At 69.5% G+C, this 224872-nt stretch carries 206 protein-coding genes, 6 pseudogenes and 1 riboswitch; of the genes and pseudogenes, 120 read left to right on the top strand and 92 right to left on the bottom strand.

Going from position 1 to position 224872, the window contains the following annotated elements:
• The first annotated feature begins 1118 nt into the window (after nucleotides 1-1118).
• Nucleotides 1119-3758: a TonB-dependent receptor gene (locus tag BLU84_RS05275; RefSeq protein WP_074863721.1), complete on the top strand. Its 2640-nt coding sequence runs from the start codon at nucleotides 1119-1121 to the stop codon at nucleotides 3756-3758.
• Between the two features lie 140 nt (nucleotides 3759-3898).
• Here BLU84_RS05275 and BLU84_RS05270 read toward each other — a convergent pair whose 3' ends face one another.
• Nucleotides 3899-5863, bottom strand: a complete 1965-nt coding sequence (locus BLU84_RS05270; RefSeq protein ID WP_074863719.1) for a CshA/CshB family fibrillar adhesin-related protein — start codon at nucleotides 5861-5863, stop codon at nucleotides 3899-3901.
• 852 nt (nucleotides 5864-6715) lie between these two features.
• Between BLU84_RS05270 and BLU84_RS26145 the strand changes: the two genes are divergently transcribed.
• Nucleotides 6716-7528: a DUF4349 domain-containing protein gene (locus tag BLU84_RS26145; RefSeq protein WP_074863716.1), complete on the top strand. Its 813-nt coding sequence runs from the start codon at nucleotides 6716-6718 to the stop codon at nucleotides 7526-7528.
• 62 nt (nucleotides 7529-7590) lie between these two features.
• Here BLU84_RS26145 and BLU84_RS05260 read toward each other — a convergent pair whose 3' ends face one another.
• Entirely contained in the window at nucleotides 7591-7887 is a 297-nt protein-coding gene (locus tag BLU84_RS05260) for a hypothetical protein (protein WP_074863712.1), read from the bottom strand.
• A gap of 150 nt (nucleotides 7888-8037) precedes the next feature.
• Between BLU84_RS05260 and speG the strand changes: the two genes are divergently transcribed.
• Nucleotides 8038-8601, top strand: a complete 564-nt coding sequence (speG, locus tag BLU84_RS05255) for a spermidine N1-acetyltransferase (RefSeq protein ID WP_074863710.1) — start codon at nucleotides 8038-8040, stop codon at nucleotides 8599-8601.
• 121 nt (nucleotides 8602-8722) lie between these two features.
• Here speG and BLU84_RS05250 read toward each other — a convergent pair whose 3' ends face one another.
• The gene (locus tag BLU84_RS05250) at nucleotides 8723-9661 is read right to left on the bottom strand and encodes a peptidylprolyl isomerase (RefSeq protein WP_083382339.1); all 939 of its coding nucleotides are present in this window, start codon (nucleotides 9659-9661) and stop codon (nucleotides 8723-8725) included.
• 21 nt (nucleotides 9662-9682) lie between these two features.
• Nucleotides 9683-10147, bottom strand: a complete 465-nt coding sequence (locus BLU84_RS05245) for a DUF1579 family protein (RefSeq protein WP_074863708.1) — start codon at nucleotides 10145-10147, stop codon at nucleotides 9683-9685.
• A gap of 190 nt (nucleotides 10148-10337) precedes the next feature.
• Here BLU84_RS05245 and BLU84_RS05240 point away from each other — a divergent pair, with 190 nt between their 5' ends.
• Together BLU84_RS05240 and BLU84_RS05235 are read left to right on the top strand one after the other, a co-directional pair.
• On the top strand, nucleotides 10338-10703 hold the full coding sequence (locus BLU84_RS05240; RefSeq protein ID WP_074863706.1) for a PadR family transcriptional regulator: 366 nt from the start codon (nucleotides 10338-10340) through the stop codon (nucleotides 10701-10703).
• Nucleotides 10700-11713, top strand: a complete 1014-nt coding sequence (locus BLU84_RS05235) for a sensor domain-containing protein (RefSeq protein ID WP_233431075.1) — start codon at nucleotides 10700-10702, stop codon at nucleotides 11711-11713. The genes BLU84_RS05240 and BLU84_RS05235 overlap by 4 nt, the downstream gene beginning before the upstream one ends.
• Nucleotides 11714-11965: 252 nt before the next feature.
• Here BLU84_RS05235 and BLU84_RS05230 read toward each other — a convergent pair whose 3' ends face one another.
• Nucleotides 11966-13210, bottom strand: a complete 1245-nt coding sequence (locus tag BLU84_RS05230; protein ID WP_074864622.1) for a polyhydroxyalkanoate depolymerase — start codon at nucleotides 13208-13210, stop codon at nucleotides 11966-11968.
• A gap of 402 nt (nucleotides 13211-13612) precedes the next feature.
• Nucleotides 13613-14221: a class I SAM-dependent DNA methyltransferase gene (locus BLU84_RS05225; RefSeq protein WP_074863704.1), complete on the bottom strand. Its 609-nt coding sequence runs from the start codon at nucleotides 14219-14221 to the stop codon at nucleotides 13613-13615.
• A gap of 281 nt (nucleotides 14222-14502) precedes the next feature.
• On the opposite strand from BLU84_RS05225, the gene BLU84_RS05220 reads away from it, so the two are divergent.
• Complete coding sequence (locus tag BLU84_RS05220) at nucleotides 14503-14955, top strand: CopD family protein (protein ID WP_074863702.1); 453 nt, start codon at nucleotides 14503-14505, stop codon at nucleotides 14953-14955.
• 124 nt (nucleotides 14956-15079) lie between these two features.
• Here BLU84_RS05220 and BLU84_RS27060 read toward each other — a convergent pair whose 3' ends face one another.
• Complete coding sequence (locus BLU84_RS27060) at nucleotides 15080-15235, bottom strand: hypothetical protein (RefSeq protein ID WP_170849095.1); 156 nt, start codon at nucleotides 15233-15235, stop codon at nucleotides 15080-15082.
• A gap of 946 nt (nucleotides 15236-16181) precedes the next feature.
• On the opposite strand from BLU84_RS27060, the gene BLU84_RS05215 reads away from it, so the two are divergent.
• Complete coding sequence (locus BLU84_RS05215) at nucleotides 16182-18323, top strand: tripartite tricarboxylate transporter substrate-binding protein (protein ID WP_074863700.1); 2142 nt, start codon at nucleotides 16182-16184, stop codon at nucleotides 18321-18323.
• 173 nt (nucleotides 18324-18496) lie between these two features.
• A complete protein-coding gene (locus tag BLU84_RS05210; protein ID WP_074863698.1) occupies nucleotides 18497-18781 on the top strand; it encodes a hypothetical protein in 285 nt (94 codons plus the stop codon).
• A gap of 137 nt (nucleotides 18782-18918) precedes the next feature.
• Here the strand turns inward: BLU84_RS05210 and BLU84_RS05205 are convergent, their stop codons facing one another.
• On the bottom strand, nucleotides 18919-20625 hold the full coding sequence (locus tag BLU84_RS05205) for an alkaline phosphatase (RefSeq protein WP_074863696.1): 1707 nt from the start codon (nucleotides 20623-20625) through the stop codon (nucleotides 18919-18921).
• Nucleotides 20626-20987: 362 nt separating this feature from the next.
• On the opposite strand from BLU84_RS05205, the gene BLU84_RS05200 reads away from it, so the two are divergent.
• The 4 genes from BLU84_RS05200 (at nucleotide 20988) to BLU84_RS05185 (ending at nucleotide 24328) form a co-directional block, all read left to right on the top strand.
• On the top strand, nucleotides 20988-21416 hold the full coding sequence (locus BLU84_RS05200; protein ID WP_074863694.1) for an ArsR/SmtB family transcription factor: 429 nt from the start codon (nucleotides 20988-20990) through the stop codon (nucleotides 21414-21416).
• Nucleotides 21417-21608: 192 nt separating this feature from the next.
• On the top strand, nucleotides 21609-22934 hold the full coding sequence (locus BLU84_RS05195) for a dicarboxylate/amino acid:cation symporter (protein ID WP_074863692.1): 1326 nt from the start codon (nucleotides 21609-21611) through the stop codon (nucleotides 22932-22934).
• Nucleotides 22935-22985: 51 nt separating this feature from the next.
• Nucleotides 22986-23693 (top strand): hypothetical protein, encoded by a 708-nt coding sequence (locus BLU84_RS05190; RefSeq protein ID WP_139174693.1) that lies wholly within the window; start codon nucleotides 22986-22988, stop codon nucleotides 23691-23693.
• Between the two features lie 80 nt (nucleotides 23694-23773).
• The gene (locus BLU84_RS05185) at nucleotides 23774-24328 is read left to right on the top strand and encodes a hypothetical protein (protein ID WP_074863688.1); all 555 of its coding nucleotides are present in this window, start codon (nucleotides 23774-23776) and stop codon (nucleotides 24326-24328) included.
• Between the two features lie 148 nt (nucleotides 24329-24476).
• On the opposite strand, the gene BLU84_RS05180 is transcribed toward BLU84_RS05185, so the two are convergent.
• Complete coding sequence (locus tag BLU84_RS05180) at nucleotides 24477-24965, bottom strand: NUDIX hydrolase (protein ID WP_074863686.1); 489 nt, start codon at nucleotides 24963-24965, stop codon at nucleotides 24477-24479.
• Nucleotides 24966-25151: 186 nt separating this feature from the next.
• On the opposite strand from BLU84_RS05180, the gene BLU84_RS05175 reads away from it, so the two are divergent.
• Nucleotides 25152-26555, top strand: a complete 1404-nt coding sequence (locus tag BLU84_RS05175) for a M16 family metallopeptidase (RefSeq protein WP_074863684.1) — start codon at nucleotides 25152-25154, stop codon at nucleotides 26553-26555.
• A gap of 13 nt (nucleotides 26556-26568) precedes the next feature.
• The gene (locus tag BLU84_RS05170; protein WP_074863682.1) at nucleotides 26569-27990 is read left to right on the top strand and encodes a M16 family metallopeptidase; all 1422 of its coding nucleotides are present in this window, start codon (nucleotides 26569-26571) and stop codon (nucleotides 27988-27990) included.
• A 216-nt stretch (nucleotides 27991-28206) separates the two neighbouring features.
• Here the strand turns inward: BLU84_RS05170 and BLU84_RS05165 are convergent, their stop codons facing one another.
• The gene (locus BLU84_RS05165; RefSeq protein ID WP_139174691.1) at nucleotides 28207-28614 is read right to left on the bottom strand and encodes a hypothetical protein; all 408 of its coding nucleotides are present in this window, start codon (nucleotides 28612-28614) and stop codon (nucleotides 28207-28209) included.
• Nucleotides 28615-28786: 172 nt separating this feature from the next.
• On the opposite strand from BLU84_RS05165, the gene BLU84_RS05160 reads away from it, so the two are divergent.
• Together BLU84_RS05160 and BLU84_RS05155 are read left to right on the top strand one after the other, a co-directional pair.
• On the top strand, nucleotides 28787-29398 hold the full coding sequence (locus BLU84_RS05160; protein WP_074863677.1) for an NADPH-dependent FMN reductase: 612 nt from the start codon (nucleotides 28787-28789) through the stop codon (nucleotides 29396-29398).
• The gene (locus BLU84_RS05155) at nucleotides 29395-29892 is read left to right on the top strand and encodes an acyl-CoA thioesterase (protein WP_074863675.1); all 498 of its coding nucleotides are present in this window, start codon (nucleotides 29395-29397) and stop codon (nucleotides 29890-29892) included. Before BLU84_RS05160 ends, BLU84_RS05155 begins: the two co-directional genes overlap by 4 nt.
• Before the next feature lie 448 nt (nucleotides 29893-30340).
• Here the strand turns inward: BLU84_RS05155 and BLU84_RS05150 are convergent, their stop codons facing one another.
• Both BLU84_RS05150 and BLU84_RS05145 read right to left on the bottom strand, forming a co-directional pair.
• Nucleotides 30341-31087, bottom strand: coding sequence for a C40 family peptidase (locus BLU84_RS05150; protein WP_083382336.1), 747 nt, complete (start codon nucleotides 31085-31087; stop codon nucleotides 30341-30343).
• Between the two features lie 154 nt (nucleotides 31088-31241).
• The gene (locus tag BLU84_RS05145) at nucleotides 31242-31817 is read right to left on the bottom strand and encodes a C40 family peptidase (RefSeq protein ID WP_139174689.1); all 576 of its coding nucleotides are present in this window, start codon (nucleotides 31815-31817) and stop codon (nucleotides 31242-31244) included.
• 134 nt (nucleotides 31818-31951) lie between these two features.
• On the opposite strand from BLU84_RS05145, the gene BLU84_RS05140 reads away from it, so the two are divergent.
• The 3 genes from BLU84_RS05140 (at nucleotide 31952) to BLU84_RS05130 (ending at nucleotide 34344) form a co-directional block, all read left to right on the top strand.
• A complete protein-coding gene (locus BLU84_RS05140) occupies nucleotides 31952-32431 on the top strand; it encodes an FKBP-type peptidyl-prolyl cis-trans isomerase (protein ID WP_074863673.1) in 480 nt (159 codons plus the stop codon).
• 381 nt (nucleotides 32432-32812) lie between these two features.
• On the top strand, nucleotides 32813-33010 hold the full coding sequence (locus tag BLU84_RS05135) for a hypothetical protein (RefSeq protein WP_074863671.1): 198 nt from the start codon (nucleotides 32813-32815) through the stop codon (nucleotides 33008-33010).
• 92 nt (nucleotides 33011-33102) lie between these two features.
• Entirely contained in the window at nucleotides 33103-34344 is a 1242-nt protein-coding gene (locus BLU84_RS05130) for a DUF418 domain-containing protein (RefSeq protein ID WP_074863669.1), read from the top strand.
• A gap of 135 nt (nucleotides 34345-34479) precedes the next feature.
• Here BLU84_RS05130 and BLU84_RS05125 read toward each other — a convergent pair whose 3' ends face one another.
• From BLU84_RS05125 to BLU84_RS26140, 3 genes are all read right to left on the bottom strand, one after another.
• Entirely contained in the window at nucleotides 34480-36282 is a 1803-nt protein-coding gene (locus BLU84_RS05125; protein ID WP_083382334.1) for a M4 family metallopeptidase, read from the bottom strand.
• Nucleotides 36283-36664: 382 nt separating this feature from the next.
• Entirely contained in the window at nucleotides 36665-38491 is a 1827-nt protein-coding gene (locus BLU84_RS05120) for a M4 family metallopeptidase (protein WP_083382333.1), read from the bottom strand.
• A 248-nt stretch (nucleotides 38492-38739) separates the two neighbouring features.
• On the bottom strand, nucleotides 38740-39078 hold the full coding sequence (locus tag BLU84_RS26140) for a hypothetical protein (protein WP_139174688.1): 339 nt from the start codon (nucleotides 39076-39078) through the stop codon (nucleotides 38740-38742).
• Here BLU84_RS26140 and BLU84_RS05115 point away from each other — a divergent pair.
• The 5 genes from BLU84_RS05115 to BLU84_RS05095 all read left to right on the top strand — a co-directional run bounded on the left by BLU84_RS05115 (nucleotide 39077) and on the right by BLU84_RS05095 (nucleotide 46235).
• A complete protein-coding gene (locus tag BLU84_RS05115; protein WP_074864612.1) occupies nucleotides 39077-40387 on the top strand; it encodes an NAD(P)/FAD-dependent oxidoreductase in 1311 nt (436 codons plus the stop codon). The genes BLU84_RS26140 and BLU84_RS05115 overlap by 2 nt on opposite strands.
• Nucleotides 40384-41757, top strand: coding sequence for a glutathione-disulfide reductase (gorA, locus tag BLU84_RS05110; RefSeq protein ID WP_074863667.1), 1374 nt, complete (start codon nucleotides 40384-40386; stop codon nucleotides 41755-41757). The genes BLU84_RS05115 and gorA overlap by 4 nt, the downstream gene beginning before the upstream one ends.
• An 86-nt stretch (nucleotides 41758-41843) precedes the next feature.
• A complete protein-coding gene (locus BLU84_RS05105; RefSeq protein WP_170849094.1) occupies nucleotides 41844-44012 on the top strand; it encodes a S9 family peptidase in 2169 nt (722 codons plus the stop codon).
• A gap of 115 nt (nucleotides 44013-44127) precedes the next feature.
• Nucleotides 44128-44937, top strand: coding sequence for an N-formylglutamate deformylase (gene hutG, locus BLU84_RS05100; RefSeq protein WP_074863663.1), 810 nt, complete (start codon nucleotides 44128-44130; stop codon nucleotides 44935-44937).
• Nucleotides 44934-46235 (top strand): winged helix-turn-helix domain-containing protein, encoded by a 1302-nt coding sequence (locus BLU84_RS05095; protein ID WP_083382332.1) that lies wholly within the window; start codon nucleotides 44934-44936, stop codon nucleotides 46233-46235. The genes hutG and BLU84_RS05095 overlap by 4 nt, the downstream gene beginning before the upstream one ends.
• Before the next feature lie 59 nt (nucleotides 46236-46294).
• Here BLU84_RS05095 and BLU84_RS05090 read toward each other — a convergent pair whose 3' ends face one another.
• From BLU84_RS05090 to parE, 3 genes are all read right to left on the bottom strand, one after another.
• Complete coding sequence (locus tag BLU84_RS05090; protein ID WP_074863661.1) at nucleotides 46295-46873, bottom strand: hypothetical protein; 579 nt, start codon at nucleotides 46871-46873, stop codon at nucleotides 46295-46297.
• 94 nt (nucleotides 46874-46967) lie between these two features.
• A complete protein-coding gene (locus tag BLU84_RS05085) occupies nucleotides 46968-47339 on the bottom strand; it encodes a hypothetical protein (protein ID WP_074863659.1) in 372 nt (123 codons plus the stop codon).
• Nucleotides 47340-47716: 377 nt separating this feature from the next.
• Nucleotides 47717-49636: a DNA topoisomerase IV subunit B gene (gene parE, locus BLU84_RS05080; protein WP_074863657.1), complete on the bottom strand. Its 1920-nt coding sequence runs from the start codon at nucleotides 49634-49636 to the stop codon at nucleotides 47717-47719.
• A gap of 420 nt (nucleotides 49637-50056) precedes the next feature.
• Between parE and BLU84_RS05075 the strand changes: the two genes are divergently transcribed.
• The 17 genes and pseudogenes from BLU84_RS05075 (at nucleotide 50057) to BLU84_RS05000 (ending at nucleotide 62279) form a co-directional block, all read left to right on the top strand.
• Nucleotides 50057-50467: a globin family protein gene (locus BLU84_RS05075; RefSeq protein WP_074863655.1), complete on the top strand. Its 411-nt coding sequence runs from the start codon at nucleotides 50057-50059 to the stop codon at nucleotides 50465-50467.
• A 229-nt stretch (nucleotides 50468-50696) separates the two neighbouring features.
• Complete coding sequence (locus BLU84_RS05070; protein ID WP_074863653.1) at nucleotides 50697-50924, top strand: hypothetical protein; 228 nt, start codon at nucleotides 50697-50699, stop codon at nucleotides 50922-50924.
• A gap of 342 nt (nucleotides 50925-51266) precedes the next feature.
• Nucleotides 51267-51695, top strand: a complete 429-nt coding sequence (locus tag BLU84_RS05065; RefSeq protein WP_139174686.1) for a hypothetical protein — start codon at nucleotides 51267-51269, stop codon at nucleotides 51693-51695.
• A 49-nt stretch (nucleotides 51696-51744) separates the two neighbouring features.
• Nucleotides 51745-52470, top strand: coding sequence for a phosphodiester glycosidase family protein (locus BLU84_RS05060; RefSeq protein ID WP_074863647.1), 726 nt, complete (start codon nucleotides 51745-51747; stop codon nucleotides 52468-52470).
• A gap of 74 nt (nucleotides 52471-52544) precedes the next feature.
• A complete protein-coding gene (locus BLU84_RS05055) occupies nucleotides 52545-53054 on the top strand; it encodes a hypothetical protein (protein ID WP_074863645.1) in 510 nt (169 codons plus the stop codon).
• Nucleotides 53055-53079: 25 nt separating this feature from the next.
• Nucleotides 53080-53469, top strand: a complete 390-nt coding sequence (locus tag BLU84_RS05050) for a DUF488 domain-containing protein (protein ID WP_074863644.1) — start codon at nucleotides 53080-53082, stop codon at nucleotides 53467-53469.
• A 56-nt stretch (nucleotides 53470-53525) separates the two neighbouring features.
• A complete protein-coding gene (locus tag BLU84_RS05045; RefSeq protein WP_074863642.1) occupies nucleotides 53526-54152 on the top strand; it encodes a hypothetical protein in 627 nt (208 codons plus the stop codon).
• Between the two features lie 222 nt (nucleotides 54153-54374).
• On the top strand, nucleotides 54375-56033 hold the full coding sequence (pyrG, locus tag BLU84_RS05040; protein WP_074863640.1) for a CTP synthase: 1659 nt from the start codon (nucleotides 54375-54377) through the stop codon (nucleotides 56031-56033).
• Complete coding sequence (locus BLU84_RS26135; RefSeq protein ID WP_139174684.1) at nucleotides 56030-56341, top strand: hypothetical protein; 312 nt, start codon at nucleotides 56030-56032, stop codon at nucleotides 56339-56341. Before pyrG ends, BLU84_RS26135 begins: the two co-directional genes overlap by 4 nt.
• Nucleotides 56342-56434: 93 nt before the next feature.
• On the top strand, nucleotides 56435-57268 hold the full coding sequence (gene kdsA / locus BLU84_RS05035) for a 3-deoxy-8-phosphooctulonate synthase (protein ID WP_074863638.1): 834 nt from the start codon (nucleotides 56435-56437) through the stop codon (nucleotides 57266-57268).
• Between the two features lie 117 nt (nucleotides 57269-57385).
• Nucleotides 57386-57631 (top strand): Pathogenicity locus, encoded by a 246-nt coding sequence (locus BLU84_RS05030; RefSeq protein ID WP_074863635.1) that lies wholly within the window; start codon nucleotides 57386-57388, stop codon nucleotides 57629-57631.
• A 10-nt stretch (nucleotides 57632-57641) separates the two neighbouring features.
• Nucleotides 57642-58928 carry a phosphopyruvate hydratase gene (gene eno, locus BLU84_RS05025; protein WP_074863634.1) on the top strand — a complete coding sequence of 429 codons (1287 nt, stop codon included), beginning with the start codon at nucleotides 57642-57644 and terminating at the stop codon, nucleotides 58926-58928.
• 43 nt (nucleotides 58929-58971) lie between these two features.
• Nucleotides 58972-59315 (top strand): annotated as a pseudogene (gene ftsB, locus BLU84_RS05020) (cell division protein FtsB); the annotation flags it as partial.
• A 148-nt stretch (nucleotides 59316-59463) separates the two neighbouring features.
• The gene (gene ispD / locus BLU84_RS05015; protein ID WP_074863630.1) at nucleotides 59464-60144 is read left to right on the top strand and encodes a 2-C-methyl-D-erythritol 4-phosphate cytidylyltransferase; all 681 of its coding nucleotides are present in this window, start codon (nucleotides 59464-59466) and stop codon (nucleotides 60142-60144) included.
• Between the two features lie 118 nt (nucleotides 60145-60262).
• On the top strand, nucleotides 60263-60742 hold the full coding sequence (gene ispF, locus BLU84_RS05010; protein ID WP_074863628.1) for a 2-C-methyl-D-erythritol 2,4-cyclodiphosphate synthase: 480 nt from the start codon (nucleotides 60263-60265) through the stop codon (nucleotides 60740-60742).
• Entirely contained in the window at nucleotides 60739-61803 is a 1065-nt protein-coding gene (gene truD / locus BLU84_RS05005) for a tRNA pseudouridine(13) synthase TruD (protein WP_074863626.1), read from the top strand. Before ispF ends, truD begins: the two co-directional genes overlap by 4 nt.
• A gap of 215 nt (nucleotides 61804-62018) precedes the next feature.
• Nucleotides 62019-62279, top strand: a complete 261-nt coding sequence (locus BLU84_RS05000; RefSeq protein ID WP_074863624.1) for a hypothetical protein — start codon at nucleotides 62019-62021, stop codon at nucleotides 62277-62279.
• A gap of 27 nt (nucleotides 62280-62306) precedes the next feature.
• On the opposite strand, the gene BLU84_RS04995 is transcribed toward BLU84_RS05000, so the two are convergent.
• Together BLU84_RS04995 and BLU84_RS28000 are read right to left on the bottom strand one after the other, a co-directional pair.
• Nucleotides 62307-62885: a Smr/MutS family protein gene (locus tag BLU84_RS04995; RefSeq protein ID WP_074863622.1), complete on the bottom strand. Its 579-nt coding sequence runs from the start codon at nucleotides 62883-62885 to the stop codon at nucleotides 62307-62309.
• Between the two features lie 447 nt (nucleotides 62886-63332).
• Nucleotides 63333-64073: a helix-turn-helix transcriptional regulator gene (locus BLU84_RS28000; protein WP_074863621.1), complete on the bottom strand. Its 741-nt coding sequence runs from the start codon at nucleotides 64071-64073 to the stop codon at nucleotides 63333-63335.
• 165 nt (nucleotides 64074-64238) lie between these two features.
• Between BLU84_RS28000 and surE the strand changes: the two genes are divergently transcribed.
• From surE to BLU84_RS04960, 6 genes are all read left to right on the top strand, one after another.
• Nucleotides 64239-65033 carry a 5'/3'-nucleotidase SurE gene (gene surE, locus BLU84_RS04985; RefSeq protein WP_074863619.1) on the top strand — a complete coding sequence of 265 codons (795 nt, stop codon included), beginning with the start codon at nucleotides 64239-64241 and terminating at the stop codon, nucleotides 65031-65033.
• Nucleotides 65030-65710, top strand: coding sequence for a protein-L-isoaspartate(D-aspartate) O-methyltransferase (locus tag BLU84_RS04980; RefSeq protein ID WP_074863617.1), 681 nt, complete (start codon nucleotides 65030-65032; stop codon nucleotides 65708-65710). The genes surE and BLU84_RS04980 overlap by 4 nt, the downstream gene beginning before the upstream one ends.
• A gap of 64 nt (nucleotides 65711-65774) precedes the next feature.
• Complete coding sequence (locus BLU84_RS04975; protein ID WP_074864608.1) at nucleotides 65775-66386, top strand: YqaA family protein; 612 nt, start codon at nucleotides 65775-65777, stop codon at nucleotides 66384-66386.
• Nucleotides 66387-66471: 85 nt separating this feature from the next.
• Complete coding sequence (locus tag BLU84_RS04970) at nucleotides 66472-67260, top strand: peptidoglycan DD-metalloendopeptidase family protein (RefSeq protein WP_074863615.1); 789 nt, start codon at nucleotides 66472-66474, stop codon at nucleotides 67258-67260.
• Nucleotides 67261-67302: 42 nt separating this feature from the next.
• Nucleotides 67303-67611: a hypothetical protein gene (locus BLU84_RS04965; RefSeq protein WP_139174680.1), complete on the top strand. Its 309-nt coding sequence runs from the start codon at nucleotides 67303-67305 to the stop codon at nucleotides 67609-67611.
• An 83-nt stretch (nucleotides 67612-67694) separates the two neighbouring features.
• Complete coding sequence (locus BLU84_RS04960) at nucleotides 67695-68339, top strand: hypothetical protein (protein ID WP_139174678.1); 645 nt, start codon at nucleotides 67695-67697, stop codon at nucleotides 68337-68339.
• Between the two features lie 108 nt (nucleotides 68340-68447).
• Here the strand turns inward: BLU84_RS04960 and BLU84_RS04955 are convergent, their stop codons facing one another.
• From BLU84_RS04955 to yhbY, 3 genes are all read right to left on the bottom strand, one after another.
• Nucleotides 68448-69035, bottom strand: a complete 588-nt coding sequence (locus tag BLU84_RS04955) for a hypothetical protein (RefSeq protein ID WP_074863610.1) — start codon at nucleotides 69033-69035, stop codon at nucleotides 68448-68450.
• 181 nt (nucleotides 69036-69216) lie between these two features.
• Nucleotides 69217-69591: an Mth938-like domain-containing protein gene (locus tag BLU84_RS04950; protein WP_074863609.1), complete on the bottom strand. Its 375-nt coding sequence runs from the start codon at nucleotides 69589-69591 to the stop codon at nucleotides 69217-69219.
• A gap of 91 nt (nucleotides 69592-69682) precedes the next feature.
• Nucleotides 69683-69988 (bottom strand): ribosome assembly RNA-binding protein YhbY, encoded by a 306-nt coding sequence (gene yhbY / locus BLU84_RS04945; protein WP_074863607.1) that lies wholly within the window; start codon nucleotides 69986-69988, stop codon nucleotides 69683-69685.
• Nucleotides 69989-70070: 82 nt separating this feature from the next.
• Here yhbY and rlmE point away from each other — a divergent pair, with 82 nt between their 5' ends.
• The 11 genes from rlmE (at nucleotide 70071) to BLU84_RS04890 (ending at nucleotide 84763) form a co-directional block, all read left to right on the top strand.
• A complete protein-coding gene (gene rlmE / locus BLU84_RS04940) occupies nucleotides 70071-70718 on the top strand; it encodes a 23S rRNA (uridine(2552)-2'-O)-methyltransferase RlmE (RefSeq protein WP_074863606.1) in 648 nt (215 codons plus the stop codon).
• 173 nt (nucleotides 70719-70891) lie between these two features.
• Nucleotides 70892-72790: an ATP-dependent zinc metalloprotease FtsH gene (gene ftsH / locus BLU84_RS04935; RefSeq protein WP_074863604.1), complete on the top strand. Its 1899-nt coding sequence runs from the start codon at nucleotides 70892-70894 to the stop codon at nucleotides 72788-72790.
• A 307-nt stretch (nucleotides 72791-73097) separates the two neighbouring features.
• Nucleotides 73098-73997 (top strand): dihydropteroate synthase, encoded by a 900-nt coding sequence (gene folP / locus BLU84_RS04930; RefSeq protein ID WP_074863602.1) that lies wholly within the window; start codon nucleotides 73098-73100, stop codon nucleotides 73995-73997.
• 1156 nt (nucleotides 73998-75153) lie between these two features.
• Nucleotides 75154-76143, top strand: coding sequence for a tRNA (adenosine(37)-N6)-dimethylallyltransferase MiaA (gene miaA, locus BLU84_RS04925; RefSeq protein WP_074863600.1), 990 nt, complete (start codon nucleotides 75154-75156; stop codon nucleotides 76141-76143).
• Nucleotides 76144-76344: 201 nt separating this feature from the next.
• Nucleotides 76345-76617: an RNA chaperone Hfq gene (gene hfq, locus BLU84_RS04920; RefSeq protein WP_057946835.1), complete on the top strand. Its 273-nt coding sequence runs from the start codon at nucleotides 76345-76347 to the stop codon at nucleotides 76615-76617.
• 96 nt (nucleotides 76618-76713) lie between these two features.
• A complete protein-coding gene (gene hflX / locus BLU84_RS04915; protein WP_074863598.1) occupies nucleotides 76714-78048 on the top strand; it encodes a ribosome rescue GTPase HflX in 1335 nt (444 codons plus the stop codon).
• Nucleotides 78049-78207: 159 nt separating this feature from the next.
• A complete protein-coding gene (gene hflK / locus BLU84_RS04910) occupies nucleotides 78208-79329 on the top strand; it encodes an FtsH protease activity modulator HflK (protein ID WP_074863596.1) in 1122 nt (373 codons plus the stop codon).
• Nucleotides 79326-80189, top strand: a complete 864-nt coding sequence (gene hflC / locus BLU84_RS04905; RefSeq protein WP_074863594.1) for a protease modulator HflC — start codon at nucleotides 79326-79328, stop codon at nucleotides 80187-80189. Before hflK ends, hflC begins: the two co-directional genes overlap by 4 nt.
• Before the next feature lie 9 nt (nucleotides 80190-80198).
• The gene (locus BLU84_RS04900) at nucleotides 80199-80390 is read left to right on the top strand and encodes a DUF2065 domain-containing protein (RefSeq protein ID WP_074863592.1); all 192 of its coding nucleotides are present in this window, start codon (nucleotides 80199-80201) and stop codon (nucleotides 80388-80390) included.
• Nucleotides 80391-81063: 673 nt separating this feature from the next.
• Nucleotides 81064-82788, top strand: coding sequence for a hypothetical protein (locus BLU84_RS04895; RefSeq protein WP_074863590.1), 1725 nt, complete (start codon nucleotides 81064-81066; stop codon nucleotides 82786-82788).
• Between the two features lie 682 nt (nucleotides 82789-83470).
• Nucleotides 83471-84763 carry an adenylosuccinate synthase gene (locus BLU84_RS04890; protein WP_074863588.1) on the top strand — a complete coding sequence of 431 codons (1293 nt, stop codon included), beginning with the start codon at nucleotides 83471-83473 and terminating at the stop codon, nucleotides 84761-84763.
• 92 nt (nucleotides 84764-84855) lie between these two features.
• On the opposite strand, the gene BLU84_RS04885 is transcribed toward BLU84_RS04890, so the two are convergent.
• Nucleotides 84856-85833: an XVIPCD domain-containing protein gene (locus BLU84_RS04885; protein ID WP_074863585.1), complete on the bottom strand. Its 978-nt coding sequence runs from the start codon at nucleotides 85831-85833 to the stop codon at nucleotides 84856-84858.
• 29 nt (nucleotides 85834-85862) lie between these two features.
• Nucleotides 85863-86315, bottom strand: coding sequence for a hypothetical protein (locus BLU84_RS04880; RefSeq protein WP_139174676.1), 453 nt, complete (start codon nucleotides 86313-86315; stop codon nucleotides 85863-85865).
• 217 nt (nucleotides 86316-86532) lie between these two features.
• Between BLU84_RS04880 and BLU84_RS04875 the strand changes: the two genes are divergently transcribed.
• The 4 genes from BLU84_RS04875 (at nucleotide 86533) to BLU84_RS04860 (ending at nucleotide 91795) form a co-directional block, all read left to right on the top strand.
• A complete protein-coding gene (locus tag BLU84_RS04875) occupies nucleotides 86533-87333 on the top strand; it encodes an NAD(P)H-dependent oxidoreductase (protein WP_074863581.1) in 801 nt (266 codons plus the stop codon).
• 235 nt (nucleotides 87334-87568) lie between these two features.
• Nucleotides 87569-89473, top strand: a complete 1905-nt coding sequence (locus tag BLU84_RS04870; RefSeq protein WP_083382331.1) for a DUF11 domain-containing protein — start codon at nucleotides 87569-87571, stop codon at nucleotides 89471-89473.
• Between the two features lie 344 nt (nucleotides 89474-89817).
• A complete protein-coding gene (locus BLU84_RS04865; RefSeq protein ID WP_074863577.1) occupies nucleotides 89818-90498 on the top strand; it encodes an ankyrin repeat domain-containing protein in 681 nt (226 codons plus the stop codon).
• A gap of 91 nt (nucleotides 90499-90589) precedes the next feature.
• The gene (locus BLU84_RS04860) at nucleotides 90590-91795 is read left to right on the top strand and encodes a Tle-like phospholipase domain-containing protein (protein WP_074863575.1); all 1206 of its coding nucleotides are present in this window, start codon (nucleotides 90590-90592) and stop codon (nucleotides 91793-91795) included.
• A gap of 74 nt (nucleotides 91796-91869) precedes the next feature.
• Here the strand turns inward: BLU84_RS04860 and BLU84_RS04855 are convergent, their stop codons facing one another.
• Complete coding sequence (locus BLU84_RS04855) at nucleotides 91870-92334, bottom strand: carboxymuconolactone decarboxylase family protein (RefSeq protein WP_211664506.1); 465 nt, start codon at nucleotides 92332-92334, stop codon at nucleotides 91870-91872.
• A gap of 127 nt (nucleotides 92335-92461) precedes the next feature.
• A complete protein-coding gene (locus tag BLU84_RS04850; RefSeq protein WP_074863573.1) occupies nucleotides 92462-93304 on the bottom strand; it encodes a type 1 glutamine amidotransferase domain-containing protein in 843 nt (280 codons plus the stop codon).
• Between the two features lie 106 nt (nucleotides 93305-93410).
• On the opposite strand from BLU84_RS04850, the gene BLU84_RS04845 reads away from it, so the two are divergent.
• A complete protein-coding gene (locus tag BLU84_RS04845) occupies nucleotides 93411-94310 on the top strand; it encodes a LysR family transcriptional regulator (protein WP_074863572.1) in 900 nt (299 codons plus the stop codon).
• A gap of 464 nt (nucleotides 94311-94774) precedes the next feature.
• Nucleotides 94775-95485, top strand: coding sequence for a MipA/OmpV family protein (locus tag BLU84_RS04840; RefSeq protein ID WP_170849093.1), 711 nt, complete (start codon nucleotides 94775-94777; stop codon nucleotides 95483-95485).
• Nucleotides 95486-95719: 234 nt separating this feature from the next.
• Here BLU84_RS04840 and BLU84_RS04835 read toward each other — a convergent pair whose 3' ends face one another.
• On the bottom strand, nucleotides 95720-97087 hold the full coding sequence (locus BLU84_RS04835; protein WP_074863569.1) for a DUF2252 domain-containing protein: 1368 nt from the start codon (nucleotides 97085-97087) through the stop codon (nucleotides 95720-95722).
• Nucleotides 97088-97257: 170 nt separating this feature from the next.
• On the opposite strand from BLU84_RS04835, the gene BLU84_RS04830 reads away from it, so the two are divergent.
• Nucleotides 97258-98274, top strand: a complete 1017-nt coding sequence (locus tag BLU84_RS04830; RefSeq protein ID WP_074863566.1) for a M28 family peptidase — start codon at nucleotides 97258-97260, stop codon at nucleotides 98272-98274.
• Between the two features lie 46 nt (nucleotides 98275-98320).
• Entirely contained in the window at nucleotides 98321-98770 is a 450-nt protein-coding gene (locus tag BLU84_RS04825) for a hypothetical protein (protein ID WP_074863564.1), read from the top strand.
• A gap of 93 nt (nucleotides 98771-98863) precedes the next feature.
• Here the strand turns inward: BLU84_RS04825 and BLU84_RS04820 are convergent, their stop codons facing one another.
• Nucleotides 98864-99397: a hypothetical protein gene (locus tag BLU84_RS04820; RefSeq protein WP_074863562.1), complete on the bottom strand. Its 534-nt coding sequence runs from the start codon at nucleotides 99395-99397 to the stop codon at nucleotides 98864-98866.
• Nucleotides 99398-99666: 269 nt separating this feature from the next.
• Here BLU84_RS04820 and BLU84_RS04815 point away from each other — a divergent pair, with 269 nt between their 5' ends.
• Nucleotides 99667-100521 (top strand): class I SAM-dependent methyltransferase, encoded by an 855-nt coding sequence (locus BLU84_RS04815; RefSeq protein ID WP_074863560.1) that lies wholly within the window; start codon nucleotides 99667-99669, stop codon nucleotides 100519-100521.
• Nucleotides 100522-100530: 9 nt separating this feature from the next.
• On the opposite strand, the gene BLU84_RS26130 is transcribed toward BLU84_RS04815, so the two are convergent.
• Nucleotides 100531-100854 carry a hypothetical protein gene (locus tag BLU84_RS26130; protein WP_170849092.1) on the bottom strand — a complete coding sequence of 108 codons (324 nt, stop codon included), beginning with the start codon at nucleotides 100852-100854 and terminating at the stop codon, nucleotides 100531-100533.
• 194 nt (nucleotides 100855-101048) lie between these two features.
• Here BLU84_RS26130 and BLU84_RS04810 point away from each other — a divergent pair, with 194 nt between their 5' ends.
• The 5 genes from BLU84_RS04810 to BLU84_RS04795 all read left to right on the top strand — a co-directional run bounded on the left by BLU84_RS04810 (nucleotide 101049) and on the right by BLU84_RS04795 (nucleotide 103669).
• The gene (locus BLU84_RS04810) at nucleotides 101049-101477 is read left to right on the top strand and encodes a GFA family protein (protein WP_074863558.1); all 429 of its coding nucleotides are present in this window, start codon (nucleotides 101049-101051) and stop codon (nucleotides 101475-101477) included.
• A gap of 82 nt (nucleotides 101478-101559) precedes the next feature.
• Nucleotides 101560-102102, top strand: coding sequence for a hypothetical protein (locus BLU84_RS04805; RefSeq protein ID WP_074863556.1), 543 nt, complete (start codon nucleotides 101560-101562; stop codon nucleotides 102100-102102).
• Nucleotides 102103-102360: 258 nt separating this feature from the next.
• Nucleotides 102361-102696, top strand: a complete 336-nt coding sequence (locus tag BLU84_RS26125) for a hypothetical protein (protein ID WP_139174672.1) — start codon at nucleotides 102361-102363, stop codon at nucleotides 102694-102696.
• A gap of 155 nt (nucleotides 102697-102851) precedes the next feature.
• Complete coding sequence (locus BLU84_RS04800) at nucleotides 102852-103196, top strand: hypothetical protein (protein WP_074863553.1); 345 nt, start codon at nucleotides 102852-102854, stop codon at nucleotides 103194-103196.
• Nucleotides 103197-103249: 53 nt separating this feature from the next.
• Nucleotides 103250-103669, top strand: a complete 420-nt coding sequence (locus BLU84_RS04795; RefSeq protein ID WP_074863551.1) for a hypothetical protein — start codon at nucleotides 103250-103252, stop codon at nucleotides 103667-103669.
• A 39-nt stretch (nucleotides 103670-103708) separates the two neighbouring features.
• Here BLU84_RS04795 and BLU84_RS04790 read toward each other — a convergent pair whose 3' ends face one another.
• From BLU84_RS04790 to BLU84_RS04755, 9 genes are all read right to left on the bottom strand, one after another.
• Complete coding sequence (locus BLU84_RS04790; protein WP_074863549.1) at nucleotides 103709-104089, bottom strand: hypothetical protein; 381 nt, start codon at nucleotides 104087-104089, stop codon at nucleotides 103709-103711.
• 226 nt (nucleotides 104090-104315) lie between these two features.
• Nucleotides 104316-105131 (bottom strand): LytR/AlgR family response regulator transcription factor, encoded by an 816-nt coding sequence (locus BLU84_RS04785; RefSeq protein ID WP_074863547.1) that lies wholly within the window; start codon nucleotides 105129-105131, stop codon nucleotides 104316-104318.
• Nucleotides 105124-106383, bottom strand: a complete 1260-nt coding sequence (locus BLU84_RS04780) for a histidine kinase (protein WP_074863545.1) — start codon at nucleotides 106381-106383, stop codon at nucleotides 105124-105126. The genes BLU84_RS04785 and BLU84_RS04780 overlap by 8 nt, the downstream gene beginning before the upstream one ends.
• 303 nt (nucleotides 106384-106686) lie before the next feature.
• Nucleotides 106687-107238, bottom strand: coding sequence for a hypothetical protein (locus tag BLU84_RS04775; RefSeq protein WP_074863543.1), 552 nt, complete (start codon nucleotides 107236-107238; stop codon nucleotides 106687-106689).
• Nucleotides 107238-107546 (bottom strand): hypothetical protein, encoded by a 309-nt coding sequence (locus BLU84_RS26120; protein ID WP_139174670.1) that lies wholly within the window; start codon nucleotides 107544-107546, stop codon nucleotides 107238-107240. Before BLU84_RS26120 ends, BLU84_RS04775 begins: the two co-directional genes overlap by 1 nt.
• Nucleotides 107547-107584: 38 nt before the next feature.
• Complete coding sequence (locus tag BLU84_RS04770; protein ID WP_083382330.1) at nucleotides 107585-108082, bottom strand: DUF4189 domain-containing protein; 498 nt, start codon at nucleotides 108080-108082, stop codon at nucleotides 107585-107587.
• The gene (locus tag BLU84_RS04765) at nucleotides 108079-109290 is read right to left on the bottom strand and encodes a TrbL/VirB6 family protein (protein ID WP_083382329.1); all 1212 of its coding nucleotides are present in this window, start codon (nucleotides 109288-109290) and stop codon (nucleotides 108079-108081) included. The genes BLU84_RS04770 and BLU84_RS04765 overlap by 4 nt, the downstream gene beginning before the upstream one ends.
• A 15-nt stretch (nucleotides 109291-109305) precedes the next feature.
• Nucleotides 109306-110175: a hypothetical protein gene (locus BLU84_RS04760; protein WP_139174668.1), complete on the bottom strand. Its 870-nt coding sequence runs from the start codon at nucleotides 110173-110175 to the stop codon at nucleotides 109306-109308.
• Nucleotides 110176-110521: 346 nt separating this feature from the next.
• On the bottom strand, nucleotides 110522-111538 hold the full coding sequence (locus BLU84_RS04755; RefSeq protein WP_074863536.1) for a sensor domain-containing diguanylate cyclase: 1017 nt from the start codon (nucleotides 111536-111538) through the stop codon (nucleotides 110522-110524).
• Nucleotides 111539-111825: 287 nt separating this feature from the next.
• Here BLU84_RS04755 and BLU84_RS04750 point away from each other — a divergent pair, with 287 nt between their 5' ends.
• The 4 genes from BLU84_RS04750 to BLU84_RS04730 all read left to right on the top strand — a co-directional run bounded on the left by BLU84_RS04750 (nucleotide 111826) and on the right by BLU84_RS04730 (nucleotide 119576).
• A complete protein-coding gene (locus tag BLU84_RS04750; RefSeq protein ID WP_074863534.1) occupies nucleotides 111826-112083 on the top strand; it encodes a hypothetical protein in 258 nt (85 codons plus the stop codon).
• Nucleotides 112084-112870: 787 nt separating this feature from the next.
• Nucleotides 112871-115687: an RHS repeat domain-containing protein gene (locus tag BLU84_RS25420; RefSeq protein WP_139174666.1), complete on the top strand. Its 2817-nt coding sequence runs from the start codon at nucleotides 112871-112873 to the stop codon at nucleotides 115685-115687.
• Nucleotides 115688-115776: 89 nt separating this feature from the next.
• On the top strand, nucleotides 115777-119298 hold the full coding sequence (locus BLU84_RS04735; protein WP_170849091.1) for an RHS repeat domain-containing protein: 3522 nt from the start codon (nucleotides 115777-115779) through the stop codon (nucleotides 119296-119298).
• Complete coding sequence (locus BLU84_RS04730; protein WP_074863525.1) at nucleotides 119295-119576, top strand: hypothetical protein; 282 nt, start codon at nucleotides 119295-119297, stop codon at nucleotides 119574-119576. The genes BLU84_RS04735 and BLU84_RS04730 overlap by 4 nt, the downstream gene beginning before the upstream one ends.
• Before the next feature lie 336 nt (nucleotides 119577-119912).
• Here the strand turns inward: BLU84_RS04730 and gcvP are convergent, their stop codons facing one another.
• A complete protein-coding gene (gcvP, locus tag BLU84_RS04725; protein ID WP_074863522.1) occupies nucleotides 119913-122771 on the bottom strand; it encodes an aminomethyl-transferring glycine dehydrogenase in 2859 nt (952 codons plus the stop codon).
• A gap of 210 nt (nucleotides 122772-122981) precedes the next feature.
• A riboswitch (glycine riboswitch) is annotated at nucleotides 122982-123080 on the bottom strand.
• A gap of 234 nt (nucleotides 123081-123314) precedes the next feature.
• Between gcvP and BLU84_RS04720 the strand changes: the two genes are divergently transcribed.
• The 3 genes from BLU84_RS04720 (at nucleotide 123315) to BLU84_RS04710 (ending at nucleotide 126275) form a co-directional block, all read left to right on the top strand.
• Nucleotides 123315-123770, top strand: coding sequence for a VOC family protein (locus BLU84_RS04720; RefSeq protein WP_074863520.1), 456 nt, complete (start codon nucleotides 123315-123317; stop codon nucleotides 123768-123770).
• Nucleotides 123767-125035 carry a multidrug effflux MFS transporter gene (locus BLU84_RS04715; protein WP_074863518.1) on the top strand — a complete coding sequence of 423 codons (1269 nt, stop codon included), beginning with the start codon at nucleotides 123767-123769 and terminating at the stop codon, nucleotides 125033-125035. Before BLU84_RS04720 ends, BLU84_RS04715 begins: the two co-directional genes overlap by 4 nt.
• Before the next feature lie 325 nt (nucleotides 125036-125360).
• Nucleotides 125361-126275, top strand: coding sequence for a siderophore-interacting protein (locus BLU84_RS04710; RefSeq protein WP_074863515.1), 915 nt, complete (start codon nucleotides 125361-125363; stop codon nucleotides 126273-126275).
• Between the two features lie 757 nt (nucleotides 126276-127032).
• Here the strand turns inward: BLU84_RS04710 and BLU84_RS04705 are convergent.
• Nucleotides 127033-129123: a phosphocholine-specific phospholipase C gene (locus BLU84_RS04705; protein ID WP_074863513.1), complete on the bottom strand. Its 2091-nt coding sequence runs from the start codon at nucleotides 129121-129123 to the stop codon at nucleotides 127033-127035.
• 214 nt (nucleotides 129124-129337) lie between these two features.
• Here BLU84_RS04705 and BLU84_RS04700 point away from each other — a divergent pair, with 214 nt between their 5' ends.
• The 5 genes and pseudogenes from BLU84_RS04700 to BLU84_RS28245 all read left to right on the top strand — a co-directional run.
• Nucleotides 129338-130018, top strand: a complete 681-nt coding sequence (locus BLU84_RS04700) for a vWA domain-containing protein (protein ID WP_074863511.1) — start codon at nucleotides 129338-129340, stop codon at nucleotides 130016-130018.
• An 11-nt stretch (nucleotides 130019-130029) separates the two neighbouring features.
• Nucleotides 130030-130788, top strand: a complete 759-nt coding sequence (locus BLU84_RS04695) for a PP2C family serine/threonine-protein phosphatase (RefSeq protein WP_074863509.1) — start codon at nucleotides 130030-130032, stop codon at nucleotides 130786-130788.
• Nucleotides 130789-130799: 11 nt separating this feature from the next.
• Nucleotides 130800-132302 carry a hypothetical protein gene (locus tag BLU84_RS04690; protein WP_074863507.1) on the top strand — a complete coding sequence of 501 codons (1503 nt, stop codon included), beginning with the start codon at nucleotides 130800-130802 and terminating at the stop codon, nucleotides 132300-132302.
• Entirely contained in the window at nucleotides 132299-132652 is a 354-nt protein-coding gene (locus tag BLU84_RS04685) for a hypothetical protein (RefSeq protein WP_139174664.1), read from the top strand. Before BLU84_RS04690 ends, BLU84_RS04685 begins: the two co-directional genes overlap by 4 nt.
• A 6-nt stretch (nucleotides 132653-132658) precedes the next feature.
• Nucleotides 132659-132709 (top strand): annotated as a pseudogene (locus tag BLU84_RS28245) (DUF6053 domain-containing protein); the annotation flags it as partial.
• A gap of 491 nt (nucleotides 132710-133200) precedes the next feature.
• On the opposite strand, the gene BLU84_RS04680 reads toward BLU84_RS28245, so the two are convergent.
• A complete protein-coding gene (locus BLU84_RS04680) occupies nucleotides 133201-134631 on the bottom strand; it encodes a hypothetical protein (RefSeq protein WP_074863503.1) in 1431 nt (476 codons plus the stop codon).
• 485 nt (nucleotides 134632-135116) lie between these two features.
• On the opposite strand from BLU84_RS04680, the gene BLU84_RS04675 reads away from it, so the two are divergent.
• Nucleotides 135117-135500, top strand: a complete 384-nt coding sequence (locus tag BLU84_RS04675; protein WP_074863500.1) for a hypothetical protein — start codon at nucleotides 135117-135119, stop codon at nucleotides 135498-135500.
• A gap of 134 nt (nucleotides 135501-135634) precedes the next feature.
• A complete protein-coding gene (locus BLU84_RS04670) occupies nucleotides 135635-136018 on the top strand; it encodes a ribonuclease domain-containing protein (protein WP_074863498.1) in 384 nt (127 codons plus the stop codon).
• 103 nt (nucleotides 136019-136121) lie between these two features.
• On the opposite strand, the gene BLU84_RS04665 is transcribed toward BLU84_RS04670, so the two are convergent.
• The 5 genes from BLU84_RS04665 to BLU84_RS04645 form a co-directional block, all read right to left on the bottom strand.
• Entirely contained in the window at nucleotides 136122-136640 is a 519-nt protein-coding gene (locus BLU84_RS04665; RefSeq protein ID WP_233431074.1) for a hypothetical protein, read from the bottom strand.
• Between the two features lie 16 nt (nucleotides 136641-136656).
• Nucleotides 136657-139980 carry an nSTAND1 domain-containing NTPase gene (locus tag BLU84_RS04660; protein WP_074863496.1) on the bottom strand — a complete coding sequence of 1108 codons (3324 nt, stop codon included), beginning with the start codon at nucleotides 139978-139980 and terminating at the stop codon, nucleotides 136657-136659.
• A 452-nt stretch (nucleotides 139981-140432) separates the two neighbouring features.
• Nucleotides 140433-140654, bottom strand: coding sequence for a hypothetical protein (locus BLU84_RS04655; protein WP_074863494.1), 222 nt, complete (start codon nucleotides 140652-140654; stop codon nucleotides 140433-140435).
• A 177-nt stretch (nucleotides 140655-140831) separates the two neighbouring features.
• Nucleotides 140832-141482, bottom strand: a complete 651-nt coding sequence (locus BLU84_RS04650; protein ID WP_074863492.1) for a peroxiredoxin family protein — start codon at nucleotides 141480-141482, stop codon at nucleotides 140832-140834.
• A 324-nt stretch (nucleotides 141483-141806) separates the two neighbouring features.
• Nucleotides 141807-142706 (bottom strand): DMT family transporter, encoded by a 900-nt coding sequence (locus BLU84_RS04645; RefSeq protein WP_074863490.1) that lies wholly within the window; start codon nucleotides 142704-142706, stop codon nucleotides 141807-141809.
• Between the two features lie 108 nt (nucleotides 142707-142814).
• Between BLU84_RS04645 and BLU84_RS04640 the strand changes: the two genes are divergently transcribed.
• Nucleotides 142815-143597 carry a helix-turn-helix domain-containing protein gene (locus tag BLU84_RS04640; protein ID WP_074863488.1) on the top strand — a complete coding sequence of 261 codons (783 nt, stop codon included), beginning with the start codon at nucleotides 142815-142817 and terminating at the stop codon, nucleotides 143595-143597.
• Nucleotides 143598-143791: 194 nt separating this feature from the next.
• Here BLU84_RS04640 and BLU84_RS04635 read toward each other — a convergent pair whose 3' ends face one another.
• Both BLU84_RS04635 and BLU84_RS04630 read right to left on the bottom strand, forming a co-directional pair.
• The gene (locus BLU84_RS04635; protein WP_074863486.1) at nucleotides 143792-145321 is read right to left on the bottom strand and encodes an amidohydrolase family protein; all 1530 of its coding nucleotides are present in this window, start codon (nucleotides 145319-145321) and stop codon (nucleotides 143792-143794) included.
• Nucleotides 145322-145599: 278 nt separating this feature from the next.
• A complete protein-coding gene (locus tag BLU84_RS04630) occupies nucleotides 145600-147636 on the bottom strand; it encodes a M2 family metallopeptidase (RefSeq protein WP_074863485.1) in 2037 nt (678 codons plus the stop codon).
• Nucleotides 147637-148153: 517 nt separating this feature from the next.
• Here BLU84_RS04630 and BLU84_RS04625 point away from each other — a divergent pair.
• Complete coding sequence (locus BLU84_RS04625) at nucleotides 148154-148534, top strand: hypothetical protein (RefSeq protein ID WP_074863482.1); 381 nt, start codon at nucleotides 148154-148156, stop codon at nucleotides 148532-148534.
• A gap of 232 nt (nucleotides 148535-148766) precedes the next feature.
• On the opposite strand, the pseudogene BLU84_RS28240 reads toward BLU84_RS04625, so the two are convergent.
• From BLU84_RS28240 to BLU84_RS04600, 6 genes and pseudogenes are all read right to left on the bottom strand, one after another.
• A pseudogene (locus BLU84_RS28240) lies at nucleotides 148767-148904 on the bottom strand (DUF6053 domain-containing protein); the annotation flags it as partial.
• A gap of 149 nt (nucleotides 148905-149053) precedes the next feature.
• The gene (locus tag BLU84_RS04620) at nucleotides 149054-149527 is read right to left on the bottom strand and encodes a hypothetical protein (protein ID WP_074863481.1); all 474 of its coding nucleotides are present in this window, start codon (nucleotides 149525-149527) and stop codon (nucleotides 149054-149056) included.
• A gap of 153 nt (nucleotides 149528-149680) precedes the next feature.
• Complete coding sequence (minE, locus tag BLU84_RS04615) at nucleotides 149681-149953, bottom strand: cell division topological specificity factor MinE (RefSeq protein WP_074863478.1); 273 nt, start codon at nucleotides 149951-149953, stop codon at nucleotides 149681-149683.
• Nucleotides 149954-149957: 4 nt separating this feature from the next.
• Nucleotides 149958-150767 (bottom strand): septum site-determining protein MinD, encoded by an 810-nt coding sequence (minD, locus tag BLU84_RS04610; RefSeq protein WP_074863476.1) that lies wholly within the window; start codon nucleotides 150765-150767, stop codon nucleotides 149958-149960.
• 25 nt (nucleotides 150768-150792) lie between these two features.
• The gene (gene minC / locus BLU84_RS04605) at nucleotides 150793-151593 is read right to left on the bottom strand and encodes a septum site-determining protein MinC (RefSeq protein WP_074864603.1); all 801 of its coding nucleotides are present in this window, start codon (nucleotides 151591-151593) and stop codon (nucleotides 150793-150795) included.
• The gene (locus tag BLU84_RS04600) at nucleotides 151590-152204 is read right to left on the bottom strand and encodes a GNAT family N-acetyltransferase (RefSeq protein WP_074863474.1); all 615 of its coding nucleotides are present in this window, start codon (nucleotides 152202-152204) and stop codon (nucleotides 151590-151592) included. The genes minC and BLU84_RS04600 overlap by 4 nt, the downstream gene beginning before the upstream one ends.
• A 144-nt stretch (nucleotides 152205-152348) precedes the next feature.
• Between BLU84_RS04600 and BLU84_RS04595 the strand changes: the two genes are divergently transcribed.
• The 5 genes from BLU84_RS04595 (at nucleotide 152349) to BLU84_RS04575 (ending at nucleotide 157435) form a co-directional block, all read left to right on the top strand.
• The gene (locus BLU84_RS04595) at nucleotides 152349-153551 is read left to right on the top strand and encodes a sensor histidine kinase (RefSeq protein ID WP_074863472.1); all 1203 of its coding nucleotides are present in this window, start codon (nucleotides 152349-152351) and stop codon (nucleotides 153549-153551) included.
• Nucleotides 153548-154201 (top strand): response regulator, encoded by a 654-nt coding sequence (locus tag BLU84_RS04590; protein ID WP_074863470.1) that lies wholly within the window; start codon nucleotides 153548-153550, stop codon nucleotides 154199-154201. Before BLU84_RS04595 ends, BLU84_RS04590 begins: the two co-directional genes overlap by 4 nt.
• Before the next feature lie 777 nt (nucleotides 154202-154978).
• Complete coding sequence (locus BLU84_RS04585; protein WP_074863468.1) at nucleotides 154979-156064, top strand: polyketide cyclase; 1086 nt, start codon at nucleotides 154979-154981, stop codon at nucleotides 156062-156064.
• 293 nt (nucleotides 156065-156357) lie between these two features.
• On the top strand, nucleotides 156358-156744 hold the full coding sequence (locus BLU84_RS04580; protein ID WP_074863466.1) for a DUF423 domain-containing protein: 387 nt from the start codon (nucleotides 156358-156360) through the stop codon (nucleotides 156742-156744).
• A gap of 1 nt (nucleotide 156745) precedes the next feature.
• Nucleotides 156746-157435 carry a DNA-3-methyladenine glycosylase family protein gene (locus BLU84_RS04575; RefSeq protein ID WP_074863464.1) on the top strand — a complete coding sequence of 230 codons (690 nt, stop codon included), beginning with the start codon at nucleotides 156746-156748 and terminating at the stop codon, nucleotides 157433-157435.
• 327 nt (nucleotides 157436-157762) lie between these two features.
• Here BLU84_RS04575 and BLU84_RS04570 read toward each other — a convergent pair whose 3' ends face one another.
• The 7 genes from BLU84_RS04570 to BLU84_RS04540 form a co-directional block, all read right to left on the bottom strand.
• Entirely contained in the window at nucleotides 157763-158464 is a 702-nt protein-coding gene (locus tag BLU84_RS04570; protein WP_074863462.1) for a class I SAM-dependent methyltransferase, read from the bottom strand.
• Between the two features lie 158 nt (nucleotides 158465-158622).
• Nucleotides 158623-159426, bottom strand: coding sequence for a M15 family metallopeptidase (locus BLU84_RS04565; protein WP_074863460.1), 804 nt, complete (start codon nucleotides 159424-159426; stop codon nucleotides 158623-158625).
• A gap of 171 nt (nucleotides 159427-159597) precedes the next feature.
• A complete protein-coding gene (locus BLU84_RS04560; protein WP_074863458.1) occupies nucleotides 159598-159777 on the bottom strand; it encodes a DUF4177 domain-containing protein in 180 nt (59 codons plus the stop codon).
• Nucleotides 159774-159962, bottom strand: coding sequence for a type II toxin-antitoxin system antitoxin (locus BLU84_RS04555; protein ID WP_074863456.1), 189 nt, complete (start codon nucleotides 159960-159962; stop codon nucleotides 159774-159776). The genes BLU84_RS04560 and BLU84_RS04555 overlap by 4 nt, the downstream gene beginning before the upstream one ends.
• Nucleotides 159959-160330 carry a hypothetical protein gene (locus tag BLU84_RS04550; protein WP_074863454.1) on the bottom strand — a complete coding sequence of 124 codons (372 nt, stop codon included), beginning with the start codon at nucleotides 160328-160330 and terminating at the stop codon, nucleotides 159959-159961. Before BLU84_RS04550 ends, BLU84_RS04555 begins: the two co-directional genes overlap by 4 nt.
• 10 nt (nucleotides 160331-160340) lie before the next feature.
• Entirely contained in the window at nucleotides 160341-161204 is an 864-nt protein-coding gene (locus tag BLU84_RS04545) for an SPFH domain-containing protein (RefSeq protein ID WP_074863452.1), read from the bottom strand.
• Between the two features lie 425 nt (nucleotides 161205-161629).
• On the bottom strand, nucleotides 161630-162625 hold the full coding sequence (locus tag BLU84_RS04540) for a hypothetical protein (RefSeq protein WP_139174662.1): 996 nt from the start codon (nucleotides 162623-162625) through the stop codon (nucleotides 161630-161632).
• Between the two features lie 113 nt (nucleotides 162626-162738).
• On the opposite strand from BLU84_RS04540, the gene purT reads away from it, so the two are divergent.
• From purT to BLU84_RS04525, 4 genes are all read left to right on the top strand, one after another.
• Nucleotides 162739-163938, top strand: coding sequence for a formate-dependent phosphoribosylglycinamide formyltransferase (gene purT, locus BLU84_RS04535; RefSeq protein ID WP_074863449.1), 1200 nt, complete (start codon nucleotides 162739-162741; stop codon nucleotides 163936-163938).
• 40 nt (nucleotides 163939-163978) lie between these two features.
• Complete coding sequence (locus tag BLU84_RS04530; RefSeq protein ID WP_074863447.1) at nucleotides 163979-164374, top strand: hypothetical protein; 396 nt, start codon at nucleotides 163979-163981, stop codon at nucleotides 164372-164374.
• Between the two features lie 421 nt (nucleotides 164375-164795).
• Nucleotides 164796-165371, top strand: coding sequence for a hypothetical protein (locus BLU84_RS26115; RefSeq protein ID WP_139174660.1), 576 nt, complete (start codon nucleotides 164796-164798; stop codon nucleotides 165369-165371).
• Nucleotides 165368-166339, top strand: a complete 972-nt coding sequence (locus BLU84_RS04525; protein WP_139174658.1) for a hypothetical protein — start codon at nucleotides 165368-165370, stop codon at nucleotides 166337-166339. The genes BLU84_RS26115 and BLU84_RS04525 overlap by 4 nt, the downstream gene beginning before the upstream one ends.
• Nucleotides 166340-166432: 93 nt before the next feature.
• Here BLU84_RS04525 and BLU84_RS04520 read toward each other — a convergent pair whose 3' ends face one another.
• The 3 genes from BLU84_RS04520 to BLU84_RS04510 all read right to left on the bottom strand — a co-directional run bounded on the left by BLU84_RS04520 (nucleotide 166433) and on the right by BLU84_RS04510 (nucleotide 169172).
• Nucleotides 166433-167668 carry an endonuclease/exonuclease/phosphatase family protein gene (locus BLU84_RS04520; RefSeq protein ID WP_074863444.1) on the bottom strand — a complete coding sequence of 412 codons (1236 nt, stop codon included), beginning with the start codon at nucleotides 167666-167668 and terminating at the stop codon, nucleotides 166433-166435.
• 194 nt (nucleotides 167669-167862) lie between these two features.
• Nucleotides 167863-168312: a hypothetical protein gene (locus BLU84_RS04515; protein ID WP_170849090.1), complete on the bottom strand. Its 450-nt coding sequence runs from the start codon at nucleotides 168310-168312 to the stop codon at nucleotides 167863-167865.
• Between the two features lie 125 nt (nucleotides 168313-168437).
• Entirely contained in the window at nucleotides 168438-169172 is a 735-nt protein-coding gene (locus tag BLU84_RS04510) for an arginyltransferase (RefSeq protein ID WP_074863442.1), read from the bottom strand.
• A 193-nt stretch (nucleotides 169173-169365) separates the two neighbouring features.
• On the opposite strand from BLU84_RS04510, the gene BLU84_RS04505 reads away from it, so the two are divergent.
• On the top strand, nucleotides 169366-170010 hold the full coding sequence (locus BLU84_RS04505) for an EF-hand domain-containing protein (protein WP_074863440.1): 645 nt from the start codon (nucleotides 169366-169368) through the stop codon (nucleotides 170008-170010).
• A gap of 125 nt (nucleotides 170011-170135) precedes the next feature.
• Here BLU84_RS04505 and BLU84_RS04500 read toward each other — a convergent pair whose 3' ends face one another.
• Nucleotides 170136-171395, bottom strand: coding sequence for an RNA polymerase sigma factor (locus tag BLU84_RS04500; RefSeq protein WP_074863439.1), 1260 nt, complete (start codon nucleotides 171393-171395; stop codon nucleotides 170136-170138).
• A gap of 180 nt (nucleotides 171396-171575) precedes the next feature.
• On the opposite strand from BLU84_RS04500, the gene BLU84_RS28235 reads away from it, so the two are divergent.
• A complete protein-coding gene (locus tag BLU84_RS28235) occupies nucleotides 171576-172112 on the top strand; it encodes a DUF6053 domain-containing protein (protein WP_425479324.1) in 537 nt (178 codons plus the stop codon).
• Here the strand turns inward: BLU84_RS28235 and BLU84_RS04495 are convergent.
• The 3 genes from BLU84_RS04495 to BLU84_RS04485 all read right to left on the bottom strand — a co-directional run bounded on the left by BLU84_RS04495 (nucleotide 172007) and on the right by BLU84_RS04485 (nucleotide 174458).
• On the bottom strand, nucleotides 172007-172855 hold the full coding sequence (locus BLU84_RS04495; protein ID WP_074863437.1) for a hypothetical protein: 849 nt from the start codon (nucleotides 172853-172855) through the stop codon (nucleotides 172007-172009). The two genes, BLU84_RS28235 and BLU84_RS04495, sit on opposite strands and share 106 nt — an antisense overlap.
• Nucleotide 172856: 1 nt before the next feature.
• Nucleotides 172857-173756, bottom strand: a complete 900-nt coding sequence (gene tesB, locus BLU84_RS04490; protein WP_074863435.1) for an acyl-CoA thioesterase II — start codon at nucleotides 173754-173756, stop codon at nucleotides 172857-172859.
• Between the two features lie 138 nt (nucleotides 173757-173894).
• Nucleotides 173895-174458 carry an N-acetylmuramoyl-L-alanine amidase gene (locus BLU84_RS04485; RefSeq protein WP_074863434.1) on the bottom strand — a complete coding sequence of 188 codons (564 nt, stop codon included), beginning with the start codon at nucleotides 174456-174458 and terminating at the stop codon, nucleotides 173895-173897.
• 231 nt (nucleotides 174459-174689) lie between these two features.
• Between BLU84_RS04485 and BLU84_RS04480 the strand changes: the two genes are divergently transcribed.
• The 4 genes and pseudogenes from BLU84_RS04480 to BLU84_RS04460 all read left to right on the top strand — a co-directional run bounded on the left by BLU84_RS04480 (nucleotide 174690) and on the right by BLU84_RS04460 (nucleotide 179374).
• Complete coding sequence (locus BLU84_RS04480; protein ID WP_074863432.1) at nucleotides 174690-175229, top strand: alpha/beta hydrolase; 540 nt, start codon at nucleotides 174690-174692, stop codon at nucleotides 175227-175229.
• A gap of 2 nt (nucleotides 175230-175231) precedes the next feature.
• Nucleotides 175232-177610, top strand: a pseudogene (gene rlmKL, locus BLU84_RS25415) (bifunctional 23S rRNA (guanine(2069)-N(7))-methyltransferase RlmK/23S rRNA (guanine(2445)-N(2))-methyltransferase RlmL); the annotation flags it as partial.
• Between the two features lie 73 nt (nucleotides 177611-177683).
• Nucleotides 177684-178283: a class I SAM-dependent methyltransferase gene (locus BLU84_RS04465; protein WP_074863431.1), complete on the top strand. Its 600-nt coding sequence runs from the start codon at nucleotides 177684-177686 to the stop codon at nucleotides 178281-178283.
• A 233-nt stretch (nucleotides 178284-178516) separates the two neighbouring features.
• Nucleotides 178517-179374: a pirin family protein gene (locus BLU84_RS04460; RefSeq protein ID WP_074863429.1), complete on the top strand. Its 858-nt coding sequence runs from the start codon at nucleotides 178517-178519 to the stop codon at nucleotides 179372-179374.
• Nucleotides 179375-180553: 1179 nt separating this feature from the next.
• Here the strand turns inward: BLU84_RS04460 and aqpZ are convergent.
• The 7 genes from aqpZ to mfd all read right to left on the bottom strand — a co-directional run bounded on the left by aqpZ (nucleotide 180554) and on the right by mfd (nucleotide 188931).
• Complete coding sequence (aqpZ, locus tag BLU84_RS04455; protein ID WP_074863427.1) at nucleotides 180554-181267, bottom strand: aquaporin Z; 714 nt, start codon at nucleotides 181265-181267, stop codon at nucleotides 180554-180556.
• Between the two features lie 244 nt (nucleotides 181268-181511).
• Nucleotides 181512-181982 (bottom strand): hypothetical protein, encoded by a 471-nt coding sequence (locus BLU84_RS04450; protein ID WP_139174656.1) that lies wholly within the window; start codon nucleotides 181980-181982, stop codon nucleotides 181512-181514.
• Nucleotides 181983-182108: 126 nt separating this feature from the next.
• A complete protein-coding gene (locus tag BLU84_RS04445) occupies nucleotides 182109-182969 on the bottom strand; it encodes a pirin family protein (protein ID WP_074863422.1) in 861 nt (286 codons plus the stop codon).
• Nucleotides 182970-183135: 166 nt separating this feature from the next.
• A complete protein-coding gene (locus BLU84_RS04440) occupies nucleotides 183136-183522 on the bottom strand; it encodes a hypothetical protein (protein ID WP_074863420.1) in 387 nt (128 codons plus the stop codon).
• Between the two features lie 344 nt (nucleotides 183523-183866).
• Nucleotides 183867-184391 carry a SixA phosphatase family protein gene (locus tag BLU84_RS04435; protein WP_074863418.1) on the bottom strand — a complete coding sequence of 175 codons (525 nt, stop codon included), beginning with the start codon at nucleotides 184389-184391 and terminating at the stop codon, nucleotides 183867-183869.
• A 277-nt stretch (nucleotides 184392-184668) separates the two neighbouring features.
• Nucleotides 184669-185154 (bottom strand): GlcG/HbpS family heme-binding protein, encoded by a 486-nt coding sequence (locus BLU84_RS04430; RefSeq protein WP_074863417.1) that lies wholly within the window; start codon nucleotides 185152-185154, stop codon nucleotides 184669-184671.
• A 300-nt stretch (nucleotides 185155-185454) separates the two neighbouring features.
• Complete coding sequence (gene mfd / locus BLU84_RS04425; protein WP_074863415.1) at nucleotides 185455-188931, bottom strand: transcription-repair coupling factor; 3477 nt, start codon at nucleotides 188929-188931, stop codon at nucleotides 185455-185457.
• A 223-nt stretch (nucleotides 188932-189154) separates the two neighbouring features.
• Between mfd and BLU84_RS04420 the strand changes: the two genes are divergently transcribed.
• Nucleotides 189155-189439, top strand: coding sequence for a hypothetical protein (locus BLU84_RS04420; RefSeq protein ID WP_139174654.1), 285 nt, complete (start codon nucleotides 189155-189157; stop codon nucleotides 189437-189439).
• Nucleotides 189436-189687: a hypothetical protein gene (locus tag BLU84_RS04415; RefSeq protein ID WP_074863410.1), complete on the top strand. Its 252-nt coding sequence runs from the start codon at nucleotides 189436-189438 to the stop codon at nucleotides 189685-189687. The genes BLU84_RS04420 and BLU84_RS04415 overlap by 4 nt, the downstream gene beginning before the upstream one ends.
• An 80-nt stretch (nucleotides 189688-189767) precedes the next feature.
• Here BLU84_RS04415 and BLU84_RS04410 read toward each other — a convergent pair whose 3' ends face one another.
• The gene (locus BLU84_RS04410) at nucleotides 189768-190343 is read right to left on the bottom strand and encodes a GNAT family N-acetyltransferase (protein ID WP_074864600.1); all 576 of its coding nucleotides are present in this window, start codon (nucleotides 190341-190343) and stop codon (nucleotides 189768-189770) included.
• A gap of 901 nt (nucleotides 190344-191244) precedes the next feature.
• Between BLU84_RS04410 and BLU84_RS04405 the strand changes: the two genes are divergently transcribed.
• The 3 genes from BLU84_RS04405 (at nucleotide 191245) to BLU84_RS04395 (ending at nucleotide 193872) form a co-directional block, all read left to right on the top strand.
• Nucleotides 191245-192159, top strand: a complete 915-nt coding sequence (locus BLU84_RS04405; RefSeq protein WP_074863408.1) for a cation diffusion facilitator family transporter — start codon at nucleotides 191245-191247, stop codon at nucleotides 192157-192159.
• Between the two features lie 98 nt (nucleotides 192160-192257).
• On the top strand, nucleotides 192258-193262 hold the full coding sequence (locus BLU84_RS04400; RefSeq protein ID WP_074863406.1) for a YwqG family protein: 1005 nt from the start codon (nucleotides 192258-192260) through the stop codon (nucleotides 193260-193262).
• Nucleotides 193263-193380: 118 nt separating this feature from the next.
• On the top strand, nucleotides 193381-193872 hold the full coding sequence (locus BLU84_RS04395; protein ID WP_074863405.1) for a GNAT family N-acetyltransferase: 492 nt from the start codon (nucleotides 193381-193383) through the stop codon (nucleotides 193870-193872).
• A gap of 67 nt (nucleotides 193873-193939) precedes the next feature.
• On the opposite strand, the gene BLU84_RS04390 is transcribed toward BLU84_RS04395, so the two are convergent.
• On the bottom strand, nucleotides 193940-194134 hold the full coding sequence (locus BLU84_RS04390) for a hypothetical protein (protein WP_074863403.1): 195 nt from the start codon (nucleotides 194132-194134) through the stop codon (nucleotides 193940-193942).
• Between the two features lie 268 nt (nucleotides 194135-194402).
• Nucleotides 194403-195263, bottom strand: a complete 861-nt coding sequence (locus BLU84_RS04385) for a 23S rRNA (adenine(2030)-N(6))-methyltransferase RlmJ (RefSeq protein WP_074863401.1) — start codon at nucleotides 195261-195263, stop codon at nucleotides 194403-194405.
• A gap of 170 nt (nucleotides 195264-195433) precedes the next feature.
• Between BLU84_RS04385 and creB the strand changes: the two genes are divergently transcribed.
• The gene (creB, locus tag BLU84_RS04380) at nucleotides 195434-196114 is read left to right on the top strand and encodes a two-component system response regulator CreB (protein WP_074863399.1); all 681 of its coding nucleotides are present in this window, start codon (nucleotides 195434-195436) and stop codon (nucleotides 196112-196114) included.
• Between the two features lie 25 nt (nucleotides 196115-196139).
• A complete protein-coding gene (gene creC, locus BLU84_RS04375) occupies nucleotides 196140-197582 on the top strand; it encodes a two-component system sensor histidine kinase CreC (RefSeq protein WP_074863398.1) in 1443 nt (480 codons plus the stop codon).
• Nucleotides 197583-197627: 45 nt separating this feature from the next.
• Here creC and BLU84_RS04370 read toward each other — a convergent pair whose 3' ends face one another.
• Entirely contained in the window at nucleotides 197628-199658 is a 2031-nt protein-coding gene (locus tag BLU84_RS04370; protein WP_074863396.1) for a DUF4034 domain-containing protein, read from the bottom strand.
• 34 nt (nucleotides 199659-199692) lie between these two features.
• Nucleotides 199693-201615 (bottom strand): DUF1266 domain-containing protein, encoded by a 1923-nt coding sequence (locus tag BLU84_RS04365; protein WP_074863394.1) that lies wholly within the window; start codon nucleotides 201613-201615, stop codon nucleotides 199693-199695.
• A 241-nt stretch (nucleotides 201616-201856) separates the two neighbouring features.
• Between BLU84_RS04365 and creD the strand changes: the two are divergent.
• From creD to BLU84_RS04350, 3 genes and pseudogenes are all read left to right on the top strand, one after another.
• A pseudogene (creD, locus tag BLU84_RS04360) lies at nucleotides 201857-203227 on the top strand (cell envelope integrity protein CreD); the annotation flags it as partial.
• Between the two features lie 219 nt (nucleotides 203228-203446).
• The gene (locus BLU84_RS04355; RefSeq protein WP_139174652.1) at nucleotides 203447-204043 is read left to right on the top strand and encodes a GNAT family N-acetyltransferase; all 597 of its coding nucleotides are present in this window, start codon (nucleotides 203447-203449) and stop codon (nucleotides 204041-204043) included.
• Complete coding sequence (locus tag BLU84_RS04350) at nucleotides 204040-204933, top strand: carbon-nitrogen hydrolase family protein (RefSeq protein WP_074863388.1); 894 nt, start codon at nucleotides 204040-204042, stop codon at nucleotides 204931-204933. The genes BLU84_RS04355 and BLU84_RS04350 overlap by 4 nt, the downstream gene beginning before the upstream one ends.
• A gap of 119 nt (nucleotides 204934-205052) precedes the next feature.
• Here BLU84_RS04350 and BLU84_RS04345 read toward each other — a convergent pair whose 3' ends face one another.
• Together BLU84_RS04345 and BLU84_RS04340 are read right to left on the bottom strand one after the other, a co-directional pair.
• Nucleotides 205053-205604 carry a phosphatase PAP2 family protein gene (locus tag BLU84_RS04345; RefSeq protein ID WP_074863386.1) on the bottom strand — a complete coding sequence of 184 codons (552 nt, stop codon included), beginning with the start codon at nucleotides 205602-205604 and terminating at the stop codon, nucleotides 205053-205055.
• Nucleotides 205601-206791, bottom strand: a complete 1191-nt coding sequence (locus BLU84_RS04340; RefSeq protein WP_074863384.1) for a glycosyltransferase family 4 protein — start codon at nucleotides 206789-206791, stop codon at nucleotides 205601-205603. The genes BLU84_RS04345 and BLU84_RS04340 overlap by 4 nt, the downstream gene beginning before the upstream one ends.
• A 290-nt stretch (nucleotides 206792-207081) precedes the next feature.
• Between BLU84_RS04340 and BLU84_RS04335 the strand changes: the two genes are divergently transcribed.
• Together BLU84_RS04335 and mdoH are read left to right on the top strand one after the other, a co-directional pair.
• Entirely contained in the window at nucleotides 207082-208629 is a 1548-nt protein-coding gene (locus tag BLU84_RS04335) for an OpgD/OpgG family glucan biosynthesis protein (RefSeq protein ID WP_074863381.1), read from the top strand.
• Nucleotides 208626-210563, top strand: coding sequence for a glucans biosynthesis glucosyltransferase MdoH (mdoH, locus tag BLU84_RS04330; protein WP_074863379.1), 1938 nt, complete (start codon nucleotides 208626-208628; stop codon nucleotides 210561-210563). Before BLU84_RS04335 ends, mdoH begins: the two co-directional genes overlap by 4 nt.
• A 70-nt stretch (nucleotides 210564-210633) precedes the next feature.
• On the opposite strand, the gene BLU84_RS04325 is transcribed toward mdoH, so the two are convergent.
• Both BLU84_RS04325 and BLU84_RS04320 read right to left on the bottom strand, forming a co-directional pair.
• Nucleotides 210634-210987 carry a YkgJ family cysteine cluster protein gene (locus BLU84_RS04325; RefSeq protein WP_074863377.1) on the bottom strand — a complete coding sequence of 118 codons (354 nt, stop codon included), beginning with the start codon at nucleotides 210985-210987 and terminating at the stop codon, nucleotides 210634-210636.
• A gap of 64 nt (nucleotides 210988-211051) precedes the next feature.
• Nucleotides 211052-211261: pseudogene (locus BLU84_RS04320) on the bottom strand (alkylphosphonate utilization protein); the annotation flags it as partial.
• A gap of 316 nt (nucleotides 211262-211577) precedes the next feature.
• On the opposite strand from BLU84_RS04320, the gene BLU84_RS04315 reads away from it, so the two are divergent.
• The gene (locus BLU84_RS04315; RefSeq protein ID WP_074863375.1) at nucleotides 211578-211835 is read left to right on the top strand and encodes a helix-turn-helix domain-containing protein; all 258 of its coding nucleotides are present in this window, start codon (nucleotides 211578-211580) and stop codon (nucleotides 211833-211835) included.
• Between the two features lie 37 nt (nucleotides 211836-211872).
• Here BLU84_RS04315 and BLU84_RS04310 read toward each other — a convergent pair whose 3' ends face one another.
• A complete protein-coding gene (locus BLU84_RS04310; protein ID WP_074863373.1) occupies nucleotides 211873-212541 on the bottom strand; it encodes a YoaK family protein in 669 nt (222 codons plus the stop codon).
• A 399-nt stretch (nucleotides 212542-212940) separates the two neighbouring features.
• Between BLU84_RS04310 and BLU84_RS04305 the strand changes: the two genes are divergently transcribed.
• Nucleotides 212941-214653, top strand: a complete 1713-nt coding sequence (locus BLU84_RS04305; protein WP_074863371.1) for an AMP-binding protein — start codon at nucleotides 212941-212943, stop codon at nucleotides 214651-214653.
• Between the two features lie 69 nt (nucleotides 214654-214722).
• On the opposite strand, the gene BLU84_RS04300 is transcribed toward BLU84_RS04305, so the two are convergent.
• The 6 genes from BLU84_RS04300 to BLU84_RS04275 all read right to left on the bottom strand — a co-directional run bounded on the left by BLU84_RS04300 (nucleotide 214723) and on the right by BLU84_RS04275 (nucleotide 223232).
• Entirely contained in the window at nucleotides 214723-215169 is a 447-nt protein-coding gene (locus BLU84_RS04300; RefSeq protein WP_074863369.1) for a hypothetical protein, read from the bottom strand.
• 77 nt (nucleotides 215170-215246) lie between these two features.
• Entirely contained in the window at nucleotides 215247-216776 is a 1530-nt protein-coding gene (gene ppx, locus BLU84_RS04295; RefSeq protein ID WP_074863366.1) for an exopolyphosphatase, read from the bottom strand.
• Between the two features lie 15 nt (nucleotides 216777-216791).
• A complete protein-coding gene (ppk1, locus tag BLU84_RS04290) occupies nucleotides 216792-218879 on the bottom strand; it encodes a polyphosphate kinase 1 (RefSeq protein ID WP_074863364.1) in 2088 nt (695 codons plus the stop codon).
• A 36-nt stretch (nucleotides 218880-218915) separates the two neighbouring features.
• Complete coding sequence (phoR, locus tag BLU84_RS04285) at nucleotides 218916-220277, bottom strand: phosphate regulon sensor histidine kinase PhoR (protein ID WP_074863361.1); 1362 nt, start codon at nucleotides 220275-220277, stop codon at nucleotides 218916-218918.
• Between the two features lie 9 nt (nucleotides 220278-220286).
• Complete coding sequence (gene phoB / locus BLU84_RS04280) at nucleotides 220287-220994, bottom strand: phosphate regulon transcriptional regulator PhoB (protein WP_057946945.1); 708 nt, start codon at nucleotides 220992-220994, stop codon at nucleotides 220287-220289.
• Between the two features lie 534 nt (nucleotides 220995-221528).
• On the bottom strand, nucleotides 221529-223232 hold the full coding sequence (locus BLU84_RS04275) for a M48 family metalloprotease (protein WP_083382319.1): 1704 nt from the start codon (nucleotides 223230-223232) through the stop codon (nucleotides 221529-221531).
• A gap of 238 nt (nucleotides 223233-223470) precedes the next feature.
• On the opposite strand from BLU84_RS04275, the gene grxC reads away from it, so the two are divergent.
• From grxC to BLU84_RS04260, 3 genes are all read left to right on the top strand, one after another.
• Nucleotides 223471-223752: a glutaredoxin 3 gene (gene grxC / locus BLU84_RS04270; protein ID WP_074863359.1), complete on the top strand. Its 282-nt coding sequence runs from the start codon at nucleotides 223471-223473 to the stop codon at nucleotides 223750-223752.
• Nucleotides 223749-224150 (top strand): carboxymuconolactone decarboxylase family protein, encoded by a 402-nt coding sequence (locus BLU84_RS04265; protein WP_074863356.1) that lies wholly within the window; start codon nucleotides 223749-223751, stop codon nucleotides 224148-224150. The genes grxC and BLU84_RS04265 overlap by 4 nt, the downstream gene beginning before the upstream one ends.
• A 353-nt stretch (nucleotides 224151-224503) precedes the next feature.
• Nucleotides 224504-224872, top strand: a 369-nt coding sequence (locus BLU84_RS04260) for an isocitrate/isopropylmalate family dehydrogenase (protein WP_233431072.1), incomplete at its 3' end; no start/stop codon positions are given.

The following is a 224872-nucleotide window of genomic DNA, read 5'->3' as shown; positions in this document are numbered from 1 at the left end:
ATCGGCGGGCCGGCGCGGCCGCGATGCGGCGTGATCGGCGCGGCGCGGGGCTCGCGCCGGCGGCTTTGCCGAGGCGGCGGCGTCGCGGTCAATGCAGCCGGCAGGACGGGCAAAGCGAGGTGGCCGCGGGCGCCCCCTGTAGGAGCGTAGCGGGTCGCGACTGCGACAGTCGTGGGCCGGCGATGGCGGGAGGTCTATGCGCGCGATCCGCGTTCGGCCTGGCCCATGGGCGTGGTGCCCCAATGCGGTCGGGCGGATCCCGAGCGGTCGCCGCTGGCGCCGGCATGCGGGGTTCGCGGTCGCGACTTGCGTCGCTCCTACAGTCGCTCCTACAGGGGCTGCGGGTGAGTTTTTGCGCAGTTGTCGTGTCGGCGGTTGGATTTCGGGGGCTCGGCGGGGGCGGGTTTCATAACCATCGGTCATGGCCTCATGCGGCTGGGGTGGGATGCCGGGGCGCACGGCGACCACGGTCGCCGCGGGGATCGCCTTGTACGGCGGGCGTTGCGGCTGAACAGGGCGGGGTGCGGCGAATCCCCGCGAATCGGGGAAAAAGGCCCGGCGCCGCCGATCGTGCTGTCGGTGTCGTTGACATCGCTTTATCGCGATGCAACATAAACCCCGTCGCCGGCACGCGCCGCGACCTTCCTTCGCAACCGAACTCTCCGCCGTGAACGCATTCCGTCCGACCGTCCTGCCGTCCGCCAACCGCCGCTTCGCGGGTGGGTGTCGCATGGCGATGTGTCGGCGCTGAGACCGCCGCGCTTTCGCGCCCGCCGCTCAAGTTTTCGTTCGCACGTTCCGTTTGCACAGGTCGACTCGCCATGCCGCTGCGCATCTCCGCACGCCGTCCCCGCTGTCCTGCCGCCGTAGCGCGAATGCGCGCGTGGTGTAGCGGGCGGGTGAGGCCGCTGCGCTGAGCGCAGCCACCGGCCGAGCCTGCCGAACGTTTCCAAACCGGCCCGCGCGACGGGCGACCTGCGGCTGAGGCCGCACTCGTCTCTCTCCCCTCCCAACGACCGCGCTGCGCTCGCCGCAGCGATGGCGGCCGCACGCCGTCGCGGGCCGGCTTTTTTTCTTCGTTTTCGCTTCGCCTCTCCCACGTCTTGCAGGAATCGCTCATGTCCCGTTCCATCCGTCTTCCCGAAGCGCGCTACCGACGTCTGTCGCTGGCGCTCGCCCTCAGCCTGGCCGCGCCGCTGGCGCAGGCCGCCGACGCGGCCGATGCGGCCGGCCCCGGCGTCACCCTGGACGCGGTGCAGGTCACCGGCACCAACCTCAAGCGCAGCGACGAAGCCGGGGTCAACCCGGTGCTGGTGATCGACCGCGCGCAGATCGAGAAGAGCGGCAAGGTCACCGTCTCCGACCTGCTGCGCAGCCTCACCGTCAACAGCGGCAACAGCTTCAACGAGCAGTACACCGGCAGCTTCGCCAACGGTTCGGCCGGCGTCTCGCTGCGCGGGCTGAGCCAGAAGAACACCCTGGTGCTGGTCAACGGCTACCGCGTGGCGTCCTACGGTTTCGCCCAGAGCACCCAGGACAATTTCGTCGATCTCAACGCGCTGCCGCTGGGCGCGATCGAACGCGTGGAGATCCTCAAGGACGGCGCCTCGGCGCTGTACGGCTCCGACGCCATCGCCGGCGTGGTCAACCTGATCCTGCGCCGCAAGATCGAAGGCGTCGAACTCGACGCGTCCTATGGCGCCGCCACCGAAGGCGGCATCGACCAGCACAGCATCGGCCTGCGCGCCGGCCACGGCGATCCGAACCAGGACGGCTACAGCCTGCGTTTCAGCCTGGACGTGTTCCAGCGCGGCCAGCTCAACGCCGACGAGCGCGACCTGACCAAGAGCGGCGACTACCGCGGCCAGCCCGGCGGACGCCTGGCCGGTTGGTCGACCCAGGGCGGCGCGTTCCTGAGCAACCCGCGCGCGCCGGTCGCCTTCGCCTGCCAGCCGGGCACCCAGTCGCGGCCGTACAGCGATTTCGGCAGCCCGCTGCCGGGCAACGCCTGCGCCTTCAACACCCAGCCGTTCCGCACCCTGATCCCGGACGTGGAGCGCTACCAGGCGATGGTCGCCGGCGACGTGCGCTTGAGCGACAACGTCCAGGGCTTCGCCGAGATCCTCTACAGCACCAGCCACAACGGCGCCTATTTCAGCGCGCCGATGACGGTCGGCGCGGGCCTGCGCGCTTACGACCGCAGCACCGGCCGTCTGGTCGACATCCCGGCGGTGTTGCCGGTCGGCCATCCGAACAATCCCAATGCGGTGCCGACCCCGTTCGAGTATTCCTTCCTCGACCTGGGCGCGCGCTACAAGATCAACAAGTCGCAGTTCTCGCGCGCCCTGGTCGGCTTGCGCGGCAACGGCGAAGTGTGGGACTGGGAAGTCGCCGCCAGCCATTCGGAAAGCCGCCAGCGCGAGTACGTGCGCAACTTCCTCAACCGCTACGCGTTCGAGCAGGTGCTGGCCGACGGCAGCTACGACTTCCTCAACCCCTCGCGCACGCCCGGCGCGCTCGACGCGCTACGCCTGTCCACGCGCCGCCCGGGCACGTATCGCTTGAGCACGCTCAGCGGCAAGATTTCCGGCTTCCCGTTCCAGTGGCGCGCCGGCGATGTCGGCGTGGCCGCGGGCGTGGAGTTCCGCGACGAAGCCCAGGACGCGCGCACCAGCCCGCAGGTGCTGTCGGGCACCGAGCTGCGCCCGGCGATCAACCTGATCGACGGCGACCGCCGCGTCGCCGCCGCGTTCTTCGAACTCAGCCTCAAGCCGTGGGAACAGGTGGAAGTGCAGTTGGCCGGCCGCGGCGACCACTACAGCGACTTCGGCAGCGCGTTCTCGCCCAAGCTCGGCGTGCGCTGGCAGCTGGGCGACGATTTCCTGCTGCGCTTCAACGCCTCGCGCGGCTTCCGCGCGCCGTCGCTGCCGGAGATCGCGCAGAGCACCACGATCAGCTACGGCTCGGTGATCGATCCGTTCGACCCGGTCCAGCCCGGCGCCTCGCGCGGCGTGACCATCCTGCGCGCCGGCAATCCGGATCTGAAGGCCGAACGCTCCAGCAACATCAACCTCGGCCTGCTGTGGGCGCCGGACTCCGACACCAGCCTGGGCATCGATCTGTACCGGATTCGCCAGGACGACCTGATCGCGCCGGACAACGTGCAGTTCGTCGTCTCCAACCCGACCGCCAACCCCGGCCGCATCACCCGCGACGCCCAGGGCCGCCTGCAACTGGTGGAGAACCGCTACGCCAACCAGGGCACCCTGACCACCACCGGCTTCGACGTGGAAGGGCGCAAGGTCTGGCATGCCGGCGACGACACCTGGACCCTGGACGGCACCTGGACCCGCCTGCTGAGCTTCGAGCAGCCGCTGGTGGCCGGGCAGGACAAGCGCGACGGCGCCGGCAGCAACCTGTTCGGCGCGCTGCCCAAGTGGCGCGGCATCACCTCGCTGGCCTGGGGCCACGGCGACTGGAACGCGCAGCTGTCGTGGCGCTACATCGGCGGCTACAAGCAGGACGTGGTCGATGCGCGCAGCAATCCGGGCCTGCGCAGCAAGGTCGACGATTACCACCAGTTCGACCTGTACGTCGGCTACGAGGGCCTGCGCGACACCACGCTGTACGCCTCGGTGCAGAACCTCGCCGACAAGGCGCCGCCGTTCGACCCGGCCGGCGGCGCGCTGCCGTACGACTTCACCCAGTACGACGCGCTCGGCCGCTTCGTGACCGTGGGGGTGAAGTACAAGTTCTGAGCGGCGGACGGCGCGCGCCGCGTGCTAGCGGATACGCGAAGAAACGATGCGCGAACGGGCGGGGGCTGCGGCTCCCGCCCGTTTTCGTTGTAGCGCTCTCGTTCTTGTGTGCGGATGCTGCCGCCGCCGCGCGCCCGCGCTCACTGCACCTGGCAAGGCACCTGCAAGGTCAGGTAATTCTGCGGCGGCGTGGCGGCGCTGGCGGCGATGCGCGGAATGGTCAGGCCGGCGCCGGTCAGGTCGGCGACCGTGGCCGCGCCCGGGCAGGCCGCATCGCCCACGCTGGTGCAGCTCACCGCGCCGGTACAGGTCAGGCCCGCTTGCGGCGCGTCGCGCACGATCGCGTCGGCGACATCGTCCGGGCCGCGGTTCCAGACCGAGAGCGTGTAGGTCGTCGCGCCCACGCTCACGGCATCGTCGGCGGCGTCGCTCGGCGTGCGGATATCGAAGGCGGCGGCGTTGCTCTTGGCCACCGCCAGGTCCACGGTCGGCGCCCAGGTGTTGGTGAAGGTGCAGGTCAGCTCGTCGTCGAGCACCGGCGTGACCGCGAACGACGCGCCGCTGCCGCTCGGCGTCTGCCCGCCGGGCAGCGCGTTGCTGCACTGGTAGGCGCTCTGGTAGCGGCCGAGCGCGGTCGCCGGGGTGGTGACCGCGGCCGTTTCGGACAAGGTGTGGGCGATGCCGATGGTGGCCGGATCCAACACCGCCGCGTCCGAGGTGATCGCGGTGCCGGCGCCGGTGGTGGTGCGGGTCGTCGCAGTACCGCCGGCCGGCGCGATCGACAGCACGAACTGGTCGTTGAGGTTGCGCCGGCCGGTGGCGCCGAGCGCCTTCTGCAGCGAAATCGTCGCGCCGACCAGGACGATCGGATGGTCCTCCACCTCGCCGCCGCTGGCGACGCCGAACGGCGAGGTCAGCTGGCTGGCGGTGTTGCCGATGCGCAGGCGCAGGAAGCTGGGGCCGTCGGCCAATCCCGACGCGGTGGGCTGGGTCCAGGTCACGCTGGCGCTGGTGCCGGCGCAGGCCGCCGCCGCCGAGCGCTCGTTCGGGTCGAGAAAATCGCCGTCGCGGTTGAAGTCGATATAGCCGTAGACCGTCGCCGCCGCGCCGCCTGAGCAGGGCACCGCGAGCGTATGCGTGCCGCCCGCGCGCAGGCGCAGGTTGGGCAGGCTGGCGAACGCGTCTTCGTCGTCGCTGCCGTTGCCGTCGTCGCCGCTGGCGTTGGCGTTGGCCAGCGAGACGGTTTCGGTATCGACTCGCGCGCCCAGCCGGATCAGCGGTGGGGAGAGTTGTGCCAGCGCATTGGTCGAGTAGTTCCAGTTCGCGCCGCTGGGCACGCCGCCGGTGAAGCGGAAGTCCGGCAGGTGGTGCGGGTCGCCGTAGCTCTCCGGCGCGTCGCCGCCGTCGGCGACGAACACCATCACGCCCAAAGCGATCGCTGAGCTGCCGCCGCCTTTGAGGCTGATGTCGGCCGAGGTCGCGCCGTCGAGAAAGCCGATCGCCATCGGGCCGGACGGGCACAGAGGATTGGAGCCGTTCATCGTCATGGTCGAACCGGCGACGGTTACGGTGCCGTTGGTGGTGCAGCCGCTGGTGCGGAACGTCTCGAGGATGCGGAAGGTGCCGGCGCCGTTGAGCGTCGCAGCGACGAATTCGCCCTGGCCGGTCCAGGATTGTTCTGCGTCGGCGAACACCAAGCCGTCGATGGGGAAGCTGGGATCGGCATTGCTGTTGGTCGGGCCGAACGTCGCCGAGCAGGAGAACCTGGCCGTAGCCGTCGATCCCCCAACGCGTGTGGCCAAGCCGACCGTCAAGGTATTGGCCGTGCCGGTGCCGCCGATGTTGTAGAGATCGTCGAGGCCGTCGCCGCTGAAGCTGCCGGGACGATAAGCTGAAAATGCCGGGCTGGCGCCGGTGCCGGTGATGTTGGACAGGCTGCAGGTCATGCGCAGGAACTGGTCGTCCACGCGCGTGGAGTTGGTGATGGTCGCGCCGGTCTGCGCAATGTTGGCTCCGCTGGCGCCCCAGCGGAACCACAGAATGTTGTTGCGATAAGCGCCGCTGCCGCCGGTGGCGAACTGCGCCTGCGCCGCCGGCGCCAGCATCAGCGCGGCGGCGAAAACGGCGAGCCAGCCGAGGCGGCGAAAGGGCGCAGGCGCTGTGCGCGACGGCTGGCCTGGGGGACGTTGCGGCGGTCGTGGTGTGCCGCAGCGGTCTTTCTTGTTCGCATCCATGTGTTGGCCGTTGTGTCTTTGTATGTCGTCGGCTGGGTGCAAGTCATGCCGCGGGTGCGCCTTCGTCGATTGCGGCCTGCCGTTGGACGTGCCTGCACGTTGGGCGGAACCCGGACATCGCGAACAGGACTCGCAGGCGCATCGCAGCGATTACGGTGCCTGCGCGCGCAGTCGAGTCGTGGCTTGCAGCGCGGATATTCCTCCACGCTGCACTTCGTTGGCAATGCGTAATTTCAAGAGCACTACGAATAGTGTTTTTTATGTGTTTTATAGGCGTTTTATTTACTTAGAATTTATCGCCTGATGGAGTTTTCTGCGCGATTCCGCGCGTCTCGATGTGCTGATTCTCACGTTGTCGGTGCGTGCACGGACGTCGCACGGTGCGGGTTTTCGCTTTCGCTGTGGCGAGTGCGAGCGGGGTCGGCCGCCGCGTGCGATCGCTGTGGGCAACAGCGGCGGTGTCGCTCGGACTCGATGCGCACCCGGCCAGGTTGGCCGCGCGGCCTCGGCGCAAGCGGGATGTCGGCATGGAGGGTGGTGTTGCGTTCGAACCCCGTTGCGCCGCCCGGGACGTTGCCAGTTCGGCGGGCCGGGGAATGCGCAGATTCCGCGCCGCAATGGCATAGTGCCGCCAGCCAAGACGGCGAGGGAGAGGCAACAATGGAGAAACCGCACATGGGTAAGGGAACACAGGGCGAGCGAGCGCGCAGGACGGGATCGGCGATGCGCTGGCTGTTGCTGGCGGCGCTGGCCGTCGCGGCGCTGGGCTGCAGCAGCAAGCACGCGCCGGAAGCGGCGGCGTCGGCCGCGGACGAGGCGGCCGCGCCGGACGCAGGCGGCGGTTCGGCCAAGGCCGACCTCGGCGTGTTGCTGGCCTACGAGCACCGCGTGCGCGTGCGCCTGTCCGGCGAGCAGATCGCCGGCCGCACCAAAGCCGTGCAGGACGCCTGCAGCGGCGGAAAATTCGGCGCCTGCGTGGTGCTGGGCATGAATCAGAGCGGCGGCGACGCGCCGTCGGCGAGCCTGCAGGTGCGGATCGTGCCGCAGGGCGTGGAGCCGCTGATCGCGCTGGCCGGGCAGGGCGACCAGATCGCCGAGCGCGGCATCCAGGCCGAGGATCTGGCCGTGGCCGTGCGCGACAACACGATGCGCCAGGACCGCCTGCGCCGCGAGCACGCGCGCCTGCTCGAGTTCCAGGAGCGGCGCGACTTGAAGATGGCCGACGTGCTGACCCTGTCCGAGCGCATCGCCGAGATCGAATCGCAGCTGCAGGCCGCCGAGCAGGAGGCCGCGCAACAGCAGCGCCGGATCTCGACCCAGCTGATCACCTTCGAATTCGCCACCACCGCCGCGCAGGAAAGCAGCAGCGAGATCGGCCAGGCGCTGAAGGAATTCGGCGGCATCGTCGCTTCGGTGGTCGCGTTCCTGATCCGCGCGTTCGCGGTGTTGCTGCCGCTGGGCCTGGTCGGCGGGTTCTGCCTGTGGGTGGTGCTGAAGCTGTGGCGCGCGCGCCGTCGGCGCAAGGCCGCGGGCTGATCGATTCCGCTCTCGGGGCTCGTCCGTCGAGGGCGAGCCCCCTTGAGGACGAGCGCCCGGCCTCAGCGTTCCTCTTCGGTCTCGAACTCGACCAGCACGTCCAGATCGAACGCCAACGCTTCCACCGCTTCGCGCACTTTGTTGGCGGTGGAGGCATTGGGCGCGTCGATTTCCAGTTCGTGCACGCCCGGGCCGCTGTCGTCGGGCAGGCCGGCGGAGCTGGAATCGGCATCGTCCATGTGCGGCATCAGATCGGCGACTTCCTCGACGTGTTCGATGCCGTCGAGGCTGTTGAGCAGGTTGCCGATCGCGCGCGCGTCGTCGTCGTTGCCGGTGATGCGCAATCGAAGCAGGGGCATGGCGGACACCTGGGATCGCGAGGGAGTCTGGAGGCTAGGCAGCGGCCGGCTAAGACTGCGTGAACATCGCGCATACGCGATCCGCGCGCATCGTCACACGCCGTCGCGCGGCGTCACACGCGCTGCATCGCGACGGAGTAGGGTAGCGGCATGACCAGCGTGCCCGTCGAAGACCCCGCTCCCCCGCCCGCCGGCAACGGCGTGACCCTGCGTCCGCTGGAGCGCGGCGATCTGCACTTCATCCACATGCTCAACAACAACCGCAGCGTGATGGGTTATTGGTTCGAGGAACCGTACGAGTCGTTCGTCGAACTCGAAGAGCTTTACCGCAAGCACATCCACGACCAGTCCGAGCGCCGCTTCATCGTCCAGGACAGCGCGATGGAGCGGATCGGACTGGTCGAGCTGGTCGAGATCGACCACCTGCATCGGCGCGGAGAGTTCCTGATCATGATCTCGCCGGAGCACCAGCGCCGCGGCTATGCGCGGCTGGCGACGCGGCTGGCGATCAACTACGCGTTCCGGGTGTTGAATCTGTACAAGCTGTATTTGCTGGTGGACGTGGACAACACCCGCGCGATCCGGATTTACGAAGACGCCGGATTTCAGCGCGAAGGGGTTCTGGTCGACGAGTTCTTCACCGACGGGCGCTATCACGACGTGGTGCGGATGTGCTTGTTCCAGCATCAGGTGCTGGGCCGGGTCGGGAACTAGCCCCGCCTTTTCCTTCTCCCGCTGGCGGGAGAAGGTGCCCCGCAGGGGCGGATGAGGGCACGCGGCTGGCTTGCCCTCACCCCAACCCCTCTCCCGCAAACGGGAGAGGGGCTTCGACGCCTCAGCCCTTCTTCTCCCGCACCGGCAGCGGCACGTTGCACACGTTGATGTGCCCGGCCGGCTGCAGATACCAATCGTCGCGGCGGTTGCGCCGCGATTCCACCAGCTCGGCGAACAGCGGCGTGTCGGTGCGCAGCACTTCGAGCGGGGGGCGCTGCGCTTGCGGTACGTCGGCGGCGAGTCGGATCGAAACGATCGGCGCGCGCTCGGACGGCTTCTCGTAGAAGCCCAGCGCGCCGGTGCCGCGCGGCAGCACCGACAGCAGTTCCATGCCCTGCACGACCCGGCCGACGGTGGTGATGTTGCGGTCCAGGTGGCGCGGCGATTGGCCGATCACCACGTACAGCTCGCTGCCGTTGCTGGAATCGGGGGCCATGTCGCGGCCGGCGCCGACGGTGCCGTAGCAGTGGGTCAGCCAGCTCGAACCGGCGGCGGAATCGCGCGCCGCCGGGAAACCGTCGACGAAGCCGGCCTGCTTGGCCCAGCCGTCGGCGTCGGGCAGCACGGTCATCTTCAGCCCGGCGCTCTTGCGCGCGAACTCGGCCGGCAGCTTGGCCTTGGCGCCCGCGCCGAGCGGCTTGCGCTTGGCCGCGTCTTCTTCCGGGTCGCCCCACTGCACCACGTAGTTGTCCTGCGAACGGTTGACGCTCAGGCCGTTCCAGTAACCGCTGTGGGCCAGCGCGCGGATGTTGGCGACGTGCTCGGGCGCGAACTGCGGCGCCAGCTCGATCACCACCCGGCCGCGCTCGAGTTCCAGGTAGATCGTGTTGTGCGGATCCAACTCGCGCCAGTCGCCGGGCTGGCTGGCGTCGAGCACCTGCTGCATGGTGCGGCCCTTGGCCGGCGCGGCGGGCGCGGCCGCGTGCGCCGCGCCGGCGGCGAGCGCCAGCGACAGGGCCAGCAGGGCGGTGCGCGAGGGGTTCATCGTGTTCGCAGTCATGGGCGTCCTTGGGGTCGTGGCTCAGGCTTGGCGCGCGTAGTCGCCGCGGATGAATTCGGCGAAGTCGTCCTGGCCGGGAAAGCGATTTTCGATCGCGAAGCGGTAAGTATCGCCGCGCAACTCGTAGCGCGAGCGCGCTTCGCCGCGCGGCGTGCGCCGTTCGAAGCGCAGCACCTCGCCGTCCCAGCGGCCGCGCGCGGGCTCGGCCGGGAAGCCCATCGAGTCGAACCACCACCACAGCACGTCGGAGGTGTCGGGTTCGACCAGAAACACGCCGTGGCCGCGGAACACCACCTGGCCGTCCTTCTCCTGCTCGTAGTCCTGCAGCAGGGCGACACCGTCCAGGCCGACGCGGAAGCGGCTGCGGCCGTGGGCCGGGCCGCCGGCGCCCCAGGGCGAGGGCTGGGCCAGCTCAGCGCCGGCCCAGTCGCCGGCGAGGCGGTGCAGGCGGGCGAGCTGGGCGGGGTCGGGGCGGGGCGGTTGCATGGCGGCTCCGGTGGCGGGTCAGGGGCTGGGCTAGCTAGAAGGTAGCGGATAGGAGCTAGGAGTTAGCGACCGCACTTCGCCTCGCACTACCTCCTAGCTCCTATCCGCTCTCTCCTAGTTACTACCGGCACATTCGCTATAGCGAACTTCGCAATAGCATGATCTCAAGACTAGCCCAGGGGCCCCGCCCGTGACCGACCTCGACAGCCATCTGCGCAAGTTCCAGAAGGAGCTCAGCACCGGAACCGTGTCGCTGGCGCTGCTGGCGGTGCTGGGCGCGGCGGACGAGCCGATGTACGGCTACCAGATCGCCAAGCGCCTGGAGCGCGAGGGCGAGGGCGTGCTCAGCGGCAAGCAGAGCGCGCTGTACCCGGTGCTGCGCAACCTCGGTGCGGCCGGGCTGCTGGACAGCCACGTCGAGCCGTCGGTGACCGGCCCGCCGCGGCGCTACTACCGCATCACCGACAGCGGCCGGGCGGTTCTGCGCGAATGGGCGCAGGCCTGGCGCGCGACCCGCAACTCCGTCGATTCCGTCCTGCAGGGGCTCGATCCATGAACGCCATCACCGGCACCGCCCACACCCCGACCTCCGCCGACCTGGTCCCGGCCGGGCCCGACCGCGCCGACCCCGCGCACGCCGCGGCCAGTGCTGCCGTCGACCTGCCGCGCTCGATCCCCGAGTACCTGCAGCGCCTGCGCCAGGCGCTGCGCGGCGCCGACCCGGCGCTGGTCCAGGACGCGCTGTACGACGCCGAGGAGTACCTGCGCGCGGAGCTGGCCGAAAACCCCGGCAAGAGCGAGGCCGAGGTGATCGCCAGCGTCGCCGGCAGCTACGGCGCGCCCGACGAGGTGGCCGAGATCTACCGCGACACCGAAGTCAAAGTGCAGACCGCGCTGCGCCCGCCCAAGCCGGCGCCGCGGCGCTCGTGGCTGGGCCGCTTCTTCGGCGTGGCGCTGGAGCCGCGCAGCTACGGCGCGCTGTTCTACATGCTGCTGTCGCTGGCCACCGGCACGTTCTACTTCACCTGGGTCAGCACCGGCCTGTCGCTCTCGCTGGGGCTGCTGATCCTGATCATCGGCGTGCCGCTGCTGATCCTGTTCCTGGCCTCGGTGCGGGTGCTGGCGCTGGTGGAGGGGCGGCTGGTGGAGGTCATGCTCGGCGAGCGCATGCCGCGCCGGCCGCTGTACACCGACCGCGAACGGCCGTGGCTGGAGCGGATCAAGGACGTGTTCACCGATCCGCGCACCTGGGGCACGCTGCTGTATCAGTTGCTGATGCTGCCGCTGGGCACGGCCTACTTCACCATCGCGGTGACGGCGCTGGCGGTGTCGCTGTCGTTCGTGGCGGTGCCGTTGGCGGTGTGGTTCGGGTTCTTCGACGGCAACATCTGCATCGACGGCGGCTGTTCCTACGCCGGCGACCTAGGCGTGCTGCCCGGCGTGGTGCTGTGGCCGCTGTCGCTGCTGATCGGCATCGTGCTGCTGTTCGCGACATTGCACCTGGCGCGCGGCATCGGCTACCTGCATGCGCAACTGGCCAAGGCGTTGCTGGTGCGTTGGGGCTGAGCGCCGCCGACGGGCATCGAGAACAAGGCCGGCGCCCACGCCGGCCTTGTTCGTTTTCGCGATAGCGCCCTGTAGGAGCGGCGCGAGCCGCGACTGCGACAACGCAACTGCGCCGAAACTTTCGTCGTGACCGCGTTGTCGCAGTCGCGGCTCGCGCCGCTCCTACAGGTAGCGGCCGGGGCATCGACGCGAGCGGCAAGAAAAAAGCCCGGCGCGGGGCCGGGCTTTCGGAGCGTGCGTCGCGATGCGAACTCAGTCGGCGTAGCGAGCGATGAACTCGCGCACCTGCGGATACACCTGCTCGCGCCAGCGTCGGCCGCTGAAGATGCCGTAATGGCCGGCGCCGTCGACGGTGATGTGCTCGCGCTGGGATTCGGCCACGCCGGTGCACAGGGTGTGCGCGGCTCGGGTCTGGCCCTGGCCGGAGATGTCGTCGAGCTCGCCTTCGATGGTCAGCAGCGCGGTGTTCTTGATCGCGCCCGGGTTCACCCGCTCGCCGGCCACGTCCCACAGGCCGCGCGGCAGCAGGTGCTGCTGGAACACGACTTCGATGGTGTCCAGGTAGTACTCGGCCGGCATGTCGAGCACGGCGTTGTATTCGTCGTAGAAGCGGCGGTGCGACTGCGCGTCTTCCAGGTCGCCCTTGAGCAGGTCCTGGTAGAAATCCCAGTGCGACTGGAAATGCCGCTCCGGGTTCATCGCCACGAAACCGCTGTGCTGCAGGAAGCCCGGGTACACGCGGCGGCCGCGGCCGGGGAAATTGGCCGGGACGTGGTGGATCAGATTGCTCTCGAACCACCACAGCGGCTTGTGCTCGGCCAGGTCGTTGACCTTGGTCGGGCTCTCGCGGGTGTCGATCGGGCCGCCCATCATCACCAGCGACCGCGGCGTGGGTTCGCCGCGCGCGGCCATCAGCGACACCGCCGCCAGCACCGGCACGGTCGGCTGGCAGACGCTGATCACGTGCACGGTGTCGGCACCGATCTGGCGGATGAAGTCCTGGATGTAGGCGACGTAGTCGTCGAGGGTGAAGGCGCCTTCCTCGGCCGGCACCATGCGCGCGTCGATCCAGTCGGTGATGTAGACCTTGTGGTCGCGCAGCAGGGTGCGCACGGTGTCGCGCAGCAAGGTGGCGTGGTGGCCCGACAGCGGCGCGACCACCAGCACCGGCGGGTCGTCCTTGAGCTCGGCGATGTTGCCGGCGTCGTCGGCGTAGCGCTTGAAGCGCAGCAGCCGGCAGAACGGTTTGCGCGCCATCTCGCGTTCGATCACCGGATAGGCGTTGCCGTCGATCTGGATCGAGTGGATGCCGAACTCGGGCTTCTCGTAATCCTTGCCGATGCGGTAGAGCAGCTCGCAGCCCGCGGCCACGCGCGAGGCGCCGGGCAGGGTGGACAGCCAACTGCCGGGCGCGGCGAACATCTTGGCGCCGGCATCGGCCCAGTAGGTCATCGGGGCCATCCAGGCGCGGCCGAGTTCGTGCATCTGATAGAGCAGCATTCGGGTCGGACTCTCTGTGGCGGGCAGGGCTGGCGCGGGAGCGTAAACGCTTCCGGGACGTGCGGTTTGCTGCGGCGCAGCATAGCGGATTGGGATGGCGGTCGCGTGAAGCGGGGGATTCCGGTCGCGATCGGGGCTGAGACTTGCCCGGGGCGTGGCTTGCGGCGCGACCGGCTACTCCGCGGTCGCAGCTTGCGCAGCTCCTACAGTCGGGATCGAAGCCGCGGCCACTCCCTGTACCACCGCGCTTGCGGCGCGAGCGGCAGCTCCGCGGTCGCAGCTTGCGCAGCTCCTACAGTCGGGATCGAAGCCGCGGCCACTCCCTGTAGGAGCGGCGCGAGCCGCGACCGCGCCACCGCGCTTGCGACGCGAGCGGCCTCGCGCGGCGTCGTTCGGCAATCAGCCGGCGGTCTCCAGCGCCGCCGTCCCTCCGGCCAACGCCGGCCCCAGCCACAGGTGCGAACCCAGCGCCTGCAAGCCATGCGCGGCGAAGCGCTCGCGGTAGAACTTGGCCGGCCGGCGCTTGAAGCCGTCGGTGTCGCCTTCGATGCCGTCCTCGCGGGTGAAGGTCTCCAGGAACGCCACACCGCCGCACAGGTCGGCCAGGCCGGACAGGCCGCGGTCGAGCTCGCGCGTGTCCAGGTAATGCATGACGTCGCTGCAGATCAGCAGGTCGGCCGGCGCGCACGGGCGCAGGAATTCGAAATCGCCGAAGCGGGCCAGGTGCAGGTTGCGGGTGCGACCGAAGCGCGCAACCGCGTACTGGCTGGCGTCGAATCCCAGATACTGCGCGCGCGGACGCAGCTTCAGCAGCGGCGCGCGCCACGGGCCTTCGCCGCAGCCGATGTCGAGCACGCTGCGGATCGGGCGTTCGAGGTGGTACTCGGCGGCGGCCACGGCCAGGGCGACCTTGCGCGCCAGGCGCGCGGCGCCGCCGATGGCCTCGTCCTTCAGGGCGGGGTCGCGGTACCAGCGTTGGAAGTAGTCGCGGTCGTACTGTTTGCTCATGCGGAGTCGGGCCGGTCGGTGCAGCGCCGCGGCGGCGCCGGCGGATGCGGCGGCCGGGCGCTGGGGTTGCGTGGAGCGTGGCATGCTAACGCGCCCGGGGCCGCAAGGCCCGCGCGCAGCGGGCGCGGCCGCCGACCCGCTGGAAACAAGCGCAGCCGCATCGGTCCGCCCGCATTGCGCGAGCCCCTCGGGCCCGCTGGAAACGCACCAAGCCTCGCATCGGCGCGCAACGCCTGCGGGGCCGCCCACACCGCCACCTGTTCCGTACCGGGAAGCCTGCGATGAACGCCTATCTGTGGACCAAGACCTTCCATATCGTGTTCGTGATCGCCTGGATGGCCTCGGTCTTCTACCTGCCGCGGATCCTGGTCAACCTCGCCGAGGCCCAGGGCGAACCGGCGGTGCGCGCGCGGCTGCTGCTGATGGGCCGCAAGCTCTACCGCTTCGGCCACGTCATGTTCGGCCTGGCCTTCGTCTGCGGCCTGCTGATGTGGCAGGGCTACCGCGTGTTCGGCGACGGCCTGCCGCAGATGTTCGCCGTCGGCGGCTGGCTGCACGTCAAGCTGACCTTGGTCGCGGTGCTGCTGGCCTACTACATCTTCACCGGCCGCTGGCTCAAAGGCCTGGACAAGGGCCGCGCGCTGCCGTCCTCGCGCACGTTGCGCTGGTTCAACGAACTGCCGCTGGTGGCCCTGATCGCGATCGTTTGGCTGGTGCTGGCCAAGCCGTTCTGATTTCGCCGAAGCGGCGAAGCTGCGCGCGCGATCCGCAGCTTCCTGTAGGAGCGGCGCGAGCCGCGACCGCGGGGTAGCCGGTTGCCTCGTCAGCGCGGTGTCGCGGTCGCGACTCGCGTCGCTCCTACAGCGGCTTCGTCGCATCGCGCACCGGCTTTGCCGGTGCTGTCGCTTCGCCCGCCGCAACGATTTCCACAGCGCCTGTGGACAAACATGCGGACAGACGCCGTGGAATCGGGTTCCACGCCTTGCGCCGCAAGGCTTTCGCGAAATTGGTCATTTTTTGTCCAGGCGCTGGATAAGCGCGCCGACTTGGCTCTGCACGGCAGTTTCACGCGTTCCACGCCGGCGCGTTCCCAGGTTTCGCAGCCTGCGCGACGCCGCTGCGCTATCCACACGCGCTGTGGACAAACATGCGGACAGTTGCCGTGGAATCGGGTTTCACGCCTTATGCGGCGGGGCTTTCGCGAGTTTGGCTATTTTTTGTCCAGGCTGGGGAAAGGCTGGAAATCCAGCGTGGATCGCATCGCGCCCGGCCGCGCATGCGCTCGGCCGCGGGTTTTTCAGCACTGCGCTATCCACATCGCCTGTGGACAAACTTGCGGACACTCTGCGTTGAATCGGGTTTCACGCCTTATGCGACAAGGCCTGCGCAAGTTTGGCTAAATTTTAGCCAGCCGCCGAAACCGGCGAAAATCGCGACGGCTTGACGCCACCACGCTCATCGCCTAGCCCGGGCTTCGCAGGCAGGCCGCGAGCGCGCGGCTATCCACACACGCTGTGGACAAGGTTGCGGACAGCGGCTGTGGAATCGGGTTCCACGCCTTGCGCTGCAAGGGTTTCGGCGGTTTGGACAAAAAATGTCCAGCGGTGGAAATCGCAGCGGGCATCGTGGACGCGCCGTAAGTCGCAGGTTCCGGGCGCGCTTGGGCCCGATCGCTACCCGCATCGCCGTGGGCGAACGTGCGGAAGCGAGCCCCGACGGAGTGGCTGATTTTTGTCCAGGGCTGAGCGAGCGCGGGGCGGAAAGCTCACGGCCGAAACCGAAGCCGGGGGCGGGTGGACCGCGGCCTTCGCCGGAACGACGGCAGGCAGGGAAACCCGAGCACCCCCGCGGCCCGGCTGTCTTTCTCCGGCGCCAGCGCCTACGCTGCCGTCGAGGCACGATGCCGTTTTGCGCTTACGCTGGAAGCGCTAGAAGTTCGTCAAGGAGGATGCGCCATCCCATGAAGCGCCTGCATCTGTTCGCCGTCCTGCTGTGGTTCGGCGCCGTCTTCCCGCCGGCCCAGGCCGCGGCGCCGAGCTACGACGATCTGCGCGCCGATCCCGACGCGCTGCCCATGCAGCCGGTGTGGCAGCTTCGGCCGGTGGACCCGGACGCGCCGCCGTGGGAGGACGTCTTCGCCTTCACCCTCGGGATGGCGCCGGAATTGGTGGCGCGGTCGCGCTGGTTGAGCCTCAATCCCGGCGACAACGCCGAGCGCTCGCCGGCGCTGTTCGACACGCTCGAGGGCCGCGCGCTGTTCCTCGCGCCGACGGCGCGCAGCTTCTGCGACGGTCGCTGGCGGGTCGTGCGGCTGGAGCGGATCGGCATCAACGCCGCGCTGCAGCCCGAGCTCAAGGTGTGGCTGGTCGAGCGCGGGCCCGATGGCGCGCAACGCACCACCCAGGCCTACGGGCGCGTCGATGCCCAGGGCCGATGGGCCGTGCCGCCCAAGACCTGCGCGGGCGAAGACACGGTATCGACCGACGCGCCGGCTGCGCTGTCCTACCCGATGGCCGGCGAACCCGCGCCCACCGAGTCCGGCCTGCAGGTGGAAACGGTGCTGGGGCAGCCCGGCTTGCGCGATGCGCAGGGGCACTGGCGCACGCCCGCGCCGGTGCGCGACATCGCCACGGCGCAATGGATGCGCGGCCGCCAGGAGCCGGTTCCTGCCGGCTCCACCGCGCTGGGCCTCATCGACGCGCAGGGACGCACGGTGATCCCCTTCCTCTTCTCCGAACTGCCCGACGCGGCCGGGCCGCGCCGCATCCGCCTGTGCACCGCCGCCGGCCAGGACCGGCGGCTCAGCGCCGACACGCCGCGCGCCTGCCGCTGGCAACGCCTGCGCGGCGGCGCGGCCGGCACGCCCCCGCGGCCGGTCCAGGACCCGGACAGCGGCCGCTGGGGCTACCAGGACGCGAGCGGCCGCTGGGCGATCGCGCCGCAGTTCCAGCAGGCGCGCGCATTCCGGCATGGCTATGCGGTGGTCTCGGGGCCGTATCCGCAGCAGTGGCGCCCGCCCGGTTGGCAGGACAGCCGCCCGATCCTGCGCAGCATCCAGCGCTCGGGCCGGCACTGGGTGGCCGAAGCGATGGTGCGCAACGCGTCCACGGGCGGACAGTGGGCGCTGCGCTACGGCGTGTTGAACGATGCCGGGCAATGGCTCGCGCCGATGCCGGAGTACGTGTTCCACATCGCCGTGCTGGTTCCGCCGGGCGGCCGCAGCGGCTACTACGCCGAACTGCTGGCCCAGCATCTGCCCAGGCTGCTCGGGCGCGAGGTGCAGGTCGACTACGTGCCCCAGGCGACGCAGGACGACTACCGCCGACTGATGACGCAGGGCGGAACGGCGACGGCCCTGCTGGCCGCGCTGCGGCTGCCGCGCGGAGGCATCGCCGGCGTGCACAAGGGCCCGGACATCGACCAACTGATGCATGCCCTGCGCCCGGTCGCCCTGCTGGCGTCGCAGCCGCAGGTGTTGGCGATCGACAGCGCGCAGGCCGATGCGTTGGGCATCGGCGACATCGACGATCTGCTCGACTACGCGCGCGCCCATCCTGGCGCGCTGCGCATCGCGACCGGCGACGACGGTTGGACCGGGCACCTCGCCTTCGGTCAGTTCCGCGCGTTGAGCGGCGTCGATGTGCAGCGCGTGGTGGTCGCGGGCATGTACCCCGACTCGGACGTCATCACCAAGCAGCACGCGGCGCAGTTGCTGTTCGCGCCGGTGAACGGCGTGGCGACGGCGGTGCGGCGCGGCCAGCTGCGGGTGCTGGGAACCGCGGCCGAGCCGGCGCATCCGCAGCGCTTCGATGGCGCGGTGTGGCCTACGCTGGCATCCAATGCCGCACTGGCCGGCTTCACCGCCTACGACCGGTTCAGCCTGTGGGCGCCGGAAAATTCGCAGGCCGCGTCCAACCGCAAGCTGCAGGAAGCGGTGGCCCAGGTGCTGGCCCTGCCGTCGGTGCAAAAGCAATTGCAAGACCTTCAGGTCGTGGCCGGCGGCGGTTCGCCGGAGCAATTGCTGGCGCTGGAAAACGAAGAGCGCCGGCGCTGGGAGCGCGCGCTTTCGCTCCCGGCGCCGGCTGCGCCGCCGTCGCCCTGACCGGTGCGCAGGCCGCGCTTGCGGCGCGCCTGCGCAGTCGATACCGCCGCCGCGCAACCCGTCGTCGCTCGCCGCGGCCAGGCGCGTGCCGTCGGGCGAAGCGCCTACACTGCGCGTCTCGCCGCTCGCGCAGGGCGAAACCGACACCACGGCCGGCCAGACGAGAACAAGGGATGTTCACCCGGAAGCAAGAGAAATGGGCGATGGTCGTCGTTCTCGCGTTCCTGGCGCTCGCGCTGTACGTCGCGGCCGGGGTGTCCGTGTTCGGCGCTGCGGACCGCAGCGACGATTTCCGCGCCGGCTGGATCGCGGCGATATCGATGGCGCTGTGCTACCAGACCGGCTATCGGAACATTCTGCGGAACGCGGGGCCGCTGGTTTTCGTGGTCGTGTTCCTGCTGCCCACAGTGCTGCAACTGATCGGCGTGGCGATCCGGTTGGTCAGACTCTATTCCTGATCCCGACGCGCGATCCGCGTGCGTCGGCGAGCGCAGCTCTCGGCTGCGGCCGCGGTGCGCGGGCGAAAAAACGGCGACCCGCGCACGGGCCGCCGTCCGGTTCGCCGCGCCGGCCCGCAGGCCGGCGCCGTCGCGCCTCAGCGCGCGCTCTTGAAGTCCTCGGGCTTGGGCAGGGTCACCGGGATCTGGTGGCCGTCGCAATCGCCCTTGGCGCACAGCGAGGCGCGCAGCTTGGGCATGGACTGGAGCAGGAAGTGGTAGATGGTGTTCTGCTCGACGCTGCCGCGCACCGCCGCGCTGCCGGGGCCGCGCGCCCAGATGCCGACGTCGTCGCCGCCGTGGGTCTCGCTGCTGGTCGGCACCAGCGCTTCCTGCATGTAGTCGGGGGCTTCGGTGTTGACCTTGGTCAAATCCGGACGGCCTTTCTCGATCTCCATCGTGCCGCTGACGGTGTGCGGGAAAGTGTGCGGGCCTTCGGGCTGCTGCGCGCTGGCGCCGGTGTAGCCCGGGCCGTTGCTGTAGTTGAGCGTGGTGTAGGGCTTGCCGAGCGCGTCGCGGGCGTAGTCGTTCGGGTCGCCGTCCTCGCCGCTGGTGCCGCGCACCTTGCCCAGCATCGGGTTGCCGCGGGTCGGGTAGCCGACGAAGCTCAGGGTGTGCGAGTGGTCGGCGGTGACCAGGATCAGGGTGTCGTCGGCCGAGGTCGCCTGGTTGGCGGCGTCGACCGCTTCGCTCAGGGCGATGGTGTCGGTCAGCGCGCGATACGCGTTGCCCATGTGGTGGGCGTGGTCGATGCGGCCGCCTTCGACCAGCAGCACGTAGCCGTTGGGATTGCGCTTGAGCCGCTCGATCGCGGCCAGGGTCATCTCCTTCAGCGAAGGCTCGCCGGCGCCGTCCTGCGGGCGGTCGTGCTCGAACTGCATGTGGTCGGGCTCGAACAGGCCGAACAGCGGCTGGTCCTTGGGCGCCGCTACCAGTTGCTTGGCGTTCCACACATACGCGCCGCCCGGATGGCGTTGCTTCCAGGTGGCGATGAGGTCGCGGCCGTCCAGGCGCTGGCCGACCTTGTCGTCGTACTCGGGGTCGCGCTGTTCCACCGTCATGAAGTTGGCGCGGCCGCCGCCGAGCAATACGTCCGGGCCGGTGCCGTAGGGGCTTTCGATCATCTGCCGGGCGATGTCGAGGCAGCCCTCGGCCTTGGCCTTCTCCGGCAGGTCCATGTCGTTTTCCCAGTTGCGGTCGGCCGAGTGGCTGAAGGTCGCGCCCGGGGTGGCGTGGGTGACGCGGGTGGTGGTGACCACGCCGGTGGCCAGGCCGCTGCCGGCGGCGAGTTCCCACAGGGTCAGCATCGGCGCCTTGAGCGCTTCGCTGCAGTCGCCGCGCGAGCCCTTCTGGCCGATGCTGAGCACGCCGGCGCGGGTCTTCACGCCGGTGGCCATGGCGCTCATGGTGCCGGCCGAGTCGGGGGTCTGCGAATCGGTGTTGTAGGTCTTGCTCAGCGCGGTGGAGGGGAAGCGCTCCCAGCTCAGCCGGTTCTCTTCGCCCGGCGCGCCCTTGAGCTGGCCGGCGAGGATGCGCGCGGCGGCGACCGTGGTCAGGCTCATGCCGTCGCCGACGAACAGGATCACGTTCTTGGCCTTGGCCTGCGGCGCGCCGCGCTGCGCGGCCTGGGCGGCGCCGTCGCGGTACCACCAGGCCGGGGTCTCTTCCTGCGGGTGCTTGATCGTCGGCACGTCGATGACGACGCCGGCCGTGGGCGCGTCGGCGCGGGTGGCCGGCGCGGCGGCCGCGCAGGCGGTCAGCAGGGCGGGAACGAGGAGGACGGAGGCGGAACGCAGCTTGGACATGGGCGGGCCGGGCGGTGGACGGACAAGCCCGCGATTATGCCCGGGGTGCGTGACGGCGGAAGGTCCGCGGCGCAGGCGGGGTTTGCGGAGTGTGGCTGGCGGTGGGGGCGGAATTTGCGGGGTTCGCGGTCGTTCGCGGTTTCGCGGTCGCGGCTCGCGCCGCTCCTACAGCGGCTACGGATACCGCATGGGCTACCTGTAGGAGCGGCGCAAGCCGCGACCGCGAATCCACGACAGCGACGAAACCCGAGGTCGCTCCAAGCCCATCACCAGCGAAGGCCCTGGCGCCTCGGGACACAGATTCCGATTTTCGGAACTACGGATCATTGGCGCGCGCCCCGCGCTTGTAGCAAGCTGTGAGCATGAGACCCCTGCATCACCCCGCCACCGCCGATATCGAGCTGACCTCGGTGCTGTACGCGCTGGCCGACCCGGTGCGCCTGAGCCTGGTGCGCGGTCTGAGCCGCGACAAACCGGTGTCGTGCATCCGCGTGAGCGAGGAAAAGCAGCTGGCGCTGCCGCGGGCGACGCTGTCGCGGCATTTCGACGTATTGCGCTCGGCCGGGCTGGTGCACACCGTCAAGTCCGGAACGCAGTATCTCAACACCCTGCGCTGCGACGACCTGGAGCAGCGCTTCCCGGGCCTGCTGCGCGCGATCCTGTTCGCCGAAACCGGCGCGGCGGCGCCCGCCGAAGCCGCCAAACCCGCGCCGCGCGCGGCTTCGCGGCCGGCCGCGGCGTCCAAGCGCACGGCCGCGGCGCCGGCGCGCACGGGGCGCGCGCGCTCGTGAGCGCGGCCGCGGCCTGGTGCGATTTTGCCGATGCCGCTCACAGTCATGACGTTTGGTTGCGCGCTTATGCACTTGGATCAGCCGGCGCGCGGGCCAAGCTGTTTATCGTGTCGTCCCTTGTGCCGTCCTGCGGGCCCGTCCTGCGCTGACGACACGCCCGTCCCCGCCACCTTTCGACCTCGGTAGCCCGCGATGACCGCTTTGTTCTCCGCCTGGTTCCGCATTCCCTTTTGGCAGCGCGTGGTCGGCGGCTTCGTCCTCGGCGCGCTGGCGGGCTGGGCGTTCGGGCCGGCGGCGGAGACCTGGTTCGGCCCGCTCGGCGATCTCTACGTCACCCTGATCAAGATGATCGCGGTGCCGCTGGTGTTCTTCGCGGTGATCAACGCGGTCGCCTCGCTTCACGGGCAGAAATCCATCGCCGCGCTCGGCGGCCGCACCTTCTTGTGGTTCGCGATCACCGCGGTGCTGGCGGTGGCGGTGGGCCTGGCGGTCGGCACGATCCTGCAGCCCGGCGCCGGCGTGATCGGCCTGGCGATGGACTCGGACTACAAGCCGCGCGACGTGCCCAGCGTGACCAAGGTGCTGCTCGACGTGGTGCCGAGCAATCCGTTCTACGCCCTGACCGGCATCGGCACGACCAAGAACGCCGCCGGCGAGACCGTGCTGGCGGTCGGCAAGGGGTCGATCCTGCCGGTGATCTTCTTCGCCGGCCTGCTCGGCTTCGCCATGGTCAAGCTCGGCGAGAAGGTCGCAGGCCTCCGCAAGCTGGTCGGCGAGGCCAGCGAGCTGATGATCCAGGTCACCCGCTTCGTCCTGGAAGTCACCCCGATCGGCACCTTCGGCCTGATCGCCGCGCTGGTCGGCGCCTACGGCTTCGAGAAGCTGCTGCCGCTGGGCAACTTCGTGCTGGCCTTGTACGTGGCCTGTGCGCTGCACATCGTGGTGGTCTACAGCGCGCTGCTGCTGGCGCACGGGCTCAACCCGCTGAAGTTCTTCCGCGGCGCCGCGCCGGGCATGCAGGTGGCGTTCGTGAGCTCGTCGAGCTTCGCCGCGATGCCGGTGGCGATGCGCTCGATCACCCACAACCTCGGCGTCAACAAGGATTACGCGGCGTTCGCATCGCCCTTGGGCGCGAGCATCAAGATGGACGGCTGCGGCGCGATCTATCCGGCGCTGTGCGCGGTGTTCATCGCCCAATACACCGGCACGCCGCTGACCGCCGATCAATATTTCATCGTCCTGATCGCCTCGGTGCTCGGCAGCTTCGGCACCGCCGGCGTTCCGGGCACGGCGGTGATCATGGCCACCGTGGTGCTCAGCGCCGCCGGCCTGCCGCTGGAGACCATCGGCTATCTGTACGCCATCGACCGCGTGCTCGACATGATGCGGACCATGACCAACGTCACCGGGCAGATGCTGGTGCCGGTGCTGGTGGCCAAGGAAACCGGCTTGCTCGACCGCGAGATCTACGAGGCGGCGCCGACCGATGTCGGGATCGAGGAAAACGCAAAGGGCTGATGCGCACGCCGGCGCCAAGCGCCGTGCAGGCCGACACAGGGAGGTGGGGCGATGGAAACCGCTGTCGTTGCGATGACGTCGGAAGAACGCGAGCGTCTGCGGCCGATGAGCGACGCCTGCGAGCGCGTCGAACCCGCCGGCGTCGGCGAGTGGCTGTTGCATGTCGCCGTCGCGGCGATCTACGTGTCGTTCGCGCTGATCCTGGCCTGGATCGTCACCCACATCGTCCGAGACGTCGCCGGCGCGCCCGGGTGGGGCGCGGGCTTCTGGCGCGCGGCGCCCTGGCTCGGCGCGGCCGCGGTGGCGCTGGGCGCGATCGCGGTGCGCCGGGCGTTTGCGCGCGATGCGCGAGCCAACCTGTCGCGAGCCCTCGGCCCGTATCGCGCCGACGCCGAGGCCGCGCTGGTGCGCGAGGAGCGCTACCGCGTGCTGGAGTGCCGCGCGGTGCGCGAGCCGGACGAAGGCGGCCGCATCTATCTGCTGCGCACGCACGACGGGCGCTGCCTGGTCGTGTTCGATCATGCGAGCTTCGACTTGGCCGAAAGCGGCGCGGACCCGGCGGCCAGCCCGTTGCGGCCGGCGCGCGAAGCCATCCTGCGCTGGGCGCCGCAATCGGAACTGCTGCTCGGCCTGCGTTTCGAGGGCGAGCCTTTCGCCCCTTGCGAGCTCGAACCGCTCGATCATCCGGTGCCCGACTGGAGCCACGACGCCCGGCTGTGGGAGCACGACTGGGCCGAGGTCGAGCGGCGTTTGCGTTAGCGCTTGCTGCGGGTTCCGCCGCGATTGGCGGCCGGCCGGCGATCGGCCATGATCGCCGCAGTCATCCAGGAGGACGCCGCATGCCGAACGGACTGTCGTTGTTCGCGCCGGCCGTTTGCGCGCTGGCGCTCGCCGCCTGCGCCAGCGCGCCGCGCCCAGTTGCGATGCCAGCGCCCACCGGCGCCGTCGGCGTGCGTTCCATCGACAAACGCCTCGTCGCCGCCGAGCGCCTGGCCCTGGCCGCCAACGAAACCTTCCAGATGCCGCTGGCCGAAGCCGGCAACGCCGCGCCGGAGTATCCGCAGGCCTTGCTGGCGCAGCGCCTGCCGCCGCAGACGGTGTGCCTCAGCGTCGCCATCGGCGCCGACGGCGCGGTCGCCGGCAGCCGCGCGCTGGCGGCGGGCGAGGGCTGCCCCGCGCAGACACCGGCGGATCCGCGTTTGCTCGACGCCGCGCGCGCCGCGGTCGCGCGCTGGCGCTTCGATCCGGCGTTCCGCTGCGTCTATCCCGGCGCCAAGCCGGCCGACGAGCAGGGCTGCGTTAGCGGCCGCGAGGAAGCGGTCGCGGTCAGCCTCGCCTACAGTTTCGTATTCGAACAGAAAGAAGGTCGCGGCACGGTGCGGATGGGGGATTGAGGCGCAAGGGCGGGCCGAAGAGCGTCGGGCCTGAAGGCCCTCCCACAACCGCATCGCCGCATGGATGAGCGGCTGCGCAGTTGTGGGAGGGCCTTCAGGCCCGACGCCTTTCGACCCGATCAGGCAGCCGCGCTACGCACAAAGCCGCTCACACCCGCGAATACGTCCACGACACCATCCGCCCCTCGCGGTACGGCATCACCCCGTGGAACGGCCGCGGGTCGCGGTCGAACACCAGCGGCAGGAACTCGCGGTCGCCTTCCCACATCGGCAGCTCGTGCAGGCGGTCGATGTCGACCCACTTCAGCGTGCCTTCGGGATTGCTCGCATACGCCTCGCCTTCGAAGGCGTCGATCACGAACACGAAGCCCAGCCAGTCCTCGCCGCGTTTGCCGAAGCCGGGCCAGCTGATGGTGCCGCGCAACTGCAGCGAGGTGCATTCGATCCCGGCTTCCTCGCGGATCTCGCGGCGCATGCCGGCCAGCACGTCCTCGTCGGGTTCGAGCTTGCCGCCCAGGCCGTTGTACTTGCCGAGCTGGTGGTCGTCGGGGCGGGCGTTGCGATGGACCATCAGGACCTGGCGGCCATCGGGCGAAATCACGTAGCCCAGGGTGGCCACGATGGGGGTGTACGGCATCGGCGGATCGGCGCGCGGGGAAGGGCAGGCGCACAGTGTGGGCGATCGCGCCGGCAACGGCCAGCGGCGCCGGCATCCCCACGTGACTTCCGACCCGCACCGTCGGCGCCGCGGCTCGGTTAATGTGCGCAGGACTGCGCCCGCGCCGCGCCGGCGCGGACCATTACGACAGGACAGGGAGCCCTCATGCGCAAGCCTCACCTTTGCGTGCTGCTCGCCGGCCTGACCACGCTCGCCTCCGCCGCGTTCGCGACCTCCGCGTCCGCCGCCGAGAGCGATCGCTGGCAGTTGCCGGTGGCGGTCAAGAAACTCGACAACGGACTGACCGTGGTCGTATCGCCCGACCACAGCTCGCCGACCGTCGGCGTCAGCGTGGTCTATCACGTCGGCATGCGGCTGGAGCCGAAGAACCGCACCGGCTTCGCCCATCTGTTCGAGCACCTGATGTTCCAGGGCACGCCGAAGGCGCCCAAGGGCGTGTTCGATCAGGTCATCTCCGGCGGCGGCGGCCGCAACAACGGCTCGACCCGGCCGGACTACACCAACTACATCGAAGTCGCGCCGGTGTCCGCGCTGGAACGCATCCTGTGGCTGGAAGCCGACCGCATGAAGACCCTGGACTTCAACCCGGCCACGCTGAAGAACCAGCAGGACGTGGTCAAGGAAGAGATCCGGGTCAACGTCAAGAACAAGCCCTATGGCGGCTTCATGTGGCTCGACATCGGCCAGCATGCGTTCCAGAAGTGGGAGAACAACCACGACGGCTACGGCAGCTTCCAGGACCTGGAGAGCGCCAGCCTCGCCGACGTGCAGTCGTTCCACCGCGACTACTACGGCCCCAACAACGCGGTGCTCGGCATCGCCGGCGACATCTCGCCGGAAGAAGCCTTCGCCCTGGCCGACAAGTACTTCGGCGCGGTCGCCGGGCGGCCGACGCCGGCGCCGGCCGACTATAGCGAAGGCCTCAACAGCGCCGAGAAGCGCATCAGCCAGACCGACGCGCTGGCCCAGGTGCCGGCGATCGCCGCCGGCTGGAAGATGCCCGCGCGCGGCAGCCGCGACCAGGCGCCGATGGCGGTGCTGGGCAACGTGCTCGCCGGCGACGACGCTTCGCGCCTGCATCAGGCGCTGGTCAAGCAGCGCCAGCTCGCGCTCAACGTGCAGCCGCTGTACGGCCTGGGCGACGAGTGGAACTACAACGGCCCCACGCTCTACACCTTGTTCGCGCTGTACAAGCCCGACAGCAGCGCCGACGCGGTGCTGGCGGTGATCGACGAGGAAGTGGCCAAGATCGCCCAGAGCGGCGTCGACGCGGCCACCCTCAAGCGGGTCAAGACCAAGATGCTGGCCAATTGGTACAACGGCCTGGACGCCTTCATCGACCGCGCCGACACCCTGGCGGTGATGCAGACGCTGTGGGGCGACGCCAACGCGATCAACAAGATCCCGGCGCTGATCGAAGGGGTGACCTCGGCCGATCTGCAGCGCGTGGCCAAGACCTACCTGACCCGCGCCAACCGCACCGTCATCGACCGCCGTCCGGCCGCGCCCGCCGCGGCGCCCGCCGCCGCCGCGCCGGCCAAGCCCTGAGGAGAGCCCAGCCATGAGCCTGACCATCAAGCCCCTCGCGCTGCCGCTCGCGCTGGCGCTGACCCTCGCCGCCGGGGCCGCCAGCGCCGCCTCGGTCGCACTGCCGGAGCGGCTGCCGCCGCTGGCCGCCGACAAGCCGCTGCCGGTGCCGCAGATCGCCCGCAAGACCCTCGCCAACGGCCTGGAAGTGTGGGTGGTGCCGCGCCAGGGCCTGCCGCGGGTCGACTACGTGCTGGCCGTACGCAACGCCGGCTACGCCGCCGATGCCGCGGACGCGCGCGGTTTCGCCTCGCTCTACGCCAGCCTGCTGGTCGAAGGCACCGCCAAGCGCGACGCCAAGGCGATCGCCGAAGCCGCGCAGAGCTACGGCGGCTCGATCGGCGCGTCCGCGACCAACGACGGCGTGGTCCTCAGCGGCGACGCGCTGGCCTCGCAGGCCGCTTCGATGCTGCAGCTGATCGCCGAAGTCGCGCAGAGCCCGAGCTTCCCCGACGCCGAAGTGCAACTGGCCAAGGCCAATGCATTGCAAGGCCTGAAGGTGGCGCAGGCGCAGCCGGGCTACAAGGCCGCGCGCGCGCTGTCGGCGGCGGTGTACGGCGATCATCCCTACGCCCGCACCCAGCCGACCGAGGCCTCGATCGAAGCGGTCGCCGCCGAACAGGTGCGCGCCGAACACGCGCGCCGCTTCCGTCCCGACCGCGCCTTGCTGGTGGTGACCGGCCGCATCTCCGCCGAGCAAGGCTTCAAGCTCGCCGAAGCGGCCTTCGCCGGCTGGAAGGCGAGCGGCGAAGCGATCGCCGACACCGCGCCGGCGCAGCGCAGCGCGCCGGCCCAGCGCATCTTCATCCAGCGCGACGGCAGCGTGCAGTCGGCGCTGCGGCTGGGCCGTCCCGGCATCGCCGCCACCGACGCCGACTACGTGCCCGCGCAACTGGCCGGGATCGTGCTCGGCGGCGGTTTCAGCAGCCGCTTGATGCAGAACCTGCGCGAGGACAAGGGCTACACCTATGGCGCCCGCGGCGGCCTCACCACGATGCGCGCCGGCGGCGCGATCCAGGCCTCGGCCGACGTGCGCAACGAAGTCACCGGCGCTTCGCTGGGCGAGTTCGTCTACGAGTTCGGCCGCCTCAACGACTACCCGGTGCCGACCCAGGAACTGGAAGACACCAAGCGCTACGTCGCGGGCGGTTATCTGATCGGCAACCAGCAGCAGCGCTCGGTCGCCGCCAGCCTGGCCGGCAACTGGCTGATCGGCCTGCCGGCCGAGTTCCTCGGCGAGTACGTGCCGAAGATCCGCGCAGTCGACGCCGCCCAGGTGCAGGCGATGGCGAAGAAGTACTACGCCGCCAAGGACCAGTCGATCGTCGTGGTCGGCGACTACAAGGCGGTGGCGCCGCAGCTCAAGGAGTTCGGCGAGTTCAAGCAGGAGAAGTGAGTTCCGCGCGTTTGCGCGCAGTGCCCGCGAACCCCGGCTTCGGCCGGGGTTTCTGTTTTCAGCGGATGCGCGCGGGGAGGGCGGTCGCGCAATCTGCGCTCGCGCTCGTGCCGCGAGCGACAGCCTCGAGGCGGTGCGGGCAGGTGCAGCGAGAGCTTGCAGGCGCTAAGCGGCTTCGGATCGGGCGCCGCAGCCCGGCGCGGCGACGGCGCGGGATCAGCCCGCCGCGCGCCGCTGCGCCAGCCGCGCGCCGAGCCAGCTCGCCGGCAGCGGCAAGGCCACGCCGGCGATCAGCAGCCACAGCGGGTGGGCGAACATCGCGGTGACCGCGACCACGCCCGCCGTCACCAGCAGGCCGATCGCGAGCGCCGCGCCGCGCTTGTGCCGGCGCGAGATCAGCGCGGCCAGCAGGCCGCCGTCGAGCGCTCCGACTACCCAGCCGGCCAGCACCAGCAGCAGGGCCGGCAGCGGCGCGGCGGCCAGGTGCGCGCTCATCGTCGCCGGGTCTTGCGCCTGGGCGCCGGCCGGCAGCGGGTGCAGCAGGCCGTAGCCGGCTTCGAACAGCAGCATCGTCGCCATCGCCAGGGCCAGGCCCGCCATCGCCGCCACCATCGTGCGTCCCATCGCATCGCTCCCTGGCAAGCCGGCGCGCGGCCGGCGACAGCGCGAGCATCGCGCCGGCGTGCGCGGCCTGCAAGCGCGGCGCAGTTCGGTGCGGCCAGGCGCGTGCACCCGCGTGTCGGCCCGCGGACGCGCGGCTCGCGCATAATTCCCGCGCCAGCACAGGAGTCCGTCGATGTCCGCCAGCCCCGTTCCTTCGCCCCCGCGCCTGCTCGCCTTCGCCGGCAGCCTGCGCTCGGGTTCCTACAACCGCCGCCTGATCCCGGTGCTGGCGCAGGGCGCGCGCGCCGCCGGCGCGCAGGTCAGCCTGATCGAACTGCGCGATTATTCGCTGCCGGTCTACGACGGCGACATCGAAGCCGAAGCCATGCCCGAGAACGCGCGCCGCCTGCAGGAGCTGATGGCGCAGCACGACGGCCTGCTGATCTCCACCCCCGAGTACAACGGTTCGATGCCGGCGCTGGTCAAGAACACGCTGGACTGGATCTCGCGCCCGCTGCCGGACGGCCGCTCGGGCACCACGCTGTTCGCCGACAAGGTCGCCGGCATCGTCTCGGCCTCGCCGGGGCCGCTGGGCGGCTTGCGCTCGCTGCTGGTGCTGCGCGACGCGCTGGCCAAGCTCGGCCTGATCGTGGTGCCGCAGCAGGTCGCGGTCGGCCAGGCCGGCGACAAGCTGCACGACTACGGCGAACTCGGCGACGAGCGCCAGCGCGAAGCCGTGCACCGCGTTGGCGCCGCGGTCGTGCGCCATCTGCGCGTCTACGCCACCCAGGGAGCCCCGGCATGAAAGGCCAGCAACGCGAATTGAACCTGCGCTTCCTCGCCCAGCCCACCGACGTCAACTACGGCGGCAAGGTCCACGGCGGCATGGTGATGAAGTGGATCGACCAGGCCGGCTACGCCGCCGCGGTCGGCTGGAGCGGCAAGTACAGCGTCACCGTCGCGGTCGGCGGCATCCGCTTCGTCGCGCCGATCCGGATCAGCGACCTGGTCACCGTGCACACCAAGCTGATCCACACCGGCACCAGCAGCATGCACTTCGCCGTCGACGTCAAGGCGCGCGACCCGGGCCTGGACGACGGCGAGCCGGAAGAGCGGCTGTGCACCCACTGCGTGATCGTATTCGTGGCGATGGACACGGTCGAAGGCAAGCCGACCCCGGTGCCGCCGTGGACCCCGGTCACCGACGACGACAAGCGCCTGGCCGAGTACGCGCTCAAGATCATGGAGCTGAGCAAGGGCATCGAGGCGACGGTGGAGCGGTACGTGCACGAAGGTTGAGCCGGGCTCGCGCGAGGCGGGTTGCGTCGTGATCGCGGTGTCGCGGTCGCGGCTCGCGCCGCTCCTACAGGGGGCGGCCGTGGTTTCGTTTCCGACTGTAGGAGCTGCACGAGCTGCGACCGCGGGGCAGCCGGTCGCGTCTTAGGCGCGGTGTCGCGGTCGCGGCTCGCGCCGCTCCTACAGGGGGCGGCCGTGGTTTCGTTTGCGACTGTAGGAACTGCGCAAGCTGCGACCGTGGGGTAGCCGGTCGCGTCGTAGGCGCGGTGTCGCGGTCGCGGCTCGCGCCGCTCCTACAGGGCGGGGCCGTAGCTTCGTTTCCGACTGTAGGAGCTGCGCAAGCTGCGACCGCGGGGCAGCCGGTCGCGGCGCAAGCACGAAGTCGGGATACAGCCCCCAAACGCAACAGGCCGCCCGAAGGCGGCCTGTCGAATGCGCGTAGCGGCGAAACTCAGATCCCGTCGACCCGGCGCGCTTCCATGAACTTGCCGCTCCAGTAGCCGCTGTCCAGGCTCGAGACGGTCACGTCCTTGCCGGTGCGCGGGGCGTGCACGAAGCGGCCGTCGCCGAGGTAGATGCCGACGTGGTCGACCCGGCCGCGGCGGCCGAAGAACACCAGGTCGCCTTCGGTCATGGCGTCGCGGTCGATCACTTCGCCGGTCTTGGCCATCTCGCGCGAGACGCGCGGCAGTTCGATGCCCAGGGCGTTGCGGAACACGTAGCCGACCAGGCCCGAGCAGTCGAAACCCTGGTCCGGCGAGGTGCCGCCCCAGCGGTACGGGGTGCCCAGCAGGGCCAGGGCCTTCTGCAGCATGCCCTTGATCCGGCCCTGTTCGGCGACCGGGATGTCGCTCTTGCTCAGCGGGACGTCCTGACCCTGGCCGAGCATGCGGTTCAGGTCGGTCGCCAGCATCAGGGCGCGGTCGGAGAGGGTCATCGCCTCCGGCAGCATGTTGCCGCCGCGGGCTTCCGGCGCGTCGGCCGAATCGTTGCGCAGCGAGGGGCCGCCCGGCAGCAGGGACGAGGCCGCGCTGGCGGAAACGGACTGGGCGAACGCAGGCAGGGCGCAGACCGCCAGGGTGGCGGTCAGCAGGATTCGTTGGCTGGCCCGGCGGCCGGGGCGTCGGCCGTGGACGGTGTCGCAAGATGCTTGGGGGGTGGCAGTCTGGCGGTTGTGGCGATGGGTCGAAGTCGTCACTTAGTAATCACAGAGTCGTCACCGGAGAAGGACAATACCCGCCAGGTGGGACAGTGTGGTTCAAATTTCGTTAGGCGGCCGTAATCATCCATGTGATTTTGCTCACATTTCTGACGCGTCCCAGGCCTCAGTCCTGTTCAGTCGGATCTCAAAATTACTTGAGAATTCGCTTGGCGCCGCTGTAGTGATCGCGCCAGTACGGCCCGTCCAGGCGGTCCAGGCGGACCGTGCCGCCGCTGCTGGGGGCGTGGACGAAGCGGCCCTCGCCGACGTAGATGCCGACGTGGCTGACGTTGCCGGCGCTGCCGAAGAACACCAGGTCGCCGCCGGCCAGCCGCATCGGGTCGATGCGCGGGCCCTGGTAGCCGGCCAGGTCGCGCGAGGTGCGCGGCAGGTTCAGCGCCAGCATGTCGCGGTAGACGTAGTTGACCAGGCCGCTGCAGTCGAAGCCGCCTTCCGGGGTGTTGCCGCCGTAGCGGTACGGGGTGCCGACCAGGCTGAAGGCGCGCATCAGCACGGCGTTGGCGGCTTCGGGGTTGTCCGGGGCGACGTGCGGCCAGACCCGGGCCGGTTGCGCCGGCGGCGGCCCGCGCCGCACCGTCTGCTTGCCGCCGCTGCAGGCGGCGAGCAGGCCGCACAGGGCCGCGGCGAGCACGGCGGCCGGCAACGGCCAGGGCCCGCGCGCTGGCGCGGGAGCGGTGTTGCCGGGATAATGCGCGGCCTTCGTCACGGCCGATAGCTTGGCGGCTAGCGGCAACGGCGACAAGACAATCGATGTGTCGTTTTGTGGCGGCCGGCACGCATCGGCCGCCGATTCCTCCATTTCCCGGGCGCGCCGTGCGCGTCCACCCAGCCGGACTAGCCATGAAAATCGAAAAAGATCGCGTCGTGCGTTTCCACTACACCGTAGCCGAGCAGGGCGGCGAGCCCGTCGAGAGCTCGGAAGGCCGCGAACCGCTGGCGATCCTGATCGGCCACAACAACATCATCCCGGGCCTGGAAAAGGCGATGGACGGCCGCGAAGCCGGCGATAAGTTCGAAGCCGACGTCCCGGCCGCCGAGGCCTACGGCGAGCGCCAGGACGGCCTGACCCAGCGCGTGCCGAAGAAGTACTTCAAGGACGCCAAGCTGGTCCCGGGCATGCAGGCGGTGCTGCCGACCAACTTCGGCCCGCGCGCGGTGACGATCCAGAAGGTCGGCATGAGCGTGGTCGACGTCGACCTGAACCACCCGATGGCCGGCAAGGACCTGCACTTCGCCATCGAGATCGTCGATGTGCGCGAAGCGGCGGCCGAAGAGATCGAGCACGGCCACGTGCACGGCGACGGCGGCCACGCCCACTGAACCTGCGCGGCCCGTTCGGGCTGCGACGAGGCGACACCGGACGGCCCGCGCATGCGGGCCGTTCGCGTTTGCGGGGCTGCGGTTTGCGATGAGGGCGGCGGCGATGCGTCGGCGGCCGAGGGGAGCAGCACAGGCAAGGGAAGGCAGCACGGCCGCCGCGACCGACCGCGGCCGAGTGCCCGGATCGCCGATGCCTCACCCGTGCAAGCCCCAGCGGCTTACCATCGCCGCCACGCGCGGCGGCCCGGGGCGGAGCGGCTGGGTTCGGCTCGAACCGGATGTCCGCGCGAATTCCGGCGCGCCGATACTGGCGTTCGGGACGGCAAGGCACAGGGGGCAGTCGCGATGTGGTGGCGGGGGAATGGATTGTGGGCAGGGCTGTTGGTCGCCCTGATCGTCGCCGGCGCGGGCAAGGTGGGCGGTCATCCCGGCACCGCGGCCGGACTGGCGGCGTCGGCGGGGCTGATCTTCTTCTTTAGAGAGTCCATAGGCGCCGAATCGTCGCTGTATTCGGTTCCGGTGCGTTTTTGGCCGCCGGCGCTGCTGGTGTTGTCGGTGTTGGTGGCTTTCGGCAAGTAATCAGGCTGCGTGGGTTCGCGCGCCGCCGCCGGCCGCGGCTTTGCCCGCCGCGCTTGGCATACTCGCGCTCGCCTTTCCGCCTGCGTACCGCAATGCCCCCGACGACCGCCTCCCTCGAACTCGCGCCCGTGCCGGCGCCCGAGCGCATCGCCGCGCTCGACGCGCTGCGCGGCCTGGCCCTGCTCGGCATCTTGCTGAGCAACGTCGCCGCGTTCGCCGGGCCGTTGCGGGAACTGCACGACGGCATCGACGCCTCGCTGCGCGGCGGCGATTACGCCTGGTCGGCCTTCGTCTACGTCGCGATCCGCGACAAGGCCTGGACCTTGTTCGCGCTGCTGTTCGGCATGGGCTTCGCCAGCATGCTCGGGCGCGCGCCGTCGGCCGGGCGCGGTTTCGCCGCGATCTATCTGCGCCGCAGCGTCGGGCTGCTGGCGATCGGCCTGATCCATGCGTGGCTGATCTGGGCCGGCGACATCCTCGTCACCTACGCCCTGTGCGCGTTCGCGCTGCTGGCGCTGCGCGGTTGGGCGCCCGAGCGCTGGGTCGTGCTGGGCGGCGCGCTGTACGCCAGCGGCATCGGTTTCATGCTGCTGATCGCCGCCTCGCTGAGCCTGCCCGGCGTGGCCGTCGGCGACGCCGTGCACCTGGCCGCAGCGCAGGCCGAGCGCGCCGCGGAAGTGGCCGCTTATGCGAGCGGCGACTACGCCGCGGCGACCGCGCAGCGCTGGTCGTTCTTCTTCGACGCCACGGTGGGCGGCTGGGTGGTGATGCTGCCGTTGACGCTGGGCTTGTTCCTGATCGGCGCCGGCATCGCGCGCAGCGGCGCGCTCGCCGACGCGGCCGGGTGGCGCACGCACTGGCGCGCAGCGATCGGCTGGGGCGTTGCGCTCGGCGTCGTATTGACCGCCGCCAGCGTGGCCCTGGACCCGTCGCCGGCGATGGCGGTGTTCACGGCAAGATCGGTGCTGGCGCAGGCGCTGCACGTCGCCTCCGGCCTGCCGCTGGCGCTGGCCGCGACCGGTGCGGTGGCGCTGATGCTCGCGCGCGGCGTGCGCTGGCCGCTGCGTTTCGCGCCGGCCGGGCGCATGGCGCTGAGCCATTACCTCGCGCAATCGCTGATCGCGACCTGGGCGCTGTACGGCTACGGCCTGGGCCAGTGGGGGCGCTGGCCGTACAGCACGCTGATGGTCACTGCGCTGGTGTTGTTCGCCGCGCAAATGGCGTTCAGCGCGTGGTGGCTGCGGCGGTTTCGCTTTGGGCCGGTGGAGTGGTTGTGGCGCGCGTTCACCTACGGGCGCTGGCCGCCGTTGCGGGTCGAGCCGGCGCGGCGTTGAAGCGACAGCGCTGAAAACACGGCGCCGATAAAACGGTCGCGACGAACGCGCCGCCAAGACCGCATCGAAAAAGGAACGGCCCGCGCGAGCGGGCCGTTCCTTGCGCCGCGATCCGCGGCGCGATGCAGCGATGGATCAGTTGACGTTGACCGCCGTCCACACCCGCGCCAGCGCGTTGTACTCGGCGGAGTTGGCGCCGTACAGATCGGTCGCCGCCTGCAGGGTCCAGGTGCGCGCCTGCGGATAGGTGGTGCTGGAGACGAAGTAGCGGGTCAGTGCGCGGTACATGATCGCGCCGACCTTGTTGCGGCCGATGCCGGCGATGGTGGTGTCGTTGTTGCACACCAATTGGGCCTTGGTGTAGCTGAAGCCGCTCGGCACCACCACGCCTTCGGAGGCGAGGTAGAACACGCGGTTGAGCACGCCGGAGGTGAAGTGCGGATCGTAGGTGCCCCCCTGGCCGGTCTGCGAAGCGGTGAAGCCGCCGGACGGGTAGCACACCTTCGAACGGCCGTCGGCGTCCTGCTTGAACAGGATGCGCAGCGCGCTGGTGCCGTTGGGGTTGTTCTTGACCAGCTTCTCGCCCATCAGGTAATCGCCCGGGTCGTTCGGGTTGTTGGCGCTGAACTCGACCAGGGTGCCGAAGATGTCGGAGATGCCTTCGTTGAGGCCGCCGGTGTCCTTGATGTTGTAGTAACCCAGGCGCGCGGTGGCCTCGGTGACGCCGTGGGTCATCTCGTGGCCGGCCACGTCCAGCGCCACCAGCGGCTTGAAGCTGGAGCCGTCGCCGTAGGCCATCAGCTTCTGCGAGCCGTACCAGAAGGCGTTGTCGTAGGCGTTGCCGACATGGACGAAGCTCTTCACGCCGTTGCCGTCGTTGAAGATGCCGTTGCGGCCGTGCACGTTCTTGTAATAGTCCCAGGTCGCAGCGACGCCGTAGTAGGCATCGGCGGCGACGGTGGCGCGGTCGCTGGTGGCGTTGTTGCCCCAGGTGTTGTCGGCGTCGGTGAACAACGGCGCGCCGGGGAAGCCGGTGCTGTAGCTCATCGAGCCCTGGGCGTCGTAGGTCGAGCCGTTGCCGCGGCTCGGGTCGACCAGGCGGAAGCCGCTGCTGGTGGAGTCGGTGACGATGCCGACGTTGCCGATCAGCAAGGTCTTGCCGGTGCCGTTGGACGCGGCGGTCTGGACCCGGTCGTCGGCCTGCAGCAGCTTGCCGTTGCCGGCGTCGACGAAGTAGGTGATGTGGCCCGGCAGCGGGTCGTTGCGGCGCTCGCCGTGCAGTTCCAGCTGATAGGCCAGGGTCGGCTCGACCCCGCGCGCGAACACCACCAGGCCGGCGTTGTCGATCTTGCGCACCTGGCCGTCGAAGTTGGCGCCGGCCTCGATCTTGGCCTGCTCCAGGCCGATCTTGGGCTGCAGCTCGGGGCGCGCGGTGGTGCGCATGTTGTCGCCCTGGCTGATCGACTTGAGTTCGCCGTTGCGGCTATGCACCACGAAATCGCCGCCGACCACCGGCAGGCCGTGGTAGCTGCGTTCCATGCGCACGTGCTCGGTGCCGTCGCGGTCGACCATCACGTCGCGGGCGGCGAAGGCGTCGGCGGCGACGCGATGCACCTGCTCGCCGGCGGCGCCTTGCAGCAGGCCGCGCGCGCGCGTGGCGGCCGGCGAGGCGTCGGCTTCGGCTTCGCCGGACGAGGACGCGACCAGGTCGCTGCCCGGACGCGCGCCGGTGCCGGCGAACAGCGCCGCCAGCGGGGTGTGGTGGTGCGCGGCGACGGACTGCGGCGCGTTGGCGTTCGCGGCGCTGCCGGCGGCCGTAGCGGCGGTGTCGGCGGCGCGGCCGGCCGGAGCGGTGTCGATGCCGGCGCCGGTGCGTCCGGCGACGAGGGCCAGGGCGGCGAGAATGGCGCTGCCGAGCAATGCGGTCTTGAGTTGCATCTGCGGTCTTCCCCATAAGAGTTGGAAAATCGGGCCAAAGCGCGCCCGTGCCGCGCCGGTGGCGGCAACGCGTCGGGTGCGGTGGACCCGCGTCGCCTGGCACGTTCCAAGTGGCGTGCCGATAACGAGCGGGCAGGAAGACCTTAGGCGCGCGGCACATCTTGTGTGAGCGAGCGAACCCTCCCGCGCGTCACACAATCGCGCAGTGCTTATTGTTGTTTGTCACACATTACAGCGCCGTAATGCGCAAGCAGCCGAACGGTCGGTCTGTGGCGCGTGCGAAGCGGCGCCGCGCGCTGGGTCGGCGCCCGGATCGCAAAGGCGAACGGCCCGCGTGTGCGGGCCGTTCGCAAGCGCCGCGACGGCGCGATGTGGCGATGGATCAGTTGACGCTGACCGCGCTCCAGGCCCGCGCCAGGGTGGCGTGCTCGGGCGAGTTGGCGCCGTACAGGTCGGCCGCCGCCTGCAGGGTCCAGGTGCGCGCCTGCGGGTAGGTGGTGCTGGAGACGAAGTAACGGGTCAGCGCGCGGTACATGATCGCGCCGATCTTGTCGCGGCCGACGCCGGCGATGGTGGTGTCGTTGTTGCACACCAACTGGGCCTTGGTGTAGTTGAAGCCGCTCGGCACCACCGCGCCTTCGGAGGCGAGATAGAACACGCGGTTGATCACGCCGGAGGTGAGGTGCGGATCGTTGGGCCCCCTGGCCTGGGTCCCGGTGGCGAAGCCGCCGGACGGATAGCACACCTTGGAGGCGCCGTCGGCGTCCTGCTTGAACATCACGCGCAGCGCGTTGGTTCCGCTGGGATTGCTCTTATAGATCTTCTCACCGATCAGGTAGTCGCCCGCATCGCTGGCGTTGTTGGCGTAGAACTCGACCAGCGTGCCGAAGATATCGGAGATGCCTTCGTTGATGCCGCCGGTGTCCTTGACGTTGTAGTAACCCAGCCGGGCGGTCGCGCCGGTGATGCCGTGGGTCATTTCGTGGCCGGCCACGTCGATGGCGACGAGCGGGTTGTAGGTGTTGCCGTCGCCGTCGCCGTAGCCCATGTACTTGACCGTTCTGCCGTTGTCGTACCAGAACGCGTTGACATAGTTGGTGCCGATATGGACGACGCTGCGCACGCCCTTGCCGTCGTTGAAGATGCCGCTGCGGCCATGCACGTTCTTGAAGTAATCCCAGGTGACCGCGACGCCGTAGTGCGCGTCGGTGGCGGCGCTGGCGCGGTCGGACATGGCGTTGTTGCCCCAGACGTTGTCCGCGTCGGTGAACAGCACCGCGTTCGGATAGCCGCCGCTGACGTTGTTGACCGAGGCGTTGTTGGCGTCGAGGGTCGAGCCGCCGCCGCGATTGGGATCGACCAGGCGGAAGCCGCTGGCGGTGGAGTCGGTGACGATGCCGATGTTGCCGTAGATCAGGCTCTTGCCGGTGCCGTTGGCGGCGGCGGTCTGGACCCGGTCTTCGGTGTGCAGCAGCGCGCCGGTGCCGGCGTCCACGTAATAGGTGAGGTGGCCCGGCGCCTGATCGTTGCGGCGATCGCCGCGCAGCTCCATCTGGTAGGCCAGAGTCGGCGCGGTGCCCTGGGCGAACACCACCAGCCCGGCGTTGTCGACCGCGGCGACGGCGCCGTCGAACGCGCTGGCGGCGGTGGCGCGCGCCTGCGCGGCGTCGATCTTCGGCTGGATGTCGGGACGGCCGAAGGTGCGCAGGTTGTCGCCCTGGCTGATCGACTCGAGTTCGCCGTTGCGGCTGTGCACGACGAAATCGCCGCCGACCACCGGCAGGCCCTGGTAGGTGCGCTCCATGCGCACGTGCTCGGTGCCGTCGCGGTCGATCATCACGTCGCGGGCGACGAAGGCGTCGGCGGCGACGCGGTGCAGCTCTTGCCCGGTCGCGCCGTGCAGCAGGGCGCGGGCCCGGTTCGCCGCGGGTGAGGCATCGGCCTGCGCCGGCGACTCGGACGCCGCGGCCAGTTCGCTGCCCGGACGCGCGCCGGTGCCGGCGAACAGGCCCGACAGCCGGTGCCCGGCGTGCGCTGCGGCCGTGGTCGCGGCCAGGGCCGGCGCGGCGGATGTGGCCGACGCGGCCTGGCCGGCCGCCGGCAGGGCGGCGGCGCGTGCGGCCGGTGTATCGGTCGATGCCGTATGCAGGCACAGGCCGGCGAGGGCGGCGACGACGGCGGTGCTGAGCAAAGCGGTCTTCAACTGCATGGAGCGATCCCCTATGGAAGGTGCTGTGAAGAGGCGGCGCTCGGGCGCGATGCGCGCGGACGCCGCCGGTCGGCTGCGTCGCGCCGGCGCGCTGGCGAAAGCGCGGCGACGCGGCGAGTCGCGATCCACGTTAGGAGTTGCGCAACCGGCGGTAGCGACCGGACGAGAATCTTCTGAATGTGAATATGTGATTGAATTTGCAAAGTTTCCGCTTTCGGACGAGTCCGATCCGGCCGTTCGCGAACCAGTCACCTGGCGTCCGCGAACGCGCCCGTGCTGCGAAGGCGCCGCCGCTGCGGCTGCAGACGCGCGTGCGGCACCGAACCCGCGCCGGCCGCGTGCGCGCAGGCGCCGACACGCCCGAAACCGACAAGCCTCGCGCCGGATTCGCCGCCGCCGCAGGCCCCCGCACGCAAACCGCGGCGCACCGACGCGAGCGGATGCGCATCACCGAAACCCTGTATCCGATCCACATCGCAACTGCATCGGCGCGCGCTCGTTACTATGTCGGGCACGCCGCGCGCGGCGGCGCAGACCATCGCCGCGCCGCGCGCGGATCGGTTCGCAAGCCAGCTACGGAGCACCATGGGCGCAGTGCAGGCAGAAGTGCAGGTTGAGCAGGAGTCGGCCGGGCCCGTCGCGGGCCGGCGCGAGGACGTGGTGATCGTCGGCGCCGGCGTGATCGGCCTGGCCTGCGCGCTGATCCTGATCGAGGACGGGCGCCGGGTGCGGGTGATCGATGCCGGCCGCATCGGCGGCGGCAGTTCGCACGGCAACTGCGGCACCATCACCCCCAGCCACGCCACCCCGCTGGCCGCGCCGGGGGTGATCGCGCAGGCGCTCAAGTGGATTCTGACCCCGGACGCGCCGCTGTACCTGCAACCCCGGCTCGACCCGCAGCTGTGGGGCTGGCTGCTGCGCTTCGCCGCGCGCTGCAACGAGCGCGACTGGCGCGCCAGCGCGGTGGCCAAGGCGGCGCTGCTCAACGATTCTCGCGAGCGTCTGCAGGAGTGGGTGGCGCGCTATGGGTTGGTGTGCGAGTTCGACAGCTCCGGCGTCGACTACGTGTTCCGCTCCGAGGACGGCTACGCCCACGGCCAGCACGAACTGGACCTGCTGCGCGAATTCGGCGTCGGCGTCGAGCTGATCGACGGCGGCGCCTACGAGGCGCAGGACCCGGCGTTCAAGCCCGGCCTGGTCGGCGCGATCCGCTTCGCCCACGACGCGGTGCTGCGCCCGGACCGCTACGTCGCCGAGCTGGCGCGCGCGGTGCGCGAGCGCGGCGGCGAGCTGCAGGAATACTGCGCGCTGAAGGATCTGCGCGAAGACGCCGACGGCGTCGTGCTCGATACCAGCCACGGCCTGGTCCACGCGCGCGAGGCGGTGGTGGCGCTGGGCGCGTGGTCGCCCAAGCTCGCCGACGCGATCGGCCTGCCCGCGCTGAAGGGTGCGATCCAGCCCGGCAAGGGCTATTCGATCACCTACGACCGGCCCGAACTGCTGCCGCGGCGGCCGGTGGTGCTGAAAGAGCCCAAGGTCTGCGTGACCATGTGGGACAGCGGCTACCGGCTCGGCAGCACCATGGAGTTCTCCGGTTTCGACGAAAGCCTCAACCCGCGCCGGCTGGCCGCGCTGGAGCGCGGCGCCGCGCAGTTCCTGCACCAGCCGCTGGGCCCGGTCGAGCGCGAACGCTGGTACGGCTGGCGGCCGATGAGTTTCGACGACGTGCCGCTGATCGGCCGCGTGCCGGGCCGCCAGCGCCTGTGGATCGCCAACGGCCACGGCATGATGGGCGTGAGCATGAGCGCCGGCACCGGCCAGCTGTTGGCCGACCTGATCGGCGGGCGCGCGCCCGCGATCGACCCGCATCCTTATCGACCGGAGCGTTTTGCGTGAGCGAATCCGAGCAAGCACAGTTCGACCTGATCGTCGTCGGCGGCGGCTCCGGCGGCCTGGCCGGCGCGTTCCGCGCCGCCGAGCACGGCGCGCGCGTGGCCTTGCTGGAGCCGAGCCTGCTCGGCGGCACCTGTGTCAACGTCGGCTGCGTGCCGAAGAAGGCGATGTGGCTGGCCGCCGACATCGGCGCCAAGCTGCGCATGGCGCGGTCGCTGGGCTTCGCCGTCGACGCGCCGCCGCCGCAGCCGTGCGAGCTGGACTGGCCGACTTTCATCGTCCATCGCCAGCGCTATATCGCCGGCATCCACGACAGCTACCGCAAGCGCCTGGACAAGGCCGGAATCGTCGTCGCGCCGATGCGCGCGCGCCTGCTCGACGCGCGCACCGTGGAATGCGAGAACGGCGCGCGCATGGGCGCCTCGCGCATCCTCATCGCCACCGGCGGCCACGCGGTCAAGCCGGCGATTCCCGGCGTGGAGCTGGGCGGCACCTCCGACGATTTCTTCCAGTGGACCGCCGCGCCCAAGCGCGTGGCCCTGGTCGGCGCCGGCTACATCGCGGTGGAACTGGCCGGCGTGCTGCAGGCGCTGGGCAGCCAGGTCGAACTGTTCGCGCGCGGCCAGCGTTTGCTGGAAGGCTTCGACCACGAGATCACCGCGCAACTGGCCGACGACTACCGCCAAAGCGGCGTGCGTCTGCATTTCGGCCACCCCATCGCCGCGCTGGAAGCCGACGGTGCCCAAGTGCGCGTACGCGGCGCGGACGGTTCGCTGAGCGAGCCGTTCGACAAGGTGCTGTTCGCGACCGGGCGCAAGCCCAACAGCGCCGGCCTGGGTCTGGAAAGCGCCGGCGTGGCGCTGGACGCCGACGGCTTCATCCGCATCGACGAACGCAGCGCCACCAGCGTGGACGGCATCGACGCGGTCGGCGATGTGACCAACGATCCGCCGCTGACCCCGGTGGCGATCGCCGCCGCGCGCCGGCTGATGGACCGCGTCTATGCCGGCGCCAGCGCCACGCTGGACCGCAACGACATCCCCACCGTGGTGTTCGCGCATCCGCCGATCGGCAAGGTCGGCCTGACCGAGGACGAGGCGCGGCAACGACATGGTGACAATCTGCACATCTATCGCGCCGGGTTTCGGCCGATGCTGTACGCCCTGGCCGAGTCGCCGCAGCGCAGCCTGTTCAAGCTGGTCTGCGTCGGCCAGGAACGCCGGGTGGTCGGCATCCATCTCGTCGGCGACGCCGCTGACGAGATGCTGCAGGGCTTCGCGGTGGCGCTCAAGCGCGGCATCACCCTGGACGACCTGCGCGATACGGTCGCCATCCATCCGACCAGCGCCGAGGAAGTGGTGCTGATGCGTTGAGGCGCTCGCGCCTGGTCGGTCGTCAACCCATTCGGCGGGGCGTGCAGATGAGCAAGGGCAGGGCGGAAGGAACGCGGCGCGGCGCGATGCGCGCCGGGACGATCGTCATCGCGATGGCCGCGGCATGCGCGTCGGCAACGGCCGCGGCGCAACCGGCGCTCGACATCGCCGACCTGCTCAGCGCGCCGCAACCCGAGCAGCTCACCGCCGCGGCCGCGGCGCCGACCATCGCCTGGGTCGGCAACGAGCGCGGCGCGCGCAACCTGTGGGCGGCGCGCGCGCCCGAATTCGCGCCGCGCCGGCTCAGCGGCTACGACCGCGACGACGGCCAGTTGATCGGCAGCCTGCAACTCAGCCGCGACGGCCGCTGGTTGGCCTACGTGCGCGGCGGCAGCGCCGACGCGGCCGGCAACAACAGCAATCCCGACGGCGACCCCGACGGCCAGGAGCAGGCGGTGTGGGTGGTCGCCAGCGACGGCAGCGGCAAGCCGCAGCGCGTCGCCGCCGGCCGCTCGGTGCTGTTCGCGCCCAACGGCGATGCGCTGATCGTGCAAGGCCGCAGCGTCGGCTGCTACCCGCTGCCGGGCGCGACCGCGCCGGGATGGTGCAAGGAAGCGCTGCTCAAGACCCGCGGCGCCAACAGCGCGGCGGAGTTTTCGCCCGACGGCAAGTCGCTGGCCTTCGTCAGCAACCGCGGCGACCACAGCTTCATCGGCCTGCTCGACCTGGACAAGCGCGAGGTGCGCTGGCTCGGCGCCGATTTCAACAACGACGCCGCGCCGGCGTTCTCGCCCGACGGCCGCCGCGTCGCGTTCCTGCGCACCGCCGGCAACAAGCCCGGCGATGCGTTCGACCTGACCAAAGCCAATCCCTTCGAAATCTGGGTTGCCGACGTCGACACAGGGCTTGCGAAAAAGGTCTTCCGCTCCAGCGAAACCGCCGGCGGCTACGCCCAGTTCAACGGCGCCGACCCGCTGCGGTGGAGCCGCGACGGCCGCCTGATCTTCGCTTCCGAACAAAGCGGTTGGCTGCACTGGTACGCGCTCTCGCCCGACGGCGGCGCGCCGGCGCCGCTGAGCCGCGGCGAATGCGAGGCCGAGACCGTCGCGCTCGCCCAGGACGGCGCGTTCGTGTTCAGCGGCAACTGCGCGCAGATCGATTACCGCCAGGTGTTCAGCGTCGACGCGCAAGGCAAGGCGCAGACGCTGCTGACGGCGAAGAACGAAATCGCCACCGACCCGCTGCCGTTGGCCGGCGGCCAATGGATCGCGCTGCGTCATGCCGATGCGCGCCGGCCGACCGCGATTGCGGTGATGCCGCGCGCCGGCGGCGAACCGCGGCGGATCTTCCCGGCGCAGTTGCCCGAGCGTTTCCCGCTGCAGCGGCTGGTGCAGCCCAAGCCGATCACGCTCAAGGCCGCCGACGGCGTGGTCTCGCACGCGACCGTGTTCGAGCCGCCGGCTGCATTCAAGGGCAAGCGCCCGGCGCTGATCTACGTGCACGGCGGGCCGATCCGGCAGATGCTGCCGGGCTGGCACTACAGCAGCTACTACTACAACGACTACGCCAGCAACCAATGGCTGGCCAGCCGCGGCTATGTGGTGCTGGCGCTGAACTATCGCGACGGCACCGGTTACGGGCAGAAGTTCCGTCTGGCCGAAAAACAGGGGCCGCGCGGGGCTTCGGAGTATCAGGATGTGCTCGCCGCGCAGGCGTGGTTGGCCGCGCGCAGCGATGTCGATGCGCGCCGGGTCGGCATCTATGGCGGCTCCTACGGCGGTTTCCTCACCGCCAGCGCGCTGGCGCGCAACTCCGATCTGTTCGCCGCCGGCGTCGACCGCCACGGCGTGCACGACTGGCGCGAGAGCGCCAAGGGCGGCGACAACAGCGGGCTGTGGGGGCTCAAGCCGGACGAACTGGAGCTCGCGTATCAGTCCTCGCCGATGTCGCGCCTGGACGGCTGGCGCTCGCCGGCGCTGTTCGTGCACGGCGACGACGACCGCGCGGTCAAGTTCTCGCAGAGCATCGATCTGGTCGAGCGCCTGCGCGCGCGGCGGGTGCCGGTGGAATCCCTGGTGATTCCCGACGAGGACCATTTCTTCCTGCGTTACGCGACCTGGCTGCGCGTGCACCGCGCCACCGAGGCGTTCTTCGACAGGCAGCTGCGGCCGGGCGATTCCGTTCAGCGCGATTCCGCGCCGCGCACATCCGAGCAGGGCGGCTCAGAACAGGGCAGCGCCGAACGCGCCCAGTGAAATCCAGCATACCCGCCGGCCTGCGCGCTCGTTGCGCAAGCCGGCGCCGGCCCGGCCGCAGTACCATGGCCTTCTTCCGCCGGCACCTGCCGACCGGCGCCGACGCGACCCGACCATGACCGTTCCCGCCCCCGCCTGGCCCGTGTTCCAACTGCACCGCGGCCACGCGCCGCTGCTGATCAGCCTGCCGCACGACGGCTCGATGATCCCCGACGAATTCTCCGCGCGCATGGTCGAGTCCGCGCGCCATGCGCCGGACACCGACTGGCACGTCTCGCGCCTGTACGACTTCGCCCGCGAGCTCGGCGCCTCGATCCTGGTGCCGCGCTATTCGCGCTACGTGGTCGACCTCAACCGCCCGCCCGACGACACCTCGCTGTATCCGGGCCAGAACACCACCGGCCTGTGCCCGGCGGTGCAGTTCAGCGGCGAGCCGGTCTATCTCGACGGCCAGGCGCCGGACGAGGCCGAAGTCGCGCAGCGCGTGGACCTGTACTGGCGCCCGTACCACGAGACTCTGGTCGCCGAACTCGACCGCATCCGCGGCGAACACGGCCGCGCGCTGCTGTGGGAAGGCCATTCGATCCGCGGCGAAGTGCCGTTCCTGTTCGAAGGCCGGCTGCCCGACCTCAACCTCGGCACCGCCGCCGGCCACAGCTGCCTGGCGCCGACCCAAGCGCGGCTGGAAGCGGTGCTGGCGGGGCAGGGCGATTACGACTGGGTCGCCAACGGCCGCTTCAAGGGCGGCTACATCACCCGCCACTACGGCGATCCGGCGATCGAAGTCGAAGCGGTGCAGCTGGAACTGAGCCAGCGCAACTACATGGACGAGGATTCCTTCGCCTACGACGAAGCCAAGGCGGCCAAGCTGCAGCCGTTGCTGCGCGCGCTGCTGCAGGCGGCGCTGGATTCGCAGCGCGGATGAGCCCGGCGCGCGATGGCGGCGGCGAGGCGGGCGTGGCGAACGCGACGAGCGCGCTGGCGCCGTTGTCGCTGGCGCAGGCGCGCGCGCTGCACCTGCACGCGCAAGGCCTGCTGGCGCGGCCGCGCCGGCGCGCGCGCAAGGCCGACGCGCTGGCGGCGGTGGCGCGCATGCAATTGCTGCAGATCGACACCATCCACGTCGTTGCGCGCAGCCCGTACCTGGTGCTGTTCTCGCGCCTGGGCGCGTACGAGCCGCGCTGGCTGGAGCAACTGCTGGCCGAGCGCGCGATCTTCGAGGTGTGGGCGCACGAAGCCTGCTTCGCGCCGATGGACGATTACCTGCTGCACCGCAACGCCCTGCATCAGCGCGAACACCATTGGGCGATCCGCAGCGCCCAGCGCCACCGCGGCAGCCGCGGCGGCGAGATCGAGCGCTTGCTCGCCCACATCCGCGAGCTCGGCCCGGTCAAGTCCTCGGACTTCGAACGCGAAGACAAAGGCAGCGGCGGCGGCTGGTGGGGCTGGAAGGACGAGAAGCGCTGGCTCGAAGCCGGCTTCGCCCTGGGCGAGCTGATGGTGGCGCGGCGCGACAACTTCCAGCGCGTCTACGACCTGGCCGAACGCGTGGCCGGCGCGGCGGTGCCGGGCTGGAACGCCACCGCGATCGAACCGGCGCAGGTGCGGCGCAGCACCATCCTCAAGTCGGTGGCCGCGCTCGGCATCGCCCAGGCGCGCTGGATCGCCGATTACTACCGGACCAAACCGCGTCTGCGCGACCGCGACCTCGACGCGCTGGTCGCCGACGGCGACTTGCTGCGGGTGGCGGTGAAAGGCTGGGACGCGCCCGGCTACGTCCACCCTGACCACGCCGACGCGCTAACCCGCGCCGCCGCCGGCCGCTTGCGCGCGACCCATAGCGCGCTGCTGTCGCCGTTCGACCCGGTGGTGTGGGACCGCGAACGCGCCAGCGAATTTTTCGGCTTCGACTACACCCTGGAGTGCTACACGCCCGAGCCCAAGCGCCGCTACGGCTACTTCGTGCTGCCGATCCTGGTGCGCGGCCGTTTGGTCGGGCGGCTCGACGCGAAGGCGCATCGCGCCGCGGGCGTGTTCGAGGTCAAAGCCTTGTACCTGGAAGACGGCATCGACGGCGACGAAGCGCTGGCGCAAGACATCGCCGGCGCGATCAGCGAATGCGCGCACTGGCACGGTACGCCGAATGTGAAGCTGGGTCGCTGCCGGCCGGCGGCGTTCGCCAAGACGTTGAAGGCGGCGTTGGCGGCGGCAAGCGCGGAGTGAATCGCGTCGCACGTCGGTCGGTCGCATAACGACGGGCCGTCGATCCAAGCGCGACACGGCTAGCCTTGGTTCTCCGGCGCGTATCGCTGTGCGGCTTTTTGCAGCAGTGCGACCGCACGGGCGATCCGCTTGCGGGCGAGCTTGGGATCGGTCGTCGTCTCCGAACTCATCGAGCCGCGCACGGATTTCTTCATCGACTCGATGATGAGCCGCGCATGGATCCGCTGTTTCGCGTCGACCACGAGCTTGAGGCGCACGCGCACCTGCGCGTCGCGGTACAGCGCGGCGTCGGCGGATTTGCCGCGGGCCCAGGCCGCATCGGCATTCTCCAGCAGGGTCGCTTCATCCATGTGCGGCGCCGACTGCATCAGCGCGGCGACGAACTTGTGCATCTGCACCGCGCCCGCGCCGCTTTCGATCGCGGACTGGGCGAGGGTCTCGCCGCGATAGCGCAGCGCGATGCTGACGGTGGCCTCGTCGGCGGCGCGCTCCAGCCGGCGTTTTTCCGCGGCCAGGGCCTTGGGCAAGGCGGTGCCGGCGGCTTCCAGTGCGCGGATCTTGCGGTACAGCGCGCTCTGCGTCTGCGCAAGCTCGCGCCGCGCGACGACGAATCCATTCTGGACGGACGGCTGGGCCATGGCGCGGTTCCGCGGGCGGTGCGGGCAGCTTACCTGTGGCCGCGGTCCGCTGCGCGAAGCCGGTCGCCTCGCTCGATCCCGGGCGCGCGTCGGCTCAAGCGCGCTCGGCGAGGAACATGGAGGCGGCCAACAGCCCCAGCAGCGGAACCAGATTCAACACCAGCGCCGGCACCGCCACGCCGCGGCGTTCGCGGCGGAACAGCGCGACGATGGCGAGCAGGCTGCCGAACAGCCAGCTCGCGGCGCTGTACATGATCGCGCGACCGGTGCAGTGCAGGCTCCAGGTGCCGCACTGGCTGTCGGGGGTGAGGCCGAACACGATCAACCACGCCAGCGCGGGGCCGAGCAGCAGCGCGAACCAGGCCAGCGCGCCGAACAGGCGGCCGCCGCCGGGGGCTTGGTTGTCGGCATCGGCATCGGCGCCGGGCGGAGACAGGCCGTAACCGGCGCGGCGGTCAACGGCCATGGCGGCGGCCTGCGCGGTCGGCGGTGTCGGGGCGCACGCGCGCAGCGCGCGTGGCGATAGGGTTGCGTCCTTTCATATCGATCTCCGGCCGGTATCGATGCGCGCACGATGCCGCATCGCCCGGCAGCGCCGCGTGACGGCCCGGGGCGGGCGGCATGCGGCGCGTCAGGTGGGGGAAACGCCGTCGCGGCGCAAAAGCGGACGCGAGCGGCGCGCGCGCAGTGTAGCGGTTGCGGCGGCCGGCGTTCGCGCGCGGTGGCGAACGACGAGCCCGCAAAGACGAACGCCGCGGACGGGCCGCGGCGTTCGGGAAAGACCTTCGGCGATGGCGCACCGTCGCCGTTTCGGCGGACGGGGCAGGGCCGGGCGGCGGGCGATCAGACTTCCAGCGTCGCCAGATCGCCCTTCGTCTCCAGCCAGGTCTTGCGGTCGCCGGCGCGCTTCTTCGCCAGCAGCATGTCCATCAGCGACACGGTCTGGGCGTTGTCGTCGACGGTCAGCTGGACCAGACGGCGGGTGTCGGGATGGATGGTCGACTCGCGCAGCTGCGAGGCGTTCATCTCGCCCAGGCCCTTGAAGCGGGTGACGTTGATCGCGCCGCTCAGGCCCTTCTTGCGGTCGCCCTTCTCGCGCTCGATCTTCTCCAGCAGCAGGCGCTTTTCCTCTTCGTCCAGGGCGTAGAACACGTTCTTGCCCACGTCGACGCGGAACAGCGGCGGCATCGCCACGAAGATGTGGCCGGCCGCGACCAGCGCCGGGAAGTGGCGCAGGAACAGCGCGCTGAGCAAGGTGGCGATGTGCAGGCCGTCGGAGTCGGCGTCGGCGAGGATCACGACCTTGCCGTAGCGCAGGCCGCCGATGTCTTCCTTGCCCGGGTCGCAGCCGATCGCCACCGCCAGGTCGTGCACTTCCTGCGAGGCGAGCACGCTGCCGGAGGCCACTTCCCAGGTGTTGAGGATCTTGCCGCGCAGCGGCAGGATCGCCTGGAAGTCCTTGTCGCGCGCCTGCCGCGCGCTGCCGCCGGCGGAGTCGCCTTCCACCAGGAACAGCTCGGTGCGCGAGAGATCCTGCGAGCTGCAGTCGGCGAGCTTGCCGGGCAGGGCCGGGCCCTGGGTGATCTTCTTGCGGACGATCTGCTTTTCGGTCTTGAGCCGGGCGCTGGCGCGCTCGATCGCCAACTGGGCGATCTTCTCGCCCAGCTCGGTGTGCTGGTTGAGCCACAGCGAGAACGCGTCGTGCGCGGCGCCTTCGACGAAGCCGGCGGCCTGGCGCGAAGACAAGCGCTCCTTGGTCTGGCCGCTGAACTGCGGGTCGGTCATCTTGATGCTGAGCACGAAGGCGACCCGGTCCCACACGTCTTCCGGCGCCAGCTTCACGCCGCGCGGCAGCAGGTTGCGGAAGTCGCAGAACTCGCGCAGCGCATCGGTGAAGCCGGTGCGCAGGCCGTTGACGTGGGTGCCGTGCTGCGCGGTCGGGATCAGGTTGACGTAGCTTTCCTGGGTCAGTTCGCCGTCCGGCGCCCAGGCCACCGCCCAGTCGACCACTTCGGTGTCTTTCTTGAGCTGGCCGACGAACAGGTCCGGCGGCAGCAACTCGCGCTGCGGCTGGCCTTCGCGCAGCTCGCCGGACAGGTAATCGCGCAGGCCGTCCTCGTAGTACCACTCCAGGCGCTCGCCGGTGGCTTCGTCGAACAGCTTGACGTTGAGGCCCGGGCACAACACCGCCTTGGCCCGCAGCACGTGTTTGATCGCGCGCAGGCTGAACTTCGGGGTGTCGAAGTACTTGGCGTCGGGCCAGAAGCGCACGCGGGTGCCGGTGTTCTTCTTGCCGACGCTGCCGACCACTTCCAGCGGACTGGCGCGGTCGCCGTCCTTGAACGCCATGCGGTATTCGTTGCCTTCGCGCTTGATGTGCACTTCCACGTGCTTGGACAGCGCGTTGACCACGCTCACGCCGACGCCGTGCAGGCCGCCGGAGAAGGTGTAGTTCTTGTTGTTGAACTTACCGCCGGCGTGCAGGCGGGTCAGGATCAGCTCGACGCCGGGCACCTTCTCTTCCGGGTGGATGTCCACCGGCATGCCGCGGCCGTCGTCGGACACTTCGCAACTGCCGTCGGCGTAGAGAGTGACCTCGATGCTGCGGGCGTGGCCGGCCAGGGCTTCGTCGACCGCGTTGTCGATGACTTCCTGGGCCAGATGGTTCGGCCGCGCGGTGTCGGTGTACATGCCGGGCCGGCGCTTGACCGGGTCCAGGCCGGAAAGGACTTCGATGTCTGCGGCGTTGTAGCGACTGCTCATGAAACCTGCGTCAGTAGTAAGGAGTGGCGTGCGCGGCGGCGCGGGCGCGCCCGCGGGGCGGCGACGGCGGCCATCTTGCCATCGGCCGGTGACGGCGGCGCATCGGTGGGCGCGGCGGGGCATGGCCGGGCGCGCGGCGCAGCGAGCATGGCGACCGGGGGCGGCCGGGTCAAGCCGGGCCGGGCCGTTCCCGTTCGATCCGCGTTCGCCGGCCGCCGCCGCGCCGCGGCCGGGCGACATTCACGCCCGCCGCCGTCTCGCCGGCTGCGACCGGCGCGGCGACCGGGTCCGCAAAACCGTGCGCCCGCCGCCGGCAAGCGCGGCGCCCGCCACGGCGCCGGCTTGATCTGGCGCAAGCCGCGCGCGCCGCGGCGCTGCCATCCTGCACGGCGCTTCCACCCCCACGCCACAGGAGGGCACGTGTCCGCCCAGGACCAGTACTACGACCTGCAGCAGAGCTACGGCCGCTGCCTCATCCGCAAGGGCTTCATCGAGCGTTTCTACGAAATCTTCATGGCCAGCCACCCCGACGTGGCGCCGCTGTTCGACCGCACCGACTTCCAGAAGCAGCGCCTGGCCCTGCGCCGCGGCATCAGCGTGGCGATCTTCTACGCCGCCGGCAGCGCGGTGGTGAAGCGCACCAGCGAGCAGATGGCCGACGTGCACGCCCGCACCGGGCGCACGCCGGTGCGGCCGGAGCTGTATCCGTACTGGATCGACAGCCTGCTGCGGGCGGTGCGCGAGTTCGACGAACAGGCCGACGAGGCCTTGCTGGCGCGCTGGCGCCAGGCCATGCAGGCGGTGATCGAGATGTTCAGTGGCCGCTACTGAACGCGCCGGCGGCGCGCGGCGCGGGCGCCGGCCGCGATTGAAAAATCGCTCTACCGCCCCCATCCCCTGTACCGTCTACACCAGCCGTGCGACCCGCTGGACCGATCGTTCAGCCCCTGGCGAGGCGGCTGGCGCTAGGGTTCGCGGCGTCGCGGCAGGGATGCCCCGGCCCGCCCGCGGACCGGGCGCCCGTCCCGGTTCCGGTCATTCCACTTTTTGGAGGTATGCCATGAAGATCCGCAAGCTGCTGCTCCCCGCCGCCATCGTCGCGGCCCTGGCCGTGCTGGTCGCGCCGAGCGCGTTCGCCCAGCAGGATCCGCAGGCCGACAAGAAGGCCGAAGAGGCCAAGAAGGCCGACGACGCGAAGAAGGCCGAGGCCAAGAAGAAGGCCGAGGCCGAGAAGCGGCAGAAGTCCGGCGACCGCGGGGTCGAGCCGGAGGAAGAGGGCAACAAGTAAGCCGCCCGCGCCGCTACGGCCGCGCAGCGGCCTCGAATCGAGCATCGCAACGCCCCGGCCAGCGCCGGGGCGTTCTTTTTGGTGCGGCGCAAGGGCTAGAGTAGGCAAAACCCAGCGCAAGGAAGGCCGATGCGTACGCTCGGGGCAGGGATGGTCGCAGTGCTGATGGCGGCGCTTGCCGCTTGTGCGCATTCGGGCGCGAGAGCGCCGCGCGTCGACGACGCGCAGGCGCAGCCTGTTGCGGTGAAGGGATGCTCGGGCGTTCCGTCCGATCCGTCGACGCCGGCCGGATTCGTTCGCGCCGGCCCCGCGACCCACGGCCCCGGGGCGCCGGGCGCGCCGATGCGGATTCCTTTGCAACGGCCGCCGGGCGGCCTGGACTATCTGCCGCCGCTGTACGTGTTCGACCCGGACGCCGGCCTGATTCACCGCTTCGACGGACGCGACCCGCAAGCCGGCGACATCCCGCTGGAGTGGATGCAGGAGGCGGAGTTCGTAGCCGCGGAAGACGACGCCTATTGGGGCGAAGTGGTCGACCGCAGTTATTTCCGCATTCCGTGGCTGGGCCCTTGCCAGTTGGCCGAACTGCTGCCGCCGCCGGCCGAACTGGCGGCGCCGCCGCGCGGGCTGCTGTTCCTGCAATTCGTCTCGCCGCGTTGCCGCGATTGCGCGCGGCTGTCGCGCGCGATCCAGCGCACCCTTGCGCGGCATCCGCAACGGCCGATGCGCTGGGTGCAGGTGGAGACCGACAGGGCGGTCGGCGGCCGTTGATCGGGCGTTGCGGCTAGGATGGCCGCACTTTCGCCAGGATCGATCTTCGATGCGCCGTGCCATCGCCTGGATCTGCCTAGCCCTGGCCTCGCTGCTCGGCCTGCCCGCGGCCGCGCGCGAGCCGCGCTACACGGTGCTGCGGATCGACACGCGCAGCCAGCCGCTGGCGCTGTACTTGAACGATGAGCGCGGCCGGCCGTTCCACCGCTTCAAGGATCTCGATGCCTGGCTGCAAGCGCGCGGCCAGCGCCTGCGTTACGCGATGAACGCCGGCATGTTCGAGCCGGATTATTCGCCGGTGGGCCTGTTCGTCGCCGACGGCCGCGAGCGCGCGCCGCTGAACCTGCGCGCGGGCGAGGGCAACTTCTACCTCAAGCCCAACGGCGTGTTCGTGCTCGATCGCGACGGCAAGCCGCACGTGATCGAAGCCTCGCGTTATCCCGACCTCGCCCGCGGCGCGCGGTTGGCGACACAGTCGGGGCCGCTGCTGGTCGAAGGCGGTCGCATCCATTCGGCGCTGGACCCGCAGTCGCGCTCGCGCCACCTGCGCAACGGCATCGGGGTCAAGGGCGACGAAGTGATCTGGGCGATCAGCGACGACAAGGTCAGCCTGTACGAATTCGCGCGTTACTTGCGCGACGAACTGGGCTGCCAGGACGCGCTGTACCTGGACGGCACGCTGTCGTCGCTGTACGCGCCCGAACTTGGGCGCCGCGACCGGCGCGGCAAGCTCGGTCCGATCCTGGCGGTGGTCGAGCCCTCCGCCGCGCCTTGACACGGGCGGGGCGCGGATCGAGCATCGCGCGAAACCGTCGCGCAGGGGCGATGGTATCGGCCGAGGGGATAGCGATGGGCCAATGGCGCGAGCATGCGAGGCTCAAGGGGCGGTTCCTGCCCGATTATCCGGACGATCTTCAGGTGATCGCGCACGACGGCGGGCCGCGCATCGCGCACGCGTCGCCGGAGCTGATCTGGGTGCGCGTGGTCGCGGCGTCCGGCGATGTGTTCGACGGGATCGTGCTCAACCAGCCGCACGGCTTGCGCAGCGTCGCCCAGAACGGGCCGATCCGTTTCCTGGCGCCGGCCACCGCGCCGCATCCGGTGATGACCAGCGACAAATACCTGCGCGAGCGCGCCGACTGGACGATCACGCCTTGCGACCAATGCGGCTTCGACGAACTGTTCGATGCGCCGTCGGACCTGATGCGTGCGGTGTTTGCGAACGTTCCGCAAGGCGCGGTCATGGAGATGTTCACCGCCAAATGTCCGCTGTGCGGCGGGATCCAGGGGCTGGAGGCGGTGGCGTCGCGCGACGCCGAGCCCGCCGCGCGCAAGCCCTGGTGGCGATTCTGGCGCTGAGCGGCGCATCGACCGGGAGCGAATCATGGCCATCCGCATCGTTCGTCTGGGCACGCCGCGGCTGCGCGGCGAAGGCCTGCGCATCGGCACCGTGCGGCGTCCGCCGCGCGGCGTGCCCAAGTCGCAATTCGCCGAGCAGAACTGGTACGACGTGTGGTTTCCCACCCTCGCGCCGAGCCTGGAGACGATGAAGCAGGCTCAGGCCGCGCAGACCCCGGCGCAGTGGAACGCGTTCGTGCGCAAGTACAAGGCCGAGATGAAGAGCCTGGATGCGCAACACGCGCTGGACCTGCTGGCGGCGATGTCGCGCGACAGCGATTTCTCGGTCGGCTGTTATTGCGAGGACGAATCGCATTGCCACCGTTCGATCCTGCGCGAACTGCTGGCCGAGCGCGGCGCGCGCATGGCCGGCTGAGCGCGCACGAAGGCGACGCAGCGATGTGACATGCTGCCGGCTTTACCGGAGGCGCCATGCGATTGCTGCAACTGCACGAGTATCTGGATTTGCTGGCCGCCGGCGGCAGTTCGGTTCCGGTGCCGGAGGAACTGCGCGCGGGCTGGCTGGAACAGGCCCGGCGGATCTGGCCGGACACCGGCCTGGAGCCGTGGCAGGCGCAGCCGCGCGAGGTGATCGCCTGCCATCGCGATCCGCACGGGCGCCTGCTCGTCCACATCAACGCCGACCACGACGACTGCTTCGTGATCCTGGTCTGCGCGCCGACGCAGGCGGCGCCCGAGGCCTGGCTGCTGTTCGACATCGGCGCCGAATACAACGAAATCGTGTTCGTATGCCCGTACGCCGACTACGAGGGGCCGGCCGGCGACGAGGTCATCGACGCGAGCATCGCGCACCTGAACCGCCACCACGATCCCTTCGCGGTGTTGCTCATGGGCGAAGGCACCTACATGCAGGTCTACCAGGACGAATCGGGGCAGTACGAACTCGAGCACCAACTGGTCACCACCGCCTGTCATTACCTGGCCGAGGGGCCGCTGGACGCCGCCGCCGTGGCGGCCGTATTCAAGTCGTACGCGCGCGGCGACAAGGACTGGACCACGGCGGTGCGCTGGCGGCGCATCGAGCTGGCGGCCGAGTAGGCCGGCCGGATCCTGCCGCGGACGCCCGCGGCGAGCGCCGGCTGCGGCCGGCGGCGGCGGCGCGGTGTTGCGGCGCACCGTCCCGGGCGGATCCGCCGAATCGGCGAAAACCCTTGTCCGGCAAGGCTTTGCGCGGCTTCACCACGGCCTGGCCCGGTGTCAAGCAGTCGCGAGTTCACGCGCCAACCTGTAAACTGCGGCTTTCCAGCGGCTGCAAAATCCATGACTCCCCTGATCTTCGTCACCGGCGGCGTGGTGTCCTCGCTTGGCAAGGGCATCGCGGCGGCCTCGTTGGCGGCCATCCTCGAAGCGCGCGGGCTGCGCGTGACGATGATGAAGCTCGACCCCTACATCAATGTCGACCCGGGCACCATGAGCCCGTTCCAGCACGGCGAGGTCTACGTCACCGACGACGGTGCCGAGACCGACCTCGACCTGGGTCACTACGAGCGCTACCTGCGCACGCGGCTGAGCCGCAAGAACTCGATCACCACCGGCCGGATCTACGAGAACGTGATCCGCAAGGAACGCCGCGGCGATTACCTCGGCGGCACCGTGCAGGTGATCCCGCACATCACCGACGAGATCAAGCGCCTGATCGTGGAGGCCACCGAAGGCTTCGACGTGGCCCTGGTCGAGGTCGGCGGCACCGTCGGCGACATCGAGTCGCTGCCGTTTCTGGAGGCGATCCGCCAGCTGCGCACCGAGCGCGGCCCGGAGCACGCGCTGTTCATGCACCTGACCCTGGTGCCGTTCATCGCCGCCGCCGGCGAGCTCAAGACCAAGCCGACCCAGCATTCGGTCAAGGAACTGCGCTCCATCGGCATCCAGCCGGACGTGCTGCTGTGCCGCAGCGAGCAGCCGCTGCCCGACGGCGAGCGCCGCAAGATCGCGCTGTTCACCAACGTGCCCGAAAAGGCGGTCATCTCGGCCGTCGACCTGGACAACATCTACAAGCTGCCGCAGTGGTTCCACGAGCAGGGCCTGGACGCGATCGTGCTCGACCGCCTGCGCATCCAGGCCGGGCCGGCCGAGCTGGGCGAGTGGAACGAAGTCGTCGACGCCAGCACCCATCCGGTGGACGAGGTGACCATCGCCGTGGTCGGCAAGTACATCGACCACCAGGACGCGTACAAGTCGCTGGCCGAGGCGCTCAAGCACGGCGGCCTGCGCCAGCGCACCAAGGTCACGCTGAAGTGGCTGGAATCCAGCGAAGTCGAGCGCCACGGCGTGGACGCGCTGGCCGGCGTCGACGGCATCCTGGTGCCCGGCGGCTTCGGCGACCGCGGCTTCGAAGGCAAGGTCGCCACCGCCAAGTACGCGCGCGAAAACAAGGTGCCGTACTTCGGCATCTGCTACGGCATGCAGGCCGCGGTGGTGGATTACGCCCGCCACGTGGTCGGCCTGGACGGCGCCAACAGCACCGAGAACGACAAGCACAACCCGCATCCGGTGATCGGCCTGATCACCGAATGGCGCACCGCCACCGGCGAAGTCGAGCGCCGCAACGAAGCCAGCGACCTCGGCGGCACCATGCGCCTGGGCCTGCAGGACCAGCGGATCAAGCCGGGCACCCTGGCGCGCGAGCTGTACGGCCGCGATGTGGTCGGCGAGCGCCACCGCCACCGCTACGAGTTCAACAACCGCTACCGCACCCAGCTGGAAGACGCCGGTCTGGTGATCTCGGCCAAGTCGATGGACGACCTGCTGGTGGAAATGGTCGAGTTGCCGCGCGCCCAGCACCCGTGGTTCCTGGCCTGCCAGGCGCATCCGGAATTCCTGTCCACGCCGCGCGACGGCCACCCGCTGTTCATCGGCTTCGTGCGCGCCGCGCGCGAGGCCAAGGCCGGCGGCAAGCTGTTGCGCGAGGTCAAGGGTTGAAGCCTCCTCCGCCCGGTCCGTCCGGTCGGGCGGATACTTCGCAGGCCGCTGCGGTTCCGGGCCGGCCTGCCGGCAATCATTTTCGCGCCGCCGGCAAATGGCTGTTCGTTCTGGCCTGGGCGGTGGTGGTGGCCGGGTTTGTGGGCTATCGGCTGATCCTCGGCGACGACAGCGACGGCATGGGGCTGTTGGCCACGGTTATGGCCGTCGTCACTGCGGGCATCGCGGGGCCGTTGGGCCTGATCGGGGCGGTGTTGTGGTCGATCGGCGTGGTGCGCGCCAATCGCTACGGCAACGGCCGATCATGACCGCCGCGCTTGTATCGGACGCCGATGGCATCCATCTGACGGCGATACCCCGCGCACGCACGACCGCGTACTCATGAACTTAGGAAACAAGCGATGAAACTCTGCGGATTTGAGGTAGGCCTGGACCAGCCGTTCTTCCTGATCGCCGGCCCCTGCGTGATCGAATCGATGCAGCTGCAGCTCGACGTCGCCGGCCAGCTCAAGGAGATCACCTCCGCGCTCGGCATCCCCTTCATCTTCAAGTCCAGCTTCGACAAGGCCAACCGCACCTCGGCGACGAGCTTTCGCGGCCCGGGCCTGGAGGAGGGCTTGAAGGTGCTGGCCGAGGTCAAGCGCCAGATCGGCGTGCCGGTGCTGACCGACGTGCACGAATACACCCCGCTCAACGAGGTCGCCGCCGTCGTCGACGTGCTGCAGACCCCGGCCTTCCTGTGCCGGCAGACCGATTTCATCCAGAACGTGGCGCGCGCCGGCAAGCCGGTCAACATCAAGAAGGGCCAGTTCCTCTCGCCCTGGGAGATGAAGCACGTCACCGCCAAGGCCCAGGCCACCGGTAACGAGCAGATCATGGCTTGCGAGCGCGGGGCCAGTTTCGGTTACAACAACTTGGTCTCGGACATGCGCTCGCTGAGCGTGATGCGCGACACCGGCTGCCCGGTGGTGTTCGACGCGACCCACTCGGTGCAGTTGCCCGGCGGCATGGACGGCAAGTCCGGCGGCCAGCGCGAGTTCGTGCCGGTGCTGGCGCGCGCGGCGATCGCCGTGGGCGTGTCGGGCGTGTTCATGGAAACCCATCCGCGCCCCGAAGAAGCGCTCTCCGACGGCCCCAACGCGGTGCCGTTGCCGAAGATGCGCCGGCTGCTGGAGACCCTGGTCGAGATCGACCGGATCACCAAGAAGAACGGGTTCCTGGAGCAGGATTTCTGATGCCCGACCCAGCGCGGCCCATTACGACCGCGAGCGCGGCCCCGGCATCCGCCGCGGCCGCCGCCTTACCGCTTTCCCGCCGCCGCCGCGCGCGGCCCGGCGCCTGAGCCGGCGCCGATGGCCTTTTCCGAATCCGAACGCCAGCGCCTGCTCGCCCTCAAGGGCGTCGGCGAAACCGTGATCGCGCGCCTGGAGCAGGCGGGTTACGGCTCGCTGAACGCGCTCGCCGGCGCCGACCCGGCGCGCATCTGCGCGCAGGTCGCCGGTATGCTGCGCGCCAGTTGCTGGGGCAACAGCCCGCAGGCGCGCGCCGCGATCTCGGCTATCGTTGGCCTGGCAAACACCACTTCCCACCCTCCCTGACCCCTCCGACATGACCTCGATCACCCAGATCCACGCCCGCGAAATCCTCGACAGCCGCGGCAATCCGACCCTGGAAGCCGAAGTGACCCTGGCCGACGGCAGCTTCGGCCGCGCGATGGTCCCCTCCGGCGCCTCCACCGGCAGCAAGGAAGCCGTGGAACTGCGCGACGGCGACAAGACCCGCTACCTGGGCAAGGGCGTGCGCAAGGCGGTGGAGAACGTCAACACCACCATCGCCCAGGCGCTCAAGGGGATGGATGCGACCGACCAGGCCGCGCTGGACAAGCGCATGATCGACCTGGACGGCACCGAGAACAAAGGCCGCCTGGGCGCCAACGCGCTGCTGGGCGTGTCGCTGGCCAACGCCCACGCGGTCGCGGCGAGCAAGAAGCTGCCGCTGTGGAAGTACCTCGCCGGCGACCGCGCGCCGGTGCTGCCGGTGCCGATGATGAACATCATCAACGGCGGCGCGCACGCCGACAACAACGTCGACCTGCAGGAATTCATGATCCTGCCGGTCGGCGTGCCGAACTTCGCCGAGGCGCTGCGCGCCGGCGCCGAGGTGTTCCACGCGCTCAAGTCGGTGCTCAAGGGCCGCGGCCTGAGCACCGCGGTCGGCGACGAGGGCGGTTTCGCCCCGGACCTGCGCAGCAACGAAGAAGCGCTGGAAACCATCCTGGAAGCGATCGGCAAGGCCGGCTACAAGGCCGGCGAAGACATCCTGCTGGGCCTGGACGTGGCCTCCACCGAGTTCTACGACAACGGCAAGTACCACCTGGTCGGCGAAGGCAAGCGCCTGACCAGCGAGCAGTTCGTCGATTTCCTCGCCAACTGGGCCGCGCAGTACCCGATCGTCACCATCGAAGACGGCATGTCCGAAGACGACTGGTCCGGCTGGAAGCTGCTGACCGACAAGATCGGCAACAAGGTCCAACTGGTCGGCGACGACCTGTTCGTGACCAACCCGAAGATCTTCGCCGAAGGCATCGACAAGGGCGTGGCCAACGCGATCCTGATCAAGGTCAACCAGATCGGCACCCTGACCGAAACCCTGGAAGCCATCGCCATGGCCGACCGCGCCAAGTACGCCGCGGTGGTCTCGCACCGCTCCGGCGAAACCGAGGACACCACCATCGCCGACATCTCCGTCGCCACCACCGCGACCCAGATCAAGACCGGTTCGCTGTGCCGCAGCGACCGCGTGGCCAAGTACAACCAGCTGCTGCGCATCGAAGAGCAGCTCGGCTCGGCGGCGCGCTACGCCGGCCGCGACGCGTTCGTGTCGCTGCGCCGCTAAGGCGAGGCCGACGGAGCCGGTATGGCGGAGAAGTCGCGCAAAGCGTGGCTGGGCGTGGTGGCGCTGGCGCTGCTGGCGCTGCTCGCGTTGCTGCAGTATCGGCTGTGGTGGGCCGGCGGCGGCGGGGGCGGCAGCGTCGCCGCGCTGCAGGCCCAGGTCGACGGGCAGACGCGCGAGAACCAGGGCCTGCAGCAACGCAACGACGCGCTCGCCGCCGAGGTCGAAGACCTCAAGTCCGGCGAGGCCGCGGTCGAGGAGCGCGCGCGCAGCGAGCTGGGCATGATCAAGCCCGGCGAGACTTTCTACCGCGTGGTCGAAGCCAAGCCGCAGGCGCCGGGGCCCAACGCCGCGGCTGCGGTGAGCGCGGTGCAGAACGGCACCGCCGCCGGCCAGGACGCCGCCGACGAGCAACCCTCGCTGGAAGAACAGGTCGACGAGCCGCCGACCGAAGTGCCGCCGTCGGCGCCCGAGCCGCATCCGATGCCGGCGCCGGTGCAGCATTGACCGCGCCGTCCTTTAACCGCGAAGCCTGCCGATGATCTGGGCCGTACTTCCCGCCGCCGGCCGCGGTCAGCGCTTCGGCGGCGACGTTCCGAAGCAGTACCTGCGCATCGCCGGCAAGCCGCTGATCGAACACGCGCTGAGCGCGCTGCTGGCGCATCCGCGCGTGGCCGGGGCGATGGTCGCGTTGTCGGCCGACGACGCGCTGTGGCCGGGCTGGAGCGAACTGCTCGGCAAGCCGGTGCTGCGCTGCACCGGCGGCGGCGAGCGCGCCGACTCGGTGCTGGCGGCGCTGCGCGCGCTGCCGGCGCAGGCCGGCGACGACGCCCTGGTGCTGGTCCACGACGCCGCCCGCCCGAACCTGCGCGGCGAAGACATCGGCCGCCTGATCGCCGCGGCCGAGACCGCGCCGGACGGCGCCATCCTCGGCGCACCGCTGCGCGACACGCTCAAGCGCGCCGGCCGCGGCCGCATCCTGGGCACCGAGCCGCGCGACGGGCTGTGGCGCGCGTTCACCCCGCAGGCGTTCCGCCGCGGCGCGCTGACCGCGGCGCTAAGCGAGGCCGCCCGCGCCGGCATCGTGGTCACCGATGAAGCCGCGGCGATGGAACGCGCCGGCGTGCAGCCGTGGCTGGTGGAAGGCCGCGAGGACAATCTCAAGGTCACGACCCCCGCCGATCTGGCGCTGGCCGAGTATCTGATCGGCAAACCCTAGAAGGTAGCCGACAGGAGTTAGGAGATGGCTGAAGCACGCCTGCGTGCAACTGTTCCGCTCTTGCTCCAGCTATCTCCTGACTCCTATTCGCTAGCTTTCAGCTTCCAGGTTTCTACTCATGAACATCCGCATAGGCCAGGGCTTCGATGTCCACGCATTCGGCGACGGCGACCACGTCGTCCTAGGCGGCGTACGCGTGCCGCACGAACGCGGCGTGATCGCCCATTCCGACGGCGACGTCGTCCTGCATGCGCTGTGCGACGCCATGCTCGGCGCGCTGGCGCTGGGCGACATCGGCCAGCATTTCCCGCCCAGCGACGAACGCTGGCGCGGCGCGGACAGCCGCACGTTCCTGCGCCACTGCAACGAATTGATCGCGCAGCGCGGCTACGCCGTCGGCAATTGCGACGTCACCGTGGTGTGCGAGCGGCCCAAGGTCGGCCCGCACGCGCAGGCGATGCGCGAGGCGATCGCCGCCGACCTGGGCATCGCGGTCGACGCGGTCAGCGTCAAGGCCACGACCTCGGAAAAACTCGGCTTCACCGGCCGCGGCGAAGGCATCGCGGCGACTGCCGTGTGCCTGTTGGTCGGCGCATGAGCGGCGGCGACGAAGCGGGCCTGAACGAGCTGCCGCGCGCGCACGGCGCGCCGGCGCTGCGCGCGCGCATCCGCAGCGCGCCCGAGGATTTCCGGGTCGAGGAGCTGCCCTCGTTCGCCGCCAGCGGCAGCGGCGAGCACCTGCTGCTGACCGTGGAAAAGCGCGGCATGAACACCGCCTTCGCCGCCAAGCGGCTGGCGCAGTGGGCCGGGGTGGGCGAGGTCGCGATCGGCTACGCCGGGCTCAAGGACCGCCACGCGGTGACCGTGCAGCGCTTCAGCGTGCACCTGCCCAAGCGGGTGGCGCCGGATCTGGCATCGCTGGAAAGCGACGAGCTGCGCGTGCTCGAACACCATTGGCACGCGAAGAAGCTGCCGCGCGGCGCGCTGGCCGGCAACCGCTTCGTGCTGGCCATGCGCGAAGTGGAAGGCGAGCGCGATCGGATCGAGCAGCGCCTGCAGGAAATCTCCGCGCACGGCGTGCCCAACTATTTCGGCGAACAGCGCTTCGGCCGCGACGGCGACAACGTCGCCAACGCGCTGGCGATGTTCGCCGGCCGCCGCGTGCGCCGCGAGCAGCGCAGCCTGCTGTTGTCGGCGGCGCGCTCGGAACTGTTCAACCGCGCCCTGGCCGCGCGCGTGCGCGACGGCAGCTGGAGCGGGCTGCGCGACGGCGTCGGGCTCGACGGCGAGGTCTGGTCGCTGGCCGGCAGCCGCAGCGTGTTCGGGCCGGAGCCGTGGAACGAGGCCCTGGCCGAGCGCCTGGCGCGTTGCGACATCCATCCCAGCGGCCCGCTGTGGGGCCGCGGCGAGTTGCGCAGCGCCGATGCGGTGCGCGTGCTGGAACTCGACGCGCTGCAGGGCGAACAGGCGCTGGCGCTGCGCGCCGGGCTGGAAGCGGCGGGGATGGACCAGGAGCGCCGCGCGCTGCGGTTGCGCGCCGAACAGATGCAATGGCGCTGGCTCGACGACGGCGCGCTGGAAGTCGGCTTCGTCCTGCCGGCCGGCGCTTACGCCACCGTGGTGCTGGCCGAAATCGGCCGGATCGACGGCGCGCGCTGACGGCCGTTCGTGCGGGCGCGCGCCGCGCGCGCACGCGGCATCCGCAGCGGCCTGCGCGCAGGCCGGATTGGCTCCCTCGCCGCGACCGCTCGTCGGGTGGTATGGCCGGGCACTGGCCGGTCGCCGCGGCGCGCGTATAAGCCGAAAGCGACAGTCGGCATCGGCCGGCTGCGCCCGCCGCCCGCGGCGGGACATCACGTCAGGGAGCCGAAGTCATGAACGCTTTGCGCACCGCAGTCCTGTCGTTGTCCGTCTGCGTCCTGGCCGCCTGCGCCGGGCATCAGAGCAAGAGCGCCTACATCGCCCCGGCCGATCCGTCGCTGCCGGCGACCTTGTCCAAGCACCAGATCGAAGGCATGGACCGCGACAACGCTTATGTCTCGGCGGTCGAACGCCTGGCCCTGCGCCGCGGCATCGAAGTGAAGTGGGTCAATCCGCCGGACCGGCGCCGTCTGGCCGACACCGAGCAACGCTGATCCGGCGACGGGCGCGGCGCGCCGCGTTCAGCGCCGCCGCCGCGCCAGCAGCACCAGCACCGCGCCGGTGCCGCCTTGCGCGCTCGGCGCGGAGTGGAAGGCCAGCACGTCCGCGCGCTGGCGCAACATGCGGTCGACCAGGTTCTTGAGCACCGGCAGGCCGCGGCTGTCGACGAACTCGTTGCCGCCGCCGCGGCCTTTGCCGTGGATGATGCGCACGCAGCCGACTTCGTGGGTGCGCGCGTCGTTGAGGAAGGCGCGCAGCAGCGCCTCGGCCTCGCGCACCGGGCTGCCGTGCAGGTCCAATTCCTCCTGCGCCGAAATCTCGCCGCGGCGCAGCCGCGCGAACACGTTCGGCGGCAGTTCGTCGCGGCGATAGCTCAGCGCGTCGCCGGCTTCCAGCAGTTGTTCTTCCAGGGCGTGGCGGAATTCCTCGCGCGCCTGTGCTTCGTCGCGCTCGGCCATGCGCGGGCGCGGGCGCGGCTTGGGCGCGGCCGGCGGCAGCGCGGCTTCGGGCAGGCGGCGGACCTCGCCGACGGCGGCGCGGAACAAGGCCGCGTCGTCGTCGCCGGCATCCTCGTCGGGGCGGTCGGGCTGGGACGTCATGGCCACAGGATAATCGCCGCGCGCGACAGGCGCGGCGCGGCGGCGGCATGACGACATGAAGAGAAAGCCCCGGCCCATCCTTGGGACCTGCGACCCGTCGGTATCGGGCCGTCACCGGGGAAACATGGGTTGGAAAAGCGCGGCACGCGCTGCGAGATGTCCCCTCGCGCAGTGGGCGCGCATCCGAGGGTGCCGCGAACGTCTAGTTCATCACGCTTCCGCGGACCGGCGGGGCGGCCCTGTCAAAACCGACAGGGCGGGCCGGCGCGGCCTGCGATGGGCGCGCGCGGCGACGGCTACGCGGCGGGTTCGTCGCACAACCGTGCCGGGCCGGGCACCGCGGCGCCGGATCGCGGCCGCGCGCGCGCATCCGCGGCCGCCGCCGCGGGCATCGATTCGACAGGTTCGGCAAAGCCGGTCGCGTCGCCGCGACGGCGTCGGCGGCGGCTACAGCGCGATCAGGCCCAGCGCCACCGCGCGCGCGCAGGCCGCGCGCCGGCCCTTGACCCCGAGCTTGCGCGCCACCTGCTGCAGGTGGAAGTTCACCGTGCGCTCGCTGATCTGCAGGATCATCGAGATCTCCCACGAGGTCTTGCCCACCGCCGACCAGCGCAGCACCTCGCACTCGCGCTCGCTCAGCCGCGGCGCGTGGCGCGGCCGGCGCAGCAGCCGGTCCATCGCCGCGTGCATGCAGCTGACGAAGTAGGTGGCCTGGCCCAGGGTGTGGGTCAGCTCGCGCGGGTCGGCGAGCACATTGAGGGTGAAGGTGGTGAACGACCACTGCGTGCCCGGCGACCAACTCGGCACGGTGATGCCGCCGTGCAGGCCGAATTCGCCGGCCGCCATCAGCGTGCGGCGGCCGATCTGGTACAGCTGCGGACGCGGTTCCCAGGTGGTGCGGCCGCGCGAATTCCAGGCCACCGCGGGCAGCCCTTCGCGCGACAGGGTGATGCGCGGGTCGCTGCGCTCGGCGTTGGGCGCGGCCAGGGCCGGGTAGGTCTTGGACCAGTCGCTGTCGAAGTCTTCGAAGAACACGAAGTCCGAACCGCCCGGCAGCGGCTCGCGCAGCTTGGTCGCGTAACCGTGGTTGTGGAAACCCACGGCGCGGGAGAAGGCCGATGTCGCCGACTTCACCTCGTCCAGCGAGGAAGCGCGCATCACCCGATCGATGTGATCCCAATACTCCATGCGGCGTTGGACTCCATGCGGTGCTGGTCACCTGCTTCCGGCGGGTCGGGCCATCATACATACGCCCGCCGCGCGTGGTCGGCCCGGCGCCGCGCGGGAAGGGCGCCGCCCTATCAGGTATCATCCGGGGCTCCCCCACGTCTGTCTTTCCGTCAGCGGAGTCTCATGCGCGTATTGGTCAGCAACGACGACGGCGTCGACGCGCCCGGCATCCGCATCCTCGCCCAGGGGCTGCGCGAGGCCGGACACGAAGTGCTGGTGGTCGCGCCCGACCGCGACCGTTCCGGCGCGAGCAACTCGCTGACCCTGGACATGCCGGTGCGGGTCGCCCGCCTCGACGAGACCACCTGGCGGGTGCACGGCACGCCCACCGACTGCGTGCACGTAGCGCTCAGCGGCATGCTGGACGTGGAACCCGACATCGTCGTTTCCGGCATCAACACCGTCGCCAACATGGGCGACGACGTGATCTATTCGGGCACCGTCGCCGCGGCGATGGAAGGTCGCTTCCTCGGCCTGCCGGCGGTGGCGATGTCGCTGGCCGCGGCCGATCACGACGGCCGCCATTACCAGACCGCGGCGCGCGCGGCGGTGGAGATCATCGCCCGCCTGCGCACCGACCCGCTTCCGGCCGACACCATCCTCAACGTCAACGTGCCCGACCTGGCATGGGACGAGGTGGCCGGTTTCGAAGTCACCCGCCTGGGCAACCGCCACCGCGCCGAAGCCTGCATCCAGCAGACCGACCCGCGCGGCCGCGACTGGTGGTGGATCGGCCCGGCCGGCGCCGAGGCCGACGCCGGCCCGGGCACCGATTTCCACGCCGTGCGCACCGGCAATATTTCGATCACGCCGATCCACGTCGACCTGACCCGCTACCAGGCGCTGGAACAGGTCGCCAGTTGGGTCGGCGGGCTGGCCGCGGCGCTGGATTCGCCGGCGCCGGAGCGCGCCGCATGATCCAGCGCATGCGCCTGCAGCCGGAAGCCATCGGCAGCGGCCTGACCTCGCAGCGCGTGCGCGACCGCCTGGTCGAGCGCCTGCGCGAGGCCGGCATCCGCGACGAGCGCGTGCTCAACGCGATCCGCACCGTGCCGCGCCACCTGTTCGTCGACGAGGCGCTGGCGATGCGCGCCTACGAAGACACCGCGCTGCCGATCGGCCACGGCCAGACCATCTCCCAGCCGTGGGTGGTGGCGCGCATGACCGAAGCGCTGTTCGAAGACGGCGTGCCGGGCAAGGTGCTGGAGATCGGCACCGGCTCGGGCTATCAGGCCGCGATCCTGGCCGCGCTGGGGCTGGAAGTGCACACCGTCGAACGCATCGGCGAACTGCTGCGCACCGCGCGCAAGCGCTTCCGCCAGCTCGGCCTCAACGTGCGCAGCAAGCACGACGACGGCCGCATCGGCTGGCCCGAGAACGGCCCGTTCGACGCGATCATCGTCACCGCCGCGGCGCCGGCGCTGGTCGATGCGCTGACCGATCAGCTCGCCGCCGGCGGCACCTTGATCGCGCCGGTCGGCGCGGCCTCGTCGCAATCGCTGCTCAAGCTGCGCAAGGACGCGGACGGCAACATCAGCCAAACCACGCTCGCACCGGTGGTGTTCGTGCCGCTGCTGTCGGGCATGATCGACTGACTTCCTCGTGGCGGCCTCGCGGCCGCCGCCGCCGACTCTCCAAGAGCCGACCTTCCGCATGGCATTGAAAATCTTCGGACCGCTCTACGAGCGCACCATCACCTGGGCCCGCCACCGGCATGCGCCGGCCTATCTGGCCGGGCTGAGCTTCGTGGAGGCGATCATCTTCCCGATCATGCCCGAGGTGATGCTGGCGCCGATGTCGGTGGCCCAGCCCAAGCGCGCGTTCTGGTTCGCCACCTTGAGCATCATCGGCTCGATGCTTGGCGCGCTGGTCGGCTACGCGCTCGGCCATTACGCCTTCGAGGCGCTCAAGCCGGTGTTCGCCGCGCTGGGCATGCTGCCGTCGATCGAAGCCGGCATCGCCACGGTGCAGGCCAAGATGGTCGAATCGCCGTGGGCGGTGTTCACCTTCCTGGTGCTCGGCGGCTTCATGCCGATTCCGATGAAGGTGTTCACCTGGGCGTCGGGCATCGTCGGCGTGCCTATGCTGCAATACATCCCGAGCATGTTCATCGGCCGGGCCAAGCGCGTGTACCTGCTCGCGCTGGCGATCCGCATCGGCGGCGAACGCGCCGAAGCCGCGCTGCGGCGCTACATCGAGCCGATCGGCTGGATCGCCACGGCGTTGGTGGTCGTCGCCATCGCGGTGTTGGTCTGGCATTCACAGCGCTGAGGCGCGCGGCCGGCGACACTGACCCGGCGGCATCGGACATCCGAGACACCACGCGCCCGGCGAGCGGCGCGGCAAGAGGAGCACCATGAGCGAGACGACCCGAACCCCGACCCTGGCGATGGCCGCCTGCCTGCTGGCCACGCTGGCGCTGATCGGATGTTCGAGTTCGGTCGTCCGCGAACCTTCCCGCGGCGGTTCGCGCGGCGGCGCCAGCCGCCCCTCGACCCCGGCGCAGCGGCCGTCGGTGGCCAAGCCCGGCGCGACCGTGGTCGTGCAGCGCGGCGAAGGCCTTTACCGGATCGCCACCAACAACGGCATCCAGCTGGCCGACCTGGCTGCGTGGAACGGCTTGTCGCCGCCGTACAACCTGTATCCGGGCCAGCGGTTGAAGCTGTATCCGCCGGGGCGCGGTTCTTCCTCGTCGGGTTCGTCTTCTTCCGGCGGCTCGAGCGCCACGCGCCCGAGCGCGCCGGCACCGGCACCGGCCGCGCCGATCGACAGCGGCATTCGCTGGCGCTGGCCGGCCGACGGCCCGCTGCTGGGCCGCTTCGTCGCCAACGAGCCGACCAAGCAGGGCGTCGACATCGGCGGCGCGCCGGGCACCCCGGTGCGCGCGGCCGCCGACGGCGTGGTGGTGTATTCGGGCACCGGCCTGGTCGGTTACGGCGAACTCATCATCGTCAAGCACAACGAGCAGTGGCTGTCGGCTTACGGCCACAACCGCAAGCGTCTGGTCAACGAAGGCCAGTTGGTCAAGGCCGGCGAGCAGATCGCCGAGATGGGCCGCAGCGGCGCGGCGCGCGACCAGTTGCACTTCGAGGTGCGCTACAACGCCAAGCCGGTGGATCCGCTGTTGTATCTGCCGGCGAAGTGAGCGGCGCTGATCGCGCCGCGCGCCTCCTGCCGGCGCGGCGCGATGCCGGGCGAACCCATGGATTTCGCGACCTTGAAAGCGGCGTGGCCCTGGACCGAAATCGCCGGTTGCCCGGGCCGCTTCGTACTTAAGCACCCAGGCCCCGCGTTGACGCTTGCGGATCTGCTCGGCCCCGATGTGCGCGTATCCGAACACCGCAGCGCCTCGGCGCGCGATGTCGTGCTGGTCGCGCGGCTGGCCGATGGCGGCCTGATCTCGTATCGCCGGCCCGACGGCGGCTGCCTGCACACGCTCAATACGCGCGAAGGCCTGGCGCGCAAGCTCGCGCAGTTGGCGATCGCGCCGGCGTAGCCATCGCGGCTGCCGCGCCGTTTTCGGCGGATCGAGCGCAGTTGCTTCCTCACGGTCGGGTGACCGCATCCGCACCCTCATGCATGATGCCTGAAGAGGCCGCGCACATGCGTGCCGCGTTGCGCAACGCAAGCACAAGGATCGTCGACATGCAGGCAGCGGCCAGCGAAGCGAATACCGAACCGCTCAGCGAGTGCGAGCGAAGCCGGCTGCTGGCGAAAAAGGCGGGCGGTTGCGGACTGCTCGGACTGCTGGCGTGCGTGGCGCTGGTGGGCGCGGTCGTTGCCGTCGGCCTCGTCGCGATGGGGCCCGACGGCCTGAGCGGGGAGGCGGCCGTGCTGACCGCTTTTTTCGTCGTCTGCGGCCTGGGCCTGGTGGTGTTCGTGGTGGGCAACGCGGACGGCCAGTTCGACGCCGACGCCGATGAGGGAATCAAGCTGATCGCCACCGGGCGAATCGTGCAGATGCCCACGGACTCCTCGGAAGGAGGGCCGCCGTATCGTTACCTGTGGGTGGCGATCGACGAAGGCCCGACGCGGCCGCTGATTTTTCACGTGAGCGAGGCGCTGTACCAATCGGTGAACATCGACGAGGCGGTGCGGATCGCCTACGTTCCGAACAGCAAGACCATCATTCAGTTGCGCACGGCGACGTACGAATATTCCATTTGCGATGAGGGAGAGGCAGATGAGAAACGGCCGGCGCGCGAATCCGGGCCGGAGTCGTAACCCTCGGTTCGGCGCCTGCAGGCCGCTCGCGCAAGCGGAATCGCCTGACGGCCGATCGGCCGCAATCGCGCTGCGAAGCGAATCGTCGAACGCGTCTGCGAAGCGCCCTCAAGGCGGCGGCGGATGCACGTCGAACTGTCGGTTCACCGCGACGTAGTCGTATTCGCCCTGGATCAGGTTCAACAGCCGCAGCGCCTTGGGCGCATAGGCGATGCGCACGCGCTGATCGGTGTGGACGGCTTCGTAGCAATGCCACGGCACCGAGAAACGCGTCGGTGCCTCGGGGTCGTCGCCGTCCAGGGCGATGTAGAGGCAGTAGATCGGCGGCCAGCTCTCGCCGTCGTCGCGTTCCATCACCCCGGTGAGCACGCCTTCGCGCCAGAGCTTGATTCCAGCGGCGAGGTCGTCGCGCAGGCTGGACTGGTCGTACGACTCGCTCGCGGCGAGCAGGGCCATGAAGCCGAGCGCCACGCAGATGCCGGCGATCGCCCAGAAATTGCGGAAATCCGGGTCGAAGACGATCGCGGGCACGAAGCAGACCACCCCGAACGCGACGCACGACCACAGCACCCACGGCGCTTCGCGCGATTGCTTGGCGCGCAGGAACGCGCGCTCGCGTTCGTCCAGCGGCACGCCGTCGGCGGGAGCGGGGACGGGCGCCGCAGGGGGGGCGGCGGCCTGGCGGTCGTGGGTCATGCGCCACCTTGCGCGGGGGATCGCGGCGGTCCGATGCGTCGGTGCCGTTATAGCGCCGGGGGGCGCTGGCGCCAATCAGGGGCGGTGTCAGGTGCGGCGGTTATTTGCCGGTGCAGTTACGGCCGTCGGCGCGCGTGGCATCGGTCTTCAGTCAGCCTGAGACAGCGAGCGGCCCCCGCATTCAGCCGCCGAGCACGAACCCGGCGACCACGCGCCGGCCTTCGCCGGCGAGCACGTTGAAGGTGCGTGCAGCCGCCGCGTTGGTCATCGATTCCAGCCCGACCTTGCGCGCCAGGCTGGCGGCCAGGGTCGCCGCCGGCGGGAACGCCTGGGTGCCGCCGCAGCCGAGCACGATCAGCTCCGGCTGCAGGGCGAACAGCGGTTCCAGGTCTTCGATGCGCAGCACGCGCACATCGCTCACCGCCCAGTCCTCGATCAGCGCGTTCGGCGCCAGGATGAAGCTGCGTTCGAGCCGGCGGTCGTTGACCAGCGCCACGCGCCCGTCGGCGCCGCGCAGGAAGAACTCGTGGTCGGGGCGTTCCAGGGTCAGTTGCATGGGACGGGATTCGGGGTGGGGGATTCGGGGCGGGCCAAGCGGAAAGGGCGCGGTTCGCGAACCCTGGATTCCGCCGGCCCGGGCCCGGCCGTCAGGCCCGCGGCAGCACGATCTGGCGCTTGTCCTTGCTCGGCCGGTACAGCACGGCGGTGTGGCCGATGCGCTGGACCAGGGCGGCGCCGGTGCGCTCGGCGATGCTGTCGATCAGGGCGTCGCGGGCCTCGCGGTCCTCGGCGCCGACCTTGACCTTGATCAGCTCGTGGTGTTCCAGGGCCAGGTCGACCTCGGCGAGCAGGGCATCGGTCACCCCTTTGCCGCCCACCTGCAGCATGGCCTTGAGATCGTGGGCCTGTCCGCGCAGGAAACGGGTCTGGGCGGAGGTCAGCAGGGTCGGCATCGGGACACACGAATCTAAGCGGAATGGGCGCTCAGGGTATCATGGCGTCCCCAACCCCCACCCGGAACGGCCGCCCGCGCCCATGGCGACCCGCAGCAAATCCAGCCAACGTTGGCTCAAGGAACACTTTTCCGACCCCTTCGTGAAGAAGGCCAAGTCCGAAGGGCTGCGCTCGCGCGCGGCCTACAAGCTGGAGGAGCTGGTCGAACGCGACCGCCTGCTCAAGCCCGGCATGGTCGTGGTCGACCTCGGCGCCGCCCCCGGCGGCTGGTCGCAATGGGTCCGCCAGGAGATGGAGCGGCTGTGGCCCAAGCAGCCCGGCCGGCTCGTCGCCCTGGACATCCTGGACATGCCCGGCCTGGCCGGGGTCGAGTTCATTCACGGCGATTTCCGCGAAGACGCGGTCCTGGCGCAGCTCGAGGCGACCCTGGACGGCCAGGTCGTGGACCTTGTCCTGTCCGATATGGCCCCCAATATGAGCGGGGTGGACGCGGTGGACCTGCCGCGAGCGATGCACCTCTCGGAGCTGGCGATGGACTTCGCCGACCGGCACCTGAGGGTCGAGGGCACCTTCCTGATCAAGCTGTTCCAGGGCGTGGGCTTCGACGATTACGTGCGCGAACTGCGCCGTCGCTACGCCAAGGTCTCGATCCGCAAGCCGGCGGCCTCGCGCAAGCGGTCGCCGGAGGTTTATGCGCTGGCCCAGGGCAAACGGGCGACGCCGACCTGACCGGGGCCGCCCCGGACAGGCCGTGCAGGCCGGCTTGCTGAACGAGCCGGTTCGTGAACGGCGCCGCCGCGGGCAGATGTACCGGGGCGGTCGGTGTGACAATCTGGCGGTTACCGCGGGCGCACGAGGCGTTCGCGGCCACGGGCCCCGCGGGGCCGCAGGGTAGGAAACAAATGAACGATTTGGCCAAGAATCTGCTGCTCTGGGTGATCGTCGCCGTCGTGCTGATGGTGGTGTTCCAGGCGTTCGGCCCGCGCAACGCCGGCACCGACGTCGTCCCCTACGACCAGTTCGTCTCCCAGGTGCAGAACGACCGGATCAAGGAAATCAGATTTTCCGACGATCGCACCACGATCAGCGGGACGCGCAAGGACGACAGCAAGTTCACCACCTATACGGTGCAGGATCCGTACCTGATCAACGACCTGATCAACCACAAGGTCGTCACCGACCAGACCCCGCCGTCGAGCGGCCCGTCGCTGATCATGATCCTGATCAACGTGCTGCCGTGGCTGCTGTTCATCGGCATCTGGGTCTATTTCATGCGCCAGATGCAGCAGGGCGGCAGCAAGGGCGCGATGAGCTTCGGCCGTTCGCGCGCCAAGCTGCAGGGCGAGGACCAGGTCAAGGTGACCCTGGCCGACGTCGCCGGCTGCGACGAGGCGAAGGAAGAAGTCGGCGAGCTGGTCGAGTTCCTGCGCGATCCGTCCAAGTTCCAGAAGCTCGGCGGCAAGATCCCGCGCGGCGTGCTGATGGTCGGCCCGCCGGGCACCGGCAAGACCCTGCTGGCGCGCGCCATCGCCGGCGAGGCCAAGGTGCCGTTCTTCTCCATTTCCGGTTCCGACTTCGTCGAGATGTTCGTCGGCGTCGGCGCCAGCCGCGTGCGCGACATGTTCGAGCAAGCCAAGAAGCACGCGCCGTGCATCATCTTCATCGACGAAATCGACGCGGTCGGCCGTCATCGCGGCGCCGGCCTGGGCGGCGGTCACGACGAGCGCGAGCAGACCCTCAACCAGTTGCTGGTCGAGATGGACGGTTTCGAAGGCGGCGAAGGCGTGATCGTGATCGCCGCGACCAACCGCCCCGACGTGCTCGACCCGGCGCTGCTGCGTCCGGGCCGTTTCGACCGCCAGGTCGTGGTCGGCCTGCCCGACGTCAAGGGCCGCGAGCAGATCCTGCGCGTGCACATGCGCAAGCTGCCGCTGCACGACGACGTCGAGCCGATGACCATCGCCCGCGGCACCCCGGGTTTCTCCGGCGCGGACCTGGCCAACCTGTGCAACGAGGCGGCGCTGTTCGCCGCGCGCGAGAACGCCAAGGAAGTGCGCATGGAGCACTTCGACAAGGCGCGCGACAAGATCCTGATGGGCGCCGAGCGCCGCTCGATGGCGATGAGCGAGGACGAGAAGAAGCTCACCGCCTACCACGAAGCCGGCCACGCCATCGTCGGCCGCGTCGTGCCCGAGCACGATCCGGTCTACAAGGTCACCATCATCCCGCGCGGCCGCGCCCTGGGCGTCACGATGTACCTGCCGGAAGGCGACAAGTACTCGATGAACCGCGTGGCGATCGAATCGCAGCTGTGCTCGCTGTACGGCGGCCGCGTCGCCGAGGAGCTGATCTTCGGCGTCGACAAGGTCACCACCGGCGCGTCCAACGACATCGAGCGCGCGACCAAGATGGCCCGCAACATGGTCACCAAGTGGGGCCTGAGCGACGAAATGGGCCCGATCGCCTACGGCGAAGAAGAAGACGAAGTCTTCCTCGGCCGTTCGGTCACCCAGCACAAGAACGTGTCCAACGAGACCGCGCGCAAGATCGACGAAGTGGTGCGCGGCATCCTCGACAAGGCGTACGGCCGCACCTCGCAGATCCTCAAGGACAACATCGACAAGCTGCACGTGATGGCCGAGACGCTGTTGCTGTACGAAACCATCGATGCGACCCAGATCGACGCGATCATGGCCGGCCGCGAGCCGGGTCCGCCCGCGGACTGGGCGAAGTCGGGCAAGGTGTCGAAGGACGACAACCGTCCCGGCGGCGCGATCGGCGGGCCTGCGGCGCAGACCTAACGAAGTTGCGCTCAACGCGCTCCAACAAAACGCCGGGTCCCCCCGGCGTTTTTGTTTTGCGTTCCTCGCGACTCCCTGCGCAGTTACGGCAGCTCCCTGTAGGAGCGGCGCAAGCCGCGACCGCGACCCTGGGCAACGGCGCCAGCGTCGGGATCGCGACTGTAGCCGCAGCCGCGGGAACTGAAACTCTCGCCGCAAGCCCAATGCCGCGGTCGCGGCTCGCGCCGCTCCTACAGGGCGCCACCGCGGCTGCACAGGCTGACGAAGCGGGTAGCATTCGAGGTCGACACGTCCCTCGGAACCGCCCATGTTCGACCTAGCCCCGACCCTCGACTGCAACGGCCGCGCGCTCAAGCTCGACCGCCCGCGCGTGATGGGCATCGTCAACGTCACCCCCGATTCGTTCTCGGACGGCGGCGCCCACGACACGCTCGAAGCGGCGGTCGCGCACGGCCTGCGCCTGGCCGCCGAGGGCGCCGATATCCTCGACATCGGCGGCGAGTCGACCCGGCCCGGCGCGGCCGAGGTGCCGGTGGAAGAAGAACTGCGCCGTACCATCCCGGCGATCGAGCGCCTGGCGCGCGAAACCTCGCTGCCGATCAGCATCGACACCTCGAAACCCGAGGTCATGCGCGCCGCGGTCGCCGCCGGCGCGGGCCTGATCAACGATGTCTACGGCCTGCGCCGCGACGGCGCGCTGGACGCGGCCGCCGAACTCGGCGTGCCGGTGGTGCTGATGCACATGCAGGGCGAGCCGCGCTCGATGCAGCACGAGCCGAGCTACGACGATGTCGTCGCGCAGGTGCACCGGTTCCTGGCCGAGCGCATCTTCGCCGCCGAGATGGCCGGCATCGCCAAGAAGCGCATCGTGGTCGACCCGGGCTTCGGCTTCGGCAAGACCTTGCAGCACAACCTGACCCTGCTGGCGCAGCTGGAGCGCTTCGGCGAGCTCGGCGTGCCGGTGCTGGCCGGGCTTTCGCGCAAGCGCAGCATCGGCGAGCTGACCGGCCGCGAGGACGCGCGCGAGCGCGTGCACGGCTCGGTCGCCGCGCACCTGATCGCCGCCCAGCGCGGCGCGCGCCTGCTGCGCGTGCACGACGTGGCCGCGACCGTGGACGCGCTCAAGGTGTGGGAGGCGGTGGCCGCGCAGGCCCAGCCGCGGCGCGCGGCCGCGCCGGCGATGCCGAAGTGGCCGGACGAGGATTAAGGCGACGCTTGTCCGCAGCGCCTGGACAAAAAATGATCAAACTCGCCGAAGCCTTGTCGCACAAGGCGTGAAACCCGATTCCAACGCAGCTGTCCGCATGCTTGTCCACAGGCGGTGTGGATAGCGGCGAGCGGCGATGATGCGGCGCCGGCGACGACTTGAAGAAATCCGGCCGGCGCGGCATCGCGACGCAGAGACGATGCGCTTTCGCGCGCTCGCGATCCGGCCTGGACAAAAAAACGCCAATCTCTTCAAAGCCGCGCCGCATAAGGCGTGGAACCCGATTCCCGTGCGTGTGTCCCAATGCTTGTCCACAGGCTGTGTGGATAGCCAAGCGAGTCGTCGGCGCGGCGACTGCGAGAAAAGCGCGAAAAAAGCAAGCCCGCGCGTGCGCGATGCAGCGCCGGCCGCGGCGCGAGCGCTCCAAACCGCGGCTGGACAAAAAACAGCCAATCTCTTCAAAGCCGCGCCGCATAAGGCGTGAAACCCGATTCCCGCGCGTGTGTCCCAATGCTTGTCCACAGCCTGTGTGGATAGCGGCGAGGCCCGCCGCGCCCGCGCGGCCGGCATCGGCGCCTGGCCGCGCGCCGCGAGCGCGGTCGGGCAGGGCACAAGTGCGGACCCCGCAGCCGCCCTGATGCGCCGCAACACGCCGCCTGCGGCAATTCCGGCCCGCCCGCACCGCCCGTGGGCGCCCGCAAACGCCTGGACAAAAAACCGCCAATCCCGCCCGGGCCCCGCCGTACAAGGCGTGAAACCCGATTCCCGCACAGGTGTCCGCATGCTTGTCCACAGGCGCTGTGGACACTGCCGCGCGGATGCCGATGGCGCCGGCAAAGTCAAGGAAATTCACTGGTCAATTTCTCGCCAAACCTCTTGCAATGCTTATGCCGCAAGGCTTCGCGAACGCAATCGAAAAACTGTCCGCAGGCTTGTCCACAGGGGATGTGGACAACTGCAACGGGCGGGTCAAGAAATGTCCAAATTGGCCCGGCGCCGGGGCCCGGGGCAGGGTGGGGCGGTCGCGCCGGAGGCTTGCCGCAGCTTGTTTGCGCAGCGATGACGGGCGCCGCCGCGGCCGCCGGCCGGCTTTCGCGCGCCGCGCGCCTGTGCGAGGCTGCGCGTCGCTATCGCCGCGCGGTTCAGCCGCTCCCGCATGACCGCCTCCCACGACCCGCGCCCGCTCGCCATCGCCCTGATGGGCCCGACCGCCTCGGGCAAGACCGCGCTCGCGCTGGATTGGGCGCAGCGCCTGGACGCGGAGATCGTCAGCGTCGACTCGGCCCTGGTCTACCGCGGCCTGGACATCGGCGCGGCCAAGCCCAGCGCGGCCGAACAGGCGGCGGCGCCGCATCACCTGATCGACGTGCGCGAGCCGTGGCAGGCCTATTCGGCCGCCGAGTTCGCCGCGGACGCCCGCGTGGCGATGGAACAGATCGCCGCGCGCGGGCGCATCCCGATCCTGGCCGGCGGCACAGGCCTGTACTTCCACGCCCTGCTGCGCGGGCTGTCGGACATGCCCGAGGCCGATCCGGCGGTGCGCGCCGCGCTCAGCGAAGAGGCCGGCCAGCGCGGCTGGGCCGCGCTGCACGCCGACCTCGCCGCGCTCGACCCGGAGGCGGCGGCGCGCATCCACGCCACCGACGCCCAGCGCATCCAGCGCGCGCTCGAGGTCTGGCGCCTGTCCGGGCGCACCATCAGCGACTGGCGCCGGGCCTCGGCCGGACGGCCGCGGCTGCCGTTCCGGGTGCTCAAGCTGGTGCTGGCGCCGGCCGACCGGGCGGTGCTGCACGCGCGGATCGAGCGCCGCTTCGAGCAAATGCTGGCCGACGGCTTCCTCGACGAAGTCCGCGCCCTGCGCGCGCTGCCGGGCCTGGCGACGCATCCGGCGCCGCTGGAGCTGCCGGCGATCCGCGCGGTCGGTTACCGCCAGGCCTGGGAACATCTGGACGGCGCGTACTCCGCCGCCGAGCTGCGCGACCGCGGCATCTACGCCACCCGCCAGCTGGCCAAGCGCCAGCTGACCTGGCTGCGCGGCGAACTTGACGCGCGCTGGTTCGATCCTTTGCGCGACGCGGCCGAACTCGGGCACGCCTTGAGGCTGTTCGCCGCCGGGCGCCTGCGCACGCGCCCGCAGAGCGCCTAGCGCGGCCTACCATCGCGCGCACAAACCCGGAACCGGGTCGCAATGTTTGCTTGCACTTGCGTTAACATCGGGCAGTCGCCCCTGTGGGGACAACAGCCGGCGATACGGAAGCGTCCGTCACCGGGCTCCGGGGCCAACCGCCCGGTTCCCGCCGGCGAGGCGCGCCGTCCTAATAACTAGAACATGCTGGGGAATTAGAAGATGTCTAAGGGGCAATCCCTGCAGGATCCTTTCCTGAATGCGCTGCGTCGCGAACGTGTGCCGGTCTCGGTCTACCTGGTCAACGGCATCAAGCTGCAGGGCACGATCGAATCTTTCGACCAATTCGTGGTGCTGTTGCGCAACACCGTCAGCCAGATGGTCTACAAGCACGCCATCTCCACCGTGGTTCCCGCGCGCAACGTCCGCGTCGGCCCGGGCGGCGGCTACGTCCAGTCCGCCGATGGCAGCGACGGCAGCGACGAGAACGAATAAGCGTCCGATCCGGTCGGGAGAATTGAGAAACCGGCGCGGCGCCTCCATCTGCCAGGGTTCGACCCCGGGTTCGGCCCGCCAGTTCTCTTCCTATCGATGTTCGAACGTTCCAAGAAGGGCGAACACGCCCTGTTGATCCAGCCTCACTCCGGCGGCGCGCCGGAGGAGGACCTGCTGGAAGAGTTCGCCGATCTGGCGCGCTCGGCCGGCGCGTCCGTGGCCGCGGTGCTGACCGCGCGGATCGACCGACCCAATGCAGCCACCCTGATCGGCAGCGGCAAGCTCGACGAGGTCAAGGCCGCGGCCGAGGCCAGCGGCGCCGACCTGATCCTGGTCAACCATCCGCTCAGCCCCGGCCAGGAGCGCAACCTCGAGCGCTTCCTCGAGCGCCGCGTGGTCGACCGCACCGGCCTGATCCTGGACATCTTTTCCCAGCGCGCGCGCAGCGCCGAGGGCAAGCTGCAGGTCGAGCTGGCCCAGCTCAAGCACATGTCGACCCGGCTGGTGCGCGGCTGGACCCACCTGGAGCGCCAGCGCGGCGGCTCCATCGGTTTGCGCGGCCCCGGCGAAACCCAGCTGGAAACCGACCGCCGCCTGCTGCAAAAGCGCCTGGAGCAATTGCAAAAGCGCCTGGACAAGGTCGAGGTGCAGCGCAACCAGATGCGCCGCGCGCGCCTGCGCAGCGAACTGCCGCGGGTGGCGCTGGTGGGCTACACCAACGCCGGCAAATCCACCTTGTTCAATGCGCTGACCGGCGCCGACGCCTACGCCGCCGACCAACTGTTCGCCACGCTCGATCCGACCGTGCGCAAGATCAGCCTCGCGCCCGGCTCGGAGCCGGGGCGCGGCAGCGACGCGGGCGGTGGCGGCGTGGTCCTGGCCGATACGGTCGGGTTCGTCAGGGATCTGCCGCACGACTTGGTCGCCGCGTTCCGCTCGACCCTGTCGGAAGCGCGCGAGGCCGACCTGCTGCTGCACGTCATCGACGCCGCCGACCCGCACCGCGACGAGCGCATCGCCCAGGTCGACGCGGTGCTGGCCGAAGTCGGCGCCGGCGACCTGCCGCAGTTGCTGGTGTTCAACAAGATCGACCGCCTCGACGGCATCGCCGCGCGGGTCGACCGGCCCGGCGAGGAGCGCCACCGGGTCTGGCTGTCGGCGCGCAGCGGCGAAGGCTTGGACCTGTTGCGCGAAGCCTTGGGCGAGGCGCTGCAGTTGCACCGCGTTCAGGGCGCAGTGCGGATCGCGCCGCAGGACGCGCGCCTGCGCGCGCGCCTGCACGAGCTCGGCGCGGTGCGCTCCGAGCAGGCCGACGAGCACGGTTGGCGGGTCGAAGTGGACCTGGCCGTGGCCGACGCCCAGCGCCTGTTCGCCCAGGCCCACGGCGAGCCGTTGCGGCCCTTGCTTGAGACGGTGGAGACCCCCACCTAGAATCGACAGGTTCGCGCGCATCGCAATGCGCGCGCGAGCCGCCGCGGCCGTCCCGACGTCCGCGGACCGGCGCCGGCCCGCCGCGGCCGGTGCTCGGTCGGAACAGGTCTGCCGAGCGGCAGGATGCTCCGCCCGGCGTCCACTTTTTTAGGAGCAGGCATGGCCTGGAACACCCCCGGTAGTGACAATTCCGGCGACAACCGACCGTCGCGGCAACGCAAACCCCCTGGCCGCGGCCTGGATTCCCTGCTCGATACCGCGCGCGGCCTGTTCGGCAACGGCGGCGGCGGGATCCTGCGCTGGGTCGGCCTGCTGGTCGCGCTGTGGCTGGTATTCAACTGCTTCGTGCTGGTGACCGAGCAGGAACGCGGCGTGGTCCTGCGCTTCGGCACCTTCTCGCGCGTGCTCCAGCCCGGCCCGCACTTCAAGCTGCCGTGGCCGATCGAGAGCGTGAAGAAGGTCAACGCCACCCAGAGCAAGGCCTACAGCGAAAACGTTCCGGTCCTGACCCGCGACGGCAACATGGTCAACGTCGAGATCAACGTCCAGTACCGGATCGAGTCGCCGCGCCTGTTCCTGTTCGGCTCGCGCGAGCCGGAGGAAGTGCTCAAGCAGGCCGCGCAGAGCGCGGTGCGCGAGCAGATCGGCCGTTCCGACCTGGACACCGTGCTCGGTTCGCGCAGCGTGCTGACCACCCAGGTGCGCCAGCGCCTGCAGGCCTCGCTGAAGGACTACGAGACCGGCCTGACCGTGACCGAGCTCAACCTGCCCAACGCGCGCCCGCCGGACGACGTCAAGGACGCCTTCGACGAAGCCCAGCGCGCCAACGCCGACAAGTCCACCGCGATCAACGAGGCCCAGGCCTACGCCAAGAAGATCGTGCCGGAAGCGCGCGGCGACGCCCAGCGCATCCGCACCACCGCCGAGGGCTACAAGACCTCGACCGTGGCCCGCGCGCAAGGTGACGCGGCGCGCTTCACCCTGTTGGCCGAGCAATACAAGGGCGCGCCCGACGCCACCCGCAAGCGGCTGTGGCTGGACGCGGTGCAGGAAGTGCTGAGCCAGAACCGCAAGATCGTCGGCGGCGACTCCAAGCAGATCCTGTACGTGCCGATGGGCGACCGCAGCGGCGGGCCGATGACCCCGGGTCCGGTCAGCGTGCCGCTGAACCAGCCCGAGCTGCTGCCCTCGGTGACCGCGACCGAATCCTCGTCCGGTTCGACCGTGCCCTACGTCGGCCGCCCCACGCGCCCGAAGACCCGCGATGAGGTGAGCCGATGAGAGTTCCTGCCCTGATCGCAGCGGGCGTCGCCCTGCTGCTGGCCCTGCTGGGCTCGGTGTTCGTGGTCAACGAAGGCCACAGCGCGATCGTGTTCCGCCTCGGCACCGTGGTGCGCGAGGACGTCGGCCCCGGCCTGCGCTTCAAGTGGCCGCTGATCGAAACCGCGCGCACCTTCGACCGCCGCCTCAAGGTGCTGCCGGCCGAGCCGGAGCGCTACCTCACCGCCGACAAGCTCGACGTCAGCGTCGACTTCTTCGCGCTCGGCCGGATCGAGGACATGCGCCGCTTCTTCCAGGCCACCGGCGGCAACGAAGACGTCGCGGCCGAGCGCCTGGCGCCGATCATCCGCGACTCGCTGCGCAACGAAATCAACTCGCTCAAGCTGCTCGACGTGGTCAAGGGCGACCGCGAGGCGGTGGTCGGCAAGCAGTTGGAGGCGATCAACCGCGGCGCCTCGACGCTGGGCGTGAAGATCCTCGACATCCGGATCAAGCGCATCGACCTGCCGCAGGACAGCAACGTGCTGCAGTCGGTCTACAACCAGATGCGTTCGCAGCGCCTGCAGGTGGCCAGCCAGCTGCGCGCGGAAGGCTTCGAGCAGTCGCAGGCGGTGCGCGCGACGGCCGACCGCGACAAGACCGTGATCCTGGCCGAGGCCGAGCGCGACGCGCAGCGCCTGCGCGGCGAAGGCGACGCCGAGGCCGCGCGCCTGTACGGCGAGGCGGCGGCGAAGGACCCCTCGTTCTTCGCGTTCCAGCGCAGCCTGGATTCCTACCGCAAGGCCTTCGCCGACGGCCAGAGCGTGATCGTGCTCGACCGCGACGATCCGTACCTGCAATACCTCAAGTCCGACCGCTGAGGCCGGCCGATGGCCGGCGAGCTGTGGCGGGCCCTGTGCCTGGTGGCCGTGTTGGAGGGGCTGGTGTTGTTCGTGTCCCCGCACGGCTGGAAGCGCGCCGCCGAGCAACTGCGCTCCTTGCCCGATCCGCATTTGCGCGCGGTCGGCGGGATCGTGGTGACGATGGCGCTGACCGCGCTGTGGTGCTTGCGCGGCGTGTGAGCGAGCGCGCGCGATGCGCGCCGGCGACGATGGCGTTGCGGCATCGCGGCGAAAATCCATTCGCGGCGGCCGGAATCCATCCAGCACCGCCACCTCGACGAAAGCCGGAGCCCACCCAGCACCGTCATTCCGGCGAAAGCCGGAATCCATTTTGATCTTGCTTCTGCGCGGCTTTAGCCCGCCCGCAACAGCGCAAAGTCAAAATGGATTCCGGCTTTCGCCGGAATGACGGTGGGGGAGCGACGCGGGGCGCTGCGCGACGAGCGTCCAACCGCTGTCCAATCGCTGTCCAATCGCTGTCCAACCGCCGTTTGATCGCCGTTTGATCGCCGCTCCACCGCGCCCCAACCTCGCTCACCCAATCTCCCGCCGCTTGACCGGCTTCAAGCGCGCGCAGCGATGCCCATCACCCAAATGCGGACATGTCCGCACGCGCTGCGAATCCTTCCCGCGGCGTCCGGATTCGTTCCCGCTTTCGCCCTGTCCCCCGCGCCGCGCGCCGTCTAGAACCGACGGCGGCCGGCGCCTGCGCGGAGCCGTCCGGCGGGGAGCGCCGGACCCGCGGCGCGTCGAGCCTTCTCCGTCGAGGCCGCCGCCGCGCCGCATCCGCTAGCCGGGGCGCGCGCCGTCCACGACGCCGCCAACGCCCCATCGCGCTAATGGAGTCAGCGTCATGAAGCAGATCCCGTCGTTGCGGCGCAGCGCGCTCGCGCTTGCGTTGCTCTCGCTCAGCGGTTCGGCCCTGGCCGCCACCTGTCCGGCGTACAACCCGTCGAACAAGGCCAACAAGCTGTACCTGGTGTTCCCGACCGCCAACATCGCCTATCCCTCGTTCGGCTTCACGCCCGGCTCGGTCACCAACCCGGCTGCGCCGTTCTCGGCCGCCGACCTGCCCAGCTACACCGGCACCACCGCTGCCTTGCGCGCCGCGGTCAAGCACGTGGTCGAACTGGATTACTGCGAGTTCAACGTGCAGGTGCTCGACACCACGACCCTGCCGCCGACGACTTTCGCGCGCCGCAACACGGTCGCGGTGACGACCAAATCCGACATCGCCGACGGCCTGTTCGGCCTGGCCCAGGCGGTCGACACCGGCGATGCGACCGCGGTCGATTTCTCCTATGTCTGGGGCAAGACCTACCAGGACTGGACCGGCGGCTCCGGCGGCGCGCTCAACGGCGCCAGCTCCACCCTCGACCGCTGGGCCAACTCCATCGGCGGCACCGCCGCGCACGAAGCCGGCCACAACTACGGCCTGGCCCACAACACCACGCTCAATCCCGGCGAGGACACCTTCAAGCACCACGTCATGCCCGCCGGCGGCAGCCTCACCGCCGAGGACCGCGCCGGTTACCGCCGCCATTTCAGCGATACCGAATTCTCGATCCTCGCCGCCAACGTCGGCCTGTCGCTGCAGACCATGTGGAACTGGGACCTGGTCAACCCCAACGCCAATCCCGCGCACAGCCTGGAGATGCGCGTGCTGCATCCGTCCAGCACCGCGCCGTCGATCGACTGGGCCTACGCCGGCTGCAACAGCCCGTGGATCAACCCGACCGTGATCGGCCCGATCGGCCCGGCCGAAACCTTCCAGGGCGGCACCTACTATCCCTACACGGTGAAGTGGAGCACGCCGAATCCGGCCTGGGGCACCGGCAGCTGCACCGGCTTGCCGGGCGCGCCGGGGCAGGCGCCGGGCGGCATCTTGTTCCACATCGGCGCGTCCTTCATGGGCGTGAACTTCAACCTGTCCACGCCCAACCCGATCGTCATCAAGGACATCACCCTGCGCGATTCCTCGAGCACGGCGATGGCGTTGAACCCGCGCTTGCATGCGTTCGACGCCGGCACGCTCGACACCATCGGCAATCTCAACCTGGGCGTGTTCAACGTCGCCCAGGTGCCGCTGCGCCTGCAGAACCTGCAGGTGCGCGAGCTGCCGCGGGTGCTGGGGCTGGACCAGATGGTCGCCAACGGGCGCATGGCCGATTTCGCCGGCCAGGAGTTCAGCCCCTGGGCCAAGACCGAGCGCACCTTGGTGCAGGAGCGCACCAGCCGTCCCGGCGAGGCGATCTCGCTGCCGGTGGCGAACGTGTCGCAGCCGCGCCACGTCTACCAGGTCATCACCGCCGACGACTGCAAGCAGGGCGACAGCTTCCTCAGCGGCCGCGACGTGGCCGACTGCAAGCCGGGCACCGCGATCGACTTGTTCCCCTCGACCACGATGTACTTCACCGCCAACAGCGTCGACGACAACGCCACGTATTGGGATCCGACCCGGCGCGAATACGTGCGCGGCCCGCTGGTGTCGCGCACCTACTACCAGGTGACCGGACGGCGCCTGGACCGCAACAAGAACGGCGTCGACGACTACATCGACGAGCGCCAGGGCAAGTGAGCCGCCGCGCCGTCGGAGCACGCGCTCCGGCGGCCGCGGTGCGGACCGCAACTCCATCGCTTCAAGGGCGCGCCGCGCGTCGGACCGCGGCGCCGCTGCGGGCCCGGCGCAAGGCCGGGCCCGCGTTTTCGTTCGTGTCCGAATTCAGCCCAGCTGACGCACTTTCGAGCCGAAGCAACGCAAGACCTTTTCGCTGAGGACGAAATCGCCCTTTGCTGTCGCGATGGGCGAACCATCCTTTCATTGGATCTGCCTCCCTGTGCGGTCGTGGCGGGCGTACGACGGCGCACGCAGCCGGCGTCCCGCCGGCATGCCTGCGATCGGATGCTGCTCCGCGGCGATCTTGGCCGGGCTCGGGAGGGGCATCCAGGGCGAGGTGTCGGCCGAGGACTTCCAGCGCCCCGGCCCGGTTTTCGCCGCGACCGCAGGGCCCGGACCGGGCCGGCAGATGAATGCCGGCGCCTCTGGGCAAGGCCGGTCGCGACATTTCGCCAAAATCGGACCGTTCTGGGGTGGCCTTGCCCCCCCGAAACCCGGATAATGCACAAAAGCCGGACGGGGCCATCCCCGCCGGCTTTTTTCCGTTCATGGCCCTGTGGCGCGGCATCGGCTGCGACTGGGCGCGGGCGGACCTTGCGGCATCCGCCGCCTTCACAGCTAAAAAGCGCAGGAGTTTGGACTCATGGGTCAGTCAGTCGTCGTTCTCGGTGCCCAGTGGGGCGATGAAGGCAAGGGCAAGATCGTCGACCTGCTGACCGAGCAGATCGGCGCCGTCGTGCGCTTCCAGGGCGGGCACAACGCCGGCCACACCTTGGTCATCGGCGGCAAGAAGACCGTGCTGCACCTGATCCCCTCGGGCATCCTGCGCGAAGGCGCGCTGTGCCTGATCGGCAACGGCGTGGTGCTCAGCCCGGCCGCGCTGCAGAAGGAAATCGGCGAGCTCGAGGCGACCGGCGTGGAAGTGCGCTCGCGCCTGAAGATCAGCCCGGCCACGCCGCTGATCATGCCGTACCACATCGCCCTGGATCAGGCCCGCGAAAAGGCCGCCGGCGGCAAGGCCATCGGCACCACCGGCCGCGGCATCGGCCCGGCGTACGAGGACAAGGTCGCGCGCCGCGGCATCCGCGTGGCCGACCTGCATTACCCGGCCCAGCTCGCCGAACAGCTGCGCACCGCGCTGGACTATCACAACTTCGTGCTGACCAAGTACCTCGGCGTCGATGCCGTCGACTACCAGCAGACGCTCGACGAAGCGCTGGCGTTCGGCGAATACGTCGAGCCGATGAAGTCCGACGTCGCCGGCATCCTTCACGACCTGCGCAAGCAGGGCAAGCGCGTGCTGTTCGAAGGCGCGCAGGGCTCGCTGCTCGACATCGACCACGGCACCTATCCGTACGTCACCTCGTCCAACACCACCGTCGGCGGCGCGCTCGCCGGCACCGGCGTGGGCGCGGACTCGATCGACTACGTGCTCGGCATCGCCAAGGCCTACGCCACCCGCGTCGGCGGCGGCCCGTTCCCGACCGAACTGGACGACGAAGTCGGCCAGGGCATCCGCGACCGCGGCCAGGAATACGGCGCCACCACCGGCCGTCCGCGCCGCTGCGGCTGGATCGACATCGTCGCGCTCAAGCGCGCGGTGGCGATCAACGGCATCACCGGCCTGTGCATCACCAAGCTCGACGTGCTCGACGGCATGAAGACCTTGAAGATCTGCATCGCCTACGAATACCGCGGCAAGCGCACCGAGTACGCGCCGCTGGACGCGGCCGGCTGGGACGAGTGCACGCCGGTGTACCTGGAGTTCCCGGGCTGGGACGAGAACACCCACGGCATCACCGAGTGGGACAAGCTGCCGCCGGCCGCGCGCGCCTACCTGCGCGCGCTGGAAGAACTGGCCGGCTGCCCGCTGGCGATCGTCTCCACCGGCCCGGACCGCGACCACACGATGGTGCTGCAGGATCTTTGGGCGTAAGCCTGGGTCGATGCGAAATGAGAAAGCCCCGCGAATGCGGGGCTTTTCTTTTGCGCGGCACTCGCAGGGTGAGTTGCGTTCGAATCCTGCGTTCAGCGCGAGGGCGCGGACGGGCGTTGCGCCGCATCCGCGGCGGCGGGTTCCTGCACCGGCGCTTGCGTCGTTTCGATGCGCCGCATCGATTCTTCCACCGGCGTGTTCGTCGCTTCGCGCGTGGGAATGGTGGCGCGGTTCGCGTAAGGATCGGGATTGGCCGAGCGGCCCTGGACGCACAGCGATTCGCCGGCTGGCTGACCGTCGCCGGCGCGATTGAGACCGACCGAAACGATGCCGTCGAAACCGCGTTCGTGAGCGAGGCGACCGACGCAGGCGGCGACGCGTTCGCTGTTCGGGTTCCAGGCGATGCCGAGGTTGGATTCCATCTCGGCGACGGCGTCGCGGGCTTCGGCGTGGAGTTTGGCGGCGCGCGGGTCGGAAGGTTTCGGCGGCGCGGTTGCCGGGGGCTCGGGCGAGGGCAACGCGGGCTGCATATCGATGGCCGGCGCCGGGCGGTAGTTCTTGCCGCCGCGCGATGCTTCGATGGGTGTCGGCGGCTGGGCTTCGCGGATCCAGGCCTCGCGGTCTGCGTAGTCGTAGCGGCGTAGTTTGTCGTTGGGGTCTAGCAGGTAATAGGCCACGTCGGTGCGGTTGGCGAACAAGGATGGGGCGATATCCCAGTCGCCGGGCAGGGCTTTGTTGCGCGGGCGCGAGGACGGCAACTCATCGAGCTTCAGCGTGGCGGCCGCATCGAAGGATTGGCGGGCGTTCTCGCGGGTGTGGTTATGGACGACGGCCACGACATTTTCGACGCCGCCAGCGGCCTTGATCGCATCGCCGAGCGGCGCTGCGAAGGGATCGCCTTTCGTGTACAGCGGCGTCGTCTTGAGCTCGCCGCCGTCGCGATACACGGCCGCCACGTATTCGGCGCGGCCATGGTCGCTTTTGCTCTTTATCTCCAGCGCCAGTCGCTTGGCGAGCTCCTGGGTCTGCGCCAGATCGGGGTTGGTGTTGTTTCGCCCGATTTCTTCCATGAGTCACGTCCTTGCGATGGAGCGCTCGGTCAATCGCGGAACTCCAGCGTTCCGTCGGAGTGAAGGGTGAACATCACTCGCGGCAAGCCGGCCACGGTGCCGTTGCTGCGGTCCATGAAGCGAAGCTCGATCTCGGCGCCGCCGCCCGAACACACGACCCACGGGCGCTCCTGATAGGCGCCGTCGGGAATGCGTTTGTTGATCTCTTCGATCCAATGCTGCGCAACCGCCTTGCGACCCTTGGACAACCGCACGATGCGCGAGCGGTAGCCGTCGGCGGCGTCGATCCAGCGGGTTTCTCCCGAGATGCGGAAAAAGTCGCCATCGGCGTATGCGCAGCGGAACTCGAAGTCGTAGAGGGTCGTGCTCGCTTGCGCGTTTTCGACCGGGTCGGCGAAGGATGCGGGCGATCCGGTAGTCGAGCAGGCGCCCAGTGCGAGCACAGTCAATAAGAGCAACGGTGTCGCAGGTGCTGTGCGCATCGGTCTGTGCTCCTTGCGTGTTGAGCGTTCATGCAGGTCGAGGGCAGTGAAAACCCGCGCCGCGCACGCTGTCAACCGTCGTTCTGGGCTGCATCGAATTGCGGTGCCTAGGCGTGCCGGATTGGTTCCAACCAGTCCCCATTGAAACCGCCGCCCCGCGCCCAGCGGCCGCACGCGGCTGCCTATCCTGAGCGCCCCGATCACTCGATGCGCCCCCATGAAAAAGAACATCCTCATCGTCTACGCCCACCCCGAACCGGCCTCGCTTAACGGCGCGCTCAAGGACGCGATGAGCGAGCATCTGCGCGCGCAGGGGCATGAGGTCGAAGTCAGCGATCTGTATGCGATGGGCTGGAAAGCCGCGGTGGATGCGGCCGATTTCCCGCAGCGCGACGCGGCCGCGCGCTTGCGCGTGCCGAAGGATTCGCATGCGGCTTTCGCCGCCGATGCGCTCACTAATGACGTGCGCGCCGAGCAGGACAAGCTGCGCCGCGCCGATGCGCTGATCCTGCAGTTTCCGCTGTGGTGGTTCTCGATGCCGGCCATCCTCAAGGGCTGGTTCGACCGGGTGTATTCCTACGGCTTCGGTTACGGCGTGGGCGAGCATTCCGACACCCATTGGGGCGATCGCTACGGCGAGGGCGCGCTGGCCGGCAAGCGCGCGCTGGTGTCGGTCACCGCCGGCGGCTGGCAGCCGCATTACGCGCCGCGCGGGATCAACGGGCCGATCGAGGATCTGCTGTTCCCGATCAACCACGGCCTGCTGCATTACCCCGGCTTCGAGGTGCTGCCGCCGTTCGTGGCCTATCGCAGCGACCGGCTCGATGCCGAGCAGTTCGAACAGACCCGCGCGGCGCTGCTGCAGCGTGTGGACGGTTTGTGGCGCGATGCGCCGATCGCGTTCCGGCGCCAGAACGGCGGCGATTACGAGCTGCCGTCGCTGCTGCTCAAGCCCGGCCGCGAAGCCGGCGGCGAACGCGGTTTCGCCCTGCACGTGACGCCCGCCGGCGCGGTTTGAGGCTCGCCGGAGCCGTTGAGAGACAGGTAGCTGAACCCCTAACGCGGGCCTGAGGCTGACAAAAGAGTGCGTAGTGGCACAAAATATTTGTGCTGTACGTCACATTTCTGTTCAGTTTGTTCAGGCGAGAACTCGCCGCCCGCTGCCGGACGTCGCGCTGAAACCAGCGCGGCGCCCGTCCCGCCTCGCGGGTTCTGGCCGGGCGCGGCGGCGCACAGGGGGAGTCCGGCGGCTTATGAAGACAGTCTTGCAGCGCGGCCCGCGAGGGCCGCGCCTCGTGTTGGCGGCGGCCTTGGCGCTGGCGGCGGCGTTGCCGGCGCAGGCGCAGGTGCAGCGCACCTTCGTCAATCTCGGTTTCGAGCAGCCCGACCTGGGCACCGGCGCCTGCGTCGGCTATTTCGCCGGCCCGCAGCAGGTGACCGGGTGGAACACCACCCATCCCAGCCGCGCCACCGGCGGTTGCGGCATCGTCGCCAATCCGGCCACCGGGCCGATCATCGAGTTGTGGGGCAACAGCTTCAATGGCACGCCCGCGCGCGCCGGCAAGCAGCACGCCGAACTCAATGCCGACCAGGCCTCGCGCATCTACCAGAACATCTGCCTGACCAACGGCGAGGTGATCGGCTGGCGGCTGAGCCATCGCGGCCGCAATTCGGCGTCCACGCCGGACGTGATGAGCTTCGGCATCAACGCCTCCGGCAGCAACGGCGTCGGCGTGACCAGCGAGATCGCGCGCATCGGCACCACCAACAACGGCACCGACCGGGTCGATACCGGCGGCACGCCGTCTTCGGCCACGCAAGGCACGCTGACCATCGGCGCCACCGCCGACGGCTGGCGCGACTACAACGGCAGCTTCACCTACAACGGCGGCACCGGCGTGCAGCAGGTCGGCTTCGCCGCGGTCAGCAGCAGCGGCGGCATTTCGCTGGGCAATTTCCTCGACGAAATCCAGATCACCCTGCGCCCGTACATCGAGTTCGACGCCGCCAACTACACCGTGCGCGAAGGTCAGAGCGCCGGCCTGCCGCGCCTGCGCGTGATCGGCACGGTGCCGGCCGGCGGCATCGTCGTGCCGGTGCGGATCACCGGCGGCACCGCGACCCAGGGCAGCGACTACACCGTGTCCAACGGCAGCGGCACCACGATCAATGTGGCGATCCCGGCCGGCACCTACGACAACACCAGCTTCGATCTGCCGATCGCGGTGGTCGACGATGCGGTCATCGAAAACAACGAGACCGTCACCTTCGCCGCCCAGCCCAGCGCCAACGACTACACGCTGACCTCGACCACCACCTGCGCCACCGGCAGCGCCGGGCAGACCACGGCGACGCTGACCATCCTCGACAACGACGTCGATGTGCTGACCACCAAGCAGGTCGACAACGCCACGCCGGCGCCGGGCGGCACGGTCCGCTTCACCGTGACCTTCCGCAACAACACCGCGCGGCCGACCGTGGCCGATACCACCGTGCACGACGCCACGGTCAACATCGCCGACGCGGTGCCGACCGGGCTGACCTTCACTGCGTGGACGTGCACGCCGATCGGCAACGCGACCTGTCCGGCGGCCAGCGGCACCGGCGCGATTTCCGCCAGTGCGACACTGCCGGCCGGCAATGCCGTGGCCGGCGCCGGGCTGACCTACGTCATCGACGCCCGGGTCGCCGCCGGCCAATGCACGGCGGTGGCCAACACCGCGACCATCCAGGCCACCGCGCCGTTCGCCGAAGGCGCATCGGCGCAGGCCGGCTTCGTCACGCCGGCGCCGGGCGGCAACGCCAACAACAGCGCCAGCGCGTCGGTCGACCCGGTGTGCGTGTCGCTGTCGCTGAGCAAGAACGACGGCAGCGCGACCTATACCCCGGGCGGCACCGCCGATTACCTGCTGCGCGCCTGCAACGCCAACGGCCCCGACGTGGCCGCCGGCGCCAGCGTCAGCGACACGCTGCCGCGCGGCGTGAGCCTGCGCGGCGCGTGGTCGTGCCGCAGCGTGTCCGGCGGCGGCAGTTGCCCGGCCGGCGGCGGCGCGGCCGGCGACACCAGCGTGGCGGTGGCGAACCTGCAGTTGCCGGTCGGCGCCTGCGTGGAGATCACCGTGCCGGTGAATTTCTCCGCCAATCCGGGCGCTTACTAAAGCCCCGCGACGCCGGCGACGGCCGCACCGGGCGACACGAAACGGCGGGGCGCGAGCTCCGCCGTTTGCTTTTCTGCGGCCCGCGCACTCGGGCCCGGCGCCGGGCCGAGGCGGCGGTTAAAACGGCGGATCGGGGCGGCTCAGGTCGTTTTGTTCAGTTTTTACGCCAAAACTGTGACCTGGTTCCGGCTACAAACCCATCGGGTTCTTGTTAGGCTGCCCGCTGCCACGGTACGTGGCCGTATGTCGTCCCGCGCCACGGTAGGGGTACCGTCGCGCCGCAGCACTCCCGCCGGTCCGGCGGGGCTCGGGGAAAGTCCGTCAGGTACTCAGGAGGAGTCGCTATGTCCGATGTGCAGGCGCCGTCGCTGGCCGCCCAAGTATTCGCCGATCCGGTCGTGGCCGAGCTGGCCGACGCCGTCGCCGCCGGCGATCGCGGCGAAATCCGCCGTCTGGCCGCACGCGCGCATTCGTCCGCGCTGGCCGCGCGCGGCGACAAGAACGTCACCTTGCTGGAGTGGGCGGTGTTCAACCAAAGCCCCGACGGCCTGGACGAACTGCTCGCGCTCGGCGCCGATCCTTCGCAGCCCGGCGTCGACGGTTCCACCGTCGTGCATCTGGCGGCGATGGCGCGCGATCCGGTCTATCTGGAAACGCTGCTCGCGCGCGGCGCCGATCCCAACGTCGAGCACGCCCACACCGGCGCCGCGCCGCTGGCCGCGGCGCTGATGGGCGAGCGCGCGATCCAGTTCCGCCGCCTGCTCGCCGCCGGCGCCGATCCGTGCCACGCCGACCGCATGGGCAACACCGCGCTGCACGTCGCCGGCAAGGTCAACCAGCCGGATCTGGCGCTGGAACTGCTCAAGGCCGGCACCGACCCGCTGGCGCGCAACGCCCAGGATGTGACCTTCCAGCGCTACGCCTTCATGACCCCGCCGAGCCTGCTCAGCGCCCAGGCCCGCGCCGACCGCGAGGCCCTGGTGGGCTGGATGCGCGATCGCGGCATCGCCCTGGAAAACGGCTGATCCGCGCGCTGCGCCGCGATCGCCGCGGCGCGCGCATCGCCGACATGCACCTCAGGAACCAGGTACGCCAAGGAATTCAGGAGACCGCAGGATGAGCCAGCAGACCCCGCCGCAGTCCTTCGCCGACGAAGTGCGCGGCACCCAGGCTAAGCCGATCGACAAGACCTTGTCGCGGCTGATGGACGACCTGTACGACCAGGGCCCCGGCATCGACGGCTTCAAGCCGCTCAGCGCCGATCAGCTGCGCAGCAAGGGCATCGACCCGGCCGGTTTGGAGAACAAGGACTCCGGCTTTCTCGCCCGCGTCTACGGCGACGAGCACGGCCATTACGTGGTCGCCTTTTCGGGCACCGACGAAGGCAAGGACTGGCTGAGCAACTTCCGCCAGGGCCTGGGCTTCGAGGACGCGCAGTACAACCAGGCCATCGCGCTGGCGCGCGAGGCCAAGGTCGCGTTCGGCGACGAGGTGGTGATCACCGGCCATTCGCTCGGCGGCGGCCTGGCCGGCGTGGCTTCGATTTCCAGCGGCATTCCGGCGGTGACCTTCAACGCCTCGGGCGTGCACGACAAGACGCTCGAGCGCATCGGCATCGACGCCGACGCGGCCAAGCGCGAAGTCGCCGACAACGGCCAGATCCGCCGCTACGCGGTCAAGAACGAAATCCTGACCGACCTGCAGGAGCACAGCATCCCGCTGAAGTGGGCGATGCCCGACGCGGTCGGGCACAAGATCGAATTGCCCGATCCGGACCCGCAATCGTTCTGGCAGAAGTTGATTCCCGGCAGCGGCATCAAGCACGGCATCGACATCCATTACATCGAAGCGGTGATCAAGGCGCAGGAACAGGCGATGCCGGGCGAGCGCGGCCATGATCCGGGTCGCGCCGGCGCGGCGCGCGACGACGTCTCCCGCGCCGGCGCGGCGCGCGACAGCGACGGCGTGGCGCTGGGCGATCCGACCCATCCGCACAACGGCATGTACCAGCAGGCGCTGCACGGCCTGCGCGGGCTGCCGCCCGGGGCGATGGAATTCGGCGGCGAGCAGGGCTACCGCAACGCCGCCGCGCACGCGGTGGTGGACGCGAACGGGCAGGGCATGCGCGCCATCGACCACGTCGTCGCCGGACGCGACGGCAGCGGTTTCTTCGCGATCGAAGGCGGGCTGCAGGATCCGGGCCACCGCCGCGTGTTCGTCGATCAGCAGCGCACCCAGTCGGCGCCGGACGCCGCCGCATTGGCGCAGGCGCCTGCCGAAGCGGCGCCGGCGCAGGAAAACAAGCGCGCCGTGCTGAGCTGACGCGCGGTTGCACTACGCCCGCGCCGCGCAACCGCGGCGCGGGCATCGCCGCCGCGGCCGCACGCGGCTCAGGCTCAGGCCTTCCAGGCGCCCGCCGGCTGGCGCACGGCCACGTTGAGCCGGTTCCACACATTGATGTTGGCGATCGCCAACAGCAGCGCGGACAGCGCTTTTTCGTCGTAGTGGTGCGCGGCTTCGTTCCACACGTCGTCGGACACCGGCTCGGGCCGGTCGCTGATCCGGGTCAGCGCTTCGGTCAGCGCCAGCGCCGCGCGCTCGGCGTCGCTGAAGCCCGGCACCTCGCGCCAGGCCGCGACCGCGAACAGGCGCTCGGCGCTCTCGCCGGCCTTCAGCGCCGCGCGCGCATGCATGTCGACGCAGGCGCCGCAGCCGTTGATCTGGCTGGCGCGCAGCTCGACCAGGGCGAGCGTGGTTTCGTCCACGCCCTGGTGCTGGGTCGCGGCCTTGAGCGAGAACAGCGCCTTCATCGCGGCGGGCAGCTGCTGGGCGGGGTGGGACATGCGGGCTTGCAGGGTCATGGCGGAACTCCGGTAGGTCGGGGACGGGATGTCGCCCCGGCGCTGCATTCGGTGATCGCAGCGCTGGGTCGTACCGGTTCGACGGGCCAGCGCGGCGCAACGTGACATCGCCGCGCGAACGCCGGTTTCAGCGCAGCCGCCGCAGCAGTTCCGCGGCCACGCCCGGCGCCGAGGCCGGGTTCTGCCCGGTGATCAGTTCGCGGTCGCTCACCACCTGCGGCGTCCACGGCTCGACGTTGCTCTGGTAGCGCACGCCCGCGGCCTGCAACGCGGCCTGCGGGTAGAACTTCATCGCCCCGCCGCCGAGCTGCGGCTTGGCGATCTCTTCCTCGCGGTCGCTGATGACGGTGACCCGGTAGCCGCGATAGATCCACTGCGGCGGCGCCGACAGCCGGCGCCCGGCGGCCAGCGCGGCGGCGAAGCCGGCGGCGTCGGGCAGGGTCGACAGCAGCGCGATCGGGCCGTGGCAGACCAGCGCGGTGGTCTTGCCCTTGGCGTGGAAGTCGCTCAGCAGCCGGCCCAGGGCCGGGCTCGCCAGCAGGTCCTGCATCGGCGCGTGGCCGCCGGGCACGTAGACCGCATCGAAGCGGTCGTAGCCGATCTGCGCCACCCGCTCCAGGCTCAGCACCGGCGACTTGTCCGGCGCGGTCAGCGCCAGCTTGTCCAGCAGCGCCTGGTGCGCGCGCAGCGCCTGCGCGTCGCCGCCGAAGTACATCGGATCGACCGAGCCGCGGTCCAGGCTCGGCGCGCGGCCGAGCGGGGTGGCGAAGCTGACCTCGTGGCCGGCGTCGAGCAGCGCCTTGACCGGCTGCATCAGTTCGTTGAGGTAGAAGCCGGTGCGGAAGGTCTTGCCGTCCTTCAATTCCAGATGGTCGGAATCGGACAGCACCACCAGCACATGCGCGGCCTGGGCGTTGCCGAAGGACAGGGCCAGCGCCAGGGCGGCGCCGATGAGGCCGAAACGTTTCATTGCAGGGCTCCTGAGCAAGGACGGGGACGATGGCCGGCACTGTATTGCCTGCTTTGCCGGCGATAAAATCCCGAAACGCGAATTGATTTGTTCTTCAGGAGCAAAGATGAGCCGCCGCTTCGATCACCTCGGCGACGTGGAAACCTTCATCGCGGTGGTCGAGCACGGCTCGCTGACCGCCGCGGCGGTGGCGCTGGCAACCACGCCCTCGGTGGTCAGCCGGGCAGTGGCGCGGCTGGAGCAGCGCCTGGGCGCGCAGCTGCTGCGCCGCACCACCCGCCGCCAGGGCCTGACCGAAGCCGGCCGGCTGTACCTGGAGCAGGCGCGCGCCGCGTTCGCCCAGATCGACGAGGCCGAGCGCGCGATCCAGGGCCAGGGCGGCGAACTCAGCGGCCGCGTGCGCCTGAGCGTGCCGACCACCTACGGCCACTACCGTCTGCCGCCGCTGCTGCGGCGCTTCGCCGAGCGCTATCCACGGGTGCGGGTCGAGCTCAACATCGCCAACCGCAACGTCGACCTGGTCGCCGAAGGCTTCGACCTGGCGGTGCGGCTGGGCCCGTTGCCCGACAGCGGGCTGGCCGCGCGCAAGCTCGAGGACGCGGCGCTGTGCGTGGTCGCCTCGCCCGACTACCTGCGCCGGCGCGGCGAGCCGCGCACGCTCGACGACCTCGCCGCGCACAGCGTGTTGCCGTTCCAGATGCCGAGCACCGGCCGCATCGCCCAGTGGCAGTTCCGTCAGGACGGGCGCGACATCGACTGGACGCCCGATTCGCCGCTGCAGGTGAGCGACGACGTGCTCGGCGTGGTCTCGCTGGCCGAGCACGGCCTGGGCCTGTGCCAGAGCTACGACTTCGTCGTCGCGCAGCGTCTGGCGGCGGCGACGCTGGTCGAGACTTTGCCGCATCTGCGCGGTCGCGCGCGTGCGTTCTCGCTGATCTACGCCCCGCACCGGCGTTTGTCGGCGGCGTCGCGCGCGCTGATCGACGCGCTGGTCGGCGAAAGCTGAGCGGCAGTTATCCGTCGCGCGCGAAAAACCGCGCAGCCGGTCTCGTGGTTACAAGTCGCGCACACTTGCGCACATCGCATCGGGTATTTCGTGAACGCGGTCGCGAACGGCGGCGACGCCGGCGCGGCCGCACCGCGTCGCGCGTCGCCAGCGAACCGCGACGCAGGCGATGGCGCACCGACCTCCCGGTCCGCATCGCCGCACCCGCACTGTCGTACCCGCACGGCCGTACCGACGCATCGCCACCGCCGCACGCGGCGGCGGCGCGATTAAACAACTCTTAAAACCCCGCCGTTAGCGTCGTGGCGCGCGTTCGCGCGCCGCGACGGCCGACTGCTGCCTTTCCTCCCCACCATCAGGACATTCCTTTCATGCGCATCGTTCGCATCGTTCCTTTGCTGCTGCTTTCGCTTCCTGTCGCGGTATCCGCCCAAGTCCGCAAAGACGGAGAAGAGCGCGCCGACATGGCGCCGTCGAACTGGAGCGTCGGCATCGCCGCCGGCAGCCGCACCGAGCTGTACGCCGGCGAAGGCAACCACACCCGGGTCATCCCGTTCTTCGGCTACGAGGGCGAGCGCTTCTACTTCCGCGGCATCACCGCCGGCTATCACCTGATCAAGCGCGAGGACGTGGTGGTCGACGTGTTCCTGGGCGGGCGCCTGGACGCGATGGACGCCAAGGACTTCGGCCGCCGCGACCTGGCGCGGCGCGGCATCAACCGCGACTTGCTGTCCGACCGCGACGACAGCGTCGACGCCGGCGCCTCGGTGAGCTGGCGCGGCAGCGCCGGCGAAGTGCAGTTGGAGGTCAAGGCCGACATCCTCGACGTCAGCGGCGGCTTCCAGGCCGACGCGAGCTATCGCTACCCGATGCAGGCCGGCCAGTGGCTGCTGACGCCGGCGGTCGGGGTGACGGTGCTGTCGAAGGACCTGGCCAACTACTACTACGGCACCCTCGACAAGGAAGTGCGCCGCGGCGTCGTCGCCTACCGTCCGGGCAGCGCGACCATTCCGTATGTCGGCGTGACCGTGGCGCGGCCGTTCGCGGAAAAGTGGCGGTTCATGGCCAATGTCGGCTATCAGGTGCTGCCCGACGAGATCAAGGACAGCCCGTTGATCGCCGAAGACACCGATGGCGTGGCGCAGGCGTTTTTTGGGGTGGTGCGGAGTTTCTGATTCGAAGGGCGTCGCTGCCCTCACCCCAACCCGCACCCCGGCCCGAACGCAGAGCGTTCGGGCGTTCGGTGCTGCGCGAGCCGATGGCTCGCAAGCGCAGCCCCTCACCCCGCAAGCGGGAGAGGGGCTAAAGCAATAGCGCCGCCCTGGCTGTTCCTTCTCCCGCTAGCGGGAGAAGGTGCCCCAAAGAGCCTGCCCCTGCGAAAGCAGGGGGGCGGATGAGGGCACGCGCCCTCAATACAACGGCGTCCCCGCCTTGTAAGCCGCCACAAACCCTTCCCAATCCAGCTCCACCTGCGCGGCATACGCGAACGCGAACGCGCGGATCTCCGACTTCAATCCGCTCTTGCTCGTCACCGCATCGCTGACCTGCTTGTCGATGCTGTAGCTCACCACCGCGCTGTCGTAATCCTGATCGGCCAGGGCGTGCGCGCTGGCCAGCGCCTGGCCGAGGTAGCCGGCGGCGGTGTCGAGCTTGCCCGCGCTGTCGAGCTTGGCCGGATCGAAGTCCTCCTGGAACGGCGACTTCTCGTGCACGTAAAACGGCACCCCGGCGACGCTGGCGTAGCCGATCAACACCTCGGCGTTGCTGACCTGGGCCTTGGCCGTGCGTGCCACGCGCATGCCTTCGTGGCTGTCGTAGGCGCTCACCGGCAGCCGGCCCGGCGCGGCCGCGATCACCGCGCTGTCGGCTTCCTGCTTGAACTCCAGGATCACATCGTCGGAGGTCGACGAGGTCGCGCCTTCCACCAGCACGTAATAGCGCGCGCGGCCGAGGCTGCCGACGCCGGAACCGAGTTTGCGGCGCACGTCCTTGACCGTATAGAACGCAGCCGGATAGCGCTTGGACGAAGCGATCGAGGAAACATAAGCGGCCATCGACGAAGTCACCGCGCTGTAGCTCGCCGCCGGCACCGCGACCAGGTTCGACAGCGACTGGAAGCGGCGCGCGGAGCCGGCGATTTCGGTGTACTTCGACAGCAGGCTGGCGCGGCTCTTGCCGTCTGCCTTGCCGATGGTGTCGTCGACCACGCCGGTGGTGGTGTCCTTGTTCAAGCGGAAGCTGCTTTCGCTGTCGTTGCCCTTGAACGCGCCCATCTGGTCGACGTAGGCGCCGACCAGGGTCTCCACCGCGGTGCCGATGGCTGCGTCGCTGAGGCCGTTGTCGCGGCCGGCCAGCACCAGGCTGGCGGCGAGCCGGCGCAGGTCCCACACGTACTGGCCGAGATAGCCTTCGTCGAAGTCGGCGACCTTGAACACCGCCTTGCCGCTGCTGTCGCGCGAGGCGTCGAAGTTGCCCAGGTGGGCATCGCCGCCGATCCAGGTGTAGCCGGTCTGGGCGCTGGTGTAGGCCGAGGCGGGCAGGGTCTTCATGTCCTGGAAGAACAGGTGCGCGGTGCCGCGGTAGAACGCGAACGGGCCGCCGGCCATGGTCGCCAGCTTGGTGTCGAGCTCGCCCTTGGCGCCGGCGGCGTAGGGGTGGTTGTGATCGCGGATCTGCTCCACGACCCAGCCGTCGCGCGCGCTGGCGGCGTCGGCGGGAACCTGGGCGCAGGCGGCCAGGGCGAGAGCGAGGGCGAGCGACGAGGCGCGGATCGACATGCGGACAGTCCTTGACAGAAGCCGCGCGGACGCGGCGGCGTTGCCGAGTCGATCACCGGCATATGTCAGCGGCGTGAACGCGCGCGGCGCAGGCGCCGGCGGAGACTGGCGCGGCGGCGCGAAATGCAGTTGCATGGAGGCCTGGATCCGCATGGGACAAGGACGCCTCGATGGCCTGGTTGCGCCGATTATCGCTCTTGCTGGCCGTGCTTGCGGCCGCCTTGGCCGCCGTATTGTTCGCCGTGGTCCAGCCCGGCGTGGACCCGCGCCCCACCACGCCGCCGGCCGCCGACGCCCAGCGCCTGCGCGAGGACGTGAAGCGGCTGTCGGTGGATTTCTACCCGCGCAGCTACGACCGGCCGGAGAACCTCGACCGGGTCGCGGCCTGGCTGCGCGAGGAATTCGAGCGCGCCGGCGCGCGGGTCGAGTACCAGCCGGTGACCGTGGAAGGGCAGGCCTACCGCAACGTGGTCGCGCGTTTCGGCCCCGACACCGGGCCGTTGCGGGTGATCGGCGCGCACTACGATTCCTACGCCGACACCGGCGCCGACAGCGGCGATGCGCGCGGCTACTCGCCGCGCACCCACACGCCCGGCGCCGACGACAACGCCAGCGGCGTGGCCGGCCTGCTGGAGCTGGCGCGCATGCTCGGCCGCGCGCCGCCGACGCAGCCGATCGAACTGGTCGCCTACACCCTGGAAGAACCGCCGCATTTCCGCAGCGAACACATGGGCAGCGCCTGGCACGCGCGCGCCCTGCGCGAATCCGGGCGCGAGGTCGAATTCATGCTGTCGCTGGAAATGATCGGCCGCTTCAGCGACCGGCCCGGCAGCCAGACCTATCCGGTGCGCGGCATGCACCGCCTGTATTCGGACCGCGGCGATTTCGTCGTCGTGGTCGGGCGCCTGGGCGATTTCGGCCTGAGCCGCCGGGTCAAGGCAAGGATGGCCGGCGCTTCGCCGCTGCCGGTGCACTCGATCAACGCGCCGCCGCTGCTGGTGCAGGGCGTGGATTTCTCCGATCACCTGTCGTACTGGCGCGAAGGATTTCCGGCGCTGATGATCGGCGACACCGCGTTCCTGCGCAGCCGCCGCTACCACCAGGCCGACGACACCTTCGAGACCCTGGACTACGCGCGTATGGCGCAGGTGGTGCAGGGCGCGTATGCGGTGGCGACGCAGCCTTGAGCTATCCGATAGAGTTCGCTGTCGAGAACGACGCCCGCACAGCACGATGAACGGACAAGACCAGGCCACCGATCAACGCGAACGGATCATCGTCTTGGAACTGGTCCCGGACCCGGCGCACGGCTGGGTGTTCGATCGCGGCCAACAGCGCTTCGCCGCCACCGCGCGCATCCGTTTCCTGCGGCGCGTTTCGGCCTACCGATCGCCCTTGCTCTGGGACCGGCTCAGCATCGACGAGCCGGAGCAAGGCTGTTCGCTCGGCTTCTCCATCCAGGTCATGCGGCGGTTGCAGGGCGAGGTGGTTTTCGAAGCCGGAGAAACGGTGGAATTCGCGCTGGACCTCTACGCCAAGCTGACCGAACACGCCGATCTGTGCGAGGAACTGCGCGAATTCCCGGCCGGGCCGGCGACGCTGTCTATCGGCTTCGCGCTGTACGCCAGGGAGCACTTGAGCGACGGCGGCGCCTGGGTTTCGGTTCCGATCGAGGTGGTCTGAGCGGCGCGCGGCCGGATCGGCGCGCGTCGCGTGCTTGTCGGCCGGCTCGCGGAAAGCCGGACTTGAGTAGTCGGGCGTTCGGCCTGCGCCGCCTCAATCGATCCGGTACACCCGCGCCTTCGGCATGTCCTCATCGACCTGCAGGAACCAGCGCCCGGCCACGCCCGGCACCACCACGATCTCCGGCTTGGGCATCGGCTTCTTCAGGCTCATCCGGCCCTTGAGCACCTTCCACTGCTGGCCGTTCTCCAGCTCGAACACGGTGCCCGGCTCCCAGCCCGACACGTCGTGCTTGAGCCGGCTCTTGATCGGCTCGTCGTTGAGGCCGATGAACTGGCCCGCGCCCGGGCTGCGCTCGCGCGGCGCGCCGGCGCCGACCTGTGGGCCGGCGTTGTCGGTGTTGCCGGCATCGGCCGCAGCGACGGCTTCGGCGCTGCCCGGCGCGCCTTCGTCGGCCTCGCGCAGCATGCGGTTGAGCTTGGCCAGCTGTTCGGCGCTGAGGCCGACCTCCTGCAACTGTTGCGCGCTCAGCTTGCGCTCGATCTCGACATAGGGTTTGCGCGCCTGCGCGGCGAAGGACAGCGCGAGCAGGGCCAGCAGCAGGGACGCGAGCTTGAACGGACGCATGGGGGATCGCCTGGGAATCGCTAGGAAGGAGGGGCGGCGGCAGACAGGTCCGTCAGCGGGACCGCTGCCGCGCGGCTCCGCGCAATTTATGGCTGTTTCGTGACAATGGCGCGACAGCGGTCTGAGTATCCGGGCCGTGGCGGCGCAAGGGCTGGCGCAGGCCGGCCTGCGCCGACGCGGGCGGGGGCGCGCAGGGTGCGGCGGACGGCTGCCGCAGCGCGCGCGTCCATGCGACCATCGCCGCCCCGGCGGCACAGGAACGAAGCGACATGAGCGAAGCCCTGCGGCGCCTGCTCGACGGGCTCGGGCACGATGACGACTGGTTGCGGCCGGATCGCTGGCGCGAGCGCGCGCAACTGCAGGAGCGGATCGAACGCCTGGCCCTGGCGCTTGGCGCCGATGCCGACGCCGCGGTCTTGGCCGCACGCGCCGACGCAGCGCAGGCGCGCATGGACGCGGCCGACGCCGACGCAGCCGCGGCCTTGCGCGCACGCATCTTCGCCGGCGAAGGCGCGCAGCTATTGCGCGAATGGCGGTCGGCCTCGCCGGTCGACGCGCACGGCGACGGCTACGACCCGCTCGATGCCTTGCTCGCCGCGGTGCTCGGATTGGTCGAACCGCGCGGCGAGATCGCCGCGCCCGCGCCGCAGACGGTGTTCTATCAGCCGACGCCGGCGCGGCATCTGCTCGACTTGCTGGCGCGGCTGGACCTGGGCGAACACGACGTGCTGATCGACCTGGGTTCCGGCCTCGGCCATTTGCCGTTGCTGGCCGCGGCGTGCACGCCGGCGCGCTGCATCGGCATCGAACACGAAACGGCTTACGTCGATAGCGCGCGCGCCGGTGCGCAGGCGTTGCGTCTGCAACGGGCGGAGTTCTTGCACGCCGACGCGCGCATCGCGGACCTGTCGGCGGGGACAGTGTTCTATCTGTATACGCCGTTCACCGGCGACCTGCTGGCGCAGGTGTTGGAGCGCGTGCGCGAGCTGGCGCTGCAGCGGCCGATCCGCGTCGCCAGCCTCGGCCCGTGCACGCGCACCTTGGCGGCGCAGCCGTGGCTGCGCTTGCTGGAGCCGGCGTGGTCGCCGGATCGGATCGCATTGTTCGCCGCCGGCGCGGCGTAGCGACGGCGATCAGCGGCCCGCGGTCGCCGCAACTGCGGCCGGCGTCGGCGCCGCGCGTACCGGCGAGACCAGCGCGGCGGCCACCAGCAAGGCCAGCGCGAACCAGCACGCCAGTTCGTGCAAGGACCGCCGACGGCGCCTGCGGCGCTCGGGATCGCGCCCGGCAAGCTTGAGCCGGTATAGCCGATCCAGCCGGCTGGGGTCGCGCGAGTGCGCGTGCGACCCCGCCTGCGCCTGCGGCCCCTGCTTCCGCGCGCTGGGTTCGGCGGCCGGCGGCCCGACCACGAGCCGTGCTGCGCCATCGGCGCGATGATCGACGCTCAACGATTCCATGTCGTGCTCTCCCCGCCGTCCTGCCGGCCGGTCCTTGCATGTGTTTGACAACGCGGCCGCCGCGCGCGGGCGGACAGGGCGCGCGGGCTCGCCGCGCCGCCGCTGCCGAAGCGGTTCAACGCGCTGCGACGGCGCCCCCGGCCAGGCGCGGCGGCTGCGGAGTAAGCTGAGCGCCTTCGCCACGGAACTCACCCATGCTCATCGAAGGCGCCTGCCACTGCGGCAACATCGGCTTCGCCCTGGACTGGCCCGGCGAGGCCGACGCCATCGCCGCGCGCGCCTGCGACTGCAGTTTCTGCATCAAGCACGGCGGCGTGTGGACCGCGCGCCCGGACGCGGCGCTGCGCCTGCATCTGCGCGATCCGCAGCGGGTCTCGCGCTATGCCTTCGGCACCCGGACCGCCGATTTCCTGGTCTGCGCGAGCTGCGGCGCGGTGCCGGCCGTGGTCAGCCGGATCGAGGGGCGGCTGTATGCGGTGGTCAACGTCAATGCGTTCGACAGCCTCGACCCGGGCCGGATCCAGCGCGCGCCCGCGTCGCTGGACGGCGAAAGCGAAACCGCGCGGCTGGAACGGCGCCAACGCAACTGGATCGGTGCGGTCGAGATCGTCGAAGGCGCTTGAGTGCCGCGGCGCGTCGCCGGCAAGACCGACGCACGCACCGATAACCGCGACGCAGCATCGCGAAGGATCGCCGGAGCCCGCTATGTCCGAACCGCGTTCGCTGTATTTCCACGAAGACGACGACAGCCAGATCGAACTGCTGCCGCTGGCGGCGTGGCTGCATTGCCAGCGCACGCTGGCCGAGCTGCACGATTTCGCCCAGGCCCATTTCGATGGCGCCGGTTACACCGACCTGATGGTGCGGCCGCAGGCGCCGCAATCGCTGGCCGAACTGGAATTGCCGATGGAACGGGTCGCAGCGGCCGCGGCCGCGCAGTTTCCGGCGTACGCGCAGGTGTGGACCGGCTATTCCTCGTGGCGCACCCCGTGCCCGCGGCTGCGCGCCTGGGGCGAGGGCGACTTCGCCTTGTTCGCCGACGGCGAGGGCGAACGCATCGAAGCGCTGTGGCTGGCGCACGAGCACTGGGCGCCGCAGCAGGCGTCGGCCATCGCGGCTTTGCTGCGTTCGCTGCCGAAGTCCGGGGAGTTGTTGCTGGTGGATTGGCCCTGGGGCCATCTGTTCGCGTTGAGCGATGAGCCGGCGCTGCAGCGCTGGCTGGCGGAGCGCACGGCGCCCTGGGAGTAGGCGGCCGAAGAGGGCTGAGGCGGGGCGGAAAGCCGCAGGTTCTATCCCGAGAGCGCAGCCATCATACCTCAGGCCGCTACGACCCGCGCTGAAGCGCCGGCGCGGGGCGACGCGCCGATCAGCCCGCGCAGGCGTACCATGCCGGCTCGTTTTCGCACCGGCCGCCTGGGGAGGCCGCCGGGTTCGCGGTCCGCTTCGGTCTTGCTTCCATCCACGTCGATACCGGCGCCGGTTCGCGGCGCGCGGAAAGGAGCGTCGATGCCGTCGGTTCTGTTCGAATCCGAGCGTTCGCAGCAGGTGTGCGAATGGTGGCGCGCGCTGCCCGCAGGGCAACGCCTGGCGCTGTTGCGCAGTCGCTTGCGCGACCATGCGCGCGATCGCGCCATCGAGCTGGGACGCAGTCATACGCGCGAGCGCCTTCGGTCGTTGCGCCCGGCTCGTTCGCGTTGCGGGGAAGATCCTCGCCATTGGGGTGAGCGCGATTACTGCGAATACTGGTCCGATCGCGTGCCGCGGATCAGGAAAATGAGCCTCTATGAGATCTATCGCCCAGGGCAAGCGCCGAATCTGCTGGAGAACATTCCCGAATGGTGAGCTGGCGTCGTTCGGTCGCGCGCGGGTGTCGATTTCCCGAATTCCAACCCACAGGAGCGATGATGGCCTCGATTCCCGCACCTTACGCAATCGCCGACGATGCTTCGGTCCAGGATTGGTGGGCCGGTCTGCCCCGATGCAGCCGCGCTGCACTCATGCGCAGTTGGAGCGAGGACGAATGCGCCGATCCGCTGCACCGGGTGGCGCGGCGAACGGCGCAGTACTTGAACGAATGGATGGACGAGCACGAACAGCCGCGCGATCCGATCGCGCGCGAGCTGCACCGGCGCGGTCTGGCGAGGGCTTGCGTTGATGCGGAACCGGCCGGATGGGATTGGGGCGTGCAGGATCGCTACGAGTACCGGATCGCGCACGCGGATCTGCTCGACATCCGTCTGGATCGCGCGTGCTATTGGCAGGATGCGCTGCCGCAGACTCGCATGATGCGCGAGCCGACCCTGGGCGACGTGCTGGCTTCGGGTTCTTGGTGGGCCTTGTAACCGCAGCGGCGCTTTGCACCTGCAGCGATGCCCTCTTGCCGAAAGGAGCGACGATGACTTCGATTCCCGCACCGTATGCCGTTTCCGCCGATCCCGCCGCGCGCCGCTGGTGGGACGGCCTGTCCGACGAAAGCCGGCGCGCGCTCAAGCGCAGTTGGCGCGACGATGAGCGCGTCGATCCCTTGCTGCCGACCGCGCGTCGCGTGGCGAGTTTTCTAAACGACTGCGTGCTGCAGCCGGAGCCCTCGGAGCGAGCATGGGAGTCCGTGGACTGGTACGAACGCAGCGTGGAGCTGTCCGTGCATCGGCCGAATGTCTACTTGGTGATCTGCAGCAACGGCGGCGGCTATGGGCTGTTCGACCAAGGCATGTTGTGGCCGTTGCAGATCGCCGCCGGACGCTGGGAAATCCAGCGCAAGGCGCTGAGCATCGAGCAGCACGATCTGCTGTCGCGACAGCAGGCCAGCGGTTGATCGCAGATGCTGACGCAGGGCCGACGCGACGTCGGCCGATCAATGCGCGGCGGGTTTGCAATCGGCCTGCACCGCGCCATCGTCCTCGCTCACGCACACCTTGAACCCGGACGCGACGCCGACGATCTCGCGCGTCGCGCCCGCATCGAGAGCGAAGCGCTCCGCCGCCGGTTGCGCGCAGCGCGGGTCGGCTGCGGCGCCGGCGGCCGGCGGCTTGCACTCGCTGCGGAATAGGCTGTAGTGGCACTGGCCGCTGCGGCTGGCCTGGCATTCGAAACGGGCGATGCGTTCGCTGATGCGCACCCGGCTGTCGACGATGTCGATGCCGTCCACGACCGTGTGGTGCTCGATGGTGGTGCCGCCGACGCTGCAACCGAACAGGGCGCAGAGGTAGTACAGCAGGGCCATCAGGTTACGCATGTCCGACTCCTTGGTGCGTGGCGCGCCGCCGATGACGGCGCGTTGATGCGTGAACGCGCCGCTATCGGCGGCGCGCAGGGCCGCGCGCCGGAAAGCGACGCGCGCGGGCGCACGCGCCGGGGTGCGGCGCGGGCGGGGTGCCGGCGCTGGCGGCGCCGGCGGGTGGTGCGGGCGGTGCGGTCGCGGCCGGCGCTGCGCTTGCAGCGGGCGCCGGCTGCGGTTCCGGTTACATGCTCTTGAACAGCGCCATGAAGGTCTGGCTGACGCTCAACGTTTCCGGGCGGCCGCGCAAACGCACGGTGCCCTTGCCGCTGTCGTCGCGGACGATGCCGGCGATGGCCTTGAGGTTGACGATGGTGGAGCGGTGGATCTGCTTGAAGCGCTCGCCGTCGAGACGGTCGAGCAGGTCGCGGATCGGCGTGCGCAGCAGCGCTTCGCCGTCGGCGGTGACTACGGTGGTGTATTTGTTGTCGGCGCGGAAATAGACCACGTCGTCGACCAGGATCAGCCGCGTCTCGCGGCCGGCGCTGGCGGTGATCCAGGTCAGGCCGGGCTTGTCTTCCTGCGGCGCGCGGCGCGCGGCCAGCTGGCGCGCGATCTCGCGCAGCGCGGCGTGGCGGTCGTCGCCGGGGCCGCGGCGCGCGCGCAGGCGCCGCACCGTCACCGCCAGGCGGTCGACGGTCACCGGCTTGAGCAGGTAATCCACCGCGCCGTGTTCGAAGGCGTCGATGGCGTGCTGATCGTAGGCGGTGACGAACACGATCTGGGTCGCCGGGCTGACTTCGGTCGCGGCGGCGGCCAGGTCCAGGCCGGTCAGGCCGGGCATGCGGATATCGAGGAAAGCCACGTCGGGGCGGTGTTCGGCCAGCGCTTCCAGCGCCTGCGCGCCGTCCTCGCATTCGGCCAGGATGCGCAGTTCCGGCCAGGCCTCGCGCAGCGCGTCGACCAGCGCCTGGCGCAGCAGCGATTCGTCTTCGGCGATCAATGCGGTCGGCGCGGCGGGCGCGCCCGCGGCGCCGTCGTTCGCGGTGGGGTCAGACACGGGCAGGCTCCTCGCCGGACGCGGCCGGCACGACGATGGTGGCGGCGACGCCGCTGGGGAAATTGGCGACGATCGACAACTGCGCGCGCTCGCCGTAGACCAGGCGCAAGCGTTCGCGCACGTTGCTCAGGCCGATGCCGCTGCCGGAGTTGATCGAGTTCAGGCCCATGCCGTCGTCGGCGACGGTGATCGCCACGCCGGTTTCGTTGCTGCGCGCGCGGATCCACACGGTGCCGCCGCCGGGCTTGGGCTCCAGGCCGTGCTTGATCGCGTTCTCGGCCAGGGTCTGCAGGATCATCGGCGGCAGCGGCAGCGTGCGCAGTTCCTCGGGCACGTCGATCTGAGTCTGCAGGCGCGCGCCCATGCGCAGCTTGAGGATCTCCAGATAAGCGCGCGAACGTTCCAGTTCGTCGCCGAGAGTGGACAGCGCGTCCTCAGTGCGCGGCAGCGAGCGGCGCAGGAATTCGATCAGATGGCCGAGCATTTCGTCGGCGCGCGGCGGGTCGTGGCGGGTCAGGTACTGCGCGCTGGCCAGGGTGTTGTAGAGGAAATGCGGTTCGACCTGCGCGTGCAGCAGGCTCAGCTTGGCCACGGCGAGTTCTTTCTCGGTGGCGGTGCGCGCGGCCTCGGCGCGTTCGCCGCGGCGGCGCTCGGCCATGCGCCGGGCGATGGCGCGCGCCAGCGCTTCGGCGTTCTCCAGGTTGGTGCCCTGGTCGACGCAGAACCAGTCGCTCCAGGCGCCGACCTCGGGTTCGCAGATCAGGGTGATGCGGCTGCCGTCGGCGCCGGAATCGACCGTGGCCTGGATCTGGTTGAGCGCCAGGCTGTACTTCCATGAATTAGGGTCGGCGCTTTGCAGGTTGAGCATCCACGCCTGATCGGAGCGCTGCACCTTGGCACGCACCTGCAGGCTGTCGCGGGCGCTTTCCACGTCCTGCACCCGCGGCAGCTCGCGGATCGCGGCGGTGAGCAGCTCGAAGGTCTCCTCGACCTCGAACGGCACCTCGATCTGGCGGCGTTGGCGGTTGGCGCGCGTGGTCGCATCTACGTGGCCGGCGATCAGGCGCACCCGGCGCAGGTGCGAAAACGCCTTGCTGGCGGCGTAGATCGACACCAGGATCGCGAGCATGAACAACGGACCCTGGTCCAGGCGCTGCAATCCCGGCAGGGCCGAGGCGACCAGTGCCAGCAGCACGAACACACCGAACCAGGCGGCGGCGATTCGGGCGACAAAGAAGAGATTGCGGATCACGGGGCGGTCCGGCGGTGGGTTGTGCGCAGGATAGTGGTCTGCGGGCACAAGGGAAGCCGCCGCGCGACGGAAGCGAGGGCGGGGCGACCGAAACCGGGGTGGGGTGGAGCGAAATCGGGGCGCGTGGGGGAGGGCGCGGGTGCGCCGAGCGCAGGGCGGGGCGAACGCTGGCGTGGTGCGCCGGGTGTCGGCGGTGGGATGTGGCTTGGGCCAGCGGGGGGAAGGCCGGGCCGCTCGGTGGGCGTCCGCGACTCCGGCTCGAAGGCGCGATGGCTCGTCGTTGCTTGCCGCGAACCGCGCGGATTACATCGCGGCCACGTCCGAGCAAGCGACGCGATGCGAACACTCATCCAGCTCAACCAGCAGCCGGCGGCTGGCCGTGGCCGTGTAGGGCAGACGCAAGACGCTGATGGCCAGGATGAGGGCGTAGGCCCTCAACAGCCCCGGCAGCTCGTAGCTCAACCCGATCGGGAAAACCAGCAACGACACGACGCCCGCGAGCGTCCAGCCCGCGACCGCCGCCCATGCGAGGCCTCGCCCGAGGCGACGCAGGCAGGCCAATTCCGGCAGGGCGCTGGCGCGCCAGCGATTCCAGACGCAGGCGCGCACCGCCAACGCGAACCGCGTTTCCAGCCATGCCGCGCGGCCGTGGAAGAACGCCGAAATCGCGACCGCCATCGCGGCGACGCGCGCAAGCCAGCCCAATTCCAACTTCGGAGCAAGGAATGCCGCGCAGATGCCGAGCACCAGCCACTGCGCCCCGACACAGGCGCTCTGGTAGGCCCGCTGCGCCTGCGTCCACAGCGGCGCAAGCTCCAGTACCGCCGTATCGATCCCGGCGTCGGCACCGCGCATCACAACGCGGCCGCCGGATCGCGCGGCTTGTACTTACCGCCGCCGCCGGCGGGACGGCCGCCCGCGGCGCATACGCGCTCGAAGGTTCGTGTCCATTGCGGGTTGTAGTACTGCGAGATCGGTTTCCACTTGCCCAGCTTCGGGACGACGGAGACCCAGCCGTGATGGGGCATGCCGAGCCTGCAGAATTTGTCGGGGTTGTTGTTGTAGGGAACTTGGGTGTAAACGCCGGGGGAGATCTTGTGGGCCGTGGCGGGGGACAGGTACAGCGCCGAGGCGAGAATGAAGAAAGCAAAGGCAGATTTCACGGGGGTGTTCCTCGGTGGAGTTGGGGCGGTGACGGCAGTTATCTGAGCCGCTCTGGATAGCTGCATTCCGTGAAATACACTTCGCAATTCGTATCCTTATCTTTGACGCACTTATCGAGGCCGACCCGAGTAGCCATTTCTATGGATGCAGCGCCGCTTACGTTGGAGCCGTGATCTCCCCAGACGATAGCCGCGCATTGATTTTTATAGGTGAACTTCACTTTGCATCCAGTGATTCCTTTTTCTCGGCAAGCCCGCAGTGCCGCGCTTTCTGCCAGTCTTTTTCCCTCCATTCCGGATGCGGAGCCGACCCCGGCTGCGATGTCGGATTCGTTCACGGCGATAGCACCCCATCGAGTTGCCCACACTGGAGCTGCGCTAGGGGGGCCAGAAGTAGGGTTCTGCATTCCTGGAATAGGCACGCACATCTGCCAGCCCGCGCCTTGTTGCAGCCACTCGCCTGGCGGGCAGCCGAAGGAATTTCCCGCGGGCAGGACGGAAAGTGCGAATGTCATCCATAAAATTCGAGTTTTCATGAATCCTCCGGGCGACGGTTTTCGGTGTTCTTGATCTTGTCTTTCGGTGGATCTATCGGACTTGACCGGTCCTTCGCATGAACATCGGTTTGTTCCGATGTTCTCTTTCCGGATCCCAGTGAGGCATTCGAGATTGATTGATTCGTATGCTGGTTTTGCTCAATTCGCTGTTGATTCGCTGAGCCGCCTGGAGCTCCCTGCTGGTATCTATTGCTTTGGTGACCTCCCGGAGACTCTTGGCGGCTCGCCGCCGAATTGGCCCCAAAGATCGACTGCGGCACGAAGTTCCCCAGCGCCCCTTGGAAGAAACTGGACGCCATCGGCGGCACCGAAAGAATCAACACGGTCAGGAAAATCCCCAGGCCGCCCTGTTGCAGCGCCATCGTGTTCACGCCGGGCGAGTCGCCCGCGCCGAGCGCCATCATCGTCAGGTACTGGGTGGCGAAGTTCGCCGCCACGGCGGCGACCATCTTCATCGCGGCGGTCACGGTGAAGCTCAGCACCGCCATCGAGAACATCGTGCCCAGGCCGTACTGCAGCCAGCGTGCGAACATCGATTTAGTCCGCTCGAACATCAGGCTGAGGATGAACAACGGGCTGAAGCCGATGAACAGCGCGATGGCGAACTTGTACATCATCAGCAACGCGCCGCCGATCACGGCCGGGCCGGCGACGCCGATGCCGGTCATCAGCAGGGCCCGGTCCTTGTCGTCCTTGATCGCGGGGCTGTCCAGCGCAGGCAAGGCGTCGATCGCGGCCATGGCCAACTGCATGTTGGTCAGTCCGCTGTCGATGACTTCGGCCGGATCCTTGTCGCTGCCGGTGACGATGTTGCCGATGGCTCTGGGCAGGTCGTGGCTCAGCGTGGTGTGGATGCTGCCGGTCACGAACGTCGCCGAGGTGGCCGCGGTCAGGATCAGGAACACGCGCAGCGAGCTGACCAGCAGGCTCATCATCGGCTCGCGCGATTGGCCGGTCATGATGCGATAGCCCTGGGTCACGATCCACATCGTCGCCAATGTGGCCGCGATGGCGCCGATGACGCTGGTCATGCGGTGCATCATTTCGTCGCGGAATACGACGATCTCGTGGTCGAGATGCTCGAAGATGAGCTTGAAGAACACCCATTGGCCGAGACTTTCGAACTGCGCGCTCAATCCGTCGAGCAGTTGTGCGAGTGCGGCGGCGGTCGTCCATGACAGAGACATTCGTCGTTTCCTCGGTCAAGGCTGCCGTGGCGTGCATTCTTCGTCCCCCTGGAGAGGAATCCAGGGGCTGCACAACCGCGGGGATTTCGCTTTATCCAGTGCCACTTTCATCGCCGCCATGCCGGCGACCGCGGCGACGATCTTCTTCGGCATCAGGTTGCCGCCGCCGCCCGCGCCACCGCCGCCGCTTTCTTTTCCGCTCAGGATCTCGTTGCTGAGCATGTCGCGCACCGCGCGCAGATAGGTCAGCCGTGCGGTGTAGGCGTCCATGTAGGCGCGGCTCTGCTGGCGGTCGACCTCCATGCGCGAGAGCAGCGCCAGCAGCTTGTTGCTGTTGTCCTGCAGCTTGCCCTGTTCGCCGACGCTGAGGTTGCCGCGTTCGCGCTCGATCTCCTGCAGGCGCTCTTGGCGCTTGCGCGATAGTTCGTACATCGTCATCGAGTAGGTGTACTGGGCCAGTTCGGTCTTGACGATTTCCTGGCACAGCTGCCACTGCTGCTGCGCAGCGCCAGCGCTGCCGCCAGGGTTGGGGCAGCGTTCGTCGATGCTCTTCTTGACCTGGACGCTGGGATCCTTGGCGTCGAGCTTCTCCTCCGGCTCCTTGGCGTCGTCGCCGCTTTTCTTGGCGTTGCCGATCTTGGCGAGTTTGTTGAGATTGGCGTTGACGTTGCCGTCGTTGCCGATGCGCTTCTCGATCTCGGCCAGATGATCGTTGGCATGCTTGTCGTGCACTTCCCAGGCGTTCTGGGCGAGCGCCGGGGCGCAGAGCGACACGGCGAGAAGGGCGGCGGCGAGCCGGGTGGCGAGCGATGCGATGTCGATCTGGGGCATGCAGAACTTCCTGTTCCGTTCGGTATCAAGGCGCCTGCGCGATCTGCGGATCATCGAAGTCGAGGGGTGCAGCGACTCCAGACCTGCGGCGATACAACGAAGCGACCGCCGCTTTCGGCGCAAGCGCTTGCGAAGAAAATGCTACGAACTAGCCGGCGCCGGCGATAGGCCCAGGAAATATGATTTTTCTATGCAGCTGGATATGCCGTGCGCGTGTATTAATCCGCGGAAGGACGCCTGCAGGCGTTTATCCGGCACGCAATGGCGCTGCGATGGGGCGCGGCCAAAGCGCACGCCGTCGCCGCGGATCTCCCGCGTCGATGAACGATGAACGAAAGCAACGCAAAACGGCGTCGCCGCCAGCATCGAAACTGCGGCGCGTCAGGCGCGCCGCGGCGCTTCACTCGCGCGAGGTCTTCTTCGAGCGCTTGACGTCGTACATGGCCTGGTCGGCCTTCTCCAGCAACTCGCCCAGCTCTTCGCCGTCGTCGGGATAGATCGCGCAGCCGATGCTGGCGTCCAGCGCGATCGGGCGCTGTTCGAACTCGAAGCCGAAACGCAGCGCCTGCGCCAGCCGTTGCGCTTGCGCGAACGCGCCTTCGCGGTGCTCGATGCGCGGCAGGATCACCGCGAACTCGTCGCCGCCGACCCGCGCCACGGTGTCGCCGGTGCGCGCGCTGAGTTTCATGCGCGCGGCGAACTCGCGGATCGCGGCGTCGCCGGCGCGATGGCCGAGCTGGTCGTTGACCGGCTTGAGCCCGTCCATGGCCAGGTTGAGGATGCCCACGCGGCGCGATTCGCGATGCGCCTGGGCCAGGTTGTGGCGCAGACGGTCGTAGAACAGCGCGCGGTTGGGCAGGCCGGTCAGCGCGTCGTGGGTGGCCTGGTAGAACAGCTCGTTGGTTTCGTACTTGGCGGCGTGGTACATCGCCGCGGCGATCAGGCCCGACATCATGTCGAGCACGCGCAGGTCGTCGTCGTCGAACGCGGTGGGTTCGCGCGACATCACCTTGAGCACGCCGACCACGGTGTCGTGATGCTTGAGCGGCACCACGATCATCGAGCGCAGCCCGACCGCGCGACAGGCGGCGCGGTCGACGCGCTCGTCGGTTTCCGAATCGCGGCAGTTCAGCGGCCGGCCTTCGGCCACGCAATGGCCGGACAGGCTGGCGTCGCGGCGCAGGCGCATGCCCAGGCTGGATTCGGCGATGCCGGCGGCGGCGCGGTAGACCATGTCCTCGCCTTCGGCCAGCTCGACCACCGAGCCGACCGCGCCGGTGAGGCCCTGCGCGCGGTGCGCGACCAAGTCCATGACGCCGCCCAGGTCCAGCCCCAGGCGGGCGATCTCGGTCTGCGTTTCGATCACTTTCAACAGGCGCTCGGAGAACGCCTGCAGCTTCGGTTCCTGCATGTTCATGGCATACGCCCCCCGGCGATGGGGCGCAGTATATCGCCGGGTCGCGGCGGTCTGGGGTCCGCATTCAGGAGGCAACGAATGTCGGGCCGAACATGCGAATCCATGGGTGCCGGATGTATACCGGTATACCGTTGAGCGCCCGGGAGCACGCCGGGCGGATTCGGCACAATGTGACCGCTGCGGGGTTGCGATGATTGGCGTCGGATTCGCGACAGGGCACAGGGAGAGCCGCGATGTAGGATAGGGGAGCGCTCGACGCGGGCAAGTCGCTGCACGCCTACAGATCAATGGACACGACCTTCAGCCGCCCACGGATGTTCCTGCCGAGCGACGAACCGATGGCGTTCGCCATCGTGTCGGAGTTGATGGAAACGGCCTTGCGCCAATGCGTGGCACCGTTGGTGATGCGCAATGGAGCGGGCTTTCGCGCGATTGACACCGGTCGTGACTGGCTGTGGCGCGAGGACGCGGCGAGCCGTATGTATTCAACCGTCTGGTCGAGTTGCCAGGCATCCGGAATCACTTCTGCGGTGAGATTCCGCTAACCGCGTTCGCGCCGTTCTGGACGGCGGTGGGCGATGAGCGTGTGGTCTATAAATCGTCGTGATGTTTAGACCGCGCGCCGGTGCTGCGGAAGGCAGCAGGCTTGCGAGAGTTCGTGCTCATCTTGGTAGAAGGAGGCTCGTGGAGGGTGGAGCGCCCGGACTACGTCACGATCTGGAATGTTCGGGTGATGTGGGACGTTACATAAGTTTGTCTGGTACTCAGGCGTTTGTTTTGCCGAAGCGGCGTGCATGTGCGTGCGACAGCGCGCGATGAAAACGGTCCGAACGTCCGTGCCGATGGCAGACTTCGGTGGCTCCGACTTTCTTGACCAGGATGTGCCGTTGTTCCAGTCGGACTAGCAGTTTTCTTTGCCGAATCCGTCGAAATGCGGCCATGTACTCCGACGACAGTTGCATTTCCCTTGTAACCAGCGACCATTTCCAGCGGGGAAATGGCCGCTCGCAGGTCTGTCTATTGGAAAGTCTAAAACGGCCTTGGAATCTTGGGTCTCCTGGGCGCTCTGGCTCTTGGAACTCGAACTGCTCCGTGGCTTCAGGCGACGCAGCATTACGCTCGCCTCGATTGGAGAGTGAATGCACGGAACGCAAGGGACAATACGACTAATACCCGTAAACCGCTTCGTGGACGCCGCTTGACTCGGTGTTTGCGCATCGGCTGTGCGTGATCGATTGGCGTGCTCTGGGCGCTTAGCGATCATGCGATCGTCTTCGGGGAAATGCATTTGTCGCGCCGCAGCGACCCGCAACACCAAAACAAGGATTTGAAGTGAATTCCGTATTCCCAGTCCGTCTTCGTCTGCTTGCCGTGGCGATCGCCGCGGCATTTCTAACGCCTGGCGCGGCCGACGCCGCCATTGCCAGCCCAACCGTTATCGAGGACTACGACGGTTTGGTCAAGGGAGAGGCGATGGTCGCTATCACCGCCGACGGCATGTTCGGCGACAGCACCAGCCTGTTCGACGGGGCGACCAGTTTCAGCGCCATGGATGTGTCGCTCAAGACCAATAGCGGGTTGAACGTCGGCATCGGTCGGAAGTTGGCCATGGCCAGCACTGCCAACAGCGCTTGGAACGACGAAACCGCCGTGTTCGGACCCTCCTGGGTACTGGATGTCCCCAACATCCACGGCACATTCGATCAGCGCACCGGTTGGGTGGTTCGCGATCGCGAGTACCAGGGGCCGCAGTTTCCAGAAACTTGGCAGGGCAGTGCGCAGCGCTGCAGCGTCGCCGATTATTCGCCGCCGACCATGCCGGATCGTGATCTGAGCGATCGCAGAAGTTCTTATTCCGGCAGCGATTACTGGGCGGGCAACATGATCAATATCCCTGGCCAAGGTGAGGAGATGATGCTCAATTTGGGCGCGGGGCATGTGCGGCCCAACGATGGCCTCGCCTACTACGGCGGTACCAAGTCCAATTGGAAGGTGTCGTGCCTGCCTTCCGTCCGAAACGCCACGGGCGAGGGTTTCCTTGTGGTTTTGCCCAACGGTAGGCGTTACACATTCGATTGGATGGTGGCCCGGAGAAGCAAACCGTTGCAAGGATCGCCGGGTGAGTCCGGTGGCGGTCTGGGCATCAATCGCGTGGAGGCTTTCCTCTATGCCACTCGCGTTGAAGACGCACAGGGCAATTGGGTGGCTTATGATTACGACCCCGCCAATCCGCATCGTTTGCTCGTCGTCCGCTCCAACGATGGCGTTGAAGCGCGTCTGACGTACAACGGTTACGGGAAAATCGAGACGATCACCGCCGCGGGACGGGTGTGGCGATACGAGTACGCACCGCGGCCGAATTCCGGAGAGCCGCCGGTCAATCAATGGCTCAGTGCGGTAACTTTGCCCGATGGCGGCAAGTGGGGTTACCAGTACGACGCCAACTTCCGCTTCATGCATACCGATGTCGGCGCGGTATGGACGACCTGCTCGCCGAACGTCAGGACGATGACATCCGCCAGCGAGCCGCTGCCCGCGGACGTGAGCTCCTTGATCGTGAGCCATCCTTCCGGTGCAGTAGGCGAGTTCAAATTCCGGCGGTTGTTGCATGGGACCAACCGTACGGCTGGGACCTGCGATCCTCGGCAAGATCAGGTGTGGACGCGACTGACCGGTACGCCAATGGCATACACGGTCGGCTCGCTCTATTCAAAGAAAGTTACAGGCCCTGGCATACCGGCTCTGAGCTGGAGCTATTTCTACAAGCCGACCTGGAGTTGGAAAGGCGACTGCACTGCGCCGGGCGCCTGCGCGGCGCTGACCGAAACACGGGTGACCAATCCGGACGGCTCGATCAATTCGTACAAGTTCGGCAACGACTTCACCGTCAACGTCGGCGAGTTGGTGGAGGAATCGGTCATGGACTCTTCTGGCCGCGCGTTGCGCACCACTAGCAGCACGTACATCGGTGCCGATGGGCAGCCGTTTCCCCCGGTCAACGGAAACATTCCTGCGATGATCGCGGGCAGCAAGGGCTATTTGGCCAATCGCCCGTTGAAGGTCCGCCAAGTCACTCAAGACGGCGTGAACTTCATCACCGACAACCAGGCATTCGACGGCTTTGCGCGCGTGCTGCGCTCCAGTAGCTACAACACGCTGGGATACAGCCGCAACGAAGGCAGCGAGTATTACGATCAACTCGCCAAGTGGGTGGTCGGACAGGTATCGGCGACATCGGTCAACGGCGTGGAAACCGCGCGGGCTGAGTTCGATCCGGTTTCCGCGTTGCCGATCCGGATCACGGAGTTCGGCAAGTTGAAGTCGACCTTCGTCTATCGAACCGACGGCACGATCGACACGGTCAAAGACGGAAACGGCAACGTGACCGGTTTCGCCGATTGGAAGCGGGGCGTGCCGCAGACGATTCGCCGTCCTGCGACGCCGGAAAGCCCTTCCGGCGCGGTCGAAAGCGCGGTAGTCGACGATCGCGGTTGGGTGACTTCGACGACCGACGAGAACGGGTTCGTCAATCAGTACAGTTACGACGGTATGGGGCGCTTGGCCGGCATCGTCTATCCGCAGGGCGATACCGTGGACTGGCACCCGATGACTCAGGAGTTCGTTCGCGTCGCTACGCCAGAGTACGGCCTGGAAGGCAATCACTGGCGACGAGTCGCGATCACTGGAAACCGTCGCAGCGACACCTATTACGATGCGTTTCTGCGGCCGGTGCTGGAAATGGAATTCGATCTGTCCGACGCCAGCCGCAATACGCAGAAGCAGGTGTTCACGCGATACGACGTCATGGGGCGGGCGGCGTTCCGTTCGTTGCCCACGCGCCATGTCGGGGATTTCCGCCAAGCCATGCCGGGCATGGCTTACAGCTACGACGCATTGGGCCGACAGACCGCCGCGGTTCAAGATTCCGAACTCGGCCCGTTGACGACGGCGACTGAGTATTCGACCGGCTTCAAGCGCAAGACGACCAACCCGCGCGGCTTCGCCACGATCGAGACGTTCCAGGTCTTCGGCGAGCCCAAGTACGAGTTTCCTGCGGTAATCGATGCGCCGGAGAGTTCGCGTACCCAGATCATGCGCGATGCGTTCGGCAAGCCTTTGGAAATCCAACGCATGTCGACGGCGCAGTGAGGCGGCCGATGAATAGCGCAAAACGGAACACCGTAGTTAGCGATGGCGCTGTCCTGGAGAGCGTATTGCGTCCAATGGAGCGGGTATCTTTGAAGCGGAACAACGAAATGAAGCCTGCATGCGTCGCCCATTCCTTTGCGGCGATGCGGTGGCTCTTGGCGCTAGCGCTGCTTGTGGCGCCGGCGCTGGCGTTAGCGGCCCCGGCCTGGATCAATCTGGCGCCGCCGCCACAGTCTTCTTACACGGTACCTGCGTCTTACTCCGTGGTACTCACCTCGGGGAACGGCGTTCAAGGTAGCAGTGTCGAGACCATCAATGGCGTCAAGATCTTTCGCAACGGGCAGGTCGCCGCAAGTTACGGGCGGTCCGGAACACTGCTCGAGGGCGGTCTTTCCGCGGGGACGTACACTTATTACGCGGAGGGGAATGCGCTCAGCATAGTCCGCGGCGAAGAGCGGGTGCGTACGCTGCGCACCCCTGAGTTCACCATTACGGTCAACCCGCCGCCGGCGCTGTACAACGAGGCGCAGTTCGTGTCGCAATCGTTGCCAGCGGGCTATACACGGTTGTTCTCGGGCCAAACGATGCCGTTGAGCGTGCAGATGCGCAACAACGGGACGACGACATGGTCGGCGTCCCACGCATATGCGCTGGGTTCGCAGAGCCCGCAAGACAATTGGAACTGGGGCATGGGACGCGTGGCGCTCCCGCACGATGTCGCCCCGGGCGAGACGGTGACGTTCAACATGACCTTGACTGCGCCACAGGTCACTGGCGCGGGAAATGTGAGCGTGCAGTGGCGAATGGTGCAGGACGGAGTGGAGTGGTTCGGGCAGGCATCGGCGCCCGGCTCGATCGACGTGCGGCCGGCTCCGGTCGGCAGCATCAGCGCCTTGCCCAATCCCTGCGAGCTTTCGGTCGGGGCGACGATCTGTGCTACGACGGTGCGCTGGGAAGCGAATACGCTGAATGCCAACACCGAAGTTTGGCGCAGCGACCTCAACGGCAACGGCGCCGTGCGGATGATCACCGCGGACAGCGGTACGCTCAATGTGACTGACATCACCGAGGCCGGTTCACGGTTCCGAGTGATCGGCTATGGCCAAGTCTTGGCTTCGGTCGACGTGGTCGGTCGCCGCCCGCAGCCGGTGATCACCGGTAATATCGACGGCCTGACGTCCGACGGCGGCGCGCTGATCGGCTGGGCTTGCGCGACCGCGCACGACGCGCCGATCGATGTGCAGATGTACGTGGGCGGCCCCGCTGGCGCGGCGGGCTCGGTGTTGATCGGCATCTATCCGGCGAACCAGGCCAGCGAAGCGTCGGTGGCGACCGCGTGTAAGGTCGACAGCAACAACCATCGTTTCGCGATCCCGATCAGTAACGAACTGCGCGCGCAGTATTCGGGGCGGCTGATCTACGTCTACGGCGTTTCGCCAGTGGGTGCCGCCAACCTCGCGGTCAACGCGTCCGGCCGCTACGGCGTGCCGGCGCCGACGGTTCCGATAATCCAGCCCAATACGCGCCGCTACGTGTACGACGATCAGCAGCGGTTGTGCAAGGTGATCGAGCAGGAGACAGGGGCGACGGTCACGGCGTACGACGACGCGAACAATGTCGTATGGACGGCTTCGGGTTTGAATCTGCCGGCTACCGATAATTGCAACCGGGCCGAGGCTTCGGCCTCCGGACGCGCGGTCTTTCGCACTTACGACGCGCGCAAGAGGCTTAAGACGCTGGTGTTCCCGGATGGGCGCGGCAATCAGGTTTGGGAGTACGCGCTCGACGGCTTGCCGAGCAAGGTGGTCACTTATAACGAACCGGATAATACTGAGCCGGTCGAAAATATCTACACCTATAATAAGCGTCGCATGATGATCGGTGAGGCCGTGGCGCAGCCCGGTTTGTACCGTTGGGATTTGGGCTATGGCTATGACCGTATCGGCAATCCGGCCAGCCAAGTCTATCCAAACGGGCTCGCTGTGACGTTCGAGCCCGATGCGCTGGGTCAGCCCAAGCGGATGAGCAGCCCGGGCGCGGTCTATGCGTCGCAGATCGACTACTACCCCAATGGCGGATTACAGCGATTCGTTTACGGTAACGGCATCGTTCACACGATGACTCAAAACCTTCGGCAGTTGCCGCGGCGCAGCACTGAGGCCGGAGTCATCGATCTTGAGACCGTGTACGACGCCAACGGCAACGTCAGTGCGATTTACGATCGAGCGCGCGGCGATCATTACAACCGCATTATGGAGTACGACGGACTCGAAAGGCTCAAGGCTGCGGGTTCGTGCAGCTTCGGCGGGGATTGCTGGCATCGGTTCACCTACGATGCTCAAGGTAATTTGCGATCGTGGGTTCTGCCCGGAATCAAGGACTATGCCACGTATGTTTATGACGAACATTCGCGCTTGACCAATATCCGCAACGGCGCAGGTGAGTCGGTCGTAGGCCTGGGTTACGATGTTCAAGGAAATCTAGAGAATAAAAACGGTCAGGTATACGTCTTTGACTACGGTAATCGGTTGCGCGCTTCTCTTGGGCAGGAAAGCTATCGATATGACGCTGAGGGACGTCGCGCCCTCAGTATCTTTCCCGATGGCAATACGCGAGTGATATCTCAGTACAGCAAGGTCGGGCAGCTGGTATACGAGCAGGATCTCGAAAGAGGGGTGGATGCCGCGAATATCTTCTTGCGAGGGGAGTTGCTGGCTATCCGGGAGAGGGCGCGCGATGCTACGGGCGCCGAGCATATCTACTATCAGCATACCGATGCGCTCGGTAGCCCGGTCGCTGTTACCGATGCGGCGGGCCTACTGATTAATCGTACGGAATACGAGCCGTTCGGCAAGGTGATGAACGACCCCGGGTATGACGGGATCGGATATGCCGGGCATGTCATGGACCGGACGACCGGTTTGGTCCAGATGCAGCAGCGCTATTATGATCCGAACGTAGGCAGGTTCCTGAGCGTGGATCCGGTGGTGGCGCTCGGCGGCGACATGCGCCACTTCAACCGGTATGCGTATGCCTACAACAATCCTTACAGTTTCACCGACCCCGACGGGCGCCAGGGTGAATTCATTGCGTTGCGATGGGCGCTTGCGTTTGCGGCGGCGGACGCTGCAACTCCGGACCCGAGCGACGCAGCGGCGCCCGGAAAGGCGATGGTGTATGGTTCGGCGATAGCCGGAACGGCCATCGGCGGCGGTCTGTTTTGGTTGGGAAATCGAGCCATCGAGTCGATGTCTTCGTCTTCCTCGGGGGGCGGGGACTCTTCCTCCGGCAGCGGCTCTTCCTCGGAAGCCTCGTCTGGTTCCGCTGCCGCGACCCCTCCGCCCGACGACGATGACAATCAATTTACCCGGCATGGCAAGGAACGGTCCGACGAAGCGCGTACCGATGCGAATCGAAATGTCGGCGATTCAAACAGGGTCGTTCGGGAGGGGCGCGCGTTCACGGATACTGAGACAGGAAATACCGTCCACGTGAACGGGAATCGAGTTGTCGTGCGATCTCCGGAAGGGAAAATTGTCACCCAATTCACAAACAGTAGGGCTAACACCGCGACGCGAATCAGGACCGGCAGATGGGAGCCTAAGAAATGAGTGTCGATGATCTTTACATGCAGAGCTTCGCTTGGAGGCGGATTGGTAGCCAGGCATGTGTTCGTTATGTAATTTTGATGAATGTCGCTTCGGGTCGCTTTGCTGTCCATAGCGCTGATTTTTTTAACTCGAACGAGCAGATTGGGGTCGAGTACTTCAATCGTCAATTCGTCGAGTTGATGCTGGAGGACAGCCCGCTGGAGCGTTGCAGTTGGCACGATTCGACTATCGCCGCGATTGAGGCGCACGACGCCGAATTTTCCAACGAATGGGGATGATGTCCGCGGTTCGCGGCTTCCGACCCGCGTCCAAAAAAAAGCCCGCTTAGAGCGGGCTTTTTTTGGGGCGAAGCGGCTGATCGCTGTGATGAGGGTCGGCTACGGAGATCGTGTGCGGCGCGTTCCGATGGGCACGAGGCTCTATGGTTTGATTCGCCACCGGATGCGCATGGAAAGTGGCGGTTGTGAGCTGTTCGACGCAAGCGGGCACGCCAATGGCGGGCCCGCTCTTTGGTTGCAGCGATCAGACCGATGTGTCAGCAACCGCATCCGCGGTTGGCTGGAAACAGCTTACGTTGGCACCATCAAGTGCAAATGGGCCGAAGGGGGCGCATTTTACGCCTCGACTTCTTCCTTATAAGCATCGATCGGAATACAAGCGCACATCACGTTCTTGTCGCCGTACACGTTGTCCACGCGCGACACCGGCGGCCAGTACTTCTGCAGCTTCAGCGACGGCAGCGGGAAGGCGGCCAGTTCGCGCGGGTAGGCGCGGGTCCACTCGCTGCCGCTGACCTGGGTGGCGGTGTGCGGGGCGTGCTTGAGCGGGTTGTCTTCGCGGTCCAGGCGGCCGTCTTCGACCGCGCGGATCTCTTCGCGGATCTGGATCATCGCGTCGATGAAGCGGTCGAGCTCGTGCTGCGATTCGCTCTCCGTCGGCTCGACCATCAGCGTGCCGGCGACCGGGAAGCTCAGGGTCGGGGCGTGGAAGCCGAAGTCGATCAGGCGCTTGGCCACGTCCTCGGCGCTGATGCCGGTGGCGTCCTTGAGCGGGCGCAGGTCGAGGATGCACTCGTGCGCGACCAGACCGTTGCGGCCGGTGTAGAGCGTTTCGTAGTGCGGGGCCAGGCGCTTGGCGATGTAGTTGGCGTTGAGCAGCGCGACCTGGGTCGCCTTGCGCAGGCCGGCGGTGCCCATCAGGGTGACGTACATCCACGAGATCGGCAGGATGCTGGCCGAGCCGAAGCTCGCCGCGCTGACCATGCCGACCGCGCCTTCGCCGTCCACCGTCTTGGGCAGGAACGGCGCCAGATGCGACTTGACCGCGCACGGGCCGACGCCCGGGCCGCCGCCGCCGTGCGGGATGCAGAAGGTCTTGTGCAGGTTCAGGTGGGAAACGTCCGAACCCCACTTGCCCGGCTTGGCCACGCCGACCAGGGCGTTCATGTTGGCGCCGTCGGTGTACACCTGGCCGCCGTGCTTGTGGATGATCTCGCAGATCTCCACCACCTCTTCCTCGAACACGCCGTGCGTGGACGGGTAGGTCATCATGATCGCGGCCAGGCGGTCGCTGTACTTCTCGGCGTTGCGGCGGATGTCCTCGACATCGACGTTGCCGTTGGCGTCGGTCTTGGTGACTACGACCGTCATGCCGCACATCTGCGCCGAGGCCGGGTTGGTGCCGTGGGCGGAGTCGGGGATCAGGCAGATGTCGCGATGGGCTTCGCCGCGCGAGCGGTGGTAGGCGCGGATCGCCAGCAGGCCGGCGTATTCGCCCTGCGCGCCGGAGTTGGGCTGCAGGCTGACCGCGTCGTAGCCGGTGCATTCCACCAGCATCGCTTCGAGCTCGTCGATGAGCTGCTTGTAGCCCACGGCCTGCTCGGCCGGCGCCAGCGGATGGATGTTGCCGAACTCCGGCCAGGTCACCGGGATCATCTCGGCGGTGGCGTTGAGCTTCATCGTGCACGAGCCCAGCGGGATCATGGTGCGATCCATCGCCAGGTCCTTGTCGGCCAACGAGCGCATGTAGCGCAGCAGCTCGTGTTCGCTGTGGTGGGTGTTGAACACCGGGTGCTGCAGGAACGCCGAGGTGCGGCGCAGCGCGGCCGGGATCGCGTCGGCGGTGGCGGCGTCGAGCGCGTCGATGTCGAGCGCGGCGCCGAAAACGCCGGCCAGCGCGGTCAGGTCGGCGCGGGCGACGGTTTCGTCCAGGCTGATGCCGACGCTGGCCGCGTCGATCTCGCGCAGGTTGATGCCGGCGGCGCGCGCCTTGGCGTGGATCGCGGCGGCGTCGACGCCGTCGATGCGCAGGGTGTCGAAGAAGCCGTCGGCGACCTTCACGCCGGCCTGGCGCAGCGCGGCGGCGAGGATCGCGGCCTGGCGGTGCACGCGCAGGGCGATGCGGGTCAGGCCGTCGGGGCCGTGGTAGACCGCGTACATGCTCGCCATCACCGCCAGCAGCACCTGCGCGGTGCAGATGTTGCTGGTGGCCTTCTCGCGGCGGATGTGCTGCTCGCGGGTCTGCAGGGTCAGGCGGTAGGCGGGCTTGCCGTCGCTGTCGACCGACACGCCGATCAAGCGGCCCGGCATCGAGCGCTTGTAGGCGTCGCGGCAGGCCATGAAGCCGGCGTGCGGGCCGCCGAAGCCGAACGGCACGCCGAAGCGCTGGGTGTTGCCGACCACGATGTCGGCGCCGAATTCGCCCGGCGACTTCAGCAGCACCAGGGCGAGCAGGTCGCTGGCCACGGCCAGGATCGCGCCGCGCGCGTGCAGCGCGTCGGCGACGGCCTGGTAATCGCCCAGGCCGCCGAAGGTGTCGGGGTATTGCAGCAGCGCGCCGAACACGTCGGCGCCGGCGGCGTCCGCGTCGTCGCCGATCTGCAGCGCGATCTCCAGCGGCTCGGCGCGGGTGCGCAGCACTTCCAGGGTCTGCGGGTGCACGTTCTTCGACACGAAGAAGGTGTTGGACTTGGACTTGGCCGAACGCTTGGCCAGGGTCATCGCTTCGGCCGCGGCGGTGGCTTCGTCGAGCAGCGAGGCGTTGGCGATCTCCATCCCGGTCAGGTCGGCGACCATGGTCTGGAAGTTGATCAGCGCCTCCATGCGGCCCTGCGAGATTTCGGCCTGGTACGGCGTGTAGGCCGTGTACCACGCCGGGTTCTCCAGGATGTTGCGCAGGATGACGTTGGGGGTGTGGGTGCCGTAGTAGCCGCGGCCGATGAAGCTGCGCAGCACCTGGTTCTTCGAGGCGATGGCGCGGATCTTGGCCAGCGCTTCCACTTCGCTGATCGCCTGCGGCAGGGCCAGCGGCTGGGGGGACTTGATCGAGCCGGGGACGATGGCGTCGGTCAGGGCTTCGAGCGAGGCGTAGCCGACCTGCCCGAGCATGTGGCCGATCTCGGCGTCGTTGGGGCCGATGTGGCGCTCGATGAAGGCGTCGTGGTGCTCGAGGTCGCGCAGGGTCGAATGGGTCATGGCAGGGGGCGTCCTAAGGCGAACGTGCGGTGCCGCACGCGAGGCGCCCCTCTGTCCTTTTGCCTGAGAGTTTGGAAGCGCGCTGCGGCTCAGGCCGCTTGGGGGAGGGGTGGGCCGCTGGGGCCGCTCCTGTCCGCGCTCGCTTCGTGCCCCTTCGGCGCCGGTTCCGTCCGCGGTGACGCTGCGGGCGGGCGGTCTCTCCAGAGTTTTGTACACGCGGCGGTCTGGGGCCTGAGCGATTACGGGCGTTGCGCCTTCGGCAGCGGCCGGCCGGGAGGCCCGGGTGGCCGCTTCTCCCACCGCGTGGTCGAAGCGGCGATTATAGCCGCTGGCGGGCGGCGCGGGGACCCGCCCGGAACCCCCTGTAGGAGCGGCGCGAGCCGCGACTGCGACACCGCGCTTACGGCGCGACTGGCTACCCCGCAGTCGCGGCTCGCGCCGCTCCTACAGGGGCTGCGGACAGATCGGAACAATTCTGGCGGCCGTGCGCGATGCCGCGCGGGAGTATGCTGTCGGCCCCCATTCATGCGATGAGGTCCGGCCATGGCCGCGCGACCGTTCCGCCTGCTGCAACTCGACCACGTGGTGCTGCGCGTGCGCGACAGCGCGGCGATGGCGGCGTTCTACTGCGAGGTGCTCGGCTGCAGCGTGGAGCGGCGCCAGGACGAGATCGGCCTGGTCCAGCTGCGCGCCGGCGAGTCGCTGATCGACCTGGTCGACGTCGACGGCAAGATCGGCCGCCTGGGCGGCGCCGCACCGGGCGAGCAGGGCCGCAACATGGACCACCTGTGCCTGCGCGCCGATCCGTTCGACCGCGACGCGATCCTCGCCCACCTGGCCGCCTTCGGTGTGCGCGTGGGCGAGTTCGGCTCGCGTTACGGCGCCGAAGGCGAGGGCCCCTCGCAGTACCTGTACGACCCGGAAGGCAACATGGTCGAGCTCAAGGGCCCGCCCGACGCGCCCTTGGATCGCGCCCCAGCGGACCACGCCGCGCGATGAGCCACGACGCCGCCACCGTCAAGCCGCCCATCCCGATCCGCCGCCTGGCCCTGCTGCTGGGCGGGCTGGCGATGTTCGGGCCGTTCTCCATCGACACCATCTTCCCGGCGTTCCCGGCGATGGGCGCCGAGCTGTCCGCCGACAAGCTGCAGATGCAGCAGACCATCAGCGTGTACCTGGTGGCGTATGCGCTGATGAGCATCGTGCACGGCCCGCTGTCGGACGCGATCGGGCGGCGCAAGGTGATCCTGGGCGGGCTGGCGGTGTTCACGCTGGCGTCGGCGGCGTGCGCGCTGGCCGACGATCTGACCTCGCTGCTGATCTTCCGCGCGATCCAGGGTTTGTCGGCCGGTGTGGGATTGATCGTCGGCCGCGCCGTCATCCGCGACCTGCTGCACGGCGACGACGCGCAGCGGCTGATGAGCCAGGTGATGATGATCTTCGGCATCGCCCCGGCGATCGCGCCGGTGATCGGCGGCTGGATCCTGGGCTGGTCGCACTGGCCGGCGATCTTCTGGTTCCTGGTCGCGTTCTCGGTGGCGCTGTGGATCGCAGTGGCGCTGCTGCTGCCGGAAACCCATCCGCCGCAGGCGCGCCTGCCGCTCAAGCCCAAGCGCTTGCTGCGCGACTATTTCGCGATCTGCCTCAATCCGCGTTTCCAGCGTCTGGCCGCGGTCGGCGCGCTGAACTTCGGCGCGCTGTTTCTGTACATCGCCTCGGCGCCGGCGTTCGTGCTGGATCTGCTCAAGCTCGGCGAGCGCGATTTCGCTTGGTTCTTCGTGCCGACCATCGGCGGCATGGTCGCCGGTTCGTTCGTGTCCGGGCGCGCGGCCGGCAAGGTCAGCGGCGACCGTCTGGTCGACCTCGGCTTCGCCTGCTGCGCGCTCGCCATCGCCGTCAACCTCGGCTACAACCTGTGGACCGATGTGCCGCAGGTGCCGTGGGCGGTGGTGCCGATGTGCATCGGCGCGTTCGGCATCGCCCTGGTGTTCCCGATCGTGACCTTGTCGATCCTGGACATGTACCCGCACCAGCGCGGCTCGGCCTCGTCGCTGCAGGCCTTCACCGGCCTGGTGTTGAACGCGGTGCTGGCCGGGGTGATCTCGCCGATGCTCAGCGACAGCGCGTTGCATCTGGCGGTGGCAGCGTCGTGCCTGACCGCGGTGGCGTGGCTGTTCTGGCGCTGGGAAGCGTGGGTGTCGCGCAACCCGGTGTCGCGGGTGCCCGAGGATGCGGTGGTGGTCGAGCCGCAGGATTCGTTGTAACCCGCTCCAGCGCCGTATCGGTTGCTCCCTGTAGGAGCGGCGCGAGCCGCGACCAACCGCAGCGATGTACGCAAGCGCCCTCCCCGAAGCCCGGTCTCGCCGAGCCTGCCCGAGCATCCTGCCGATTGCCGGTGGCTTCGGGTATCTGCGGTCGCCTGCACCGCTGCGGTTGGTCGCGGCTCGCGCCGCTCCTACAGGGGGCCGCCCGGATCCGGCCAAGGCCGGCAACTTCGTCCACCGCGCCTGGGACTAAGCTGTCCTCCGGCAGCCAGGCCGCGCCACGCGCTCCCAGCCATGTGCACACGCTCATGCAGGAGAAGCCGCCATGGCGCAACGCAACCCCTTTCATCTGTTCGACGTCTCGGTGCGCCAGCGCATCGAGCTGAGCCCGTCGATGCTGCGCTTCGTGTTCGCCGGCGAATCGCTGGCGCAGGCGCGCAGTTTCGGTCCCGACCAGCGCATCAAGATCTTCTTCCCCAACGACGCCGGCGAGCTCAGCGTGCCGCGCGGCGAGGATTGGTACGCGCGCTACCGCGACCAGCATCCGGCGCAGCGCGCGCCGATGCGCACCTACACCGTGCGCGCGCTGCGGCCGCAGGCGGCCGAGCTGGACGTGGACTTCGTCGCCCACGGCGACACCGGCCCGGCCTCGCGCTGGGCCCTGCAGGCGCGGCCCGGCGATCGCGTGGTGCTGATGGCGCCGCACGCTTCGCAAGCCGATTCCGGCGGTGTCGAATGGCGGCCGCCCGCGGACGTGCGCGACGTGCTGCTGATCGCCGACGAAACCGCGCTGCCGGCGGTGGCCGGCATCCTCGAATCGTTGGCGGCGCAGCCGCAACCGCCGAAGGTGCGCGCCTACATCGAAGTACCGTTGCGCGCCGACGCGGTCGACCTGCACGGCCCTCCCGACCTGCGCATCCACTGGCTGCCGCGCGCCGAACGTCGCGATACCGACGCGGCCGACTACGGCGCGCGCCTGATCGAGGCGATCCGCGCCGCACAACTCGCACCGGCGCAGACGCGCACGGACGCAGCGGAAGCCGTGCTGTCGGAAATCGATATCGACCGCGAAATCCTGTGGGAGCAAGCCGCGGTCACCGCATCGGGCTTCTACGCGTGGATCGCCGGCGAAGCCGGCGCGGTAATGGCGATCCGCCGGCATCTGGTCGGCGAGCGCGGATTCGCCAAGTCCGCGATCAGCTTCATGGGCTATTGGCGCAAAGGACGGGTGTTGGAGTAGGCGAAGGCGAAGCGACGCAGCGTTGTTTTCGCTGTTGCTCTCGCTCTTCGCTCCCCTCGCCGCCCCGAACTCGCCACAAGCAACCGTAGACCCGATAGGGCGGCGCACAGGATGTGCGCCGTGCGCCACCCAGGCCATGGATGGCCTGTGTGGCGCATGCCTGCGCACGCTTTGCCCCTTAGTGGCTCTTGATTCGAAAACAAGGAAAACGCCTTTCTTTGGTTACTTTCTTTGGCAAGACAAAGAAAGTGACCCGGCCGCTTGCGGACGGAAGCTTTGGATGTCGGCTTGTCTTCACTCGTTGCTACGAGACAAGAACAAGCAACATCAAAATGGATTCCGGCTTTCGCCGGAATGACGGCGTGGGGGTTGCAGGCTTCGGGAGGTCACGGCGGAGCCACGTCGCTGCGGTTGGATTCCGGCTTTCGCCGGAATGACGGGTTGGGGGTTCGGGTCTTCGGGTGAGTTCGGCGGAGCTGAGTCGCTGCGGTTGGATTCCGGCTTTCGCCGGAATGACGGCGTGAGGGTTGCGGGCTTCGGGAGGTCACGGCGGAGCTGCGTCGCTGCGGTTGGTCGCGACTTGCGTCGCTCCTACAGGGGCTCCGGCCGGTTTCGTCTCCGACTGCAGGAGCGGCGCGAGCCGCGACCGCGACAGTCGGACTACGACGAACCCCAGCCGCGCCCGATGCACCGCGCCCCTCGAAGCGCCCGCGACAGAGAAGGCCTCGACCTTCTCCGCCGCAAACGACAAACCGCCTCAGATCAACCCAGGATCGGTGACGCCATGCGCCCCCGTCTCCACCCGCCCCGCAATCCGACGGTAATACTCCGGATCGTTGGCATCGGTCAGCACGAAGTCGTACCACTGGCAACTCTCGTCCAACCGCACCGGCCGATAACGCAACGACCCCGCACCCAACCGCTCCAACCGCGGCGCATACAACCCGTACTGATCGGCCAGCTCCAGCCGCAGCGGCTTACGCCCCGGATTGCGCAGCGCCAGAATCAGCTTGCGATGGCGCAAGCGCAGGTCGGGAATCGTGGTGGCGCCAGGATTGGCGCCGTGCAGCGAACCGCGGAACTCGCGAAAGAACCCGTTCGGCCCGAACACCTGCAGCGCATAGGCGCGCGCACCACCGCTGCGCAAGCCCCAGTCGCCATTGAGCGAGCGCCCCGGTTCGATCGTGTAGCGGCGCGGAATCGCCTCAGGGTCGAGCAGATCGTAGACATGGAACACCGCCGCAGCGCGCCCGCTGTTGCCGAAGTTGAGCCGCAGCGAGCGCGCGTCGCGGTCGAAGCGCTCGCCCACGTGCAGGTCGTAGGGCAGCGCGCGCGAGGGCTTGATGCCGGGCTCCTGGCGCGCCGCGCTCGGCGTCGCCGGCGGTTTCGGCGCCGGCAGCTTGCTCTGCTCGGCGACGATGCGGTCGGCATCGCCGGTGTAGGGCAGGGTCGGGATCGGTTCGTGATTGGGGTTCTCGAAATTGAACGCGCTGGTGAGATCGCCGCACACCGCGCGCCGCCACGGGCTGATGTTGGGCTCAACGACGCCGAAGCGCTTTTCCAGGAAGCGGATCACCGAGGTGTGGTCGAACACCTGCGAGTTGATCCAGCCGCCGCGGCTCCACGGCGAGATCACGTACATCGGCACGCGCGGGCCCAGGCCGTAGGGGCGGTCGTAATAGACCGCCGGATCGGCCGAGGTGCCGTGAGAGGGGCCGCTGCGGGCGAAGTGGTGTTCGCCGCGCAGGTCCACGGTGGAGCCGCCGAGCGGCTTGCGCTGCGCGTCCAGCGACGGCGGCGCCGGCGGCGGCACGTGGTCGAAGAAGCCGTCGTTCTCGTCGAAGTTGACGATCAACACGGTGCGGGCCCACACCGCCGGATCGGCGGTGAGCGCGTCGAGCACGCGCGCGGTGTAGTCGGCGCCCCAGATCGGCGCCGACGGGCCGGGGTGCTCGGAATACTTGGCCGGCGCGACCAGCCACGACACCTGCGGCAGCTTGCCGCTGCGCACATCGCTCGCCAGATCCTCCAGCGTCCAGGTCTTCAGCGCCTTTTCCGCCAGCGCCGAACCGGGCGCCGCCGCGCGGAACTGGCGGAAGCCTTCCAGCGGGTTGTCGGAGAAGTTGTCGTCCATGTCCTGGTACAGCTTCCAGCTGACCCCGGCGCGTTCCAGGCGCTCGGGGTAGGTGGTCCAGAAATAGCCTTCGCTGGCCGGGCCGGAGTCGTCGAAGGTGTTGACGATGGCCGGGCCGCCGCGGTCGGCGGCCGGGTTGTTGCTGCCGGTCCACAAGAACAGGCGGTTGGGATTGGTGCCGGTGAGCTGCGAGCAGTGATAGGCGTCGCACAGGGTGAAGGCGTTGGCGAGCGCGTACTGGAACGGAATGTCGGCCTCGACGTAATGGCCCATCGAGCGCTCGGTCTTGGCCGGCAGCCACTGGTCCATCTTGCCGTGGTTCCAGGCGGCCTGGGCGTCGGGCCAGGTGTGCGGGGTGCCGGCGATGCGCTGCGCGCTGGTGGTCTTCGTGTCGATGTGCCAGGGCTGGATTTCGCGGCCCTTTGCGTCGCTCTGGCGCCACACCGGCTTGCCGCCGGGCAGCGGGATCGGGAAGCGGTCGCCGAAGCCGCGCACGCCGCGCATCGCGCCGAAGTAGTGGTCGAAGGAGCGGTTCTCCTGCATCAGGATCACCACGTGCTGGACGTCGTGCAGGGTGCCGGTGACGCGCGCGGCGGGGATCGCCAGGGCCTTCTGGATCGAGGGCGGGAACAGGTTGAGGGCGAGGCCGGCGGCGGTCGCGCCGGCGGCGCCGCGCAGGAAGCCGCGGCGCGAAGGGTCGTGTTGGTCGGTCATGGCGATCCGGGCGAGATACCCGCTCGAAAGCGGAGGCTGGGGGAAGCGGCGGGCAGCGCCGCTCCGGCAGCGTGCTGCGGGCGTATGGCAGTGCGGTGACGGTTCGCCGACCGCGGCGCCGACCTGTGCCGGCGTTCGCGTCGCCAGCGTGCGCGATGGCCACCTGCGGCCCGGCGCTGGCATACTCCCGGTTCAGTCAAAGCAAGGGAATGTCATGAATCAGACCGCCATCCCAGACGTCGCCTTGGTCGACAACACCGAGCAGCGCACCCCGCTGGTCCTGGTGTTGGACTGCTCCGGCAGCATGACCGGCGCGCCGATGGATCAGCTGAACGAAGGCTTGAAGCTGCTGGAAGAAGAGCTCAAGAGCGACGTCATCGCGGCCAAGCGCGTGCGCGTGCTGGTGGTGCGCTACGGCGGCTTCGATCAGGCCGAGCTGGCCGGCGACTGGTGCGATGCCATGGATTTCACCGCGCCGGTGCTGGAAGCGGCGGGCACCACCCCGACCGGGCGGGCGATCGACCTGGCCCTGGGCGAGGTCGAGAACGAGAAGCAGCGCTTCAAGGCCGCCGGCGTGGCCTACACCCGGCCGTGGCTGTTCCTGATGTCCGACGGCGCGCCGACCGACGCCTGGGAAGCCGCCGCGCAGCGCGCGCGCGACGCGGAAACCGCGAACAAGGTCGCGATCTTCCCGATCGCGGTCGGGCAGGGCGACGAGCGCATCATGAGCCAGTTCAGCAGCAAGGGCCCCGGCGGGGTCAAGCGCTTGCAGGGCCTGCAGTTCCGCGAGCTGTTCCTGTGGCTCAGCGCGAGCATGCAGGTGGTTTCGCAGTCGCGTCCGGGCGGCGCTGCGCAGCTGCCTTCGACCGACACCTGGTCCTCGGTTCCGACCTGAGCGGGGCGCGCATGGGCTGGCGGATCTATGCCGCATCGGCGGTGGGCAGCTCGCACCTGGACAAAGGCATTCCGTGCCAGGACGCTTGCGCCTTCCACGTCAGCGGCGATGTATTGGCCGCGGTGGTCTGCGACGGCGCCGGTTCGGCCGCGCACAGCGACATCGGCGCGCGTCTGATCGCCGATGGGCTGGCGCGCGCGCTGGGCGAGCGCCTGGCGGGCGAGCCGCAGTTGCTGGACGCACCGCGCGAGACCTTCTTCGAAGCCGCCGCCGAGGCGGTGGCGCAGGCGCGCGCGAGCGTGGTCGAGCGCGCGCAGGCCGACGGCCGCGCGCTCGGCGACTACGCCGCGACCGTGGTCGGTTACGCCGGCGACGCGCAGCGCGGCTGGTTCCTGCACATCGGCGACGGCATCGGCGTGGCCGAGGCGGCCGACGCGGACGAAGACGCGGTGGTGTCGTTGCCGGCCAACGGCGAGTACGCCAACGAAACCTGGTTCGTCACCGGCGAAAGCTGGCGCGAGCAGTTGCGGGTGCTGGAGGTGCCGGCGCCGACCGCGCGCCTGGCGCTGATGTCCGACGGGGCCATGCCGTTCGCGATGACGCGCGGCAACGCCGCGCTGTACGCGCCGTTCATCGATCCGGTGGCGCGCTATCTGGCGTCGGTGGACGAGGCCGAGGGCAGCCGCGCGCTGCACGGCACCTTGGCCGATCCGCGCACGCACGGCATCACCTCCGACGACAAGACCCTGCTGATCGCGCTGCGGGCCTGAGAACGCCGGCGATGAGCAGCCTCACCACCGGCAGCGCCATCGTGATCGGCTCGCGCCGTTCGCGCCTGGGGCCGTTGATCAAGAGCGGCGGCGCCGGCAGCGTGTACCTGCTGGCCGACGATCCGCACAGCGTGGCCAAGATCTACCACGCGCGGGTCGATCCGCCGAGCTACACCGACCGCATCGAGGCGATGCTGCAACTGCGCCCGAAGCTGCCCGACCAGTACGAAAGCGGCAAGCGTTACGTGCAGATCGCCTGGCCCGACGCGAGCGTGCGCGACGAGCAGGGCCGCTTCGTAGGCTTCACCATGCCGGCGCTGGACGTGCAGTCGACCAACGAGGTCGAACAGATCCTGCAGGAACGCCAGGCGCGCGCGGCCGGATTACCGGTCGGGCTGGGCCACAAGGTCACTTTGGCGGCGAACCTGGCCTCGGTGCTGGCAGCGCTGCACGCGCAGCACCATTACGTGGTCGACCTCAAGCCGGTGAACCTGCGCTTCTACCGCGCCTCGCTGTACATCGCGCTGCTGGACTGCGACGGCTTCAGCATCCAGGGCCGCGGCGGCCGCTTCCACGCGCCGCAGTTCACTCCCGACTATCTGGCGCCGGAGTATCAGATCCGCGCGCTCGACGAGGCCGGCGAGGAAACCCAGGACCGCTTCGCGCTGGCGGTGGTGATCTTCCAGTTGCTCAACTTCGGCATCCATCCCTACAGCGGCCGCCCCGCCTACGACCGGGTGCCGACCGACGTGCCCGGGCGCATCCGCGAACGTTGCTACGCCTATTCGCAGCGCGGCAATCCGATGATGGCGCCGAACCCGGTCAGCGGCCACGCGCTGATGCCGCGCGGGCTGCGCGATCTGTTCGACCGCGCGTTCGGCGAAGAGCCGGCGCGGCGGCCGAGCTCGGCGGAATGGAGCGAGACGCTGCGCGCCTACGCCCAGCCCTCGCGCGGGCTGATCGTGATCTGCGATCGCAACCGCGAGCATCAGCACTACGCCGGCGAACCTTGCGCGGCGTGCGTGCGCCACGACTTGCTCAACGCCACCGCGCGCAAGGCCGCGAGCCGGCCGCGTCCGGCGCCGCGCGCGGCCGCCGCGATCGCGACCGCGCGCGCGCAACCGCAGACCCTGGGCTGGTGGCGCACCGCGGCGACGCCGCAACCGGCGTCGACCGCGCAACCGCGTCTGCGGGTGGCGCGGCCGCAGCCGCCGCCGCAATGGAATCCGTACTACGCGCCGCCGCAAGTGCCGGCCGCACCGGCGCCGTCGCGCAGCGGCTGGCGCGCGCGTCTGCCCGGGCGCGTGCGCGCGCTGGCCGCGCTGGCCGCGCCGCTGGCGTTCGGCTGGCTGATGCAGCATGCGCAGGGCTATTACGCGAGCCTGCGCGCGGCCGCGGCGACGCCGCTGGACCGCTGGACCAACTCGATCCTGCTGACCTTCCTGGGCATGGCCTTCATCGCGGTCTGCTATGTGTTCCTGGTCGCGATCCCGCGCAGGTTGTCGCGCTCATGAGATGGCGCCGGTCGAACCAGCGCTATCGCTGGAACATGCACGTGCCGACCCGCTTCGCCCTGGTCAAGGCGCTGGTGCTGGCGTTCTTCACCATCCTGGTGCTGGCGCCGCTGACGGCGTGGATGTTCTCGCTGCCGATGTGGGCGATGGACGTGTTCGGCTATCTGCTCGGCTCGGGCCAGAAGGAGCCCGGCGCGCGCTGGTTCGGCGCGGGCGTGGTCGCGGCCGGCGTGCCGTGCCTGGCGGTGGTGGGCTGGCGCGCATGGCGCGAGCGCGATCTCGATGCCGGGATCATGGCCGCGGTCGCGGCGGTGGCGTGGCTGGTGATCGCGGTGGCGCAGTTGCGCTGAGGCTGCGCGGCGAGCGGAGCCAAAAGCGTCGGGCCTGAAGGCCCTCCCACAAAATAGCGAGTCGCCGAGCGCGCGGACCTTCAGGCCGCCTCTTGTGGCCGGGCCTTCAAGCCTGGAGCTCTTTGTGGGAGGGCCTTCAGGCCTGAAGCTTTTTAGGCAAGGGCCTTCAGGCCCGATGCTCTCTTGTGGGAGGGCCTTCAGGCCCGACGCTGTCGGCTCCGACAACGCAGTCTCCACCTCTGCATCGCAGATGCCCGCGCAACGTATCGGCGCCGCCGCGCGAATCCCCAACGCGACTCCAGCGCCTGCCGCGCCCCGACAACGCAAGCCCCGACCGGTGCGCGCCTGCCCCCTGACAGGCGCGCACCGGCCGGATCGCCGGAACCGGCTCCTGCAAGCCGGTTCCCCATCGGCCCGTGCGGCGGTCGCGTCGCTGGGCGATCCGCCGCGGATGCTGTGCCCGGTTCGCGCTGGGGTCGCTAACCGGACGAGCCGATGCTTGCTGCTGCCGCCGGCCTCGCGCCGGCGGCGTGGTTTCGCCGCGGCGCTCAGCCGGCCGCGTTGGGCAGTTCGGCCACCGTCGCGCCCAGGATCAGCGGGCTGCGCGAGGTGGTGGCGCCGGTGAAGGTCTGGGTCGCCGGGTCGGCCTTCCAGCCGGCGGCGAGGCTGCCGCCTTCGGCTTCGAACACGAACGGGCCGATGCGCAGCGCGGTGGCGGCCTTGAACGGATCGACGAAGCGGCGGAAGGTCGAAGTGGTGGTGCGGATCGCGAACGAGGGCCGGTAGCCCACGCACAGCCCGCTCTTGATCAAACCGAAGAAGCCGCGCTCGCCGAACACCGGCTGGCCGCGGGTTTCCACGCTGTCGCCGCCGAAGGCGCTGTAGCCGGGCATGAACGGCCCGTCGATCATCGAGCGGGCGAAGTCGCCGTCGAACCACTCGCCCGGGCGGATGGCGATGGTGTCCACCGCCTGGAAGTCCAGCGACAGCTCGAGCTTGTTGTCGAACTCGAATTCGTCGATGCGCTCCCAGCGGCCGTTGATGCGCACCTGCCAGAACAACTGGCGGATGCGGCCGCGGCGGCCGGCCCAGGTCTGGGCGAAGTCGTAGGGCGCCTCGCGGTTGCTGAAGCCCAGGGTCACCCCGGCCGGGCCGCGGCCGGCTTCGACCTGGGCGACCCAGTCGTCGCTGCTCTGGGCCAGGCGCCAGTCCGGCACCTTGGGCATGCGGATCAGGTTGAGGTCGGACAGGCGCACGTGGAAGCGCTCGTCGCCGCAGCGGCGTTGCGCCTGGCCCAGTTCCGGCGACTGGCACTGCGCCACCAGCGCGGCGTAGTGCGCCTGGGCCCGGTTCATCGCCACCTGCGCGGCGACGATCCGGGTCTGGTGGCCGTGGCCGCGCGCGCTGCCGAGCCACTGGGTGAAGCTGGGCTGGTTGTCCTCGACCTGGGCCGCATAGGCCGAGGCGGCCGAGGTGGTGGCCAAGGTGTACTGGTTGGTCGCCGTGGTCAGGGCGTCGTCGGCGTCGTTGAGGTGCTGGCGCAGGCTGCGGTAGTCGGTCTGGGCCAGCGCGGTGTTGAGGAACTGCTGGTACGCCTGGTGCACGGTGTCGCCGCTGGAGACGTAGGCGCCGATCGCGCTCCACTGCGGCGCGGTGGCGCAGAAGTCGTACTGGGCGGCGTGGATGAAACCTTCCTGCGGGCACGGCCAGTCCCACGGCGCGCTGGGGTAGGCGAGCTGGAAGTCGTCCGGCGACAGCCCGATCGAATCGACCAGGGCGCGGTACAGCAGCCCCCAGGGCTTGTCGTCGAAGTCGGCATTGGCGGCCAGGCCCGCGTCCAGTCGCGCCAGCTCCAGCAGGCGCCGGTCCTGGGCGCCGTGGCGGAACTGCGACAGCGGGCCGACCTCTTCGTCCGGCGACTCCAGCGTCGGGGTCGACGCTTCGCCGACGTGGGAATAGGGGGGCTCGTATGCGGACATGCTGCGCTCCTGCCTCGCCGCGGGGCGGCGTGCGCGCCGGTGGCCGCGCGCCCGGCGGCGCGTCGACGGCGGAGCGCGGCGTGCGGCGATCCGTTGCCGCGCAGGCTGCGCGCGGCGTCCGCGGCCGCGCCTTACGGCAACCTTACGGAGCACGAAGTTCTTTAATTTCAATGGGTTGTGATGAGTTCCGTCAGGTTGCGGCGGGCGCGACGCCCGGACCGGGCGGATCGCACGCGCGCCGCGGCCGCGCGCTCACCCAGTTTCGCCGCCCGCTCACGGCGGCTCTACCGGGCCTCACCGGCGCGGGTGCGGTGCGACACAGTCCGGCCCGAGCCGGGCGCGGCCCGGACGCGACCGTAAGGTTGCCGGAAGGCGCGGCCGCCGCGGCGCGGCCAAGGTGGCGGCGCGGCACTAGCGGCCGCCTCGCGCAGACCGCCTCCGGGCCGGGCCCGCGCGGGCCCACCTTCTTCGGAGAGAGAGAACCCATGAACGTCCAACTTGTGAAGTGGTCGCTGGCCGCCGCCCTGCTGTGCGCCGCCGCGCCCGCCCTGGCCGGCGACCCGCCGGCGTGCAAGACCGCCCCGCCCGAGGCCTTGGTGCGCGACTTCAATATCTGCGTGCACGCCGCCGACCCGGCCAAGGCCTGCCTCAAGTACCGGCTCAACGCCCGCGTCTACGACAACGCCCAGGGCCTGCTGCCGCCGCTGGGCGGGATCGGCGCGCAGTACTGGCGCGCCTCGCCGGCGCTGCTGGGTTCGCCGCAGGGCCTGGTCTACAACGTCGCCGTCGGCGCCAAGGGCAAGCCGGTCGCCAAGCGCTACTTCACCGACGACAACTTCAAGAGCTTCTGCCAGGTCGCGGGCAAGTAAGCGCGCGCGGACGGCGGCGCGGGTGCGCCGCCGTTCTTTCGATGCCGGGACGAGTCCGCCGGTCCACGGCGGGCGACCGGCCCGCCGTCGCTGCGGCCATCGCCGCGGCGGTTCCACTACCCAGGAGTATCGCCATGAACCTCGCCACCCGCGCCGTGTCGGCGCTGAGCCTGTGCCTCGTCGCCGCCGCCGCTTCGGCGGCCGCGCCGCCCGCGTGCGGCAGCCTGCCGCCCGACATCCGCGACGCCAAGCGCGACATGTCGGTCTGCATCACCATGGCCAACCCGCTGGCCGACTGCGGCCGCATGGGCCTGGACGTGCAGATCTTCTCCAACAACGAAGGCAGGCTGCCGGCGGCCGGCCGCGGGCAGTTGTATTGGGAAGGCAAGATCCGCGCCGCCACCGGCGCGGCCGGCCAGCGCCGCCTGGTGTACCTGGTCACCGACGGCACGAAGAAGGTGATCAACGCGCGTTATTACTCGCCGGACCACTACGTGACGTTCTGTTCGACCAACTGAGCGCGGCGACGCAAGTCGCGTCGGCGGGGCGTTCGCTGCGGCGGCCGTCCCGCTGCCGCAGCTCGACCGCGGACGGCGCGAACGCCGCCCGCGGCCGCGGGGCTCAGCCCTTCTTCGACTTCTTGGGCTTCTCGCCCTTGATCGTGCCCGGCACGATCTGCGGATCGTTGCCGACCTGCGGGTCGCAGGAAATCAGCTCCACGTCGTTGTAGTTGCTGAGCCTGTCGCGGACCAGCACGGTGAAGAAGATCAGGGTCGATTCGGTGTTGCGGTTGAACAGATACACGCGGCGGCGGTAGTCGGGGTCCTTCTCCGACGGGTCGAACACCGGCGGGCCGATCTGGTCCTTGGCGTCGGAGGTCAGCACGTTGCGGATCTCGAAACGGTCCGGCACCTGGGCTTCGAACGCGTACTCGATCCACAGCCCGCCGGGCTGCTGGAAGGTCACCACGTCCGGCGCGAAGCTGTAGAAATAATGTCCCCTGCCGGCGTTGCCGCCGAAGCCGACATGGGCCACGGTCAGCTCGATCTTTCGCACCGGGTACTGGCCGTCCCACGGCGTGGGGCGCTTGCGCTTCTTGTCGGATACGGCCGCCGGCTTGGCGGAGTCTTTCTTGGCCATGATGGATTCCTGTCGGTCATGGTGGCTGGGGAGCGGTTTCGTAAAGCGCTACGAAACCGGGATGGCGGTAGCCGGCGCGCTGTAGCCAGGCGATTTGGCGCGCGGCGTGCGTGCGCGCGCCCAGGCGCACCTGCGCGCGGCTCCAGGCGTCGAGCACGACCCGGTCGCGGGTGTCGGCGGCGAATTGCGCCAGCAATCGATCGACCTGCTGGAAGTCGACGCGCGCGCGCGCCGCTTCGCCGGCGGCGGCGTAGCGCTCGCCGCGCCAGGCCAGCGCGCGGGCGAAGCTGGAGCGGTTGGGCAGGTCGGCCGGCGCGCCTTCGTGCAGGCTCTGCAGGTCGGCGATGGCCGCGTCGGCGTCTTCGGCCGAGGCCAGCGGATCGGCCTGGACCAGGCGCAGGCGCACGGTCGCGTCCAGCAGCCGCCATTCCGGCGGGCGGTCCTTGGCCTGCATGATCGGCGCCAGCGTGCGCTGGGCCGCGCGCAGGCGTTCGAGCGCGCTCGCGCGCGCGCCGGCCATGGCCGCGACCCAACCGGCGTGGGCGTAGGCGTGGCCGAGGTTGCGCTGCCAGGTCTGGTTGTCGGGCTGCTGCTCGGACAGATTCTTGAGCATGCGCACCGACTCGGCGATCTCGCGCTCGGCCTGCTCGGTCTGGCCGCGGTCCAGCGCCAGCACCGAGCTGCGCAGCAGCGAGGTCGCCAGCTTGCGCCGCCATTCGTCGGCGTTGGGCTCGCTGTCGACCAGTTCGCGCAGCATCTGGGTCTGCGCGGCGTAGCCTTGCGCGGCTTCGGCCAGCAGCCCGCGCGCGTCCTGCGCGCTGCTCAGCCACGACAGGCTGTCGACCAGTTCGTAGCGCAGGTTGCTGTCGTCGGGCTTGTCGGCCAGCAACTGGCGCTTGATCGCCGCCGAGCGCGCGAACAGCTCGCCGGCCTCGTCCAGGCGCTGGCCGCTGTAGGCCAGGGTGCCGAGGTTGTTGAGCGCGTAGGACAGCTCCAGCCGCCAGCGCGGATCGTCCGGCGCGCGCTGGACCAGCCGTTCGGACGCGTGCAGATAGGCCTGCCAGTGCGTGCGGGTGGCGTCGAACTTCTTTTGCTTGTAGTCGTGATAGCCCAGCCAGTAAGCGGTGGTGCCCGACTCGGCCAGCGCTTCCAGCGACTGCGGTTCTTGATCGAGCGCGCGCGCGGAAGCGGCGTGGGCGCGCTCGAAGGCGACGCGCGCGTCGTCGAACTTGCCCTGGTCCAGCAGCACCTCGCCGACCGTGCGCAGCGCGCGCGCGTGGCTGACCAGTTCGCGCGGCTGCATGTCGGTTTCCGGCATGCGCTCCAGATAGGACAGCGACTGGTTGGCGATGCTGCGCAGCAGTTTCAGATTGCCGAGCGGGCGCAGTTGTTCGGCCAGGTCGTCGAGCATGAAGGCGACCAAGGTCTGCGCCTGATCGCGCCGCTGCTCGGCCTCGCGCCGCGCCTGCCACGCCTGCAGGCCCAGGCCGGTGGCGACCAGCGCCAGCGCGCACAGCGCGCCGATCGCGCCGGCGCGCAGCCATTGCTTGCGCCGTTGCTGGCGTTCGCAGGCGTGCAGGAACTGCAGGTCGTCGGCGTCGAGCTGGTCGGGCAGGCGGCGGGCGGCTTCGCGCGCCTCGGCCAGCGGCCGGCCGGGATTGAGCAGGTGATCGTTGCGCCGGCCTTCGGCGGCCCAGCGCCGCGCTGCGCGTTGCAGGCGTTCGCGCGCCTGCAGCAGTTGCCGGTTCTCGCGCGTCCACTCGCGTGCGCGCGGCCATTGCCGCAGCAGCGCTTCGTGGGCGACGCCGAAGCCGGGCTCGCCGCCGCTGAGCTCGCCGACGAACAGGCGCGCGCGCACGAAGGCTTCGGCCAGCTCGCGCGCGGCCGCGCCGTCCAGGCTCGACCACGGCACCCGCCGGCCGGTGACCGAGTCGCTGTCGGGGCGGATCACGATCAGCGCCTCCAGCACCCGCTCCAGGCTGGCCTGTGCGCTCGCCGGCAGTTCGGCGAACACCTGCTCGGCGCGGTGCGCCAGCGCGCCCTCCAGGCCGCCGAGCTCGCGGTAGGTCGCCAGCCGCAGCAGGCCGCCGTCGCCCTGGCGTTCGTACAGCGCCTGCAAGGTGTGCTGCAGCAGCGGCAGCGAATCGGGATGTTCGGCGGCGGCGTCGCGCAGCAGGTCGTCCAGGCGCAGCGAGCTGTCGGGGTCTTCCTCGAAGCTCAGGCCGGCCAGCGCGGCGGGCGCGCGGATGATCTGGCCGATCTCGCCGATGCGCGGGGTCAGCAGGTCGATGTGGCCGTCGCCGGCCTTGAGCTCGGCCAGGCCCGGCACCTTCTCCACCAGCGCCGGATAGAAATCGCTGCGGGCGATGGCGATGGCGGCCACGCGCGGGCTCGAGCACAGCGCGTCGAGCGCGGCGCCGAAGTCGCGGCGGTCGGCGTCGCCGATGCCGGGCGCGGCGACCGCGGCTTCGGCGTGGTCGACCACCAACAGCAGGTGCGCGCGTTCGGCCAGCGGCGCGGTGCGGCGGGCGAAGGCGTCGTCGATGCGCGCGCGCACCGCTTCGGGCGCGCTGCGCAATTGCTGTTCCAGCCACTGCGCTTCGCCGTCGAGGAACACCGGCCGGCCGTCCAGCGACCACGCGCACAGCGCCGCCGCCAGCCGCGCCAGCAGGTCGCCGCCGCGGCAGGCGCCCAGATCGAAGTAGGCGCTGGCCAGCGCGTGCAGGCCGTCGAAGCCGCCGTCCTGGCGCAGCAGCGGCAGCACCCCGGCGCGCAGCAGCGAGGTCTTGCCGCAGCCGCTGGCGCCGGCGACCAGGACGAAGCGGCGCTGGTTGTCGATCTGTTCGCGCAGCGTCGCCAGCAGTTCCGCGGTGGCGCGGCTGCGGCCGAAGAACACGCCGCTGTGGTCCTGGTCGAACGAGCGCAGGCCGACGTAAGGGCTGCCCTGGGTCCACGCCGCCGCGCGCGGCAGGCCGCTGCGGTAGTCGTCGGGGAAGCTCACCGGCGCGACCAGGCGATAGCCGCGCTTGCGGATGGTCTCGATGAATTCCGGTTCGCGGCTGCTGTCGCCCAGGCGCCGGCGCAACTGGGCGATGGTCTTGTGCACCGGGTTGTCGCCGTAGAACGTGCCGCGCCAGATTTCGATCAGCAACTGCTCGGCGCTGACCACCTCGCCGGCGCGTTCGGCCAGCGCGATCAGCACCTCCATCATGCGCGGTTCCAGCGCGGTGGACTGGCCGTCGCGCACGATCGCCAGGCGGTCGGGCTGGACCAGCAGCGCGCCGATGCGGAACTGCGAGACGCTGGCCAGGTTCTTGATCCGATCGACGCGTTGGGGCATCGCAGCGTCCGCTCGCCTTTCGTTGCTTCAGTCGTCGGGGCCGATGTCCGCATGAAGCCTCATGCGCGCCCCGCAGCCGCGATGCGCAGCGCGCATCGGGCGAGAGGCCGCCGTGGACGTCGCGCCCCTTCGCGGCGTCGGGCGGGGTGTTGCAGTGCGCAAACTAACAAACCTTGTGGTCTGCGTCTGTATCGGATGTGCAACCGCCTCGTGCGTTCGCAGTATGGGCAAACTCGTCGTCGCGCTTGTCCGCTCGCGGTCGCGTTTTGCGTAACGCGCGCGGGCGCGCGACGGGCGGCGCTGGCGAGGAGGTGCGCACGTGCGCGGCACGAACGTGCGGATAGCCGGCGGCGAGGCGGTCGCGGCGCGATGCGCGCAAGGGTGGGTCGATCAAAAAAAAGCCGGCCGGGGGCCACCCCCCGCGGCCGGCACAGGCTTGCGGCCGAGGGGGATCAGCCGCAGCAATAGCAGACGTCCGGGCGGCCCGGGCCGCCGGGGCCGAGGTCGCCGCCGAAGCCGGGGCATTCGGCGCGGCACGAGACGTGGTCGCAATAGTCCGATTGCGCCGGTGCGGCGCCGTTGCCGGCGACCACCTGGAGCGCGCCGAATCCCATCGCGGCGCAGAACAGCAGCGCCGCGAAGGCGATCCGGGCACCACGCTTGCGTTGATTCATCGCACTGCTCCTGTCGTTAGCGCCACGTTCCTCGCGGCGGCGGGCGATGCCCGACGGCGCGAGCGCCGTCGTGGCGGTGGGCTCGCCCGCGTCGCCGCGGTCGCGCCCTGCGCGTGGACGCCGCGGAACCGTCGCCGCGCCGTGGCGCGCGCCGCGTCCGCGTCGCCGGCTTCGCGGCTAGCGCGAGGCCATCGCTGTCGGGTTCGAGGCCGTCGGGTTCGAATCGGGCCGCGCCGGCGCCGGCGCTTCCGCCGCCGCGCGCAGCAATTCGTGCAACGGGGTCTTGCCGTTGAGTTCGCCAACGCGCTGATAGCGCACCCGGCCGTCGCCGTCGATCACCAACAGCGACGGCAGCCGGCGCGCGCGGAACAGCGCCAGGGTGCGGCGGTCGTCGTCGACGGCGGCCAGCGGAAATTCCAGCGCGTGTTCGCGCGCATAGGCGGCGGCCTGCTCGGGGCGGGCGAAGGCCACGCCGATCAGTTCGACGCCGTCGTGGCGGCGCAGCTCGCGCGCGGCCAGCTTGAGTTGCGGCAGCGAGGCGCGGCAATGCGGACAGGTGGTGTTGAAGAAGAACAGCACCTGGCGCCGCCCCTGCGGCTGCCCCAGCGACAGCGCGCGGCCGTCGAGCGCGGTGGCGGCCACTTTCGGCACGAACATGCCGACATACGGGCGATCGACCCGCTCGACCAACCAGCGCTGGCCTTCGCGCAACTGCATGACCTGCCAGCCCAGCGCCACCACCAGCGCGCTGGCCAAGGCCAGCGCCGCCCATAACAGATAGGGCGGACGCGGATTGGGTTCGGCAGCGCTGTCGGGTGGCGACGACATGGCTGCGACCCTAGCAGCGCGCGCAGATGGCGAACTTGACGCGGCTCACAGGGCGAACGCGGCGGAGCGGGGCGGTTGCGGGCGGTGCGCGAAGCGGGTGGCAGGCGGCGTGTCAGTGACGCTGCGGGCTGGCGAGTTGCGCAGTGGTTGCGGTGTCGCGGTCGCGGCTTGCGCCGCTCCTACAGGGAGCTTCGGATGGTTCGTTCGCGGCTGTAGGAGCTGCGCAAGCTGCGACCGCGACAGTCGGCTTGCGACGCAAGCGCGGTGTCGCGGTCGCCGCTCGCGCCGCTCCTGCAGGGGCTTGGGTTTATCGCCTGGCGACGCTCAACCCGCGCACTCGCGCACCTGCAGCACCGGCGCCGGCTTCTGCTTCAGCGCCTGCGCCACGGCCACGCCGAGCAAGGTCAGGCCGCCGCCGATCCAGTGGTACAGCTGCAGCGGTTCGCCCAGCAAGAGCACCGCCAGCAGCGCGGTGAACACCGGGGTGAGGTTCATCAGCACCGCGGTCTTGTCGGTGCCCAGGCGCAGCAGGCCGTGCATCCAGAACCACGGCGCCAGGGTCGAGGCGAGGATGCCGGCGTACAGCACCAGCGGCAGGTTGTGCGCGGTCAGCGCCACCGACGGCGCCAGCGCGAAGCCTGGCAACAGCAGCACGGTGCCGCACAGGATCTGCAGGTACAGCGATTCGCCGTTGGGGATCGGCAGCGCCCAGCGCTTCACCAGCACGCCGTACAACGCGTACGAGAACGCCGCCAGCAGCATCATCATCTCGCCGCGGCCGAGGCCCTGCTGCAGCAGCCGCGCCGGATGGCCGCCGCTGAGCAGCCAGGTCAGGCCGACGAAGGAGACCGCCGCGCCGATCAGCATGCCCGGCGAGGGCCGGGTTTTGAGCAGGACCATGCCGATGAGCATCGTCATCGGCGGGATCGCCGCCACCACCAGGCCCATGGTCATCGCGCTGACGCTGTGCGCGGCGAAGTAAGCCAGCGACTGGTACAGGACCATGCCCAGCGCGGCCAGCACCACCAGCTTGCGCCAGTACGGCCGCACCTGCGCGCGCAGCTTCCATACCCGCGGCAGCAGGAACGGGGTCAGCGCCAGCAGCGCGACCAGCCAGCGGTAGAACGAGATCGCCGCCGGCTCGATCGCGCCGGCCGAGAGCTTGCTGACGATCGTGTTTCCGGCCCAGATCAGGGTGGCCAGGATCGGCAGTAACAGGTGCATCGCAGACATCCTTCGTACAACGGGTACAACGTGGGGGCAGGCTATTTTAGAATGTCGGGTAGCCGGCAAATGCCGATAACCCGACACGCCGTAGCGAACCCCGGACAAATGCGCCGCAGCCGCCAGTTCCATTACCCCTACCGTTCATTACCGGGCCCGCTGCTGTTGCGCTACGAGGCGCTGGCGGTGGATACCGAAAGCGCGCTGCACCGGCACCCCTGGGGCCAGCTGGCGTTCGTGGAATCCGGCAGCATGTCGTTCGTGGTCGAGGGCCAGCCGCTGTTCGCGCCGCCGGGCTATGCGGCGTGGATCCCGGCCGGCATGGACCACACCTCGCACAACCGGCGCGAAGCGAAATGCCGCTTGATCAACATCGCCGAGCGCTACACCCCGGCGCTGCCGGCCGCGCCCGGCATCGTGCGCCTGCATCCGCTGTTCCTGGCCGGGGTCGAGGACTTGTTCGACCGCGGCATCGAGATCCCCGACACGCCCGCCGACCGGCGCCTGGCGCGGGTGCTGATCGACAAGCTGCTGGCCACGCCGATGCTGCTGAGCTTCGTCCCGCACAGCGACGACCGTCTGCTAGGGCCGATCCTGGACGCGTTGCAGCACGCCCCGGGCGACAACACCACGCTGGCGCAATGGGCGCAGCGCGTGCACACGACCGAGCGCACCTTGAGCCGGCGCTGCCGCGACGAGTTGGGGATGTCGTTCGCGCAATGGCGGCAGCGCCTGCGCTTCCAGCAATCGTTGCCGCTGCTGGAGCAGGGGCGCAGCGTGCAGCAGGTGGCCGCGCAGATGGGCTATGCCAGCGCGTCGGCGTTCATCGCGATGTTCCAGCAGTTCAGCGGGACGACGCCGCAGAGGTTCCGCGGGGCGAAGAGCGGCTAGGTGGCGGGTGTCGCGAGGCGGATGTCCGGGTCTGGCGCGGGTTGCGGCGTAGCCCGGTTTTCGCGGTCGCAGCTCGCGCAGCTCCTACAGGGAGCTCTTGTAGGAGCTGCGCGAGCTGCGACCGCGACAATGCAGCTACGGCGAACCCCGCCCGTTCCCGCGAAGGCCGCAACCGCTCAGCAAGCTCGCAAGCCTCAGCGCTTCGCCGCCGCCGGTTCCGCCTTGGCCGCGTCCGCCGCCTTCGCCGCCTCATCCGCCGCCCGCTGCGCCGCCACTTCTCCGCGCACCTGCGCCAGCATCGCATCCAGCGCCGCGCGGTCGTGCACCTGGCCGCGCAGCACGAAGGTGTCGATCTTGCGCGTCGAGCCGATGTCGCGCAGCGGGTCGGCATCGAGCAGCACGATGTCCGCGGCCTTGCCCGCCGCGAGCGAGCCGTGCTGCTTGTCCTGGCCGAGGAAGCGCGCGCCGTTGATGGTCGCCGCCTGCAGCGTCTGCAGCGGGGTCAGGCCGCTTTCGACGAAGCGCTGCATCTCGTCGTGCAGGCCGACGCCGGGGTAGTTGAACGAGTTGAGGAAGCCCGCGTCGGTGCCGGCCAGGATGTTGACCCCGGCCTGTTGCAGCAGCGGCAGGATCGAAGCGTTGCGCTGGTAGCGCTCGTGCCGGCGCACGATCGCGGCCGCGTCGTCCTTGGCCGCGCGCTCGACCCGCCACGCATACGTCGCCTGCAACCCAGGGCCGATGTACTGCAGGTACGGGTCGTTCTTGTGATCGTCGCGGTCCAGATAGGTGGTGACGAAGCTGCCGTTGAGCGTCGGCGTCACTGCGGTGCCGCGCTGGGCCAGGCGCCGGTACGCGGCCAGCGCGGTCTTGCGGTCGAAGCTGGCCTGGATGCGGTTCCAGCCTTCGCGGCTGTCGATCTCGCCGCGGCGGACCATCGCGCTGATCTGCGCTTCCTGCGACGAGCCGGCCTTGTACGCGTATTCGATATGTTCGATGGAACTCAGCCCGGCCTGGCTGACCTCGTCGACCGGCAGCACGAACGGCAGGTGCGCCGAGACCCGCAGGCCGCGCGCGCGCGCCTGCTGCAGCGCGTCCATGAACAGTTCCGGCGACAAGGTGTTGTCGGTGATCTTGACGAAGTCGACCTTCCAGCCCTGCAACTGGTCCAGCGCCTTGGCGATCTCCGCGTGGCTGCCGACTTCGATGTCGCCGGGCCAGATCGACTTGTAGCCTTCCAGCTTCGGCCCGGAGGTGAAGATGGTCGGGCCGTCGAGGCGGCCGGCGGCGACCGCGTCGCGCCATTCGAACACGCTCGGGCTGAGGTCGCCGGCGGCATCGCGCACCGCGGCGATGCCGTGGGCGACGTACAGCGGCAGCAGGTTCTTGTTCTCTTCGATCAGCTTGTCGCCGCCGCCGAAGTGCACGTGCATGTCCCACAGGCCGGGGATCGCGTACTTGCCGCTCGCATCGATGCTGCGCTGCGCGGCGAAGCGCGCGGCCTTGGCGTCCGCCTCGACCGCGACGATGCGATCGCCGCGCACGGCGATCAGGCGGTCGCTGCGCAGCTTGCCGGCGATCACGTCGACGACGTTGGCGTGGCGGATCAGCAGGTCGACCGGCTCGGCGGCGTGCGCGCCGGCGGCGGCGAAAACCGCCACGAACAGGGCGAGCGCGGTGCGGCGCGGGGCGATGCGGTGGGAAGCGATTGGGCGGGAAGCGGTCATGCGGAGCGGGCTCGTCGGCAGCGGCGGGAGGCCGCCGGTCAGGCCCGGATCATCGGCCGCCGCCGCGCCGCGCGCCAGTACCGGGTCGGGCGGAGGTGATGGATCGGATCGGGTGTTTCGGCGCGCAAGCCGGCGCCGGAAGGCGGGCGGGGAACGTCGGCGCGCTTTCGGCGCAACGGTTCGTCGAGTTGTAGCAGTCACGAAAAACGTGTCTTTTCGCCGCGCATAAAAAACGGGCCGGCATGCGCCGGCCCGTCGTATTGCCTGGAAACCGCGGCTCAGCCCTTGGCGGGCTTGGCCGGCGCCTCGCTCTTCGCCGCAGGCTTGGCCGCAGGCGACACCGGCGCCGCAGCGCCCGCCGCCGAGGCCTGCCAGCCGCAGCTCTTGCCTTCGTTCTGCTGCTTGAGCCAGGTCTGCAGCGGCGCGAAGTATTCCAGCACCGCCGAGGCGTCCATCTTCTCGCCGCCGGTGAGTTCCTTCATGGTCTGCTGCCACGGCTGGCTCGCGCCCTTGCTCAGCATCGCCTCGAACTTGGCGCCGGCGGCCTTGTTGCCGTAGAAGCTGCACTCGTACAGCGGGCCCTTGTAGCCGGCCGCATCGCACAGCGCCTTGTAGAACTGGAACTGCAGCACGTGCGAGAGGAAGTAGCGCGTGTACGGGGTGTTGCCCGGCACGTGGTACTTGGCGCCGGCGTCGAAGAACTCTTCGCCGCGCGCTTCCACCGGCGCCACGCCCTGGTACTTGGCCTTCAGTTCCCACCACGCCTTGTTGTACTGGTCGGGCTTGATCGAGCCGTCGAACACGCCCCAGCGCCAGCGGTCGATCATCAGGCCGAACGGCAGGAACGAGACCTTGGCCAGGGCCATGCGCATCTGCGCGTTGATCAGCGCTTCCTGGCTCTGCTGCGGGTTGGCGACCATGCCGATCGAGGACAGGTACTTGGGCGTCATCGCCAGCACGATGGTGTCGCCGATGGCTTCGTGGAAGCCGTCGTGCGCGCCGGTCTGGAACAGCGGCGGCTGCTTGTTGTAGGCCAGGTAGTAATAGACGTGGCCGAGCTCGTGGTAGATCGTGGTGAAGTCTTCTTCGTTCGGCTTGATGCACATCTTGGTGCGCACGTCGCCGCTCATGTTCATGTCCCAGGCGCTGGCGTGGCAGACCACGTCGCGGTCGCGCGGCTTGACGAACTGGGTCTTGGCCCAATAGCTGTCGGGCAGCTTGGGCATGCCGAGCGACACGTAGAAGTCCTGCGCGCGCTCGGTCATGCGCTTGGCGTTGGCCAGCGAGGCGTCGACTTCGACCTGCGCCTGCTGCGCGGCGCTGGCGCCTTCGCCGCCGCCCTTGGCCTGCTGCGCGTCGAGCGCCTGCTGGTACTGGCGCGCCAGCGCTGCGTTGATGTCGAGGCTGCCGGCCTGCTGCTCGCTGTACGGCGCCAGCACGTCCCACAGGTTGCCCCAGTCCTGCTGCCACATGTTGCCGAGCAGATGCGCCGGCAACAGGCCGCCGGCGACCTGGCCCTTGTCGTTGCCGTACTTGGTTTCCAGGCGCGAACGGGTGTAGCAGTGCAACTGTTCGTACAGCGGCTTGACCTGGCCCCACAGGCGGTCGGTCTCGGCCGACAGTTCCGCCGGGCTCATGTCGTAGCCCGAACGCCACAGCTCGCCGGTGTCGGCGTAGCCCAGATTGCGCGAGCCTTCGTTGACCAGTTCGACGAAGCGCGTGTAGTCCTTGCGCATCGGCTTGGAGATGGTGTGCCAGCCCTTCCAGGCGTCGAGCTGGGCGTTGTAGTCGCGGCTGTTGCGCAGCACGTCTTCCAGTTCGCCGAGCTGGCGGCAATCGGTGTCGCCAGGGCCGCTGCAAAAGCTGCCCGAGCCGTACATGCCTTCCATGCGGGTGGCGATCTGGGTCAGCTCGGCGAGCTTGGCCGGATCCTTCGGCGCCGGCATCGCGGTGCCGATCTTGAGCAACTGGATCGCGCGCGCGGTGGCCGGCGACATCGGCTGGCCTTCGAACTTCTTGGACTGCTCGATCCAGTTGTTGAGCTGGCCGAGGTAGCGCTCGTTGGCCTTGGCCGAGAGCAACTGGCTGTCGTCGTTGATGTAGGTCGACGACAGCCACTGCGCCGCGGTCATCTCCGGATACATCTTCTTGTATTCGTCGTTGACCCGGGCGATGAACTGGTCCGCGGTCTCGCCGGCCGGCGCGGCGGCCGGGGCGTTGGCGCTCGGGGCGGGGGCGGGTTCCTTCTTGCAGCCGGCCAGGCCGAACACGGCCGCAGCGACGCCGAGCGCCAATAAGGCGCGGACAGGTTTCATGTGTGCTCTCTCCAGTAAAAAGTGTCGCGCTTGGCGCGCGAACCGGAAGGCTAGAGGGCAGGTGGGGATGGCGCAAGCCGCACTGCGACGCCGGGCGGAGACGGCGTGCCGCGCAGCACATGCTGAGACGGGTTTGCGCAAATCCGGCACAGTTGTGGTGATGAAAGCGTTTACATGAAGCACGCCAAATTAGTTTCTTTGGCCGATTCGGGCGTTTTATCTACGACAAACTGCTGACAGGTTCGCGAAAACAAGTTAAGAATTTGTTTTGTGTAACCGGTTAGATTGTTAAATATTCGGTATTCACATCGCATCGACGCAACGCTCGCGGCTTAGGTCGCGGTTTCGTTCAGTCTGGGGAACAGCGCGTGAGCGGTCAGGGCGGGCGTTTGTCACGAAAACGGATTTGATTTGTGACGCGAAAACGGAAAAAGTGACGTCCAAGGGCAGCCGCTGGTCGGCTGGCCGCGCCGGGGTGGGGACTTCGGCACCGCGTATTGGCTGCAACGGATAAGGCATGAAACCGACCTTGGGCTCCGCTAACGGCAAGTTGCACACGGCCACGCTGACGGCGCTGCCGCCGCGCGGACGCGAGGGTGGCGCCCGCTTGTTCAGCGCCGACCTGAGCTGGACCCAGGAGCCCGAAGCGCCGGTGCGCAGCCGCCGCCCGTTCGCCCGCCGCCTCGTGCGCATCGCGCTGTTCGCCCTGCTGACGATGGCCGCGGTGGGCGTGGTGGTCATCAACGGCCCGGCCGACGCCGGCCCCAACCGCAGCGCCGCGCGCGCCTTGCCCGATCCGGTCAGCGAAGCGGAGGTCGAAGTCGACCGCGCCGTGGCGCTGCCGGAACTGGCCGCGCCGACGGCCTCGCAACGGCGCGACCGCCTCGCCGCGCACTGAGCGCGGCGGCGAAGAACTCGGGGAGAGTGGCGCCTGGATGGCGCTTCAGGGGAAGGGAAGCACGCAACACGCAACGCGCAACACGCAATGCAGGCAGTACCCGCCGGAGCCGGTTATGGGGATAGCCGCTCCGCACCGTTTGAATGGCGTCGGCGCCAGGGAGGGCGTCGGTGGCCGCTCGTGGCGATGCGCCGCGCATTGCCGGCTTGCATGCGACTTGCCCGCTGAGGCTTCAGCGGTCGCGCTCCGAAGTCCACGTCGTGCCCGTTCGCCCGATGTCATGGGGCGACGCCCTTGTGCGAGCGGCTCTTGTAGGAGGCGCTCTTGTGGGAGGGGCTTCAGCCCCGACGCTCTTGTGCCCGATGGCCGCGCTGTCGCGATCCGAGCGGAGAGCATCGGGGCTGAAGCCCCTCCCACAAGCGCGCCCCGCACAAAAGCGGGGATTCCCGAACGGGAGCTGCTACAGAAGCACGCACCGCAGATGCGCAGGCTGCGAACGCAGCTGCGCGAATTATGCCGTTACGCCGCCAGCGTACGTTCCGGCAACGCGACCAGGCCGCGCTCGGCCAGCCAGCGCCACGACGTGTCCGCATCCTGCTCGACATAAGCCTTCGCCGAGCCCAGCCGGAAGCTGTAGCCCCACGCGTCCATGTCGGCGTACATGCGCTCGCGCCCGACGCCGGGCAGGGCGTCGGCCAGCACCGTCTGCAGCACCAGCACCGCGTCCTCTTCTTCGATCGAGTCGGTGGCGTCGGTGTGCACCGCGGCGCGCCGCTGCGGCGGCAGCACGATCAGGTGGCAAGCCTCGTGCAGCATCGAATGCACCGGCGTGTCGTCGCGCACGTAGACGCGGCTGGCGATGATGCCGGCTTCGCTGTCGCCCCAGTAGCTGCCCGGGATCGCCGCGCCGGCGGGCACGCGCTCCAGCGTCAGCCCGTAGCGGGCGAGCAGGGCGGCGGCGGCGTCGAAGGCGATGTCGGCGAGCAGGAGCATGTGGCGAAGAGGCGGGGTGGTGAGGGTCGCGGTCGCGACCTCATATTTGCGGCGCGATCGGTGGTTTCGCGGTCGCGGCTTGCGCCGCTCCTACAAGGGGATTGCGTGGATGCGAAAAAACGCGGGGCGGCCGGGAGGTCGGCCGCCTGTGCGTCAGGCCTGCGCCGGCGTCGAGCCGGGCGCGTCGGGCAGCGCCACCGAGATGTCGAGCACGTCGTGCTGACCTTCCTTGACCACATCGACCTTGACCGCTTCGACGTCGACGTTGACGTACTTGCGGATCACTTCCAACAGTTCGCGCTGCAGCATCGGCAGATAATCCGGGCCGCCGCGGCCGGCGCGCTCGTGCGCGACGATGATCCGCAGGCGGTCCTTGGCGACCGCGGCGGTTTGCTTCTTGGCCAGCAGGAAGTCGAACAGACCCATGAGCTCAGCCTCCGAAAATCTTGCTGAAGAAGCCCTTCTTTTCCACTTGGGTGAAGCGCATCGGACGGGTGTCGCCGAGCAGGCGGGCGACGGCGTCGTCGTAAGCCTGAGCAGCGTCGGATTCGGTTTCCAGGATCACCGGCTCGCCTTTGTTGGAGGCGTTGAGCACGTCGCCGGATTCCGGGATCACCCCGACGGTCTTGAGGCCGAGGATTTCCTCGACGTCGCCGATGCTGAGCATCTCGCCGGTTTCCACCCGCTTGGGGTGGTAGCGGGTCAGCAGCAGGTGCTCCTTGACGCGCTCGCCGTTCTCGGCGCGGCGGGTCTTGGACGAGAGCAGGCCCAGGATGCGGTCGGAGTCGCGCACCGAGGACACTTCCGGGTTCACCACCACCACCGCCTGGTCGGCGAAGTACATGGCCAGGAACGCGCCTTTTTCGATGCCGGCCGGCGAATCGCAGACGATGTAGTCGAAGCCTTCGGCGGCGAGGTCTTCAAGCACCTTCTGCACGCCTTCCTTGGTCAGCGCGTCCTTGTCGCGGGTCTGCGACGCGGCCAGGATGAACAGAGTGTCGAAACGCTTGTCCTTGATCAGCGCCTGCTTGAGCGAGGCTTCGCCGTTGACGACGTTGACGAAGTCGTACACCACGCGGCGCTCGCAGCCCATGATCAGGTCGAGGTTGCGCAGGCCGACGTCGAAGTCGATGACCGCTACTTTGTGGCCGCGTCGGGCCAGACCGCAGGACAGGCTGGCGCTGGTCGTAGTCTTGCCGACGCCGCCCTTGCCCGAAGTGACAACAATAATCTCGGTCAAAATTCGTTCCTCCGTTCGTGCGGCGTCAGTCCAGCGCCGCAATCTTGATTTGTTCGTCTTCCAGCCAGACCTGCACCGGCTTGCCGCGCAGGTCCTTGGGGATGTCTTCGAGCACTTTGTAATGGCCCGCGATCGCCACCAGTTCGGCATGGAACTCGCGGCAGAAAATCCGCGCGCGGGCGTTGCCTTGCGCGCCGGCGAGGGCGCGGCCGCGCAGCGGACCGTAGATGTGGACCGAGCCGTCGGCGATGACTTCCGCGCCGGCGCCGACCGTGGTCAGCACGGTCAGGTCGCGGTTGTCGGCGTAGATCTGCTGGCCCGAGCGCACCGGAGTGGATTGGATCATTCCTACCGATGAAGCCTGCGCGACGGCCGCCGCGCCGGCCGGAGGCCGCGGCGCCGCTTTGGCCGGCTCGGCCGCCGGCGCGGGCGCCGGGGTTTCGCGTCGCGCCGGCGCTGCGGTTTCGGCCGCGGCGCCGTCGACGCGCTCGTAGCCGGCGCGGAACTTGGCCAGCAACGGCAGGCCCAGCGCCTGCGAGAGTTTTTCGATCTCGCTGGTGCCGTAGGCCAGCGCCACCGGCAGCACGCCGGCGGCGCGCAAGCCTTCGAGCAGGGCCTGCGCGGTGGCGGTATCCGGGGTGTGGCTGAGCCCGCCGAAGTCGATCACCACCGCGGCGCGGCCGAACATGTTGGGCGCGCGCTGCACGCGGCTGCGCATTTCCTCGACCAGGCGCGGCACGTCGAGGGTGCGGATGCGCAGGTTGGCGATGCCGACCTGGCCGATCTTGAGTTCGCCGGCCTGTTCGTAATCCACCGCCACGCTCACGAACACGTCCCGGTGGGGCGCGGCGCGTCGGCGTGCAGGCGCGCGGCCGGCACGCGCGGAACGGTCAGCCACGCGGCTTCGGGCAGGGCGTCGCCGTAGGTCTGGCGCACCCATTCGTAGCTGCACAGGGCTTTCATCAGCATGGCCGCGCGCAGGCCGGATTCTTCCATCACGTGCTGGCCGACCTCGCGGAAACCGAAGCTGCCGTGGAACAGCAGGGCCGGGTCGTTGCCGCCTTCCAGGAACACCTCGCAGGCCAGCTGCGGATAGCGCAGCTCGGCATAGCTTTGGGCGTCGGCGTAGAAGGCGCGGCCGACGCCGCCGCCGCGACGGCGGCTGGCGACGACGATGCGGTCGATGTAGAAGAAATCCGGATAGCGCTCGCGGAACCAGCGGAAATTGCTGCTGTCGTGGCCGGCGGCGGAACCTACGCCGATCAGGAAACCGGCCAGGGTGCCGTCGCGTTCGGCGACGCGGAAATATTCGGCGGTATCGAAGAAGTGACGCAGACGCGCCGCATCCAGCGGCAGGATCGCAGGCCCGGCGGCGTTGTTGAGGGCAAGGACGGAATCCAGCTCGTGCTCGCGCACGTCGCGGACGACGATCGACATTCCAGGCTCCAGATAGTTGCAAGCCGACGCGCAATCCGTGCCGGCGGCCGCGATTATCGCACGGGGGGAGGCCGGGGGGCGAACGCCCGGGTCCATGACTTTCGGACGGCTCCGGGCGAGGGCCGCTACCGTTAGCATGCATTCATGCTGGCTCGCCTCACCCCCACCCAACTGATGCGATTCGCCGGGCTGTTCACCTGGGGGGTGGCCGGGTGCTGGCTGGTGATCATGTGGCTGGAGCCGGAGGCGGCGGCGTCGCTGCCCGGCGGCAGCGAGCACACCTTCTTCCTGCTGATCCTGCGTTGGGTCGCGATCCACCTGGCCTTCGGCGTGGTCTATTGGTGGGCCAGCCGCGGCCTCGGCCAGCGCCGGCCCGGGCCGGCCGACCACGCCCTGCTGCTGGTGCTGACCGCCTGCGCCATCGGCGTGGGCTACTACTCCAACTCCGGCATCGGCAGCATCCTGCTGATGGTCGTGGCCGGGCTGCTGCCGTGGCTGCTGCCGCTGCGGGTCGGGGTGGCCTGGCTGATCCTGAGCAACCTGTCGATCATCCCGGTGTTCGTGATCGCGATCGGCCAGCCGCTGCTGGTCGCTATCGTGCAATCGGTGGCCTACGCCGGCTTCTCCAGCCTGGTGTTCGTCAGCTCGCTGGTGGCGATGCAGCAGGCTCAGGCGCGCGAGGACCAGCGCCGGCTCAACGCCGAGCTGCGCGCGACCCGCGCGCTGCTGGCCGAAAGCGCGCGCATCAACGAGCGCACCCGGATCTCGCGCGAGCTGCACGACCTGCTCGGCCACCACCTCACCGCGCTGAGCCTGAACCTGGAAGTGGCCGGGCACCTGTCGGAAGGGCGGGTCAAGGAACACGTGCAGCAGGCGCATACTCTGGCCCGACTGCTGCTCACCGACGTGCGCGAGGCGGTCAGCCAGTTGCGCGAGAACGGCGCCATCGACCTGTCGCTGGCGCTGCGCCCGCTGGCCGAGAACGTGCCCGCGCTGGACATCCGCATGGATATCGAGACCCCATTGACCCTGGACGACCCCGAGCGCGCCCACGTGCTGCTGCGCTGCACCCAGGAAATCATCACCAACGCGGTGCGCCACGCCGGCGCCCAGCACCTGTGGATCGACGTGCGCCGCGACGACGGCCACATCGTCATGAGCGCGCGCGACGACGGCCGCGGCGCCGACCACCTGGTCGCCGGCAACGGCCTGCGCGGCATGCGCGAGCGGCTGATGCAGTACGGTGGCCAACTGCGAATCGAAACCCGGGCCGAGGCCGGCTTCAGCCTGCGCCTGACCCTGCCCGCCACCGCGGCCGTCATGGGCCGCGAAGGAGCTCCGACATGATCCCCAATCCCATCCGCGTACTGCTCGTCGACGACCAGACCCTGGTCCGGCAGGGCGTGCGCTCGCTGCTCGCCCTGGCCGACGGCATCGAGGTCGTGGCCGAGGCCGGCGACGGCCGCCAGGCGGTCGAGATGATCCCGAACCTGCGTCCCGACGTGGTCCTGATGGACATGCGCATGCCGGTGATGTCCGGCCTGGAGGCGCTGCAGGCTCTGGCCCGCTCCGGCTACCTGCCGCCGACCATCATCCTGACCACCTTCGACGACGACCAACTGGTCCTGGCCGGGCTCAAGGCCGGGGCCAAGGGCTATCTGCTCAAGGACGTGTCGCTGGAGCAACTGGTCGGGGCGATCCAGACCGTGGCCGACGGCGGCTCGCTGGTGCAGCCGGCGATGACCCAGCGCCTGCTGTCGGGCCTGGAGCACATGCGCAACGACTTCGTCAGCCTGGACCGGCCCGACCCGCTGACCGAGCGCGAGACCGAGATCCTGCGGCTGATGGCCGGCGGCTTTTCGAACAAGGAAATCGCCAACTCGCTTGGGGTGGCCGAGGGCACGATTAAGAACCACGTGTCCAACATCCTGTCCAAGCTCGGCGTGCGCGACCGCACCCGGGCGGTGCTCAAGGCGTTCGAGCTGCAGTTGGTCTGAGCCCACGCGTACCGGCCCGGCGCAGTGCGCCGGGCGTTCGCGGGCGCGCGAGCCGATGGCTCGCGAGCGGCGCCCGCTCACCCAAGCTCGGCGTGCGCGACCGCACCCGGGCGGTGCTCAAGGCGTTCGAGCTGCAACTGGTCTGAGGCGTTCGAACCGGCCCGGCGCGCGGCGCCGGGCGTTCGCGGGCGGCGCCCGTTGGCCCGAGTCCGGCATGTGCGGCCGTGCTCGGGCCGTGCGCAAGGCGTTCGATCTGCGCAGGGTTTGAGACAGTCGCGCCGGCGCTTGCCGGCGTGCGCACGGCGGGCCCGGTGGCCTGAGTCCGGTCGCACCGGTACGAGGCGGGATGCAGCGTGGCGCCGACCGTTCGCGGATGCGATCACCGGCCGCATTCGAACCACGCCGGGCTCAAGCCGCGGCGCTCCGGCTCGTCGCCCCGGACCGCGCCCGCGGCGGGCTCTACTTTCGTCGTAATCCACAGCCCGGGCCGCGCGAGCCGGGCCGCGCACGGACCCGTCCGCGCGGACGTTACGGCGGTGGCGGGACTTGACTTGATTTGCGCTTACGCGCCCGCGCCGCGACCGCATACCGGGGCGAATGCGGCTGTGAGGCGGCACAAAGCCGGCCAGTTGCGCGCTTTTCGCCGCCCGCTCCCGCCGATGCCCGTTCCGGTGGGATTTCTTGCTTGTGACGGCTGCCCTTGCCGGGATTTATCTTGCTACGATTGCGGGTCTGCGCCCCTGGCCCGCACCTGGGCCCGGCCCTGGAGAACCCTGAATGACCCGTCTGATCGAGATTCTGATTTCCCTGGCGATCGTCGCCGTGCTGTTCCTGGTCGTCGGCATCGTTCTGCCGTCGAGCCGCCACCTGTCGCACTCGGTGGAGACCAACCGCAAGTTGACCATCGTGTTCGACACCTTGAACAGCCTGCGTCGCTTCAAGGAGTGGAACCCGCTGGCGCTGCGCGACCCCGCGATGGAAATCAAGCTGACCGGCAAGGAAGAGGGCGTGGGCGCCCGCCTGGAGTACTCGTCCAAGGAGCGCGGCCTGGGCAACGGCAGCTGGGAAATCGTCAAGAGCGAGCCGGGCAAGCTGGTGGGCTACAAGATCACCAACCCCGAGCGCGGCGACAACAAGCGCAGCGAGTTCACCCTCAAGCCGACCGGCCGCAACAACCGCAACGTCGAGATCACCCAGACCTACGACGTCGACTACGGCTTCAACCTGCTCGGCCGCTACTCCGGCCTGTACGTCAGCAGCAGCGTCGGCGAAGACATCAAGATGGGTTTGCAGCGCCTGAGCAACCTGCTGGCGACGGTGCCGAACTACGACTACGCCAAGCTGTCGGAAACCGATCCGAACAACGCGCCGAAGGTCGTCGACCGTCCGGCCGAGAACATCCTCAGCGTCAACGCTGCGGTCGAGCGCAACAACGACAAGATCAAGGGACAGATCCATTCCAACATGGAGTGGATCAACAAGGTCATCGCCGCCAACGGCCTGGAAGCGGTCGGTCCGGTGCGCATCGTGACCAACGAGTTCGGCGCCGAGACCTACGACTTCGACACCGTGCAGGTCGTGCGCAAGAAGGGCGACACCGCCACCGGCGATGCCGCCGCGATCGAGGTCAAGGTCGAAGGCCCGGTCAAGGCCTCGCTGCTGCCGGCTTCGAAGGTCGTCGTCGCCTCCAGCGGCGGCCACAACTTCGCCGCGCTGCCGCCGGTGCGCGACGCCGTGCGCGCCTGGGCGATGACCCGCGGCTACACCACCAGCGACCGTCCGTACGAGTCGTGGAAGGCCGGCATCGACCAGAGCTTCGACCCGGCCCTGGGCCAGTTCGACGTCTACTGGCCGGTCAAGTAATTCCGCCGCCCGCGCTACGGCGCGGGCCGGATGCGACACCCGAACGCGCCGCGGATTCCGCGGCGCGTTTTTTTGTGGCGCAGGTTTTGTACGCGAAGGCCCGGACTCGCCCTGTAGGAGCGACGCAAGTCGCGACCGCGCCACAGCGCATACGACGCAAGCTGGCGACTCCGCGGTCGCGACTCGCGTCGCTCCTACAGGGCGAGCCCGCGACATCGCGGCGCTACCGGCCCCGCGCGCCCCACGCCAACGCTGCTATCGTGGAGCGCCTCCCACTTCCCGCGTTCGCCCGCATGAGCGCCAGCGTTTCCGATTCCCGTCCCGCCGCGCCGCTGTCCGCGCGCCTGCTCGCCGCCAGCGGCGGCGTGCTCGCCGCGCTCGCGGTGGCGCTGTCGGCCTATGCCGCGCACGCGGGCACCGACCCGCACGCGCAGGCCCGGCTGCAGACCGCCGCGGTGTTCGCCTTCGGCCACGGCATCGCCCTGGCTGCGCTGGCGCCGCCGTCGCGACGCGCGTTGACGCGCGGTTTGCTCGGCGCGTTGCTGCTCGGCGTGATCGTGTTCGCCGGCGGACTGGCGGCGGCGCACTTCTTCGGCGCCTCGACCCGGCTGGTGCCTTACGGCGGCAGCCTGATGATCCTGGCGTGGCTAGGCTACGCCGTCGACGCGATGCGGCGCTGACATGCCGCGCCACGTCCGCGGGTTCGACGCGCAGGCCGCGCACGAGCATCTGGGCCGCACGTGCCGGCGGCTCGGCGCGTGGATGAAGCGGGTCGACCGGCTGGAGAACGGCCCGATCCCGAACGACCCGCGCTGGCGCGGGCGCTTCGATCCGGTCGATGCCCTGGCGCGCGCGATCTTGTTCCAGCAGCTCAGCGGCAAGGCCGCCTCGACCATCGTCGGGCGGGTCGAAACCGCGATCGGCAGCGCGCGCCTGCACCACGGCACCCTGGGCGGCTGCGACGACGCGACCTTGCGCGCCTGCGGCGTGTCCGGCAACAAATTGCTGGCCTTGCGCGACCTCGCCGCGCGCGAGGCCCGCGGCGAGATTCCCGACCTGCGCGCGATGGCGCACATGGACAACGACGCCATCGTCGCCGCGCTGGTGCCGATCCGCGGCATCGGCCGCTGGACGGTGGAGATGATGCTGATGTTCCGCCTCGGCCGGCCCGACATCTTGCCGGTGGACGACCTGGGCATCCGCAAGGGCGCGCAATACGTCGACAAGCTCGAGGCGATGCCGGCGCCGAAAGTCCTGGCGCAGATCGGCGAGCGCTGGGGGCCGTACCGCACCTATGCCAGCCTGTACCTGTGGCGGATCGCCGACATCGCCGAAGGGGCGGCCAAGCCGGTCAATCGCTCGCAGGGGTGAGCGGTTTGGGAAGTCGCGCTTGCGACGCGATCCGGTGGCTGCGCGGTCGCGACTTGCGTCGCTCCTACAGGGGCTCCGGTTGGTTTCGTTTCAGGCTGTAGGAGCTGCGCGAGCTGCGACCGCGAAGGCGCAGTTACGACGAAACTTTCGCTGCGAGCCGGTTGGCGCGGTCGCGACTTGCGTCGCTCCTACAGGGGCTCCGGTGAGTTTCGTTTCAGGCTGTAGGAGCTGCGCGAGCTGCGACCGCGAAGGCGCAGCTGCGACGAAACTTTCGCTGCGAGCCGGTTGGCGCAGTCGCAGCTCGCGCCGTTCCGGCAACCGATCCCGTTAGGCACCGACCGCGTCGAGTATCAACGACACCGGTTTGCCGGTAACCGGATGCACCGGCTCTTCCAATTCGCGCAACACCAGCCCGCTTTCGCGCAAAACCCGCAGCCAACCGCCAAGGGTGCGGAAGTACCACGGCGCCGGTTGGCCGAAGGCGCCGTCGCAGCCGGCCCAGCTGCCGTCGCGCCAGCCGTCGAGGTAGGGCGCGTCGCCGCAGGCGGTCGGAGGGTGCAGGGTCTGGATCAGTACGTGGCCGCCGTCGCGCAGCAGCGCCGGCAGCGCGCTCAGCAGCGCGTCGACCGCGGCGCCGCCGAGCAAGGAGAAGTTGCACACGATCAGGTCGTAGCGCGCGTTCGATGCGCCGGCGGCGATGTCTTCGTAGCTGAGCCGGGCGTAGCGCTGCGGCGGCGCGTCGGGATCGGCGCGGCGCGCGGCGTCGATGAGCTCGCCGATCGCGTCGATGCCGTCGGCGGCGACGCCGCCGGCGCGCAGGGCGCGGGTCAGCCAGCCTTCGCCGCAGCCCAGGTCGAGCGCGTCGCGCGGGCGCAGGCGCAAGGCGGCGTCGAGGATGGCGCGGTCGGTGACCAAACGACGGCTCTCGATGGCTTGGGCGCGCACCGTCTGCGTCCACGGCGCGGCGTTCTCGCGCCAGGCTTCGAGTACGCGCGCGTCGCTGTGGCGTGCGGTTTCGTCGGCGCTCATCGTTGGCAGCGATCCATGTGCGCGGATACGGCGTTCATCGCGGCGCTCCCTGCGAGTGGGCGAGCCGCGGATCCGTCACGGCATTGCGGCCGGTGTCGGCGCTCCTGGCCGCGAGAGCGTTCATCGCCGCAGCTCGGCCGATCCCGCCGCGCGCCGGTTCATGCCGGCGAATAACGCCAATGCCACGGCTCATAAACGATGCCGTGCGGGTTGTCGCGCGGATAGCTCATCGCGAAGCCGTAGCCGCCGGCGCGTTCGCGCAGCCAGGCGAAGGCGGGCGTGAGTTCGAAGGATTCTTCTGCCGGCGGCTCGCCCGGCGCGCCGATGTCCAGCGCCAGCCCGCTGTGGTGCTCGCTGTAGCCGGGCGCGGCGTTGACGGTGAGGATGTCGCCGACGTTGAGCCCGCGCGCGAGTTTGCGTTCGAAGATGCCCAGTTGGTAATCGTGGCTGCGGTAGCCGGAGATCGCTTCGAGCACGAGGCCGTCGCCCAGCGCGGCGTCGCGCAGGTGGGTCCAGGCGCGCGCGGCGGCCGGGTGCAGCCACAGCGGGCGGCGGTAGCGGTCGAAGCCTGCCAGGGCCAGGCGGTCGGGTTCGGCGATCAGGGCCAGGCCGGTGCGCGACTCGTACCCGTGCGCGTCCAGGCCGAGCGCGTCGAGGCGTTCTTCCAGGCGGTCCAGCGGCAGTTCGCCGACCCGCACCAGGCCTTCGCGGCGGTACTCGACGATGCGTTCGAGCGCGTCCAGCGCAGCGTCGATGCCGTCCTCGCGCATCAGCCGGTGCACCAGCGGCAGCACGCCTTCGGGCAGGTCGGCGGCGAGGAAGCGGCCGTCGCGCTTGCGCCGCAGCACGTGGCGCGCGCGCGCCAGGGCGCGGGCGTCGGCGTTGCTGCGCGCGCGCAGCAGGCCGCCGGGCCATAGTTCGATGTCCGGGGTGTTGATCAGGACGTGGCCGGGTCCGCGCATGCGCGCAGGGTAGCGCGCGGGGGGCGGGGTGCCAACCGCGGTGGCGGCGATGTGTTTGCCGTTTGCGGGGCGGGCGCGTTGCCGGCTGCGGGCGAGTGCGGTGGCGCCACGACCGGAGGCTTCGCGGTCGCGGCTTGCGCCGCTCCTACAGGGGGCTGAGGCGGAAGCGGGTCAGGCGGGGCGCTTGAAGTACAGGCGGGTGCCGAGCACGCCGGGGTCGTGTTCCACCGCGACCAGTTCCCAGCCCTGCGCGCCCTGGCGGTCTAGCTCTTCCTGGATGCGTTCGCGCATCGGCGCTTCGAACAGTTTGTAGGTCAGTTCGATGACGAGGTGCTTCCACGGCTGGCTCATGCGTCTTCCTCGGGGGCGGCGGGGGGCGGTTCCTGGCGCGGCAGGCGGCCGCTGCGGCGCAGGGCGTCGCGCAGCACATATTCGATCTGGGCGTTGAGCGAGCGCAACTCGTCGTCGGCCCAGCGCTGTGCGGCGGCGAGCACCTCGGCGCTGATGCGCAGCGGATAGGCCTTCTTCTCGCTCACCGCCGGCCGGCCCGCTGGTCGTCGCGCGGCGCGCGGTAGTCGCGCTTGAGCTTGGCCAGCGCCAGCATCATCGCCACCGCCACGGCGTTGACCGCGACTAACAGCGCGATGGTCACCCACATCGTCCGGCTCTGGTCGCCGTGCGCCCAGTAGAAGCCCAGCGCGGCCAGGAACATCGCGATCGCCACCATCGCCAGCAGCTTGCCGAAGCGCGATGCGGCCGCGGCCGGGTCGCGCAGGCGCGAGGCGTCCAGACCGTTGATGAGTTGCAGGTTGCCGCGCGCGACCAGCACCGCGGCGACCAGCACCGGCACGCCGCTGATGAGCATGATCGCGGGCAACACGAATTCGTTGTTCGGCAGATTCATCGCGCGCTCCTCAGTACAGGCTGCCGGTGTTGACGATGGGCTGGGTGCCGCGCTCGCCGCACAGCACCACCAGCAGGTTGCTGACCATCTGCGCCTTGCGTTCCTCGTCGAGCTGGACCACGCCGTTCTTCTGCAGCTCGGCCAGGGCCATCTCGACCATGCCGACCGCGCCGGCGACGATGCGGGTGCGCGCGGCGATCACCGCGTTGGCCTGCTGGCGCTGCAGCATCGCCTGGGCGATCTCCGGCGCGTAGGCCAGGTGGCTGATGCGCGCGTCGGAGACGGTGACGCCGGCGTCGGCCAGGCGCTCTTGCAGCTCTTCCTTCAAATGCTGGGAAATCTCGTTGGCATGGCTGCGCAGCGACAGCTGGCCGTCCTCGTGCTGGTCGTAGGGATAGCTGGTGGCCATCGCCCGCAGCGCCGATTCGGACTGGATGTGGACGAAGGTTTCGTAGTCGTCGACGTTGTAGACCGCTTCGGCCGAATCCACCACCTGCCAGACGATCACCGCGGCGATCTCGATCGGGCTGCCGTCGAGTTCGTTGACCTTGAGCTTGCCGCTCTCGAAGTTGCGCACGCGCTGGCTGACCTTGCGCTTGGCGTAGAGCGGGTTGTTCCAGCGCAGGCCGTTGTCCTTGACCGTGCCGACGTACTTGCCGAACAGGCTCAGCACCGCGGCCTGGTTGGGCTCGACCATGTACAGGCCGAACAGGCAGACCACCGCGAGCAGGCCGGCCAGGACCGCGACCACGGTGATCGCGCCGGGCCCGGCGGCGGCGCTGGCGAGGAAGACGTAGCCGCAGCCGGCCGCGATCAGCAGCAGGGCGAGCAGGACCGGAATGCCGGGGAGGGACTGGGAGGGGTTCTCTTTCATGGCGGCTCGTCCTTGGGATTCTGGGTAATAGTGATATCAGATTGATATCAGTCCGTCAGCTGCCGTTGGTCGGGCGAAGGCCTGCCGCGGGGTGGCCGAAGCCCTTGTAGGAGCGGCGCGAGCCGCGACCGCGGGGTATCCGCTCGCGTCGGGGCTTTCGGCGCAGGCGAGGTGTCGCGGTCGCGGCTTGCGCCGCTCCTACAGGGGGAAACCGGCTTGTGCGGCGATCCGGTGAGGGCGAATGGGTCGTTTCAGATGGATATCGCCAAGGACGCGCGCGGTGGCCGAAGCCCCTGTAGGAGCGGCGCGAGCCGCGACTGCGGGGTATCCGCTCGCGTCGGGGCTTTCGGCGCAGGCGAGGTGTCGTGGTCGCGGCTCGCGCCGCTCCTACAGGAAGTAAACCGGTTGGCGCGCGGGGTCGCCGCTTACGGGGCGATGCGGTACAGCGGCGCGGGGATGAACTCGCCGGTGGCGTACAGGAAGCGGCCGTCGGCCGACCAGCCCAGGGCTTCGGCCTGCGGCAGCCACGGCAGTTCGCTGACCCGCGGCGCGGCGGCCACGGCCTGGGCCCAGTCCTGTTGCGGCTGGCGCGGGTACAGCAGCAGGTAGCGGTAGGTCATCACCGCCAGGGTGCGGCCGTCGGGCGAGACGTCGGCGGCGGTGACCTGGCCCTGGATCTTGGCCCGGAACGCATTGGACTGGCGCAATTGCGCGTCCGGCTCGGGAATGCCGGCCAGCGCGCCGAGCTTGGTCGCGGTCTGCAGCGCGTTGCCGGCCGGCATCAGCGGCAGCGCGAACAGCTCCGGCGGCTGGCGTTTCTTGGAGATCAGCAGGATCTGCTTGCGCGCCACGTCCACCGCCACCGCCTCGCAGTCGCGCGCGCCGTCGGGCCAGCGGAAGGCGATCGACCAGGCCGGCTTGAGCCGCGCGTTTTCGATCCGCTCGGGCTCTTCGATGATGTGCAGTTGCAGGCTGCGGCGCAGGCCGCCGTTGTCGCCGGTGTCGGCGATCAGCAGGTAATGGCGGCCGTCGAGTTCGAAGGCGGCCATGTCCTCCCAGTCGGTCTTGATCGCGCCCTCGATGCGCAAGGTGGCCAGGCGGTCGCCGTTCTCGGCCACGGCGAACAGGCGCTCGGGGTTGCCGCCGTCGTCGTGCATCCACAGCACGCCGGGGTGCCGGCGCGAGGCGGCCAGGCCGCTGATTTCCGACAACTGCGGGTCGAGCAGCATCCCGGCCAGCTCGCTGCTGCCCGGCGCCGGCGGCTGCGCGCGGTGCACGCGCCACAGCGCCGACCCGCCCGCCAGCGCGGCCGCGACCAGCGCGCCGGCGGCCAGCCAACGCCAGCGGCGCGCGGCGCCGGGCGTAGCGGAGACAGCAGGGGCGGCGGCACGCTCGGCGTGCCGTTCGGACGCGGGGGACATGGACCACAGCATCGCATGCGCGCCCGCCGCCGCCATAGCCCGGCAAGGCCGCGGCGGGCGCGGAAAGTTAGACTAGGCTCATTCCGTCCCCCCGTTTTTCGAGGTTGCACGCCATGACCACGCTCGGCACGCCGCTGTCCCCGCACGCTTACCGCGTGCTCCTGCTCGGTTCGGGCGAATTGGGCAAGGAGGTGGCGATCGAGCTGCAGCGCTTCGGCGTGGAAGTGATCGCCGCCGACCGCTACGCCGATGCGCCGGCGATGCAGGTGGCGCACCGCAGCCACGTGCTGGACATGCTCGACGGCCAGGCCGTGCGTGCGCTGATCGCGGCCGAGCGGCCGAACCTGATCGTGCCGGAGATCGAGGCGATCCACACCCAGACCCTGGTCGAGCTGGAAGCCGAATTCGCCCGCAGCGGCAGCGACACGCGAGTCATCCCGACCGCGCGCGCCGCGCGCCTGACCATGGACCGCGAAGGCATCCGCCGCCTCGCCGCCGAGACCTTGCAACTGGCGACCTCGCCGTACCGCTTCGTCGACACCCTTGAGGACTACCGCGCCGCCGTGGCCGAGATCGGCCTGCCGTGCGTGGTCAAGCCGGTGATGTCGTCCTCGGGCAAGGGCCAGAGCCTGGTGCGCGGCGAAGCCGACATCGACAAGGCCTGGGACTACGCCCAGACCGGCGGCCGCGCCGGCGCCGGCCGGGTCATCGTCGAAGGCTTCATCGACTTCGATTACGAGATCACTCTGCTGACCGTGCGCCACGCCGGCGGCACCACCTTCTGCGCGCCGATCGGCCACCTGCAGCGCGACGGCGACTACCGCGAGAGCTGGCAGCCGCAGCCGATGAGCCCGGTGGCGCTGGCGCGCGCGCAGGACATCGCCCGCGCCATCACCGACGACCTCGGCGGCTTCGGCGTGTTCGGCGTGGAGCTGTTCGTCCAGGGCGACGAGGTGTGGTTCAGCGAAGTCTCGCCGCGCCCGCACGACACCGGCCTGGTCACGCTGATCTCGCAGGACCTGAGCGAATTCGCCCTGCATGCGCGCGCGATCCTCGGCCTGCCGATCCCGACCATCCGCGAGCACGGCCCGGCCGCGTCCTGCGCGGTGCTGGCGCAGGGCCACGGCGTGCCGGTGTTCTCCGGCGTCGACGCGGCGCTGGGACAGATCGACACCCAGTTGCGCCTGTTCGGCAAGCCGCGCGTGGAAGGCCATCGCCGCGTCGCGGTGACCCTAGCCCTGGGCGGCGACATCGACGAAGCCCGCGCCAAGGCGCGCGAAGCCGCGGCGCAACTGCAAATCGAATTGCGCTGAGCGCGGTCCAAACCGTACGACCTTTCGCACCGGAGCGACGATGAACGAGACCCAGGGCTACGCCGTGTTCTTCTTCCCGCAAGCGCTGGAAGCGCTGGGCGAGGCCATTCGTCCCTACCTGCTGGAAGGCCCCGCCGGCCCGCACGTGCTGTGCAAGGAGATCGACACCGGCGGCGCGTTCACCGAGATGACCCTGGAAGGCCGCAACGCCGACGGCCGCGAGATGACCTTGGAGCTGATGGTGCCGGGCAACATGCTGCGCATGATCGTGTCGGCGCACGGCGAAGGTTCGTTCGGTTTCGGTCCGCGCATCGCGCGGGCCGTGGCGAAACCGGCTGGCGCGTCCGTGCCGGCGTCCGCTGAACCTGCACCGGCGCAACCGCCTGCGCCGCAGACGCCCGCGCCGGTGATCGCGACCGACGCCAAGCCGGAGTAAGCGGCACAGGCTCGCGCGCGCCGCTCGGTACGCGGAGCCTGCGGCACGAAGTTTCGTGAGCGGGACCTCGCGCCTTTGGGCCTGGTAGCAAGGCGGTCGGTGTTATGTGTGGAATAAATCAGCATCAAAGATGTTGACTGTATGCCTCTCCGACTTAGGCGGGATAAGAATCGAGAGACGGGGTTTTTCCTATTGAGTTCGGGAAGGTGGAGAGCTTCGTCTTTATGGAGTCGCTCGGATGCCAGGTTGAAGTTCTTGCGCTGCCCCGTTTCTATTCGCTTGTGTGATGCTGATTTGCATTTTCCGCGAATGCAAAGTAACCCGAATATTTACAGGTTTCGGTCGTTGGCAGAGGATCAGTGGCGCGTCTTCGCGCGGCAGCTAACTGAAAAGCGCTGCAACTGCCAACAAGGGAGGCTTCATGCGGATCGGGTTTTCGAGGTACGGACGGATTGTGTTCGCTTGCTGCGTTTTTGTGACTTCGACTTCGGCGGTTTCGGCTCCTCGCGACATCGCCAGTGGCGGCTCTGATGGTCAATGGAGTCAAGCGCAGGTTCGCGAGGGCGACGTAAATATTGCGTCGAAGGCGGCTTTGCTTGAGTACATGTCGCGCAACAGCGACTCCCCGCTGAACAAGCTTCCTCCCCTTGTTCTGCAGAATTTCATCGACAGCCTCGTTTTTACGCCGAAAGGGCTCGGCTCCTATTCGTACCTGGGGTTGTCGCCGCATCTGACGGTACACGAGATCGCGCGGGTGCTGTCTCTTTTCGGTGCTCAGGAAACGGTTGCGAATATTCCTACGCTGCAGTTCGTTCCCGCCGGACAAGGACTGGCCGTAAGCCCAATGAGCGATGTTTGTGAGGATCCGAACTCTCCGATGTGCGAGGCAGGCGGAGGCAAGACGAAGACGGATTACGTCTGCTCTAACGACGGCGGCGATACGTATTCTTGCAATTTCAGCTTTGGCGATATCTGTGCGAGCAGTTGCGGAAAGTGACTGAGCAATATCGTTCGGGCGCCAGGCCGTTGGTCTGGCGCTTTTCATCGGGAGATTTCATGGCCCTTGTAAGGCTTGCGAGCGTGTTCATAGCGCTTGTGGTTGCGGCCGCTCCATCAAGGGCTGGTTCGCTGAGCGAGCGTTACCGGTCCGTCATGTTGGCGCTCAGTCGCCAGCCCGAACTGTCGACGGCCGAGAAGACCGATAGGCTGAATGTGGAATACGCTTTGCATTTCGGTCCGGTTGCGCGCCAGCAAGGAATTTCGCGCGAGGATTCGCAGGCTTTGTTCGATGCGGCGAATATGATGGCCAGCTACACGATGTACTTCAGAGTCGAAGACAATCCCCGCTATATCGAAGATATGATCCGCGCGCGCGGTCTGCTTCAATCTGCGGGTGGCGAATCCGAGTCGAACGATCAGAATCTTTACGATGCATTGATCGCCGCGCGTAGGTTCGATGAGGCCAGAGATCTCGCCCGGACGAGTTCGGCCCTGCGGGGTCGGACCGTTCCGACATTCGATACCGCCGAGGGCTTCGACCCTGCGCGTCCGGGCTACTTCGAGTACTCCGGCGACAAGCTCATGCTTCGCAATGCGAGTGCGCCCGGCGACGAAGTGCAGATCCTCATCGTTTCCGGTTGCCATGCCGCCCGCGATGCCGCTCGAGGCATTGCCGGCGATGCTGGTCTTCGCGAGGCTTTTCGGCGGGGCGGCGCGTTATGGCTTACGCCGGCGGACCGGACTTTCGATCCTGTTGAGGTGAAGCGATGGAACGCGGATTTCCCGAATAGCCCGATCCGTATCGCCTTCAATCATTCGGCCTGGAAGGACGTGGATTTCACAAGGCAACCGACTTTTTTCTTTTTCAAGGCAGACAAGTTGGTCGGCAAAAGCGTGGGCTGGAGCCGGTCCGGCCCACCGCAAGCGCTGCTGACGGCATTGCGTGAATCCGGCTTGATGCACTAGCGAGTAACCGAGCGAAAAGATTCGGCAGCGCATGCGCGCCGTTCGGCGGCGACGAGGGTCGCAGCCGAACGGCGCCCACCGCTGCGCGGCGACTCACTGGGCCAAATCCACCCACACCAAATGATGGTCGCTGGCCTCGGAGATCTTCGATTCTTCCGTCCCCGCCTTCGGCCAGAACACGCCGGTGTCCTCGACCTTCCAGCCGCGCGAGGGCAGTACGTAGTCCAGGCGCAGGGTGCCGGCCTTGGGGCCGAAGTCGCCGGTGTGGGTGGCGATGTCGCCCTTGCGCGCGAAGCCGTAGCCTTGCGCGCGTTCGCGCGCGCCTTCGCTGTGCGGGATGTGGCTGGCGTCTACGCGCGGGTGGTCGAGCAATTGCTTGATCGAGCCGGGCACGCCGTCGCCGTCGACCGGGTCGGCGTTCATGTCGCCGACGATGACGAAGCGCGCATCCTGGGCCAGGCCGCCGCAGCGGCCCTGGTCGTCGCACAGCCAGGCCGGCTTGCCGCCGTCGAGGTAGCGCGCCCACAGCGCGATTTCATCGTGATTGCGCGCGCCGTTGCGGTCTTCCGGGCCGTCGAACACCGGCGGGGTCGGATGCGCGGCGAGGAAGTGCAGCACGCCCAGCGGCGTTTTCACCGGCACGTCCCAGTGCGATTTCGACGACAGGCGCAGCTGCGGCCACACCGCCGCCGAGTACCACGGCTTGCCGGTGGCCGGGTCGCGCGGTTGCCGCGCGTTGGGCAGGTGCGACCACTTGAAGGTCTGGAAGCTGCGCACGGCGGCGGTGTCGATGGGGTACTTCGACAGCACCAGCATGCCGTACTGGCCCGGGTGCAGGCCGTAGCCCCAGGCGTCGTTGCCGCGCGCGCGGTCGTTGCGCGCGGCGTCGCCGGCCTTGCCGTCGCCATCCAGGTCCAGGCCGCTGGGCACGCCGGTGTTGACCGGGGCGAGGTAGCGGTAGGGATAGCGCAGCGCTTCGCCGCCGCCGGGCTGGGCGACTTCGAGATAGTTGCGCTGGAACAGGTCGGCCGCGCGTTGTTGCGGGTCGTAGTCGAATTCGTTGAGCAGGACCAGGTCCGGGCGCACGCGCTGCAGCACCGCGGCGATCTTGCGCGCGTTGTCGTCGCCGGCTTCGAAACGGCGGATCAGGCCGCCGTCGGTCTCGTCGTAGAGCGAGGTGTTGTAGGTGGCCACGCGCAGGCGCGCGGGCGCGGCGGCCTCGCTCTGGGCGCGGACGTAAGCCTTGGGGTCGCCGTGGACGTTCACTTGCGTGCAGGCCGCGAGCAGGGCCGCGGCGAGCGCGGCGCAGGGGAGGAGGAGTCTGGACATGCGCGCGATGATCGCATGGGGCGGGCGGCGGGATGGTTACGGTTTCGGGCCGGATCGGGGGCGGGCAGCGGCACGGCCGGCAGCGGCCATTGCCGGCGCCGCCTGCGGTCTTGCATGGCCGCCGCGATGGCCGGCTCCGCAAAAAACGACGCCCCGGGCAAGCCGGGGCGTCGTCGTGGAACAGGCGTTGCTGATTACAGCGTGCAGCCCATCGCCGAGTACTGCGCCTTGCTCTGCTCCAGCGCGGTCTTGCAGGCGCCGGCCAGGGCGGTCTTGCCCTGCGGGGTGGCGGCCATCTGCGCCCAGGCGTTCTGGCTCTGGTCGAGCGCGGCCTGCAGGCCGGCGCGCTGTTCGGCCGGAACCTTGTCGCTGAGGCAGGCGCGGACCTTGGTCAGGTAGTCGTCGCACTCGGGCACGCCGACGCTGGCGGTCGGCGCGGCGGCCGGGGCAGCGGCGTCGGTCGGAGCGGCCGGGGCATCGGTCGGAGCCGGGGTCGCGGCCGGGGCGGCAGCGTCGCCCGCCGGGGCAGCGGCCGGGGCGGCGGCGTCGGCCGGCGCGGCATCGGCCGGCTTGTCGGCGGGCTTGTTGCACGCGGCCAGCGCCAGGGTGACGGCGGCGGCCAGGAACAGGACCTTCAATTTCATTGCGGACTCCATGTGGCGATAAGTGATGAGGGTGGCGGCTCCATTGCCAGGCCAGCGAGTGGCGCCATCCCGCGCGTCGTGATCACGACGCGGCTACGAGATACACGACCTGAACGAGAGGCGTGTTACGAATGTGTAAAAACCCGCCAATCGCGACCATCGAATGCCTCCAACGGTCGGAACCGGCGCTTGTAGTCCATCTTCGGATGGCCGGCGATCCAGTAGCCGAGGTAGAGGTGGCGGCGGCGTTCGCGCCGCGCCCATTCGATCTGGCGCAGGATCGCCAGCGTGCCCAGGCTGCGGTCGGCGAGGTCGGGGTCGTAGAAGGTGTAGACCGCCGACAGCGCGTCCTCGACCACGTCGGTCACCGCGACCGCGAGCAGGCGGCCGTGGCCGGCCTCGCGCAGTTCCAGGAAGCGGTTCTCGCTCCAGCTGCCGATCAGGAACTGGTCGAACTCGATCGCGCCGTGGCCGTCCATGCCGCCGCCGGCGTGGCGCGAGGCGAGATAGCGCTTGTACAGCGCCAGTTGCTCGGGCGTGCGCTCGGCGCGGTGCACGCGCATCTCCACCTGCGCGTTGCGCGCCAGGCAACGGCGCTGGCTGCGGTCGGGCTGGAAGCGGTCGACCGGAATGCGCACCGCCACGCAGGCGCGGCAGCCGCTGCAATGCGGGCGGTAGACGATGTCGCCGGAGCGGCGGAAGCCCCAGCCCAGCGCGTGCGGATACCAGTCGCGCAGGCGCGGATCGCGCGGGTCGAGCACCAGGTCGCGGGCGACGCGTTCGGGCCAGTAGCCGCAGGCGTGCTCGCCGGTGTGGAACAGGCGGAGGTCGTCGCTGTCCGGCTGCGGTTGCGTGCCCATGCGCTCAGCATAGCGCCGGGTCGGTGAGTTGCGCATGCAGTGGCTCCCGGTTTGCGCAGCCGCGCGGCGCGGGTGTGGCGCTGAACGGTGCGGGTGGCGGGCCCGGATCGGCGCGGCCCTTGTCAACCGCCACGCGGCCCGGGCGTTGATCCGGTCATCGGCGCCGCGGTGGCGCCTGCTGCAGGAGTCGACGATGACCCGTTTCCCCCTTTACCTGGCCGCGATCACCGCGGCCGCCATGTTCGCCGGCGCGGCGACCGCCGTGTTCGCCGCGCCGCAGGACGCCGGTTCCGGCGCCGGCGGGCAGCAGCGTCCGCGCGCGAAGATCGACGCCAACGGCGACGGCGTGATCTCGCGTGAGGAAGCCGCCAAGTTCCCGCGCCTGGCCGAGCGCTTCGACGAGCTCGACAAGAACCACGACGGCAAGCTCGACGCCAGCGAGCGCCCGCAGCGCCGCGGCGGCCGCGAGCACGGCGGACGCCACGGCGGCGCGGCCCGGCTCGACACCGACGGCGATGGCCGAATCAGCCAGGCCGAGGCGGCCAAGTCGCCGCGGCTGGCGCAGAACTTCGCCCAGATCGATACGAACAAGGACGGCTACATCGTGCGCAGCGAGCTGCGCGCCTACATGCAGCGCGAACGGCCGAAGTGGGAAGCCGAGCGGGCCCAGCGCTTCGACGCCAAGTTCGCCGAAGCCGACCTCAACCACGACGGCAAGCTGAGCAAGATCGAAGTGCAGGAAAAGATGCCGCGGCTGGCCTCGCAGTTCGCCTTCCTCGACGAGAACCGCGACGGTTTCCTGAGCAAGACCGAACTCAAGCCCGACGCGCATCGCTGAACCCCGGCGGCCGCGATGCGGCCACCGACCCCTCCCTAGCTGTAGTTCAGGGCGCCGCGAGGCGCCCTGTTTTTATGTATCGCGTTTTATCCATCGCGCGCCGCCGGCATCGCATTGGCCCGCGCTCAGCCGAAGCGGCCTTCGTGGTGCAGCACCCACACGATGGTGGCGAGCAGGAAAACGCTGCTCCATACGATCGCCTCACTGCTGAGCATCCAGCGATAAGTGCGGGTGCGGCGCAGGTCGTAGCCGGTCTCGCGCCGGGTGCGTTCGATCATCGGGTCGATTTCGCGCGGGATCCAGCGCAGCAATTGCCAGGTCATCGCGCCGATCGACAACAGCGCGAACGTCAGCGGCGCCAGCCAGCCGGTCGTTATCGCCAGCACCGCCAGCAGGCCGAAGCACACCAGCGCGGCCAGCGCCGTCATCACCATCAACAGGCGGTACACGCGCCGGCGTTCCTGCGCGTCGCGGGCGTGGCGAAGCAGCACGCGCCCAGTGGCGTAGGTGCCGACCACGCCGCCGACAATGCCGCCGACCACGCCGCCGAGCTGGAGGCCGAGCTGGGCGCCGTGCGCGAGCGTCTCGCCGTTGCCGGCCAGCGGCGCGTGCAGACGTTCGAGCATGGCCATCAACCCGCCGCCGGCGACGCCGCCGCTGGCCGAGGACGCGCCCAGGCCGAGCTTGCCGGCCAAGCCCGAGCCGGCCGCGCTGCCGGCCACGGCGGCGGTGGCGATCGACGGCGGCGCCAGCACGCCCAGCGCCGAGGCGACCATCGTGGTGAAGCCGACCGACGGCGCGCTGGCGCGGGCGAACACGGCGAAGCGTTCCAGCAGTTCCTCGCGCACCGCGCCGCGCGCGCGCGACAGGCGCTTGCGCACCGCCGCGTCGCTGAGGCCGAGCAAGGCGGCGACCTGCTGCGAGCTTTGGCCTTCGCGGTAATACAGCAACAGCACTTCGCGGCTTTCGTCGGGCAGCGCCGAGATCAGCTCGGCGGCGACCTGGGTGCGCTCGGCTTCGAGCAGGCGCTCCATCGCGTTGGGGCCGGGGTCGGCGGCCAGTTCGATCGCCAGGTCCGCGTCCTCGACTTCGCGCGGCTGGCGCCCGCGTCCGCGCAGGTGGTCGCGGGCGAGGTTGCGGGTGATCTGGCGCAGCCACGGCAGGAAGCTGGCCGGGTTGTGCAGCTTGCGGATGTTCTGCCAGGCGCTGAGGAAGGCTTCCTGGGCGATGTCCTCGCTGGCGTGGACGTCGCGCACCATCGCCAGGGCGATGGCGGTGACCGAGTTCTGGCAGGCGCCGACGATGCGCGAGTAGGCGGCGCTGTCGCCGCGCGAGGCCAGCGGCAGCTCGTGGCCGATCAGCGAGTGCAGGGTGTCGGCGTTCATCGCGGGCGGGATGCGGTGGCGGGGCGGTGGGCGGCGATGCGGTGGGCGGCGTGGCGCATGCGGTCGGGCTCCTGGCTGCGGCGGCATCGGGCGATGCCTGGAGTCCGAGACGGCGGCGGCTGGGAAATGTGACTGCTTTAAGGGCGGCGGTTTGTCTGCGCAGAAGGCCGGTCGAGGCAGGTGCTCTTGCAACTGCGGCTTGTAGGTGCGGCTTCTTGTGGGAGGCGCTTCTTGTGGGAGGGCGGCTGTTGTGGGGCGGCGGCTCTTGTGGGAGGGGCTTCAGCCCCGACGCTTTCCTGTCGGACCGCTCGAAGCTACAAGGCGGGCTGGTCCAAAGGCGTCGGGGCTGAAGCCCCTCCCACAAGAGCCGGCCCTCTCGAGAGCCGACACCTCTCAAGATCCGGCGCCTCTGAGAGCTTGCACCAACAAGAACCAACTCCCACGAGAGCCGGCACCTACAAGAACCGACTCCCACAAGAGCCGGCACCTACAAGAACCGACTCCCACAAGAGCCGACTCCCACAAGAGCCGACTCCCACAAGACCCGACTCCCACAAGAGCCGGCACCCACAAGAATCGACTCCGACAAGCGCCGGCGCCCTTCCCACCACTCACCCCATCGCACGCACGGTCTTGAGCGTCTTCACCACCCGCCACGTCCCATCGACGCGCTCGACCGCCAGGGTTTTGTACACCGCCACCGAGCGGTTGAAGTAGGCGCTGTATTCGATCGTGCCGGCGTCCTTCGAGGTCGGCCGGAACGCGCGCAGTTCGATCAGTTCGGCCGGTTGGCCGTCGCGCGCGCGGCTGCCGCTGTCGTCGGCGATCTCCTCGCACTGGCTGGCCGGCAACAGACGCAGGCCCGGTCGCGTCAGCGCGCTCAGCAGCGCGCGCGGGGCGTCGCCGCGGTCCAGGCGCAGGCATTGGGTGGGTTGGTCGGCTTCGGCCAGTTGTGCGGCGAACACCGCCTGCGCCAGCGCGCGCGGCGTGGCCGCGACGCTGCCGTCGAAGGCGCGCGCGGCCAGCGCGGTTTCGGCCGGGTCCACCGGCGCACTCGGCGCCGGGCGATGGCGCAATCCCTGGAACAGCGCCAGCCCCATCGCCACCGCGATGCACACCAGCAGGCCGACCTTGATCCGCAGCATGCGCTTGTCGCCGGGGCGGCGCGCCAGCTCGGCGTCGGAGCGGAAACGGTAGGGCGCCTGGTTCGCCTGCTCGCTGCGGGTGCTGTCGATCAGGCCGGCCTCGCGCAGCAGGTCGCGCGCGCGCAGCTGATCTTCCGAGCGGATCACCCACACCGTCGGCCGCTCGCCGGCGTCTTCGCGATAGCTGAAGCTGGAGCGGCGATTGCCTTTGTAGGAACGGTCGTTGGTGACCCGCACCTCGATCCCGGCCTCGCGCAGGAACTGGGCGACGCCTTCGACGTTCTCCAGGCGGGAACTGCTGAAGACCTGCCTCATCTCATTCCTTCGCCGGTACGTGGGTGGCGGCGGCCGGGTCGGCGACCACGCGGATCAGGCCTTCCTGCGCGGTGCTGGCGACCAGGCGGCCGTCGCGGTCGTAGATCTGCCCGCGCGCCAGCCCGCGCGCGCCCTGCGCGCTGGGGCTGTCGATCGAATACAGCAGCCACTCGTCGGCGCGGAACGGGCGATGGAACCACAGCGCGTGATCGAGCGAGGCCATCTGCACGTTGGGCTGGTAGTAGCTGATGCCGTGCGGAAACGTCGCGGTGCCGAGCAGATGGAAGTCCGAGGCGTAGGCCAGCAGCGCGCGGTGCAGCTCGGGCGCGTCGCCGACGCGCTCGCTCAGGCGGAACCACACCTGCTGATACGGCGGCCGCTTGGGCGGGTTGAGTTCGTCGCGCGGGTACACGTGGCGGAACTCGAACGGCCCCTGCCGCGACAGCCAGCGCTGGACCTTGTTCGGCAGCGACGCCATCACCTCCGGCGGCACCGGCGGCGCCGGCGCGATGTCCTCGGGCTTGGGCACTTCCGGCATCGACAACTGGTGCTCGCCGCCGTCCTGTTCGACCTGGAACGAGGCGGCGAGGAAGAAGATCGGCTGGCCGTGCTGGATCGCGGTGACCCGGCGCACCGAGAAGCTGCCGCCGTCGCGGGTGCGGTCGGCCTGATAGACGATCGGCGCTTCGATGTCGCCGGCCTTGAGGAAATAGGCGTGCAGCGAATGCGCCGAGCGCGCCGAATCCAGCGTCGCCTGCGCCGCCGACAGCGCCTGGCCGAGCACCTGTCCGCCGAACACGTACTTGGTGCCGATGTCGCGGCTCTGGCCGCGGAACAGGTTGTCTTCGAGCCGCTCAAGCGACAGCAGTTCGATCAGTTCGGAGACGGGTGAGGTGGTCATCGGACGGTCGGATGGGGAGGTCGCGGGGGAGTATAGCGGGACGGCGGACACGCTCCTGGCGCGCGCGGGGGGCGCGCCGGGGCTTGCGCGGCAAGGCGCGGCGGGCGTCGGCGCGGCGCTCGCGGCGACGCGGCCGGCTCAGGGCTGCAGACGCTCCAGGCCGCAGCCGGCCAGCACCTGCGGCCACGGGAAGCGCGGGCCGGGATCGCGCTTGCGCGGCACCTGCACGGCCGGATCGTCGCTGGCTTCGACCGTGGCGGTGTCCAGGTCTTCGTGGCCGGCGATCCAGCGCAGCGACGGCAGCCGCGCGCGCAGGTCGGCCAGCAGCGCCAGCAGCGCGTCGATCTGCGCCGCGGGGTAGGGCTCGTCCATCGCCTGATGGCGCGAATCCAGCCAGTGCGGATAGCGCCCGGTGTTGACCAGCTCGATCCCGACCGAACGCGGGTTGTAGCCGCGCACGTGGTGGGCGATGCGCTCGTCGGCGACGTAGCGCAGCACCGCGCCGTCGCGGTCGATGTAGTAGTGGCCGCTGTTGCCGGTGCCCGAGGCCGGATACAGCACGCGCTCGCCGTACTCGCGCGCGGTGGCCAGCTCCGGCAGCTCGGTGCAATGGATCACCGCCAGGTCGATCGCGGCCGGATCGCGCGTCTCCAGCCGGGTTTCGTAGGGCAGGGGCGCGAGGGCGAAATTCAGGGGCGGCATGGGCCCGGATGCTACCATTCGCGCCTTGCCCGGAGCCCGCCATGCCGATCCCGCCGCCCGCCGACTCCGCCCCAGCCATGCCCCGTCCCGCGCGATCCCGCGGCCCGGCCGGGCCCGGCGCCCAGGCGCGATGACGGCCGGCGTCCGCCGCGCCCCGACCCCACCGCAATCGTTTCGCCGCCGGCGGTTCGCCTCGAAGCGGCCGGCACTTACTTCCCAACGGTTCTGAAGATGGTCCTTACCGGACACTGCATCCTGTCTCATGGCTTCGAAAGCGGCCCCGACGCCACCAAGGTCACCGCCTTGGCCGAGGCCGCGCGCAGCCAAGGCTGGACCGCCGAGCGCCCCGACTACACCGACCTGGACGCGCGCAGCGACATCAGCCCCTACGGCGACGTGTACGCGCGCATCGAGCGTCTGCTCGCGCTGGCGCGCGAAGCCGCCGAGCGCGGGCCGGTGGTGCTGGCCGGTTCGAGCCTGGGCGCGTACATCTCCGGTGCGGTGTCGATGCAGGTGCGGCCCGCGGGCCTGTTCCTGATGGCGCCGCCGATCCACATGGGCCCGGCGCCCGCGTTGCAGGCCGCGCCGGTGCCGCTGAGCATCGTCCACGGCTGGGACGACGAACTGATTCCCGCCGCCGAGGTCGTGGCCTGGGCGCAGCCGCGCCGCGCGCGCCTGCTGCTGGTCGACGACAACCACCGTCTGTCCACGCACGTCGACGCCAGCGCCTCCGCTTTCCGCCGCCTGTTGCAGAGTCTGTACAACGCATGAGCAAGTTCTACGCAAGTTGCGGCAAGGGCCTGGAATACCTGCTGGCCGACGAGCTGGCCGCATTGGGTTGCCAGCGCGCCACCGCCGCCACCGCCGGGGCCAACGTCGAGGGCACGCTCGCCGACGCCCAGCGCGCGGTGCTGTGGTCGCGCTTGGCCAGCCGGGTGCTGTGGCCGATCGCCGAATTCGACTGCCCCGACGAACACGCGCTGTACGCCGGCGTGGCCGCGCTGCCGTGGCCCGAGCACCTGGAAGCGGTGCACACCCTGGCGGTGGACGCGCATGTCTCCGGCGAGGCCATCACCCACGCGCGCTACGCCGCGCAGCGGGTCAAGGACGCGGTGGTCGACGTGATGCGCGCGCAGACCGGCGCGCGTCCGGACGTCGATACCGAAGCGCCGGACCTGCGCTTGAACCTGGTGGTGCGCAAGGGCCGCGCGGTGTTGTCGATCGACCTCGGCGGCGGCCCGCTGCACCGGCGCGGCTGGCGCCAGCATCAGGGCGAGGCGCCGCTGAAAGAGAATCTCGCCGCGGCGGTGTTGCTGCGCGGCCAATGGCCGAAGGTGTACGCGCAAGGCGGCGCGCTGTTCGACCCGATGTGCGGCAGCGGCACGCTGCTGATCGAAGGCGCGCTGATGGCCGCCGACGTCGCGCCGGGCTTGCTGCGCCACGGCCTGCTGCCGCCGACGCGCTGGCGCGGTTTCGACTTCGCCGGCTGGCGCGCGCTGTGCGACGAAGCGCGTTCGCGCGAGACCGCCGGTTTGACGGCGCTGCGGCCGGTGTTCGCCGGCAGCGATATCGATCCGCAAGCGATCCGCGCGGCGCGCGAGAACGAAGCGATGGCGGGGCTGGCGGGGTTGATCCGCTGGGACGTGGCGGCGGTGGAAGCGTTGCAGGTGGTGCCCGAGCCGTTGCGGGCGAGCGCTGTTGCGCAAGACGACGCAATTGCGCAAGACGGTGCAGCGGCGCAAGACGGTGCAGCGGCGCAAGCGGCGTCGCAACCGTCCGACCGTCATCCCCGCGAAGGCGGGGATCCAGGGATTCATCGCGACGAAGCTGACGGGGTGGAGAAGAGTGCCGGGACGGAGCATGGCTTCGCTGGTGGGGCGCTGGCGGTTGGGAGTTCGGCTACCCCAGTTGGCCTCGCCGTCTGCAACCCCCCTTACGACGCCCGCCTCGCCGCCGACCCCGCGCTTTACCGCGGCCTCGGCGACGCGCTGAAACGTTTGGTCCCGTCCTGGCGCGCCAGCCTGCTGTGCGGCGATCCGGCGCTGGCCCAGGCCACCGGCCTGCGCGCGAGCAAGAAGTACCAGGTGTTCAACGGCGCGATCGAATGCGCGCTGATCGTCTGCGATCCCATCGCCCGCGTCGGCCACGCCGAGCAGCGCGCCAAGGAGCAGGACGCCGCGCCGCAGCCGCTCAGCGAAGGCGCGCAGATGGTCGCCAACCGCCTGCGCAAGAATCTGCGCAAGCTCAAGTCCTGGCGCCAGCGCGAAGGCGTGAGCTGCTTCCGCGCCTACGACGCCGACCTGCCCGAGTACGCCGCGGCCATCGACGTCTACGCCAGCGACGAAGCCGCGCCGCGCACCTGGCTGCACGTGCAGGAATACGCCGCGCCGGCCGACATCCCCGAAGCCGACCAGCGCCGCCGCCGCAACGAACTGCTGGCGGCCGCGCGCGAGGTGTTCGAAGTTCCGCGCGAACGCATCGCAGTGAAGACCCGCGCGCGCGGCAAGGGCGGCAGCAAGTACGGCCAGTTCGACCAGCGCGGCGAGTTCGTGCCGGTGCGCGAGGGCGCCGCGCGCCTGCGCGTGAACCTGTTCGATTATCTCGATACCGGGCTGTTCCTCGATCACCGGCCGATCCGCCTGCGCATCGCCGAAGAGGCGCGCGGCAAGCGCTTCCTCAACCTGTTCGCCTACACCGGCGCGGCCAGCGTGCAAGCCGCGGTCGGCGGCGCGGCGCAGACCGTCACCGTCGATCTGTCGGCGACTTATTTGCAGTGGTGCGCCGACAACCTGCGCGAGAACGGTCTGGGCGGCGCCCAGCACCAGCTCATCCATGCCGACGCGATCGCCTGGCTGGAAGCCGAGCGCGGCCGCTTCGACCTGATCTTCTGCGACCCGCCGACCTTCTCCAACTCCGCGCGCGCCGACGATTTCGACATCCAGCGCGAACACGTGCGCCTGCTGCGCGCAGCGGTGGCGCGGCTGGCCGACAACGGTGTGCTGTACTTCTCCAACAACTTCCGCCGCTTCCGCCTCGACAGCGACGCGATCGCGCAGTTCGCCCGTTGCGAGGAGATCAGCGCGGCGACGATCCCGCCGGACTTCGAACGCGACGCGCGCATCCACCGTTGCTGGCGCCTGGAGCCGCGCTGATGACCGCCCGCTGCGAGAGGCGCGTTGCCGCCGGCGCGCCCGCGCCCGCGCGCGGTTGCGTCGGGAGCCGCGCATGAAGGCGCACCCCAAGCCCGGCGCCTGGACCTTCTTCCGCCAATGGCTGAAGAACCCGCTGCGGGTCGCGGCGGTGGCGCCGTCGAGCGCGGAACTGGCCGCGGCGATGATCGCCGAGCTGCCCGACGACGCCGCGCGCGTGATCGAACTCGGCGGCGGCACCGGCGCGATCACCCGCGCCCTGCTCGCGGCCGGCATCCGCGACCCGGACTTGCTGGTGCTGGAACTCAACGAGGAACTGCACGCGCATCTGCAACTGCGGTTTCCGCAGGTGCCGGTGCTGCTCGGCGACGCGCGCATGCTGCCGGCGCTGGCGCGCGAGCAGGGCTATCTGGCCGCCGGCCCGGCCGATGCGATCGTGTCCGGGCTGGGCCTGCTGACCATGCCGCACCCGTTGCAGCGCGACATCCTCGCCGCGGCGTTCCAGTGCCTGCGCCCGGGCGGCGTATTCGTGCAGTTCACCTACGGCCCGGCCGCGCCGGTGGCCGACGCGGTGGCGCGGCAGCTGTCGCTGCGCGTGCGCCGCGGCGAATTCGTACTGCGCAACGTGCCGCCGGCGACGGTGTACGTCTACACCCGCGAACCCGCCGCGCCGTAACCGCCGAAGGCCCCCTGTAGGAGCGGCGCGAGCCGCGACCGCGGGGTGGCCGGTCGCATCGAAGGTTTCGCCGTAGCCGCGTTGTCGCAGTCGCGGCTCGCGCCGCTCAGGCCTCCGGCCCGCTTTCGTTCTGTTTTTGTTACGGATGATTGCGGTTTTGGCTATATCGTTCTGAAAATGAAGTGGCATCCTAGCCCCAGCGCCAATCCGGCGATCGCTCAGGAGCAAGGCCCATGGCCACCACCGCCACCACTTACGCCCGCGTCGGCCGCAAGCTGCGCGGCCAGGCCACGTCCGACGGCGCCGGCGTGCGCCTGACCCGCGTCATCGGCGGGCCGCAGCTGCCCGACCTGGATCCGTTCCTGCTGCTCGACGAATTCGGCACCGACCAGCCTGAGGACTACCTCGCCGGCTTCCCCGAGCACCCGCACCGCGGCTTCGAGACGGTGACCTACATGCTCGACGGCCGCATGCGCCACCGCGACAACCACGGCAACGAAGGCGTGCTGGTGCCCGGCAGCGTGCAGTGGATGACCGCCGGCCGCGGCCTGGTGCATTCGGAGATGCCGGAGCAGGAGCAAGGCCGCATGCGCGGCTTCCAGCTGTGGGTGAACCTGCCGGCGCGCGAGAAGATGACCGAGCCCAAGTACCAGGAGTTCGCGCCGGAGCGCATCGTCCAGCTGGCGCCGGCCGACGGCGTGCAGGTCAAGCTGATCGCCGGGCAGATCGGCGACGTGCGCGGTCCGATCCGCCAGCCGGCGACCGACCCGGTCTACATCGACGTCGAACTGCAGCCCGGCGCGACCTGGGAATACGAACTGCCCGAAGGCCACAACGCGTTCGCCTACGTCTACGAGGGCGGCGTGTCGCTCGGCGACGGCGACGATGCGCGCATCGTCGAGGCGCAGGAAATGGCGGTGCTCGCCGGCGGTTCGACGCTCAAGCTCGGCGATGCCGGCCGCGGCAGCCGCCTGATCGTGGTCGCCGGCCGCCCGCTGCGCGAGCCGGTGGCGCGTTATGGCCCGTTCGTGATGAACACCAAGCAGGAAATCATGCAGGCGTTCGTCGATTTTCAGGAAGGCAAGTTCTGAGGCGCGTGCTCGCGGTCGAGCACATAGGCCGCAGATAACCGCTACGAAGAAAGGCCACGCTTCGGCGTGGCCTTTTCGTTGTGCGCGCCAGTTTTTCGCTGCGTGGGCGACGTCGGCGCATTGTTGCGGACGGGGGCAAGCCCGAGGCGCAGTTCCTGCCGCAGCTCCGGCAAGCTCCGTATCCGACTGTAGGAGCGGCGCAAGCCGCGACCGCTTCAACGCAACGACGACGACACATCACGATCCCGTTATTCCGGCGAAGGCCCGGCCTGATTTGATCTTGCAGTTGCAGTTGCAGTTGCAGTTGCAGTTGCAGTTGCCGTTGCTCTTCGCTCCCCCCGCCGCCCCGAACTCGCCACAGGCAAATAGAGACCCGAAGGGCGGCGCGCAGGATGCGCGCCGTGCGCCACCCAGGCCATGGATGGCCTGTGTGGCGCATCCCGGCGCAAGCTCCGAACGATAGTGGCTCTTGATTCGAAAACAGGAAAAAGCACTTTCTTTGGTTACTTTCTTTGTTGCTTTGGACAAAGAAAGTGACCCGGCCGCTTGCGGACGGAAGCCGTTGATCTTCGCTTGTCGTCAAACGCAACTATCGGGCTTAGGCGAAGTTCGTCGTGGTTGCGTTGGCGCGGTCGCGACTTGCGTCGCTCCTACAGGGGCTCCGGCCAGTTTCGTATCCGACTGTAGGAACGGCGCGAGCCGCGACTGCGAATTCGCAACTACGACGACACCTGCGCGATGGTTGTGTTGTCGCGATCGCGACTTGCGTCGCTCCTACAGGGGGCGTTCCGCGGTGGCTTTCGTCGTTATTCGGATGACGAGTGAGGACAAGCGGCAATCCAAAGCTTCCGTCCGCAAGCGGCCGGGTCACTTTCTTTGTCTTGCCAAAGAAAGTAACCAAAGAAAGGCGCTTTCCTTGTTTTCGAATCAAGAGCCACTAAGGTTCGGAGCCTGCGCAGGGATGCGCCACACAGGCCATCCATGGCCTGGGTGGCGCACGGCGCGCGTCCTGCGCGCCGCCCTTCGGGTCTCTGATTGCCTGTGGCGAGTTCGGGGCGGCGGGGGGAGCGACGAACAACAGCGACAGCGACAGCAACGGCAACGAGGCTTAGGCGGCTCGCGTGCCACCAAGAAAAAAGCCGCGCATCTGCGCGGCTTTTTTCTTGCATGAGCGAACGATCAATCGTCCTTGCCCAACCAACGATACACCGCACCGCCGATCAACCCGCCCAGGATCGGCGCCACCCAGAACATCCACAACTGGCTCAGCGCCGCCGCGCCGGCGAACAGCGCCACGCCGGTGGAGCGGGCCGGGTTCACCGAGGTATTGGTCACCGGGATGCTGATCAGATGGATCAGGGTCAGGCCCAGGCCGATCGCGATCGGGGCGAAGCCCGCCGGCGCGTTCTTGTGGGTCGCGCCGAGGATGATCACCAGGAACATCGCGGTCATCACCACCTCGGTCAAAAACGCCGAGGCCGCCGAATAGCCGCCCGGCGACATCAGGTCGTAGCCGTTGCTGGCGAAGGTGCCGGCGGCGTTGGGATCGATGCTGAAGCTGCCGGTGCCGCTGGCGATGTGGAACAGGACGAAGCCGGCGAGGATCGCGCCGAGCACCTGGGCGACGATGTAGGGCAGCAGGTCCTTGGCCGGGAAACGGCCGCCGGCCCACAGGCCGAAACTCACCGCCGGATTGAAGTGGCCGCCGGAGATATGACCCAGCGCATAGGCGCCGGTCAGCACGGTCAGGCCGAAGGCCAGGGCCACGCCGAGCAGGCCGATGCCGAGCGGATTGCCGGCGCCGCCGAAGTTGGCCGCGAGCACCGCGCTGCCGCAACCGCCGAGCACGAGCCAGAAGGTACCGATGAACTCCGCACCCAGTCGCTTGATCATGATGTCTTTCCTTAAAGAGGGTTGAGCGACTCTCTTGCGAGAGGCCGGCGGCCCCGGGATCGACGATCGCGCCTGTTCAGCAGGGGGCGGCGTTAACGCAGACCCTGTTCAGCCAGGCCGATTCTCATGCTGCGCGAACCGGGGAAAATGCGCAATTCGTCACACTATCAGCCCCTGAACCGGCAAAACAATGCCACCGCCCAAGGACGGTGGCATCGGATCATTTGCGATGTGATGAGGCGGTTTACTTGCTGCTCAGTCGGGACGACTGAAATCGCAAACCCTCGGTCTGGCCGAGGACCTCCTTGAGCTGATCGGCCGACTGCGCCTGCAGCCACACGTGCGCGATCTTGCCGTTGCCGACCTCGATCAAGGTCTCGCGCGCCTGCACGTCCGGCTTGCCGGCGATTTCGCTGCGATACCAGTGCACTTGCTTGCCGTCGATGGTCGCGTCTTCGGCGCGGTTGCCGCGCTTGGGCTCGAACGGTTGCTTGGATGCGATGTAAAGACCGAACGCTTCGCTGCCGTCCTCGCGCAGCGCGCGGCAGAAGTCGGTGTCGGCGGTGCCGCGGTATTCCCAGTGCAGGCCGGTGGACGCCGGCAGCATCGGGCAATTGCCCTGCGCCGGCGGGGCCTCCTGGGCCTTCGCCGCGGCGCACAAAACGAACAGCAACCCCAGCCACGGCAAAGCGCGGCCCTGACCCCATGACTTCACGACACGTCCCCCTGAAAACCGAATGTTGGTTTAAGCAGTGTTGCGATAGCCCTCGACCGTGACCTTAGTCGAGTTTGCGGGGATTGACAAACGCTTATGCAAAGTCATAGAGCAGATTAGGAAAAATCATCGCTCCGGCAGCGGGATGAATTCGTGCTCGCCGGGGATCTGGCCGAAACGGCCTTCGGCCCAGTCCTGCTTGGCCTGTTCGATCCGCTCGCGCGAGCTGGAGACGAAGTTCCACCACAGGTGGCGCGGGCCGTCGAGCGGCTCGCCGCCGAGCAGCATGGCCTTGAGCGGCGTCTTGGCGCGCAGGCGCGGACGGGTGCCCGGGTCGAGCACGACCAGGTGTTTCTCCGGCAGATCGGCGCCGTCGAGTTGGGACTGGCCTTCCAGGATGTACAGGGCGCGCTCGGCGTGGCTGTCCTCGATGTCCAGTTCGGCGTCGGGGTCGAGATCGATGGCGACATACAGCGTGTCGGCGAACACCCGCACCGGCGATTCGGCGCCGAAGCCGCGGCCGGCGACGATGCGCAGCCAGGCGCCGTCGCGGCGCTGCTGCGGCAAGGTCGCGGCGGGGTGGTGGTGGAAGGCCGGCGCGGTTTCCTCGAACGAGCGCGGCAGCGCCACCCAGGTCTGCAGCCCGTGCACGGCCTGGCCGGCCGCGCGCGGCGCGTCGGGGGTGCGTTCGGAATGGGCGATGCCGCGGCCGGCGGTCATCCAGTTGACGTCGCCGGGGTGGATGTCCTGGACGCTGCCGAGGGTGTCGCGGTGGCCGATCGCGCCGGACCACAGGAAGGTGACCGTGGCCAGGCCGATGTGCGGATGCGGACGCACGTCGATGCCCTGGCCGGGCGCGAATTCGGCCGGGCCCATGTGATCGACGAACACGAACGGCCCGACCGAACGGGCCTGCAGGCTGGGCACGGCGCGGCGCACCTGGAAGCCGCCGAGGTCGTGGACGCGCGGGGCGACGATCGTGGTCATGGACGTGATCTCCTGCAGGACTGATGGCTGCAGATTGGCACGTCTTGGCTGCAATCTTGCAACCGGGTGCGCAACTCGGTGTTGCAAGCGGCGGGGTGGTGCGCGGCGGGCGCAGCCCATAACCCCGCGCCGCAACGTTTGCGGCTTTTTGCCGCGAATCTCGGGGTTATTCAGCCTCGAGCTTGATCGTGGCCTGCGGCGGCTCGGCGAAATCCAGCGACTGCAATTCCAGCGTCCAGGCGCCGGCGCGCTGGCGCGGCTCGGGCGCGGAGGTGTCGAAGGACAGCGCCGACTTGGCGCCGTCGCCGCCGGTCAGTTCGAACGCCAGCACCGCTTCGCCGGCGTGGATGCATTGCAGGCCGGGCCGGCAGCGCGAGTCGTTGACGACTTCGACGAAGCGCAGGCGCGAGCGGTCGGGCAGGGCCACGCTGTCGCCCGGGCGCAGCTGCGCCGATTGCCCGGCGGCAAGGGCGCGGCCGGCGCCGCCGGCGTGGGCGCAGGCGGACAGCGCGAGCGCGCAGGCGAGCGAGACGGCGAACGGGGCGAGTTTCATGCGGTGGGCTCCTGGTGGCGGCGTCGTGCGGCTGCGCGGATGTGCGTCGCGGACCTTCGCGGACTTTGCGCAGCGGTGCGCGTCGGCGCGATCCTCGGCGATCCGCGCTGCGCCGTCCAGTTGCGGGTGCGGTGTGTGTGCGCGGCGTCGCTGATCGCCGGCAATCGTCGGTGAGTCGGCGGCGAGCGCCTGCGTGCGATCGTCGGATCGAGATCGCTTGCGCACGCCGGCACGCGCACGCCCGCGCATCCGCACATCCGCAACATCCACACGCCGTGGCCCGTGGCCCGACAACACCGACAACACCGATAACACCGACGGCACCAACGACACCGGCTGCTCGATCAGCGGTCGCGTTCGATCCGCAGCGTCGCCCGGCCCTGCGCGTCGATGTCGACGATCATGCGCCGGTCGTATTCGGTTTCCGGCATCGGCTCCACCGCGCAGGCGCACAGCGCGGCGGCGATATCGGGCGCGGTGTTGCTGTGGCCGACCACGAGTACGGCGCCGTCGCGATGTTCGCGGAGCAGCTGCGCGGCGAACTCGGCCGGCGCGCGCTTGGCGTCGTAGACCACGGGCGTCAGGCCGTGCGCGCGCGCGGCCGGTTCGCCGGTCTGCAAGGTGCGGCGGTAGGCGGTGACGTAGACCGCGCGCAGCGACTCTTCGCGCAAGCGCGCGGCGAGGCGTTGGGCGCGCTCGCGGCCCGCTGGAGCGAGGTCGGGATCGCGGGTGCCGTCGTCGGCCTTTTCGGCATGGCGCACGACGACATAGCGCGCTGCAGGCGATGTTTGCGCCGACGGCGCGCTGGCGCAGCCGGCGAGCGTCGCCAGCAGCGCGGCGGAAACGAGAGAGGCGGCGAGGGTGTGCACGGCGGCTCCAGGCGGACGCGAAGAGGCCAGCTTACTGCAGCGCGGCCGCGCGCTCTGCCGTGGCATGGCGCTGAAGTCTCTGGATCCCCGCTTTCGCGGGGATGACGATCTGGGAACGACGCCGCGCAGACGCCGAGCACTTACCCGACGTCATGCCTGCGAACGTGGATATCCAGGGCTTCATCAAGCCGCGCACTCACCCAACGTCATGCCCGCGAAGGCGGGCATCCAGGGCTTCATCGCGACAGAAGCGGAAATCTGCGCCAGCGCACGCCGATCACTTCAGCAAGTCGGCGCCGGCCTGGGCGATCTGCCCGTCCTGCGCCGCCTGCGCGCCGGACACGCCGATGCCGCCGATCACCTGGCCGTCGAGCAGCAGACGCACGCCGCCTTCGATCGGCAACGAATGCGGCAGGGCGAGCACGACGTTGTTGCCGCCCTCCAGCAGCTTTTGATGGAAGCCGCTGTCGCGGCGGTAATCGGCCGCGTGCACGGCCTTGCCGATGGCGACCTCGACGCTGGAGTTGGGTGTGCCGTCCATGCGCTGGAAGTGCATCAGGCGCCCGGCTTCGTCGACGATGGCGATGGCGACGGTGAGGTTCTGTTCGCGCGCCTTGGCCGCGGCGGCCGCGGCGATTTGCTCGGCGGCCGCGAGGTTGAGCACGGTGCGCTGGGTCAGCTGGGTCTTGAGCGGCGGGGCGGCGAGGGTGGGCATGGTGGCGATCAGCAGCAGGGCGGCGAGCGGGAGCGAAGGGCGGAGCATGCGCGGGCTCGGGTGGTAGGTGCGCTGAGGCTAGCGGCGCGGCGGGGGCGGCGGCAGTGCTTTTTGTACTGGGTCGCGTTGGGTTCGGTCTCGGCTTCGCGTTTGCGGCGCGAACGGGTGGTTGCGCGGTCGCGGCTTGCGCCGCTCCTACAGGGGGCGCATGCGGGTTTCGTCGCTGCGGGGCCGGCCGCAAGCCGCTGTAGGAGCGGCGCGAGCCGCGACCGCGACACCTCGCTTACGACGCGAGCTCGCGACCCCGCTGCCACCGACCCGCGGCGCGCCATTCGCGCCGCGCGCGGCTCAGTGCTTGGTATCGAGCAACATCAACAACCCCTTCGCCGCCGCCAGCCGCGCCGGCGCATCCGGCAGTTCCAGCTTGATCCGCAGCTTGTCCGGGCCGTCCATCTGGTAGAGCTTCGGCTGGCCCTGGATCATCTTGATGATCGACATCGGATCCACGTTGGGACGCTCGACGAACTGCAGGCGGCCGCCCTTGTCGCCCAGGTCGAGCTTGCGGATGCCCAGCGCGGTCGCGCCGAGCTTGAGTTCGGCCACCGCGAACAAATGCTTGGCCGCATCCGGCAGCAGGCCGAAGCGGTCGATCATCTCCACTTGCAGTTCGCGCAGCTCCTCGCTGCTGCGCGCGCCGCTGACGCGTTTGTACAAGGTCAGGCGGGTGTGCACGTCGGGCAGGTAGTCTTCGGGGATCAGCGCCGGGATGTGCAGCTCGACCTCGGCGCCGCGCGCGTCGGTGGAATCCACGTCCGGCAGCTTGCCCTGGCGGATCGAGCGCACCGCGCGTTCCAGCAGTTCGGTGTACAGGCTGAAGCCGACCTCGGCCATCTGCCCGCTCTGGTCCTCGCCGAGCAGTTCGCCGGCGCCGCGGATTTCCAGGTCGTGGGTGGCCAGGGTGAAACCGGCGCCCAGCTCGTCCATCGAGGCGATCGCCTCCAGGCGCTTTTGCGCGTCGGCGGTGATCGAGCGCTGGTCCGGGATCACCAGATACGCATAAGCGCGATGGTGCGAACGGCCGACGCGGCCGCGCAGCTGGTGCAACTGGGCCAGGCCGAACTTGTCGGCGCGGTTCATGATGATGGTGTTGGCGTTGGGGATGTCGATGCCCGACTCGATGATGGTCGTGCACAGCAACACGTTGAAGCGCTGCTTGTGGAAGTCGAGCATCACGCTCTCCAGCTCGCGCTCGGCCATCTGGCCGTGGGCGATGCCGATGCGCGCTTCCGGCACCAGTTCTTCGAGCTGGCGCTTCATGCGGCCGATGCTCTCGACGTCGTTGTGCAGGAAATAGACCTGACCGCCGCGCGAGAGCTCGCGCTGGAACGCTTCGCGCAACTGCATGTCGTCCCAGGGCACGACGAAGGTCTGCACGGCCAGGCGATGCGCGGGCGGGGTGGCGATGATGCTCAGGTCGCGCAGGCCGGCCATGGCCATGTTGAGGGTGCGCGGGATCGGCGTCGCGGTCAGGGTCAGCAGGTGCACATTGGCGCGCAGCGCTTTGAGCGCTTCCTTCTGGCGCACGCCGAAGCGCTGCTCTTCGTCGACGATGACCAGGCCCAGGTCCTTGAAGCGCACGTCGCTCTGCAGCAGGCGATGGGTGCCGACCACCACGTCGATCTTGCCTTCGGTGAGCTTCTCCAGCTCGGCCTTGATCTCCTTGCTGCTCTTGAAGCGCGACAGCACTTCGACCTTGAGCGGCCAGTCGGCGAAGCGGTCGCGGAAATTGCGGTAGTGCTGCTCGGCCAGCAATGTGGTCGGCACCAGCACCGCGACCTGCTTGCCGGCGGCGGCGGCGACGAAGGCCGCGCGCACCGCGACTTCGGTCTTGCCGAAGCCGACGTCGCCGCACACCACCCGGTCCATCGGCTGGCTGCTGCCGAGGTCGCGGATCACCGCTTCGATCGAGGAATGCTGGTCGGGCGTTTCCTCGAACGGGAACGCCGCGGCGAAGGGTTCGTACATGGCCCGGTCCACATCCAGCGCGAGGCCGGCGCGGGCCTGGCGCTTGGCCTGGATCTCCAGCAATTCGGCGGCGACGTCGCGGACTTTCTCCGCGGCCTTGCGCTTGGCTTTCGTCCATTGCTCGCCGCCGAGCGAATGCAGCGGCGCGGTTTCCACCGACGCGCCGGAGTAGCGGCTGATCAGGTGCAACTGCGCGACCGGCACGTACAGCCGGTCGCCCTTGGCGTATTCGATTTCCAGGTATTCGCCGGGCTGGCCGCCGGCTTCGAGCACGATCAGGCCGCGGTAACGGCCGACGCCGTGGTCCTCGTGCACGATCGGCGCGCCTTCGGACAGCTCGCCCAGGTCGCGAATGATCGCTTCGGGCTCGCGGCCGACGCGCTTGCGCCGGCGCGGCTGCGAGGCGCGCTCGGGGAACAGTTGGCGCTCGGTGAGGATCGCCAGCGCCGGTTCGTCGATGGCGAAGCCGTCGTCCAGCGGCGCCACGGCGATGGCGAAGCGCGCGGCGCCGTCGCGGAAGGCGGTCCAGTCGGCGACGACCTCGGGGCGCAGGCCGGCGGATTGCAGCACTTCCAGCAACGCCTCGCGGCGGCCGGCGGTGTCGGCGGCGATCAGCACGCGGCCGGGATAGTTGGCCAGGAACGACTTGAGCGCTTCGGCCGGCGCGACGTCGCGCGCGGCCACCGGCAGGCTCGGCGCGGGCTGTTCGCCCAGCGCCAATGCGCGCGCGCGTTGCGGGTGCTGCTCGCCGCACAGCTCGATGCGCTCGCCCTGGTTGAGGCGTTCGCGCAGGCCGACCGGGGTGAGGTAGAGCTGGTCCGGCGGCAGCAGCGGCCGTTCGATGTCGTGGCGGCGCTGTTCGTAGCGCTCGCCGGTGTGCGTCCAGAACGCGTCGGCCGCGTCCAGCGCGCCGTCGGCGATCACCGGCAGCACATTGCCGGCGAGGTAGTCGAACAAACTCGCGGTCTGCTCGAAGAACAGCGGCAGGTAGTACTCGATGCCCGACGGCGCCAGCCCGGCCTTGAGGTCCTGGTACAGCGCGCTGCGGCGGGTGTCGAGGTCGAAGCGCTCGCGCAGCGCGTCCAGCGCGCGCTTGAGCGAGGCCTCGTCCAGCGGCACTTCGCGGCCCGGCAGCAGGTGCACGCGCTCGATCTTGTCGAGCGAGCGCTGCGATTCGGGATCGAACGCGCGGATGGTTTCGATCTCGTCGTCGAGCAGCTCGACCCGGAACGGCGAATCGGCGCCCATCGGGTAGACGTCGAGCAGACCGCCGCGCACGGCGAAATCGCCGGGGTCGAGCACTTGCGGCACGTTGCGGTAGCCGGCGGTTTCCAGCCGGCGCTTCTCGCTGTCCAGGTCCAGGCGCTGGCCGACGCGCACGTCGAAACTGCCGCCGATCACATGCCGCAGCGGCGCCAGCCTCTGCAGCAGCGTCTGCACCGGCACCACCACGATGCCGCGCTTGAGCGCCGGCAGGCGGTGCAGCGCGGACAGGCGCTGGGAGACGATGTCCGGATGCGGGCTGAAGACGTCGTAGGGCAGCGTCTCCCAATCCGGGAACGGCAGCACCGGCAGCGGGCCGCCGGCCGCGCCGGCGGCACCGAGCAAGGTGCGCAGGTCGGCTTCGAGCTGGTGCGCGCCGTGATTGTCGCGGGTCACCGCCAGTAGCGGGCCGTCGTGTTCGCCGGCGGCGCGGGCGATCGCCCACGCCAGCGCGGAGGGCGAGGCCGGAGCGCGCCACCAGGCGCGCTGCTGGCCGGTCTTGGGCAGCAGGGACACGGATGCGGAAGCTTGGGTCATTGCGGGCGGCTAGTGTAAGTCCAGACGTGGCGACGGGCGGCTGCGAAGTTTGCGGGGGAGGTCGCGGAAGCGGCGACGATGACGCGCTATACCGGCCAGGATCGGTCCGCAGCGGGGGACTTTGCGCGAACCGGTCGTTCGGCGCGCGCTGCGCGCCGTCGCGGGGACGTTGCGGCCGTCGCGAGCGCGCGTCGCCCACCTCAATGGAGACAAGGAGGACGAAATGAAAGGGAACCATCGCAAATGGCGGCTGGCGGCCGCGCTGCTGGTCGTGGGCAGCGCGTTCTCGATGACCGGTTCGGCGCTGCCGGCGCCGCCGGACAACGGCTGGATGATCGTGGACTGGGTCCAGAACGGCACCGTGGTCGGGCGCCGCGTGTACGGCCATTGTCCCGGCCCGTATCCGTTGTCGTGGGGCAGCACCGGCGGGACGGCGGTCATCTCCTATCTGGCGTGTGGCGACGACGGCGGCATCGAGGTGACGGCGCCGGCGGAGGACGCGCGATGAGGGCGGCGTTGTCGGTCGCGGCGCTGGCCGCGGCGCTGGGCTTCGCCGCGGCGGCCGCGGCCGGGCCGGCGGTACCGCACGGCAAGCTGCTGATCACCACCTACTGGTTCGAAGGCGAAGCGGTCGGCGGCGATGTCGACGGGGTGTGCCCGCAAGGCTCGCCGATGCCGTTGCCGTGGGGACGGCGCACCAGCCAGAAGACGTATTCGTACATGCCGTGCGCGGCGCCTCCGGGCAGCGAGCCCTGAGCGTTGCGGCATGAGCGTTGCGACATAAGCGCAGCCGTCCGTCGCCGCGCGCGGCGGCGGACGGCACTGCGGGGAAGCGCTCAGGCGCCGGGGGCGCCTTCGGCCGGGGCGGGCTTGTTGCGCAGATCCAGCGACACCCGGATCAGGCCCGGCGAGTCCTGGTGGAACTCGCGTTCGAAGCCCAGCGACTGCGCCAGCGACAGCATCGGCGTGTTGTGTTCGAACACATCGCCGTACAGCCGGTGCACCTTCTTGCCGCGCGCCCACTTCACCAGCCGGGTCATCAGATAGCGGCCCAGGCCCATGTTGGCGATGTAGCGGCTGACCAGGATCGCGAACTCGGCGTCCTGGCTGCGCTCGTCGATGGCGACCCGCGCCACCGCGCCGACCAGGGCCTCGCCCGGCGGCAGCGGTTCGGCTGCGACCAGGGCGAACTCGGTGCGCGGATCGACCCGAGTGAAGCGTTCGGCCATCTCGGGGGTGAGCTCCTTGAGCGCGTAGAGGAAGCGCTGGCGCACTTCGTCGGGCTGGAGCAGGGCGAAGCCGGCGCGCAAGGGTTCTGCGTCCTCGGGCCTGACCGGACGGATCAGGACTTCGCGTCCGTTGGGGAGGCGCTGGCGTTCGTGCCAGGGCGGGAGACGTTCACGCGTGGCCATGAGCGGATAGTGGCACATTGTGACGAATTTGGCCCTTCATCCGGATCGCGGCGCGGGCGCGGTGCGCCCAGCGACACTGAACAGCCTGAATGCGCGTCCGGCGGGGTGAAGGGTGGGCCCTGCCGGGGTGGTACGGCACTTCCATTGGGTACGGCCGTCGCAGTAGGGATGCGAACCGTAGGCATGATGGCCGCGTGAATGCGGACTGGCAATGCCTGCCCGACGGACGCGACGCCAGTGCCGGGGCGGGGTGGTGCCGGTGCCGGGTGGGGGCGGGGGGGCGTCCGGGGTGTGGCGGGGATGAGGTGGAGAGGTGGATTCGTGGTGGGCTGAGGGTTGAGGCAATGGATAGGGGCGGCACTTGCTTGCTGTCGTTCCTGCGAACGCGGGCTCTGCTTTACTTCGGCGCAGCCGAATATCCATGCCTTCGCCGAAGCATGGCTCTGAAGTCTCTGGATCCCCGCGTTCGCGGGGATGACGGCTGGAGCGAGACGCGGCGAAACCCACCTGTCGTCATTCCCGCGAAGGCGGGAATCCAGGGCTCCATCGAGGTTGGACTCTGAAGTCTCCGGATCCCCGCGTTCGCGGGGATGACGATCTGGGAGAGGCGCGGCGAAACCCACCTACCGTCATTCCCGCGAACGCGGGAATCCAGGGCTCCATCGAGGCAGGACTCTGAAGTCTCTGGATCCCCGCGTTCGCGGGGATGACGGCTGGTGAGAGGCACGGCGAAACCCACCTACCGTCATTCCCGCGAAGGCGGGAATCCAGGGCTTCATCGAGGTTGGACTCTGAAGTCTCTGGATTCCCGCGCCCCCCAACCCAGCCAAGCGCAAGCCACTCAACCGCCAGCATCGGCAATGCTAGACTCCGGCGCTTCGACCCAGGGAGCAGTTCAGTCATGGCAGGTGGTGGTGATTCGACCCGCGCGATCTTGTTCGCGCTCGGCGCCAATTTCGCGATCGCGGTGGCCAAGGGCGTGGCCGCGTTTTTTACCGGCTCCAGCGCGATGTTGGCCGAAACCGTCCACTCGCTGGCCGACTGCGGCAACCAGGGCCTGCTGATCCTCGGCCTCAAGCAAGCCAAGCGCCCGCCCTCGCCGGATTACCCGCTGGGCTACGGCAAGGCGATCTATTTCTGGTCGTTCCTGGTCGCGGTGATGCTGTTCACCGTCGGCGGCATGTTCTCGCTGTACGAAGGCATCCACAAACTGCAGCACCCCGAGCCGCTGAAGCAGTGGTGGTGGGCGGCCGGCGTGCTGGTGTTCGGCATCGTCGCCGAAGCCGTCTCGATGCGCGCCTGCCTGCAGGAAGTCAACAAGGCGCGCGGACAGCGCTCGCTGTGGCAGTGGTTCCGCGAGAGCCGCCAGGCCGAACTGGTGGTGATCTTCGGCGAAGACCTGGCCGCGCTGCTGGGCCTGGTGCTGGCGCTGGGCGCGGTGATGATGACCGTGGTCACCGGCAACCCGATCTGGGACGCCATCGGCACGGTGAGCATCGGCGCGCTGCTGATCATCGTGGCGGTGTTCGTCGCCATCGAGGTCAAGGCGATGCTGATCGGCCAGAGCGTCGACCCGCTGCGCCAGCAGCAGATCCGCGAGTTCCTCGATGCGCGTCCGGAGATCGGCCGGGTGATCAGCGTCATCACCCTGCAGCTTGGCAACGAGGTGATGGTCTCGGTGCAGGCGCAGATGCGCGAAGAGCACAGCGTGTCCGGCCTGACCGAGCAGATCAATACGGTCGAGCGGGCGATGAAGCAGGCCTTCCCGGAGGTGCGCTGGAGCTTCTTCGAACCGGACTACAAGCCGGCGGCCTGAGCCGCGGCGATACGAGAAAAGCCCGGCCTCGCGCCGGGCTTTTCGTTTGCGCACCGGGTGCGGCGATAATCCGGATTCGGCCGAACGGAAGCGATGCGATGAATACGGGCAAGGCGGTGTTGTTGTCGACCGCGATCGTGGCGGCGCTGCTGGGCGTAGCAGGCGGCGGGGTCTATCTGTTGCAGCGCAAGCTGCGCCCTGCCCAGGACGCCGCGCAAACGAGCGCGAAGCCCACCGCGGGCAAGGCCGAGTCCGCCGAGGCTGCTTGCGCCTCGCGCGACGAACATCGCCGCGCCAAGGCCGTGCTGGCCCCGGCCGCGCTGGCGCTGGAACGCAGCCAGCGCCCGGTGTTGCGCATCGCGCTGGAGCCGATGGCCAAGGACGAGACGCGCGCCAGCAAGGTCGGCGGCCGCGCCTACTGGGCGGCCGGGCGCGAGTATCCGCGCGGTCCGCACGGCCGCCCGCTGAGCCTGCTGGCGCAGATCGACCTGGCCGCGGTGCCGAAGATACCCGGCTATCCCGAGCGCGGCCTGCTGCAGTTCTTCATCGACAGCGACGACTACTACGGCGCCGCCCTGGACGGCGCCGACCGCGGCGACCGCATGCGCGCGCTGGCGCAGCAGAAGGGGTTTCGCGTGGTGTATTGGGCCGACGCGTCGGCGCCCGAGGTTGCGCCGCCGGCGGGCGCGGCCAGCGATCAGTTGCCGTTCGATCCGGCCAAGCCGCGGCGGATGAAGTTTTCCACCGATTACGAAAGCATCGGCAACAGCGACGTCGGCGTGAACGAGGCCTTGGGCGGCGACCCGGAGGAGCTGGCCGCGCAATACCTGCGCGAGCATCCGCAAACCGAAGAAAACGCGGAAGAACTCGCCGACGAAGTCGCCGATTACCTCGACCGCAGCGGCCACAAGCTCGGCGGCCACCCGCAGTTCACCCAGAGCGATCCGCGCGAGCCCGGCGACCGTCGCGTGCTGTTGTTCCAGCTCGACAGCGACGACCAGATGATGTGGGGCGATTCGGGCATCGCCAATTTCTTCATCGACCCCGACGACCTGGCGCGCGCGGATTTCAGCCGCGTGTCCTACCATTGGGACTGTTACTGAGTCCGCGCCGATCGAGCGCGGTTTTTCGAACACGGTTTTCGCCCGGCGCTGCTTTTGCTCGGCTTGTTCGTTGTCGGGCCCGTGCGCGCGCAGGCCTGTTTCCTGGAGATCGCCACCGATGCATCTGCGTCCCTACACACCGGCCGACCGCGAGGCCTGCCTGGCCTTGTTCGCCAGCAACGTGCCCGACTATTTCGCGCAGATCGAGCGCGACGACTTCATCGACACGCTCGACAACATCGACGACTACTTTGTGCTGGAACTCGACGGCGAGGGCGTGGTCGCCTGCGGCGGCTACGCGACGGCGCGCCCGGATCCCGACGGCGGCCCGCAGTCCAACGCCGACCTGGCGGTGCTGTGTTGGGGCATGGTGCGCCGCGACCTGCATCGCCGCGGCCTGGGCGAGCGCCTGCTCAGCGAGCGCTTGCGCCGGATCGACGCCGATCCGGCCTACACCGCGGTGGTGATCGAGACTTTGCCCCGCTGCCGCGATTTCTTCGCCCGCCACGGTTTCGTGACCACGCGCGAGCAAGCCGACGGCTTCGCCCCGGGCTACGACCTGGTGGCGATGCGCCGGCCAGTGCCATCCCAGCCCGAGCGCACGGGCTGAGCGCAGGCGGCAGCGACCGGGTCGCGAAGCCGCGGCCCGGTCGTCGCGGTCGGGGCGCCGCTGCCGCTCAGGGCAGGGCGCAGCCGCAGCTCTGATAGCAGCGGATGTATTGCAGCTCGCAATCGGTGGCCGGATTGCACAGGCGGTGGTCGCGTTCGCACCTCAGGCGGCAGGCGTTGTTGCAGGCGGCCGCGGCGGTGGCGGTCAGGCCGAGGCCGAAGGCGAACGCGCAGCAGGCGAGCAGGACTTTCTTCCTGAACATGGCGAAATCCTTATCGGAGCCCGTCAGTGGGCGCGTTCGGTCTTACGGCAGCGGCGCCGGCGCAGCAAGCCGGCGCTGACGGAACTGTGACTTCGCGGTGAGCGCGGCCGCGGCGGCGCGCGCTAAACGATTGTGCGGCGGCGCGATTGCACCGGCCGGGCGCAGCCGCGACGCCGGCGCGCGCTGCGGTTTTCGTTGCGGTGCAGCGCGAGAGCGCGAACGGGCGCGCGGCGCGTCGGATGCGCAGCGCGACGGCGCCCGCGGCCGCTCACTCGGCTTGCTTCAACCACTGCAGGGCCCCGGCCGCGTCCGCGCTTTCGCCCAGGGTGCGCGCCAGCGCCGGCAGCAGCGCCTGCATCTGCTGGTCGAAGTGCCACGGCGGGTTGAGCACCAGCAGGCCGCTGCCGTTCATGCGCAGCGGCGAATCGTCGGCGCGCACCAGCAGCTCGGCGGTGAGCACCGACTTGGCCGGCAAGGTCGCGGCGCGGCGGTAGAACGGCTGCAGCGCGCGCCGGCGCTTGATCGGGTACCACAGCACATAAGTGCCCTGCGGCCAGCGCCCGAGCGCCTCGCGCAGCGCGCCCAGGGCGGTGTCGAACTCGGCCAGCTGGGCTTCGAACGGCGGGTCGATCAGGACCAGCCCGCGGTTGTAGCGGGTCGCGCCGATGCGCGGCGGCAGCAGCGCCTTCATCGCCGCATAGCCGTCGCGCTGGTGCGCGGCGACGCGCTCGTCGCGGGCGAACACGTGCTTGAGCTGGGCCGCTTCTTCCGGCTGCAGTTCGCAGGCGGCGATGCGGTCGTCGGCGCGCAGCGCGTGCGCCAGCAGCCATGGCGAGCCCGGATAGGCCGCCGCGCCGTGCTCCTGGCGGCAGGCGCGTACCGCCGCGAGGTAGCGGCCGATCAGCGGCTGCTTGGGCGCCTCGGCCAACAGCCGGCCGATGCCGCCCTCGGCCTCGCCGGTGCGCTGCGCCGAGTTGCCGTCCAGCGCGTACAGCCCGCGCCCGGCATGGGTGTCCAGGGCGAACAGCGGCGCCGGCTTGGCGGTCAGCGCGTCGCACAGCGCGAGCAGGGCGATGTGCTTGAGCACGTCGGCGTGGTTGCCGGCGTGGAAGGCGTGGCGATAGTTCATGACGGAGCCGGGAAAGAGGGGAAAGAGGGGGCGGTGGGCCCGACCCGGGATGGGGCATTATGCCGCCTGTATGCTCCGCGGTCGGCCCGAGGGCGATCGGGCGTCCTGCCCGCGCGTCCCCGCCATCGCCTTCTTTCCTCCCGATTCCCTTTATTTCCCTGCTCCAGATCATGCGCATCCTCCTGGTAGAAGACGAATCCGCCATCGCCGACACCGTGCTCTACGCGCTGCGCGCGGAGGGTTACGACGCGGTGCACTGCCTGACCGGCGGCGAGGCGCTGCGCGAGGCCGGGCGCACCCCGTTCGACCTGGCGGTGCTGGACGTGGGCCTGCCCGACATCGGCGGGTTCGCGCTGTGCCGCGAACTGCGCCGCGAGCGCGACCTGCCGGTGATCTTCCTGACCGCGCAGAGCGCCGAGGCCGACCGCATCCTGGGCCTGGAGATCGGCGCCGACGACTACGTCACCAAGCCGTTCTCGCCGCGCGAGCTGGCCACCCGGGTGCGCGTGGTGCTGCGCCGCGCCGGCGGCAACAGCGGCAGCGTCGTGGCGACGGAGCCGGAACCCGGGTTCGCGCACGATTCCGAAGGCAAGCGCATCCGCTACCGCGGCCAGGCGCTGGACCTGACCCGCTACGAATACGGCCTGCTGGCCGCGCTGCTGCAGCGCCCGGGCGCGGTGCTGTCGCGCGCGCAGCTGATGGACCGGGTCTGGGGCGATGCGCTCGACAGCGGCGACCGCACCGTCGACACCCACATCAAGACCCTGCGCGCCAAGCTGCGCGAAGTCGACGCCGAGGCCGATCCGATCCGCACGCACCGCGGTTTGGGCTACTCGCTGGACAACGGCTGAGCATGCGGAGCGAAGGCGCGCGCGCATGAAAATCGGACTGCGGATCTTCCTCGGCTATTTCCTGATCGTGGCGCTGGCCGCGACCTTGCTGGCGCGGGTGTTCGTGGCCGAGGTCAAGCCGGGCGTGCGCCAGGCGATGGAAGACACCCTGGTCGACACCGCCAACGTGCTGGCCGAACTGGCCGCCGACGACTTCCTGGCCGGGCGCATCGACCAGGGCGATTTCGCCAAGCGCGTGCGCGCGCTGGCCGCGCGCGATGTCGGCGCGGCGATCTGGGGCTTCCGCAAGCGCTCGTCCAGCTATCGCGTCTACGTCACCGACGCCAGCGGCAAGGTGGTGTTCGACAGTTCCGGGCGCGACGTGGGCAAGGATTATTCGCGCTGGAACGATGTCTACCTGACCTTGCGCGGCAGCTACGGCGCGCGTTCCAGCCCGGGCGAAAGCGGCGACCCCGACGACACGGTGATGCACGTGGCCGCGCCGATCCGCGACGACGCCGGCCGGATCGTGGGCGCGCTCAGCGTGGCCAAGCCCAACAGCGCGATCGCGCCGTTCATCGCCCGCAGCCAGCGCGTGGTGGCGCGCTGGGGCTTCGTGCTGATGGGCGCGGCGCTGTTGGTCGGGGTGGGCGTGTCGTGGTGGCTGTCGCGCCAGATCGGCTTGCTGCGGCGTTACGCCAACGCGGTCACCGCCGGCGCGCGCGCGACCGCGCCGGACGCGGCCGGCGAGTTCGGCGAACTCGGCCGCGCGCTGGAGACGATGCGCTCGCGCCTGGAGGGCAAGCAGTACGTCGAGCAGTACGTGCACACCCTGACCCACGAAATGAAGAGCCCGCTGGCGGCGATCCGCGGCAGCGCCGAGCTGCTGGAATCGCCGCCCGGCGAAGCCGGCATGGGCGACGCCGACCGCGCCCGCTTCGCCGGCAGCATCCGTCGCCAGGCCGAGCGCCTGGCGCAGATGATCGACAAGCTGCTGGCGCTGGCCGCGGTGGAACACCGCCAGAGCCTGGACAAGCCCGAACCTGCGGCGCTCGCTGCGATCGCCCAGGAAGCGGCCGAGCACTGCGCCCAACGCCTGCGCGACAGCGGCGCCAAGCTGCTGCTGGACCTGGAACCGAACCTGCCGCCGGTGCAGGGCGATGCCTTCCTGCTGCGCCAGGCGCTGGTCAACCTGATCGACAACGCCGCCGATTTTTCGCCCGAGGGCGGCGAGATCCTGCTGCGCCTGCGCCGCGACGGCGACCGCCAGCGCATCGAGATCGGCGACCGCGGCCCCGGCGTGCCCGACTACGCGCTGGGCCGGGTGTTCGAGCGCTTCTACTCGCTGCCGCGCCCGGCCGGCGGCAGCCGCAGCAGCGGCCTGGGGCTGTGCTTCGTGGCCGAAGTGGCGGCGCTGCACGGCGGCGAGGCCGCGCTGGCCAATCGCGACGGCGGCGGCGCGCAGGCGAGTTTGAGCGTGCCGGGTTGAACCAGGCGGCGCGGCTGGGTCGCGCCGCGCCGCCCGCACTGCTGTTTACAGCCCCGCGTCGTCCTGGCCCGGGAAGCCGCGGCGCTTGGCCTTGCTCTGCGCCGAGGCGAACTTCATCCGGCCGAAGAACGTATCGACCTCGATGTAAGCGCGCAGCTTGTGCACGTACTCGCTGTCGGGCTCGAGATGGCGCGCGGCTTCGATCCAGTACACCGCTTCCTCGAAATCGAACGCGGCCAGGTCCTTGTCGCCGTACCACCAGCCCAGCGAGACCATCGAGTTGAACCGGCCCTGGCGGGCGAAGGCCAGCACCTGCGGCAGCGCGCGCTGGCGCGCGCTCAACGGCGCCCAGTCGCTGAACAACACCGTGCCGTAGAGATCCTTGACCCGTTCCAACTGTTCCTGGTTGAACTCGGTCGTATCCTGCGCGAAGAGGTGCTCGGTGCGCGCCAGCGCGCGGTCGAGATAGCCCAGCGCGTCGCGCGCCACCGCTTCGGCCTGCGCGCCGGCGACTTCGCCGTCGCGCACCGGAATCAGCGACAGCGAGGCGACGTTGTACATCGCCACCTCGTGGCGGTTGTCGGCGGCAAGGCGGTAGTACTCGATCGCGCGCGCCATGTCGTTGTCCTCGTCGGCGAACAACGCGCCGCAGCGGAACTGCGCGGAAGCGTCGCCGAGTTCGGCGGCCCTGAGCCACATCGGCCGCAGCGCCGCCGAGCCGTACAGATCGGCCAGGTCCGACAGCGCGTTGAACGGCGAACTCGGCACGCTGCTCGGGTCGGGCGTGGCGGCGACGGCGCGCTCGAACCAGGCGTCGGCGACCTCGGGCCGGCGCTGCACGCCGGCCCAGCCGTTGAGGCTGAGCAGGCCGTACAGCGCGGCGCCGTGCGCGCTGACCAGGCGGTTGGTCTCGGCGATGCGGCCCAGCCACGGGCCGCGATCCTCGCTGGCCGCCCAGGTCCACACCGCGCGGACGATTTCCCATTCCTGGTAATGGTTGTGCGGCGCGCTGTGCGGGTAGTGCGCGCAGGCCGCGTCGATGCGGCCGTTGAGCGCTTCCAGATAAGCCAGGTACTTATGCACGCGGCCGCGCAGGTTCTGCGGCAGCGGCCGCTCCAGCAACTGCTGGCCCAGGCGCAGGTGGTGGCGCAGCACGCGCGGGTCTTCCAGCCAGGCGCTGTCGTCGACTTCCAGTTCGTCGAACCAGGCGAAGAAGCGCAGCACGTTGCGCTCTTCCTCGTCGAAGCGGTCGCACAGCGGCGAATCGGCGAAGGCGAGCATCTCCTCCCAACTGCCGCCCCAGCGCGGCATGCGCAGCGAGACGTAGACGACCGCGGCTTCCAATGCGGACGGATCCAGCGCGAACGCCGCGCGCAGCCAGTACTGCTGCGGCGCCGGGCCGTCCTCGTCCTGCGCGCGCCGCCATGCCAGCGCCTCGCCGGTCAGCACTGCCGGCAGTTGCGCGGGCAGCGCCTGCGCGTACTCGCGCACGGCCTCGACCGCGCCGGACGGCGCCAGCAATTCGTCGATCTCGACCGAGGCGCCGTGCGCCGGCAGCGAGGCCGGGCGCTCGCCCGCGAGCAGCCAGCGCGTCCACCAGTCCGGCTCGCCCAGCGCGGCGACGGTGTAGATCGTGCTGGCCAGCGCCGGCCAGCCGTTGCCGCCGCGCTCGAGCATCCGCACCACCGTGCACAGCAGCGCGTCCTGCGCGGTGCGCGCGGCCGCCCACATCGCCGCGGTCACTTGGTCGACGGTCGAAGTGGAGCGATAGCGTTCGAACCACGACGTCCAGTAGGCGGCTTCCAGCAACGCGGGGAACTCGCTGTCGGGCCGGTCCGCGCGCCAGTGCCGCAGCGCGGCTAGCGCTTCGCTGCCGTGGCGGTGGCTGTAATCGGCGAATTCGCGATAGGCGCCGTAGTAGTCGCGCTGCCCGTTGCGGTCGTGCGGCGCGTCGCGCAGCGCCGCCAGCGCGCGTTCGAGTTCGTCCCAGGCGCGTTGCGGCAGCCACGCGTCGTAATCGACGCAGACATCGGCGACCAGGGACTCGGCGACGGATTGGGCTTGGATCTCGGACATGCGCGTTACCTGTACGAAAAGAAGAAGGAGCGGCTCAGGCCTCGACGCGCGCGGCAGGCGCGGCGATGGCCTGGGCCAAGTCGAAATCGGACCAGCGCAGGCGCTGCCACGGGCAGCCGAACTGTTCCTGGAAATCCTGCAAGGCCACTTCGGTGGCGCGGGCGTGGCGCGCTTCGCGGCCGTTCCAGCGCAGCCAGGTCGCGTGGCCGCGCGCGGCCGCGGCGCCGAACTCGGGCCAGGAGTCGAAGCAGTCCTGCACGCGCCGGGCGTTGAGCAGCGCCAGCGTCCAGCCCTGCGCATCGTCGATCCGCTGCCAGGCCGCGAGCAGCCGCAGCAGATAGCTCTGGCGCATCGCGTGCCAGGCCAGCAGGTCGCGTGCGGCGTCTTCGCCGGGGGCTTGGCGGGCTTCGCCGAGAGTGGGATGGGCGAGGCAGGGGATGCGGAAGAACTCGGCGCAAAAACGCCGCGCGGCGGCGCTGGCGTCGTCGTCGCGTTCGGCGAGCTCGGCTTCGACCTGCTCGCGCAGCCGCTGCGGCACGTCGGCGGGCGCGGCCAGCCGATCGCGCGCGATGCCGCCGTCGAGGCCGAGCCGGAACAACAGCGGTTCGGCCACGGCCAGCGCCCACTGTCGGTGCGGGCGCGCCTGGGTCGCGGCGCTGGGCGGGGCGTTGCTCAGCCAGCGGCGCAGCCAACCGCGCCGCTCATTGGTGTCTGCGTGCGCGGCCGCATCGGTCGGGCGGACCAGCCATTGCGGGAAGTGCTGCGCGAGCGCGGCGTTCAGTCGTTCGCGGCGCTGGGTCGCGATGTCGCCGGCGTCCGGATCGGCCGCTTCCGGATCGTTCGCGCCCGAATGCGCATCGGCCTGCGCCTGCATGAGCTGCAACGCCGCCAGCACCGGCCCGTGCGGCGCGGCGACTTCGCCCAGCACCGCCGCGCCCGCGCCCAGCGCCAGCCACTGCACCAGCGGATCCGGGCGCGGGTGCTGGCGCAGCAGGTGCGGCGCGGCGCCGAGCAACGCATGTTGGCGCGCGGGCTCGTCGAGCGCGGCGTAGGCGACATAGCGTGTGGCGCCGTCGCATTCGTGGGCGACGATGCCCAGTTGCAGCAAGTCGTGGCTGCCGTTGTCGCGCGGGCGCAGCGCGTCGAGCAGACACAGCACGTCGGGCAGGTACTTGGCCGACGGCACGGCGTTCTGCTTGCCCTTGATCTGCTCCACGCTCCACTCGTCCAGATCCTGGACCAGGCTGACGGTCACGTGCGGGCGGTTGCCGCCGTCGCGCAGGCTGAACAAGCGGATCCGGCCTTGCTCGCAGCCGTGCGCGTAATGCTCGCCGTAACCGCCTTCGAGCCGCTCGCGCTGGGCGAACTGGCCCAGGCAATGCTGCATGTGGAACGACTCGTAGGCCAGTTCCGCGCGCAGGCTGCGGCCGCTGCCGCGCAGTTCGACGAAGCGGCCGTTCGGCGTCGCCGCGATCTCGCTCAGCGCGTGCGGCTGGCTCGGCCACCAGCCGCGGCCGCTGCGCCGCTGCATGCGCTCGTGGTCGCGCTGCCAGGCCGCGTCGGCGGCGTCGAAGGCGATGCGGTGGAACTTGCCGGCCAGGCGCGAATGCAGGCGCGCGTCGAAGAACTCGACCATGCGGCTTTCGCGCTCGCGCAGCAGGCGGTGTTCGGGATCGATGTAGAGCATCGCCGCCGCGCCGACCGCGTCGAGCTTGCGCAGGAACCAGTCCGGCGGCGTGCGCGCGCCCATGCACACCCGCCACTGCTCGACGCTGCGCACCGGCATGACGTGGGCGAAGCGGTTGATCGCCCAGCGGAAGAAATGGCTGCGCAGCCAGCGCGCGATGTCGGCGTGGTCGCGGCGCTGCTGGCTGCGGCGGTCGATCGCGGCGCGGATCGCGTCGGCGTTGATGACGTCGCGCGCGGCGCCGTGCGGATGGTCGGTGGGGGAATCCATTCCGGTGTTTGGTTGTGGTGGCGTGCGCAGCGGCGAAAGAGGGGTAGGGAAGCGGCCGCCGGGGCGCAGCGGCCGCGCCCAGTATCCCCGCTCCGCGCGCCGGCCCCAAGGCCCCGCGCAGCGCAGCGGCCGCTTCACCGCTGCTTCACCCTCGCCGCACCGCCTCGCCATCGCGCCTCCGCACACGCCTCCCAAGCTTGCCGGCAACGTCGCGGACAACCTCGCGGACAAGGAGCACGACATGCGGGTCTGGTTGAAAATGTTGATGGTGCTGGGGCTGACCCTGGCGATCTTGGTGCCGCTGCTGATGATCGGCGGGGTGATCGGCGAACGCCAGACCTACCGCGCCCAGGCGGTGGCCACGGTGGCGCGCAGCTACGCCGGCGCGCAGGCGTTCTCCGGGCCGGCGCTGATCGTGCCCTACGAGGACACCTGGATCAGCGAGGAAAAGGACGACAAGGGCGTGCTCAAGCGCGTCGCTCACCGCGAGCAGGGTCGCTGGATCTATTTCCCCAGCAAGCTCGAAGTCGAGGGCGAGATCGTCCCGCGCGAGCGCACGCTGGGCCTGTACAAGGTGCTGGTGTACGAATGGCAGGGCAAGGCCAAGGCCAGCTTCGCCGCCGATATCCCGGCCAACCCGGTCGCCGCCGCCGGCACCACGGTCAACGGCATCGCCCGCAGCATCGGCAAGCCGTGGCTGAGCTACGCCTTCGCCGACGTGCGCGGCCTGCGCGATCCCAAGCTGCGCCTGGACGGCGTGGAGGCGGCGATCGAGGACGGCCAGGGCGCGCGCGACGGCGGCGGCGTGCATGTGCGGCTGGCCGCGCCGGCGCCGGCGACGCAGTTGAAGGCGCAGAGCGAACTGGAGTTCGTCCTGGGCGGCACCGAATCGCTGGCGCTGGTGCCGCTGGGCAAGGACAACCGCTTCTCGCTGCGTTCCAAGTGGCCGCATCCGAACTACGGCGGCAGCTTCCCGCCGAGCTCGGACAGCATCGGCGCCGACGGTTTCCGCGCCGATTGGCGGGTGTCCTCGGTGGCCACCAACGCCCAGCGCCAGTACGCCGCCGGCGCGGTGCTGCCGTCGGTGGCGCTGTCGGGCCGCGGCGAAGACGGCTTCGATGTCGCCGCCGACCTGGGCAGCGAGATCAACGCGGTCCAGATCACCCTCAAGGATCCGGTCAACGTCTATTCGCAGGCCGACCGCGCGACCAAGTACGGCCTGCTGTTCGTGCTGCTGACCTTCGTCGGCTTCTTCATGTTCGAGCTGATCAAGCAACTGCGCATCCACCCGATCCAGTACGGCCTGGTCGGCCTGGCCCTGGCGATCTTCTTCCTGCTGCTGGTCAGCCTGAGCGAGCACATCGATTTCGGCCTGTCGTATCTGATCGCCAGCGTCGCCTGCATCGGCTTGCTGGTGTTCTATCTCAGCGCGGTGCTGCGCAGCCTGGTGCGCGCGCTCGGCTTCGGCGCGATGCTGGTGACGCTGTATGGCGCGCTGTACGGCTTGCTGATCTCCGAGGACAACGCGCTGGTGCTCGGCGCCGGCCTGTTGTTCCTGATCCTGGCCGCGATCATGGTCATCACCCGCAAGGTCGACTGGTACCAGCTCGGCGCCCCGGCCAAGCGCGCCGACGTGCCGCCGCCGCTGCCGCCGCAGTCGCCGTCGCAGCCCACGGCGCCGTCGCCGCCGGACGCGCCGGCCGGCGCATGACCGGCGCAACCGCTGCGCCGGACGTTTGAGTCCCGACGGCGGCGGGCCGCATGGCCCGCCGCCGTATTTGTGACCGCGCCGGCCTGCGCTTTTGCCTAAGATGAGCGGATGAAGAAACCGATGCCCACCCTTCGCAGTTTCACCGGGGCCGAGATCGCGCCGTACCTGAACGCGATCGCGGCGCTGCGCATCGCGGTGTTCCGCGAATGGCCGTACCTGTACGACGGCGACGCCGCCTACGAGGCCAAGTATCTGCAGGTCTACCGCGACTCGTGGCGCAGCGTGGCGGTGCTGGCCTTCGACGGCGAGCGCATCGTCGGCGCGTCCACCGGGCTGCCGCTGGCCGACGAGACGGCCGAGATCCGCGCCGCCTTCGACGGCCATCTGGTCCGCATCGAGCACGTGTTCTACTGCGGCGAATCGGTGCTGCTGCCCGAGTACCGCGGCCGCGGCGTCGGCCACCGCTTCTTCGACCTGCGCGAGGCGCATGCGCGCGCGCTCGGCGATTTCCGCTGGACCACGTTCTGCGCGGTCGACCGCGAGCCCGGCGATCCGCGCCGGCCGGCCTTCCATCGCGGCAACGAGGCGTTCTGGAAGAAACGCGGCTACACCCATCGTCCGGAGCTGGTGGCCAAGTTGCCGTGGAACGAGGTCGGCCGCGGCGAGCGCGAGCATTCCCTGAGCTTCTGGTTGCGGCCGCTGGAGCGTGCGCGATGAAAGTGGCGGTGGCCAAATACCGCATCGGCGCGCCGCGCGATTTCGCCGAGTTCGCCGACAAGCAGACGCAGTGGCTCAGCGCCGCGCGCAACGGCGGCGCGCAGCTGGCGGTGCTGCCGGAGTATCTGTCCCTGGAATTGGGCGCGACCTTCGGCGCCGCCACCCAGGGCGATCTGCACGCTTCGCTGGTGGCGACCCAGCAGTACCACGGCGCGTGGCTGGACTTGTTCGGCCTGCTCGCGCGCGAGCTGCGCCTGCACATCGTAGCGGGCAGTTTTCTCTACGACCCCGGCCACGGCCGCTACCGCAACCGCAGCTACGCCTTCGCGCCCGACGGCGGCCGCGTTTGGCAGGACAAGTTGCAACTGACCGGGTTCGAGAAACAGGCCGGGGTGATCGAGCCCGGCGACGCGCTCAAGACCTTCGAACTGGCCGGCCAGCGCGCCGGCATCGCGATCTGCTACGACATCGAGTTCCCACTGCCGGTGCGCGCGCAATGCGAAGCCGGTGCGCGGCTGTTGCTCGCGCCGAGCTGCACCGACACCGAGGCCGGCGCCACCCGCGTGCGCGTGGGCTGCCTGGCGCGCGCGCTGGAGAACCGCGCCTTCGTCGCCCAGGCGGTGACCGCGGGCGAGGCGTTGTGGAGCCCGGCGCTGGACACCAACACCGGCGAGGCGGCGGTGTACGCGCCGATGGACGTGGGCCTGCCGGCCGACGGCGTGCTCGCGCGCACCCAGGGCGGCCAGCCGTGGGCGTTCGCGGAACTGGATTTCGCCGCGTTGGACGCCAGCCGCGAGCGCGCGCAGGTGGCCAACGATCGCGACTGGGCCGGGCAGTGGAAGCCGGCGCTGGCGCGGGCGCAGATGGCGCAGTGGGGCGGTGAGAAATAGGCGCGCGGCGAATGTGAGCGATGGCGGTCGCGGCTCGCGCCGCTCCTACATGGGCTACCTGTAGGAGCGGCGCGAGCCGCGACCGCGAAAATCAAACGACGACGCTACGCGCCGCGCACTCAAGCGAACAACGACACCCCCGGCACCAACCACAGCGAAATCCCCGCCAGGGTCGTGCCGATCACCGTCGCCGCCAATACATCGCTGGGGTAATGCAGCCCCAGCACCACGCGCGAGGCCGCCACCGACGCGGTGAACGGCACCAGGATCCAGCCCAGCGCCGGATAGTGCGCCATCGCCACCAGGCTGAAGGCCACCGCATGCAAGGTATGCCCGGACGGGAAGCTGAATTCGTCCAGCGGCGCGACCCAGGCGTGGATGCGCTGGTCGGACGCGAACGGGCGCGGGCGCCGGGTCCAGCGCTTGAGCGCCTTGTACAGCGCCAGCGCGATCACGCCGGTGGCGGCCAGGTGCGCGCTGGCGCGCAGGCCGTCGTAGCCGTCGGCGAGCACCAGCACCGCCATCAGCACATACCAGAACACGCCGTCGCCGAGCCGGCTGACTGCGGCGAAATAAGCGCGCGAGCCGCTGCGTTCGCCGAGGCGGTTGGCGCGCAGGCACCAACCGGATTCGCCGGCGATCAAACGTTTGCGCAAGGGCAACCGGTTCATACGACCTCCTGCTCGGGCTTGTTGTCGGGACGGGGTTCTTGGCTGAGCCGGCGCGGCGTGCCGCTGCGTTCGGCCAGGCCGTGCAGCAGCGCGTCGAAATCGGCGGCGACCTGCTGCGGGCGCAATCCGGCGATGGCCTCGCGCCCGGCGTGGGCCATGCGCGCGCGCAGCGCGTCGTCGCCGGCGATGCGCGCGGCCGCATCGATGAAGCCGGCCTCGTCGCCGTTGCGCAGCGCCGCGCCGTGTTCGCCGTCGCGCAGGTGCTCGTGCGCGGCGCCGTAGTCGTAGGCCACCGTCGGTACGCCGCTGGCCATCGCTTCCAGGGTGACGTTGCCGAAGGTTTCGCTGAGGCTGGGAAACAGGAACAGGTCGCCGCTGGCGAAGTGCGCGGCCAAGGTCTCGCCGCGCTGCACGCCGCAGAACACGAAATCCGGGTTGTCGCGTTCCAGCCTGGCGCGCGCCGGGCCGTCGCCGACCCAGACGAAGCGCGCCTCGGGCCGGCGCTGCTGCAGCGCGCGGAACGCGCGCACGGCCAGGTCGAGGTTTTTCTCCGGCGCGATCCGGCCGACGTAGATCGCGACCAGGCTCGCATCGTCCGCGCCCCACTGGCCGCGCAAGCCGCGGTCGCGGCGGGCCGGGTCGAACAAGGCGGTATCCACCGCGCGCGGCAGCCGCACCACATCGTGGAAGCCGCGTTCGCGCAGGAAGTCGGCCAGCTCGCGGGTCGGCACCAGGGTGGCGTCGGCGCCGTTGTGGAAGCGGCGCATCCACGCCAGCGCGGCGCCGACCAGGAACGGCGCGCCGTAGTCGCGCATGTATTCGTCGAAGCGGGTGTGGAAGCCGGTCGCGGCTGGGATGCCGAGCGCGCGCGCCGCCTTCAGCGCCGAGCCGCCGAGCGGGCCCTCGGTGGCGACGTAGATCGCATCCGGCCGGGCCGCAGACCAGGCCTGGCGCAGGCGCGCCGCGCAGGGCAGGCCGAAGCGCAGGCCCGGGTAGCGCGGCAAGGGCAGGCCGCGCACCAGCAGTTCGTGCGCGGGGCCGTCGCCGTGGCCGTCGGCGGCCTGGCGCGGGCGCACCACGCTGACCTCGTGGCCGCGGGCGCGCAGACCCTGCTCCAGACCGCGCACGGTCAGGGCGACGCCGTTGATCTCCGGCGGATAGGTCTCGGTGACGATCGCGTAGCGCATGGCGCGGCTCCGGGTTTGCGCAATCCTGGGCTTGGGCCGTGTCCCTGCCGTTGCCGGTGCATGACGCGCGCATGACTCGATCCGGGTAACCGTTTTCCGAAACCGATTTCATCCGGGCGACGTCACGAAACCCCGCGCGGGGGCCGGTTTTGCCGCGATCCGTCAAGCGCGGCGCGGCATCGTCGGCGATCGCGCAGCTTCCGCTTCGTTAACAAGCCTGTCCCTACAATCGCCCCGTTTAAGTGCAAACCCATTGCACGCCGCCGCATCACGACCGACAGGGGACCCGCTTGCACCGACGCGAACTGATCAAAGCCGGACTGAGCCTGCCGGTGGCCGCCTGGGCCGCGGGCGGCGCCTGGCCGGCGGCGTTCGCGCAGGCGGCAGCGGCCGGGTCGGTGCAGGCCTTCGACGCCGGCACCGTGCCGGCGTTGGCGCGCGCACTGGCGGCCAAGCCGTACCGCGCGCCGGCGACCGAACTGCCGGCGGGCCTGGGCCAGGTCGATTACGACCGCTGGCGCGACATCCGCTTCGACCCCGCCCAGGCGGTGTGGAAGAACGACGGCCTGCCGTTCCAGCTGCAGCTGTTCCACCGCGCGTTCCTGTTCAAGCAGCGGGTCGAACTGAATCTGGTCGAGGCCGGGCGCGCCGCGCCGTTGCGCTATCGCAGCGGGCTGTTCGACTTCGGCAAGGCGCCGCGCCCGCCCGAAGACGCCGACCTGGGCTTCGCCGGTTTCCGCGTGCACGCGCCGATCAACCGCGCGGATTATTTCGACGAAGTCTGCGCGTTCCTCGGCGCCAGCTATTTCCGCGCGGTGGCGCGCGACTTGCTGTACGGCCTGTCGGCGCGCGGTCTGGCGCTGAACACCGGCGCCGACGGCAATGAGGAATTTCCGGCGTTCGTGGCGTTCTGGATCGAGCGGCCGGCGAAGAGCGCTCGGTCCATCGTCGTGCATGCGCTGCTCGACAGCCCCAGCACCGCCGGCGCGATGCGCTTCGTGATTACCCCCGGCGTGGACACCACCTTCGACACCACGCTGCGCTTGTATCCGCGCGCGGCGCTGGATCGCGCCGGCATCGCGCCGCTGACCAGCATGTACCACTTCGACGACACCGACCGCCGCGGCGTCGACGACTTCCGCCCGGCCGTGCACGATTCCGACGGCCTGGCGCTGTTCAACGGCGCCGGCGAACAGATCTGGCGGCCGCTGCACAACCCCAAGCACTTGCAGGAAAGCGCGTTCCAGGACCGCCGCCCGCGCGCGTTCGGCTTGATGCAGCGCAAGCGCGCGTTCGCCGATTACGCCGACAGCGAAGCCCATTACGAACGCCGCCCCAGCCTGTGGGTGGAGCCGCTGGGCGACTGGGGCGAGGGCGCGGTGCACCTGATCGAAATTCCGACCGGCGACGAGTACCACGACAACATCGTCGCGTTCTGGCGTCCGCGCGCGCCGCTGGCCGCCGGGCGCGAGCATCGCTTCGACTACCGCCTGCACTGGTGCGCCACGCATGCGTGGAAGCCGCAGCTCGCCACGGTCTCGCGCACCCGCATCGGCGCCGCCAATGCCGGCGCCGGCAACGGCGCGCGCCTGATCGTGCTGGACATCGACGGCGGCCGGCTGCCCCAGCTGGCGGCGGATGCGCAGCTGCGCGCCGTGGTCTGGGCCGCGGCGGGGCAGGTCGCCAACGCCACCGCGCGCCGCATCGACGGCGGCAAGACCTGGCGGCTTTCGTTCGAACTCAATCCCGGGGATGCGCGCGCCATCGAGCTGCGCGCGGTCATGGAGGACGCCTCCGGCCCCGTTTCCGAAACCTGGCTTTATCGTTGGACCGCATGAACGCAACTGCCGCACCGCCGCTCCGCCCCGCCGCCTCCGTGCCTTACGAAGCGCTGCCGCCCGAATCGCCGATGGCGATGCCGGTGCAGACGCTCAAGGCCGGCGCGCTCTCGTCCAAGACGCTGCCGACCGCGCCGCGCGGGATGGCCTTGCGCCGCCTGTACGTGATCGGCGGCGCCGCGCTGCTGACCCTGGTCGCCGCCTACCACATCCTGCGCGTGCTCTACGTCGGCGGGTTGAGCGTGCTGGAAGGCGCGCTGCTGGGTTTGTTCTTGTTCCTGTTCGCCTGGATCGCGCTGGCCTTTACCAGTTCGCTGGCCGGCTTCGTGCTGATCCTGTCGCGCCGGCGCTGGCGGCTCGGGCTCAAGCAGGGCGGCGAACTGCCGGCGCTGGGCGAGCGCACCGCGCTGCTGGCGCCGACCTACAACGAGGATCCCGAGCGGCTGATGGCCGGCCTGCAGGCGATCTACGAATCGGTCGAGGCCACCGGCCAGTTGGACAAGTTCGACTTCTTCATCCTCAGCGACACCACCAAGGAACCGATCCGCCAGGCCGAGATCCGCGCGTTCAACGCCTTGCGCGAACGCACCGGCGGGCAGGCGCGGATCTTCTACCGCCGGCGCAAGAACAACGCCGAGCGCAAGGCCGGCAACATCGCCGAATGGGTGCGCCGCTTCGGCGCGGCCTATCCGCAGATGCTGATCCTCGACGCCGACAGCCTGATGACCGGCGAGGTGATCGTGAAGCTGTCCGGCGCGATGCAGCAGCACCCGGACGTGGCGCTGATCCAGACCTTGCCGATGATCGTCAACGGCCAGACCCTGTTCGCGCGCATGCAGCAGTTCGCCGGGCGCGTGTACGGCCCGGTGATCGCCTACGGCATCGCCTGGTGGCACGGCGCGGAGAGCAACTACTGGGGCCACAACGCGATCATCCGCACCCGCGCCTTCGCCGAGCACGCCGGCCTGCCCGAGCTGCGCGGACGCAAGCCGTTCGGCGGCACCGTGCTGAGCCACGACTTCGTCGAGGCCGCGCTGATGCGCCGCGGCGGCTGGGCGCTGCACATGGTGCCGGGCCTGGTCGGCAGCTACGAAGAAGGCCCGCCGTCGTTGACCGACATGCTGGTGCGCGACCGCCGCTGGTGCCAGGGCAACCTGCAGCACACCGCGGTGCTGCCGGCCCGGGGCCTGCACTGGATCAGCCGCATGCACCTGATGATCGGCATCGGCCATTACTTCACCGCGCCGATGTGGGCGATGCTGATGCTGATCGGCCTGATCATTCCGCTCGACAAGCTCGATTACTTCAGCTGGCAGAGCATCCGCCTGCCGGGCTTCTCGCCCAGCGCCTATTGGCGCGACCAGGATCCCGACCGGGTGCTGTGGGTGTTCATCGCCACCATGGCGGTGCTGCTGGCGCCGAAGTTCATGGCCTATCTGGCGCTGCTGACCGACCGCGAGACCCGGCGCGGCTGCGGCGGCGCGATCCGCGCGTTCTTCAGCATGATCTTCGAAACCCTGCTGGCCGCGCTGATGGCGCCGGTGACCATGTACCTGCAGTCGCGCGGCGTGGCCGAAGTGCTGTCGGGCAAGGACTCGGGCTGGGAATCGCAGCGCCGCGACGACGGCAGCCTGCCGCTGTCGGGGCTGATCCGCAGCTACGGCGGCCTGACCCTGTTCGGCGTGCTGATTGGCGGCATGGCCTATGCGATCTCGCCGCCGCTGGCGGCGTGGATGTCGCCGGTGATCCTGGGCCTGATCGTCTCGATCCCGGTGGTGGCCTTCACCTCCGCGCGCGGGCCGGGGCAGTGGCTGCGCAAGGTCGGCATCTTCCGCATTCCCGAAGAGATCAGCCCGCCGCCGGTGCTGGTGCGGGCGACGCAGTTGCGCGCGGAGGCGGCCAAGCGCAGCGCCGCGGCCGAAGCGGCGGGCTGAGGCTCGCCGCGGGCGCCGAAGGTTTGTTGCGCGGGTAGCGCCGCGATAGCGCGATGCGCGCGGCGGGTCGCTAGACCAGCACCTGCCGCGTCCGCCGCAGATAGGCGTGGACCGCGTTCTCGGCCGCTTCGTCGATCATCTGTTCCGGCCCGCAGCCATTGGGGCAACGCAGCCGCGGGGTGGTGCCGAACAGCCGGCAGATCAGCGGCCGCTCCTCATACGCCTGGCAGCCCTGCGGCCCCAGGTGCGGGCAGCTCCAGGCCGCCAGCGCGGCGTCGCGCTCGCGCTCGGGCTTGAACGGCAGGCGCGACATTTCCTCGGACGAGGCGGTCACCGGCCCGCAGCAATCGTGGCAGCCCTCGCGGCAGGCGAACGAGGGAATGCGTCGCCGCAGCGCGTCGAGTTCCCGGTCTTGCTCGTTCATCGCGGATCTCCCCCGGGCGGCGTTGCGGCGGATCGAGCGCGGCACGGTCGGCCGCGCCCGCCGATCATGCCTTCTTCAGGAGCTCGGTGCGCAGCACCAGGCCCTTGACCTTCTCGACGTTGCACTCGATCAGCTCTTCGTCGTCGGTCAGGCGGATGTTCTTGCACAAGGTGCCGCGCTTGAGCGTCACCGAAGTGCCCTTGACCTTGAGGTCCTTGATCACCAGGACCGAATCGCCGTCGGCGAGCGGGGTGCCGTTGCTGTCTTTCACGATCATGTCGAACTCCAGGGAAACCAAAGCGATGCGGGTGGGCCATGCGGTCGCCGCCGCGCGGGCGCTGCGCGGCCGGACAGACGCGCATCCCGGCCGCACGAGGCAAACGGCCTGCGCGCTTGACGCGGATGCGCGAAGCATGTCAATAGATGTTTGATGCATCATTATACGGGCAACAAACCCAAGCCGGCCCCCGGCGGGTGCCGAACCTGCCGCAATTGGCGATGATGCGCAGCCTCGAACACCCGCTGCTTATGACGATGACCTTCGACCTCTGCGCACGCCTTGCGTTTTCTCTGTCCGCGGAGCCGCGACTTTGATCACGGCCAGCCAGTTGCGCGCCGCCCGCGCCTTGGTCGGCATGGACCAGAAGACCCTGGCCGAGAAGGCCGGCGTGTCGCTGCCGACGATCCAGCGCATGGAGGCCAGCCAGGGCAATGTGCGCGGCGTGGTCGACACCCTGACCAAGATCGTCAATGCCCTGGATGCGGCGGGTGTCGAGTTGATCGGCGAGAACATGCCCAGCTACGGCACTGGCCGCGGAGTGCGGTTGAAGTCGCCGCCGGCGGAGTGATCCGCGCCGCCGGCCGCTGCGCCGCGATCGCCGCGGCTCACTCGCGCCACGGGCGCAGCTGGCGATAGATCGCATAGCCGCCGCCGGCGATGCCGGTCAGTGCGGCGGGCAGGTACAGCATGCGGGCGCCCCAGTGTTGGTACAGCAGCGCGCCGAGCAGCGCCCCGGCCAGGAACCCGCAGATCACCAACGCGCTGAGCAGGATCCGCCGACGCGGTACGTCCCGGCCGCGAACGGCGTGGCCCAGGCCGATCCCCAGGTCGGTGAACATGCCGGTCAGGTGGGTGGTGCGCAGGACCGAGCCGCTGAAGGTCGTCGCCATCGCGTTCTGCAGGCCCATCGCCATCGCCGCCGACAGCCCGCCGAGCATCGGCTGGCGGTGCAGCAGCGGCACGCTGGCGAACAGCAGCGCGGACTCGATCGAAAGCACGGCGCCGTAGCGCCGCCCCAGGCGCAGTGAACGGCCCTGCACGATCAGCCCGCTCAAGGCCGCGCCGGCGACGTAGGCGACGGCGATCGCCGACAACTGCAACGCGGCCAGCGCCCGTCCTTGCGCGAGGGCGGCGCCGAGCGAGGTGGTCGTCCCGGTGAGATGGGTCAGCGCCTGATGCTCGAAGCCGAGCACGCCGGCGGCGTTGACCATGCCGGCCACGCAGGCCAGCACGCCGCCTCCCACCCAGACCCATTTCGGCAGATGCACGCCCACCGGACCCTCGCTCGTTCCCGTGCGCTCGCCGGGGGCGCCGCCTCGCGCTTTGGCGTTTATCCCGGTAAGACGACAGTTTGGATGTTTTGAACATATCAATAGATGTTTTATACATCAATAAGAAATGTTGAAACTTGATTCCGACCGGGGTGGAGTCCACGTCGCCGGGCGCCGGCGGCGGCACGAGACGCCTGGGCTGAGTGGAAGACCTGCAAGCGCGGCACGGCCGTTTCGCGACCGGCGCCGCGCCGCGGCCAAGTGCGGCGGCGCGAACGTCGGCGGTGGCGGTAGCGGGGGCGCACGCAGCGGCAGGCGCGTTCGCTGTTGCGGTCACGGATTCGCGCGCTCTCGCGCGTCGTGCCGCGATGGCGCGCCGGCGCCAGCGGCTATGCTCGGTCCATGAGTCGAAACCGCACCGCCCCCGATCCCGCCCTCAGCCACGTCGTCGGCGCCGATGCGCCGGCGCTGCTCGAGGAAACCATCGGCGCGATGCTCGCGCGCATCGCCGCGCAGTGGCCCGAACGCGAGGCGCTGGTGGTGCCGCCGCAAGACGTGCGCATGAACTGGCGCGAGTTCGACAACGCGGTGAGCCGGCTGGCCGCCGGCCTGCTCGCGCTCGGTCTGGCGCCCGGCGACCGCATCGGCGTTTGGTCGCTCAACCGCGCCGAATGGGTGCTGCTGCAATTCGCCAGCGCGCGCGCCGGCCTGATCCTGGTCAACATCAATCCGGCCTACCGCACGCACGAGCTGGAATACGTCTTGAAGCTGGTCGGTTGCCGCGCGCTGGCGATCGTGCCGTCGTTCAAGACCTCGCACTACCTGGACATGCTGCGCGAACTGGCGCCCGAACTCGGCCGCGACCCGCCCGGACTGCTGCGCGCGCGGCGCCTGCCGGACCTGCGCCACGTGCTGGTCATGGGCGCGCACGAGCCGCCGCCGGGCACGCACGCCTTCGACGCCGTGGCCGCGTGCGAGGATCCGGCCGCGCATGCGCTGCTGCGCCAGGTCAGCGCGCAGCTGTCGCCGGACGATGCGATCAACATCCAGTTCACCTCCGGCACCACCGGCGCGCCCAAAGGCGCGACCCTGACCCACCGCAACATCGTCAACAACGGCTTCTTCGTCGGCGAAGCGATGCGGCTGAGCGAACGCGACCGGCTGTGCATCCCGGTGCCGTTCTATCACTGCTTCGGCATGGTCCTGGGCAATCTGGCCTGCGTCACCCACGGCGCGTGCATGGTGATCCCCGGCGAAGGCTTCGACCCACTGGCGACCCTGCGCACCGTCGCCGCCGAGCGCTGCACCGGCCTGCACGGCGTGCCGACCATGTTCATTGCCGAGTTGCAGCACCCGCAGTTCGGCGAGTTCGACCTGTCGAGCCTGCGCACCGGCATCATGGCCGGCGCCAACTGCCCGATCGAGGTGATGAAGCAGGTGGTCGCGCGCATGCACATGCAGCAGGTGACCATCGCCTACGGCATGACCGAGACCAGCCCGGTCAGCTTCCAGACCGTGCCCGACGATCCGCTGGAGCGACGCGTGGATTCGGTCGGCCGGGTGCATCCGCACGTGGAAGTGCGCATCGTCGACGAGCGCGGCGCGACCGTGCCGCGCGGCGAGGTTGGCGAGCTGCTGACCCGCGGCTATTCGGTGATGCAGGGCTATTGGGGCGATCCCGCGCGCAGCATGGAGGCGGTCGACGCGGACGGCTGGATGCACACCGGCGACCAGGCCACCATCGACGCCGACGGCTACGGCCGCATCGTCGGGCGCCTGAAGGACATGCTGATCCGCGGCGGCGAGAACGTGTACCCGCGCGAGATCGAGGAATTCCTCTACGCCCATCCGGCCATCGCCGACGTGCAGGTGTTCGGCGTACCCGACGAGAAGTTCGGCGAAGAAGTCTGCGCCTGGATCCGTCTGGCCGACGGCGCCGCGCTCGACGCCGAGGCGGTGCGCGCGTACTGCCAGGGCCGCATCGCCCACTACAAGATTCCGCGCTACATCGAATTCGTCGAGACGCTGCCGATGACGATCAGCGGCAAGCCGCAGAAGTATCTGATGCGCGAGAAGATGATCGAACTGTTGGCGGCTGCGGGCGACGCCGGTTAGGCGTTGCGGGTTGCCGCGGCCGACACGAGCGCTCGCTCCGTTGCAATGGGCTGAGGTGCCAGCGCGGCGTTACTGCATCTGCGGAACGAACTTGCCGGAACCGAAAGGGACTTCTTTCAGTTCGTGATGGCTCTCGTAGGCGATGCGTCGCCAGCTGCGCACGAACAGTTCGCCGTTGCGCCTAGGCTCGCGCTCGGCGATCCATTCGAAACGGTGGCCGCAATAGGTCTCGATCACCGAGGCGAAGTCCCAGCACAATCTGCGCAGCAGGTCTTCGAACAGCGCGATCCAATCGGCGCCCATCGCATATTCTTCGGGGTTTTCGCTGGCGAAGGCGATCAGCTGGCTGCTGCTGGTGATCGGATGGCGATACAGCGGCAGATGATGAAACATGTCGCGGCAAAATATGCCGTCCGAAGGCAGCGAAGCCAGTGCCGAGCGGTTGTGCCAGTACACCGCGCGGGCGTCCAAGCCGGCGGTATAGCTTTGTATCTGTCCGTAGATCACGCCGCTCATGCGCGCGCCTGCATGGGATGTCGCGGCAATCTAGCGCAGCCCGCACGGCGGCACCAGCGCTGCGGCTGGAGCGCGATTCAGTTGGCCAGCAGCTTCAGCGAAATCCCCAACCCCGCCATGTCCTGCGGCTCGCCTTCCAGGTCGGCGCGCACCAGCGGGCGCGAATCCAGCCAGCGCCGCGACACGGTCAGGGTGAGGGTGTTGCCGTCGGCGTGGGCGTCGAGCTGCGGGATCGGGTCGGACTCGTGCGCGCGGTGCAGCAGCACCGCCAGCCGCAGCAGCGCCGAGCTGCGCCGCACCGCGGCGAGCAGGCGGTCGGGCAGGGCGTCGAAGGCGGTCTTGGGAATGCTGCGGCGGTGCGTGCGCACCAGCGCGGCGAGGAATTGCTGCTGCTGGCGCGAGAAGCCGGAGATGTCCGAATTCTCGATCACGTAGGAGCTGTGCACGTGGTATTGGCTGTGCGCGATCACCAGGCCCAGCTCGTGCAGGCGCGCGGCGCGCAGCAGCATCAGGCGGTCGTCGGCATCGAGGTTCCAGGCCTTGGCGACCTGGTCGAACAAGCGCAGCAAGGTCGCCTCGACCCGCGCGGATTGCTGTTCGTCGATGCCGTAGCGCTTGACCAGGGCGATGACGGCCGCATCGCGCGGGTCGTCGGCGCCGCCGCGGCCGAGCATGTCGTAGAGCACGCCTTCGCGCATCGCCGCCTTGCTGATGGCCATGCGCTGCAGGCCGAGCACGTTGAAGGCGGCTTCCAGGATCAAGATGCCGCCGGCGATCACCGGACGACGGTCGGAGGACAGCCCGGGCAGGTCGATGGCGTCGATGCGGTCGGCCTGCAGCAGCCGGTCGCGCAGCGCCGGCAGGGCCTCGGCCGTGACCGCGCCCTTGGTCAGCTTCATCGCCGCGCAGATCTCGCCGATGGCCTTGTTGGTGCCCGACGAGCCCAGCGCCTCGTGCCAGCCCAGCGAGCGGTAGGTGCCGGCGAACTGCTGGAACTCGGCCGAGACCTCGGTCAGCGCGTCGCGCCACTTCTTCTTCGACAGCTTGCCGTTCTCGAAGAACCGGCGGGTGGTGGCGATGCAGCCGACCTGCAGGCTTTCGCGCTCGATCGCCTCGAAGCCGGAGCCGACGATGCATTCGGTCGAGCCGCCGCCGATGTCGATCACCAGCCTGCGCTCGCCGGGCTTGGACGGCTGGGCGTGGGCGACGCCGAGGTAGATCAGGCGCGCCTCTTCGCGGCCGGACACCACTTCGATGGCGTGGCCCAGGGCCGATTCGGCCGGCATCAGGAAGGCTTGCGGCGCGGCCAGGCGGCGCACGGTGTTGGTGGCGATCGCGCGCACCCGCTGCGGCGGCACGTCGCGGATGCGCTGGCCGAAGCGCGACAGGCACTCCAGCGCGCGCTGGCGCACTTCCGGTGCGAGCCCGCCCTTGCGGTCCAGGCCCTCGGCCATGCGCACGGTTTCGCGCAGCCGGTCGACGGTGCGCAATTGCCCCAGCACGTAGCGCGCCACCACCATGTGGAAGCTGTTGGAGCCCATGTCGACCGCGGCGAGCAGGTCGCCGTCTTCGAGCGGCAGGCGGCTGGTCGGGAAAAGATTATTCATGCGGCCGATTTTCGGTCATCCGCACAACTTAGCCAACAAAGTCGCCTGGGCCGAGTGCGGCATCGCGCCGTCGGCCGGCAGGACGCGCTCGTAGGCGCCGTCGGGCTGCAGCGCCCAGGCGTTGAGGTTGTCGGCCAGGTAGTTGGCCAATGCTTCCTCGTACACGCGCCCGCGCAGCTCCGAATCCAGGATCGGGAAGCCGGTCTCGACCCGGCGCAGCAGGTTGCGTTCCAGCCAGTCGGCGCTGGAGCAGAACAGGTCCGGCGCGCCGTCGTTGGCGAACCAATAGACGCGGTGGTGCTCGAGGAAACGCCCGACGATGGAGCGCACGCGGATGTTGTCGGACACGCCTTCCACGCCCGGCCGCAGGGTGCAGGCGCCGCGCACGATCAGGTCGATCTGCACGCCGGCCTGCGAGGCCTGGTACAGCGCGCGGATCACCTGCGGCTCGTTCAAGGCGTTCATCTTGGCGACGATGCGCGCCGGCTTGCCGGCCTTGGCATGCTTGGTCTCGCGGTCGATGCGCTTGAGCACGCCGGCGTGCAGGGTGAACGGCGATTGCAGCAGGCACTTGAGCTTGAGCGAGGGCGCCAGGCCCGAGAGCTGCTGGAAGATCAGGTGCACGTCGTTGCCGATGTCCGGATCGGCGGTGATCAGGCCGAAGTCGGTGTAGGCGCGCGCGGTGCCGCTGTGGTAATTGCCGGTGCCCAGGTGCACGTAGCGCTTGAGCTTGCGGCCTTCGCGGCGGACGATCAGCAGCATCTTGGCGTGGGTCTTGTAGCCGACCACGCCGTACACGACCTGCACGCCGGCTTCCTGCAGCCGGTCGGCGAGGCCCAGGTTGGCCTCCTCGTCGAAGCGCGCGCGCAGCTCGACCACCACGGTCACGTCCTTGCCGTTGCGCGCGGCCTGCACCAGTTGCTCGACGATCGGCGAATCCTTGCCGGCGCGGTACAGGGTCTGCTTGATCGCCAGCACGTTCGGGTCTTCGGCGGCCTGGCGCAGCAATTCCAGCACCGGCGCGAACGAGTCGAAGGGGTGGTGCAACAGCATGTCGCCCTCGGCGACGGTGTCGAAGAGGGTCTCGATGCCGGGCGCCACGCGCTGCTGGTAGGGCGGGAACTTCAGTTCCGGGCGCTGCTGGACCAGGTCGTAGACCTGGATCACGCGGTTGAGGTTGACCGGGCCGTTGATGCGGTAGACCGCGTTCTCCGGCAGGTCGAAGTTCTCCAGCAAGGTGCGCACGATCGGCTTGGGGCACTGCTCGGCGATCTCCAGCCGCACCGCGCGCAGGTAGCCGCGGCCGATCAGTTCGTCGCGCAGGGCCAGGGCGATGTTGTCGACCTCTTCCTCGTCCACCAGCAGCTCGGAGTTGCGGGTGACGCGGAACTGGTACGCGCCCTTGACCTCCATGCCCGGGAACAGCTCGTCGACGAAGGCCGACAGCACCGAGGACAGGAACACGAAGTCGTGCTTGCCGCCGGAGACGTTCTCGGGCATCTGGATGATGCGCGGCAGCGAGCGCGGCGCGCGCACGATGGCTAGGTTGCCGGCGCGGCCGAACGCGTCCTTGCCCTTGAGCACGACCACGATGTTGAGCGACTTGTTGAGGATCTTCGGGAACGGGTGCGCCGGGTCCAGGCCCAGCGGCGACAGCACCGGCATGATCTCGTCGCGGAAGTACGCGCGCAGCCAGCGGGTCTGGCGCGCGTTCCAGGAATTGCGGCCGAGCACGCGCACGCCGTTTTCCTGCAGCGCCGGGCGCAGCACCTCGTTCCAGCATTCGTACTGCGCCTTGACCAGCTCGGCGGCGCGGTCGTGGATGCGCGAGAGCACGGTCTGCGGCGCCAGCCCGTCCGGGCCCGGCGCCAGACCCAGGTCCTGGGCGTGGCGCAGGGTGCCGGCGCGGATCTCGAAGAATTCGTCGAGGTTGGTGCAGGAGATGCACAGGTACTTCAGCCGCTCCAGCAGCGGCACCTGCGCATCCTGGGCCTGGGCCAGGACGCGGAAGTTGAAGTCCAGTTGCGACAGTTCGCGGTTGAAGTACAGCGAGGGGTCGCGCAGCGGGTCGGTGTCGAGCGAGGGTTCGGTCATCGCGTTCATGGCGCTGCGTTGCGTCCTAAGTTCGGATTCGCCCGGTCAGGGCAGTGCATCTGGGAGAAGAGTATCCGAGTGCGCCTCGCCGTACAGGTCGCGGCGGCGCATGCGTTCGGGAATGAAATGGCAGGCGAAGGTGCTGCCGCGGCCGACTTCGCTGGCGATCTCCAGCCGCGCCTGGTGCAGGTGCAGCACGTGCTTGACGATCGACAGGCCAAGGCCGGTGCCGCCGCTCTCGCGCGAACGGCTGGTGGAGACGCGGTAGAAACGCTCGGTGATGCGCGGCAGGTGCGCGGCCGGGATGCCGTAGCCGCTGTCGACCACCTCCAGCACACAGCCGCGGGCGATCCCGGCGCTCTCGGGGCGGAAGCGGATGCGGATGGTGCCGCCGGCCGGGGTGTAGCGGATCGCGTTGCTGACCAGGTTGGAGAACGCGCTGTGCAGTTCCTTGTTGGAACCGAACAGGTCGACGCCGGCCAGGTCGTCCATGGCGATCTCGTGGCGGCCCTGGCTCAGCGCGTTGGCCTCGCGCTTGAGCGTGGCCAGCATCGAGGACATCGACACGGTTTCCTCGGCCGGCAGGCTGTCCTGCGATTCCAGGCGCGACAGCGTCAGCAGGTCTTCGACCAACTGGGTCATGCGCTGCGACTGGCGCTGCATCTCGGCCAGCATCGGCGCCCAGTCCGGGTGTTCTTCCGGATCGAGCATGTCCAGGTAGCCGTGGACCACGGTCAGCGGCGTGCGCAGCTCGTGCGAGACGTTGGCGACGAAGTCGCGGCGCATCTGTTCGAGCTGGAGCATGCGGCTGACGTCGCGCGCGACCAGCAGCCACAGGTTTTCCGAGTACGGGATCAGGCGCAGGCTCAGGGTCACCGCCGGATTCCACGGCGAGGCCGCTTCCAGCGGCTCGGCGTTGCGGCCGGAGGCGAGCCAGTGCGAGATCTGCAGCGGCTGCAGCCGGTCGACCACCGGCGCGCCGATGTCGCGCGGGTAGCGCAGGCCGAACAGGCCGGTGGCGGCCTCGTTGAACCACTGCACGCGCTGGCTGTTGCGCTCCACCACCACGATCGCGTCGGGCATCGCCGCGGCGGCGGCGCGGTAGGCGCGCAGCATTTCGATCAGCCGGCGCTTGCGTCCGCGCATCTCGGCCTGGCTGCGGTGCAGCAGCCGGTCGAGTTCGTTCCAGATGCCTTCGCCCAGCGGCGGGGTCAGGCGCTGGCGCGCGGTCAGCCGGATCAGCACCCGGCGCAGCCGCCAGTAATGCCAGGCGACCACGCCGATCGCGGCGGCGGTGACGATCGGCCAGGGATAGCCGACCAGGATGCCGAGTACGGCCGCGCCGACCAGGATCAGCGCGAGCTGACCGAGGGTGCGGAACCAGGCGGAGCGCGCGCGCGGCGGCATACCCCCAGCTTACGCGGCGAGCGAGGCGGAGAAGCGGTAGCCCGCTCCGCGCACGGTCTGGACCATGCCGTCGAGCCGGTGCGGCTCCAGCGTCTTGCGCAGGCGGCGGATGTGCACGTCGACCGTGCGTTCCTCCACGTACACGCTGCCGCCCCAGACATGGTCGAGCAGCTGGGTGCGCGAATAGACGCGTTCGGGGTGGGTCATGAAGAAATGCAGCAGGCGGTATTCGGTCGGGCCGATCTGGACCGGCTGGTCGCCGCCGTCGACCTGGGCGAACACCCGGTGGGCGGCGCCGTCGATGCGCAGCGGGCCGACGCCGACGCTGCCGTCCTCGTCGTCTTCGCGCGAGCGGCGCAGCACGGCGCGGATGCGGGCCAACAGCTCGCGCGCCGAGAACGGCTTGACCACGTAATCGTCGACGCCGGCTTCCAGGCCGCCGACGCGGTCGTTCTCTTCGCCGCGCGCGGTCAGCATGATGATCGGAATCTCGCGGGTCAGCGATTCCTTGCGCCAGCGCCGGGCCAGTTCGAGGCCGCTGGTGCCGGGCAGCATCCAGTCCAGCAGGATCAGGTCCGGCACGCGGTCGGCGATGGCCGCCTGGGCCTCGCGGGCGTCGCCGGCGTGGACGGGATCGTATTCGCCCTTGCGCAGGGCGAAGGACACCATGTCGCGGATGGCGGGTTCGTCTTCGACTATCAGGATGCGCTTCTGCACACGGTCACCGAGGGGGAGGCGGGGTAGGGGTTCTTCCCTGAAACCGCGCCAGTACACTACCGTTTTATGACGAGCCCATGACATGGGACGGGCGGCATTGTCGCCCCGGCGATGTCGGCCGGATGTGCACGGTCGGGCGCGATGGCCCAAGCGGGACGGGAACTTGCGCCGAGGGGCGGCGATTTGAGCGGCGTTGGCCGCGCGATGGGCGACGCTGGCGCGGGCCGGACTTTGGCGGCCAGGTTACATCGCGATGGCAGCCACGCGGCGGCGCGGCGACGGTTGCGCGTCGCCGGGAGGGTGTGTTTCGCGCTGGTTGCAGCGGCGCCGCCGGACCGTTCGCGGCCACGGCGTATGGAGGCGTCGTGCGCAAGCGGCGCGGCTGCCTTGGTTCAGACGCAGCGCGGCGGCGAATCCACCCAAGCCGGCGAAATTTTTTTCCCGAGCGGAAACCCGCTGCGGTGCCGGAGCGGGCCGTCGCGTCGCCGATCCCGCGTTCGTCGGGCGCCCATCGGGCGCCTCCATCGGGCGCCTTTACTGCCGGCGCAGATCCTCGTCGCGCACGCCCTGGCGCTTGAGTTCCAGCACGGTCGGGGTGATCGCGGCGATGCGCGCCTCGATCCGGGCGCGGGCGTAGTAGTCCAGGTCCGGCTTGCGCTTGAGGGTGTTGAGCTGGACCAGGGCCTGCTCCGGGCGGCCGCGCAGGTAGGCGGCTTCGGCGTAGGCCTCGCCGGCGCGGATCGAGTCGCCGGCGATCTCGCACGCGCGGGCGAAGGTCTGCTGCAGCAGCGGGTCGTCGGCATAGGCGCCCAGCAGCGGCCGCAGCACCGCCTGCGCGCGCTGGCCGGCGGCGGCGGTGGCGCGGTCGTTGAGCACCTTGGCGTAGCTCAGGGCCACCGCGCGGTTGTTCGGGCTCTGCCGCAGCAACGCGTCGAAGCGGGCCTCGGCGGCGGCGTGCTTGCCGGCCTGGGCCTCGGCCTCGCCCATCGCCAGGCTCAGCCACAGTTGGCCGGGATGCTTGCGCAGCAGCGCGTCCAGGGCTTCGGTGGCGGCCGCGGTCTGGTTGCCGCGCAGTTGCGCCAGGGCCAGGCCGTAGCGCTTGGCGTCGGTGTCCAGGCCGAGCTTTTCGTACTCGCGCAGGGCGTCGCGCGGCGAACTGGCGCTGAGCACGCGGGTGCGCTCGCGCGCGTAGTCGAACACGCCGGTGCCGCCGGAGCTGAGCCCGGCGTCGCTGAGCTTGATGCCGTTGGGCAGCAGCGGGTTGTCGGTGCCGGCCGCGTTCGGCGGCAGGGTGATCGGCGCCTTGGCGATGCGCTCGACCAAGGTCGCGTTGGGCGTGGCGGTGATCGCGGTGATGCTGTTCTTGGCCGCGATCTGCTCGGCGCGTTCCTTGGCCTCGCTGATGCGGGTGGTGGTGACCGGGTGGGTCATCAGGTAATCGGGCGTCTCGCCGTACCAGTTGGCCTTGTTGCTGCGCGTGGCCAACGCCATGCGCTGGAAGAAGCCGGCCATCGCCCCGGTGTCGTAATTGCTGCGATACAGGGTCTGGATGCCGATGCGGTCGGCTTCGGACTCGTTGGAGCGGGTGTAGTTGATCTGGCGCTGCTGCATCAGGCCCAGGCCGGAGGTGATCGCGGCCATGGTCGCATCGTCGCTGGAATTGCTGCCGGCGCTCTGTGCGGCGACGATCGCGCCGAGCATGGCCAGCAGGATCGGCAACTGGTCGCGCTGGGCGCGCTCGACCCCGCGCAGCACGTGCTGCTGGGTGACGTGGGCGATTTCGTGCGACAGCACCGCGGCGACTTCGTCTTCCTTCTCCGCGGTCAGCACCAGGCCGGAATTGACCCCGATGTAGCCGCCGAGGGTGGCGAAGGCGTTGATCTGGCGCTCGCGCAGCATGAAGAAGGTGAAAGGCTGGCGCGGCTTGTCGCTGTTGGCGGCCAGGCGCGTGCCCAGGGTGTCGAGCCAGCTGTCGATCAGCGGGTCTTCGAGCAGGTAATCGTAGTGTCGCAGCTGCGCCAGCATCATCGAGCCGTACTCGCGCTGCTTGGCCGGGGTCAGCAGCTCCGCGGCCGAGGAGCCGATGTCGGGCAGCTTGGCCTCCTGCGCGCTGGCGCAGACGCTGCCCAGGGCGAGAGTGACGGCGGCGGTGAGCAGGGCGATGCGGCGCAAGCGGGATTCCTCGGTGGCGGACGCGGAAGCGGGGCGGTGAAGGGCGAACGGGCGGAGCGCGAACATGGGGTTGCAGCGGCGGCAGGCCGCGGCGGCCGCTGCGAGGGCAGGATGCCGCCGGGGCGGGACGAGGGCGTGAACCCGCCGTTAACTGCGCCCTGCTGCGCACCCTGCCGTGGCGCCGCGACCCGACGCAAGCGTATTGCGCCGCGACGGACTGCGTTCCATCGGCACGCTTTAAACTGCCTGGGCCCGCGTCCATATTCGGACACCAAGCCCATCCCGAAGTTTCCGGAGAACCGTTTTGAGCGACACCGCCTCCCCGACCCCGGCGATCGTGATCTATACCACCGCGATCTGCCCGTACTGCGTCGCCGCCAAGAATTTCCTCAAAAGCAAGGGCCAAAGCTGGAGCGAGGTGCGCATCGACCTGGATCCGGCCGCGCGCGAGAAGATGGTCGCGCGCACCAAGCGCACCAGCGTGCCGCAGATCTTCATCGGCGACACCCACGTCGGCGGCTACGACGACATGATGGCGTTGCACCGCGCCGGCGGCCTGGAACCGCTGCTCGGCGGTGGCGCATGAGCGGCGCCGACGAGCAGGCGCAGAAGGACCGCGTCGCCGAGTTCACCGCGTTCCGCAAGCGCATGAACGAGCGCATCCTGGCCGAACCGAACCAGGTCGTGCGGCGCTTCTTCGCCCTGGACACCCAGACCTACCAGGCCGGCGCGCTGGACGTGAAGACCAAGGAGCTGCTGGGCCTGGTCGCGTCCCTGGTGCTGCGCTGCGACGACTGCATCAGCTACCACGTCGCCCAGTGCAAGGAAGCCGGCGTCAACCGCGACGAGATGTTCGAGACCTTCTCGGTCGGCCTGGTGGTCGGCGGCTCGATCGTGATCCCGCACCTGCGCCGCGCGGTCGATTTCCTCGACCAGCTCGAAGCCGGCGAATCCGCCGCCCCCGCCGCCCACGACCACGGCTGAGCCACCCGCAGCTCCCTGTAGGAGCGGCGCAAGCCGCGACCGCGCCGGCGCGGCTGCGACGAAACCCCAGCGAACCGGCGCAAGGCCGGTCTCGCGATCTGAAAAGACGCAGGTCACCCGGCCTGCGCCGTTGGCCGCGCTGAGGCGGTCGCGGCTCGCGCCGCTCCTACAGGGGGCGGCCGCGGCTTTATCCCAATCGGGCGGGATCGGCCGATTCAGGCCCTGCGGCCCGGCTCCAGTACGGCCGCGAATGCAGGCCGGGGCCGCTTCCGGCATAATTGTGCGGTTAACACCGTTCGATTCGTGCGCAGCGCCGCAACGGGCGCCCGCCCCACTGCTGGAAGAATTCCCTCATGACGCAAACGATTACGGTCATCCGTGGCGACGGCATCGGCCCGGAGATCATGGACGCCACCCTGCACGTGCTCGACGCGATGAACGTCGGCCTGAGCTACGAGTTCGCCGACGCCGGCCTCGTCGCCCTGGAGAAGCACGGCGAGCTGCTGCCCGCAGCGACCATGGATTCGATCCGCAAGAACCGCATCGCGCTCAAGAGCCCGCTGACCACGCCGGTCGGCGAGGGCTTCAGCTCGATCAACGTCGAGCTGCGCAAGCGCTTCGACCTGTACGCCAACGTGCGTCCGGCCAAGTCGTTCCCGAACACCAAGTCGCGCTTCCCCTCGGGCGTGGACCTGATCACGGTGCGCGAGAACACCGAAGGC

The organism is Lysobacter enzymogenes (assembly GCF_900106525.1).
Taxonomy (GTDB): domain Bacteria; phylum Pseudomonadota; class Gammaproteobacteria; order Xanthomonadales; family Xanthomonadaceae; genus Lysobacter; species Lysobacter enzymogenes.
This window is presented reverse-complemented; position numbering and strand designations above follow the sequence as displayed.

Coding starts and splice junctions, on each gene's coding strand:
- BLU84_RS05275 (WP_074863721.1), top strand. CDS start 1,119: ATGTCCCGTTCCATCCGTCTTCCCGAAGCGCGCTACCGACGTCTGTCG.
- BLU84_RS05270 (WP_074863719.1), bottom strand. CDS start 5,863: ATGCTGGCGCCGGCGGCGCAGGCGCAGTTCGCCACCGGCGGCAGCGGC.
- BLU84_RS26145 (WP_074863716.1), top strand. CDS start 6,716: ATGCGCTGGCTGTTGCTGGCGGCGCTGGCCGTCGCGGCGCTGGGCTGC.
- BLU84_RS05260 (WP_074863712.1), bottom strand. CDS start 7,887: ATGCCCCTGCTTCGATTGCGCATCACCGGCAACGACGACGACGCGCGC.
- speG (WP_074863710.1), top strand. CDS start 8,038: ATGACCAGCGTGCCCGTCGAAGACCCCGCTCCCCCGCCCGCCGGCAAC.
- BLU84_RS05250 (WP_083382339.1), bottom strand. CDS start 9,661: ATGACTGCGAACACGATGAACCCCTCGCGCACCGCCCTGCTGGCCCTG.
- BLU84_RS05245 (WP_074863708.1), bottom strand. CDS start 10,147: ATGCAACCGCCCCGCCCCGACCCCGCCCAGCTCGCCCGCCTGCACCGC.
- BLU84_RS05235 (WP_233431075.1), top strand. CDS start 10,700: ATGAACGCCATCACCGGCACCGCCCACACCCCGACCTCCGCCGACCTG.
- BLU84_RS05225 (WP_074863704.1), bottom strand. CDS start 14,221: ATGAGCAAACAGTACGACCGCGACTACTTCCAACGCTGGTACCGCGAC.
- BLU84_RS05220 (WP_074863702.1), top strand. CDS start 14,503: ATGAACGCCTATCTGTGGACCAAGACCTTCCATATCGTGTTCGTGATC.
- BLU84_RS27060 (WP_170849095.1), bottom strand. CDS start 15,235: ATGACCAATTTCGCGAAAGCCTTGCGGCGCAAGGCGTGGAACCCGATT.
- BLU84_RS05215 (WP_074863700.1), top strand. CDS start 16,182: ATGAAGCGCCTGCATCTGTTCGCCGTCCTGCTGTGGTTCGGCGCCGTC.
- BLU84_RS05210 (WP_074863698.1), top strand. CDS start 18,497: ATGTTCACCCGGAAGCAAGAGAAATGGGCGATGGTCGTCGTTCTCGCG.
- BLU84_RS05205 (WP_074863696.1), bottom strand. CDS start 20,625: ATGTCCAAGCTGCGTTCCGCCTCCGTCCTCCTCGTTCCCGCCCTGCTG.
- BLU84_RS05200 (WP_074863694.1), top strand. CDS start 20,988: ATGAGACCCCTGCATCACCCCGCCACCGCCGATATCGAGCTGACCTCG.
- BLU84_RS05195 (WP_074863692.1), top strand. CDS start 21,609: ATGACCGCTTTGTTCTCCGCCTGGTTCCGCATTCCCTTTTGGCAGCGC.
- BLU84_RS05190 (WP_139174693.1), top strand. CDS start 22,986: ATGGAAACCGCTGTCGTTGCGATGACGTCGGAAGAACGCGAGCGTCTG.
- BLU84_RS05185 (WP_074863688.1), top strand. CDS start 23,774: ATGCCGAACGGACTGTCGTTGTTCGCGCCGGCCGTTTGCGCGCTGGCG.
- BLU84_RS05180 (WP_074863686.1), bottom strand. CDS start 24,965: ATGCCGTACACCCCCATCGTGGCCACCCTGGGCTACGTGATTTCGCCC.
- BLU84_RS05175 (WP_074863684.1), top strand. CDS start 25,152: ATGCGCAAGCCTCACCTTTGCGTGCTGCTCGCCGGCCTGACCACGCTC.
- BLU84_RS05170 (WP_074863682.1), top strand. CDS start 26,569: ATGAGCCTGACCATCAAGCCCCTCGCGCTGCCGCTCGCGCTGGCGCTG.
- BLU84_RS05165 (WP_139174691.1), bottom strand. CDS start 28,614: ATGGGACGCACGATGGTGGCGGCGATGGCGGGCCTGGCCCTGGCGATG.
- BLU84_RS05160 (WP_074863677.1), top strand. CDS start 28,787: ATGTCCGCCAGCCCCGTTCCTTCGCCCCCGCGCCTGCTCGCCTTCGCC.
- BLU84_RS05155 (WP_074863675.1), top strand. CDS start 29,395: ATGAAAGGCCAGCAACGCGAATTGAACCTGCGCTTCCTCGCCCAGCCC.
- BLU84_RS05140 (WP_074863673.1), top strand. CDS start 31,952: ATGAAAATCGAAAAAGATCGCGTCGTGCGTTTCCACTACACCGTAGCC.
- BLU84_RS05130 (WP_074863669.1), top strand. CDS start 33,103: ATGCCCCCGACGACCGCCTCCCTCGAACTCGCGCCCGTGCCGGCGCCC.
- BLU84_RS05125 (WP_083382334.1), bottom strand. CDS start 36,282: ATGCAACTCAAGACCGCATTGCTCGGCAGCGCCATTCTCGCCGCCCTG.
- BLU84_RS05120 (WP_083382333.1), bottom strand. CDS start 38,491: ATGCAGTTGAAGACCGCTTTGCTCAGCACCGCCGTCGTCGCCGCCCTC.
- BLU84_RS05115 (WP_074864612.1), top strand. CDS start 39,077: ATGGGCGCAGTGCAGGCAGAAGTGCAGGTTGAGCAGGAGTCGGCCGGG.
- BLU84_RS26140 (WP_139174688.1), bottom strand. CDS start 39,078: ATGGTGCTCCGTAGCTGGCTTGCGAACCGATCCGCGCGCGGCGCGGCG.
- BLU84_RS05105 (WP_170849094.1), top strand. CDS start 41,844: ATGCGCGCCGGGACGATCGTCATCGCGATGGCCGCGGCATGCGCGTCG.
- hutG (WP_074863663.1), top strand. CDS start 44,128: ATGACCGTTCCCGCCCCCGCCTGGCCCGTGTTCCAACTGCACCGCGGC.
- BLU84_RS05095 (WP_083382332.1), top strand. CDS start 44,934: ATGAGCCCGGCGCGCGATGGCGGCGGCGAGGCGGGCGTGGCGAACGCG.
- BLU84_RS05090 (WP_074863661.1), bottom strand. CDS start 46,873: ATGGCCCAGCCGTCCGTCCAGAATGGATTCGTCGTCGCGCGGCGCGAG.
- BLU84_RS05085 (WP_074863659.1), bottom strand. CDS start 47,339: ATGGCCGTTGACCGCCGCGCCGGTTACGGCCTGTCTCCGCCCGGCGCC.
- parE (WP_074863657.1), bottom strand. CDS start 49,636: ATGAGCAGTCGCTACAACGCCGCAGACATCGAAGTCCTTTCCGGCCTG.
- BLU84_RS05070 (WP_074863653.1), top strand. CDS start 50,697: ATGAAGATCCGCAAGCTGCTGCTCCCCGCCGCCATCGTCGCGGCCCTG.
- BLU84_RS05065 (WP_139174686.1), top strand. CDS start 51,267: ATGCGGATTCCTTTGCAACGGCCGCCGGGCGGCCTGGACTATCTGCCG.
- BLU84_RS05060 (WP_074863647.1), top strand. CDS start 51,745: ATGCGCCGTGCCATCGCCTGGATCTGCCTAGCCCTGGCCTCGCTGCTC.
- BLU84_RS05055 (WP_074863645.1), top strand. CDS start 52,545: ATGGGCCAATGGCGCGAGCATGCGAGGCTCAAGGGGCGGTTCCTGCCC.
- BLU84_RS05050 (WP_074863644.1), top strand. CDS start 53,080: ATGGCCATCCGCATCGTTCGTCTGGGCACGCCGCGGCTGCGCGGCGAA.
- BLU84_RS05045 (WP_074863642.1), top strand. CDS start 53,526: ATGCGATTGCTGCAACTGCACGAGTATCTGGATTTGCTGGCCGCCGGC.
- pyrG (WP_074863640.1), top strand. CDS start 54,375: ATGACTCCCCTGATCTTCGTCACCGGCGGCGTGGTGTCCTCGCTTGGC.
- kdsA (WP_074863638.1), top strand. CDS start 56,435: ATGAAACTCTGCGGATTTGAGGTAGGCCTGGACCAGCCGTTCTTCCTG.
- BLU84_RS05030 (WP_074863635.1), top strand. CDS start 57,386: ATGGCCTTTTCCGAATCCGAACGCCAGCGCCTGCTCGCCCTCAAGGGC.
- eno (WP_074863634.1), top strand. CDS start 57,642: ATGACCTCGATCACCCAGATCCACGCCCGCGAAATCCTCGACAGCCGC.
- ispD (WP_074863630.1), top strand. CDS start 59,464: ATGATCTGGGCCGTACTTCCCGCCGCCGGCCGCGGTCAGCGCTTCGGC.
- ispF (WP_074863628.1), top strand. CDS start 60,263: ATGAACATCCGCATAGGCCAGGGCTTCGATGTCCACGCATTCGGCGAC.
- truD (WP_074863626.1), top strand. CDS start 60,739: ATGAGCGGCGGCGACGAAGCGGGCCTGAACGAGCTGCCGCGCGCGCAC.
- BLU84_RS05000 (WP_074863624.1), top strand. CDS start 62,019: ATGAACGCTTTGCGCACCGCAGTCCTGTCGTTGTCCGTCTGCGTCCTG.
- BLU84_RS04995 (WP_074863622.1), bottom strand. CDS start 62,885: ATGACGTCCCAGCCCGACCGCCCCGACGAGGATGCCGGCGACGACGAC.
- BLU84_RS28000 (WP_074863621.1), bottom strand. CDS start 64,073: ATGGAGTATTGGGATCACATCGATCGGGTGATGCGCGCTTCCTCGCTG.
- surE (WP_074863619.1), top strand. CDS start 64,239: ATGCGCGTATTGGTCAGCAACGACGACGGCGTCGACGCGCCCGGCATC.
- BLU84_RS04980 (WP_074863617.1), top strand. CDS start 65,030: ATGATCCAGCGCATGCGCCTGCAGCCGGAAGCCATCGGCAGCGGCCTG.
- BLU84_RS04970 (WP_074863615.1), top strand. CDS start 66,472: ATGAGCGAGACGACCCGAACCCCGACCCTGGCGATGGCCGCCTGCCTG.
- BLU84_RS04965 (WP_139174680.1), top strand. CDS start 67,303: ATGCCGGGCGAACCCATGGATTTCGCGACCTTGAAAGCGGCGTGGCCC.
- BLU84_RS04960 (WP_139174678.1), top strand. CDS start 67,695: ATGATGCCTGAAGAGGCCGCGCACATGCGTGCCGCGTTGCGCAACGCA.
- BLU84_RS04955 (WP_074863610.1), bottom strand. CDS start 69,035: ATGACCCACGACCGCCAGGCCGCCGCCCCCCCTGCGGCGCCCGTCCCC.
- BLU84_RS04950 (WP_074863609.1), bottom strand. CDS start 69,591: ATGCAACTGACCCTGGAACGCCCCGACCACGAGTTCTTCCTGCGCGGC.
- yhbY (WP_074863607.1), bottom strand. CDS start 69,988: ATGCCGACCCTGCTGACCTCCGCCCAGACCCGTTTCCTGCGCGGACAG.
- rlmE (WP_074863606.1), top strand. CDS start 70,071: ATGGCGACCCGCAGCAAATCCAGCCAACGTTGGCTCAAGGAACACTTT.
- ftsH (WP_074863604.1), top strand. CDS start 70,892: ATGAACGATTTGGCCAAGAATCTGCTGCTCTGGGTGATCGTCGCCGTC.
- folP (WP_074863602.1), top strand. CDS start 73,098: ATGTTCGACCTAGCCCCGACCCTCGACTGCAACGGCCGCGCGCTCAAG.
- miaA (WP_074863600.1), top strand. CDS start 75,154: ATGACCGCCTCCCACGACCCGCGCCCGCTCGCCATCGCCCTGATGGGC.
- hfq (WP_057946835.1), top strand. CDS start 76,345: ATGTCTAAGGGGCAATCCCTGCAGGATCCTTTCCTGAATGCGCTGCGT.
- hflX (WP_074863598.1), top strand. CDS start 76,714: ATGTTCGAACGTTCCAAGAAGGGCGAACACGCCCTGTTGATCCAGCCT.
- hflK (WP_074863596.1), top strand. CDS start 78,208: ATGGCCTGGAACACCCCCGGTAGTGACAATTCCGGCGACAACCGACCG.
- hflC (WP_074863594.1), top strand. CDS start 79,326: ATGAGAGTTCCTGCCCTGATCGCAGCGGGCGTCGCCCTGCTGCTGGCC.
- BLU84_RS04900 (WP_074863592.1), top strand. CDS start 80,199: ATGGCCGGCGAGCTGTGGCGGGCCCTGTGCCTGGTGGCCGTGTTGGAG.
- BLU84_RS04895 (WP_074863590.1), top strand. CDS start 81,064: ATGAAGCAGATCCCGTCGTTGCGGCGCAGCGCGCTCGCGCTTGCGTTG.
- BLU84_RS04890 (WP_074863588.1), top strand. CDS start 83,471: ATGGGTCAGTCAGTCGTCGTTCTCGGTGCCCAGTGGGGCGATGAAGGC.
- BLU84_RS04885 (WP_074863585.1), bottom strand. CDS start 85,833: ATGGAAGAAATCGGGCGAAACAACACCAACCCCGATCTGGCGCAGACC.
- BLU84_RS04880 (WP_139174676.1), bottom strand. CDS start 86,315: ATGCGCACAGCACCTGCGACACCGTTGCTCTTATTGACTGTGCTCGCA.
- BLU84_RS04875 (WP_074863581.1), top strand. CDS start 86,533: ATGAAAAAGAACATCCTCATCGTCTACGCCCACCCCGAACCGGCCTCG.
- BLU84_RS04870 (WP_083382331.1), top strand. CDS start 87,569: ATGAAGACAGTCTTGCAGCGCGGCCCGCGAGGGCCGCGCCTCGTGTTG.
- BLU84_RS04865 (WP_074863577.1), top strand. CDS start 89,818: ATGTCCGATGTGCAGGCGCCGTCGCTGGCCGCCCAAGTATTCGCCGAT.
- BLU84_RS04860 (WP_074863575.1), top strand. CDS start 90,590: ATGAGCCAGCAGACCCCGCCGCAGTCCTTCGCCGACGAAGTGCGCGGC.
- BLU84_RS04855 (WP_211664506.1), bottom strand. CDS start 92,334: ATGACCCTGCAAGCCCGCATGTCCCACCCCGCCCAGCAGCTGCCCGCC.
- BLU84_RS04850 (WP_074863573.1), bottom strand. CDS start 93,304: ATGAAACGTTTCGGCCTCATCGGCGCCGCCCTGGCGCTGGCCCTGTCC.
- BLU84_RS04845 (WP_074863572.1), top strand. CDS start 93,411: ATGAGCCGCCGCTTCGATCACCTCGGCGACGTGGAAACCTTCATCGCG.
- BLU84_RS04840 (WP_170849093.1), top strand. CDS start 94,775: ATGGCGCCGTCGAACTGGAGCGTCGGCATCGCCGCCGGCAGCCGCACC.
- BLU84_RS04835 (WP_074863569.1), bottom strand. CDS start 97,087: ATGTCGATCCGCGCCTCGTCGCTCGCCCTCGCTCTCGCCCTGGCCGCC.
- BLU84_RS04830 (WP_074863566.1), top strand. CDS start 97,258: ATGGCCTGGTTGCGCCGATTATCGCTCTTGCTGGCCGTGCTTGCGGCC.
- BLU84_RS04825 (WP_074863564.1), top strand. CDS start 98,321: ATGAACGGACAAGACCAGGCCACCGATCAACGCGAACGGATCATCGTC.
- BLU84_RS04820 (WP_074863562.1), bottom strand. CDS start 99,397: ATGCGTCCGTTCAAGCTCGCGTCCCTGCTGCTGGCCCTGCTCGCGCTG.
- BLU84_RS04815 (WP_074863560.1), top strand. CDS start 99,667: ATGAGCGAAGCCCTGCGGCGCCTGCTCGACGGGCTCGGGCACGATGAC.
- BLU84_RS26130 (WP_170849092.1), bottom strand. CDS start 100,854: ATGGAATCGTTGAGCGTCGATCATCGCGCCGATGGCGCAGCACGGCTC.
- BLU84_RS04810 (WP_074863558.1), top strand. CDS start 101,049: ATGCTCATCGAAGGCGCCTGCCACTGCGGCAACATCGGCTTCGCCCTG.
- BLU84_RS04805 (WP_074863556.1), top strand. CDS start 101,560: ATGTCCGAACCGCGTTCGCTGTATTTCCACGAAGACGACGACAGCCAG.
- BLU84_RS26125 (WP_139174672.1), top strand. CDS start 102,361: ATGCCGTCGGTTCTGTTCGAATCCGAGCGTTCGCAGCAGGTGTGCGAA.
- BLU84_RS04800 (WP_074863553.1), top strand. CDS start 102,852: ATGCGCAGTTGGAGCGAGGACGAATGCGCCGATCCGCTGCACCGGGTG.
- BLU84_RS04795 (WP_074863551.1), top strand. CDS start 103,250: ATGACTTCGATTCCCGCACCGTATGCCGTTTCCGCCGATCCCGCCGCG.
- BLU84_RS04790 (WP_074863549.1), bottom strand. CDS start 104,089: ATGCGTAACCTGATGGCCCTGCTGTACTACCTCTGCGCCCTGTTCGGT.
- BLU84_RS04775 (WP_074863543.1), bottom strand. CDS start 107,238: ATGCGCGGTGCCGACGCCGGGATCGATACGGCGGTACTGGAGCTTGCG.
- BLU84_RS04770 (WP_083382330.1), bottom strand. CDS start 108,082: ATGAAAACTCGAATTTTATGGATGACATTCGCACTTTCCGTCCTGCCC.
- BLU84_RS04765 (WP_083382329.1), bottom strand. CDS start 109,290: ATGTCTCTGTCATGGACGACCGCCGCCGCACTCGCACAACTGCTCGAC.
- BLU84_RS04760 (WP_139174668.1), bottom strand. CDS start 110,175: ATGATCCGCAGATCGCGCAGGCGCCTTGATACCGAACGGAACAGGAAG.
- BLU84_RS04755 (WP_074863536.1), bottom strand. CDS start 111,538: ATGAACATGCAGGAACCGAAGCTGCAGGCGTTCTCCGAGCGCCTGTTG.
- BLU84_RS04750 (WP_074863534.1), top strand. CDS start 111,826: ATGGACACGACCTTCAGCCGCCCACGGATGTTCCTGCCGAGCGACGAA.
- BLU84_RS04730 (WP_074863525.1), top strand. CDS start 119,295: ATGAGTGTCGATGATCTTTACATGCAGAGCTTCGCTTGGAGGCGGATT.
- gcvP (WP_074863522.1), bottom strand. CDS start 122,771: ATGACCCATTCGACCCTGCGCGACCTCGAGCACCACGACGCCTTCATC.
- BLU84_RS04720 (WP_074863520.1), top strand. CDS start 123,315: ATGGCCGCGCGACCGTTCCGCCTGCTGCAACTCGACCACGTGGTGCTG.
- BLU84_RS04715 (WP_074863518.1), top strand. CDS start 123,767: ATGAGCCACGACGCCGCCACCGTCAAGCCGCCCATCCCGATCCGCCGC.
- BLU84_RS04710 (WP_074863515.1), top strand. CDS start 125,361: ATGGCGCAACGCAACCCCTTTCATCTGTTCGACGTCTCGGTGCGCCAG.
- BLU84_RS04705 (WP_074863513.1), bottom strand. CDS start 129,123: ATGACCGACCAACACGACCCTTCGCGCCGCGGCTTCCTGCGCGGCGCC.
- BLU84_RS04700 (WP_074863511.1), top strand. CDS start 129,338: ATGAATCAGACCGCCATCCCAGACGTCGCCTTGGTCGACAACACCGAG.
- BLU84_RS04695 (WP_074863509.1), top strand. CDS start 130,030: ATGGGCTGGCGGATCTATGCCGCATCGGCGGTGGGCAGCTCGCACCTG.
- BLU84_RS04690 (WP_074863507.1), top strand. CDS start 130,800: ATGAGCAGCCTCACCACCGGCAGCGCCATCGTGATCGGCTCGCGCCGT.
- BLU84_RS04685 (WP_139174664.1), top strand. CDS start 132,299: ATGAGATGGCGCCGGTCGAACCAGCGCTATCGCTGGAACATGCACGTG.
- BLU84_RS04680 (WP_074863503.1), bottom strand. CDS start 134,631: ATGTCCGCATACGAGCCCCCCTATTCCCACGTCGGCGAAGCGTCGACC.
- BLU84_RS04675 (WP_074863500.1), top strand. CDS start 135,117: ATGAACGTCCAACTTGTGAAGTGGTCGCTGGCCGCCGCCCTGCTGTGC.
- BLU84_RS04670 (WP_074863498.1), top strand. CDS start 135,635: ATGAACCTCGCCACCCGCGCCGTGTCGGCGCTGAGCCTGTGCCTCGTC.
- BLU84_RS04665 (WP_233431074.1), bottom strand. CDS start 136,640: ATGGCCAAGAAAGACTCCGCCAAGCCGGCGGCCGTATCCGACAAGAAG.
- BLU84_RS04660 (WP_074863496.1), bottom strand. CDS start 139,980: ATGCCCCAACGCGTCGATCGGATCAAGAACCTGGCCAGCGTCTCGCAG.
- BLU84_RS04655 (WP_074863494.1), bottom strand. CDS start 140,654: ATGAATCAACGCAAGCGTGGTGCCCGGATCGCCTTCGCGGCGCTGCTG.
- BLU84_RS04650 (WP_074863492.1), bottom strand. CDS start 141,482: ATGTCGTCGCCACCCGACAGCGCTGCCGAACCCAATCCGCGTCCGCCC.
- BLU84_RS04645 (WP_074863490.1), bottom strand. CDS start 142,706: ATGCACCTGTTACTGCCGATCCTGGCCACCCTGATCTGGGCCGGAAAC.
- BLU84_RS04640 (WP_074863488.1), top strand. CDS start 142,815: ATGCGCCGCAGCCGCCAGTTCCATTACCCCTACCGTTCATTACCGGGC.
- BLU84_RS04635 (WP_074863486.1), bottom strand. CDS start 145,321: ATGACCGCTTCCCGCCCAATCGCTTCCCACCGCATCGCCCCGCGCCGC.
- BLU84_RS04630 (WP_074863485.1), bottom strand. CDS start 147,636: ATGAAACCTGTCCGCGCCTTATTGGCGCTCGGCGTCGCTGCGGCCGTG.
- BLU84_RS04625 (WP_074863482.1), top strand. CDS start 148,154: ATGAAACCGACCTTGGGCTCCGCTAACGGCAAGTTGCACACGGCCACG.
- BLU84_RS04620 (WP_074863481.1), bottom strand. CDS start 149,527: ATGCTCCTGCTCGCCGACATCGCCTTCGACGCCGCCGCCGCCCTGCTC.
- minE (WP_074863478.1), bottom strand. CDS start 149,953: ATGGGTCTGTTCGACTTCCTGCTGGCCAAGAAGCAAACCGCCGCGGTC.
- BLU84_RS04600 (WP_074863474.1), bottom strand. CDS start 152,204: ATGTCGATCGTCGTCCGCGACGTGCGCGAGCACGAGCTGGATTCCGTC.
- BLU84_RS04595 (WP_074863472.1), top strand. CDS start 152,349: ATGCTGGCTCGCCTCACCCCCACCCAACTGATGCGATTCGCCGGGCTG.
- BLU84_RS04590 (WP_074863470.1), top strand. CDS start 153,548: ATGATCCCCAATCCCATCCGCGTACTGCTCGTCGACGACCAGACCCTG.
- BLU84_RS04585 (WP_074863468.1), top strand. CDS start 154,979: ATGACCCGTCTGATCGAGATTCTGATTTCCCTGGCGATCGTCGCCGTG.
- BLU84_RS04580 (WP_074863466.1), top strand. CDS start 156,358: ATGAGCGCCAGCGTTTCCGATTCCCGTCCCGCCGCGCCGCTGTCCGCG.
- BLU84_RS04575 (WP_074863464.1), top strand. CDS start 156,746: ATGCCGCGCCACGTCCGCGGGTTCGACGCGCAGGCCGCGCACGAGCAT.
- BLU84_RS04570 (WP_074863462.1), bottom strand. CDS start 158,464: ATGAGCGCCGACGAAACCGCACGCCACAGCGACGCGCGCGTACTCGAA.
- BLU84_RS04565 (WP_074863460.1), bottom strand. CDS start 159,426: ATGCGCGGACCCGGCCACGTCCTGATCAACACCCCGGACATCGAACTA.
- BLU84_RS04560 (WP_074863458.1), bottom strand. CDS start 159,777: ATGAGCCAGCCGTGGAAGCACCTCGTCATCGAACTGACCTACAAACTG.
- BLU84_RS04550 (WP_074863454.1), bottom strand. CDS start 160,330: ATGAATCTGCCGAACAACGAATTCGTGTTGCCCGCGATCATGCTCATC.
- BLU84_RS04545 (WP_074863452.1), bottom strand. CDS start 161,204: ATGAAAGAGAACCCCTCCCAGTCCCTCCCCGGCATTCCGGTCCTGCTC.
- BLU84_RS04540 (WP_139174662.1), bottom strand. CDS start 162,625: ATGTCCCCCGCGTCCGAACGGCACGCCGAGCGTGCCGCCGCCCCTGCT.
- purT (WP_074863449.1), top strand. CDS start 162,739: ATGACCACGCTCGGCACGCCGCTGTCCCCGCACGCTTACCGCGTGCTC.
- BLU84_RS04530 (WP_074863447.1), top strand. CDS start 163,979: ATGAACGAGACCCAGGGCTACGCCGTGTTCTTCTTCCCGCAAGCGCTG.
- BLU84_RS26115 (WP_139174660.1), top strand. CDS start 164,796: ATGCGGATCGGGTTTTCGAGGTACGGACGGATTGTGTTCGCTTGCTGC.
- BLU84_RS04520 (WP_074863444.1), bottom strand. CDS start 167,668: ATGTCCAGACTCCTCCTCCCCTGCGCCGCGCTCGCCGCGGCCCTGCTC.
- BLU84_RS04515 (WP_170849090.1), bottom strand. CDS start 168,312: ATGAAATTGAAGGTCCTGTTCCTGGCCGCCGCCGTCACCCTGGCGCTG.
- BLU84_RS04510 (WP_074863442.1), bottom strand. CDS start 169,172: ATGGGCACGCAACCGCAGCCGGACAGCGACGACCTCCGCCTGTTCCAC.
- BLU84_RS04505 (WP_074863440.1), top strand. CDS start 169,366: ATGACCCGTTTCCCCCTTTACCTGGCCGCGATCACCGCGGCCGCCATG.
- BLU84_RS04500 (WP_074863439.1), bottom strand. CDS start 171,395: ATGAACGCCGACACCCTGCACTCGCTGATCGGCCACGAGCTGCCGCTG.
- BLU84_RS04495 (WP_074863437.1), bottom strand. CDS start 172,855: ATGAGGCAGGTCTTCAGCAGTTCCCGCCTGGAGAACGTCGAAGGCGTC.
- tesB (WP_074863435.1), bottom strand. CDS start 173,756: ATGACCACCTCACCCGTCTCCGAACTGATCGAACTGCTGTCGCTTGAG.
- BLU84_RS04485 (WP_074863434.1), bottom strand. CDS start 174,458: ATGCCGCCCCTGAATTTCGCCCTCGCGCCCCTGCCCTACGAAACCCGG.
- BLU84_RS04480 (WP_074863432.1), top strand. CDS start 174,690: ATGGTCCTTACCGGACACTGCATCCTGTCTCATGGCTTCGAAAGCGGC.
- BLU84_RS04465 (WP_074863431.1), top strand. CDS start 177,684: ATGAAGGCGCACCCCAAGCCCGGCGCCTGGACCTTCTTCCGCCAATGG.
- BLU84_RS04460 (WP_074863429.1), top strand. CDS start 178,517: ATGGCCACCACCGCCACCACTTACGCCCGCGTCGGCCGCAAGCTGCGC.
- aqpZ (WP_074863427.1), bottom strand. CDS start 181,267: ATGATCAAGCGACTGGGTGCGGAGTTCATCGGTACCTTCTGGCTCGTG.
- BLU84_RS04445 (WP_074863422.1), bottom strand. CDS start 182,969: ATGACCACGATCGTCGCCCCGCGCGTCCACGACCTCGGCGGCTTCCAG.
- BLU84_RS04440 (WP_074863420.1), bottom strand. CDS start 183,522: ATGAAACTCGCCCCGTTCGCCGTCTCGCTCGCCTGCGCGCTCGCGCTG.
- BLU84_RS04430 (WP_074863417.1), bottom strand. CDS start 185,154: ATGCTCCGCCCTTCGCTCCCGCTCGCCGCCCTGCTGCTGATCGCCACC.
- mfd (WP_074863415.1), bottom strand. CDS start 188,931: ATGACCCAAGCTTCCGCATCCGTGTCCCTGCTGCCCAAGACCGGCCAG.
- BLU84_RS04420 (WP_139174654.1), top strand. CDS start 189,155: ATGAAAGGGAACCATCGCAAATGGCGGCTGGCGGCCGCGCTGCTGGTC.
- BLU84_RS04415 (WP_074863410.1), top strand. CDS start 189,436: ATGAGGGCGGCGTTGTCGGTCGCGGCGCTGGCCGCGGCGCTGGGCTTC.
- BLU84_RS04410 (WP_074864600.1), bottom strand. CDS start 190,343: ATGGCCACGCGTGAACGTCTCCCGCCCTGGCACGAACGCCAGCGCCTC.
- BLU84_RS04405 (WP_074863408.1), top strand. CDS start 191,245: ATGGCAGGTGGTGGTGATTCGACCCGCGCGATCTTGTTCGCGCTCGGC.
- BLU84_RS04400 (WP_074863406.1), top strand. CDS start 192,258: ATGAATACGGGCAAGGCGGTGTTGTTGTCGACCGCGATCGTGGCGGCG.
- BLU84_RS04395 (WP_074863405.1), top strand. CDS start 193,381: ATGCATCTGCGTCCCTACACACCGGCCGACCGCGAGGCCTGCCTGGCC.
- BLU84_RS04390 (WP_074863403.1), bottom strand. CDS start 194,134: ATGTTCAGGAAGAAAGTCCTGCTCGCCTGCTGCGCGTTCGCCTTCGGC.
- BLU84_RS04385 (WP_074863401.1), bottom strand. CDS start 195,263: ATGAACTATCGCCACGCCTTCCACGCCGGCAACCACGCCGACGTGCTC.
- creB (WP_074863399.1), top strand. CDS start 195,434: ATGCGCATCCTCCTGGTAGAAGACGAATCCGCCATCGCCGACACCGTG.
- creC (WP_074863398.1), top strand. CDS start 196,140: ATGAAAATCGGACTGCGGATCTTCCTCGGCTATTTCCTGATCGTGGCG.
- BLU84_RS04370 (WP_074863396.1), bottom strand. CDS start 199,658: ATGTCCGAGATCCAAGCCCAATCCGTCGCCGAGTCCCTGGTCGCCGAT.
- BLU84_RS04365 (WP_074863394.1), bottom strand. CDS start 201,615: ATGGATTCCCCCACCGACCATCCGCACGGCGCCGCGCGCGACGTCATC.
- BLU84_RS04355 (WP_139174652.1), top strand. CDS start 203,447: ATGCCCACCCTTCGCAGTTTCACCGGGGCCGAGATCGCGCCGTACCTG.
- BLU84_RS04350 (WP_074863388.1), top strand. CDS start 204,040: ATGAAAGTGGCGGTGGCCAAATACCGCATCGGCGCGCCGCGCGATTTC.
- BLU84_RS04345 (WP_074863386.1), bottom strand. CDS start 205,604: ATGAACCGGTTGCCCTTGCGCAAACGTTTGATCGCCGGCGAATCCGGT.
- BLU84_RS04340 (WP_074863384.1), bottom strand. CDS start 206,791: ATGCGCTACGCGATCGTCACCGAGACCTATCCGCCGGAGATCAACGGC.
- mdoH (WP_074863379.1), top strand. CDS start 208,626: ATGAACGCAACTGCCGCACCGCCGCTCCGCCCCGCCGCCTCCGTGCCT.
- BLU84_RS04325 (WP_074863377.1), bottom strand. CDS start 210,987: ATGAACGAGCAAGACCGGGAACTCGACGCGCTGCGGCGACGCATTCCC.
- BLU84_RS04305 (WP_074863371.1), top strand. CDS start 212,941: ATGAGTCGAAACCGCACCGCCCCCGATCCCGCCCTCAGCCACGTCGTC.
- BLU84_RS04300 (WP_074863369.1), bottom strand. CDS start 215,169: ATGAGCGGCGTGATCTACGGACAGATACAAAGCTATACCGCCGGCTTG.
- ppx (WP_074863366.1), bottom strand. CDS start 216,776: ATGAATAATCTTTTCCCGACCAGCCGCCTGCCGCTCGAAGACGGCGAC.
- ppk1 (WP_074863364.1), bottom strand. CDS start 218,879: ATGAACGCGATGACCGAACCCTCGCTCGACACCGACCCGCTGCGCGAC.
- phoR (WP_074863361.1), bottom strand. CDS start 220,277: ATGCCGCCGCGCGCGCGCTCCGCCTGGTTCCGCACCCTCGGTCAGCTC.
- BLU84_RS04275 (WP_083382319.1), bottom strand. CDS start 223,232: ATGTTCGCGCTCCGCCCGTTCGCCCTTCACCGCCCCGCTTCCGCGTCC.
- BLU84_RS04265 (WP_074863356.1), top strand. CDS start 223,749: ATGAGCGGCGCCGACGAGCAGGCGCAGAAGGACCGCGTCGCCGAGTTC.